The sequence below is a fragment of the Bordetella pseudohinzii genome (assembly GCF_000657795.2).
Classification (GTDB): Bacteria; Pseudomonadota; Gammaproteobacteria; order Burkholderiales; family Burkholderiaceae_B; genus Bordetella; species Bordetella pseudohinzii.
Window position 1 is genome coordinate 56502 of record NZ_JHEP02000006.1, and the last position, 200109, is coordinate 256610.

General features: G+C 67.4%; 191 protein-coding genes, 2 tRNA genes and 1 other RNA gene (1 of these 194 cut by a window edge). 103 read left to right on the plus strand and 91 right to left on the minus strand.

From position 1 onward, the window contains the following. On the plus strand, positions 1–963 hold the 3' portion of the coding sequence (locus L540_RS09510) for an efflux transporter outer membrane subunit (RefSeq protein WP_043211014.1). It extends 468 nt beyond the left edge of the window; 963 of the gene's 1431 nt are visible here — the last part of the coding sequence; its start codon lies beyond the left edge, outside the window; it ends in the stop codon at positions 961–963. A gap of 6 nt (positions 964–969) precedes the next feature. Here L540_RS09510 and L540_RS09515 read toward each other — a convergent pair whose 3' ends face one another. The 8 genes from L540_RS09515 to L540_RS09550 all read right to left on the minus strand — a co-directional run bounded on the left by L540_RS09515 (position 970) and on the right by L540_RS09550 (position 8287). Further along, entirely contained in the window at positions 970–1563 is a 594-nt protein-coding gene (locus L540_RS09515; RefSeq protein WP_131726062.1) for a fimbrial protein, read from the minus strand. Positions 1564–1774: 211 nt separating this feature from the next. Further along, the gene (locus L540_RS09520; protein WP_048026240.1) at positions 1775–2323 is read right to left on the minus strand and encodes a fimbrial protein; all 549 of its coding nucleotides are present in this window, start codon (positions 2321–2323) and stop codon (positions 1775–1777) included. 243 nt (positions 2324–2566) lie between these two features. Beyond that, positions 2567–3526: a Nudix family hydrolase gene (locus L540_RS09525; protein WP_043209974.1), complete on the minus strand. Its 960-nt coding sequence runs from the start codon at positions 3524–3526 to the stop codon at positions 2567–2569. Continuing rightward, complete coding sequence (locus L540_RS09530; protein ID WP_043209972.1) at positions 3519–4385, minus strand: ATP-binding protein; 867 nt, start codon at positions 4383–4385, stop codon at positions 3519–3521. The genes L540_RS09525 and L540_RS09530 overlap by 8 nt, the downstream gene beginning before the upstream one ends. 155 nt (positions 4386–4540) lie before the next feature. Then, entirely contained in the window at positions 4541–5767 is a 1227-nt protein-coding gene (argJ, locus tag L540_RS09535) for a bifunctional glutamate N-acetyltransferase/amino-acid acetyltransferase ArgJ (protein WP_043209970.1), read from the minus strand. Between the two features lie 91 nt (positions 5768–5858). After that, positions 5859–6854: a hypothetical protein gene (locus L540_RS09540; protein WP_197085645.1), complete on the minus strand. Its 996-nt coding sequence runs from the start codon at positions 6852–6854 to the stop codon at positions 5859–5861. 50 nt (positions 6855–6904) lie between these two features. Next, the gene (locus L540_RS09545; RefSeq protein WP_043209966.1) at positions 6905–7384 is read right to left on the minus strand and encodes a MarR family winged helix-turn-helix transcriptional regulator; all 480 of its coding nucleotides are present in this window, start codon (positions 7382–7384) and stop codon (positions 6905–6907) included. Positions 7385–7402: 18 nt separating this feature from the next. Beyond that, a complete protein-coding gene (locus L540_RS09550) occupies positions 7403–8287 on the minus strand; it encodes an alpha/beta hydrolase (protein WP_043209964.1) in 885 nt (294 codons plus the stop codon). A gap of 248 nt (positions 8288–8535) precedes the next feature. Here L540_RS09550 and L540_RS09555 point away from each other — a divergent pair, with 248 nt between their 5' ends. From L540_RS09555 to L540_RS09630, 16 genes are all read left to right on the plus strand, one after another. Further along, positions 8536–9699, plus strand: a complete 1164-nt coding sequence (locus tag L540_RS09555; protein WP_043209963.1) for an ABC transporter substrate-binding protein — start codon at positions 8536–8538, stop codon at positions 9697–9699. Positions 9700–9759: 60 nt separating this feature from the next. Next, positions 9760–10680: a branched-chain amino acid ABC transporter permease gene (locus L540_RS09560; RefSeq protein ID WP_043209960.1), complete on the plus strand. Its 921-nt coding sequence runs from the start codon at positions 9760–9762 to the stop codon at positions 10678–10680. A 2-nt stretch (positions 10681–10682) separates the two neighbouring features. Next, entirely contained in the window at positions 10683–11636 is a 954-nt protein-coding gene (locus tag L540_RS09565; protein ID WP_043209958.1) for a branched-chain amino acid ABC transporter permease, read from the plus strand. Continuing rightward, complete coding sequence (locus L540_RS09570) at positions 11633–12418, plus strand: ABC transporter ATP-binding protein (protein ID WP_043209956.1); 786 nt, start codon at positions 11633–11635, stop codon at positions 12416–12418. The genes L540_RS09565 and L540_RS09570 overlap by 4 nt, the downstream gene beginning before the upstream one ends. Continuing rightward, positions 12412–13116, plus strand: coding sequence for an ABC transporter ATP-binding protein (locus L540_RS09575; RefSeq protein WP_043209955.1), 705 nt, complete (start codon positions 12412–12414; stop codon positions 13114–13116). The genes L540_RS09570 and L540_RS09575 overlap by 7 nt, the downstream gene beginning before the upstream one ends. 268 nt (positions 13117–13384) lie before the next feature. Continuing rightward, entirely contained in the window at positions 13385–15373 is a 1989-nt protein-coding gene (gene siaA, locus L540_RS09580; protein ID WP_201524736.1) for a biofilm regulation protein phosphatase SiaA, read from the plus strand. Positions 15374–15392: 19 nt separating this feature from the next. After that, positions 15393–15932, plus strand: a complete 540-nt coding sequence (siaB, locus tag L540_RS09585) for a biofilm regulation protein kinase SiaB (protein ID WP_043209954.1) — start codon at positions 15393–15395, stop codon at positions 15930–15932. Between the two features lie 40 nt (positions 15933–15972). Next, on the plus strand, positions 15973–16353 hold the full coding sequence (siaC, locus tag L540_RS09590; RefSeq protein WP_043209951.1) for a biofilm regulation phosphoprotein SiaC: 381 nt from the start codon (positions 15973–15975) through the stop codon (positions 16351–16353). Further along, entirely contained in the window at positions 16353–17165 is an 813-nt protein-coding gene (gene siaD / locus L540_RS09595) for a biofilm regulation diguanylate cyclase SiaD (protein ID WP_043209949.1), read from the plus strand. The genes siaC and siaD overlap by 1 nt, the downstream gene beginning before the upstream one ends. Before the next feature lie 130 nt (positions 17166–17295). Further along, entirely contained in the window at positions 17296–19647 is a 2352-nt protein-coding gene (locus L540_RS09600) for a bifunctional salicylyl-CoA 5-hydroxylase/oxidoreductase (protein ID WP_043209947.1), read from the plus strand. Next, a complete protein-coding gene (locus L540_RS09605; protein WP_043209943.1) occupies positions 19644–20432 on the plus strand; it encodes an SDR family NAD(P)-dependent oxidoreductase in 789 nt (262 codons plus the stop codon). Before L540_RS09600 ends, L540_RS09605 begins: the two co-directional genes overlap by 4 nt. Before the next feature lie 16 nt (positions 20433–20448). Further along, the gene (locus tag L540_RS09610) at positions 20449–21300 is read left to right on the plus strand and encodes an enoyl-CoA hydratase family protein (protein WP_043209940.1); all 852 of its coding nucleotides are present in this window, start codon (positions 20449–20451) and stop codon (positions 21298–21300) included. A gap of 3 nt (positions 21301–21303) precedes the next feature. Then, a complete protein-coding gene (locus L540_RS09615) occupies positions 21304–22473 on the plus strand; it encodes an acyl-CoA dehydrogenase family protein (protein WP_043209938.1) in 1170 nt (389 codons plus the stop codon). 25 nt (positions 22474–22498) lie between these two features. Continuing rightward, positions 22499–24151 (plus strand): AMP-binding protein, encoded by a 1653-nt coding sequence (locus L540_RS09620; protein ID WP_043209936.1) that lies wholly within the window; start codon positions 22499–22501, stop codon positions 24149–24151. Continuing rightward, entirely contained in the window at positions 24151–24579 is a 429-nt protein-coding gene (locus tag L540_RS09625) for an acyl-CoA thioesterase (protein ID WP_043209933.1), read from the plus strand. Before L540_RS09620 ends, L540_RS09625 begins: the two co-directional genes overlap by 1 nt. 20 nt (positions 24580–24599) lie before the next feature. After that, positions 24600–25004, plus strand: coding sequence for a RidA family protein (locus L540_RS09630; protein ID WP_043209931.1), 405 nt, complete (start codon positions 24600–24602; stop codon positions 25002–25004). Between the two features lie 16 nt (positions 25005–25020). Here the strand turns inward: L540_RS09630 and L540_RS09635 are convergent, their stop codons facing one another. The 4 genes from L540_RS09635 to thiD form a co-directional block, all read right to left on the minus strand. Further along, positions 25021–26682 (minus strand): DUF342 domain-containing protein, encoded by a 1662-nt coding sequence (locus L540_RS09635; RefSeq protein ID WP_043209929.1) that lies wholly within the window; start codon positions 26680–26682, stop codon positions 25021–25023. A 219-nt stretch (positions 26683–26901) separates the two neighbouring features. Then, entirely contained in the window at positions 26902–28191 is a 1290-nt protein-coding gene (hemL, locus tag L540_RS09640) for a glutamate-1-semialdehyde 2,1-aminomutase (protein ID WP_043209927.1), read from the minus strand. A gap of 6 nt (positions 28192–28197) precedes the next feature. After that, entirely contained in the window at positions 28198–28851 is a 654-nt protein-coding gene (thiE, locus tag L540_RS09645; protein WP_043209924.1) for a thiamine phosphate synthase, read from the minus strand. Further along, positions 28848–29702 carry a bifunctional hydroxymethylpyrimidine kinase/phosphomethylpyrimidine kinase gene (gene thiD, locus L540_RS09650; RefSeq protein ID WP_109842531.1) on the minus strand — a complete coding sequence of 285 codons (855 nt, stop codon included), beginning with the start codon at positions 29700–29702 and terminating at the stop codon, positions 28848–28850. The genes thiE and thiD overlap by 4 nt, the downstream gene beginning before the upstream one ends. A gap of 107 nt (positions 29703–29809) precedes the next feature. Here thiD and L540_RS09655 point away from each other — a divergent pair, with 107 nt between their 5' ends. From L540_RS09655 to L540_RS09680, 6 genes are all read left to right on the plus strand, one after another. Next, positions 29810–29974, plus strand: coding sequence for a rubredoxin (locus tag L540_RS09655; protein WP_003814980.1), 165 nt, complete (start codon positions 29810–29812; stop codon positions 29972–29974). 61 nt (positions 29975–30035) lie between these two features. Then, positions 30036–30629, plus strand: a complete 594-nt coding sequence (locus L540_RS09660; protein WP_043209921.1) for a YqgE/AlgH family protein — start codon at positions 30036–30038, stop codon at positions 30627–30629. After that, on the plus strand, positions 30622–31017 hold the full coding sequence (ruvX, locus tag L540_RS09665) for a Holliday junction resolvase RuvX (RefSeq protein ID WP_043209918.1): 396 nt from the start codon (positions 30622–30624) through the stop codon (positions 31015–31017). The genes L540_RS09660 and ruvX overlap by 8 nt, the downstream gene beginning before the upstream one ends. Before the next feature lie 5 nt (positions 31018–31022). Next, on the plus strand, positions 31023–31793 hold the full coding sequence (locus tag L540_RS21530; protein ID WP_082149598.1) for an aspartate carbamoyltransferase: 771 nt from the start codon (positions 31023–31025) through the stop codon (positions 31791–31793). Continuing rightward, positions 31790–32989 (plus strand): amidohydrolase family protein, encoded by a 1200-nt coding sequence (locus L540_RS09675; protein WP_043209916.1) that lies wholly within the window; start codon positions 31790–31792, stop codon positions 32987–32989. Before L540_RS21530 ends, L540_RS09675 begins: the two co-directional genes overlap by 4 nt. Next, entirely contained in the window at positions 32986–33726 is a 741-nt protein-coding gene (locus L540_RS09680) for a lysophospholipid acyltransferase family protein (protein WP_043209914.1), read from the plus strand. The genes L540_RS09675 and L540_RS09680 overlap by 4 nt, the downstream gene beginning before the upstream one ends. A gap of 4 nt (positions 33727–33730) precedes the next feature. Here the strand turns inward: L540_RS09680 and L540_RS09685 are convergent, their stop codons facing one another. The 8 genes from L540_RS09685 to mpl all read right to left on the minus strand — a co-directional run bounded on the left by L540_RS09685 (position 33731) and on the right by mpl (position 42283). Further along, positions 33731–34567, minus strand: coding sequence for a symmetrical bis(5'-nucleosyl)-tetraphosphatase (locus tag L540_RS09685; protein WP_043209912.1), 837 nt, complete (start codon positions 34565–34567; stop codon positions 33731–33733). Positions 34568–34613: 46 nt separating this feature from the next. Next, positions 34614–35777, minus strand: a complete 1164-nt coding sequence (gene lptG / locus L540_RS09690; protein WP_043209910.1) for an LPS export ABC transporter permease LptG — start codon at positions 35775–35777, stop codon at positions 34614–34616. An 82-nt stretch (positions 35778–35859) separates the two neighbouring features. Then, the gene (mtgA, locus tag L540_RS09695; protein ID WP_043209908.1) at positions 35860–36576 is read right to left on the minus strand and encodes a monofunctional biosynthetic peptidoglycan transglycosylase; all 717 of its coding nucleotides are present in this window, start codon (positions 36574–36576) and stop codon (positions 35860–35862) included. A 9-nt stretch (positions 36577–36585) separates the two neighbouring features. Then, positions 36586–37455 (minus strand): shikimate dehydrogenase, encoded by an 870-nt coding sequence (gene aroE / locus L540_RS09700; RefSeq protein ID WP_043209906.1) that lies wholly within the window; start codon positions 37453–37455, stop codon positions 36586–36588. After that, on the minus strand, positions 37452–38324 hold the full coding sequence (locus tag L540_RS09705; RefSeq protein ID WP_043209904.1) for an energy transducer TonB family protein: 873 nt from the start codon (positions 38322–38324) through the stop codon (positions 37452–37454). Before L540_RS09705 ends, aroE begins: the two co-directional genes overlap by 4 nt. Before the next feature lie 44 nt (positions 38325–38368). Beyond that, complete coding sequence (locus tag L540_RS09710) at positions 38369–40249, minus strand: RNB domain-containing ribonuclease (RefSeq protein ID WP_043209903.1); 1881 nt, start codon at positions 40247–40249, stop codon at positions 38369–38371. Between the two features lie 53 nt (positions 40250–40302). Then, positions 40303–40902, minus strand: a complete 600-nt coding sequence (locus L540_RS09715; RefSeq protein WP_043209900.1) for a YqiA/YcfP family alpha/beta fold hydrolase — start codon at positions 40900–40902, stop codon at positions 40303–40305. Between the two features lie 10 nt (positions 40903–40912). Continuing rightward, positions 40913–42283, minus strand: coding sequence for a UDP-N-acetylmuramate:L-alanyl-gamma-D-glutamyl-meso-diaminopimelate ligase (mpl, locus tag L540_RS09720; protein WP_043209896.1), 1371 nt, complete (start codon positions 42281–42283; stop codon positions 40913–40915). 98 nt (positions 42284–42381) lie between these two features. Here mpl and L540_RS09725 point away from each other — a divergent pair, with 98 nt between their 5' ends. The 13 genes from L540_RS09725 to L540_RS09780 all read left to right on the plus strand — a co-directional run bounded on the left by L540_RS09725 (position 42382) and on the right by L540_RS09780 (position 53381). Next, positions 42382–42906, plus strand: coding sequence for a TlpA family protein disulfide reductase (locus tag L540_RS09725; RefSeq protein ID WP_043211004.1), 525 nt, complete (start codon positions 42382–42384; stop codon positions 42904–42906). Positions 42907–42981: 75 nt separating this feature from the next. Further along, positions 42982–43416 (plus strand): type II 3-dehydroquinate dehydratase, encoded by a 435-nt coding sequence (gene aroQ / locus L540_RS09730; protein WP_043209895.1) that lies wholly within the window; start codon positions 42982–42984, stop codon positions 43414–43416. Between the two features lie 90 nt (positions 43417–43506). Then, positions 43507–43953, plus strand: coding sequence for an acetyl-CoA carboxylase biotin carboxyl carrier protein (gene accB, locus L540_RS09735; protein WP_043209894.1), 447 nt, complete (start codon positions 43507–43509; stop codon positions 43951–43953). Between the two features lie 9 nt (positions 43954–43962). Then, a complete protein-coding gene (accC, locus tag L540_RS09740; RefSeq protein WP_043209892.1) occupies positions 43963–45309 on the plus strand; it encodes an acetyl-CoA carboxylase biotin carboxylase subunit in 1347 nt (448 codons plus the stop codon). A gap of 86 nt (positions 45310–45395) precedes the next feature. Continuing rightward, complete coding sequence (prmA, locus tag L540_RS09745) at positions 45396–46304, plus strand: 50S ribosomal protein L11 methyltransferase (RefSeq protein WP_043209889.1); 909 nt, start codon at positions 45396–45398, stop codon at positions 46302–46304. Positions 46305–46325: 21 nt separating this feature from the next. Beyond that, complete coding sequence (locus L540_RS09750; RefSeq protein WP_043209887.1) at positions 46326–47435, plus strand: DUF3426 domain-containing protein; 1110 nt, start codon at positions 46326–46328, stop codon at positions 47433–47435. Positions 47436–47444: 9 nt separating this feature from the next. After that, a complete protein-coding gene (locus tag L540_RS09755) occupies positions 47445–48386 on the plus strand; it encodes a carbohydrate kinase family protein (RefSeq protein ID WP_043209885.1) in 942 nt (313 codons plus the stop codon). A 173-nt stretch (positions 48387–48559) separates the two neighbouring features. Beyond that, complete coding sequence (locus tag L540_RS09760) at positions 48560–49063, plus strand: outer membrane lipoprotein (RefSeq protein WP_043209884.1); 504 nt, start codon at positions 48560–48562, stop codon at positions 49061–49063. A 220-nt stretch (positions 49064–49283) separates the two neighbouring features. Then, entirely contained in the window at positions 49284–49520 is a 237-nt protein-coding gene (locus L540_RS09765) for an acyl carrier protein (protein WP_032963323.1), read from the plus strand. Beyond that, a complete protein-coding gene (locus tag L540_RS09770; protein ID WP_043209882.1) occupies positions 49501–50676 on the plus strand; it encodes a D-alanyl-lipoteichoic acid biosynthesis protein DltD in 1176 nt (391 codons plus the stop codon). The genes L540_RS09765 and L540_RS09770 overlap by 20 nt, the downstream gene beginning before the upstream one ends. Next, on the plus strand, positions 50673–50798 hold the full coding sequence (locus L540_RS22070; RefSeq protein WP_095075167.1) for a hypothetical protein: 126 nt from the start codon (positions 50673–50675) through the stop codon (positions 50796–50798). Before L540_RS09770 ends, L540_RS22070 begins: the two co-directional genes overlap by 4 nt. 7 nt (positions 50799–50805) lie before the next feature. Beyond that, positions 50806–51933 carry an MBOAT family O-acyltransferase gene (locus tag L540_RS09775; RefSeq protein ID WP_043209881.1) on the plus strand — a complete coding sequence of 376 codons (1128 nt, stop codon included), beginning with the start codon at positions 50806–50808 and terminating at the stop codon, positions 51931–51933. 11 nt (positions 51934–51944) lie between these two features. Further along, complete coding sequence (locus L540_RS09780; protein ID WP_043209879.1) at positions 51945–53381, plus strand: D-alanine--poly(phosphoribitol) ligase; 1437 nt, start codon at positions 51945–51947, stop codon at positions 53379–53381. A gap of 42 nt (positions 53382–53423) precedes the next feature. Here L540_RS09780 and L540_RS09785 read toward each other — a convergent pair whose 3' ends face one another. The 5 genes from L540_RS09785 to L540_RS09805 all read right to left on the minus strand — a co-directional run bounded on the left by L540_RS09785 (position 53424) and on the right by L540_RS09805 (position 62941). Next, a complete protein-coding gene (locus tag L540_RS09785) occupies positions 53424–53978 on the minus strand; it encodes a YggT family protein (RefSeq protein WP_043209876.1) in 555 nt (184 codons plus the stop codon). Between the two features lie 161 nt (positions 53979–54139). After that, positions 54140–54718, minus strand: coding sequence for a histone H1-like DNA-binding protein (locus L540_RS09790; protein WP_043209874.1), 579 nt, complete (start codon positions 54716–54718; stop codon positions 54140–54142). 297 nt (positions 54719–55015) lie between these two features. Continuing rightward, entirely contained in the window at positions 55016–56212 is a 1197-nt protein-coding gene (locus tag L540_RS09795; RefSeq protein WP_043209872.1) for a ribonucleotide-diphosphate reductase subunit beta, read from the minus strand. A gap of 21 nt (positions 56213–56233) precedes the next feature. Further along, positions 56234–59161 carry a ribonucleoside-diphosphate reductase subunit alpha gene (locus tag L540_RS09800; RefSeq protein WP_043209869.1) on the minus strand — a complete coding sequence of 976 codons (2928 nt, stop codon included), beginning with the start codon at positions 59159–59161 and terminating at the stop codon, positions 56234–56236. 303 nt (positions 59162–59464) lie between these two features. Beyond that, on the minus strand, positions 59465–62941 hold the full coding sequence (locus L540_RS09805) for an indolepyruvate ferredoxin oxidoreductase family protein (protein ID WP_043209868.1): 3477 nt from the start codon (positions 62939–62941) through the stop codon (positions 59465–59467). A gap of 122 nt (positions 62942–63063) precedes the next feature. On the opposite strand from L540_RS09805, the gene L540_RS09810 reads away from it, so the two are divergent. From L540_RS09810 to L540_RS09820, 3 genes are all read left to right on the plus strand, one after another. Further along, positions 63064–63516: an Lrp/AsnC family transcriptional regulator gene (locus L540_RS09810; RefSeq protein WP_043209866.1), complete on the plus strand. Its 453-nt coding sequence runs from the start codon at positions 63064–63066 to the stop codon at positions 63514–63516. 219 nt (positions 63517–63735) lie between these two features. Further along, the gene (locus L540_RS09815) at positions 63736–64251 is read left to right on the plus strand and encodes an acetyl-CoA carboxylase biotin carboxyl carrier protein (RefSeq protein ID WP_043209864.1); all 516 of its coding nucleotides are present in this window, start codon (positions 63736–63738) and stop codon (positions 64249–64251) included. An 82-nt stretch (positions 64252–64333) separates the two neighbouring features. Then, positions 64334–65524: an MFS transporter gene (locus L540_RS09820; protein WP_043209862.1), complete on the plus strand. Its 1191-nt coding sequence runs from the start codon at positions 64334–64336 to the stop codon at positions 65522–65524. Positions 65525–65542: 18 nt separating this feature from the next. On the opposite strand, the gene gltX is transcribed toward L540_RS09820, so the two are convergent. Further along, a complete protein-coding gene (gltX, locus tag L540_RS09825; RefSeq protein ID WP_043209861.1) occupies positions 65543–66949 on the minus strand; it encodes a glutamate--tRNA ligase in 1407 nt (468 codons plus the stop codon). A 133-nt stretch (positions 66950–67082) separates the two neighbouring features. Between gltX and L540_RS09830 the strand changes: the two genes are divergently transcribed. Next, positions 67083–69569 (plus strand): bifunctional acetate--CoA ligase family protein/GNAT family N-acetyltransferase, encoded by a 2487-nt coding sequence (locus tag L540_RS09830; RefSeq protein WP_043209859.1) that lies wholly within the window; start codon positions 67083–67085, stop codon positions 69567–69569. On the opposite strand, the gene L540_RS09835 is transcribed toward L540_RS09830, so the two are convergent. From L540_RS09835 to L540_RS09875, 9 genes are read right to left on the minus strand one after another with little or no spacing between them, the layout of a single operon-like run. Next, positions 69566–70270 carry an ABC transporter ATP-binding protein gene (locus L540_RS09835; RefSeq protein ID WP_043209857.1) on the minus strand — a complete coding sequence of 235 codons (705 nt, stop codon included), beginning with the start codon at positions 70268–70270 and terminating at the stop codon, positions 69566–69568. The two genes, L540_RS09830 and L540_RS09835, sit on opposite strands and share 4 nt — an antisense overlap. Next, entirely contained in the window at positions 70267–71016 is a 750-nt protein-coding gene (locus L540_RS09840; protein WP_043209855.1) for an ABC transporter ATP-binding protein, read from the minus strand. Before L540_RS09840 ends, L540_RS09835 begins: the two co-directional genes overlap by 4 nt. Continuing rightward, positions 71009–72043 (minus strand): branched-chain amino acid ABC transporter permease, encoded by a 1035-nt coding sequence (locus L540_RS09845; protein ID WP_197085646.1) that lies wholly within the window; start codon positions 72041–72043, stop codon positions 71009–71011. Before L540_RS09845 ends, L540_RS09840 begins: the two co-directional genes overlap by 8 nt. A gap of 10 nt (positions 72044–72053) precedes the next feature. Further along, entirely contained in the window at positions 72054–72935 is an 882-nt protein-coding gene (locus L540_RS09850; protein ID WP_043209853.1) for a branched-chain amino acid ABC transporter permease, read from the minus strand. Positions 72936–72941: 6 nt separating this feature from the next. Beyond that, positions 72942–74111, minus strand: a complete 1170-nt coding sequence (locus tag L540_RS09855) for an ABC transporter substrate-binding protein (protein ID WP_043209851.1) — start codon at positions 74109–74111, stop codon at positions 72942–72944. Positions 74112–74130: 19 nt separating this feature from the next. Continuing rightward, positions 74131–74940 (minus strand): alpha/beta fold hydrolase, encoded by an 810-nt coding sequence (locus tag L540_RS09860; protein ID WP_043209849.1) that lies wholly within the window; start codon positions 74938–74940, stop codon positions 74131–74133. After that, positions 74937–76493 carry a benzoate-CoA ligase family protein gene (locus tag L540_RS09865; RefSeq protein WP_043209846.1) on the minus strand — a complete coding sequence of 519 codons (1557 nt, stop codon included), beginning with the start codon at positions 76491–76493 and terminating at the stop codon, positions 74937–74939. The genes L540_RS09860 and L540_RS09865 overlap by 4 nt, the downstream gene beginning before the upstream one ends. 50 nt (positions 76494–76543) lie before the next feature. After that, entirely contained in the window at positions 76544–78109 is a 1566-nt protein-coding gene (locus L540_RS09870; RefSeq protein WP_043209844.1) for a 3,4-dehydroadipyl-CoA semialdehyde dehydrogenase, read from the minus strand. Positions 78110–78119: 10 nt separating this feature from the next. After that, positions 78120–78596, minus strand: a complete 477-nt coding sequence (locus tag L540_RS09875) for a 4-hydroxylaminobenzoate lyase (protein WP_043209842.1) — start codon at positions 78594–78596, stop codon at positions 78120–78122. 183 nt (positions 78597–78779) lie between these two features. Between L540_RS09875 and L540_RS09880 the strand changes: the two genes are divergently transcribed. From L540_RS09880 to boxA, 4 genes are all read left to right on the plus strand, one after another. Then, the gene (locus L540_RS09880; RefSeq protein WP_043209840.1) at positions 78780–79688 is read left to right on the plus strand and encodes a helix-turn-helix transcriptional regulator; all 909 of its coding nucleotides are present in this window, start codon (positions 78780–78782) and stop codon (positions 79686–79688) included. Positions 79689–79837: 149 nt separating this feature from the next. After that, complete coding sequence (gene boxC, locus L540_RS09885) at positions 79838–81481, plus strand: 2,3-epoxybenzoyl-CoA dihydrolase (protein WP_043209838.1); 1644 nt, start codon at positions 79838–79840, stop codon at positions 81479–81481. Between the two features lie 58 nt (positions 81482–81539). Then, positions 81540–82967 carry a benzoyl-CoA 2,3-epoxidase subunit BoxB gene (gene boxB / locus L540_RS09890; RefSeq protein WP_043209836.1) on the plus strand — a complete coding sequence of 476 codons (1428 nt, stop codon included), beginning with the start codon at positions 81540–81542 and terminating at the stop codon, positions 82965–82967. Between the two features lie 8 nt (positions 82968–82975). Then, entirely contained in the window at positions 82976–84187 is a 1212-nt protein-coding gene (boxA, locus tag L540_RS09895) for a benzoyl-CoA 2,3-epoxidase subunit BoxA (protein ID WP_043209834.1), read from the plus strand. A gap of 1 nt (position 84188) precedes the next feature. On the opposite strand, the gene L540_RS09900 is transcribed toward boxA, so the two are convergent. Further along, positions 84189–84854, minus strand: coding sequence for an alpha/beta hydrolase (locus tag L540_RS09900; protein WP_043209833.1), 666 nt, complete (start codon positions 84852–84854; stop codon positions 84189–84191). A gap of 7 nt (positions 84855–84861) precedes the next feature. After that, a complete protein-coding gene (yjgA, locus tag L540_RS09905) occupies positions 84862–85416 on the minus strand; it encodes a ribosome biogenesis factor YjgA (RefSeq protein ID WP_043209830.1) in 555 nt (184 codons plus the stop codon). Between the two features lie 58 nt (positions 85417–85474). Here yjgA and pmbA point away from each other — a divergent pair, with 58 nt between their 5' ends. The 8 genes from pmbA to erpA all read left to right on the plus strand — a co-directional run bounded on the left by pmbA (position 85475) and on the right by erpA (position 93273). Then, complete coding sequence (gene pmbA, locus L540_RS09910; protein ID WP_043209828.1) at positions 85475–86839, plus strand: metalloprotease PmbA; 1365 nt, start codon at positions 85475–85477, stop codon at positions 86837–86839. Positions 86840–87193: 354 nt separating this feature from the next. Then, entirely contained in the window at positions 87194–88399 is a 1206-nt protein-coding gene (locus L540_RS09915) for an FkbM family methyltransferase (RefSeq protein WP_043209826.1), read from the plus strand. A 79-nt stretch (positions 88400–88478) separates the two neighbouring features. Further along, the gene (locus L540_RS09920) at positions 88479–89585 is read left to right on the plus strand and encodes a TRAP transporter substrate-binding protein (RefSeq protein WP_043209824.1); all 1107 of its coding nucleotides are present in this window, start codon (positions 88479–88481) and stop codon (positions 89583–89585) included. 259 nt (positions 89586–89844) lie between these two features. Continuing rightward, a complete protein-coding gene (rplM, locus tag L540_RS09925) occupies positions 89845–90273 on the plus strand; it encodes a 50S ribosomal protein L13 (RefSeq protein ID WP_029580197.1) in 429 nt (142 codons plus the stop codon). Positions 90274–90282: 9 nt separating this feature from the next. Then, positions 90283–90675 carry a 30S ribosomal protein S9 gene (gene rpsI / locus L540_RS09930; protein ID WP_012418608.1) on the plus strand — a complete coding sequence of 131 codons (393 nt, stop codon included), beginning with the start codon at positions 90283–90285 and terminating at the stop codon, positions 90673–90675. A 196-nt stretch (positions 90676–90871) separates the two neighbouring features. Then, positions 90872–91939: an N-acetyl-gamma-glutamyl-phosphate reductase gene (argC, locus tag L540_RS09935; protein WP_043209821.1), complete on the plus strand. Its 1068-nt coding sequence runs from the start codon at positions 90872–90874 to the stop codon at positions 91937–91939. Positions 91940–91989: 50 nt separating this feature from the next. Further along, the gene (locus tag L540_RS09940) at positions 91990–92814 is read left to right on the plus strand and encodes a DUF6776 family protein (protein ID WP_043209819.1); all 825 of its coding nucleotides are present in this window, start codon (positions 91990–91992) and stop codon (positions 92812–92814) included. 87 nt (positions 92815–92901) lie between these two features. After that, positions 92902–93273 (plus strand): iron-sulfur cluster insertion protein ErpA, encoded by a 372-nt coding sequence (erpA, locus tag L540_RS09945; protein WP_029580200.1) that lies wholly within the window; start codon positions 92902–92904, stop codon positions 93271–93273. A 52-nt stretch (positions 93274–93325) separates the two neighbouring features. Here erpA and L540_RS09950 read toward each other — a convergent pair whose 3' ends face one another. Beyond that, positions 93326–94453: an anhydro-N-acetylmuramic acid kinase gene (locus L540_RS09950; RefSeq protein ID WP_043209816.1), complete on the minus strand. Its 1128-nt coding sequence runs from the start codon at positions 94451–94453 to the stop codon at positions 93326–93328. Positions 94454–94461: 8 nt separating this feature from the next. Continuing rightward, a complete protein-coding gene (locus L540_RS09955) occupies positions 94462–95877 on the minus strand; it encodes a M23 family metallopeptidase (protein WP_043209813.1) in 1416 nt (471 codons plus the stop codon). Positions 95878–96153: 276 nt separating this feature from the next. Here L540_RS09955 and tyrS point away from each other — a divergent pair, with 276 nt between their 5' ends. From tyrS to nrdR, 4 genes are all read left to right on the plus strand, one after another. After that, on the plus strand, positions 96154–97383 hold the full coding sequence (gene tyrS / locus L540_RS09960; protein WP_043209811.1) for a tyrosine--tRNA ligase: 1230 nt from the start codon (positions 96154–96156) through the stop codon (positions 97381–97383). A gap of 38 nt (positions 97384–97421) precedes the next feature. Continuing rightward, positions 97422–98078, plus strand: coding sequence for a YbhB/YbcL family Raf kinase inhibitor-like protein (locus L540_RS09965; RefSeq protein ID WP_043209809.1), 657 nt, complete (start codon positions 97422–97424; stop codon positions 98076–98078). Between the two features lie 205 nt (positions 98079–98283). Beyond that, positions 98284–99534, plus strand: coding sequence for a serine hydroxymethyltransferase (gene glyA / locus L540_RS09970; protein WP_043209807.1), 1251 nt, complete (start codon positions 98284–98286; stop codon positions 99532–99534). Between the two features lie 174 nt (positions 99535–99708). After that, on the plus strand, positions 99709–100194 hold the full coding sequence (gene nrdR, locus L540_RS09975) for a transcriptional regulator NrdR (RefSeq protein WP_043209805.1): 486 nt from the start codon (positions 99709–99711) through the stop codon (positions 100192–100194). A gap of 4 nt (positions 100195–100198) precedes the next feature. Here nrdR and L540_RS09980 read toward each other — a convergent pair whose 3' ends face one another. Both L540_RS09980 and L540_RS09985 read right to left on the minus strand, forming a co-directional pair. After that, positions 100199–101161: a GlxA family transcriptional regulator gene (locus L540_RS09980; RefSeq protein WP_043209802.1), complete on the minus strand. Its 963-nt coding sequence runs from the start codon at positions 101159–101161 to the stop codon at positions 100199–100201. Then, positions 101161–101721: a cysteine hydrolase family protein gene (locus L540_RS09985; protein ID WP_043209800.1), complete on the minus strand. Its 561-nt coding sequence runs from the start codon at positions 101719–101721 to the stop codon at positions 101161–101163. Before L540_RS09985 ends, L540_RS09980 begins: the two co-directional genes overlap by 1 nt. A 195-nt stretch (positions 101722–101916) precedes the next feature. Here L540_RS09985 and ribD point away from each other — a divergent pair, with 195 nt between their 5' ends. The 5 genes from ribD (at position 101917) to L540_RS10010 (ending at position 108752) form a co-directional block, all read left to right on the plus strand. After that, positions 101917–103032, plus strand: coding sequence for a bifunctional diaminohydroxyphosphoribosylaminopyrimidine deaminase/5-amino-6-(5-phosphoribosylamino)uracil reductase RibD (ribD, locus tag L540_RS09990; RefSeq protein WP_109842535.1), 1116 nt, complete (start codon positions 101917–101919; stop codon positions 103030–103032). 20 nt (positions 103033–103052) lie between these two features. Further along, a complete protein-coding gene (locus L540_RS09995) occupies positions 103053–103694 on the plus strand; it encodes a riboflavin synthase (protein ID WP_043209797.1) in 642 nt (213 codons plus the stop codon). Positions 103695–104046: 352 nt separating this feature from the next. Beyond that, positions 104047–105963, plus strand: a complete 1917-nt coding sequence (locus L540_RS10000; RefSeq protein WP_372432989.1) for a PrkA family serine protein kinase — start codon at positions 104047–104049, stop codon at positions 105961–105963. Positions 105964–105975: 12 nt separating this feature from the next. Then, entirely contained in the window at positions 105976–107235 is a 1260-nt protein-coding gene (locus tag L540_RS10005; protein ID WP_043209793.1) for a YeaH/YhbH family protein, read from the plus strand. After that, entirely contained in the window at positions 107232–108752 is a 1521-nt protein-coding gene (locus L540_RS10010) for a SpoVR family protein (RefSeq protein WP_043209791.1), read from the plus strand. Before L540_RS10005 ends, L540_RS10010 begins: the two co-directional genes overlap by 4 nt. An 18-nt stretch (positions 108753–108770) precedes the next feature. Here the strand turns inward: L540_RS10010 and L540_RS10015 are convergent, their stop codons facing one another. Next, a complete protein-coding gene (locus L540_RS10015) occupies positions 108771–109748 on the minus strand; it encodes a tripartite tricarboxylate transporter substrate binding protein (protein ID WP_043209789.1) in 978 nt (325 codons plus the stop codon). 44 nt (positions 109749–109792) lie between these two features. Then, positions 109793–110914, minus strand: coding sequence for a muconate/chloromuconate family cycloisomerase (locus L540_RS10020; protein WP_043209786.1), 1122 nt, complete (start codon positions 110912–110914; stop codon positions 109793–109795). A 100-nt stretch (positions 110915–111014) separates the two neighbouring features. Here L540_RS10020 and L540_RS10025 point away from each other — a divergent pair, with 100 nt between their 5' ends. Beyond that, positions 111015–111911 carry a LysR family transcriptional regulator gene (locus L540_RS10025; protein ID WP_043209785.1) on the plus strand — a complete coding sequence of 299 codons (897 nt, stop codon included), beginning with the start codon at positions 111015–111017 and terminating at the stop codon, positions 111909–111911. Between the two features lie 102 nt (positions 111912–112013). After that, positions 112014–112104: transfer RNA gene (locus L540_RS10030), tRNA-Ser, on the plus strand. Positions 112105–112212: 108 nt separating this feature from the next. Here L540_RS10030 and L540_RS10035 read toward each other — a convergent pair. Then, on the minus strand, positions 112213–112668 hold the full coding sequence (locus tag L540_RS10035; RefSeq protein ID WP_043209783.1) for a multidrug/biocide efflux PACE transporter: 456 nt from the start codon (positions 112666–112668) through the stop codon (positions 112213–112215). A gap of 102 nt (positions 112669–112770) precedes the next feature. Here L540_RS10035 and L540_RS10040 point away from each other — a divergent pair, with 102 nt between their 5' ends. Next, entirely contained in the window at positions 112771–113634 is an 864-nt protein-coding gene (locus tag L540_RS10040) for a LysR family transcriptional regulator (protein ID WP_043209781.1), read from the plus strand. A 6-nt stretch (positions 113635–113640) separates the two neighbouring features. Here the strand turns inward: L540_RS10040 and L540_RS10045 are convergent, their stop codons facing one another. The 16 genes from L540_RS10045 to nirB form a co-directional block, all read right to left on the minus strand. Beyond that, a complete protein-coding gene (locus tag L540_RS10045) occupies positions 113641–114315 on the minus strand; it encodes a GntR family transcriptional regulator (RefSeq protein ID WP_053073190.1) in 675 nt (224 codons plus the stop codon). 49 nt (positions 114316–114364) lie between these two features. Then, positions 114365–115324 carry a Bug family tripartite tricarboxylate transporter substrate binding protein gene (locus L540_RS10050; RefSeq protein ID WP_043209780.1) on the minus strand — a complete coding sequence of 320 codons (960 nt, stop codon included), beginning with the start codon at positions 115322–115324 and terminating at the stop codon, positions 114365–114367. Between the two features lie 51 nt (positions 115325–115375). Then, complete coding sequence (locus tag L540_RS10055; RefSeq protein WP_043209778.1) at positions 115376–116257, minus strand: fumarylacetoacetate hydrolase family protein; 882 nt, start codon at positions 116255–116257, stop codon at positions 115376–115378. 2 nt (positions 116258–116259) lie between these two features. Beyond that, entirely contained in the window at positions 116260–116661 is a 402-nt protein-coding gene (locus tag L540_RS10060; RefSeq protein WP_043209776.1) for a RidA family protein, read from the minus strand. Between the two features lie 167 nt (positions 116662–116828). Beyond that, positions 116829–118346 (minus strand): thymidine phosphorylase family protein, encoded by a 1518-nt coding sequence (locus tag L540_RS10065; protein WP_043209774.1) that lies wholly within the window; start codon positions 118344–118346, stop codon positions 116829–116831. Then, positions 118343–119701, minus strand: a complete 1359-nt coding sequence (locus L540_RS10070; protein WP_043209773.1) for an MBL fold metallo-hydrolase RNA specificity domain-containing protein — start codon at positions 119699–119701, stop codon at positions 118343–118345. The genes L540_RS10065 and L540_RS10070 overlap by 4 nt, the downstream gene beginning before the upstream one ends. Before the next feature lie 12 nt (positions 119702–119713). Continuing rightward, positions 119714–122059 carry a phosphoketolase family protein gene (locus L540_RS10075; protein ID WP_043209770.1) on the minus strand — a complete coding sequence of 782 codons (2346 nt, stop codon included), beginning with the start codon at positions 122057–122059 and terminating at the stop codon, positions 119714–119716. A 27-nt stretch (positions 122060–122086) separates the two neighbouring features. Further along, positions 122087–122959, minus strand: a complete 873-nt coding sequence (locus L540_RS10080) for a ribose-phosphate pyrophosphokinase (RefSeq protein ID WP_043209768.1) — start codon at positions 122957–122959, stop codon at positions 122087–122089. A 154-nt stretch (positions 122960–123113) separates the two neighbouring features. After that, positions 123114–124655 carry an argininosuccinate lyase gene (locus L540_RS10085; protein WP_043209766.1) on the minus strand — a complete coding sequence of 514 codons (1542 nt, stop codon included), beginning with the start codon at positions 124653–124655 and terminating at the stop codon, positions 123114–123116. Between the two features lie 19 nt (positions 124656–124674). Continuing rightward, positions 124675–125613, minus strand: a complete 939-nt coding sequence (locus L540_RS10090) for a M14 family metallopeptidase (RefSeq protein ID WP_043209764.1) — start codon at positions 125611–125613, stop codon at positions 124675–124677. Between the two features lie 51 nt (positions 125614–125664). Then, positions 125665–126906 carry a nitrate regulatory protein gene (locus tag L540_RS10095; RefSeq protein ID WP_043209763.1) on the minus strand — a complete coding sequence of 414 codons (1242 nt, stop codon included), beginning with the start codon at positions 126904–126906 and terminating at the stop codon, positions 125665–125667. Between the two features lie 3 nt (positions 126907–126909). Beyond that, the gene (gene cobA, locus L540_RS10100) at positions 126910–127668 is read right to left on the minus strand and encodes a uroporphyrinogen-III C-methyltransferase (protein ID WP_043209761.1); all 759 of its coding nucleotides are present in this window, start codon (positions 127666–127668) and stop codon (positions 126910–126912) included. 2 nt (positions 127669–127670) lie between these two features. Further along, entirely contained in the window at positions 127671–129332 is a 1662-nt protein-coding gene (locus L540_RS10105) for a bifunctional protein-serine/threonine kinase/phosphatase (protein ID WP_048026255.1), read from the minus strand. A gap of 8 nt (positions 129333–129340) precedes the next feature. Continuing rightward, on the minus strand, positions 129341–130153 hold the full coding sequence (locus tag L540_RS10110) for a formate/nitrite transporter family protein (protein WP_043209756.1): 813 nt from the start codon (positions 130151–130153) through the stop codon (positions 129341–129343). A 36-nt stretch (positions 130154–130189) separates the two neighbouring features. Beyond that, entirely contained in the window at positions 130190–130525 is a 336-nt protein-coding gene (nirD, locus tag L540_RS10115) for a nitrite reductase small subunit NirD (RefSeq protein WP_048026257.1), read from the minus strand. Further along, on the minus strand, positions 130525–133065 hold the full coding sequence (gene nirB / locus L540_RS10120) for a nitrite reductase large subunit NirB (RefSeq protein ID WP_043209746.1): 2541 nt from the start codon (positions 133063–133065) through the stop codon (positions 130525–130527). The genes nirD and nirB overlap by 1 nt, the downstream gene beginning before the upstream one ends. 348 nt (positions 133066–133413) lie before the next feature. Between nirB and L540_RS10125 the strand changes: the two genes are divergently transcribed. After that, on the plus strand, positions 133414–133851 hold the full coding sequence (locus tag L540_RS10125; RefSeq protein WP_043209744.1) for a universal stress protein: 438 nt from the start codon (positions 133414–133416) through the stop codon (positions 133849–133851). 13 nt (positions 133852–133864) lie between these two features. On the opposite strand, the gene L540_RS10130 is transcribed toward L540_RS10125, so the two are convergent. Then, a complete protein-coding gene (locus tag L540_RS10130; RefSeq protein ID WP_043209743.1) occupies positions 133865–134230 on the minus strand; it encodes a cupin domain-containing protein in 366 nt (121 codons plus the stop codon). A gap of 143 nt (positions 134231–134373) precedes the next feature. Between L540_RS10130 and L540_RS10135 the strand changes: the two genes are divergently transcribed. Further along, positions 134374–134970 carry a C39 family peptidase gene (locus tag L540_RS10135; RefSeq protein ID WP_043209741.1) on the plus strand — a complete coding sequence of 199 codons (597 nt, stop codon included), beginning with the start codon at positions 134374–134376 and terminating at the stop codon, positions 134968–134970. A 4-nt stretch (positions 134971–134974) separates the two neighbouring features. On the opposite strand, the gene nudC is transcribed toward L540_RS10135, so the two are convergent. Continuing rightward, positions 134975–135748 (minus strand): NAD(+) diphosphatase, encoded by a 774-nt coding sequence (nudC, locus tag L540_RS10140; protein WP_043209740.1) that lies wholly within the window; start codon positions 135746–135748, stop codon positions 134975–134977. A 283-nt stretch (positions 135749–136031) separates the two neighbouring features. On the opposite strand from nudC, the gene L540_RS10150 reads away from it, so the two are divergent. After that, complete coding sequence (locus L540_RS10150) at positions 136032–138128, plus strand: outer membrane protein assembly factor BamB family protein (RefSeq protein ID WP_043209736.1); 2097 nt, start codon at positions 136032–136034, stop codon at positions 138126–138128. Positions 138129–138499: 371 nt separating this feature from the next. After that, entirely contained in the window at positions 138500–139309 is an 810-nt protein-coding gene (locus L540_RS10155; RefSeq protein ID WP_048026261.1) for a winged helix-turn-helix domain-containing protein, read from the plus strand. A gap of 5 nt (positions 139310–139314) precedes the next feature. On the opposite strand, the gene L540_RS10160 is transcribed toward L540_RS10155, so the two are convergent. Further along, positions 139315–139530, minus strand: a complete 216-nt coding sequence (locus L540_RS10160; RefSeq protein WP_043209732.1) for a hypothetical protein — start codon at positions 139528–139530, stop codon at positions 139315–139317. A 157-nt stretch (positions 139531–139687) separates the two neighbouring features. Between L540_RS10160 and L540_RS10165 the strand changes: the two genes are divergently transcribed. From L540_RS10165 to L540_RS10175, 3 genes are all read left to right on the plus strand, one after another. Continuing rightward, the gene (locus tag L540_RS10165) at positions 139688–140584 is read left to right on the plus strand and encodes an NUDIX hydrolase (RefSeq protein WP_043209727.1); all 897 of its coding nucleotides are present in this window, start codon (positions 139688–139690) and stop codon (positions 140582–140584) included. Between the two features lie 108 nt (positions 140585–140692). Then, positions 140693–141583: a carboxylating nicotinate-nucleotide diphosphorylase gene (gene nadC / locus L540_RS10170; RefSeq protein ID WP_043209725.1), complete on the plus strand. Its 891-nt coding sequence runs from the start codon at positions 140693–140695 to the stop codon at positions 141581–141583. Between the two features lie 74 nt (positions 141584–141657). After that, on the plus strand, positions 141658–142623 hold the full coding sequence (locus L540_RS10175) for a tripartite tricarboxylate transporter substrate binding protein (RefSeq protein ID WP_043209723.1): 966 nt from the start codon (positions 141658–141660) through the stop codon (positions 142621–142623). Here L540_RS10175 and L540_RS10180 read toward each other — a convergent pair whose 3' ends face one another. From L540_RS10180 to gloB, 4 genes are all read right to left on the minus strand, one after another. Beyond that, a complete protein-coding gene (locus tag L540_RS10180) occupies positions 142624–143304 on the minus strand; it encodes a tellurite resistance TerB family protein (RefSeq protein ID WP_043209721.1) in 681 nt (226 codons plus the stop codon). Between the two features lie 144 nt (positions 143305–143448). Further along, complete coding sequence (gene fabI, locus L540_RS10185; protein WP_043209719.1) at positions 143449–144234, minus strand: enoyl-ACP reductase FabI; 786 nt, start codon at positions 144232–144234, stop codon at positions 143449–143451. Between the two features lie 58 nt (positions 144235–144292). After that, entirely contained in the window at positions 144293–145708 is a 1416-nt protein-coding gene (locus L540_RS10190) for a LysM peptidoglycan-binding domain-containing protein (RefSeq protein ID WP_043209718.1), read from the minus strand. 7 nt (positions 145709–145715) lie between these two features. After that, positions 145716–146525 carry a hydroxyacylglutathione hydrolase gene (gene gloB / locus L540_RS10195; protein WP_043209717.1) on the minus strand — a complete coding sequence of 270 codons (810 nt, stop codon included), beginning with the start codon at positions 146523–146525 and terminating at the stop codon, positions 145716–145718. A gap of 17 nt (positions 146526–146542) precedes the next feature. Here gloB and L540_RS10200 point away from each other — a divergent pair, with 17 nt between their 5' ends. The 11 genes from L540_RS10200 (at position 146543) to L540_RS21745 (ending at position 159760) form a co-directional block, all read left to right on the plus strand. Then, complete coding sequence (locus tag L540_RS10200) at positions 146543–147307, plus strand: class I SAM-dependent methyltransferase (protein WP_043209716.1); 765 nt, start codon at positions 146543–146545, stop codon at positions 147305–147307. A gap of 68 nt (positions 147308–147375) precedes the next feature. Next, entirely contained in the window at positions 147376–147837 is a 462-nt protein-coding gene (rnhA, locus tag L540_RS10205; RefSeq protein ID WP_043209709.1) for a ribonuclease HI, read from the plus strand. A 128-nt stretch (positions 147838–147965) separates the two neighbouring features. Continuing rightward, positions 147966–149039, plus strand: a complete 1074-nt coding sequence (locus L540_RS10210; RefSeq protein WP_043209707.1) for an efflux RND transporter periplasmic adaptor subunit — start codon at positions 147966–147968, stop codon at positions 149037–149039. A 15-nt stretch (positions 149040–149054) separates the two neighbouring features. Further along, entirely contained in the window at positions 149055–152120 is a 3066-nt protein-coding gene (locus L540_RS10215) for an efflux RND transporter permease subunit (protein ID WP_043209706.1), read from the plus strand. Between the two features lie 7 nt (positions 152121–152127). Next, the gene (dnaQ, locus tag L540_RS10220; RefSeq protein WP_043209705.1) at positions 152128–152862 is read left to right on the plus strand and encodes a DNA polymerase III subunit epsilon; all 735 of its coding nucleotides are present in this window, start codon (positions 152128–152130) and stop codon (positions 152860–152862) included. A gap of 52 nt (positions 152863–152914) precedes the next feature. Next, positions 152915–152989: transfer RNA gene (locus L540_RS10225), tRNA-Val, on the plus strand. Positions 152990–153316: 327 nt separating this feature from the next. After that, positions 153317–154303: an HlyD family secretion protein gene (locus L540_RS10230; RefSeq protein ID WP_043209703.1), complete on the plus strand. Its 987-nt coding sequence runs from the start codon at positions 153317–153319 to the stop codon at positions 154301–154303. Positions 154304–154306: 3 nt separating this feature from the next. Next, on the plus strand, positions 154307–157027 hold the full coding sequence (gene rbbA / locus L540_RS10235; RefSeq protein ID WP_043209700.1) for a ribosome-associated ATPase/putative transporter RbbA: 2721 nt from the start codon (positions 154307–154309) through the stop codon (positions 157025–157027). Position 157028: 1 nt separating this feature from the next. Next, positions 157029–158156 carry an ABC transporter permease gene (locus L540_RS10240; RefSeq protein WP_043209698.1) on the plus strand — a complete coding sequence of 376 codons (1128 nt, stop codon included), beginning with the start codon at positions 157029–157031 and terminating at the stop codon, positions 158154–158156. Between the two features lie 4 nt (positions 158157–158160). Beyond that, positions 158161–159579, plus strand: coding sequence for an efflux transporter outer membrane subunit (locus tag L540_RS10245; protein WP_231584769.1), 1419 nt, complete (start codon positions 158161–158163; stop codon positions 159577–159579). A gap of 4 nt (positions 159580–159583) precedes the next feature. Further along, positions 159584–159760, plus strand: a complete 177-nt coding sequence (locus tag L540_RS21745) for a hypothetical protein (protein WP_029580264.1) — start codon at positions 159584–159586, stop codon at positions 159758–159760. Here L540_RS21745 and L540_RS10255 read toward each other — a convergent pair. Beyond that, a complete protein-coding gene (locus tag L540_RS10255) occupies positions 159754–160269 on the minus strand; it encodes a GNAT family N-acetyltransferase (RefSeq protein ID WP_043209697.1) in 516 nt (171 codons plus the stop codon). The two genes, L540_RS21745 and L540_RS10255, sit on opposite strands and share 7 nt — an antisense overlap. A gap of 165 nt (positions 160270–160434) precedes the next feature. On the opposite strand from L540_RS10255, the gene L540_RS10260 reads away from it, so the two are divergent. Next, positions 160435–161481, plus strand: coding sequence for a glycosyltransferase family 2 protein (locus tag L540_RS10260; RefSeq protein ID WP_043209695.1), 1047 nt, complete (start codon positions 160435–160437; stop codon positions 161479–161481). Then, the gene (locus L540_RS10265; RefSeq protein WP_043209692.1) at positions 161478–163067 is read left to right on the plus strand and encodes an ArnT family glycosyltransferase; all 1590 of its coding nucleotides are present in this window, start codon (positions 161478–161480) and stop codon (positions 163065–163067) included. The genes L540_RS10260 and L540_RS10265 overlap by 4 nt, the downstream gene beginning before the upstream one ends. On the opposite strand, the gene L540_RS21535 is transcribed toward L540_RS10265, so the two are convergent. Beyond that, positions 163003–163410: a GtrA family protein gene (locus L540_RS21535; RefSeq protein WP_197085647.1), complete on the minus strand. Its 408-nt coding sequence runs from the start codon at positions 163408–163410 to the stop codon at positions 163003–163005. The genes L540_RS10265 and L540_RS21535 overlap by 65 nt on opposite strands. Before the next feature lie 81 nt (positions 163411–163491). Between L540_RS21535 and L540_RS10270 the strand changes: the two genes are divergently transcribed. After that, positions 163492–164337 (plus strand): ChbG/HpnK family deacetylase, encoded by an 846-nt coding sequence (locus L540_RS10270; RefSeq protein ID WP_231584770.1) that lies wholly within the window; start codon positions 163492–163494, stop codon positions 164335–164337. On the opposite strand, the gene L540_RS10275 is transcribed toward L540_RS10270, so the two are convergent. From L540_RS10275 to L540_RS10285, 3 genes are read right to left on the minus strand one after another with little or no spacing between them, the layout of a single operon-like run. Then, positions 164327–165223 (minus strand): alpha/beta hydrolase, encoded by an 897-nt coding sequence (locus L540_RS10275; protein WP_043209690.1) that lies wholly within the window; start codon positions 165221–165223, stop codon positions 164327–164329. The two genes, L540_RS10270 and L540_RS10275, sit on opposite strands and share 11 nt — an antisense overlap. Positions 165224–165272: 49 nt before the next feature. After that, entirely contained in the window at positions 165273–165905 is a 633-nt protein-coding gene (locus L540_RS10280; protein ID WP_043209688.1) for a LysE family translocator, read from the minus strand. Positions 165906–165929: 24 nt separating this feature from the next. Next, positions 165930–166814: a DMT family transporter gene (locus L540_RS10285; protein WP_043209686.1), complete on the minus strand. Its 885-nt coding sequence runs from the start codon at positions 166812–166814 to the stop codon at positions 165930–165932. Between the two features lie 127 nt (positions 166815–166941). Here L540_RS10285 and L540_RS10290 point away from each other — a divergent pair, with 127 nt between their 5' ends. From L540_RS10290 to fusA, 4 genes are all read left to right on the plus strand, one after another. Continuing rightward, on the plus strand, positions 166942–168423 hold the full coding sequence (locus tag L540_RS10290; RefSeq protein ID WP_043209684.1) for an aminotransferase-like domain-containing protein: 1482 nt from the start codon (positions 166942–166944) through the stop codon (positions 168421–168423). 75 nt (positions 168424–168498) lie between these two features. Next, positions 168499–168843 (plus strand): protein tyrosine phosphatase family protein, encoded by a 345-nt coding sequence (locus tag L540_RS10295; protein ID WP_043209682.1) that lies wholly within the window; start codon positions 168499–168501, stop codon positions 168841–168843. Between the two features lie 85 nt (positions 168844–168928). After that, positions 168929–169393, plus strand: coding sequence for a universal stress protein (locus tag L540_RS10300; protein ID WP_043209679.1), 465 nt, complete (start codon positions 168929–168931; stop codon positions 169391–169393). A 227-nt stretch (positions 169394–169620) separates the two neighbouring features. After that, positions 169621–171735 carry an elongation factor G gene (gene fusA / locus L540_RS10305; RefSeq protein WP_043209677.1) on the plus strand — a complete coding sequence of 705 codons (2115 nt, stop codon included), beginning with the start codon at positions 169621–169623 and terminating at the stop codon, positions 171733–171735. Between the two features lie 132 nt (positions 171736–171867). Here fusA and L540_RS10310 read toward each other — a convergent pair whose 3' ends face one another. Then, positions 171868–172665 (minus strand): alpha/beta fold hydrolase, encoded by a 798-nt coding sequence (locus L540_RS10310; protein WP_043209675.1) that lies wholly within the window; start codon positions 172663–172665, stop codon positions 171868–171870. A 97-nt stretch (positions 172666–172762) separates the two neighbouring features. Here L540_RS10310 and L540_RS10315 point away from each other — a divergent pair, with 97 nt between their 5' ends. Then, the gene (locus L540_RS10315) at positions 172763–173260 is read left to right on the plus strand and encodes a YbaK/EbsC family protein (protein ID WP_043209673.1); all 498 of its coding nucleotides are present in this window, start codon (positions 172763–172765) and stop codon (positions 173258–173260) included. 15 nt (positions 173261–173275) lie between these two features. Here the strand turns inward: L540_RS10315 and ybgF are convergent, their stop codons facing one another. The 8 genes from ybgF to L540_RS10355 all read right to left on the minus strand — a co-directional run bounded on the left by ybgF (position 173276) and on the right by L540_RS10355 (position 180358). Next, positions 173276–173962, minus strand: a complete 687-nt coding sequence (gene ybgF / locus L540_RS10320; protein WP_043209671.1) for a tol-pal system protein YbgF — start codon at positions 173960–173962, stop codon at positions 173276–173278. Positions 173963–174048: 86 nt separating this feature from the next. After that, on the minus strand, positions 174049–174543 hold the full coding sequence (gene pal, locus L540_RS10325) for a peptidoglycan-associated lipoprotein Pal (RefSeq protein WP_043209668.1): 495 nt from the start codon (positions 174541–174543) through the stop codon (positions 174049–174051). 31 nt (positions 174544–174574) lie between these two features. Then, the gene (gene tolB / locus L540_RS10330; RefSeq protein ID WP_043209666.1) at positions 174575–175891 is read right to left on the minus strand and encodes a Tol-Pal system beta propeller repeat protein TolB; all 1317 of its coding nucleotides are present in this window, start codon (positions 175889–175891) and stop codon (positions 174575–174577) included. A 16-nt stretch (positions 175892–175907) separates the two neighbouring features. After that, positions 175908–176978 carry a cell envelope integrity protein TolA gene (gene tolA, locus L540_RS10335; protein WP_043209664.1) on the minus strand — a complete coding sequence of 357 codons (1071 nt, stop codon included), beginning with the start codon at positions 176976–176978 and terminating at the stop codon, positions 175908–175910. 35 nt (positions 176979–177013) lie between these two features. Beyond that, positions 177014–177475 carry a protein TolR gene (gene tolR / locus L540_RS10340; RefSeq protein WP_043209662.1) on the minus strand — a complete coding sequence of 154 codons (462 nt, stop codon included), beginning with the start codon at positions 177473–177475 and terminating at the stop codon, positions 177014–177016. After that, a complete protein-coding gene (gene tolQ, locus L540_RS10345) occupies positions 177475–178149 on the minus strand; it encodes a protein TolQ (RefSeq protein ID WP_043209660.1) in 675 nt (224 codons plus the stop codon). Before tolQ ends, tolR begins: the two co-directional genes overlap by 1 nt. A 2-nt stretch (positions 178150–178151) precedes the next feature. After that, positions 178152–178574, minus strand: a complete 423-nt coding sequence (gene ybgC, locus L540_RS10350; protein WP_043209658.1) for a tol-pal system-associated acyl-CoA thioesterase — start codon at positions 178572–178574, stop codon at positions 178152–178154. Positions 178575–178627: 53 nt separating this feature from the next. Further along, positions 178628–180358: a proline--tRNA ligase gene (locus tag L540_RS10355; RefSeq protein ID WP_043209656.1), complete on the minus strand. Its 1731-nt coding sequence runs from the start codon at positions 180356–180358 to the stop codon at positions 178628–178630. 65 nt (positions 180359–180423) lie between these two features. On the opposite strand from L540_RS10355, the gene L540_RS10360 reads away from it, so the two are divergent. The 6 genes from L540_RS10360 to L540_RS10385 all read left to right on the plus strand — a co-directional run bounded on the left by L540_RS10360 (position 180424) and on the right by L540_RS10385 (position 186253). After that, positions 180424–180993, plus strand: coding sequence for an RNA pyrophosphohydrolase (locus tag L540_RS10360; protein ID WP_029580288.1), 570 nt, complete (start codon positions 180424–180426; stop codon positions 180991–180993). Then, a complete protein-coding gene (locus L540_RS10365; protein WP_025515747.1) occupies positions 180974–181660 on the plus strand; it encodes a response regulator in 687 nt (228 codons plus the stop codon). The genes L540_RS10360 and L540_RS10365 overlap by 20 nt, the downstream gene beginning before the upstream one ends. 22 nt (positions 181661–181682) lie before the next feature. Continuing rightward, the gene (locus tag L540_RS10370) at positions 181683–183185 is read left to right on the plus strand and encodes a sensor histidine kinase (protein WP_109842538.1); all 1503 of its coding nucleotides are present in this window, start codon (positions 181683–181685) and stop codon (positions 183183–183185) included. A 229-nt stretch (positions 183186–183414) separates the two neighbouring features. Continuing rightward, on the plus strand, positions 183415–183861 hold the full coding sequence (locus L540_RS10375; RefSeq protein ID WP_043209652.1) for a tripartite tricarboxylate transporter TctB family protein: 447 nt from the start codon (positions 183415–183417) through the stop codon (positions 183859–183861). Between the two features lie 5 nt (positions 183862–183866). Further along, positions 183867–185390: a tripartite tricarboxylate transporter permease gene (locus tag L540_RS10380; protein ID WP_043210992.1), complete on the plus strand. Its 1524-nt coding sequence runs from the start codon at positions 183867–183869 to the stop codon at positions 185388–185390. Positions 185391–185503: 113 nt separating this feature from the next. Then, positions 185504–186253 carry an IclR family transcriptional regulator gene (locus L540_RS10385; protein WP_043209650.1) on the plus strand — a complete coding sequence of 250 codons (750 nt, stop codon included), beginning with the start codon at positions 185504–185506 and terminating at the stop codon, positions 186251–186253. Here L540_RS10385 and L540_RS10390 read toward each other — a convergent pair. The 8 genes from L540_RS10390 to L540_RS10425 all read right to left on the minus strand — a co-directional run bounded on the left by L540_RS10390 (position 186250) and on the right by L540_RS10425 (position 193974). After that, positions 186250–186972 (minus strand): enoyl-CoA hydratase/isomerase family protein, encoded by a 723-nt coding sequence (locus L540_RS10390; RefSeq protein WP_043209648.1) that lies wholly within the window; start codon positions 186970–186972, stop codon positions 186250–186252. The genes L540_RS10385 and L540_RS10390 overlap by 4 nt on opposite strands. Then, entirely contained in the window at positions 186969–188117 is a 1149-nt protein-coding gene (locus tag L540_RS10395; RefSeq protein WP_043209646.1) for a CaiB/BaiF CoA transferase family protein, read from the minus strand. Before L540_RS10395 ends, L540_RS10390 begins: the two co-directional genes overlap by 4 nt. 180 nt (positions 188118–188297) lie before the next feature. After that, positions 188298–189227, minus strand: a complete 930-nt coding sequence (locus L540_RS10400; RefSeq protein ID WP_043209643.1) for a LysR family transcriptional regulator — start codon at positions 189225–189227, stop codon at positions 188298–188300. A gap of 173 nt (positions 189228–189400) precedes the next feature. Continuing rightward, entirely contained in the window at positions 189401–190306 is a 906-nt protein-coding gene (locus L540_RS10405) for an NAD(P)-dependent oxidoreductase (RefSeq protein WP_043209640.1), read from the minus strand. A 75-nt stretch (positions 190307–190381) separates the two neighbouring features. After that, positions 190382–191236, minus strand: coding sequence for an SDR family NAD(P)-dependent oxidoreductase (locus tag L540_RS10410; RefSeq protein ID WP_043209637.1), 855 nt, complete (start codon positions 191234–191236; stop codon positions 190382–190384). 72 nt (positions 191237–191308) lie between these two features. Further along, positions 191309–191878 (minus strand): TetR/AcrR family transcriptional regulator, encoded by a 570-nt coding sequence (locus L540_RS10415; protein WP_043209634.1) that lies wholly within the window; start codon positions 191876–191878, stop codon positions 191309–191311. Positions 191879–191991: 113 nt separating this feature from the next. Continuing rightward, positions 191992–193497 carry a tripartite tricarboxylate transporter permease gene (locus L540_RS10420; RefSeq protein ID WP_043209631.1) on the minus strand — a complete coding sequence of 502 codons (1506 nt, stop codon included), beginning with the start codon at positions 193495–193497 and terminating at the stop codon, positions 191992–191994. A gap of 21 nt (positions 193498–193518) precedes the next feature. Further along, entirely contained in the window at positions 193519–193974 is a 456-nt protein-coding gene (locus tag L540_RS10425) for a tripartite tricarboxylate transporter TctB family protein (RefSeq protein ID WP_043209629.1), read from the minus strand. Between the two features lie 482 nt (positions 193975–194456). Here L540_RS10425 and L540_RS10430 point away from each other — a divergent pair, with 482 nt between their 5' ends. From L540_RS10430 to L540_RS10440, 4 genes are all read left to right on the plus strand, one after another. After that, entirely contained in the window at positions 194457–194903 is a 447-nt protein-coding gene (locus L540_RS10430) for a hypothetical protein (protein WP_043209627.1), read from the plus strand. Further along, a complete protein-coding gene (locus L540_RS10435; RefSeq protein ID WP_029580303.1) occupies positions 194903–195214 on the plus strand; it encodes a cell division protein ZapA in 312 nt (103 codons plus the stop codon). Before L540_RS10430 ends, L540_RS10435 begins: the two co-directional genes overlap by 1 nt. A 34-nt stretch (positions 195215–195248) precedes the next feature. Then, positions 195249–195433, plus strand: a non-coding RNA gene (gene ssrS, locus L540_RS21540) — 6S RNA. Between the two features lie 92 nt (positions 195434–195525). Next, positions 195526–196278, plus strand: coding sequence for an SIMPL domain-containing protein (locus L540_RS10440; RefSeq protein ID WP_043209623.1), 753 nt, complete (start codon positions 195526–195528; stop codon positions 196276–196278). Here the strand turns inward: L540_RS10440 and lgt are convergent. Next, entirely contained in the window at positions 196247–197041 is a 795-nt protein-coding gene (gene lgt / locus L540_RS10445; protein ID WP_043209621.1) for a prolipoprotein diacylglyceryl transferase, read from the minus strand. The two genes, L540_RS10440 and lgt, sit on opposite strands and share 32 nt — an antisense overlap. A 179-nt stretch (positions 197042–197220) precedes the next feature. Here lgt and L540_RS10450 point away from each other — a divergent pair, with 179 nt between their 5' ends. Then, positions 197221–197556, plus strand: coding sequence for a c-type cytochrome (locus tag L540_RS10450; protein ID WP_043209619.1), 336 nt, complete (start codon positions 197221–197223; stop codon positions 197554–197556). A gap of 15 nt (positions 197557–197571) precedes the next feature. After that, the gene (gene msrA / locus L540_RS10455; protein WP_043209618.1) at positions 197572–198129 is read left to right on the plus strand and encodes a peptide-methionine (S)-S-oxide reductase MsrA; all 558 of its coding nucleotides are present in this window, start codon (positions 197572–197574) and stop codon (positions 198127–198129) included. A gap of 55 nt (positions 198130–198184) precedes the next feature. On the opposite strand, the gene hppD is transcribed toward msrA, so the two are convergent. Then, positions 198185–199297 (minus strand): 4-hydroxyphenylpyruvate dioxygenase, encoded by a 1113-nt coding sequence (gene hppD, locus L540_RS10460; RefSeq protein WP_043209615.1) that lies wholly within the window; start codon positions 199295–199297, stop codon positions 198185–198187. Between the two features lie 142 nt (positions 199298–199439). On the opposite strand from hppD, the gene L540_RS10465 reads away from it, so the two are divergent. Then, entirely contained in the window at positions 199440–199916 is a 477-nt protein-coding gene (locus L540_RS10465) for an Lrp/AsnC family transcriptional regulator (RefSeq protein WP_043209613.1), read from the plus strand. The last annotated feature ends 193 nt before the right edge of the window (positions 199917–200109 follow it).

Below are 200109 nucleotides of genomic sequence, written 5' to 3' on the forward strand. Positions count from 1 at the left end.
AGCCGCGCCAGCGAGGCGGCCAGCGCCGCCGACCTGGCTTCGGCGCGCCTGTCGGCCCAGGCGGCGCTGGCGCAGAACTATCTGCAGCTGCGGGTGCTCGACGAACAGAAACGCCTGTTGCAGGCGACCGTGCAGGCCTATGAGCGCTCGCTGACCCTGACGCGCAATCGCTATGAGGCGGGCGTGGCCGGCAAGGCCGATGTGGCCGTGGCGCAGACCCAGCTGGAGAGCACGCGGGCGCAATTGGTGGATCTGGACTGGCAGCGCGGCCAGTACGAGCACGCCATCGCCGTGCTGGTGGGCACGGCGCCTTCGCAGTTTTCGCTGCCGCCGGTGACGTTCACGCAGCAGCTGCCGGAGATCCCGGTGGGCCTGCCCTCGGCCTTGCTGCAGCGCCGTCCCGACGTCGCGGCGGCCGAGCGGCGCGCCGCGGCGGCCAATGCGCAGATTGGCGTGGCGCAATCGGCCTGGTTTCCGGACCTGACCTTGTCGGCCGCGGGGGGCTTTCGCAGCGGGCAGTTCGCCGATTGGCTGACCGCGCCGGCGCGCTTCTGGTCGCTGGGGCCGGCCCTGGCCATGACGATTTTCGACGGCGGCGCGCGCGAGGCGCAGATCGCCTCGGCGCGGGCCGCCTATGACGTGCAGGCGGCGGCTTACCGCCAGTCGGTGCTGACGGCCCTGCGCGAGGTGGAGGACTATCTGGTTCAATTGCGCGTCATGGCCGAGGAGCAGCAGGTGCAGCGGCGGGCGCTGGAATCGGCGCGGGAATCCCTGCGCCTGACGCGCAACCAGTATGAGGCCGGCCTGGTGGATTACCTGAGCGTGGCCGTGGTCGAAGCCACGGCGCTGGCCAGCGAGCGCAACGCCATCAGCCTCCTGGGCAATCGGCTGATCGCCAGCGTGCAGCTGGTCACCGCCCTGGGCGGCGGCTGGGAAGGGCTGGAGCCGCCGGCCCAGCCCTGAGCCGGATCAGGGATAGACCACACTGTATTGCACATAGGTCAGCAGCTTGCCCGCCGTGATGGCACTGGTCGATGTCCGGATATAGCGCGCTAGATAACGCAGCGTGGCCTGCTTGGTGCTGCCGCTGCTGCTCAGCGGTACGCCCTGCGCGGCTTGTTGTTCCATGGGCTTGCCTAGCATGATGGGGCTGCCATTGAGATTGGCCAGCTGGATCTGCACATTGTTGAACACCGTGGCGTTGCTGCGGTCCGGGATGCTGCTCGCCGGGTTGGCTGGCGCGGCTTCGGTGTAGGCGATGAGATTGCCGGTGCCATAGTCCGTGGTCGGCCCGGCCTCGAAATAGAGCTTGACGCTGCCGCTGAGGGAGTCCGGACAATCGGTGATCCGGAGGGTGAAGGGTGTGGCGCCAGCCGTGCTGTTGGCGTCCTTCAAGGCCTTGGTGCTGATCTTGGGCAGCGTCACCATCAGGTTATGGGGCGGATCCTGGTTTTCGATCTTGCAGGTGGTGTCGATGATCTCGCCGGTGATGGTGATGGTGCCATCGACCGCCTGCGCGGCCGGCGTCAGGCTTGCCGCCGCGACCAGCCAAGCGCCGCGCACCCAGTTGCGGGTTGCGGGTTGCGGGTTGCGGGTTGCGGGTTGCGGGTTGCGGGTTGCGGGGTTCCAAAAGCAGGCTCCTTGGTCACTGATGACCGTGGGAGCAAGTGTGCCCGCGGCAGGGTTCAGAGGAGGCTGAGATTGTTGTCAGTCCAGGGCGCGCCAGGGCTGCGCGCTGCCGCCGGAATCAGATGGCTGGCAGCGCCGTCCAGCATCAGGGATAGACGATGGAATACTGGACGTAGGTCACCAGCTTGCCGGCGCTGATCGCGCCGTTGCCCGTCTTGATATAGCGCGCCAGATAGGTCAGCGTGGCTGTCTGGTTGGTGATGGTGGATTCCTGCGCGGCCTGGGCGGCGCTGTCCACGCCCATCTTGAGGGTCGCGCCCGTGGGATTGGCCAGCTGGATCTGCACGTTGGCGAATACGGTGGCGGGCGCCGGAATGGCCGAAGCCATCACCGCCGGCTGGGCCGTGGTGTAGGCGATCAGGTTGCCGGTGGCGTAGTCCGTGGTCGAGCTGGGCTCGAAATAGGCCTTGACCTTGTTGTTGTTCAGGCCCATCGGGCAGTCGGTCAGCTTGATCTGGAAGGGCGTCGCGCCGGCCGTGTCATTGACGTTCTTGAGCGCCGAGGTGCCGATCTTGGGCAGGTTGACGACCATATTGTGCGGCGGATCCTTGCTCTCGATCTTGCAGGTCTGGTCGGTGATCTCGCCGTTGATCGTGATCGTGCCGTCGACGGCGCGGGCGGGCGTGCTCATCATGCCCGCCAGGGCCAGCGACGCGGCGGCGATTCTTGCGCATTCAATTGCGGATTGCGGATTGCGGATTGCGGATTGCGGATTGCGGATTGCGGATTGCGGATTGGCATGATCTTGTTGTGATCTTTCCTATGAGGGTCGGGCAAAACAGTCTGCCCGGCCCAGGTCTAGGAAACCGCCGAAGATCGCCTCGGAAACCGGGACGTCCGGAGGATCCGTCCCGATTCCGAATCGGACGCCGGGTGATCAGCCCAGCAGGCCGCGTATCCCGGCCACGCCGTGGGCGCCATGCGCTTGCGCCTGTGCCAACGTGGCCGGCGATTGGCCGCCCAGCGCATAGACCGGCAGCCCGGCATCGCGGTTGGCGGCCTCGAAGCCGTCCCAGCCCAGCCCCGGCTGGCCGGGATGGCTGGGGGTGGCCGCCACCGGCCCGAGGACGGCGAAATCGGCGCCCAGCTCGCGTGCCCGCTGGATGTCGGCGTGGTTGTGCGCCGAGACCCCGACCAGGCTGCCCGCGGGCAGGTCCGGGCGGCTCTGCAGGCCGCCGGCATCGCTGGCGCGCAGATGCACGCCGTCGGCCAGGCGCCACCAGGCTTGCGGGTGGACGCTGTTGACCAGCAGGCGGGCGCCGGCCCGGCGGCAGCGTTCGAGCGCTGCATCGAAGCCGGCCTGCGAGGCGGACGGCCCGCCCGGCCAGGCCGGTTCGCGCCATTGCACAAGTTTCAGGCCGTTCGCCAGGGCCCGGTCCAGGCGCTCCAGAAAGGCCGGCATGCCCTCGGGCGACCCCGCCGCGCTGATGCCATAGGTCACGGGCAGCCGTAGCCAGCGCAGGGGCGGCAGCGTGGCCGGCAGCAGCTCGCCCACGCGGTCGGCCTGGCGCGGGTCCACCCATTCCAGGCGCTGGTTTTCCAGGCTGCGCGGCTCGCCCGTCCAGCCCGTGACAAAGCAGAAGGCCAGCCGCACGGTGGTATGCGGATAGGCGTGGACATAGGTCACCCAGCGGCGCGACTCGGTGACCGTGATGCCGATTTCTTCCTGCAGTTCGCGGGCCAGGGCCTGGAGCACGGTCTCGCCCGGCTCCAGCTTGCCGCCGGGCAGTTCCCACCAGCCCGCCCAGGGCTTGCCTTCGGGCCGCTGCCCCAGCAGCAATTGCCCGTCAGGCCGCATGATGAGGCCGGCGGCGACGTCGATGATCTTGTCAGACATAGCGGGCGGCCCAGTCACGCGCGAACTGGTAGGCCACGCGGCCGGAGCGCGAGCCGCGCTCCAGCGCCCATTGCAGGGCTTCGGCGCGCGATGCCTCGATGCGGTCGGCCGGGCAGTTCAGCTCGCGCAGCCAGTGATGGACGATGTCCAGATAGTCGTCCTGCTTGAAGGGGTAGAAGGACAGCCAGAGGCCGAAGCGCTCGGACAGCGAGATTTTTTCCTCGACGGTCTCGCCCGGATGGATTTCGCCATCGGGCTGGTGCTTGGCCTGCAGGTTCTCGCTCATGTACTCGGGCATGAGATGGCGCCGGTTGGACGTGGCGTAGATGAGCAGGTTGTCGCCGCCGGCGGCCACCGAACCGTCCAGGACCGACTTGAGGGCCTTGTAGCCGGCCTCGCCTTCTTCGAAGGACAGGTCGTCGCAGAACACGATGAAGCGCTCGGGGCGGGCGGCCACCAGTTCGACGATCTCCGGCAGGTCGCCCAGATCGCTCTTGTCGACCTCGATCAGGCGCAGGCCGCGGTCGCCGTAGGCGGCAAGCATGGCCTTGACCAGCGAGCTCTTGCCGGTGCCGCGCGCGCCGGTCATCAGCACGTTGTTGGCCGGTTTTTTCTCGAGGAACTGGCGCGTGTTGCGGTCGATGATTTCTTTCTGGCGCTCGATATGCTGCAGGTCGTCCTTCTGGATGCGCGCGACATGGCGCACGGCGTCCAGCCAGCCGCGCGAGCCGCGCCGGCGCCAGCGGAAGGCATGGGCGTTCCAGTCGATTTCCGGAGGCGCGGGGGGCAGCCAGGCTTCCAGTTGCGCCAGCACCCGCTCGGCGCGGGCGATCAGTTGGGTGAAATCAGTTGCGGTCACTTCTTTTCCTAAGGGGGCATCGGTGTGAACAGCACGGTCTCGTGAGGACGCCGGCGCCGGCCAGGAGGTTGCAAAGGACGCGACGGCGATCGGGCGCCGCGCGGGTAGCGCGGCGCGCGCGGGACGGGCGTGACGCCCGTCCTCTTGGGGGCGACTCAGGAACGGTAGTCGGCGTTGATGCTGACGTACTCGTGCGAGAAATCGCAGGTGTATACGGTATCGCTGACCTGGCCCCGGCCCAGCGCGATGCGCACCAGGATCTCGGCCTGCTTCATGACGCGCTGGCCGTCTTCTTCCTTGTAGTCGGGGTTGCGGCCGCCGTCCTTGGCCACCAGCACATCGTCCAGCCAGAGGCGGATCTTGCCGGCATCCAGGTCGTCGATGCCGGCATAGCCGATGGCGGCCAGGATGCGGCCCAGGTTGGGGTCGGAGGCGTAGAAAGCGGTCTTGACCAGCGGAGAGTGAGCCACGGCGTAGGCGACCTTGAGGGCTTCCTCGGTGTTGCCGGCCTCTTCGACGCGGATGGTCATGAACTTGGTGGCGCCCTCGGCGTCGCGCACGATCTTCTGCGCCAGGTCGGCGGCGGCCTCGGCCAGGGCCTGGCGCAGGGCGGCGTAGTCGGCGTCGCTGGCGGCGTTGACCTGCAGGCCGGACTGGCCGGTGGCCATGACGATGAAGGAGTCGTTGGTCGAGGTGTCGCCGTCGATGGTGATGCGGTTGAATGACTGGTTGGCCAGTTCAAGCGCCAGCTTGTCCAAGAGCGGCTGGGCGATGCCGGCGTCGGTGGCCAGGAAGCTCAACATGGTCGCCATATTGGGGCGGATCATGCCGGCGCCCTTGCTGATGCCGGTGAGGGTGACGGTCTTGCCGCCGATCTGCACGCGGCGCGAGAAAATCTTGGGCAGGGTGTCGGTGGTCATGATGCCGTGGGCGGCATTGAACCACTCGTTGCCGCCCAGCGCGGCCACGGCCTTGGGCAGGCCGGCCAGCAGGCGGTCCATGGGCAGCGGCTCCAGGATGACGCCGGTCGAGAAGGGCAGGACCTGCTCGGCGGGCACGCCCAGCAGCTTGCCCAGTTCGGCGCAGGTGTCTTCGGCGTTCTTCAGGCCCGGCTCGCCCGTGCCGGCATTGGCGTTGCCGGTATTGATGACCAGGGCGCGGATCGGGCCGCCCTTGGCCAGGTGGGCCTTGCTGACTTGGACGGGCGCCGCGCAGAAGCGGTTGCGCGTGAACACGCCGGCCACGGTGGCGCCCGGCGCCAGTCGGAAGACGGTCAGGTCGCGGCGGTTGGCCTTGCGGATGCCGGCCTCGGTCACGCCGATTTCGACACCGGCGACGGGAAAGATTTCGGATTCGGAGGGAATCTGGAGATTAACGGCCATGGGTACGTCTCGCTGGGCTGGGCGGTTGCGGCCGCCCGGACGGGGCGGCGGTCAAAACCCTATTATCCCACCGCTGGCGCGCCGGGGTGAGTCAGGGCCCCAGCCGCACGCTGGCGACGTCCAGCACGCCGGCCTCGCGGTTGCCCAGCACGGCGCGCACCGCGCCGTCGGGCGCCTGCAGCACGGATTTGCCGGCCGCGATTTCGCTGCCGCCGGCGCGCCGCGCGCTGCGGCCCCGGGAGGGCGAAAACAGCAGGTCGCCGGGCTGGGCGCCCGGCACCTTGGCGCCGGCCAGCGTCACCCGGGTGCCGGCCGGATAGCTCACCTCGCCCAGGGTGGATTCATGCGCCAGCAGGCCCTCGAAGCCCAGCCGGCGGCGGCCAGTATCCAGGCGCACCTCGGCCTTGAGCAGGTCCAGGCCGTCCAGCCGCAAGGCTTCGCTGCCGTCGGTGCGCAGCAGCCAGCCTTCGGGGATGGCCTGCAGCCAGGTGCCGGCGGGCAGTTGCTGCGCATCGAGCGGGTTGCCCGCCGCCAGATGGCAGCTGGCGAATTCGGGGCGGCCCTGGCGCAGCTGGAACTCGGCCATATGGCCGCGGCTGCAGGTCCAGCCGGAGACGGGTTCATCCTGCGCCAGGCCCAGGGACCAGGCGGTCGGACCGCCGGCCGCGTCGAAGTGCCGGAGGAGGCGGGCGGCCTTGACGCCGGCCACCGCCGTGGGGGCGGGGAAGTGCGCTTGCTCGAAGCTGGCGGGGGCGCCCGCCACGCGCAGGCGCAATTCGGTGCCGGCGGGCATGGCGATGCCGGCCAGCTCGCGCGCCTGGGCCAGGACGGTGCGCCGCGCGGCCTCGGCGCGCGCCACGCGCTGGTTCTCGACCCAGTCGCTGAGTTGCTGATACGGAAACAGGGCGCCGACGCCGGCCAGCACGGCCATGAGCATGGGGCCCAGGCGGCGATGGTCGGCCAGCCAGAGACGCGCATCGCGGCTGCGCGCCAGCATGGCCGCCCAGGTAAGCAGGGTCGCCAGGCAGACCAGGGACAGGCCCATGGTTACATAGAAATTGCCGCCAGGAAGAGATACCGGAATCATGCCGGGCATTATGCGCTTTTTTGCCGTTCCGCCGCCCGGGCGGGCCGCCGCTATTGCCGGCGCGCCACCACTTGCAGCTTGAGTTCGCCCAGCGCCTTGTACAGGGCATCGCGGCTGGCTTCGGGCAGGTCGCCCAACAGGGATTTGACCCAGGACTCATGGGCGCGGGCCATGCGGGCAAAGGTTTTCTTGCCCTGCGGCGTGAGCTTGAGCACGGAGCTGCGCCGGTCCGATTCGACCTTGGTGCGCACCACCAGGCCTTCTTTTTCGAGCTGGTCGGTGATGCCGGTGATATTGCCGTTGGTGACCATCATGTGGCGCGACAGTTCGCCCATCTTCATGCCCTTGGGCGCGCGCTGCAGCTGGGCCATCAGGTCGAAGCGGGGCAGGGTGGTGTCGAAGTCGGCGCGCAGCCGGCTGCGGATCTCGGATTCGATCAGATTGCAGCAGGTCAGCAGGCGCAGCCAGAGCCGCAGGGCGTGGTGGTCTTCCGGCGCGGCGCGGCTTTCCAGATCGGGCGTATCGGTCATGGTGGTCTCGGCGGGATGTCAGGAGGCTGCCGGCCCGGGGGCCAGGCCCATTTGTTCGAGAATGGCGCGGGTGTGGGCGGCGCGGGGGTCGTTGAGCTTGAGGACCAGGTCGAAGTGGTTGCTGCCCGGCATGTCCACATAGCGTCCGGCATGGCCGGCCGCTTGCCATTGCGCGAGATAGTCGCGGCTCTGGCGCTTGAACTCGTCGGTTTCGGTTTCGCCATAGGTGATGAGCAGCGGGCAGCCCCGGGCGGGCAGCGGCAGCAGGGCGGGGCTGTTGCGCTCGGCGTCGGCCGGGCTCATGCGCATCCATTCATTGATGTGCGTGTGGACCAGGGGGCGCAGATCGTAAAGGCCGGAGAGCGAGGCGGCGCTGCGCACGGCGTCGTCGGGCAGGCCATGGGCGGCCTGCCAGCCGGGCGCCAGCAGCATGCCGACCAGCTGGCCGCCGGCCGAGCTGCCGCAGACGTGGATGCGCCGGGGGTCGCCGCCATGCTCGCCGATATGGGCATATACCCAGGCCAGCGCCCGGCGCGCCTGGTCGACGATGCGGTCCAGCGTGGCGGCCGGCGCCAGCGAATAATTCATGACCACGACCGTGGCGCCGGCCGCCGTGAAGGCGGGCGCCATATTGCAGGAGTCGTCCTTGGACAGGGCGCGCCAGTAGCCGCCGTGTATGAAGAAAAACACCGGCGCGCCGGCCTGGCGGGCTGGGAAGATATCCAGCGTTTCGTCGGCATGCGGCCCATAGGCGATGTCGGCGCGGCAGGCCACGGCCAGCCGCGCCTGGCGGCTTTCGTCGGCGTACTGCTTGAGTATCGCCTGGATGTCAGGTACTGTCGCGCGTGCGTTGTACTGCACGTCCAGCGCGCTGCGGTCATAGTTGCGGTAGAGCAGGGTCATCGGCGCTTGTAACCGGGCTGGGGGCTGGAAAAAAGGGCGGGTCCTGGGGCAAACCCTAGACTTGTTTTGCCGGATACTTTAAACCTAAACTATGCCGGATGCCAGTTTCTTCCGGTATTGCCGACCGGAGAGCGCCTCGGGGATCACATCGTGGCGTCGCGGGCATTGCCGCAGCACTCGCCGATTCAAGCCATCCGAACGCCGGAATAACAATATCTCTGCCGCGCGCGAGCGCAAGGAGCTCCACCATGCGTTTCCTCCCCTCTCTTCTGGCCGCCGCCATCCTGATGCCCGCCATGGCCTCGGCCGACACCATCAAGGTCGGTATCGCCAACGACATTTCCGGTCCCTTCGCGGCGCTGGGCGCCGAGGCGCGCGATGGCTTCAATCTGGCCATCAAACAGCTCGGCGGCAAGCTGGGCGGGCAGCAGGCGGAATTCCTGCAGACCGACATGGGAGGCAACCCCGACCAGGCGCGCCAGCTCGTCACGCGCTACCTGCAGCGCGACAAGATCGATTTCTTCACGGGCCCGATCGGCTCGAACGTCGCCCTGGCCGTGGGGCCGGCGCTGTTCGCCGCCAAGGTGCCCTATCTGTCGAACAACCCGGGCCCCAGCCAGTTCGCCGGCGCCCAGTGCAACCGTTATTGGTTCGGGCTGTCGTACCAGAACGATGCCTTCCATGAGGCCGCCGGCAAGGTGGCCGCCGACCGCGGCTACAAGAAGGTCTTCATCATGGCGCCGGACTATCCGGCCGGCAAGGACGCCCTGACCGGCTTCAAGCGCGGCTACAAGACGGCCGTGGGCGACGAGCTCTACACCAAGCTGGGCCAGCTGGACTACGCCGCCGAGATCGCGCAGATCCGCGCCGCCAAGCCCGACGCGGTGTATATCTTCCTGCCCGGCGGCATGGGCATCAATTTCGTCAAGCAATTCGTCTCGGCCGGCCTGTCGCAGGGCACGGCGCTGATCGGCCCGGGCTTCTCGGCCGACGAGGACGTGATCCAGGCGGTGGGCGAGCCCATGCTGGGCATGTACAACACCGCGCAATGGGCCCACGACCTCGACAATGCGCAGAACAAGCAGTTCGTCGAGGCCTTCCGCAAGGAATACAACGGCCGCTATCCCTCGGTCTATGCCGCCCAGGCCTATGACGTCATCATGGCCATCGACGCCGCCGTCAAGCAATCGGGCGGCAAGGCCAGCGACCGCGACGCCGTGGTCGCCGCGCTGCAGAAGGCTGATTTCTCCTCGGTGCGCGGGCCCTTCACCTACGGCAAGAACCACTATCCCATCCAGTCGTACTACGTGCGCGTGGTCGACAAGGACGGCAGCGGCCGCATCACCAACAAGCTCGTGGGCAAGGTCTTCGACAAGTACCAGGACGTCTACGTCGGCGAGTGCAAGCTGTAATCCCATCGCGGGGATGAACGCGGGCGGCGGCCGCCGCCCGCGGCACACGGGGAAAGTTTCATGACGTTTACGCTGGTCATCGAGCAGCTGCTCAATGGACTCCAGTTCGGGTTGATGTTGTTTTTGATCGCGGCGGGGCTGACGCTGGTGTTCGGGATCATGGATATCATGAACCTCGCGCACGGGTCGCTCTATATGGCCGGGGCCTATGTCGCCGCCGAGACCATGCAGCGCACGGGCTCCTTCGCCGCCGCCGTCCTGGTGGCGGCCATCGCCACGGGCGTGGTGGGCGCGCTCCTGGAGCTGGCGCTCATCCGCCGGCTCGCCGTGCGCGATCACCTGGCCCAGGTCCTGGGCACCTATGCGGTCATCCTGATTGCCAATGACCTCGTCAAGATGATCTGGGGGCCGGCGCCCGTCATGCTCAACATGCCCGCCGCCCTGTCCGGCCCCGTGCGCCTGCTGCCCGATCTGCTCTATCCGGCCTATCGCCTGATGATCATCATCTTCGGCCTGGCCGCCGCCGCCGGGCTGTATTGGTTCGTGACGCGCACCCGGGCCGGCGTGCTGGTGCGCGCCGGCGCCTCCAATCGCCAGATGGCCACGCTCATGGGCGTGCGGGTGCCCGTGCTGTTTTTGGGCGTCTTCACGCTGGGCGCCATGCTGGCCGCCGTGGCCGGCGCCCTGCTGGGGCCGGTGACGGCCGTGCAGGTCGGCATGGGCGAGGAAATCCTCATCCTTGTGCTGGTCTGCATCGTCATCGGCGGCATCGGCTCCATACGCGGCGCCTTCGTGGGCGCGCTGCTGGTGGGCATGGTGGACACGGCCGGGCGCGCCTTCCTGCCCATGCTGCTGCGCCAGGTCTTCTCGCCGGCGGTGGCCTCCAGCGTCGGTCCGACCCTGGCGGCCATTTTGATCTACGTCCTGATGGCGGCCATCCTGGTGTTCCGCCCCTCGGGCCTGTTTCCGGCGCGGGGCTGAGCATGAGCAAAAGCCGGGTCTTCACCTTGCTCCTGTTGGCCGCGCTGCTGGCCTTCCCGCTGGCCGCGCCGGCGCTGGGGCTGGATTTCTATATCTCTTTCGTGCGGCGCGTGCTGATCTACGCGCTGGCGGCCACCAGCCTGAACCTGGTGCTGGGCTATGGCGGCATGGTGGCCCTGGGCCACGCGGCCTTCTTCGGCGCGGGCGCCTATGCCGTGGGCATCCTGGGCGCCTCGGGCGTGACGGCGGCGCTGGTCGCCTGGCCGGCGGCCATGCTGCTGGCCGCCGCCCTGGCCTGGGTGATCGGCGCGATTTCGCTGCGCACCCGCGGCGTGTATTTCATCATGATCACGCTGGCCTTCGCGCAGATGGTCTATTACATCTTCATTTCGCTGCGGCAGTACGGCGGCGAGGACGGACTCAACCTGCCGGGCTATTCGACCCTGCCCGGGCTGGACCTGGCCAATGACGCGGCGTTCTACTATCTGGTGCTGGCCATCCTGGTGGCGGTGATGTTCGCCTTCAACCGGCTGGTGGCCTCGCGCTACGGCGCGGCCCTGCAGGGTGTGCGCGAGAACGAGTCGCGGATGGAGGCCCTGGGCTATCCGGTCTACCGCATCAAGCTCACCGCCTTCGTCCTGAGCGGCGCGGCCGCCGGACTGGCCGGCGCGCTGCTGGCCAATCACAACCTCTTTATCTCGCCCAGCCTCATGCACTGGACCCAATCGGCCAATCTGCTCATCATGGTGCTGGTGGGCGGCATCGGCCTGCGCTATGGCGGCGTGGCCGGCGCGACCGTCATGCTGGTGCTCGAAGAGGTCTTGCGCCAATGGACCGAGTACTGGCACCTGCCCCTGGGCCTCTTGCTGCTGGCCGTGGTGCTGGGCGCGCCGCGCGGGCTGGCCGGGCTGGCCGCGCCCTGGTTTGGCGACCGTTCCGCGAAGGCGCAATCATGACCCCGCACACCACGCCGGCGCTGCATGCCACCGGGCTGGTGCGCCGTTTCGGCGCGCTGCTGGCCACCGACAACGTCAGCCTCACCCTGGCGCCCGGAGAGATCCACGCCCTGATCGGCCCCAATGGCGCCGGCAAGTCCACGCTCATCCATCTGTTGTCGGGCACGCTGGCCGCCGACGCGGGCAGGCTGATGGTGGGCCAGACCGATGTGTCGCGCCTGTCGGCCCACCAGCGAGTGGCCAGCGGGCTGTCGCGCTCCTACCAGATCACCAATATCTTCCGCGGCTTCACGGTGATGGACAATCTGCTGCTCGCGGTCCAGGCCCATGCCGGCAGCAGCTTCCGCTTCTGGCGTCCGCGCGCCTCGGAAACCGCGCTGTATGACGCCGCGCGCGAACTCGCGCGCCAATGCGCCATCGACGCCAGCCTGCTGGACCGCCAGGCCGGCACCCTGCCGCATGGCGAACAGCGCAAGCTGGAGTTCGCCTTGGCGCTGGCCGCCAAGCCGAGCGTGCTGCTGCTGGACGAGCCCATGGCCGGCATGGGTCCGGACGAAACCCTGCGCCTGACCGAACTGATCGAGTCCCTGCGCGGGCAGGCCGCCATGCTCTTGGTCGAGCACGATATGCAGGCGGTGTTCCGCCTGGCCGACCGGATTTCGGTGCTGGTGTATGGCAGGGTGATCGCCACCGGCACGCCCGAAGAAATCCGCGCCAATCCCGATGTGCGGCAGGCCTATCTCGGCGACGATGGCGAACATGCCCAGGAGAAGACATGCTGAGCATCAAGGGAGCCGTCAGCGGCTATGGCGCCAGCCAAGTGCTGTTCGGCGTGGATCTGGAGATCGGCGCCGGGCAGGTGGTGACGCTGCTGGGCCGCAACGGCATGGGCAAGACCACCTTGCTGCGCACGCTGTTCGGCCAGCTGCCCTTGCGGGCCGGCAGCATTGAATTCGCCGGACGCGGCATCGGCGGCTGGAGCCCGGACCGCATCGCGCGCAGCGGCCTGGCCCTGGTGCCCGAGGGCCGGCAATGTTTTCCCAACCTGACCGTGCGCGAACACCTGACGGCCTTCGCCGACCGGCGCAATCCCGGCATCGGCCAGCCCTGGACGCCGGAGCGTGTGTTCGAACTCTTTCCCCGCCTGGCCGAACGCGCAGGCAATATGGGCAATCAATTGTCGGGCGGCGAGCAGCAGATGCTGGCCATCGGCCGGGCGCTGGTGACCAACCCGCGCCTGCTCATCCTGGACGAGGCCACCGAAGGGCTGGCGCCCAGGATACGCGAAGAGATCTGGCAATGCCTGGCCCGTCTGCGGGCGGCAGGCCAGACCATCCTCGTTATCGACAAGTATGTCGAGCGCTTGCTGGCGCTGGCCGATCGCCATGTGATCCTGGAGCGGGGCAAGGTGGTCTGGAGCGGCGATTCGGCCGCGCTGGACGCCGACCGCGGCTTGTGGGAACGCTATCTCGGCGTCTAAAGCCGCCCGCGGCCGCCGGCCTGAAATGGCCGAATTTTTTCGATATCAAAGGCAATAAATGCCGGGCTCCAACGCTTTCTTGCGCAATAAGTTGACATAGTAGGATCCAGGCGTGTGCGCATGTTTCCAACCCTCTTTCTGGCATCTACACTAGCGGCGCCTTTCGCGACGCGGCAAAACCGCGCTCGCGAAACGAGGGTGGGGAGTCAGGCAGGCCCGGCCGACGATCCCCGTCGTGGCAAGATGTTCCGGCCGCTGGGGAGAAGGTATGGCGAAGTGGGGTTTGCGCAAGAAGTCCTTCATGGCGTTGCTGCTGGCATGCATCGTCATGCTGGCGCCCGCTGTCTTGATTGCGTGGTTGGTGTTCGATGGCGTGCGGGACCATTTCGGCCGCGCGTTCGCGGAGAATTTCACGCAACTCAGCCGCCAGCGCATCCTGGCGCCGGTCTCGCGCGAGATGGCGCTGTCCATCCGCCTGGCCAACAGCGAGGTGACGCGGCGCTGGCTGCGCCATGAAAACGACCCGGCCGCGCGCGAGCTCTTCTTCCGCGAGGCCGAAGGCTATCGGCGCGACTTCATGGGCCACGTCTATTTCATCGCCAGCGCGGCCAGCGGCAACTATTACTTCGGCGATTCCGCCGAACCGCCCGGCAAGCCGCGCTATACCCTGAACCGGAACGACGCCGAGGACGGCTGGTTCTATGCCTCGCTCAAGTCGCCCGAACGCTACAACATCAACGTCAATCCGGATGCCAAGCTCAAGGAGACCAAGGTCTGGATCAATGTGCAGATCCGCGACGGCGACCAGGTGCTGGGCCTGAGCGGCGCCGGCCTGGACGTGGGCGGTTTCCTGCGCGACTTCGTCCACAGCGGCCGGGCGGGCGTCACGCCGGTCATCATCGACGAGCAGGGCGCCATCCAGGCCTATAAGGACGCCACGCGCATTGCCTACAACTCCGGGGCCCAGGGGCAGGCCAAGGAGCATGGCCTGGTGTTCAGCCTGCTGGACGCCGGCGACAGCCGCGGCAATCTCGAGGCGGCGATGCGCCAGGCCAAGGAGGACAGCAGCGGCGTGGCCATGACCTGGGTCATGGTGGACGGCGCCCGCCAGCTGGTGGCCGTGGCCTATATGCCCGAGCTGCGCTGGCATGTGGTGACGCTGGTCGATTTCGGCGCGGCCCGGGTGGTGGATCCGGACTGGCTGTGGCCGGGCGCCGTCGGCCTGGCGCTGCTCTTTGCCGCCCTGGTGCTGTGTTTCGGCTTCGCCATCGAACGTCTGATGCTGCGCCCGCTGCGCCGCCTGCAGCAATCGGCCCGCGCCATCGCCGATGGCAGCTATGACGTGCGCCTGCCTCCGGGCGGGCAGGATGAAATCGGCGACCTGAGCCGCGCCTTCGGCGTGATGGCCGACAAGGTCCGCAAGCACACCGCCGAACTGGAGAGCAAGGTGCGCGAGCGGACCTCCGAGCTGGAGTCCGCCAACCGCGCCATGGCCGCGGCGCGCAAGAAGATCGACGATTCGATCGACTACGCCAGCCTGATCCAGCGCGCCATCCTGCCGGATCGCCAGATGACCCAATCGCTGGGCGCGCATCATTTCGTGCTCTGGAAGCCGCGCGACGTGGTCGGGGGCGACTTCTATGTGTTCCGCTCGGACGGCGCCAACTGCCTGCTGGGCATCATGGATTGCGCCGGCCACGGCGTGCCGGGCGCGCTGATGACCATGCTGGCGCGCGCGGCCATCGACCTGGCCATGACCGAAGTCGGCCCGCGCGATCCGGCCGGCATCCTCAAGCGCACCGACAGCACCATCCGCGCGATGCTGGCCGATGCGCAGCTGCCGCGCGCCCTGGCCACGAACACCGACGCCGGCCTGGTATATATTGACCGCGAAAAACGCCGGCTGGTGTACTCGGGCGCGAAGATTTCCCTGTATGCCAGCAATGGCGAGGATGCGCGCGAGGTGCACGGCGGGCGCCGGGCCCTGGGCGACAAACGCATGGGCGAGTACGAGAACATCGAACTGCCGCTGCAGTCTGGCTGGACGTATTACCTGGTGACCGATGGTTTCCTGGACCAGGCCGGCGGCGAGTTCGGATTCGGTTTTGGCAATACCCGTTTCGCGGCCATGCTCAAACGCCATGCGCGGCGCTCCATGGCGGAGCAGGCCCAGGCGTTTTCCCAGGTCCTGGCCGAATACCAGGGCGGGCTGCCGCAGCGAGACGACATCACCTTGCTGTCTTTCCGCTTCGATTGATTTTTTCTTGGGGTATTGCATGAACGCTGCCGATCTCTACGCGCTGGGTGAGCGGTTCGACAAGAACCGGGTGCTCCTGTGCTTCAACGGCCCGATCTCCCGCAGCCTGATCGAAGAGATCGGCAATGCGCTCAAGAACTACCTGAACGTCGAGCACGCCCGGCCCGCCGAGGCCATGGACGTGTTCTCGGTCTATATCGAGATGGTGCAGAACATCCGCCAGTATGCGGCGGCCCATGGGGCGGCCGAGGCGCGCGCCACGGTGGTCATCGGCCGCAGCGACGAGAACCGCTATGAAGTGTCGGCGGGCAATCTCGTCAAATCCGAGGACGGCCAGGCGCTGGTGCGGCGGATCGCCGAGCTGGCGACGCTGGACAAGGCCGCCTTGAAGGCCGCCTACAAGACGCAGTTGCACAAGCCGCGCGATCCCGGCGCGGCCAGCGGCGCGGGCCTGGGTTTGATCGACATCGCGCGGCGCGCCGGCGCGCCGCTGCGGGCCAGCCTGAGCCCCAGCGCTCAGGCGGGCTGGGATTTCTTCAGCCTCAGCGTGGAGATCTGAGCCCATGCACGCGCCCTCGCAAGCAATTTTGGAGCGATCAATGAGTAGTGACTTGAATATTGCCGGGACGCAGTCCACGCCTGCCATCCGCACGGACAGCGGCGCGGGGCTGCTGTTCATGGGCGGGGACTCTTATCCGGAGAACTCCTTCGAGCTGTTCGGGCCCGTGATCGAATGGGTGGAGCGCTTCCTGGCCGGCGGCAGCCAGCCCCTGCGCCTGGAGCTCGAGCTGCTGTATCTGAACACCAGCAGCATAAAGTCCATGATGGACATCTTCGACATCCTGGAAGCCTTTCACCAGAAAGACCGCGACGTGGCGGTCACCTGGTACTACGACATGCGCAACGAGCGGGTGGGGGAGCTGGCGGAAGAGTTCAAGGAAGACTGCACCTTTCCCTTTTCGGTCGTCGGGCGGATGTAATGACCGTCAAGTCCGACCTGGACCGGCAGATTGCCGATTTGCTGGCGGACCCGGCCTATGAGGGCCATCCCCTGCGGACGGCGCTGGAGACGCTCTGGCTGCAGGCCAATGAACACATGGCCCGCATCGAGCGGATCACGCAGATCTCCGATGCCTACCAGTCCATGGCCTTGCGGCGCGAGCAGGGCCTGTATGAGCGCTTCGATCGGCAGCTGCAGCGGCTGGCGCGCATCGCGCGCATCTCCGATCACTACCAGAACATGATGCGGGACCTGAACCGCACGCTGGAAGAAACCTCGCGGCGCGATCCCCTGACCGGGCTGCTCAATCGCCGCGCGCTCATGGACATCATCCGCCTGGAGGTCCAGCGTTCGGACGCCAGCGGCAAGGCTTTCCTGGTCGCCATGCTGGATGTGGACCATTTCAAGTCGGTCAATGACCGCCATGGGCACGAGACGGGCGACCGCGTGCTGGTGGAACTGGCCGGGGTGCTGCAGCAGAGCATGCGCGCCAGCGACCATTGCGGCCGCTGGGGCGGCGAAGAATTCCTGCTGCTGCTGCCCGACACCGACCTGGCCGCCGGCCAGCTGGCCATGGACCGGGTGGTGGGCGCGGTTCGCGCCCTGTCCATCGCCGTGGGCGGGGAGGCCCTGCGCCTGACGGTCAGCGTGGGCATGGCCGACCATCTGGTGGGCGAGACGCTGTCGGACACCCTGAGCCGCGCCGACCAGGCGCTCTACCTCGCCAAGCACGACGGCCGCGACCGCGTCGCGCTGCCCGGCGTTCCCCGCCAGCCGTCCGCCGGCAACTGACTGTCCCTAATTTCGTCTCCGGGGAGTTTCCCCATTGGCGCGGCCTGCCGTTTACGGTATATATTTCAAGCCTAAACTATCAAGGTCTAAAGTCTATCGCGGCAGGCCAGGTCGTAAGGAGCGAGAAGCAATGAAGATCGTGTGCATCGGTGGCGGGCCCGCCGGCCTGTATTTCGGCCTGCTGATGAAGCTGCGCCATCCTGACAATGACGTCACCGTGATCGAGCGCAACCGGCCCTACGACACCTTTGGCTGGGGCGTGGTGTTCTCCGACGCCACGATGGAGAATCTGCGCCAGGCCGATCCGGTGTCGGCGCGGACCATAGGCGAGGCCTTCAATCACTGGGACGACATCGACATCCATTTCAAGGGCCGCACGATGCGCAGCGGCGGCCACGGCTTCATCGGCATCGGCCGCAAGCGCCTGCTCAACATCCTGCAGGCGCGCTGCGAAGAAGTCGGCGTCAAGCTGGTCTTCGAGACCTTTGTTCAAGACGACCAGGAGATCGCGCGCCAGTACGACGCCGACCTGGTCATCGCTTCGGACGGCATCAACAGCCAGGTGCGCGGCCGCTACGCCGCCACCTTCCAGCCCGACATCGATCAGCGGCGCTGCCGCTTCGTCTGGCTGGGCACCCGCAAGGTCTTCGACGCCTTCACCTTCGCCTTCGTCCAGACCGAGCACGGCTGGTTCCAGGCGCATGCCTATCGCTTCGAGGACGGCCTGTCGACCTTCATCGTGGAGACGCCCGAAGAGACCTGGCAGGCCGCGGGCATCGAGCGCATGAGCCAGGAGGAGGGCATCGCCTATTGCGAGAAGCTGTTTGCCCCCTGGCTGGATGGCCATCCCTTGATGAGCAACGCTTCGCATCTGCGCGGTTCGGCGATCTGGATCCGCTTCCCGCGCGTCATCTGCGACACCTGGGTGCACTGGAACACGCTGGAGACCGCGCGCGGCCTGCGCGATGTGCCCGTGGTCCTCATGGGCGATGCGGCGCATACCGCCCATTTCTCCATCGGCTCGGGCACCAAGCTGGCGCTCGAGGACGCCATCGAGCTGGCCCGTTGCGTGGACGCTTCGCCCGGCAACCTGCCCGGCGCGCTCAAGCAATATGAGGCCGTGCGCAGCGTCGAGGTGCTCAAGATCCAGAACGCGGCGCGCAATTCGACCGAATGGTTCGAGAATGTGGCGCGCTACGCGGACCTGCCGCCCGAGCAGTTCGCCTATTCGCTGCTGACGCGCTCCCAGCGGATCTCGCACGAGAACCTGCGCCTGCGCGATCCGCAGTGGCTGCAAGGCTATGAGGGCTGGCTGGCCGAGCAGGGCGGGCTGCCGGCGCGCGGCGGGGCGCGTCCGCCGCTGCCCATGCTGACCCCTTACCGGGCGCGCTCGGTCACCTTGCCCAACCGCATCGTGGTCTCGCCCATGGCCATGTACTCCTGCGAGGACGGGGTGCCGGGCGATTTCCACCTGGTGCACCTGGGCGCGCGCGCCCTGGGCGGCGCCGGCCTGGTCATGGTCGAGATGACCTGCCCTTCGCCGGATGGCCGCATCACCCCGGGCTGCCCGGGCCTGTGGAACGAGGACCAGACCCGCGCCTTCACGCGCATCGTGGATTTCGTGCACGCCAACAGCCCGGCGCGCATCGGCATCCAGCTGGGCCATGCCGGACGCAAGGGCTCGACCCAGCTGGGCTGGCAGCGCATCGATCATCCCTTGCCGGAGGGCAACTGGCCGTTGCTGTCGGCTTCGCCGCTGCCCTATCTGCCGGGGGTCTCGCAGGTGCCGCGCGAAATGACGCGGGCCGACATGGACCGCGTGCGGGACGAGTTCGCGGCGGCCGCGGCGCGCGCCGCGACGGCCGGCTTTGACTGGCTGGAACTGCATTGCGCCCACGGCTATCTGCTGTCCAGCTTTATCTCGCCCGTCACCAACCAGCGCGGCGACGAGTATGGCGGCAGCCTGGAAAACCGCCTGCGCTATCCGCTGGAAGTGTTTCGCGCGGTGCGCGAGGTCTGGCCGGCGGACAAACCCATTTCGGTGCGTATTTCGGCGCATGACTGGGTCGAGGGCGGCATCGACGCGGATGCGGCGGTGGAGATCGCCCGCCGCTTCAAGGAGGCCGGCGCCGACATGATCGATTGTTCGTCCGGGCAGGTCAGCCCCGATCAGAAGCCGGTCTACGGCCGCATGTACCAGACGCCGTTTGCCGACCGGGTGCGCAATGAGGCCGGCATCCCGACCATCGCCGTCGGGGCGATCTTCGAGGCCGATCACGCCAACGGCATCATTGCCTCGGGCCGGGCCGATCTGTGCGCGCTGGCGCGCCCGCACCTGGCTGACGCGGCCTGGACGCTGCGCGAGACCGCCCGCGTGGGCTATCGCGATATCGCCTGGCCGCAGCCCTATATGGCCGGCAAGCGCCAGCTGGAAACCAATTTCGAACGCGCCGCCAGCATGGCGCAACAGGACGTGAAATGACGCCGTTTCCTGAGCTGCAGGGCCGCCATGCCCTGGTGACCGGCGGGGCGCGCGGCATCGGCCTGGCCTGCGCCCGCGCGCTGGCCGGCCGGGGCGCCGCGGTGACGCTGCTGGGACGCAATATCCAGACCCTGGAGGCGGCGCGCCTGAGCCTGGCCGGCGAGGGCATCACGGTGGGCGTGGCCGCGGCCGATATCGCCCAGGCCGCGGAGGTGGCCGAGGCCTTCGAGACCGCGCGCGCGGCGCGCGGCCCGATCCAGATCCTGGTCAATAACGCCGGGCAGGCCCTGAGCGAGCGCTTCGACCGGACCTCGGCCCAGCTCTGGGAGCAGATGCTGCAAGTCAATCTGAGCGGCACCTTCCATTGCACCCAGGCGGCGCTGCCCGACATGCTGCAAGGCGGCTGGGGGCGAGTCATCAATGTGGCCAGCACCGCCGGCCTGATCGGTTATGCCTATGTCTCGGCCTATTGCGCGGCCAAGCACGGGGTGGTGGGCCTGACCCGCGCGCTGGCGCAGGAAGTGGCCCGCAAGGGCATCACGGTCAATGCGGTCTGCCCCGGCTATACCGAGACGGACATCGTGCGCGAGGCCGTGGACAACATCATGAAAAAAACCGGCATGGACGAAGCCGCGGCCCGCGCGCGGCTGGCCGAACGCAATCCCCAGGGTCGCCTGGTGTCGGCCGCCGAGGTCGCCGATACCGTGGCCTGGCTGGCCCTGCCGGCCAGCGCCTCGGTCAACGGGCAAGCCATCGCGGTGGATGGCGGCGAAGCCGCCGCCTGAGCAAAAAGGAGACAGCATGAGTCAGGAAACGCACAGCATGAAGCATCACAAACAGCCCTGGGCCGGCTACCGGCCGCGGCATTTCCTGTGGGAGACGAGCGCCGACGGCAAGGTGGCCACCATCACGCTGAACCGGCCCGAGCGCAAGAATCCGCTGACCTTCGACTCCTATGCCGAGCTGCGCGATCTGTTCCGCGGCCTGGTGTATGCCACCGATATCAAGGTGGTGCTGATCACCGGCGCGGGCGGCAATTTCTGCTCGGGCGGCGACGTGCACGAAATCATCGGGCCGCTCACGCGCATGAGCATGCCCGAGCTGCTGGATTTCACGCGCATGACCGGCGATCTGGTCAAGGCCATGCGCGCCTGCCCGCAGCCCATCGTGGCGGCGGTCGATGGCGTGTGCGCCGGCGCCGGCGCCATGATGGCCCTGGCCTCGGATATGCGTCTTGGCACGCCGGCGGCGCGCACGGCCTTTCTGTTCACCCGCGTGGGACTGGCTGGCGCCGACATGGGCGCCTGCACGCTGCTGCCGCGCACCATCGGCCAGGGCCGGGCCTCCGAACTGCTCTACACCGGCCGCGCCATGAGCGCCGAAGAAGGACTGGCCTGGGGATTTTTCAATGCCCTGCACGAATCGGCCGAGCTGGCCGGCGCGGCCGCGCAGCTGGCCGCCCAGGTGGCGGCCGGCCCGACCTTCGCCCATGGCATGACCAAGAAACTCCTGCATCAGGAGTGGAATATGGGCCTGGACGAGGCCATCGAGGCCGAGGCCGAAGCGCAGGCTATCTGCATGCAGACACGCGATTTCCGCCGCGCCTACGACGCTTTCGTGGATAAGCGCAAGCCGGTGTTCGAAGGAGACTGAGCCATGCATGATGTTTCCTGGCTGGATTGGCCGTTTTTCGAGCCCTGGCATGGCGAACTCGCCCGCGAGCTGGAGGACTGGTGCGCGCGCGAGCTGCCCCGCATCGACCATCACGATACGGACGCGGCCTGCCGCCAGCTGGTGGCAGCGCTGGGCAAGGGCGGCTGGCTGCGCTATTGCGTGCCCGTCGGGCCCGACGGGATCTGGGGCGGCAAGCTGCCGGAAATCGATTCGCGCGCCGTGTGCATTCTGCGCGAGACCCTGGCCCGCCATGAAGGCCTGGCCGACTTCGCGCTGGCCATGCAGGGCCTGGGCAGCGGCGCGATTTCCCTGATGGGCTCGCCCGAGCTGCGCGCGCGCTATCTGCCGCGCGTGGCGCGCGGCGAGGCCATCGCCGCCTTCGCGCTCTCCGAGCCCGAGGCCGGTTCGGATGTGGCCGCCATGCAGTGCTCGGCGCGCCTGGACGGCGACAGCTATGTGCTGGACGGCAGCAAGACCTGGATCTCCAACGGCGGCATCGCCGATTTCTATTGCGTCTTCGCCCGCACGGGCGAGGCGCCGGGCGCGCGCGGCATCAGCGCCTTCGTGGTCGACGCGGATACGCCGGGCCTGCGCATTGCCGAGCGCATCGACCTGATGGCGCCCCATCCCCTGGCCACCTTGTCCTTTGAAGCATGCCGCATTCCGGCCAGCCAGCGCCTGGGCGAGGCCGGGCAGGGCTTCAAGCTGGCCATGATGACGCTGGACATCTTCCGCGCCTCCGTGGCGGCCGCCGCCCTGGGCTTTGCCCGTCGCGCCCTGGACGAGGGCCTGGCGCGCGCGCGTACGCGGCGCATGTTCGGCCAGACGCTGGCCGATCTGCAGCTGACGCAGGCCGCGCTGGGCGATATGGCCTGCGCGATCGACAGCGCCGCGTTGCTGACCTATCGCGCCGCCTGGACGCGCGATGTCAAGCGCGAGCGCAGCACGCGCGAGGCCGCCATGGCCAAGATGGCGGCCACCGAGTCCGCCCAGCAGGTGATAGACCGCGCCCTGCAGATGTTCGGCGGCGCCGGCGTGGTGAGCGGCCAGCCGGTCGAGAAGCTGTATCGAGAAATCAGAGCGCTGCGTATCTACGAAGGCGCCACCGAAGTGCAGAAGTTGATCATTGCCCGGGAATTGTTGAAAAACTGATCACCTATAGCGACAGGGGAACACCATGGAAGCATCCGCGCACAGGGACACTTTCGCCCGCGACAACCTGCCGCCCGCCGGGCAGTGGCCCGAGCTGCTGCTGGACGGGCCCGATACCGCCTACCCGGCGCGGCTGAACTGCGCCGTCGAACTGGTCGACGCCATGGTGCGCCAGGGCGGCGGGGAGCGCATCGCGCTGCGCTGGCCCGACCGGGGCGGGCAGGGCAGCATGAGCTATGCCGGCCTGCAGGCCTTGAGCAATCGCATCGCCCGCGTGCTCGTCGAGGACATGAAGCTGGCGCCGGGCAATCGCATCCTGCTGCGCGGCCCCAACAATCCCATGATGGCGGCGGCCTGGCTGGGCGCCATCAAGGCCGGCCTGGTGACCGTGCCGACCATGCCGCTGCTGCGCGCCAAGGAGCTCAAGCAGATCATCGACAAGGCCGAGGTGCAGGCCATGCTCTGCGATGTGCGCCTGAAGGACGAGGCCCTGGACTGCCAGGACGGCGATGGCCAGTATTTCTGCCCCACGCTCGGGCAGATCATGCTGTTCAACGATGACGGGCCCGGCTCGCTGGACCGGCTGGCCGCGGACAAGCCGGACGACTTCGAGGCCTGCGATACCTCGGCCGACGATGTCTGCCTGATCGCCTTCACCAGCGGCACCACCGGCGCGCCCAAGGGCTGCATGCATTTCCACCGCGATGTGCTGGCCATGTGCGATCTGTTTCCGCGCCATGTGATCAAGCCCGGCCCGGACGACGTCTTCTGCGGCACGCCGCCCTTGGCCTTCACCTTCGGCCTGGGCGGCCTGTTGTGTTTTCCCCTGAGGGTGGGCGCCAGCACCGTGCTGGCCGAAAAGCTCACGCCCGAGTCCCTGCTGCAGCTGATCCAGGATTTCCGGGCCACCATCGTCTTCACGGCGCCGACCTTTTACCGGCAGATGGCGCCCATGGCCGGCCGCTTCCGCCTGGACAGCCTGAAGAAAAGCGTGTCGGCGGGCGAAGCCTTGCCGGATGCGACGCGCCAGCTCTGGAAGCAGTCCACCGGCATCGAGATGATAGACGGCATCGGCGGCACCGAGATGATCCACGTCTTTGTGTCCAGCCCGCCCGAGTCGGTGCGCCGCGGCGCCATCGGCAAGGTGGTGCCGGGCTATGTCGCCCGGGTGGTCGACGACGACATGCGGCCCGTGCCCCACGGCACGCCCGGGCGCCTGGCCGTCAAGGGGCCCACCGGCTGCCGCTATCTGGCCGATCCGCGCCAGGCGAAATTCGTGCAGCAAGGCTGGAACCTGCCCGGCGACACCTTTGTGCAGGATGCCGACGGCTATCTGTATTACCAGGCCCGCAACGACGATATGATCATCTCGGCCGGCTACAACATCGCTGGACCCGAGGTCGAGGACGCGCTCTTGCGCCATGAGGCGGTGGCCGAGTGCGGCGTGGTCGGCATGCCCGATGAAGAGCGCGGCCAGGTGGTGGCGGCCTATGTCGTGCTCAAGCCCGGCTTCGAGCCGGCGCCGCAGCTGGCCGCCGCGCTGCAGACCTATGTCAAGGAAAGCATCGCGCCCTACAAGTATCCGCGCGTGGTCAAGTTCGTGGCGACCCTGCCGCGCACCGAGACCGGCAAGCTGCAGCGCTTCGTGCTGCGCCAGCTGGCGTCGGGAGGACGCTGATGGCCCAGCCCTTCGTCAGCGAAGTGGAGGTCCGTTTCCGGCATTGCGACCCGGCCGGCATCGTGTTCTACCCGCGCTATTTCGAGATGATCAATGACTTTGTCGAAGAATGGTTCGACAAGGGCCTGGGGCTGTCTTTCCATACCCTGCACACCGAACGCGGCATCGGCACGCCCACCGCTTCGGTGCAATGCGATTTCAAGCGTCCCAGCCGCTGGCGGGAGCGGCTGCGGCAGGTGCTGGAGCTGCGGCGCATCGGCGGCGCGTCTTTCCAGGCCGAAGTGCGGTTCGAGGGGGAGGACGGGCAGGTCCGGCTGGTCGCGGTCGTGACCATTGTCACGGTCGATCTGGCCGGGATGCGCGCCACGGCGCTGCCCGATGATTTGCGCGCGCGCATGCAGGACTTCCTGCTGCCGGCGCGGGCTTAATACAAAAGGATGAGAACGCTATGAAGATTTTGCAACCGCCGGACTGGCTGGCGCCGCGTGGCTATTCCAACGGCATGATGACCGAGATGACGGCCGGCTCGCGCCTGCTTTTCGTGGGCGGGCAGATCGGCTGGAACGGCCAGCAGCAATTCGAGACCGATGATTTCGCGCTGCAGGTGCGCCAGACGCTGGAGAACATCGTCGCCATCCTGAAGGAAGGCGGCGCGGGTCCGCAGCACATCGCGCGCATGACCTGGTATGTCAAGAGCAAGCAGGAATACGTCGCCGCCTATCCCGAGATCGGCCGGCATTACCGCGAAGTGATAGGCCGTTATTTTCCGGCCATGACCGCCGTGGAAGTGGCCGACCTGGTGGAGGACCGCGCCAAGGTGGAGATCGAGGTGACGGCGGTGGTGGCGGGCTGAGCCCGCGCCGCGGCCGTCAGCGGATCACCGCCTGGCCGGCCTCGGCATCGAGCACGGCCCGCCCGGCGGGCTGCTCCTCAATGATGTCCAGCACCTTGCCGCTGACCCGCAGGGTGACGCCGCCATGGAAGCGCTTGAGCGCCACGATAGTGGCATTGTCCTGGGGTTGCAGCTGCTCGTCCAGGCGCTCTTCTTCGGCCTGCAGCAGGTTCAGGTCGCTGGCCACGCGCGCGTGCGTCGCCCGCGCCCGGTCGCTCATGCCGTTGACATTGCGGCTCGGGTTGTTGTGCAGGAAGACGATGAGTTTCTCCAGCTTGCCCTTCTCGTCCTGCAGGCTGTTGCGGCGTTGCAGCAGCGCGGCGCGCTTGGCCTCGGCGTGCGGATGCAGGCCCACGCAGATCAGGGTCGGCACGGCCGCCAGCGATCCGATGGTGCCGGCATTGACCGATTTGGTGGCATGGACCTCGCCGCCGGTGATCGCCCCCTGGTTGGACTTGGGCGGGCCGACCGTCACGCTTTCGCCGGCATAGAGACGGCTCTGGCGGACTTCGCGTTCGGCGGCGATATTCTTGTCGGCGTTGACCACCGCATTTTCGATGAAGCGCGCCTTGACCGAGCCGCCCGCGGTGATCTGCGCGGTGCGGGTCTGGGCGGGTTGCGAGGGGTTGGCCATTCCGCGCGCCCCGGTCTGCTTGAGTTCGGCCATGCCGATGATGCCGCCGTTGACGCTGATATTGCCGCCGGCATGCACATGGGCGGCCTCGATGGTGCCGCTGACCACCACATCGCCGGAGACGCGGACTTCCATGCCGGCGGTGATGTCGCCGCGCACCTTGAGCGTGCCGTCGAAATTGATATTGCCCGTGGACAGGTCCACGCGGTCCACCTCCACCAGCGAGTTCACCAGCACGCCCTGGGGCACGACCATGGGCGAGCCGGCGCTGGCGGCGCGCAACAGACAGGGATCGTGCTCGTCGACGGCCACGCCGGTCAGGTTGCTGGCAAAGGGCGTGTCCACCACGTGCGCGGGCGGCACGGCTTCGCCCAGCACGTTCAGGCCGGGCTTGCCCTGCACCGCCGGGATGCGGCGCATGAGCGGCGTGCCGGGCGCCACCAGGGTCAGGTTGCCCAGTTCGCGGTAATCGACCACGGCATTGTCGTCGTCCTCCTGCTGGCGGATCTTCAGCGCATCCAGCAGGCTTTCGAAACTGGCGGGCGTGCCCAGGGTGGGCGGGGTGCCCTGGGCGATGATGGCCGTGTTGGTGCGCCGGTCGGAGACCGCGCTCAGGATGGCGTCGTCGCGCACGCCATAGACCACGCCGACCTCGATCAGCTGGGCCTGCACATCGGCCAGCGCGACGCGGCGGCCGCCGCGCGGCGGACTGACCGACAGCACCACCGCCATGCGGTCGGGCGAGATCTCCAGCTCAAAGCCGCCGTCGCGCACTTCGCCCACGGAGGCCAGCACGGGTTCGCCGGCCTCGCGGCAGGCTTCGATGAAGTTCACCGCGCTGGTCTGGTCCAGCACGTCCGTTCCCCAGCCCTGGGCCTGGACGGCGGCGGCCAGCGTCTCCCAGGATGGCGGCTCGCCTTCCTCTCCTTCGGGGGTGTAGCTGGCGATCAGGGCGCAGGTGTTCTCGTCCAGCACAAGCCGGAACGCTTCTTCGACAGGCGGCATGCTTTTCCCTCTGTGGCGCTGGCTCCTGACCCGGCGCTTGGGGGGATGAGCGCTCTATCGCTAAGTAATAACTAGAAATACCGAGACATATTAAGCGATATTTAGGCGGCCGAGGGAGTTCTTTTTCTTACGGGTTTCCCCAGGCTATGTCACTGATTCCAGACAAAAAAAAACGCCCCCGCGGTTTGCGGGGGCGCGGGCGGGCGTGCGCGGGCGCGGTCAGGCCGGCTGCCGCAGCAGCTTGAAGACCTCCTCGGCGTGATCGAGGGTGGCCTGCAGCGTGGCGTCGTCATGCGCGGCCGAGACAAAGCCGGCTTCGAAGGCCGAGGGCGCGAAGTGCACGCCGCGGTCCAGCATGGCATGGAAGAAGCGCTTGAAGGCCCCGGTGTCGGCGGTGGAGACTTCGGCGAAGGTGGTGGGCACGCGCGGCATGAAGTACAGGCCGAACATGCCGCCGATGGCGTCGGCGCTGAAAGGCAGGCCGGCGGCGCGGGCGCGTTCGGCCAGGCCCAGGGCGAGGCGCTGGGTGCGGGCCGACAGGTCTTCGTAGAAGCCGGGCTGGCCGATCAGGCGCATGGTGGCCAGGCCGGCGGCCACGGCCACCGGATTGCCCGACAGGGTGCCGGCCTGGTAGACGCCGCCCAGGGGGGCGATGTGGCGCATCAGCTCGGCGCTGCCGCCGAAGGCGCCCACCGGCATGCCGCCGCCGATGACCTTGGCCAGCGTCGTCAGGTCGGGCTTGATGCCCGTGAGGCCCTGCACGCCCTGGGGGCCGACGCGAAAGCCCGTCATGACCTCGTCGAAGATCAGCACGCTGCCGTGGCGGGTGCACAGCTCGCGCAGGCCTTCGAGAAAGCCGGCGGCCGGCTTGATGAGGTTCATGTTGCCGGCGACCGGCTCGACGATCACGCAGGCGATGTCGGCGCCGTGCTCGGCGAAGGCCGTCTGCACCGCGGGCAGGTTGTTGTAGTCCAGAGTGATGGTGTGGGAGACGAACTCCGGCGGCACCCCGGCCGAACTGGGATTGCCCAGGGTCAGCAGGCCCGAGCCGGCCTTGACCAGCAGGCTGTCGGAGTGGCCGTGATAGCAGCCCTCGAATTTGATGATCTTGTTGCGGCCGGTCGCGCCCCTGGCCAGGCGGATGGCCGTCATGGTGGCCTCGGTGCCGGAGCTGACCAGGCGCACCTGTTCCATGGAGGGCAGGCGCTCGATCAGCAGCTCGGCCAGTTCGATCTCGGCCTCGGTCGGCGCGCCGAAGGACAGGCCGCCGGTGGCGGCGTCCTGCACGGCGCGCACCACTTCGGGATGGGCATGGCCCAGGATGGCCGGACCCCAGGAGCCGATGTAGTCGATGTACTGCTTGCCTTCGGCGTCCCAGATGTGCGGACCCAGCGCGCGCTTGATGAAGCGCGGGGTGCCGCCCACCGAACGGAAAGCACGCACGGGCGAATTGACGCCGCCGGGAATGCTGCGGCAGGCGCGTTCGAAGAGTTCAGCGTTTCGGGACATGGCTCTCTAGGCTTGGAAAGAAGGGAAGGGCGCGGCGCAGGCCTGGGCCGCGGCGCGGATGTCGGGGGCCTCGAAGAGGCCGGTGATGACGGCGATGCTGTCGGCGCCGGCGGCGGCGACCTGCCCGGCATTGGCCGGCGTGATGCCGCCGATGGCCACCACGGCCGGCCGCGGCGCGGCCTGGCCGCGCGCCAGGGCGGCCGCCTCGGCCAGCAGGGCGAGCGGCGCGCGCACGGCCTGCGGCTTGGTGGACGAGGGGAAGACCGCGCCGAAGGCGATGTAGTCGGCGCCCTGGGCCAGCAGCTCGCGCGCGCGCGCCAGGTCCGCATAGCAGGACACGCCGAGGATCAGGCCGGGAGCGGCGGCGCGCACCTCGGCCAGCGAGGCATCGTCGCGCCCCAGGTGGGCGCCGTCGGCGCCCGCTTCCAGGGCGGTCCGCCAATCGTCGTTGACCAGGAAGACCACGCCCAGTTCGCGGCACAGCGGGGCGAGTTCGCGCGCCTGCGCCAGGCGTTGCGCGCGCGAGAGCTGCTTGCGGCGCAGCTGCAGGGCGCGCATGCCGCCGGCGGCGGCCTGGCGCACGGCGTCCAGCAGGCGCGCCGTGTCATCCCATTCGGGCGTCACGCCATACAGGCCGATGGGGAAGCGGGTCTGGGTCATGGCCGGGGCAGGCGGTTGGGAAGCGGACGGCCCATGCCGGCCGTGAAGCTGGCGGCCAGGCCTTGCTCGGCATGCGCCAGGGCCTGTTCGACCGCGGCGGGCATCTCGCGGCCGGCGGCCAGCAGGGCGGCGGCGGCCGCGGCCAACAGGCCGCCGGTGTCGCCGCTGCGGGCCGGCGGCGCCTGCCAGGCCCAGGTGAAACTGCTGCCGTCCTGGCCCACCAGCACATTGGCCGCGTGGCCCGGGCGCAGCGGGCTGCCCAGCACCAGGGCCCATTGGGCGCCGCCGGCCAGCAGGGCATGGGCGGGCGAGGGCGAGCCCGAGGTGTCGATACTGCCATCGGACTGCCATTGCGCCAGGCGCATATGCTCGACCACCACCAGATCCGTCTGGGGCAGCACGAGTTCCAGCGTGGCGGCCAGCAGTTCCTCGGCGTCATCCTGTTCGACCGCGTCCTGCGGCGTGGGCGCGCGCGGCCCCAGGTGCAGCACCAGCGGCACCTGGCTGTAGTCGGCGGCCAGCTGGGCGACCACGCTGGCGATCTCGGGCGAGAACATGCCGCCCACCTTGATCGCCTGCACCGGCATGTCTTCGAGCAGGCAGCGCGCCTGGTCGTCGAGCAGATCGGGCGACACGGGGTGGATGTCCTCGATGCCGGCGGTGTCCTGCACCGTCAATGCGGTGACGGATGCCAGGCCATGACAGCCCAATTGCGCGCAGGTCACGGCATCGGCCGGCAGGCCATCGGCGCCGGTGGGATCCAGGGGACCCAGAATCAGTACGAGAGGGGGAGTAACAGCGGTCACGGAGGGCTGGGCGGCACGGGGAGGGATGCTTTCTTTGCTCTGCATCAGACGGCATCCTGACGGGGTTTCGGTAAGATATGCCCATTCTAATGGATGCGATTCGCGCTTTGCCCCCGGAGGGGGGTGGGGCGCCATGGGAACTAGAGAGAACTATGCGTACTTGGATGTGTCTTATCTGTGGCTGGGTCTATGATGAAGAGGCCGGTCTGCCGGACGAGGGTATCGCCCCGGGCACCCGTTGGGAGGATGTGCCCCCCAACTGGGTCTGTCCCGAATGCGGCGCCCGCAAGGAAGACTTCGAGCTGATGGAAATCTGATCCGGTCCTCGGCCTATCAGGCGGCCTGGCTGGCCGCCCCTCACAGGTTTTGGAGACCGCCATGACCGACATTCCGCATTCCGAGGCCGACGCGGGCGCGTTGCCCACTGATTTTTCCAATCAGTTCCTGATGGCCATGCCCGGCATGGTCGACGAAAACCTGGCCGGCACCGTGATCTACATCTGCGAGCATACCGCCCGCGGCGCCCTGGGGCTGGTCATCAACCGGCCCACCGATCTCACGCTGGCCTCGCTGTTCGAGCGCATCGACCTCAAGCTGGAGATCGGCCCGGTCGGCGACGAAAAAGTCTTTTTCGGCGGTCCGGTGCAAACCGACCGCGGCTTTGTGCTGCACGCGCCGGCCGGCGACTACAGCTCCAGCATCAAGCTGGGCGAACTGGCCCTGACCACCTCGCGCGATGTGCTGCAGGCGGTGGCCGACGGCAATGGCCCGGCGCGCATGCTCGTGACCCTGGGCTATGCCGGCTGGGGCGCCGGCCAACTGGAGAGCGAAATGAGCCAGAACGCCTGGCTCAATGTCGCCGCCGATCCCGCCGTCATCTTCGAGGTGCCGGCCGAAGACCGTTATCCCGCCGCCATGAAGCTCCTGGGAATCGATCCGGCGATGCTGGCCGGCGAAGCCGGCCATGCCTGAGGAAACCCTGCTGGCCTTTGATTTCGGCGAAAAGAAAATCGGCATCGCGATCGGCAATACGCTGACCCGCCAGGCGCGGCCGCTGGAGATCATCTTCTCCGAGCGCCGCGACGAACGCTTCGGCCGTATCGGGCAGTTGCTCCAGGAATGGCAGCCCCAGCGCGTGGTGGTGGGCCTGGCCCTGGCCGCCGATGGCGGCGAGCAGCCCGCCACCCAGCGCTGCCGGCGCTTTGCCAATCAGCTGCATGGCCGCTTCGGCCTGGACGTGGAGCTGGTCGATGAGCGCGGATCCAGCATGGAGGCCCAGGCGCAGCTGGGCAGCCATGCGCCCGACGACGCCATGGCGGCGGCCATCATCCTGCAGCGCTATCTCGACCGTCTGCCCTGAAGCGTATGTTCAATCCGCAATTGAGCCCGCGCGGCGAGCTGCTGCATTTCCTGTCCACCGAAGGCCTGTCCAAGCGCTTGCTGGAGTCCTTGCTGGACTCGCACGGCGGCGGCGCCGCGCTGGCCGGCCGCGAAGTCTGCCTGATCGGTCCGGACGGCGCCGCCATCCAGGCCCTGGAGCAGGCGGCGCTCGCCCTGGGCGCGGCCACGCGCCGGCTGTCCGCGCCGCCGGCCGTCAGCCAGGCCGATATCCATGTGCTGCGCCACCATGCCAGCGGGGCGGCCCATGCGCTGGCGGCCCGCCTGCCTCGCGTGCTCAACGCCGGCGATGGCTGGCATGCGCGGCCCTTGACCGCCCTGGCCGATCTGCAGGCGATCCGCCAGGCCAAGGGCGGCTTCACGGCGTTGCGGGTGGCGTTCATCGGCGATTTCGCGCATTCGGGGCGCGGCCGCTCGCTGGCGCACGCCTTGACCACGCTGGGCGCGCCCGAACTGCGCGCCGCCGGCCCTCGGGCCTTGCTTCCCGAAGGCCTGCCGCAATTGGGTGTGCGCGCCTGCGAATCCCTGGACGAGGCCGTCGATGGCGCCGATGTCGTGGTGGATCTCGGCCTGGGCGAGGCGGCGCTGCCGCTGCTGCCGTCGGCCGAAGACTATGCGCGCCGCTGGACGCTGGGGGCGGGCGCGCCCGGCGTGCTGCGGCTCGGGCCGCCGGATAGCCGGCGCCTGCAGGCCGTATCGATGGCGGTATTCCGCCAGCTTGCCGCGGGGGCGCCATGAGAATCCATATCCGCGCGGCCCGCAATCTCGATCCGCTCGACGGACGCGACGAGGTCGCGGATCTCTTTCTGGCCGAAGGGCGCATCGTCGCCCGCGGCCAGGCGCCGGCCGGTTTCCAGGCCGAGCGCGTGATCGAGGCCGGCGGCCTGGCGGTCTTGCCGGGCTTGACCGATCTGGCGGCGCGGCTGGGCGCGGACCCGCGGCGGGAAGGCCGCGCGGCCCTGTCCGGCGGCGTGGTCCGCCTGGCGCTGCCCGGCGATGTCCCGCGGGGCCCGGACATGCCCCGGGGGCTGCGCCTGGGCCCCATGCTGGATGCGTCGGGCCGGCTGTCGGCCATGGCCGGTTTGCTGGACGAAGGCTGCGCCGGCATTGCCCAGGGCGATGCGCCCTTGCCGGGCAGCGCCCTGCTGTGGCGCGCCATGCAATACGCGGCCGACCTCGGCGCCACCCTGTGGCTGCGTCCCGAGGATGCCGGGCTGGCCGCGGGCGGGGTGATGGCGGCCGGCGCCTACGCGACCCGGCTGGGCCTGCCGGGCATTCCGGAGCAGGCCGAAGTCCTGGCCTTGCATACCTTGTTCACCTTGCAGCGCGCCACCGGGGCGCGCCTGCATCTGTGCCGGCTGTCCAGCGCCGCCGGGATCGCCTTGCTGCGGGCCGCGCGCGCCGAAGGCCTGCCCGTGACGGCCGATGCGTCCATCCATCATCTGCACCTGACGGACCTGGACATCGGTTTCTATGACAGCCGCTGCCATCTGCGCCCGCCCTTGCGCGGCCAGCGCGACCGCGAGGCCATCGCCCAGGCCCTGGCCGACGGCACGCTGGACGCCCTGTGCTCCGACCATCGTCCCCTGGGCGCGGCCGAGAAGGCCGGGCCTTTCGCGCAGACGGCGCCTGGCGCCAGCGGCGTGGAACTGCTGCTGCCGCTGGCGCTCAAATGGGCCCGCGCGCGCGGCCTGGCCCCCGCGCGGGCGCTGGCCTGCGTCACGCTGGGCCCGGCCCGCGTGCTCGGCCTGCCCGCGCCCAGCCTGGCGCCGGGCGCGCCGGCCGATCTTTGCCTGGCGGACCTGGACGAAGAGCGCCTGGTGGCGCGGATGCACAGCGGCAGCGCGCAGACGCCGTTCGCGGGTATGATGCTGCCCGGCCGTGTCCACGCCACCTTGATCGGCGGGAACATACTCTGGGAGATGCCGGCTTGAAGCTCTTGCGCTTTATCCTGCGGGCCATGCTGGTGCTGCCCTGGCTGCTGTTCGGGCTGTTCTGTGTCAGCGTGGTCTACCGATGCCTGTCCAACGGGCAGCGCGCGGCGCTCAACCGTTTCTGGTCGCGCTGGCTGATGCGCCTGTGCGGCGTGAGCCTGATCATCCGGGGCGCGCCGCGCCTGAAGGGCGCCGTCCTCTGGGCCGCCAACCATGTCTCCTGGATCGATATCTTCGTGGTCAATGCGGTGCGCGCCACCGCCTTCGTCGCCAAGAGCGAGATCCGCGGCTGGCCGGTGATCGGCTGGCTGGCCGCCGGCGCCGGGACGCTGTTCATCGAACGCAGCCAGCGCCATGCCGTGCATGCCATGGGGCAGTCCATCCACGAGTGTTTCGCGCGCGGCGACGCCGTGGGGCTGTTTCCGGAGGGCACGACGACCGAAGGCTTCGAGCTGCGGCCCTTCCATGCCAGCCTGTTCGAGCCGGCCCGGGCCGCCGGCGTGGACATCCAGCCCGTGGCCTTGCGCTTTCTGCATCACGGCCAGCGCAGCGGCTTTGCGGCCTTTGTCGGCGAGGAGACGCTGGTCGCCAATCTGTGGCGCGTGCTGGGCGCCACCGGCCTGGCCGTCGAAGTGGTGTTCCTGCCGCCGGTGCATACCCTGCACGAGGACGGCACGCCCTATACGCGCCTGGAGCTCTCGCGCCTGGCGCGCGAGGCCATCCTGGCGCAGCTCTGAGGGCTTATTCGGACAGCGGGTCCTGGAACTGGCTGCACTTGATCTGCACCAGCTTGCGGTCCTGCAGCCGCATGGCGGTCAGGGCGCCGCCCCAGACGCAGCCCGTGTCCAGGCAGATCAGGTGAGGCCGGATCAGCAGACCCAGCGTGGACCAGTGGCCAAAGACAATGGTCACATCGCGCGTGGCGCGCTGCGGCACATCGAACCAGGGCACTAGGCCGTTGGGCCAGGCGCCCGGGGCGACCTTGGTGGCGAATTCCATATGGCCGGCCGGCGTGCACAGGCGCATCCGCGTGAGCGCGTTGATGATGACGCGCATGCGCTTGCCGCCCTTGTGGTCTTCCTTCCAGTTGACCGGCTCGTTGCCATACATCTTTTGCAGGGCTTTCTGCCAATTGGGGCCGCGCAGCGCGGCCTCCACTTCGCCCGCCAGCGCCAGCGTTTTCTTGACATCCCACTTGGCCAGCACGCCCGCGTGCACCATCAGGTGCTCGTGCGCATAGTGGGCCAGCGGCCGGTGGCGCAGCCAGTCGATCAGCTCCGCCGCGTCCGGGGCATTCAGGATGTCATCCAGCGTGTCCGAGCGCGAGGGCTTGCGCACGCCCGCCGCCGTGGCGAGCAGATGCAGGTCGTGGTTGCCGAGGATGGCCACGGCGCGGTCGCCGAGCGCCATGATGCGCCTCAGGGTCGCCAGCGAATCCGGGCCGCGGTTGACGAGATCGCCCGCAAACCAGAAGCGCGAATCGGGGTCGGACGCGATATCGGGGTGCGCCAATAATTGCTGCAGCGGTGTGCAGCACCCCTGCACATCGCCAATCATCCAGATGCTGCCAGTCGTCATGCCGACGCTAATCTCCGCGTTGAGGAGGTCCAGGCAAGGGCTGCTGTCAGGCAGCCTTGCGTTGTTGCGAGTGACGGGTGAACCCGTGCCGGTATTCCATCATGACCAGCGCGCCGAGCGCGAGCACCATGGCGGCGACGTTCGGGCCCAGGGCCGTCAGCCAGGGCGGCCAGCGGCTGAGCATGCCGACGTTCAGGGCCAGCTGGTTGACCATGAAGAAGGCCACGCCCATCAGGATGCCGATGAAGACCTTGGCGCCGACGCCGCCGCGGCGGGTCTGCATGAAGGCGATCGGCGCGGCGATGGTGATCATCACCAGCAGGGTGAAAGGATAGACGAACTTGCGCCACAGGGCGACGATCTGGCGATCGGCCTGCAGCTGGTTGTGGTGCAGATAATCGATGTAGTCCAACAGGGTGAGGGCCGACATGCGCTCGGGCGTCAGCACGCGGGCCAGCAGCCGTTCGGCACTGAGCGTGGTGTCCAGGCGCAGGCTGGGCTGCTTGTTCACCGAGGCCGGCGGCGTGGCGGGCGGCCTGGCGTTGGCCAGGGCCTCGGCGGCCTTGTCGTCGATGCGCGTCTGCACCACGTCGGTCAGGACCAGGTCGCCCTCGGTGAACTGGCCGGTGGCGGCCGTGGACAGGGACTCCAGCTGCTGGTTGGGCTTGAACTCGTACAGGGTGACGTCGCGCACCTGGCCGTCGCCCAGCAGGGTCTTGATATTGATGATGCGGGTGCCGCCATCGCGCGTCGGCTCCTTGAACCAGTAGCCGCTGTTCAGGCGCCCGCCGCCGGCCTTGCCCCGGAAGACGAGGTCGGCTTCGCCGCTCTTGATCTCGGCGATGGGGGTGACGTACTCCGAGAGCAGGGTCGCGCCTATCATCAGCGGGATGGTGATGATCCAGAGCATGCGCATCAGCCGCATGCCGCTGACGCCCGACACGCGCAGGATGACCAGCTCATTGCGCTGCGCCAGGCCGGCCAGCGCCAGGATGGCGCCGATCAGCAGGCCGATGGGCAGCAGGTCGTACAGGCGGGTGGGCAGGGCCAGCGCCTGCATATAGAGCAGGGCCAGCATGCTGAATTTGTCGCCCACGTTGTCCAGGTCATCGACCAGGGCGAAGAACGTGAACAGCCCCAGCAGGGCCAGAAGGACCACTGCGCAGGAGCGATAGATCTCGCGGGCCAGATAGCGGCGGGCTGTACGCATGAATCTCGAGAAACCTTCAGGGCGCTGGGCGCGTAAAACACAAAACTTTAACAAATATGGAACCGGTCCCGCCGGTTAAGGGTTACGGAATGTCCACCATGCGCATCCGGCGCAACAGTGTTGCCGTGCGGGAATTGAGATAGCTGGTGTTCCGGTGCTTGTCGTAGTACTGGGGATTGGGCAGCATGGCCGCCAGCCGGGCCGATTGCGCGGCTCCCAGGCTGGCCGCGCCCGTGCCATAGTAATGGCGCGCCGCCGCTTCGGCCCCGAATACGCCCACGCCCCATTCCGCCACGTTCAGGTAGAGCTCCAGGATGCGCTCCTTGGGCATGACGTGTTCGATCATATAGGTAAGCACCAGCTCCTGTCCCTTGCGCAGATAGCTGCGCGAGCTGGACAGGAACAGGTTCTTGGCCAATTGCTGGGTGATGGTCGAGCCGCCGCGCATTTTGCTGCGGCCCCGGGCCTGCTGCTCGTGGTTGTATTCCCAGGCCTTGCGTATGGCGTCCCATTCGACGCCGTCGTGCTCGGTGAAATTGGCATCCTCGGAGGCCACCACGGCCCGCTTGAGCGAGGCGCTGATGCGATCGTAGGGCACCCAGGTATAGCGCAGCTCGGCCTTGGGATCGGTTTCGCGCAGGCGCGAGAGTTCCTGGCGCATGATGGCGCTGCTGCCCGGATCGCGATAGGCGTACCACACCACCATGGAGAACATGGCCAGCTCATAGATGAGCACCAGGCACAGCAGCGCCATGATGGCGCCGGTGACGATGCGAAACCAGGAACGGGAGCGCGCCATGCGGGCCGCCTAGTCCTCGGCCAGCAGCTCGGCGCGCAGCGCGGTCAGCACCGGGGAAGGATCGGGCCGCTTGCCGTGCCAGATGAAAAAGCTCTCGGCCGCCTGGCCCACCAGCATGCCCAGTCCGTCGGCGGTGCGCGCCGCGCCGTCGGCCGTGGCCTGCCGCATGAAGGCCGTGGGGCGGGGACCGTAGACCATGTCGTAGGCCAGCGCATCGGGGGCATACAGCTCCCCGGGCAGCGCCGGCGCCTCGTCCAGCAGGCCGCTGGCGGTGGCGTTGATCACGACGTTCCAGCCGCCGCTGCGGGCCGCCTCGGCCAGGCCCCCGGCGGTCATGCGGGCGCTGCTGTGTATGCCGCTGGCCTGCCAGGCGGCGACCAGCTCGGCCGCGCGCGCGGGGTTGCGGTTGACGATGCGGATTTCGGCGCAGCCCGTCTCGGCCAGCGGCTGCAGCACGCCGCGCGCCGCGCCGCCGGCGCCCACCAGCAGCAGGCGCGCGCCTTGCAGCGCGGCGCCCAGGCGCTTGAGGTCTTCGACCAGGCCCACGCCGTCGGTGTTGCAGCCATGCAGCATGCCGTCGCGCCAGGTCAGGGTGTTGACCGCGCCGGCCACGCGCGCGCGCGCCGACAGATGGTCATGCGCCAGCGCATAGGCTTCCTGCTTGAAGGGCACCGTGACGTTCAGGCCGCGGCCGCCGGCCAGGAAGAACTTCCAGACCGTGTCGCGGAAACCGTCCAGCGGCGCGGGCAGGCGCCCGTATTCCAGGGCGATATGGGTCTGTTCGGCGAACATCGCATGGATCTGCGGCGAGCGGCTGTGCGCCACGGGGTTGCCGATGACGGCGTAGCGCTGCAGCGCGGGAACCTGGGAGGGGGTCATGGGGCGGAGGTTTCCAGGGAATCGTTGACGAAATGCCAGGTGCGCGTGATGACCAGCACATCGGTATCCCGGGCCAGTTCGGGCGGGAAGGGGGCGAAGGGCGCGGCCATCTGCACGATACGCCGCGCGGCCTGGTTGAGCACGGCATGCGGCGAGGGCTGGTCGATGTCGAAGCCGGCCAGGCTGCCGTCGCGGCGGATGCCGACCGTGATGCGCAGCGTGCCGTAGATGCGTCCGCGCGCTTCTTCCGGGAAGTGCTGGGTGCCGATGGTTTCGATGCGGGTGCGCCAGGCGTCCAGGTAGGCGGCATAGGGCGAGGCCTGGGCGGCCGGCGCCACGAAGGTCTTGCGCGGCAGCGCGCTATAGGCCTGCACGCGATTGGCCAGCGTGGCGACCTGGGCATTCTGCACGATGCCGGCCTGGTCCTCGACGCTGTCGCCCGGCGCCTGGGATTCATCCCAGGGGTGCACGGGCTCGCGCGCGGCGCCGGCCCGGTCTTCGGCTTCGAGCTGGGTCAGCAGGCGCGTCTGTTCGGCTTCGAGCTGGGCCTGGCGCTTGCGCATGGCCTGCAGCACGATGGTGTCGGGCGACTCGCCCGTGCGCGGCATGGGCGTGCTGGCCACGCCCGAACGGGCATTGCCGCCGCCGTCCACCGCGGCCTGGGCGTGCACCTGGGCGCGGGGCGGCGGCGTGTCGGTATGCGCATTGAGCAGTGTGATCTCCAGGCTGGAGAGGGGCGCGCGCGGCAGCGGCGGCGCCGTGAAGCGCCAGGCCAGCAGGCCCGCGTGGACCAGCAGCGAGATGGCGATGGCGATCGGCAGATAGCGTTGGCCGGGCGCCTGGAGAGGGGTGAGGAGGGAGCGGTGCACGACAGCATTTTAGGGGAACCGTCCGCTCCTCGCCCAGGCCGGCGCTAGGCCGGGCCGAGGTAGCGGCAGTCCAGCTCGAGCGACAGCTCGTCCATGCCCATGATGTCGATTTCGACCGGCGCGCCGCGCTCCAGCTCGGGCAAGCCGCCCACCCGGGTCACGAGGGGGGCATTGCCCAGGCGCACCAGGTCGTCGCGCAGGACGTGGGCCACGCTGCGGCTGATGTTCTGCTGGCGCAGCCAGCGCAGGCACCAGTAGCGCTCCATGGCGTTCTGGAAATCGGCCCAGGCGGCGTACTGCGCGTCAAAGGCGCCGATGATGGCGAATAGATCGGCATCCTTGGGCTTGAAGGGCGCCACCAGCCGGGCCGAGACGCCATGCTCCACGGCGGCGATCAGCTGCCATTGATTGACCAGGTCGACGTAGCGGCGCAGCGGCGAGGTGCTCCAGGCGTACTGCGGCACGCCGATGGCCTCGTGCGGCAGGGCCTGGGTGCTCATGCGCACCCGGCCGGCCTGCTGCGAGCGGTAGATGCCGGGCACCCCATGCTGGTGCAGCAGCCCGCCCCACAGATTGTTGGCCAGGATCATGTATTCGGCCACCATGCGGTCCAGCGGCGCATTGCGCTGGCGCGGCACCAGGCGCACCGGGGTGTTGGGGTCGTCGGGGTTGCCGTCCAGGTAGAAGCTGTATTCCACCCGGGAGTTGTTTTCCGGCTTGCCGCGGATGATGTCGCGCCGCGCCGACAGCGCCTGGGCCAGCTGCCACAGGGGCCGCAGCCAATGGCCGTAGGGCAGGGGGGCGTCCGGATCGGCCAGGGCGGCCTCGGACACCTCGGTGTCGAGCTGGTTGTGGCGCAGGTTCTCGCGCACCACGATGCGTTCGATGCGGGTCTCGGAGGCGATGATCTCGCCGCTGGCCGGGTCGGCCGTCACATAGAGCGAGAGGGCGGGCACTTCGCGGCCGGCGTCCAGCGAAAAGGTCTGGATGACCGAGTCCGGCTGCATGGGGATCTTGTCGCCCGGCATATAGACCGTGGACAGGCGCTGGCGCGCCAGCTTGTCCAGGTCGCTGCCGCGCGTGACCGACAGCCCGGGGGCGGCGACGTGGATGCCCACGCGCACGCGGCCGTCGGACAGGCGGGTCACCGACAGGGCGTCGTCGATCTCGGTGGTGGTGACATCGTCGACCGAATAGATCTCGGCGTCGGCCAGCGGCAGCTCGCGCTCCACCGTGGGCAGGATGATCTCGGGAAAGCCCGCGCCGCGCGGGAAATTGACCGCCATGAAACGCCGCTTGTGCAGGGCCAGGGCATGCGGCCAGGCGCCCAGCTCCAGCAGCAGCCGCTCGGGGCTTTTCTGCAGCCGCGCGCAGGCCGCGTCCAGGGCCTTCCATTGCATGGTGTTCTTGTCGGGGCGCACCAGCAGGGTTTCGGCCATCTGGCCGATTTCCTCGGGCAGCCTGCCCTGGGCCATGTCCTCGACCCAGGCCTCCTGCTGCTCGGCCTGGCGCTGTTTCTTCTCGAGCGCGGCCAGGGCCGCCTGCAGGATGTCGGGCGGCGCCGGGCGGTAGCGGCCCTTGCCGCGCCGATGGAAGTAGACCGGCGCGCCATGCAGGCGCATCAGCAGGGCGGCCTGTTCGACCGCGCTGGGCGCGTGGCCGAAATATTCCGCCGCCAACGCGGGCGCGTCGAATTCCTCCTGCGGCGCGCATTCCCAGAGAAAGGCCAGGTCTATGCTCTCGGCCAGCGCGGCCGCCTCGCGCATCAGGGCGGCGGGTTCGGGCGAGGCGAAGGTGAACAGCGTGTTGGCACGCTTGATCTTGCTGCGTTTGCCCGACTCCGACTCCACCTGCAGGCTGGCGTCAGTCTCCGACAGGATGTTGCCGGCCTTGAAGCTGCCGTCATCTTCGTAAAACACGTACATATATCAGTCCATCGGGCCGGGGCGCTCCGCGGCCTGGCATATCGGGAATTTAATCAGTGGGGGTCGCCCAGGGCAAAATCAAGCACCTCCGGCATCCATTGCGCGAAGTCGGATACGCCGTGGTCGCTGCCCGGGATGATGCGTTGCCGGCAAGCCTCGAAACGTTCGCACATCTCGCGCCAGTCCAGGACTTCGTCGCCGGTGGCGGCGAGCAGGAAATAACGTTCCGGATGGGTCAGGATGGGGACATGCAGCTCGCGCAATTCCTGCACATATTCGGGCAGAAAGACGAACGGCGCCGCAGAATGATACATCGTGTGTTCGCCCACCTGGGTGGCGAGGTCGCGCGGCGCATTCACGGCCGGGTTGATCAGCACCGCCTTGCAGTCCAGCGTTTCGGCCAGCCAGGTGGCATAGTAGCCCCCCAGCGAAGAGCCCACGACGGTCAGCTGGCGCGGCGGCGCGCCGGCCAGCAGGGCCTGCGCCGTCTCCCGCGCCAGGATGGCGGCCGCGCGCGGACTGGCCGGCAGGGCCGGGCAGGCCCAGTCGCGCTCCCGGCCCAGGTCGGCCATGGCCTGGGCCATCAGCCGCGCCTTGAACGAGTCGGGCGAGGAGCGGAATCCGTGCAGATAGAGGATCTTGGCGTCAGGCATGGCGGCGGCCTTAATGGGGACGGGCTAGGGCGTCGAGCAGCTTGCCGTGCACGCCGCCAAAGCCGCCATTGCTCATGACCAGGATGTGATCGCCCGGGCGGGCGGCCTGGCTCACGGCCCGGACCAGGGCGTCCAGGTCATCGTAGCTGCTGGCGCGCGCGCCCAAGGGCGCCAGCACCTCGCCGGGGTTCCATCCGAGGGCGTGCTTGCCCTCGTGGGCGCCGAAGCAGAACACCAGGTCGGCGCCCGCCAGGGCCTGCGGCAGGCGGGCGGCCATGGTGCCCAGTTTCATGGTGTTCGAGCGCGGCTCCAGCACGGCCAGGATGCGGGCCGCGCCGACCTGGCGGCGCAGGCCGGCCACGGTGGTCGCAATCGCGGTCGGGTGGTGGGCGAAGTCATCGTAGACCGTCACGCCGTTGACCGTGCCGCGCACTTCCATGCGCCGCTTCACGCCGGCAAAGCGGCTCAGGGCCGCCACGCCGTCGGCCGCCGGCACGCCGATGTCCTCGGCGGCCGCCAGGGCCGCCAGGGCGTTCATGCGATTGTGTTCGCCGCCCAGCGTCCAGCGCACCGTGCCTACGTCGTGGCCGTCGCGCAACACCGTGAAGGCGCCCTCTTCGTCGGCCGGGCCGGCCTGCCAGGTCCCGCCGGCGCCAAAGCGCACCGTCCGCGACCAATTGCCCCGGGCCAGCACGCGCTCCAGCGCCTCGCTGCGGGTGGGCAGGACGATGCAGCCCTCGGAGGGGATGGTGCGCACCAGGTGGTGGAACTGGGTCTCGATGGCCGCCAGATCGGGGAAGATGTCGGCGTGATCGTATTCCAGGTTATTCAGGATGGCCGTGCGCGGACGGTAGTGCACGAATTTCGAGCGCTTGTCGAAAAAGGCCGTGTCGTATTCATCGGCCTCGATCACGAAGGGGCGCACGTCGGGCTGGTAGCGGGCCGAGACCTTCAGGTCCGGCGCGACGCCGCCGATCAGGAAATTGGGCTTCAGGCCGGCCTGCTCCAGTATCCAGGCCAGCATCGAGCTGGTGGTCGTCTTGCCATGGGTGCCGGCCACGGCCAGCACATGGGCCTGCGGCAGGATGCTGTCTCCCAGCCACTGCGGCCCCGAAATATAGCGGGCGCCGCTGTTGAGGATGGCTTCCATCAGCGGATTGCCCCGGCTGACGACGTTGCCGATCACGAACAGATCGGGCTTGAGGGCCAGTTGCTCCGCTCCGAAACCCTCTATGAGGGAGATGCCCTGTTCGGTCAGCTGAGTGCTCATGGGCGGGTAGACGCCCGCATCGCAGCCCGTCACTTTATGGCCGGCCGCGCGCGCGATCAGCGCCAGTCCGCCCATGAAGGTGCCGCAAATGCCAAGTATATGTAGATGCATGGGGTTCTCCTTCCGGCATTGTAGAGGGGAAGGGCGCGGCCGGCTTAGGCGCGGCCGGCTCAGGCGCGGCCGGCCGTGGACGGTATATGATGGGCGCCATGAACCGACGTCTCTTCGTTTCCGCGGGCGTGGCCGCCATCGTGGCGGCGGCCGGCGGCTATTTCTACCAGCGTTCGGGGCGGCCGGCCGCCCCGGCGGCCGGCGATCCGCTGGCGGCGTTGTTGGCCATGTCGCTGCCGGACCTGCGGGACCAGCCGCAAGCGCTCGCGCAATGGCGCGGCCAGCCCATGGTGATCAATTTCTGGGCGACCTGGTGCGCGCCTTGCGTCAAAGAAATGCCCGAGCTTGACGATATGCACAAAAAGGCCGGCGAGGTGCGTTTTGTCGGGATTGGTGTCGATACTGCCGACAATATGCGAAAATTCGTCGAGAAAGTGCCCGTTTCCTATCCCTTGCTGGTCATGGGCGCCGGGGCGATCGACGTGCTGCGCGGCCTGGGCAACCCCGCTGGCGGCCTGCCGTTTACTCTGGTTTTGAACGCAGATGGCAGCATTAACCAGAAGATCCTGGGCCAAATCGATCCGGCCGCGCTCGAAAAGACCGTTCTGGCCCTCTCCGCCTGAGCCAGTTGCGCAAATAGTTCGAATTGGCGTAAAAAGGCGGTTTATAGATTGTTTTGCCAGCAACTGGCAGGCCAAATGGCGCGACGCATCCTGGTATTGCATGGCCCGAATCTGAATCTCCTCGGAACCCGGGAGCCCGAGATCTACGGCAGTCTCACGCTTGCCCAGATCAACGAGGGCCTCGAATCCTTGGCGGCGGAGCTCGGCGTCAGCTTGTCGGCCTGGCAGAGCAATCATGAAGGGGCCTTGGTGGATCGTATCCAGGCAGCCGCCCATGACGGTACGGACTTCATCATCATCAATGCGGCAGCCTACACGCATACCAGTGTGGCCGTGCGCGATGCGCTGGCCGGAGTGGCGATCCCATTTATTGAAGTACATTTGTCCAACCTGTATAAGCGCGAGACCTTCCGGCATCACTCCTACCTCTCCGATATCGCCATCGGCCTTATCAGCGGCCTGGGAGCGAACGGTTACGAGGCGGCCTTGCGCTATGCGGCGCGGCATTGAAACTCACCCGGACCCACGTTTTTCCTTAGCAAAACATCACGAGCTCCCGCTGTGCGCGGGCGCCGCCAACATTATCGGGAAGCAGCTTCCATGGACCTCCGAAAACTCAAGACCCTGATCGACCTCGTGGCTGAATCGGGCATTGCCGAACTTGAAATCACCGAAGGCGAGGGCAAGGTTCGCATCGTCAAGTTCTCCCAGGCCCTGCAACCTGTCGCCTATCACGCGCCCGAGGCCGCGCCCGCCGTCGTGGCCGCCGCGCCCGCCGCCGCGCCGGCCGCCCCCGCCGCGCCGGTCATCCAGGGCCATGTGGTCAAGGCCCCCATGGTCGGCACCTTCTACCGCTCGCCCAATCCGGGCGCCGCTCCCTTCGTGGACGTCGGCCAGAGCGTCAAGGAAGGCGATGCGCTGTGCATCATCGAGGCCATGAAGCTGCTCAACGAGATCGAAGCCGACAAATCCGGCGTGATCAAAGAAATCCTGGTCGAGAACGGCGAGCCGGTCGAATACGGTCAACCGCTGTTTGTCATTGGCTGATAGCGCAAAATGTTTGAAAAAATCCTGATCGCCAACCGCGGCGAGATTGCTCTGCGCATCCAGCGCGCCTGCCGCGAGCTGGGCATCAAGACCGTGGTGGTGCACTCGGAAGCCGACCGCGAGGCCAAGTATGTGCGCCTGGCCGACGAGTCCGTGTGCATCGGACCGGCGCCGTCCCGCGAAAGCTACCTCAATATGCCGGCCATCATTTCGGCCGCCGAGGTCACCGATGCGGAAGCCATCCACCCCGGCTACGGCTTTCTCTCCGAGAATGCCGATTTCGCCGAGCGGGTCGAGAAAAGCGGCTTCGTCTTCATCGGACCGCGCCCGGAAACCATCCGCCTCATGGGCGACAAGGTCAGCGCCAAGCGCGCCATGATCGAGGCCGGCGTGCCCGTGGTGCCTGGTTCGGAGGGCGCCTTGCCCGACGATCCCCAGGAGATCATGCGCGTTGCCCGCGAAGTGGGCTATCCGGTCATCATCAAGGCCGCTGGCGGCGGCGGCGGGCGCGGCATGCGCGTGGTGTACACCGAGGCGGCCCTGCTCAACGCGGTCAACATGACCCGTTCCGAGGCGGGCGCGGCCTTCAATAACCCCGAAGTCTATATGGAGAAGTTCCTGGAGAATCCGCGCCACGTGGAGATCCAGGTGCTGGCCGACGGCGGACGCAACGCCGTCTGGCTGGGCGAGCGCGATTGCTCCATGCAGCGCCGCCACCAGAAAGTCATCGAGGAAGCGCCGGCGCCGGGCATTCCGCGCCGCCTGATCGAGCGCATCGGCGACCGCTGCGCCGACGCCTGCCGCAAGATGGGCTATCGCGGCGCCGGCACCTTCGAATTCCTGTTCGAAAACGGCGAGTTCTATTTCATCGAAATGAACACCCGCATCCAGGTCGAGCACCCGGTGACCGAATTGATCACCGGCGTGGACCTGGTCCAGCAGCAGATCCTGATCGCCGCGGGCGAGAAGTTCGCGCTGCGCCAGCGCGACGTGGCCTTCAAGGGCCATGCCATCGAGTGCCGCATCAACGCCGAAGATCCCTTCCGCTTCGTGCCCAGCCCCGGCCGGATCACGAACTGGCATACGCCGGGCGGCCCGGGCGTGCGCATCGATTCGCATGCCTACAATGGCTATTTCGTGCCGCCCAATTACGACTCGATGATCGCCAAGGTCATCACCTATGGCGACACGCGCGAACAGGCCCTGGCCCGCATGCGCATCGCCCTGTCCGAAATGGTGGTCGAAGGCATCCAGACCAACATCCCGCTGCATCGCGAGTTGCTGCAGGATGCCCGCTTCATCGAAGGCGGCACCAGCATCCACTATCTGGAACACAAGCTGGCTCAGCGTCCCTGAGCAGCGACCGGGGCCCGCGCGGCCCCTTTTTGTATTGATGGCGACAGGGCCCGCGATGCGCGGGCCTTGCCGCAAGGAAGAAGCACATGCGTGAATTGGTCCTTTACTGCCGCGAGGCCCAGGCCGAGGCACTGTCCGATGCACTGCTGGAGGCCGGCGTGCTGTCGGTGTCCGTCGAGGATGCCGACCTGGGCACCGAGGATGAACGGCCGCTGTTTGGCGAGCCCGGCACCGAGCCTTCGGTGCAGGCCTGGGACCGCAATCGCGTGGTCGCGCTCCTGCCCGATGGCGCGGATCCCGCGCAGTTGCTCGAAGAGGCCGCCCAGTCCGCCAACCTGAACGCGGCGGACTTTGCCGGCTGGACCTTGCGCGATGTGCCCGATGCCGACTGGGTGCGCCTGACGCAGTCGCAGTTCGGTCCCATCCGCATCTCCGACCAGTTGTGGATCGTGCCGAGCTGGCATCGCGATGACGACAGCGTGCAGACGCCCGAGGGCGCCATCCGCATCGAACTCGACCCGGGCCTGGCTTTCGGCACCGGCAGCCATCCCACCACCCATCTCTGCCTGGCCTGGCTGGAGGCCGAGCTGCCCGCCGGCGCCGACGTGCTGGACTATGGCTGCGGCTCGGGCATCCTGGCCATCGCCGCGCGCAAGCTCGGCGCAGGCCCGACCACGGCGGTGGACATCGATCCGCAGGCCGTGCAGTCCACGCGCGACAACGCCGAGGTGAACCAGGTGAGCCTGGCGGCCGAGCTGCCCGAGGGCCTGGCCGATGGCCAGTTCCGGGTCGTGGTGGCCAATATCCTGTCCAACCCCCTGAAGGTCCTGGCGCCCATGCTGGCCGGCCGCGTGGCGCCGGGCGGCGATCTGGTGCTCTCCGGGGTGCTGGAGCGCCAGGCCGAAGAGGTCGCCGCCGCCTATGCGCCCTGGATCGCCATGTCGGTGTGGCGCGCCCGCGACGGCTGGGTCTGTCTGCACGGCCGCAAGGCCTGAGTCTCGGGCCGGGGCAAGATCATGTCGCTGGTGACCCGCTGCCCGCATTGCGCAACCGCCTTCAAGGTGGTCGCCGATCAGCTGCGCGTGCGCAATGGCCTGGTGCGCTGCGGCGTCTGCAATACGGTCTTCGACGGCAGGGCCTGCCTGGTCACGCCGGACGAGCCCGATCCCGCCGGGCGCGCGCCGCTGCCGGTGGTCGAGCAGGTCGTGCCGTCCGCGCCCGAAACCGCCGCCGTCCCCGCCCCTGAGCCTGCCGCCGCGCCCGTGCCGGCGCCGGCCGTGCTGCGCGGACGCGACGCCATGCGCCAGGCCGAACCGGCCGAGGAGACGGACCAGGACGAAGACGACGCGCTCGACGAGGCGTCCCGCGAAGACGGGGATGACCACGCCCGCCGCGGCGAAGCCGCCGGGGACGAGACCTTCGGCGCCGATCCCTGGCGCCGCGGCCCCCGCGAGCCCGTCCTGGCCGCCGACCCGGATGTGGCCGATGCGCCCGATGAACCCGGCCTGGCCGATGCGGCGGACGAAGGCCTGGCCGTTCCCGGCGAGCGGCGCACGCGCTATTCCAGCGCGACCGACAGCGGCCGCACGCCGCCCGAATTCCTCGATGACGACAGGCTGCGCTCGCGCGGCCTGGGCCGGCGGCTGTGGGCGCTGGCCTGCCTGTCGGCCCTGCTGGCCCTGGGCCTGCAGCTGGTCTATGTCTATCGCGGCAGCATCGCCACCAATGCGCCCATGCTGCGGCCCGTGCTCGAACTGGCGTGCAAACCCCTGGATTGCAGCGTGGGCTATGTCCGGCGCCTGGAGCGCATCGCGATCACCTCGTCATCGCTGCGCACGCCGCAAGGCGCGGCGGCCAGCGCCGCCGAGGGCCGCTCGCCCATGGTGCTCAACGTGGTCATGCGCAATCGTTACGACAAACCCCAGCCCTGGCCCGCCCTGGTGCTGGAGTTGACCGATATTTCGGATACCGTGGTGGCGCGCAAGGTGCTCATGCCCCAGGATTATCTCGATCCCGCCCAGGCCGGGGGGCCGTTTGGCGCGGGCGCCGAGGTCAGCCTGGCGGTGCCCATCGAGGTCCAGGGCATCAATGTCAACGGCTACCAACTCGATAAATTCTTTCCCTGAAGGATAACCATGGTTTCTCCTGTGCTGGTTTGCGGTTCGATGGCGTTCGACACCATCGCTGTCTTTGAAGGCCACTTCAAGGATCACATCCTGCCGGACCGCATCCAATCGCTGAGCGTGTCCTTTCTGGTGCCCGGCATGCGCAAGGAGTATGGCGGCTGCGCGGGCAACATCGCCTACAACCTCAAGCTGCTGGGCGGCCAGCCGGTGCCGGTGGCCACGGTGGGCGAGGACTCCGGCGATTATCTCGAACGCCTGAACGGCCTGGGCATCGATACCGGCCGCGTCAAGGTCGTGCCGGGGACGTTCACGGCGCAGTGCTTCATCACCACCGACCTGGACGACAACCAGATCACCGCCTTTCACCCGGGCGCCATGTCTTTCTCCGCCCAGAATGACCTCAGCCAGGCCGAAGCCGCCTGGGCCATCGTCGCGCCCGACGCCAAGGAAGGCATGTTCGCCCACGCCCAGGCCCTGGCCGCGCGCCGCATCCCCTTTATCTTCGACCTGGGCCAGGCCATGCCGCTGTTCGATGGCGCGGACCTGGAACGCATGCTCGGGCTGTGCCAGGCCCTGACGGTCAACGACTACGAAGCCAGCGTGGTCGAGCAGCGCACCGGCCGCGGCATGGCCGAAATTGCCCGCGGCCTGCGCGCCGTGGTCGTCACGCGCGGCGCGCAGGGCGCCACGCTGTACACCGAGGGCCAGGAGATCCGGATCGAACCGGTCCAGGCCGAGGCCGTCGTGGACCCGACCGGTTGCGGCGATGCCCATCGCGCCGGCCTGCTCCACGGCCTGACCGCGGGCTGGAGCTGGGCCGACAGCGCGCGCCTGGCCAACCTGATGGGGGCCATCAAGATCGCCTCGCGCGGTCCGCAGAACCATGCGCCCGACCGGGCCGAGATCGGCCGCCGCCTGCAGCAGGCCTATGGCCTGTCGCTGCCGGCCTGAGCGTCAAGAAACGCAAGGATCCGGAACCAAGCCGCCCCGGCATCCTTCTAATCTGTCATGGCCGGGGCGCGGCGCCACCTGTTTTGGTTGCACCCTGTTTCGAGCCGGGCAACGAAAAGTGTCGTGGCAGAGTATTATCGAATGTGTCGGTACATCCCGATCGAGGAGTCTCAATGAGCACAACAATTTCTCCGTCCATTTCGGCTGGCCGTATCGGCCGCGGAATCGTCGTGGTCACGCTGGCTGCCAGCATGGCGGTGCTGGCCGGTTGCGCCAATCCCAGCGCGTCCAGCGGGGTTTACAGCTATGACCAGGCCCAGCGCGAGCAGATCGTTCGCACGGGCACGGTGACTGGCGTGCGCCCGATCACCATCCAGAACGACAAGTCCAGCGGCGTCGGCATGGTGGCCGGCGGTGCCCTGGGCGGCGTGGCCGGCAACGCCATCGGCGGCGGCACGGGCCGCACCATCGCCACGGTCGGCGGCGCCATCCTGGGCGCGCTGGCGGGCAATGCGGTCGAAAACCAGGTCGGCAAGGCCTCGGGCTACGAAATCACGGTGCGCCTGGATAATGGCGAAACCCGTGTGGTCGCCCAGGAAGCCGACGTGCCGGTCAGCGTGGGCCAGCGTGTCCAGGTCATCAGCGGCAGCGGACCGACCCGCGTGGTTCCCTACTAAGCCAGCCAGCGGCAAGGCGATGAACACCCTCCGGGCACCCGGGGGGTGTTTGCTTTTGGGCCGCGCCGGCGCTGTTGCGCCGTTCCGACAACGGCCCAAGCGATACGGAAAATTCCGCAAGCTTTCAGAAAACCGTCAGTATCTGTTGGTATAGTCGCGCTGCTAACTCCGGGGAGGCGGGAGTCATCAGCCCCGTCAGGCGGCGCAGCACCCTATACCTATGCATACTGAGCAAGAACTCCATACCCGTATCGCCGAGATCGTCGAGTCGATCGTCCTGAAGAAAGTCACCGCCGATACCCCCTTGATTGCCTCCGGCCTGGTCGATTCCCTGGCCGCGGTGGACATCACTCTCGCTGTCGAGTCCGAGTACGGCTGCAGCATTCCCGCTCCGGAAATCGCCGAGCACATGCAGTCGGTCCGCACGCTCGCCGGCTATGTCGCTGCCCATACATAATTCCCGGCTGTTGTCGCATATCGCTGCGGCAATCACGGCCTGTCTGCTGGCTGTGATGTCCTATTGGGCGGCGGATCGCTTCTTGGACCGCAACGTCCAGCCCATCTCCAGCGCGCCCGCCATCAAGGACAACTATCTGCCCAATCTAGGGCCGGATTGGGGCACGCAGCATGTCAACCTGAACCGCCTGTCGCGGGCCCTGAGCGATGGCACGCTGGTGGTGCTGGGCTCCTCCGAGCTCTCCAGCCACGATCTGCGTTTCGTTCCCTATCATTTCTTCCCGCGCGAGCTGAAAGTCCCGACGCTGGCCTATGGCCACGCCATGTTCCAGTCCTATGGCATCGTCAGTGTGCTGGAATCGGTGGCGGATTCGCTCACGCCCAACACCCGCCTGGTGGTCATGGTGTCGCCGGCCTGGTTCGCCTCCGGCGGCCAGCTGCCGCGCTCGGCCTTTGCCGAACATGTGACCGGTCCGGTCTGGGACCGCCTCTGGGACCGGCAGGCGACCCGTGAGCAAATGCAGACCTGGATCGGCGCCAATGCCAACTGGGGGCTGCTGTGGCTGCTGGCCAACGGCCAGGTCGCGGAGTTCAAGGACAAGCTCGCCGCATGGTGGCATGCGCGCAGCCAGCCGGCGCCCGATCGTCCGCGCAGCGCGCTGGCGGTGCCGGCGCATAAATTCGTGGCCTGGCCGTCCTCGGCCCGCCTGTCGGGCCAGCACTGGAGCGAACTGATCGACCAGGCGGTCGATGTCGAGCGCCAGCTGGGCAGCAAGAATCCCTACGATGTGCGCGACGACTACTACGAGAAATACCTGGCGATGCTGCCGTCGCCGGCGCGCAGCGAGTTTCCGGATGTCCCGCCCATGACCCGCCCCGAGCTGGGCGACCTGGCGCGCGTGATGGCGCTGCTGCAGCAGCGCAAGGTGCGCGCCTATTTTGTCATCCAGCCCTTCAATCCCAAGCTGATCCTGGACGTCGAGCGCTTCGATCCCGTCGTCACGGCCATCCAGGGCATGTGCGAGCGCTATGGCATGGGCTGCCTCGATCTCTACAGCATCCCCTTCCAGCCCGGCATGGTGCGCGACGACATGCATCTGGCCGAAGTGGGCTGGGCCATGGTCGACAGGGGCATTGCGGAGTTCTTCTCGCGATGAAACGTTTCTTCTGGCATCTCTGCCTCTACCTCGGCCTGATCCTGGTCTTCATCCTGCAAGCGCAGCCCCCCACGGGCAGCGGCGGGCCGATCAAGGTCGAATTCCAGTATCAGCAGTTCTGAGGCGGCCATGGAACTGTTCGGTAGCCTGAATTTCTTTGGCGGCGCCATTGCCGGCGGCCTGGGCCTGTTGCTCTATCGCTCGCTGGCCATGCCGTGGCGCCTGGGCTACCGCCATGTGATCGCCGCGCTGTCGGTGCTCATCTGGCTGGCGGTCTTTGGCGTGCGGCCCTGGCAGCCCCTGGGTTTGTTCGCCGTCTCGGGCGCGGCCTTGTGGGCCAACCGGCGGGGTTGGGCGCCGACCTGGCTGTCGGTCATCGTCACCATGGCGCCGCTGTTGCTGGTCAAGACCGGCGTCACCCATCTGCCCGCCATGCTGGGCCTGTCGTTCGCGACCTTCCGCGCCATCGATGTGCTGCTGTTCGCGCAACGCAATGAGCGCGTCTCGCCGCTGGACTATTTCATCTATCTCTTTTTCCCGCTCACGCTGCTGGCCGGTCCCATGTACCGCTGGCGCAATTTCCAGGCCGATCTGAAGCGCGGCTACGATGGCGTGACGCTCGATACCTGGCTGACCGGCCTGGAGCTGACGCTGCTGGGCATCATCCAGAAGTTCGGCCTGGCCGAAGCCATCTGGCGCTATGGCCTGTCCACGCTGGACGCGCACGACTATTCGTTTACCGGCGTGGCGGCCAATGCGACCCTCTATAGCTTTTACCTGTTCTTTGATTTCGCCGGCTATAGCAGCATGGCGGTGGGCATAGGCATGTTCTTCGGCTTCGTGCTGCCGGTCAATTTCCGCAATCCGCTGGCCACGGTCAATCCGCAGGACTTCTGGCGGCGCTGGCATATCAGCCTGTCGGAGTGGCTGCGCGACGTGATCTTCATGCCCATCTACAAGGCCTTGTCCAAGACGGCGTTCTTCGGCCGCCACCGCCTGGCCGCGCAGAATATCGGCATCTTCGCCACGCTGCTGGCCATGGGCATCTGGAACGGCCTGTCCTGGCACTACGTGGTCAGCGGCATCATGTTCGGCTGCTATTCCGTGGGCCATAACCTGCTGATCAACGCGGCGCGCACGCGGCCCGCGCTGGCTGCCTGGCTGGCGCGCGCTTGGGTGAAGTTCGCCGGCCGCGTGCTCACGCTCATCCTGGCCGCGCTGGCGCTCTATGTGTTTAGCGGCCGCAGTCCGATCTGATCCCCCCAGTCATGCGTTTTGATCTGAATACTTTCGAGTTCGTCCCGTCGGCGCGCGCGCCGCAGGCGCTGGCCGTGGCGGGCGCCGATGGCGCGCTGAGCTGGCAGGCGCTGGCCGAGGCCGCCGCGGCCTGGGCCGCGCGCGCCCGCGAGCAGGGCATCACGGCCGACGTGCCGGTGGTCATCTACGGCCACAAGCAGACCGCATTCTTCGTGGCCATGGTCGGCGCGCTGATGCTGGGCGCGCCCTTCGTGCCGGTGGACACCATTTATCCGGCCGAGCGGCTGCGCCGCATCGTCGAGATCGTGCGCGCCGGCGCCGTCTACGATGCCCAGGCCGATCGCTTCGAGGCCGGCGCGCCGCAGCCGCGCGCGCTGGACGAAAAAGGCCTGGCCTACGTGATCTTCACCTCCGGCAGCACGGGCGACCCCAAGGGCGTGCAGATCGGCCGCGAAAGCGTGGCCCTGCTGGGTGCGTGGATGAGCGGTTTCGGGCTGGGCGAGGCGCCGGTCTTCATGAACCAGGCGCCCTTCAGCTTCGACCTCTCCATGTACGAGGTCTTCGGCACGCTGGCCCTGGGCGGCACTTGCGTGCTGAACGCCCGCGAGCAGATCGCCGCGCCCGCCGAGTGGTATGCGCGGCTGGCGGCCCATGGCATCAGCTGCTGGGTGTCGACGCCGTCGTTTGCCCACCAGCAGCTGGTCAACCGCGACTTCGCGCCGTCGGTGCTGCCCGCGCTCGACAGCTTTCTGTTCTGCGGCGAGCCGCTGACCGTGGCGCTGGCGCGCAAGCTGCGCCAGCGTTTTCCGCAGGCGCGCATCCTCAATACCTATGGGCCGACCGAGGCCACGGTGGCCACGACGGCCATGGTCATCGACGATGCGGTGATCGCCGCCCACGATCCCTTGCCCATCGGCTACGCCAAGCCCGAGGCGCGCGTCTATGTCGAGGACGGAGAACTGTGCATCGTGGGCGACCATGTCATGCGCGGCTACCTGAACCGTCCCGACCTGAACGCGAGCAAGTGTTTCCGTGCCGCCGATGGCCGGCGGGGCTTTCGCACGGGCGACCTGGGCGAGCAGGGCGAGGACGGCCTGCTATTTTGCCGCGGGCGCATGGACGACCAGATCAAGCTCAACGGCTATCGCATTGAGCTGTCCGAGATCGACGCGGCCTTGCACGGCCTGGCCGGCGTGCGCGCGGGCGCCTGCGCCGTGCTGCGCCGCCCGGACGGCACCGCCGTGCGGCTGATCGGTTTCCTGGATGCGGATGTGCCGGCGCCGGGTTTTGCCGGCGAGGCGGCCCAGGCCGAATGGAAGCGTCTCCTGGCCGAGCGCCTGCCGCCCTATATGGTGCCCGCCGAGCTGGTGCTTTGCCCGTCCTTGCCGGTGTCCAACAACCACAAGACGGACCGCAAGAAACTGCTGGAGATCTACGCGGGTCTCTGATGTGAAAAGGGCGCCTCGCGGCGCCCTTTCGCTATCCGGCGTTCAGATGCCGCCGTAGGACAGCCGGGTGAGCATCATGGCCGCGATCTGCGCCAGGATGAGCAGCACCAGGGGCGAGAAGTCGATGGCGGTGCGCGGCAGGATGCGCCGGATCGGGTCCAGCAGCGGCGCGGTCAGGGTCTGCAGGAGCGCCATCAGGGGCGACATGGGATTGACCCAGGACAGCACCGCCTGGATCAGGGTCAGCCAGACAATGAGGTTCAGGGCCCAGCGCATTTCGGTGAACAGCGCGGTCAGCAGGATGCGGGGCAGGGCGCCGGCCGGGGGCAGCATGCCCACGCTGACCAGGATGACCAGCAGAAAGAACACCAGGGCGGCCAGCCAGGCGGCGAACAGGCTGGTCCAATCGACGCTGCCGGTGGCCGGAATGATCCGCCGCAAGGGCAGGATCAGCCAGTTGGTGGCCTGGTAGATGGCGCGGGCCAGCGGGTTGAAGGGATGCAGGCGCACCGCGTGCATCCAGGCGCGCAGCAGCAGGGCCGCGCCGAACAGCGTGAACAGGATGTCGATAAGGAAACGCAGGATATCGCCGATCATGGACTATCTACCGGAAGTAACGCCTTCTATTGTCGCATGATGAAGCGGAAACGCCGCGGGTTTCGTGCTGTTGCCGGCAAGATGCCCGCAGGGCATGGCAATGAAAAAGCCGCCCGGCTTGCGCCAGGCGGCTTGATGCCTACCTCAGGCTGGCGCGTCCCTTAGGGACGGCCACCCGTGGGGAAGGGCCACGACGCGGCCGGATTCAGCGCGGTCTTGGCGCCCGGGGCAGCTGCCGTGGAAGGCGGCGTGGCGGGCTTCTTGGGGGCAGCCTTCTTAGCGGCAGGCTTCTTGGCGGCAGGCTTTTTGGCCGCCGGCTTCTTGGCGGCAGCCTTCTTGACGGCCTTCTTGGCAGCAGCCTTCTTGACCGCCTTCTTGGCGACGGCCTTCTTGGCTACGGCCTTTTTGACGGCCTTCTTGGCGACAGCCTTCTTGACGGCCTTCTTGACGACAGCCTTCTTGACCGCCTTCTTGACGACAGCCTTCTTGACGGCCTTCTTGGCTACGGCCTTCTTGACGGCTTTCTTGGCGACGGCCTTCTTGACGGCCTTCTTGGCGGCTACTTTCTTGGCCGCCGGCTTCTTGGCGGCGACTTTCTTGACCGCCGGTTTCTTGGCGGCGACCTTCTTCACAGCGACCTTCTTGACCGCAGCCTTCTTGGCGGGGGCCTTCTTGGCCGCAGCCTTCTTGGCGGCGGGTTTCTTCACCGCCTTCTTGGCGGCTTTCTTGGCAGTTGCCATGGTCATGCTCCTTAGGTTCAGGGGTCCCAGAACTTAAACCCGTGTCACGGAGCGCCAACGGCGAACCGCACCCGGGCTATTCATCGGCGCATGCCACTGCCCCTTGCGGGCGGCAGTTTTTTTACGGCTTGCGCTAATGAATTCAGCACAGCCATTTGATATGGCCCCCGCATGGGCGCGAGCCATTTCAAATGGCGCCGGTAGGCGCCGGCGAACCGGCAGCCTACCGCTACGTCCTACGTGTCCGAATACACCAACCGGGAGCACAACCTTGGCGGGCCGCCGGGGCCCTGCCGACTACTCCCAGCTCAGCGTGCCGCCGGTCTGGTATTCGATCACGCGAGTTTCAAAAAAGTTGCGTTCCTTTTTCAGGTCGATCATTTCCGCCATCCACGGGAAGGGGTTTTCCTCTTGCGGATAGAGCGGCTCGATGCCGATCTGCTGGCAACGGCGGTTGGCGATGAAGCGCAGATACGACTTGAACATCGGCGCATTCAGGCCCAGCACGCCGCGCGGCATGGTGTCTTCGGCGTAAGCGTATTCGAGTTCCACCGCTTTGCGGAAGAGTTCGCGGATTTCTTCGCGGAACTCCGGCGTCCACAGATGCGGATTTTCGAGCTTGATGGTGTTGATCAGGTCGATGCCGAAATTGCAGTGCATGGATTCATCGCGCAGGATGTACATGTACTGCTCGGCCGCGCCGGTCATCTTGTTCTGCCGGCCCAGCGCCAGGATCTGGGTGAAGCCGACATAGAAGAACAGCCCTTCCATCAGGCAGGCGAATACGATCAGGGACTTCAGAAGCGTCTGGTCGGCTTCCGGGGTGCCCGTCTTGAAATTCGGATCGGCGATGGCTTCGATGAAGGGGATCAGGAACTCATCCTTGTCGCGTATCGAGGGAACCTCGTTATAGGCGTTGAAGATTTCCGATTCGTCCAGATCCAGGCTTTCGACGATGTACTGATAGGCGTGGGTGTGGATGGCTTCTTCGAAGGCCTGGCGCAGCAGGAACTGGCGGCATTCGGGGGCCGTGATGTGGCGATAGGTGCCCAGCACGATGTTGTTGGCGGCCAGCGAATCGGCCGTCACGAAGAAGCCCAGGTTGCGCTTGACGATGCGGCGCTCGTCCTCGGTCAACCCGTTGGGGTTTTTCCAGAGGGCGATGTCGCGCGACATGTTGATTTCTTGCGGCATCCAGTGGTTGGCGCAAGTGGCCAGGTATTTTTCCCAGGCCCACTTGTACTTGAACGGCACCAGCTGGTTGACGTCGGTTTCGCCGTTGATGATGCGCTTGTCGGCGACCTTCACGCGGCGAGCGGTATTGCTGCCCAGGTCGGCCGCGGATTGCGGCGCGGCCGGGGTGGGCAAGGCCGAGTCGCCAAACACGCCCGTGGCGGCGCGCACCGGTTCGGGCGCGACGCCGCCCGCGCCCGCCGCGGGGGCGGGCGTCTTGGGGGCTTGCGTGGCGAGGTTGTCGTCTTCCCAATTAAGCATGATCGAATTCTCCGAAAATCGTTACTGGCAAGCTTCGCACTCTTCGAAGCCGGGGTCTCCCGGCCGCATCGTGCAAACCGCCCCGACGATCTCGGGTTCGGGCAAAACAGGTGCTGCGGCTACGGGGGCCGTGGCGTTGTGGTTGCCAGCGCTGACGGCGTTCAGTTCGCCGCCGCGGCCCGTGGATTTCTCGGCGCTGGTGGCGCCCATGGTGCGCAGGTAGTAGGTGGTCTTCAGGCCACGCTGCCATGCGAGCTTGTAAGTGTCGTCCAACTTCTTGCCCGATGCGCCGGCCATATAGATGTTCAGCGACTGGGCCTGATCGATCCACTTCTGGCGGCGCGCGGCGCACTCGACCAGCCAGCTCGGTTCGACTTCGAACGCGGTGGCGTAGAGTTCGCGCAGTTCGGTCGGAACACGATCGATGCGGGACAGACTGCCATCGAAGTACTTGAGGTCAGCGACCATGACTTCGTCCCACAGACCGAGTTTCTTCAGATCACGAACGAGATAATCGTTTACGACCGTGAACTCGCCGGAGAGATTCGATTTAACGTACAAGTTCTGGAAAGTGGGTTCGATGCACGCAGATACGCCAATGATATTGGAAATCGTCGCGGTTGGGGCAATAGCAATGCAGTTCGAGTTGCGCATGCCATGCTCTTTGATGCGCGCGCGCAACGTATTCCAATCGAGCGAGCTCGATTCATCGACGTCGACATTGCCGCCGCGCTCATCGCGCAGCATCGCGATGGAGTCTTGCGGCAGGATGCCGCGCGACCACAGCGAACCTTCATACGATTGATAGCGGCCGCGTTCCTGGGCGAGTTCGCTGGAGGCCCAATAGGCCTGATAGCACACGGCTTCCATCGAGCGGTCGGCGAATTCGATGGCCGCTTGCGAAGCGTAGGGCACGCGCATCATGTGCAGGCAGTCCTGGAAGCCCATGATGCCCATGCCGACGGGGCGATGGCGCATATTGGAATTGCGCGCCTTCTCCACGGCGTAATAGTTGATGTCGATCACGTTGTCGAGCATGCGCATGGCGATGCCGACGGTGCGCTTGATCTTGTCGTGGTCGAGCTCGAAGCCGCCGTTGGCGGTGGGCTTCATGTGCGCGACCAGGTTCACCGAGCCGAGGTTGCAGACGGCAATTTCGGACTCATTGGTGTTCAGCGTGATCTCGGTGCAGAGATTGGAGCTGTGCACCACGCCGACGTGCTGCTGCGGCGAGCGGATGTTGCAGGGATCCTTGAACGTGATCCAGGGGTGGCCGGTCTCGAACAGCATGGACAGCATCTTGCGCCACAGCGAGATGGCCGGCATTTTCTTGAACAGCTTCAGTTCGCCGCTGGCGACCTTGGCCTCGTAGCCCAGGTAGGCGCGCTCGAACTCGCGGCCGTACTTGTCGTGCAGGTCCGGGCAGTCGGAGGGCGAGAACAGCGTCCATTCGCCGTTTTCCATCACGCGCTTCATGAACAGGTCGGGAATCCAGTTCGCCGTGTTCATGTCGTGGGTGCGGCGGCGCTCGTCGCCGGTGTTCTTGCGCAGCTCCAGGAACTCTTCGATGTCCAGGTGCCAGGTTTCGAGATAGGTGCAGACCGCGCCCTTGCGCTTGCCGCCCTGGTTGACCGCCACGGCGGTGTCGTTGACCACCTTCAGGAAGGGCACGACGCCCTGGCTTTCGCCATTGGTGCCCTTGATGTGGCTGCGCAGCGCGCGCACCGGGGTCCAGTCATTGCCCAGGCCGCCGGCGTACTTGGCCAGCAGCGCGTTTTCCTTGATGGCGTCGTAGATGCCTTCCAGGTCGTCGGAGACCGTGGTCAGGTAGCACGACGACAGCTGCGAGTGCAGCGTGCCGGAGTTGAACAGCGTCGGCGTCGAGCTCATGAAGTCGAACGAGGACAGGATCTCGTAGAACTCGATGGCGCGCGCTTCGCGGTCGGTTTCACGCAGCGCCAGGCCCATGGCCACGCGCATGAAGAAGACTTGCGGCAGTTCGATGCGCGTGCCGCGCACGTGCAGGAAGTAGCGGTCGTACAGCGTTTGCAGGCCGAGGTAGCCGAACTGCAGATCGCGGTTGGCGTCCAGGGCGCGGGCCACGCGCGGCAGGTCGAACTCGGCCAGCTTGGCGTCCAGCAGGCCGGCCTCGATGCCGCGCTGGATGAAGGCCGGGAAATACTCGGCATAGCGCTGGGCCATGTCGGCTTGCGAGACTTCCTCGCCCAGCACTTCCTTGCGGATCGTGTGCAGCAGCAGGCGGGCGGTGACCTGGCTGTAGGCCGGGTCCTTCTCGACCAGGGCGCGGGCGGCCAGGATGGCGGACTTGAAGACCTCGTCGACCGGCACGCCGTCGTACAGATTTTTGACCGTTTCCTTCAGGATGGCTTCGGTGTCGATGAACTCGGTCAGGCCCACGCCGGCGGCCTCGATGGTGGCGCGCAGCTGCGCCATGTCCAGCGGGCGGCGCGCGCCGTTGTCGGTGACGTTGAGCGAGACTTCCTGGACGGCGGGGGCGGCCTTGTCCAGCACCTCGGCGGCGGCGGCGCGCTCTTGGGCGCGGCGTTCGCGGTACAGCACGTAGGAGCGGGCGACGTCATGCTGGCCCGAGCGCATCAGCGACAGCTCGACCTGGTCCTGCACGTCTTCAATATGGAAGGTGCCGCCGCTGGGGCGGTTGCGCACCAGGGCGTTGACCACCTGGGCCGTCAATTGCTCGACGAGTTCGCGCACGCGCGCCGAGGCGGCGCCCTGGCCGCCATTGACCGCCAGGAAGGCCTTGGTCATGGCGATGGCGATCTTGCCCGGCTCAAAGCCCACCACCGAGCCATTGCGGCGGATCAGGTTGTAACTGGCCCATTGGCCGGCCGGGCCGGTATTGGCGGGGTTTTCGTTGGATTCGGGCGGCACGGCCGTGGGCCGAGTCACAGAGGCGATCGTAGTCTGCATGGAAGCTCCTGTGCGAATAGCGGAAACGGGACATGGCCGAGCCATGTCGGAACAAAAAGAATTCGGTGTGAGGGGGGCAAAAAACCAGGACGTGCCGTCCTGAGACCGTGGTCAGCGGGTCAACAGCTGATGAAATCGACCACAAGATATAGTGTACCACCCCCTCGCATGGCACTAATTCTAGTGAGGGTCCGTACGGTGAACAAGACTGGCCTGACGCGAAGTTCAAATTTAGTTGTTACAAAATGCGAGGGGCGCGCCGATCAAGGCGCGCCCGCCGAAGTGCTTGCTCAGCGCCAGGTTTTATGCGCTTCTCCGGACCTCGGTCGGCGCAAAATCAGGCTGCTCATAGCTTTCCAGCAGGCGGTCGCGCTCCTGCCGGAAGCGCGCCGCCGCGGCGGCCTTGATATGGCCATAACCGCGCACGGTTTCGGCAAGGGCAGCGATTGTAGCCGCAGCGCCGATCTTGTCCACCGACAGGCCGGCCAGCAGGCGTCGGACCAGCGCCTCATATTCGCCGACGAGGGCGCGCTCCATGCGGCGCTCGGCCGTATAGCCGAAAGGATCGGCCCAAGTGCCGCGCAGGCGCTTGCCGCGGGCCAGCCAACGCAGCGCCGCGAGGGTGCGCGGGCCCAGGGCCATCTTGCGCGGCACGCCGGTGCGCGGGTCCTTGCGGGCCAGCAGCGGCGGCGCCATATGGAAGCGCAGCCGATAGCCGCCTTCGAACTGTTCGGCCAGCTGCGCGGCGAAGCCGCCGTCGGTGTAGAGGCGGGCGACTTCGTATTCGTCCTTGTAGGCCATGAGCTTGAACAGGCCGCGCGCCACCGCCAGCGCCAGCCGGGATGAACCGGCGTCCAGGGCGCGCTCGCGCGCGGCCACGGCTTCGACCAGCTGGCGGTAGCGCGCCGCATAAGCGGCGTCCTGATAGGCCGTCAGGTCGGCCACGCGCCGCGCCACGGCGTCTTCCAGGCGTTCGGGCCGATGCAGCGCGATGACCTGGGCGGGCGGCCGCAGCGCGAAGTCCAGCGCCTGGGGCGCATGGGCGGCCAGGCGGCCGGCGTCGAAGGCCGCCCGATTGCTGGCCACGGCCACGCCGTTGAGCTCGATGGCCCGCGTGAGGGCATCCAGCGTCAGCGGCACGTCGCCCCGCTGCCAGGCATAGCCCAGCAGGAAGATATTGGACAGGATGCTGTCGCCGAACAGCGTCAGCGCGGCGCCGTGCGCGTCCAGCGCGGCGGTCTGGCCGGCGCCGGCCGCATGGCGGATTTTCTCCAGCAGCGCCTCGCCCCGCAGGGGGACATCGGGCTGGCGCGTGAAATCCGACACCGGCGCGACATAGGTATTGGCGGTCACGCGGCTATGGCCGCGGCGCAGCGTGCCCAGCGCCTCGGGGGCGACGGCGGCCACCGGGTCGCAGAGGATGGCGGCGTCGGCCTGCTGCCAGTCCAGCCGCGCCGGACCGGCCGGCGTGCCCGCCGGCGCGAGTCGGATGTGGCTGATGACGGTGCCGCCTTTCTGCGCCAGGCCGGTCAGGTCCAGCACCGAGGCCGACAGGCCCTGCAGATGCGCGGCCATGGAGACCAGCGCGCCGATGGTGATGACGCCCGTGCCGCCCATGCCGGCGACCAGCAGGCGGTAGGGCGCATGCAGCGGGGCGATGGCCGGCAGGGGCAATTCGCCCAGCCTGGCCTGCCAATCGGCCTGGCCGGCCGCGCGGCGCTTGCGCGGCTGGCCGCCTTCGACCGACACAAAGCTGGGACAGAAGCCTTCGGCGCAGGCGTAGTCCTTGTTGCAGCTGGACTGGTCCACGGCGCGCTTGCGGCCATAAGGGGTTTCCAGCGGCACGATGGACAGGCAGTTGGACTGCGTGCCACAGTCGCCGCAGCCTTCGCAGACCGCGCTATTGATGAAGAGGCGCCGCGCCGGGTCGGGGAAGGTCTTTTTCTTGCGGCGGCGGCGCTTTTCGGCCGCGCAGGTCTGGTCATGGATGAGGACGGTGACGCCCGGGGTGGCGCGCAATTCGCGCTGCAGGGCGTCGAGTTCGCGGCGATGATGCACGGCGATGCCGGGGCCGAGGTCGATGCCGCGGTATTTTTCCGGTTCGTCGGTGGTGACGACGATGCGGGCGACATGCTCGCCGCGCAGCTGCTGGCAGATCTGCGGCACCGAGATGGGGCCGTCCACCGGCTGCCCGCCCGTCATGGCCACGGCATCGTTGAACAGGATTTTGTAGGTGATGTTGGCGCGCGCGGCCACGGCTTGGCGGATCGCCAGATAGCCGGAGTGGTAATAGGTGCCTTCGCCCATGTTCTGGAACACATGGGGCGATTCGATATAGGGCGCCACGCCAATCCAGTCCACGCCTTCGCCGCCCATCTGGGTCAGGCCGCCGGTCTCGCGGTCCATCCAGGCGGCCATGTAATGGCAGCCCACGCCCGAGCGCGCCTGGCTGCCTTCCGGCACCTTGGTCGAGCTGTTGTGCGGACAGCCGGAGCAGAAATACGGGCGCCGCCGCATGCCATCGGCCTCGTTGGACAAGGCCTGGGCACAGGCGAAGGCGGCGGTGTCCGCGCCCAGGGCCAGGCCGGCGGTGCGCCGCAGCCAATCGGCCAGCGGCGCGGCCAGGATGGAGGGCCGCAGCTGTCCGGCGGCCGGGATGAGGGGGGCGCCGTCGAACCCCTGTTTGCCGCAGACCGAGGGACGCTCGTCGCGGTTGTAGAGCAGGTCCTTGATCTGCGCCTCGACGATGCCGTCTTTTTCTTCGATGACCAGGATATGGCGCAGGCCCCGCGCGAAGGCCAGCAGGCGTTCGCGCTCCAGCGGCCAGACCAGGCCGGGTTTGTAGATGCGGACCTGGGCGGTGTCCACGCCCAGGCGGGCCAGCGCTTCCATGGCGTCCAGATGGGCCTTGCCCGCGGTGACGATGCCGACGGTCGCGCCGGGGGCGGGCGAAATCAGCTTGTCTATGCTGTGGCGCGCGGCAAAGGCGGCCACGGCGCGCAGGCGGCGCGCCATGCGCGCCTCGATGGCGGGCGACAGGAAGTCGCTGGCGTTGTATTCGCGCCCGGCCGCGTCCGCGTCCTCGGGCATGTCATAGCGCGCCGCGGGCCGGGCCTCGAAAGACTGGCCGGTCTCCACCGACTCGGACGTCACCTTGAACGCCACCCAGGCGCCGCTGTGGCGCGACAGCGCCCAGCCCCAGAGCGCGAAGGTCTCGTACTCGTCGATGGAAGCCGGATGCACGATGGGCACATGCCAGCCGATGAGCGAGGTTTCGCTGGCATGCGGAATGGAGGAGGAGACGGCCGTGTGGTCATCGCCCACCACCATCAGCACGCCGCCGTGGCGCGACGCGCCGGCCGCGTGGCCGTGATGCAGGGCGTCGCCGGCGCGATCCAGCCCCGGGCCCTTGCCGTACCACATGGCGTAGACGCCATCGACCTTGCGGTCGGCGCGCGCGCCGACCTGTTGCGTGCCCATGACGGCGGTGGCGGCCAGGTCTTCGTTGATCGCCGGCAGAAAGGTGATCTGGTGGGCGTCCAGCGCCTTTTGCGCCTTCCACATGGCCATGTCCACCCCGCCCAGGGGCGAGCCGCGATAGCCGGAGACAAAGCCGGCGGTATTGAGGCCCCGCTCGCGGTCGGCCCGGCGCTGCGCGAGCATGATGCGCACCAGGGCCTGGGTGCCGGTCAGGAAAATGCGTCCCTGGCCGCGGCTGAGGTTGTCTCCGAGTTGATAGTCCAGGTCGATGGGGTGATCGACCGCGGGGGTGCCGTCCATGAGCGCTCCTGTATTTCGATCATGATAGAAGCGCGGCGATACCGGTTTATTGCGTTATTGGATCGTGAATTCCCTATAATTTGAAATAAACATTTCGTTTAGAGAAGAGGAGAAGAGACAAGATGGATAAAACCGATATCGCCATCCTGCGCGCGCTGCAGGAGGACGGCCGCGCCTCGGCCCAACAGTTGTCCGAACAGGTGGGGCTGTCGCCCGCGCCGGTGTGGCGGCGGGTCAAGGCGCTGGAGTCGGCCGGCGTGATCCAGGGTTATAGCGCCCAGGTCGATCGCAGCAAGGTGGGGCTGGGCGGCTGCATGTTCGCGCAGATCAGCCTGGAGCGGCATTCGGCCGAGACCGTGGCCAATTTCGAGCGCTCGGTGCGCGACGCGCCCGAGATTCTGGAGTGCTATTCGGTGACGGGTGATTCGGATTTCTTGCTCAAGATCCTGGTCGAGAGCCCCGAGGAGTACGACCGCTTTCTGCATCGTTTTCTGTTCAACCTGCCCGGCATCCGCCAGACGCGCAGCATCGTGGCGCTGCGCGAGATCAAGCACGAGGTCCGGCTGCCGCTCTAGCGCCCGGCCGGCCTCTATATATAGAGAGGGTGCTTTCAGAAACAGCTGTAACGCCCCGGCTTGCCGTTGTTTTGCGACCATGAGTGTTGCGCAAATGCACTAGCCCGCGCCTGCGCATTGCATTGTGCCCGGCCGCTCTTTAGAGTGCCTGCAGTCGCCGCCGGAGCATGGAAATGCGCGCGCGACGGATCCTGCTGGGGAGTTCCTGAGGAAGTCATGATGTATTCGTATGTGTCGTTCGCGCGCGCCGTTTGCGGCGGCCTGATCGTGGGGGCGGCGCTGGCTGGTTGCGCCGCCAAGAAGGGCACCGGCGCCGAGGCGCCGGCTCAATCCGCCGCGCCCAAGCCGGTGGCGTGCACCCCGGCCGGGGCCGACAGCCCCATGGTGGGGACCTGGTATTCGGTATCGCGTCCGCGCGGCTTTGCCGGCGATCTCCAGACGCTGACCGTGCTGTCGGCCGACGGCAGCATGACGTATGAAACCCAGCTCAAGGTCGGCAAGCGCATCCGCCCGGCGCTGCGCGAAAGCGGCTGTTGGAACGTGGCCAATGGCGTCTACACCCAGCGCACCACCAAATCCAATGGCGAACCGGTCGATGCCGAGGATCCCATCTATCAAACGCGCTACCAGGTGCAAAGCGTGGACCGCTCGCGCCTGGTGCTGCGCGAACTGAAGCCCGACGGCCAGCAGCTCACCGCGCGCCGCATGCAGCCGGGTTACCGCATGCCCAACTAAGGCCTGCCAGGGCCGCGGGCGCGGGGTCGCCAGGGGCCGGCGCTTGGAGTAAGGTTGCGGACTTTCTCCCAGTCTCGCCGCCATGACCACCGCCTATTCCGAGGGTCGAGCCATCGCCCTGCTGGCGCTGGCCGCTTTTGCCAGCGCCAGCGCCTTTCGCATTTGCGATCCCATGCTGCCCCAGTTGGCGCAGGAGTTTTCCACCACCACCGGGCAGGCCGGCCACGCGGTCACCGCCTTTGCCGTGGCCTATGGCCTGTTGCAGATGTTCTTCGGCCCGGTGGGCGACCGCTACGGCAAGTACCGGGTGATCTGCCTGGCGACCTTTGCCTGCGCCATCGGCAGCGCCGGCGCGGCCATGGCCGACAGCCTGGACATGCTGGTCATCTGCCGCATGCTCTCCGGCGCGGCGGGGGCGGGCATCGTGCCCTTGTCCATGGCCTGGATCGGCGACAACGTGCCGTATGAGCGCCGCCAGGCCACGCTGGCGCGTTTCCTGACCGGCACCATCCTGGGCATGGCGGCCGGCAGCCTGGCCGGCGGCCTGTTCGCCGACACCATAGGCTGGCGTTCGGCCTTCCTGGTGCTGGTGGGCGGCTATCTCGTGGTCGGCCTCTTGCTGTGGGCCGAGCTGCGGCGGCAGCAGGCGCTGGGCCTGGCCGGACAGGGACGCGCGGGCGGGCAGGGTTTCCTGGCGCAGGCGCGGCGCGTCTGGGGCGTGCGCTGGGCGCGCGTGGTCCTGGCGACGGTGTTCATCGAGGGCCTGCTGGTCTTCGGCACGCTGGCGTTCGCGCCGGCCTATCTGCATGCCCGCTTCGATGTTTCGCTGACGATGGCCGGCGCCCTGGTGGCGCTCTATGCGGTCGGCGGGATGATGTACACCTTCGTGGCCGGCGCCGTGCTGCGCCGCCTGGGCGAGCGCGGCCTGGCCTTGGCCGGCGGCCTGGTGCTGTGCCTGGCTTTCCTGGTCTACCTGCTGGGCCCGGCCTGGGGCTGGGCCGTCCTGGCCAGCGCGCTGGCCGGCTTCGGCTACTACCTGCTGCACGCCACCTTGCAGACCAATGCCACCCAGATGGTGCCCGATGCGCGCGGCACGGCGGTGGCCTGGTTCGCGTCCTGCCTCTTCATGGGGCAGGCGGCCGGCGTGGCGCTGGCTGGCGTCATGGTCGACGCGGTGGGGGCGCAGGCCCTGTTCGCCTCGGCGGCGCTGGGCCTGCCCCTGCTGGGCCTGTGTTTCGCCCGGGCCCTGGCCCGGCGGCCGGCGGCCGCCTGAGTGCGGAGCCGGCCGGGATCAGGCCGGCAGCTTGGCCAGGCGTTCGAGCACGGCGTCCTTGCCCAGCAGCGCCAGCACCGCGTCCACGGCCGGCGTCTGGGCGCGGCCGGCGACGGCCACGCGCAGCGGGATGGCCAGCTGCGGCATCTTCAGGCCGCGTTCGGCCAGTTGCGCCTTGATCAGGGCCGAGAGGGCCTCGCGCGTCCATTCGGTGCCGGCGGCGGCGGCGGCAAAGCCGGCCAGCGCCTCGCGGGCGGCCGGCGTCAGGTGCTGGGCGACCAGTTCGGCCGGCGCCGGCTGGAAGGGGCCGCAGAACAGCATGGCGTCATCGGCCAGCTGCTCCAGGGTTTCGGCGCGGTCCTTGAACAGGCCGATGATCTCGGGCAGGTCGGCGCGCGAGGCGTCGCCGCCGCGCTTGGCGATGCGGGGCGCCACGCGGCGCGCCAGCTCGGCGTTGTCCATGCCCTTGATGTGGTGGGCGTTGACCCAGTTCAGCTTCTTGGGGTCCCACTGGGAGGGCGACTTGGACAGGTGGCGGGTGTCGAACCATTCGACGAATTCCTCGCGGCCAAACAGCTCGGCGTCGCCGTGGCTCCAGCCCAGGCGCGCCAGGTAGTTGACCATGGCCTCGGGCAGATAGCCCTGGTCGTCGTAGTCCATGACATTGACCGCGCCATGGCGCTTGGACAGCTTCAGGCCGTCGGGGCCGAGAATCATGGGCACGTGGCCGTATTGGGGCACCTCGGCGCCCAGCGCCTTGAGGATGTTGATCTGGCGCGGCGTGTTGTTGACGTGGTCGTCGCCCCGGATCACGTGGGTCATGCCCATGTCCCAGTCGTCGACCACCACGCAGAAGTTATAGGTGGGGGTGCCGTCGGGACGGGCGATGATCAGGTCGTCGAGTTCGCTGTTGTCGAAGCTGACCGGGCCCTTGACCATGTCGTCCCAGGCCGTCACGCCGCTTTGCGGATTCTTGAAGCGGATCACCGGCTTGCGGCCTTCGGGGATGGGGGGCAGCACCTTGCCGGGCTCGGGGCGCCAGGTGCCGTCATAGCGGGGCTTTTCGCCCTTGGCGCGCGCGGCCTCGCGCATGGCCTCGACTTCTTCGGGGGTGCTGTAGCAGTGATAGGCGGTGCCGGCGGCCAGCATGTCCTTCAGGACCTCGGCGTAGCGGTCCAGGCGCTTCATTTGGTAGAAGGGGCCTTCGTCGGGCTGCATGCCCAGCCACTCCATGCTGTCGAGGATGGCCTGCACGGCCGCATCGGTCGAGCGCTCCACGTCGGTGTCTTCGATGCGCAGCACGAACACACCCTTGTTGTGGCGGGCGAAAGCCCAGGAGAAGAGCGCGGTGCGCGCGCCGCCCAGGTGCAGAAAGCCGGTGGGCGAGGGGGCGAAGCGGGTACGGACGGGTTTTGCGGAAGTCATAGGCCGGTATTGGCGCCGCGTTGGCCGCGGCGGCCCTCCATGAAAAGTGGCGCGTGCTGCGCGCTGGCCGCCATGGATGGCGGGCAGGTTGTATTGTTACGATGACAGCATTTTAGAATAGTGCCAAATCCCGATGCTCCGACACGTGCTTGCACCGCTTTTCGAGCCCCGGTCCTTGCTGATCGTGGCCGATCGGACTCTCCCCGCCGCTTCGGTGCTGCCGGGGGCCCTGCGCTCTCGGACCACCATGATAGACAGCCCGCCGGGCCAGGCGCCGGAGCTGCCCGAGCGCTGCAACGGTCTGGAAGACGGCGAGCGGGTGGATCTGGCCCTGGTGTGCGTGTCCCCGGCCGTGCTGCCCGAGACGCTGCGCCGCCTGGCCCGCCTGGCGCCGCGCGGGCTCATCCTGCTGCCCCACGAACTGCCCGATCCCTACCCCCGGGGCACCCTGGCCCTGTGCGAGGCCTGGGCGCGCGAGCATCATTGCCAGCTGCTGGGGCCGCGCTCCTTTGGCGCGCAGCGCCCGCATGCCGGGCTCAATCTCAGCCAGCATCCGACGCTGGCCCGCGCCGGGCGCGTGGCCCTGGTGGCGCAGTCGCGCTCCATCATGGCGGCCGTGATGGACTGGGCCGAGGATGTGCACATCGGCTTCTCCCTGGCGGTGTCGCTGGGCGACGAGGCCGTGGTGGGCCTGTCCGAGGTGCTGGACTTTCTCGCCAGCGATCCGCGCACCGACAGCATCGTGCTCTACCTGGAAAACATCGGGCCGGCTCGCGAGTTCATGAGCGCCCTGCGCGCGGCGGCCAGCGTCAAGCCGGTCATTGTGCTCAAGGCCGGGCGCGGCGAGCCCGGCGGCGCCGACGCGGTCTTCGATGCCGCCTTGCGCCGGGCGGGGGCGGTGCGCGTGCGTTACTTCGTGCAGCTCTTCTCGGCGGTCAAGGTGCTGGGTTATGCCCGGCGTCCGCGAGGCCGCCGCGTGGCGCTGCTGTCCAATGGCAGCGGGCCGCCGCAGCTCGCCCTCGATCTGATCGGCCCGGAGGCGGCCGTGCTCAAGGCCGAACTGTCGCCGGCCACGCAGCGCACGCTGGCCGGCCTGCTGGAGCCCGACGCCCCGGCCGGCAATCCGGTCATCACCTATCCGCCGCTCACCCCCGAGCGCCTGCAGCAATTGCTGGACTGCCTGATCGATGACACGGGCGTGGACGGGGTGCTGGTGCTGCTGGCGCCCGACGCGCTGGCCGATATGCCGGCCGTGGCGCGCCAGCTGGCGCAGTTCGCGCCCAAGGCGCGCAAGCCGGTGGTCAGCTGTTTCATGGGCGATGCCGGCATGCGGCCGCTGCGGCGCATGCTCGATGACGCCGGCACCCCGGCCTTTCGCACGCCCGAGTCCGCCGCCGACGCCTTCGGCGTGCTGGCCACCCACTATTACAACCAGCAGCTGCTTCTGCAGACTCAGCCGCCCGAGCCGCCTGGCCGCCTGCCCGACATGGCGGCCGCGCGCGCCGTGATCGCCGCCGCCCGCGAGGCGGGCCGGCTTGAGCTGACCCCGGCGGAGTGCCGCGCGCTGCTGGATGCGTTTCATGTGCCGCTGCGCGACGGCCCCCTGGACGTGCGTCCGGTCGAGCCCGAATCGCGGCCCATGGCCATCCGCGTGCGCACGGACGCCAAGTTCGGTCCGGTGATCCGCTTCGGCGCGGGCGGCCCCGATGCCTTGCTGTCGGTGGCCGAGCGCGGCATGGACCTGCCGCCCCTGAATAACTTCCTCGCCCGCCAGCTGATCGAGCGCAGCCGCATCTGGCGCCGGGTGCTGGCGCCGCAGGTCAGCAATGCCGCCACCGAGGCCTTGCAGCATGCCCTGGTGCAGGTCTCCGAACTGGTTTCCGAGATGCCGGACATCCAGTCGCTGGACATCGATCCGCTCTATGCCGGCGAAAGCCGGCTGCGCGCCGGCGGGCTGCGCATGACGCTGACCGAGACCCCGGCCTGCGCCTCGCCGCAGACCTCGGGCTATCCGCATATGGCCATCCATCCCTATCCGGCGCGCCTGGTGCAGATGCGCCGCTTCGAGGATGGCACGCCCTGGGTGATCCGCCCCATCCGTCCCGAGGATGGCGAGCCCTTGCAGGAATTCATCCGCGGCTTGTCGGAGCGCTCGCGCTATATGCGCTTCGTGTCCATGATGCGCGAGCTGACGCCGCGCATGGTGGCCCGCTACACCCAGGTGGACTATCACCGCGAGCTGGCGCTGGTGGCGGCCACCCAGCTTCCCAATCCCGCCAACCGGGGGCATCCGCGCGAGGTCATCATCGGTTTCGCGCACTATCTGCGCAATCCGGATGGGCGCGGCGCGGAGTACGCCCTGGTGATCGGCGATGACTGGCAGCGCCGGCGCCTGGGCGGCCAGCTCATGAGCGCGCTTATCGCCGAGGCGCGCGAACAGGGGCTGGAGTACATCGATGGCCTGGTGCTCTCGACCAACCGGCCCATGCTCACGCTCATGACGCGGCTGGGCTTCACCAACGATCCCGACCCGGAGGATCCGACCATGCGCCGGGTCTGGCTGTCCCTGCGGCCGGATCCGGAGGCCGCCATCAAGGCCGGCGAGGACGGGCCAGACTAGACGCCGAGATAGCGGGTGAGCAGATGGGGCTGGCGGGCGAATCCGGCGCTGTCCCCGCCTTCGACCAGCCGGCCTTTTTCCATCACCACGCAGCGGTCGGTGTGGGCCAGCACGGCGCGGAAATTGCGGTCGACCACCAGGGTGGACATGCCCGAGGCGCGGATCAGGGCGATGATGCTCCAGATCTCGGCCACGATGAGCGGCGCCAGGCCTTCGGTGGCTTCGTCGAGGATGAGCAGGTCGGGATTGGTCATCAAGGCGCGCCCGATGGCCAGCATCTGCTGTTCGCCGCCGGAGAGCTGGTGGCCGCCATGGTCCAGCCGCTCCGCAAGCCGCGGAAAGGTGCGCAGCACGCGCGCGTAATCCCAGGACCGGTGCTTGCCGGGCCGGGCCGCCACCAGCAGGTTTTCGCGCACGCTCAGGTTGGGGAAGATGCCCCGGCCTTCCGGCACATAGGCCAGGCCCATGCGCGCCACCGCATGGGGCGCGGCGGCGGGACGGCCCTGCACGGCGACCGATCCGCGCGTGGGCCGCAGCAGCCCGGCCAGGGTGCGGATCAGCGTGGTCTTGCCCATGCCATTGCGTCCCAGCAGGCCGACGGACTCTCCGGCCTGGATCGCCAGGTCCACGCCGCGCAGCACATGGCTGGCGCCATAGTGCACATGCAGGTCCTGGGCCTGCACCAGCGTATTGGCGCTCATGCCTGTTCTCCCAGATAGGCGGTCTGCACCTGCGGGTCGGCGCGCACCGCGGCCGGGTCGCCGCTGGCGAGCACCGTGCCGTTGACCATGACGGTCACCCGGTCGGCCACGCGGAAGACGGCGTCCATATCGTGCTCGACCAGCAGGATGGCGTGATCGGCCTTCAGGGTCTGCAGCAGTTCGAGAATGCGCCCGGTTTCTTCCGGACCCATGCCGGCCAGGGGTTCGTCCAGCAGCAGCACGGAGGGCGTGCCGGCCAGGCACATGGCGATCTCCAGCTGCCGCTTATGCCCATGGGGCAGGAGACCGGCCGGGCGATCGGCCGCCTGGCGCAGGCCCGTGCGCGACAGCGCCGCGTCGGCCTGGCCCGCGCTGTGCGGGCAGTCGGCGGCCCGGGCCGTCCAGCGCCAGAAGCGCTGGCGGCGCGATTGCGCCGCCAGGCGGCAGTTCTCGAAGACGCTCAGGGACGGGAAGATGGTGGAGCGTTGGTAGGTCCGGCCCAGGCCGGCCTGGGCGCGCCGGGGCTGGGACCAGGCGCTCACGTCCTTGCCGTCCAGCGTCACGCTGCCCGAGCTGGCCGCCAGCTCGCCGGACAGGATGTTGATGAGGGTGGATTTGCCGGCGCCATTGGTGCCGATGACGGCATGCACGGCGCCGCGCGGCAGCTCCAGCGATACGCCGTTGACGGCGACCAGGCCGCCGAAGCGGCGCGTGATGTCGCGCGCGCGCAGCAGGATGTCAGGCATGGGAGTCTCCCGAGACGGGCAGCGTGTCGCCGGCGGCCTGGTCCGCCGCCGGCTTGCGGCGGAACTGGCCGGCCAGGCCGATGAGGCCTTGGGGCAGCCAGGCCACCAGGGCGATGATGGACAGCCCCAGGGGCAGGTGCCAGTGATCGGCGAACCCGCCAAAGATCTCCTGGGATTGAAAGACCTCCTGCAGGAGCAGCAAGGCGGCCGCGCCCAGCACCGCGCCGCCCTGGCGGGTCTGGCCGCCCAGGATGACCATGAGCAGCACCAGCGCCGATTGCTCCCAGGCCAGCAGCTCCGGCGTGACAAAGCCGTCTTTCAGGGCATAGAGAAAGCCCGCCAGGCCGGCCAGCACGGCGGCGATGACATAGGCGGCCAGCTTGTAGGGATAGCTGGCATAGCCGGCGGCGCGCATGCGCTGTTCATTGATGCCGATGCCGGTCAGGGCCGCGCCGAACGGCGAGCGCCGCAACAGCGCCAGGAAGATCCACGCCGCCGCCAGGCAGCCCAGCACAAAGAAGTAAAAGCTGCGGGCCTCGCTCAGATCGAAGGGCAGCCAGCCGCCGATGGCCGGTTCGGGCCGGAAGTAAAGATAGATGCCGTCGCTGCCGCCGCCCAGCTTGGTGTCGTGCATGACGTAATACGCCATTTGCGAGAAGGCCAGCGTCACCATGATGAAGTAGATGCCCTTGGTGCGCAGCGCCAGGGCGCCGGTGACCAGGGCATAGAGGCCGGCGGCGGCCAGCGCGGCCGGCAGCAGCCACCACAGCGAGGCCGCCGAGCCGGCCGGCGAGAGCAGGGCGGCGGCATAGGCGCCCAGGCCGAAGAAGGCGGCCTGCCCGAGACTGACCAGCCCGGCGCTGCCCACCAGCAATTGCAGGCCGAGCGCGAAGATGCTGTAGATCATGATCTTCAGCGCCAGGCCGGTGTAGTAGTCGCCGCCGATGAAGGCGAAGGCGGCCAGGGCCAGCAGGCAGAGCAGGGGCAGAGCCTGGCGCGCGACGCGCAGCGATGATGAATGCGACATGCGGCCCTCCTCAGCCCTGCCGGAACAGGCCTTCCGGCCGGAACAGCAAAATCGTGGCCATCAGCAGATAGACCAGCACACCGGCCGCGGCCGGAAACCATACCTGTCCGAAGGTCTCGACGGCGGCCACCAGCATGGCGGCCAGGAAGGTGCCTCGGATGGAGCCGATGCCGCCGATCACCACCACGACGAAGCAGACGATGAGCACGCCGTGGCCCATGCCCGGGTAGACCGACGACACGGGCGCGGCCAGCGCGCCGGCCAGCGCGGCCATGGCCACGCCGGCGGCGAACACCCAGCGGTAGAGCCGGTTGATATTGACGCCCAGGCTGCCGATCATCTCGCGGTTGCTCGCGCCGGCGCGCACCATCATGCCGACCCGGGTGCGGGCGATGACCCAATAGAGCAGGGCGGCGGCGGCCAGGGCCATCGCCGCCACGAAGAGGCGATAGACGGGATAGGTCATGACATCGCCCAGCGGCACCGTGCCGGCCAGCCAGGACGGCATGGGCACGCCATGCACGTCATTGCCGACCAGCAGGCTGCGCGCTTCCTCGAACACCAGGATGAGCCCATAGGTCATGAGCACCTGCTGCAGGTGGTCGCGCGTGTACAGAAAACTGAAAAACACGGCTTCCAGCACATAGCCCAGCAGCAAGGCGGCGGCCACGCAGAGCGCCAGCGTGAGGAAAAAGCCGCCGCCCAGATAGGCCTGCGCCACGGGTCCGAGCGCGAACGCCATGTACGCCCCTATCATGTAGAAGCTGCCATGCGCCAGGTTGATGATGCCCATGATCCCGAAGATCAGCGTCAGGCCGCTGGCCACCAGGAACAGCAGCAGCCCGTATTGCAGCGCATTCAGGGCGTGGATGAGGAAGATGCCCGGATCCATGGCGCGTCAGAGCTTGCAGCCGCGGGCCGGGTCGGCCAACTGCTTGACGGCGACCTCGACCACTTTGTTTTCCAGCCCCTCCACCTTGCGCAGATAGATGTCCTGCACCGGGTTGCCGGCGGCCGACAGCGTGAAGGGCCCGCGCGGCGAGTCGATGGTGGCCGCCCGCATCGCGCGGCGCATCTCGGCCTTCTTGCCGATGTCGCCCTGCACCGCCGCCAGGCCCGCCTGCAGCAACTGGGCGGCGTCATAGCCCTGCACCGCATAGACGTCGGGCGCCAGCTTGTAGGCCTTGTTGTAGTCGGCGCGGAAGGCGTTGTCGCGCGGCGTGTTCAGGCCATCGGCATAGTGCAGCGTGGTCAGCAGGCCTTGGGCCGAGGCGCCCTGGGCCTGCAGCGTGCCGTCGGTCAGGAATCCCGAGCCATACAGCGGGATGTTCTTGCCCAGGCCCGCGGCCGCATAGTCCTGCACGAATTTCACCGCGCCGCCGCCGGCAAAGAAGGTGAACACCATATCGGGCTTGCTGGCCGCGATCTCGGTCAGCACCGATTGGAACTCCACATTGGGAAAGGGCACGGTCAGGTCCTTGACCACCTTGCCGCCGGACTTTTCGAAACCTTCGCGGAAACCCGCCACGGCCTCGTCGCCGGCGGCGTATTTCCAGGTCACGGTGATGGCGGTCTTATGGCCCTTGGCCGCGGCCACCGGGCCCATGGCGTAGGCCGGCTGCCAATTGGTGAACGAGGTGCGGAAGATGCCCGGGCCGCACATGGGGCCCGTGATGGCGTCGGCGCCGGCATTGGCCACGATCAGCGTGGTGTCGCTGTCCTTGGCGGCCTTGGCCAGGGCCATGGCCACGCCGGAGTGCACCGTGCCGATGACCACATCGACCTTGTCGCGCTTGATGAGGCGGTTGGCGTTCTCGGGTCCCTTGGCCGGGTTGGATTCGTCGTCGACCTTGACGTATTCGACCTCGCGTCCGGCCAGCTTGCCGCCCTGTTGCTGCACATAGAGCTTGAAGCCGTTTTCGATGGCCGTGCCCAGGGCGGCATACGTGCCGCTGTAGGGCAGCATGAAGCCGACCTTGACGGGGTCGGCGGCCTGCGCCTGGTGGGCGGCCAGGACGAGGAAGGCGGCGCCGGCCAGCCTGGCGGCGCGTTGGGTGGTGGATGGCATCGCGGGTCTCCTGTGCTTGTTATGGGCGGCCGGCCAGGCCGCCGACGAAGTCGGCGACAGCCTGGATGACGGCCTGGGGTTGGTCCCTGTGGGGGGAATGCCGGCACTCGGGCAGCGTCAGCAGGCGCGTCTGCGGCGCGTGACGCTGTATGCCTTCTATCTGGGCCAGGGTGCCGTATTCATCGTCGAGGCCCTGCATGGCCAGCGTCGGGCAGCGCAGGCCGGACAGCTGGTCCTCGATATTCCATTGCGCGAAGGCCGGGTCCAGCCAGACCTGGTTCCAGCCCCAGAAGGCCGAGTCCGGATCGGCGTGATAGCGCGCCAGCCTTTGCCGCAGATCGGTTTGCAGATAGGCCGCGCGCGCGGCCTCGATGTTCGCCAGGGTGATGTCCTCGACGAAGATATGGGGCGCGGCCACCACGATGCCGGCCACCTTCTCCGGATACAGGGCGGCATACAGCAGGGCGATGGAGCCGCCGTCGCTGTGGCCGAAGAGCAGCGGCTTTTCCGCCTCCAGGCCCAGCGCGTCCAACAGGGCCGGCAGGACGTCCCTGGCTTCGCGCTGCATGAAGTCCACCGGCCAGCGCTCCCCGGTCGGCCGCGGTGTCGACTGGCCATAGCCGCGCCGCGAATAGACCAGGCCGCGGCAGCCGGCGCCCGCGCACAGGCGCGTCGGAAAGTCGCGCCACATGGCGACCGAGCCCAGCCCCTCGTGCAGAAAGACCAGCAGGGGGCGGTCGCGGCGCTGCGGTTCGATCCAGGTGTATTCCAGATCAAAGCGCAGCCCGTGGGCCGAGATGCCCGCGCGCTCGACCAGGGCCGTGTTCACAGGCCGGCCTCTTCCAGCTGGCGCAGGCGGAAGCGCTGGATCTTGCCCGTGGCGGTCTTGGGCAGCTCTTCGGTGAAATTGATCTGGCGCGGATACTTGAAGGGCGCCAGATGGGCTTTGACATAGTCCTGCAGGGCCGCGCCCGTGCTGGCGTCGGGCGCATAGCCCGGCCGCAGCACGACATAGGCCTTGGTCTTGACCAGCCCGTCATGGTCGGGCGCGCCGATGACGGCGGCCTCCAGCACGGCCTCGTGCTGCACCAGCACGTTCTCGACCTCCACCGGCGAGACATATTGCCCGCTGACCTTTATCATGTCGTCGCTGCGTCCGGCGTAGACGTAATAGCCGTCCTCGTCGCACAGATATTTGTCACCGCTCTTGAGCCAATCGCCCAGGAAGCACTGGCGCGTCTTGTCGCGGTTGTTCCAGTACATGAGCGCGGCGCTCGGCCCCTTGATATAGAGGTCGCCGATGGCGCCGGGGGCCACGGGCAGTCCGGCCTCGTCGCGCAGCTGCACTTCGTAGCCGGGCACGGGCTTGCCCGTGGTGCCGTAGCGGAACTGGCCCGGCTGATTGGACAGGAAGATATGCAGCATCTCGGTCGAGCCGATGCCGTCGAGGATTTGACAGCCGAAATGACGGGTAAAGCGCTCTCCGATATCGCGCGGCAGGGCTTCGCCGGCCGAGGTGCAGATGCGCATGGACACGGTGTCGCGCGCCGGCAGCTCGGGCGAGGCCATCATGCTGGCGTACAGCGTCGGCACGCCATAGAAGACCGAAGGGCGATGCGTGGTCAGGCGCTTGAAGACCGCCTGCGGAGTGGGGCGTTCGGCCATCAGGATGGTGGTCGCGCCCACCGACAGCGGGAAGGTCAGGCCATTGCCCAGGCCGTAGGCGAAGAAAAGCTTGGCGGCCGAAAACGCCACATCGTCTTCGCGTATGCCCAGCACCGGCTTGGCGTAGAGCTCGGCCGTATGCCAGAGGTTGCCGTGGGTGTGGACCACGCCCTTGGGCTTGCCGGTGGAGCCCGAGGAGTAGAGCCAGAAGGCGATCTCGTCGGCCAGCGTGCGGGCCGCCGGCGCGATGGGCGCCTGGGCGATCAGGGTCTCGAAAGCATGCTGGCCCGCCGCCGCCTGCGCCGGCTGCGAGACGATGACGTGCTCGATATCGTGCTGGCCGCTGTCCAGCGCGGGCCGCAGCTGCGGCAGCAGGCTGGCGGAGACGACCAGCGCCCGCGCCCGGCAGTGGGCGGCGATATAGGCGTAGTCGTCCGGCGTCAGCAGGGTGTTGACGGCCACCGGCACGATGCCGGCGTGCAGGGCGCCCAGAAAGGCCACCGGCCAGTCCACCGTGTCGTGCATCACCATGAGGATGCGTTCTTCGCGGCGCAGCCCCAGCTGGCGCAGGGCGCCGCCAAAGCGGGCCACGCGCTCGGCCAGCTCGCCGTAGCTGAGCTGGCGTTCATCGTCGATATACGCGGTCTTGGCGGCGCGCGGCGCATTCAGCGCGGCCAGGTGGCTGGCGAAATTCAGCTCATTGGGGCAGTCGTGCATATTTGTCTCCTCGAGGGGCGAGCCCGCGGCCTGATGGCTCTGATGGGCGGCTATTCGGCAAAGGCCGCGGCGCGCGCGGTAGGCAGGCTCTCCAGTCTGGCGGGCGCGCCTTGCACGGCGCTGCGGCGGTGATAGAAGTCCAGGGCTCGCAGTCCGCCGAGTTCCTGGCCGCCGCCGGCGCGGCCGGGCCCGCCATGCAGCGACTGCGGCATGACGTTGCCATGTCCGGTATGGCTCTTGGCCGCTTCCGGGCTGACCAGGTGCACGCGGCCGTGGCTTTCGGCCAGGGCCTGGGCGCCTTGCGCCAGGAAGTCGCTGTCATCGCTGTAGAGCGAGGCCACCAGCGACCCCTCGCCCAGCCGGGCCATGGCCCAGGCCTGCGCGGTGTCGCGATAGGGCATCAGCGTGGCGACCGGCCCGAACACCTCGGTCTGGTGCAGCAGGGCCTGGGGCTGGCGCGCGCCCAGCAAGGTGGGCGCCATGCAGGCGGCCACGGCGGGGTCGGCGTCCACCAGCGGCAGGCCCGCGCCGTCGTACAGCACCTCGGCCGCGCCGCGCAGCGCGGCCAGGCCGGATTGCACGTTGTCGAACTGGGCGCGGCTGACCAGGGCGCCCATCTTCACGCTGTCATGGCGCGGATTGCCCACGGTGATGCGGGCCAGCTGGGCCGAGATGGCGCCGGCCACGGCGTCATAGCGCTCGGCCGGCACCAGGATGCGCCGGATGGCCGTGCATTTCTGGCCCGACTTGGCGCGCATCTCGCGCACGACTTCACGCACCAGCGCATCGAAGGCGGGACCGCCTTCGGCGGCGTCCGGGCCGAGCACCGCGCTGTTGACGCTGTCGGTCTCGGCGTTCAGGCTCACCTCGCCGCGCAGCAGCGCCGGATGGGCGCGCAACTGGGCGGCCGTATCGGCCGAGCCGGTAAACGAGAGCAGGTCCAGCGGCCGCAGCGCGTCCAGGAGGCCGGCCGAGCCGCCGCAGACCAGGCTGAGCGCGCCGGGCGGCAGGATACCGGCCTGGATCACGTCGCGCACCATTTCGTGCGCGAGCCAGGCGGTGGACGTGGCGGGCTTGACCACGATGGGCACGCCCGACAGCAGGGCGGGCGCGGCTTTTTCCCACAGCCCCCACGAGGGGAAGTTGAAGGCGTTGATGAGCAGCGCCAGGCCGCGCGCGGGCGTGCGGACGTGCTGCACCGCATAGGCGTTGTCGCGGGCCAGGGCGTCGGCCGGGCCGTCCATGCGCCAGGCGTCTTCGGCCAGGCGCGATCCCTGCTTGGCGTAATAGCCCACGGTGTAGAGGGCGCCGTCGATGTCGATGGCCGAGTCGGCCTGCACCGTGCCGCTGTTGGCCAGCGCGATCTCGAAGTATTTGTCGCGATGGGCCGTCAGCACCTCGGCCACACGCGCCAGCAGGGCCGCGCGCTGCGCATAGCTCATGGCGCGCAGCGCCGCGCCGCCCTGTTGGCGGGCCCAGGCGAAAGCCGCGGGCAGATCCAGGCCCGCGCTGCTGGCGCCGGCCAAGACGGCGCCGGTGACCGGATCGTGCAGGCGGGCCGGCTGGCCCTGGCCCGCGCGCCATTGGCCGGCGACGTAGTTCTCCAGAATATGCATGTCCCGTCCTTCAGGCCGTCTGGCGCGTGAATTCGATGGCGCCGTCCGGCAGGAGATAGAGCACCAGGGCCCGGCCCGCGCTGACCGTGGGGCTGTGGGCGGTGCCAGGCCCGTAGACCAGCCATCCCGCGCCCCGGCCGTCGAATCGCGCCTGATCCGACAGCGGCATGATCAGGTCGATTTCGCCCTGCGGATGGCGGTGATGCGGTCCGGCAAGATCGTTCATGTCCACCACATCGACCGAGTAGCCGCCCAGCGCGGCGTCGGGCTTGATGACGCGGCCATAGCGGATGCCGCCGCCTTCGTGTTTGCACATCCAGCCGGCGGCGATGCCCTGGCGACAGGCGGCGAAAATGCGCGCGTACAGATCGCTGCCGGCGCCCAGCTCGCGATTGAGGCGGTCTTCCAGGGAGGCGTCCAGGGCGGCGGCGCCGATCTGGCCGGTGACCTCGCGCATCAGCGCGTGGAACTGTTCAGGCGTACTCATGGTGGCGTCCTATACACTTATCGTCCGGTGCCGGCGTCTCATGCAACAGAGTGCGTGTTTATGCCGGTGGGAGCGTCGTCAATGCATGTTTGGCGGCGATTGATGGAAAAATAGTGCTTTATATGGTGAGCGTCAAGCACTATAGTTCATGTTTTCTTAAGGGTTAGTGCGGAGTCGCAGACTATGGAGCCAGCGCTGGAGCCGAACTTGGAAGAGCCGCGCCGTGACGTATTCCTGATCGCCCTGGGCGAACGGGTGCGGCGCCTGCGCGCGATACGGGGCATGACGCGCAAAAGCCTGTCGCAGGCCACGGGCGTGTCCGAGCGCCATCTGGCCAATCTGGAGCATGGGGTGGGCAATGCCTCCATCCTGGTGCTGCTGCAGATCGCCCGCGCCTTCAATTGCGCGCTGGCCGAACTGGTGGGCGACGTCACCACCGAATCGCCCGAATGGCTGCTGATCCGCGAGCTGCTCAGCGGCCGCAGCGAATCGGACCTGCAGCGCGCGCGCGAGTCCCTGTCCCAGCTGTTCGGCGTGGGGGCGGGCGCGCAGCGGCCCAACCGCACCCAGCGCATCGCGCTCATCGGCCTGCGCGGCGCGGGCAAATCCACCCTGGGGCAGATGCTGGCCGACGACCTGGGCTATCCCTTCATCGAGCTCAACCGCGAGATCGAGCGGGTGGCCGGCTGCAGCATCCTGGAAATCCACAACCTGTATGGCCCCAACGCCTACCGCCGCTATGAGCGCCGGGCGCTCGAAGAGGCCGTGCAGATCTACCCGGAAATGGTGCTCGCCACGCCGGGCGGCCTGGTGTCGGAGCCGGCCACCTTCAACCTGCTGCTGGCGCACTGCTATACCGTGTGGCTGCGCGCCACTCCCGAAGAGCATATGGGCCGCGTCATGGCGCAGGGCGATTTCCGCCCCATGTCGGGCAATGCCGAGGCCATGGCCGATCTCAAGCGCATCCTGGCCGGCCGCGAGGCCTTCTACGCCAAGGCCGACCTGACCTGGGTCACCAGCGACCTGAGCCTGCCGGAGAGTTTCGCCGGCCTGCGCACCCAGGTGCGCAAGGCCTGCGGCCTGCCGCTCTAAGCCTTCTCAAAAACTGCGTTTTTGTGCACGTCGGAGTTGACGTGCATTTTTTTCTGCACTATTCTGCATTTTAATTCATCACATGCAGTATTGTGCGTATGCCGCCAGGCGGCAAAGCGCAGACCCGGAAGGTTTAGAGGAGACAGAGCATGAGCACCCCCCCGGTGGATTTTCGGACCGAACCCCAGCAGTACCGTCATTGGCGTTTGAATTGCGAAGGCGAGGTGGCCACCCTGGCCATGGATGTCTCCGAGGATGCCGGCCTGCGCCCGGGCTACAAGCTCAAGCTCAATTCCTATGACCTGGGCGTGGATATCGAATTGCACGATGCCTTGCAGCGCATCCGCTTCGAGCATCCCGAGGTGCGCGCCGTGGTGGTCACCAGCATGAAGGACCGCATTTTCTGTTCGGGCGCCAATATCTTCATGCTGGGCCTGTCCTCGCACGCCTGGAAGGTGAACTTCTGCAAGTTCACCAACGAAACCCGCAATGGCATGGAAGACGCCAGCCAGCACAGCGGCCTGAAATTCATCGCCGCGCTCAACGGCGCCTGCGCTGGCGGCGGCTATGAGCTGGCCCTGGCCTGCGACGAGATCTTCCTGATCGACGACCGTTCTTCAGCCGTGGCCCTGCCCGAGGTGCCGTTGCTGGGCGTGCTGCCGGGCACCGGCGGCCTGACCCGGGTGACCGACAAGCGCCGCGTGCGCCATGACCTGGCCGATATTTTCTGCACCCTGGTCGAGGGCGTGCGCGGCCAGCGCGCCAAGGATTGGCGGCTGGTCGATGCCGTGGTCAAGCCGGCGCAGTTCCAGGAGGCGGTGCAGGCCCGCGTGCGCGAACTGGCCGCCGGCAGCGACCGGCCGGGAGGCCCCGGCGTGGCCTTGACCCGCCTGGCGCGCGAGGACGGTCCGCAGGGATTGCGTTACCGCCATGTCGAGGTCAGCATCGACCGCGAAAAACGTCTGGCCACCTGGGTGGTGCGTGCGCCGCAAGCGCCGGTCGAGGCCGGGATCGAGGCCATCCTCGCCGCCGGCGCCGATTGGTGGCCGCTGGCGATGGCGCGCGAGCTGGACGACGCCATCCTCTATATGCGCACCAACGAACTGGATATCGGCACCTGGGTCATCAAGACCGAGGGCGATGCCGCGCAGGTGCTGGCCGCCGACGAGATCCTGCAGCGCCACGCCGCGCACTGGTTCGTGCGCGAGACCGCCGGCATGCTGCGCCGCACGCTGGCGCGCCTGGACGTGACCTCGCGCACCCTGTATGCCTGCGTGGAGCCGGGCTCCTGCTTTGCCGGCACGCTGCTCGAACTGGCCCTGGCCGCCGACCGCATCTACATGCTCGACGATGAAGAGCGGCCGGCCGCCCTGGTCATCGACGAGCGCAACTTCGGCGCCTACCCCATGGTCAACGGCCAGTCGCGCCTGCAGCGCCGCTTCCATGAAGAGGCCGGCCCGCTGGAGGCCGTGCGCGCCGCGGCCGGCCGGCCCGTCGGGCCGCGCGAGGCCCTGGAGCTGGGGCTGGTGACGTTCGCGCCCGACAGCCTGGACTGGGACGATGAAATCCGCCTGGCCCTGGAAGAGCGCCGCGCGCTCTCGCCCGACGCGCTCACCGGCCTGGAAGCCAATCTGCGCTTCAGCGGCCGCGAAAACATGCTCACGCGCATCTTCGGGCGCCTGACGGCCTGGCAGAACTGGATCTTCAACCGCCCCAACGCGGCGGGCGAGAAGGGGGCGCTCAAGCTCTACGGCAAGGGCGAGCAGGCCAACTTCGACTGGAACCGGGTCTAGCCCGGTCCGGCGGCGGAATCATCCGGCGGCCATGCGCGCCGCCCTTCAGGAGACAGATATGAGCGGTATCAACTACAGCGACAAGATTCCCAACAACGTCAACCTCTCCGGCGACCGCGCGCTGCAGCGCGCGCTGGAACACTGGCAGCCCAATTACCTGCAGTGGTGGCGCGACATGGGGCCGGATGGCTCGCAGGACTTCGATGTCTATCTGCGCACCGCCGTCAGCGTCGAACCCGATGGCTGGGCGCACTTCGATCATGTCAAGATGCCGGACTACCGTTGGGGCATCTTCCTGGCGCCGCAGGACGGGCAGCGCAAAATCCATTTCGGCGAGAACATGGGCCGCGACGTCTGGCAGGACGTGCCGGGCGAGCATCGCGCCAACCTGCGCCGCATCATCGTCACCCAGGGCGACACCGAGCCGGCTTCCATCGAACAGCAGCGCCACCTGGGCATGACGGCGCCCTCGCAATATGACCTGCGCAATCTGTTCCAGATCAACGTCGAAGAGGGCCGCCACCTCTGGGCCATGGTCTATCTGCTGCATCGCTATTTCGGGCGCGATGGCCGCGAGGAGGCCGACGCGCTGCTGCAGCGCAGCTCGGGCGATGAAGACAACCCGCGCATCCTGGGCGCCTTCAATGAGAAGACGCCGGACTGGCTGGCCTTTTATATGTTCACCTACTTTACCGACCGCGACGGCAAGTTCCAGCTCTGCGCCCTGGCCGAATCCAGCTTCGACCCGCTGGCGCGCACCACGAAGTTCATGCTGACCGAAGAAGCCCATCATATGTTCGTGGGCGAGTCCGGCGTCTCGCGCGTGATCCAGCGCACCTGCGAGGTCATGAACCAGCTCAAGACCGACGACCCTGCCGCCATCCGCGCCGCCGGCGTGATCGACCTGCAGACCATCCAGCGCTACCTGAATTTTCATTACAGCGTGACCATCGATCTGTTCGGCGCCGACCAGTCCTCCAATGCCGCCATCTTCTACAGCTCGGGCCTGAAGGGCCGCTTCGAAGAAGGCAAGCGCAACGATGACCACCAGCTCAAGAACGACAGCTACCGCGTGCTGACCGTGGCCGACGGCCGCTTGCGCGAGGTCGAGGTGCCCATGCTCAATGCGCTCAATGAAGTGCTGCGCGACGACTTCATCCGCGACTCCATGGCCGGCGTGGGGCGCTGGAACAAGGTGATCGAGAAAAATGGCATCCCCTTCCGCCTGTCGGTGCCGCACAAGGCGTTCAACCGCCAGATCGGCACGCTGGCCGGCATCCGCGTCTCGCCCGAAGGCGAGGTCTTGAGCGAAAGCCAGTGGCAGGCCAACCGCGATAAATGGCTGCCCACGGCCGAGGACCGCGCTTTCGTGGCGTCGCTCATGGGCCGCGTGAGCGAGCCCGGCAAATTCGCCAACTGGATCGCGCCGCCCGTCATGGGCATCAATCGCCAGCCGGTGAACTTCGAGTACGTTCGTTTCAGCTGAGCCCCGCCATGAATGCGCCCGCCGAGCTGCTCAGGCAGCACCTCATCGATCCCGAGATCTGCATCCGCTGCAACACCTGCGAAGAGACTTGCCCGATCGACGCGATCACCCACGACAGCCGCAACTATGTCGTGAACGCGGATATCTGCAACGGCTGCATGGCCTGTGTGCCGCCGTGTCCGACCGGCGCGATCGACAGCTGGCGCCTGGTGGCGCGGGCGCAGGCCTACAGCCTGGATGAGCAGCTGGGCTGGGACGAGCTGCCCGCCGAGCAGCCGCCCCAGGCCGGGCAGGCCGAAACGGCGGCGGCGGTCGAGCCCCCGGCCGCGGCCGGCGCCGGGCCCAGCGCCACGGTGCCGCCCTGGTCGGCGGCCCATCCCTACGTCAACCTCTATACCCACAAGACGCCGGTCACGGCCACGGTGGTGGGCAACTACCGCGTCACCGGCGCCGACACCGACAGCGATATCCGGCACATCGTGCTGGACTTCGGCGCGCGGCCTTTTCCGGTGCTGGAAGGGCAGTCCATCGGCATCCTGCCGCCCGGCGCCGACGAACACGGCCGGGCCCATCACGCGCGCCAGTACTCGCTGGCCAGCCCGCGCGACGGCGAGCGCCCGGGCTACAACAATCTGTCCATCACCGTGAAACGGGTGACCGAAGGCCATGACGGGCAGGCGGTGCGCGGGGTGTGCTCCAACTATCTCTGCGACCTGGCCAAGGGCGATACCGTGCAGGTCATCGGGCCGTTCGGCAATACCTTCCTGATGCCCAACCATCCGGGCGCCAACCTGATGATGATCTGCACCGGCACGGGCGCCGCGCCCATGCGCGCCATGACCGAAAACAGCCGGCGGCGTCTGGCGCAGGGCGGGCTGGGCCAGCTCATGCTGTTCTTCGGCGCGCGCACCGAGCGCGAACTGCCGTATTTCGGGCCGCTGATGAAGCTGCCCAAGGATTTCATCGATATCAACCTGGCGCTGTCGCGCGAGGCCGGCCAGCCGCGGCGCTATGTGCAGGACGCCATGCGGCAGCGGGCGGCCGATGTGCTGCGGCTGCTGACCGCCGGCGACACCTATATCTACGTCTGCGGCCTCAAGGGCATGGAGCAGGGGGTGCTGCAGACGCTGGCGGAGATCGCCCGGGAAGGCGGCCACGATTGGGCCGCGCTATCCGAAACGCTGCGGCGCGAAGGCCGCATGCATTTCGAGACCTACTGACTCAGCGCAGCACGTCGCGCAGGAAGGCGCCGATATCCTGGATTTCTTCCAGGCAGACCGAGTGCGGCATGGGGTAGGTATGCCATTGAACCGCATAGCCCAGGCTCTGCAGCGCTGCGCGCGAAGCCTCGGCGCGGGCCAGCGCCACGACCGGGTCGTACAGGCCGTGGGCCAGGAAAATGGGCGTATCGGCGTTGGCCGGCAGGCGCTCGGCCCGGGCCGTATCGATCAAGGGCAGATAACCCGACAGGCCCACCATGCCGGCCAGCTTCTCGGGCAGCCGCAGACCGGTATGCAGCGTCATGGCGCAGCCCTGCGAGAAGCCGGCCAGCACGATGCGCGAGGTCGGTATGCCGCGGGCGTTTTCGCGCGCGATCAGCTTCTGGATGGCGGCTTCCGAGGCGCGGATGCCGGCGGCGTCTTCGTGGCGCACCAGGTCCATGACCAGGATGTCGTACCACGAGCGCATGGCCATGCCGCCATTGATGGTCACCGGCGCCACCGGCGCGTTCGGGAAAATGAAGCGCACCGGCGTGCGCAGGCCCAGTTCGGGCACCACGGGAACGAAATCATTGCCGTCGGCGCCCAGGCCATGCAGCCAGATCACGGCATGGGCGGGATTGGCGCCGGTTTCGACTTCGATGCAGTCCAGCAGGTCTTGGCTCATGGGGCGATCATTGGGTGAGGGACTTGAGCGCCTGGAACAGGGCCCGGTATTGCTTGCGCTGCGGCTCCTGGCCTTGCTGCAGGGCGGCATTGTGCTGCGCTTCCTTGCGGGCGGCGCGGATGACGGCGCGCAGGTGCTGGACATCGGCCCCGGGGTAGCGCGCCAGCAGGTCGGTCAGCGCCTCGTCGTCCTGGATGAGCCGCTCGCGCAGGCCTTCCAGGCGGTGCATGGCGGCGGTTTCCTCGCGCGAGCCGTTTTCCCAGACGTCCAATTGGTGCCGGATTTCGTCGGCGGGCGCGGCGCGCATCAGCTTGCCCACGTAATGCGTCTGGCGGCGCAGGCCCTCGCGGCTGGTCGTGCGCTGGGCTTCGCGGATGGCCTCGTACAGCCGCTCTTCGAGCGGCAGCTGGCGCAGACGCTCGGGGGACAGGCCGATCAGCTGCTTGCCCAGGTCCAGCAGCGCGTGCATATCGCGCTTGACCTGGGATTTGCTGGGCCGGTCGTAGCCGTTTTCATCGTAGCCGTCGTCATCGACGGGGGTTTCGGAGTCTGGAAAGCTCATGGGACACTGCAAAAAGACGGACTTGGCTATGATAACCGTCTCTGCAAATTGGACAGCAATGGTCACTTCCTCCTCCTCCCTGCCGATCGCCGCGAACCACGCGCGTTTTTCCGAACTCGTCGAACAGGTGCTGGCCTATGCGCGCCAGGTCGGCGCGAGCGACGCCGCCGCCGAAGTCTCCGAAAGCCTGGGCCTGTCGGTCTCGGTGCGCAAAAACGATATCGAAACGGTCGAGCAGACCCGCGACCGCTCGCTGGACCTGACGGTCTACGCCGGCCAGAGCCGGGGTTCGGCGTCCACCTCCGATTTCTCCGAGGCGGCCTTGCGCCAGACAGTGGAGGCGGCCTGGCACATCGCCCGCCATACGGCCGCCGACGAGGCCGCCGGCCTGCCGGATGCCGACATGCTGGCCACCGACCACGCCGACCTGGACCTGCATCATCCCTGGGCCATCGGCACCGAAGAGGCCGCCGAGCTGGCCCTGCGCGGCGAGCGCGCCGCCCGGGCGGTGGACCGCCGCATCACCAACACCGACGGCGCCGGCGTCAACACCTACGAAGGCCAGTTCGTCATGGGCAATACCCGCGGCTTCCTGGGCGGCTATGCCTATAGCCGCCACAGCCTGTCGGTGGCGCCCATCGCCGGGCGCGGCGGCAATATGCAGCGCGACTACTGGTATACCTCCGAGCGCGATCCCTCCCGCCTGGCCTCGCCCGAGGCCGTGGGCCGCTACGCCGCCGAACGCACGCTGGCCCGCCTGTCGGCGCGCCGCCTGCGCACTACCAAGGCGCCCGTGCTGTTCGAGGCGCCGCTGGCCCTGGGCCTGCTGGGCGCCTTCACCCAGGCGGCCAGCGGAGGCGCGCTCTACCGCAAGGCGAGCTTTCTGGTCGACGCCCTGGGCAAACCCATCTTCGCCGACCACATCGACGTGCTCGAAGACCCGCATGTGCCCGGCGCCATGGGCTCCTCGCCCTTTGACGACGAAGGCGTGCGCACCCGCGCGCGCCGCGTGGTGGCCGCCGGCACCCTGGAAGGCTATTTCCTGTCCTCCTATACCGCGCGCAAACTGGGCATGCGCACCACCGGCAATGCCGGCGGCTCGCATAACCTGTCCCTGACCTCGCGCCTGACCCGTCCGGACGACGACTTCCGCGCCATGCTGAAAAAACTGGGCACCGGCCTGCTGGTGACCGAGCTCATCGGCCAGGGCGTGAACTACCTCACCGGCGACTACTCGCGCGGCGCTTTCGGCTACTGGGTCGAAAACGGCGAAATCCAGCACGCCGTGGAGGAGATCACCATCGCCGGCAACCTGGCCGATATGTTCCGCCAGATCGTGGCGGTCGGCGCCGACACGCTGTCGCGCGGCACCAAGACCACGGGTTCCATCCTCATCGAACAGATGTCCATCGCGGGCGCCTGACGCCGCCGCCAGCCTGCCCGAAAGCCCGGGCAGGCTGTTGTTTTCAAAGAGAAATTTCTTTCCTGGCTCGGCGACGCGGCCGGCAGACAGGGCATGTCCGCGGCGGCCACACTTCCAAAGTCCAGGGTGCCCTGAGTTGGGTGCCCTGAGTTGGGTGCCCTGAGTTGGGTGCCCTGAGTTGGGTGCCCTGAGTTGGGTGCCCTGAGTTGGGTGCCCTGAGTTGGGTGCCCTGAGTTGGGTGCCCTGAGTTGGGTGCCCTGAGTTGGGTGCCCTGAGTTGGGTGCCCTGAGTTGGGTGCCCTGAGTTGGGTGCCCTGGATCGATCCATTGCCGGGGCGTCGCCAGGAGTCCCCCGATGTCGGTCTTGGATTGGTCCGCCCTGCGCGCGCAGGGCGACGAGCGGCTGCGCTTCATCCGCCAGCTCGAAGGGTTCTACGTCTACGCGCACAGCGCCGCCAGCACCATGACGCGCGCCCATCACCACCTGCTGTCGGGCATCTATCGCGACGATCCCCGTTTCTTGGGCTATTGCACGCTGGGCGCGCCTTCCAGCCTGCCCTGGCTGGCCGATGCCCGCTGGCCGGGGGCGGGCGAGTACCGGCCCCTGGCCGACGTGCTTCAGCAGCAGATGCGCGGCGGCGGCCGGATAGGCATGCTGACGTTCTGCGCAACGCCCGAGGAGCAAATGCTGCTGCACAGGTTCCGCGCCTGGACCTTCGACTACCTGGCCTATCTGGCCGAGCGCAACCGTCCCATGCTCTACACGCCGCTGGCCGAGGAGCGCGAGCTGACGCTGGGCCGGCTGCCGGACTACCTCGCCCTGGTCGAGGACATGGACGCGCGCTCCCAGGGCGCGATGCGCGCGCGGCTGGCCGCGCTGGCCAGCCTGGATCGCCATCTGCTGCAGCGCGAGGCGACGCCTTTCGCGCATATGTACTTCAATGGCCTGAACGAGGCGGATTCTTTCGTGCCCCATGCCTGGGAAAACTACGTGGATGTGGGCGCGACCAATGGGGCGGAGCTGCTCAGGCTGGCCAGCCTGGTCGACGACCTGGAGCGCTCCCGTTTCTGGGCCCTGGAGCCCAACGCGGTCGATTTCGCCCACCTCAAGCAGCTCAGGTTTTTCCTGCCCGCGCGGGTGGCGCGCGGCTTTGCCTGCGGGCGTCATGGCGGCAGCGTCGATTTCTACACCGATCCGCTCATCCAGGATGGCTCCCGCCTGGTGCCGCCGGCATGCGACCCGGCCTGGCGCCAGGCCAATGCGGCGCATATCGAGTCCGTGCCTTGTGTGGCGCTCGATACTCTGGTGCCCGACCCCATCACCCTTCTGAAGATCGACGTCGAAGGCGGGGAGCTGGAAGTGCTGCAGGGCGCCATCGGCCATGTCGCCCGGCCGGACTGTCGGGTGGCCGTGGCCGCCTATCACTACCCCAAGGACGTGCTGGAGCTGTGCGCCTTCTTTCGGGAGCTGGGGCGCGGCCGCCTGCGCCTGCGGCAGCACGACGCCACGCTCTGGGACCTGATTCTCTACGTCGACGATCCCGCCCGGCCGGCGGCTTGAACCGCCCCGGCCGCCATGGCGGCGTGTAATATGCATTGCGGGTTATCTTCGGTAGTCTCAAGAGACGAGGAGCCAACAGATGCAACGTCGTTCGTTCTTGAAGCATGCAGGCATGGGGGCGGTGGCCGGGGGCGCCGTGGTGGCCGCGCCGGTCTTCGCCCAGGACATGCCTTCGGTGAGCTGGCGCCTGGCCTCCAGCTTCAATCCCAAGCTCGAGACGCTCCATGGCGCCGGCGAGGCCTTCTGCAAGTATGTGGACGAGGCCACCGGCGGCAAGTTCAGCATCCGCCAGTCCCCGGCCGGCGAGGCCGCCCCGGACACGCCGCTGCTGGACGCGGTGTCCAACAACACCGTGGACTGCGGGCATGGTTTCTCTTCCGCCTACTTCGACAAGGAACCGGCGCTGTGCTTTGATTCCGCCGTGCCCTTCGGCCTGAATGCGCGCCAGATGAATGCCTGGATGTTCGAGGGCGATGGCCTGAAGCTCACGCGCGAGCTGTTCAAGCCGCACAAGGTCGTCAACCTGCCCATGGGCAATACGGGCGTGCAGATGGGCGGCTGGAGCCGCAAGGAGATCAAGACCCTCGAAGACCTCAAGGGCCTGCGCATGCTGACCTCCGGCCTGGCAGGCGAGGTGCTTGCGCGCCTGGGCGTGGCGCCGCAGCAGGTGGCCGCCGCCGAGCTGGCCGCCTCGTTCGAGAAGGACGCGCTGGATGCCGTGGAGGCCGCCAGCCCCGTCGACGACGAGGCCCTGGGCCTGCAGAAACTCGCCAGGTATTACTACTACCCGGGCTGGTGGGAGGGGGGCGCGCAAGCCTCGCTCTATATCAACGAAGCCGCCTGGGAAAAACTGCCCAAGCATTACCGCTCGGCGGTCGAATCGGCCAGCCGCGCCGTCCACATGGGCGTGACCGCGCGCTACGATGCCCGCAACCCGGCTGCCCTGGGCCGCCTGACCGCGGCTGGCGCCGAGCTGCGCGCCTTTCCGCGCACCGTGCTGGACGCCGCCTTCGAGGCCAGCGCCCAGGTGTATCAGGCGTTGTCGGACAAGGATCCGAAGTTCAAGGCCCTGTACGAGAACTACATGGGCTTCCGGGACGATCTCCTGCCCTGGTTCCGGATCAGCGAAAACGCCTACGATCAGTACTTGATGAGCATGGCCCTGGCCTTGCGCAGGCGCCGATAGGTGCGTCCCTGTTTTGTTTTTCCCAGCCCGGGATGCCATGCCGCGGCGCGCTTGCACAAAAAATGAGCAGACGTGCTAAACTAGCTAGCTTTCCCTTGTTCCGGCTTTGGCTTGAACATGGCTAAGGTCACCAGTACGGGCGGGTAATAACGCTTAGACGGGCGGCCAGTTCCCGGGGCAGTGCCACGGGTTTGCCATCGGGAAAGACCCCGGCCAGGATGTTCTGGCGGGCAACCTTTATTCAATTCTAGGAACCATCATGAAGACCTTTGTGGCCAAGCCGCATGAAGTCAAGCGTGACTGGTTTGTGATCGACGCCAAGGGCAAAGTCCTCGGTCGTGTGGCCAGCGAAGTCGCACGCCGTCTGCGTGGCAAGCACAAACCCGAATTCACGCCGCACGTTGATACCGGCGATTACATCGTCATCATCAACGCTTCCGATATCGTCGTTACGGGTACCAAGGCGCAAGACAAGAAGTACTTCCGCCACACCACCTACCCGGGCGGTATCCGCGAAACGAACTTCGAGAAAATGCAAGAGCGTTTTCCCGGCCGCGCCATCCAGAAGGCCGTCAAGGGCATGCTGCCCAAGGGTCCGCTGGGCTACGCCATGATCAAGAAACTCAAGGTGTACGCTGGTGCCGAGCATCCGCACACCGCTCAGCAGCCCAAGCCGCTGGATATCTAAGGAAACGCCATGATCGGTAACTGGAACTACGGAACCGGCCGTCGCAAAACCTCGGTGGCTCGTGTTTTCATCAAGAAGGGTACGGGCAAGATCGTCGTCAACGGCAAGCCCGTCGACGAGTTCTTCGCTCGCGAAACCGGCCGCATGGTCGTGCGCCAGCCCCTGGCGCTGACCGGCCACCTCGAATCGTTCGACATCAAGGTCAACGTGATCGGTGGCGGCGAGACGGGCCAGGCTGGCGCGGTTCGTCACGGCATCACGCGTGCCCTGATCGACTACGACGCGACCCTGAAGCCGGCGCTGTCGCAAGCGGGCTTCGTGACCCGCGACGCGCGCGAAGTTGAACGTAAGAAGGTCGGTCTGCGCAAGGCGCGCCGCCGCAAGCAGTTCAGCAAGCGTTAATCGCTGTATGCAAAAAGGCCGCGCAAGCGGCCTTTTTGCTTTTAGGCCCGGCCCCGGGGGAACCCTGGGCCGCCTAGCCTGTCTCACCCTGCGGCAGTCCTCAGGATGGCCGCGGGTGTCGGAGCGATACAATTCATTCAGGCGTGTCGCGCCCAGTGCCACACTCCAGCGTGCCTCACACCCAGGAAAAGCTACCATGGCCCAAGCAAGTCATTCCCGCATCAAGGTCGGCATTGTCGGCGGCACCGGATATACCGGCGTCGAGCTGCTGCGCTTGCTGTCTCAGCACCCCAATGTCGAACTCACCGCCATCACCTCGCGCAAGGAAGACGGCCTGCCCGTGGCGGACATGTACCCCAATTTGCGCGGCCGCGTGAAGCTGGCTTTTTCCGCGCCGGAAAAGGCCACGCTGACCGACTGCGACGTGGTGTTCTTCGCGACGCCGCATGGGGTGGCCATGGCCCAGGCCCAGGAGCTGACCGCCGCCGGCACCCGCGTGATCGACCTGGCCGCCGACTTCCGCCTGCAGGACACCGCGATGTTCGAGCGCTGGTACAAGATGCCGCATAGCTGCCCGGACATCCTGGCCGGCCAGTCGGCCTACGGCCTGGTCGAGCTCAATCGCGCCGCCATTGCCGGCGCCAAGGTGATCGGCAACCCGGGCTGCTATCCCACGACCGTCATCCTGGGCCTGGCGCCGCTGATCGAAGGCGGCAAGAAGCTGGTCGATACCCAGACCCTGATCGCCGACTGCAAGTCGGGCGTCTCGGGCGCCGGCCGCAAGGCCGAGGTGGGCTCGCTGTTTTCCGAGGCCAGCGATAACTTCAAGGCCTATGGCGTGGCGGGCCACCGCCATCATCCCGAGATCGTCGAGCAGCTTGAAAAGCTGGCCGGCGGCAAGGTCGGCCTGACCTTCGTGCCGCACCTGGTGCCCATGATCCGCGGCATGTTCTCCACCATTTATGCCCGCATCCTGCCCGAAGCCCGCGACACCGACTTCCAGGCCCTGTTCGAGGCCCGCTATGCCGACGAGGCCTTCATCGACGTGATGCCGGCCGGCAGCCTGCCCGAGACCCGCTCCGTGCGCGCCTCCAACAACCTGCGCATCTCGGTGCAGCGTCCGGGCAATGGCGACCAGCTCGTCATCCTGGTGATCCAGGACAACCTGGTCAAGGGCGCGGCGGGCCAGGCGGTGCAGAACATGAACCTGATGTTCGGCCTGCCCGAGGCTACCGGCCTGGACCAGGTCGCCATTCTTCCTTGATTTTTCGCAGTCCGCCCAGGGGCGCCCGCGGCGCCCGGGCCTGAGCATCCATGTCCGAGCATCCCGCTTCCGCTGTTCTGCCCCGCAAACGCGGGTGGCGGCGCGTGGCCTGGATGGCGCTCACGCTGGGTCTGGGGCTGGCCGCCGGCGCCGGCCTGGGCTATCAATACGCCCTGGGGCCGGGCCGGCCTGGGCAGATGGTGATGCTCACCGAGGAGCAGGTCCAGGCCCAGGATGCCAGCCTGCGCCAGCGCGAGGCCGAGGCGCGCTTTCTGCGCGCCCAGCTCGATACCGCTGATGGCGAAATCGCCGTCGAGCGGGCCGCCCGCCAGGAGCTCGAGACCCAGCTGCGCGCCTCGCAGGCCGAGGTGGGCCGCGTGCGGGACCAGCTGGCCTTCTATGAGCAATTGCTGCCGCCGGGGCCGGCGGGCTCCATCGATATCCGCGGCGCGGAGTTTTCGCGCGTCGGCAGCGGCCTGCGGTATCGCGTGCTGCTGATGCGCAGCGGCCGCGGCGGCGAGAGCGCCTTCAGCGGCGAGCTGCGCTTCCAGGCCAACGGCATCCAGCAGGGCCAGATGGTGACCGTCGAACTCAGCCCGCAGCAGGTCAAGACGGACGAGGCCGCGGCGCCCGCGGCCGTCCTGCCGCCGGCGGCCGCGCAGGCCGTGCCCGCCGAAGAAGCGCCGGCCGCCACGGTGGCCAATGGGGCCAACGGCGGCAACGGGACGGGCTTGCTGGCCCTGAATTTCGATCAGTTCCAGCGCAGCCAGGGCGTGCTGGCCTTGCCCGAGGGCTTCGTCCCCGAAAGCGTGACGGTCACGGTTCTCGAAGAGGGAACGGTGCGCGCCACGCGAAATGTCAAATTGGAATTTTGAGGCGCGGCCCGGCTGCGCTATAGTGATCTTATTCGCGCGGCCCAGGCCGCCATCCGGAATTCGGCCCTCGCGGCCAGGAGTGTAAACATGAATGCTGTTACCGAAACCGTGGATCTTCAAGCTCCCCCGCCGGCGCCGCTGATCTTCACCGATTCGGCTGCCGCCAAGGTCAAGGACCTGCTGGCCGAAGAGGGCAACCCCGAGCTCAAGCTGCGCGTCTTTGTGCAGGGCGGCGGCTGTTCGGGTTTCCAGTATGGCTTCACCTTCGACGAGGTCGTCAATGAAGACGACACCGTGCTCGACAAGGAAGGCGTGCAGCTGCTGGTCGACCCCATGAGCTTCCAGTACCTGGTGGGCGCCGAGATCGACTACAAAGAAGACCTCGAAGGCGCGCAGTTCGTCATCCGCAATCCCAATGCGACGACGACCTGCGGCTGCGGTTCGTCCTTCTCGGTCTGAGGCCGCGCGCGTCCGCCAGCCAAGAGCCCCTTCGGGGGCTTTTTTGTTTGCCTCAGCGGCCTGGGTACAGCGCGCCCAGGATGCGCGGCCCGCGCGCGCCGGTGACTTCGGGCACGCCGGCGGCCTGGCGGTCGACACAGGCCCGGGCCAGCCAGGCGAAAGCCATGGCCTCCACCCATTGGCCCGGCACGCCTTCGCTGTCGGTCGGGGCGACCGGGCAGGGCAGGGCCTGCGCCAGGGCCGCCATCAGGCTTGGATTGCGCGCGCCGCCGCCGCAGACGAGCAAGCTGGTCAGCGTCTCGCCGGCCACGGCGCGGGCCACGGTCTGGGCCGTGAGGGCCACCAGCGTGGCCTGCACGTCCTGAGGCTTGAGCGCGCGGCCATGGCTGGCCAGGCGCTGCTGCAGCCAGGCCAGCCCGAAGAGATCGCGCCCGGTGGACTTGGGCGCGGGCAGCGCGAACCAGGGTTCGCTATCGAGCAGATGCCGCAGCAGGCCGGCGTCGGCCGTGCCGCCGGCGGCCCATAGGCCGTCGCGGTCGTAGGCCTGGCCGGTGTGCAGCTGGCACCAGGCATCGAGCAGCACATTGGCCGGACCGGTATCAAAGCCGCGCGGGGGGCGTCCCGGCGCCAGCAGGGTGACGTTGCCGATGCCGCCCAGATTGAGCACGGCGCGCGGCGCGCCGTGGTTGAACATGGCGTCGTGGAACGGCGGCACCAGGGGCGCGCCCTGGCCGCCGGCGGCCACGTCGCGGCTGCGGAAGTCCGCCACGACGTCGATGCCGCATTGTTCGGCCAGCAGCGCCGGGGCGTTCAGCTGCAGGGTATAGCCCAGGTCGGGGCGATGCCGCACGGTCTGGCCATGCGCGCCGATGGCGCGCACCTGTTCGCGCGGCAGGCCGCTGGCCGCCAGCAGGCGCTCGCAGGCCTGGGCATAAAGGCGCGCCAGGTCATTGGCCGCCAGCGCGGCGCGATGCAGCTCGTCGGGGCCGCTGGTGTTCAGGGCCAGCAAGGCGGCGCGCAGCGCCTCGGGCATGTCCAGGCTGGTGCTGGCCAGCAGCTGTGGCCCGGGGTCCAGGCGCAGCAGCACGCCGTCCACCCCGTCCATGCTGGTGCCCGACATCAGGCCGATGAAACAACGGCCCGGCAGCGGGCTGCTCGGGCCGTTGGCGGATCGCGTCATGGCCGGACTCAGCGGCTGGCCACGTTGGTCATCGATTCCGGCAGGGTCTGCTGGAATTCGGTCAGCAGCTGGATCTGCTGCTTGAAGGGCGCGACCGTCTTGGCGAAGGCGCGGGCCTCGGCGGGCTCCAGCTTGCGCGCCACGGGCAGGTCCACCGACAGCGGATCGACCGGCTGGTTGTCGATGCGGAACTCGTAGTGCAGGTGCGGGCCGGTGGCCCAACCGGTGGCGCCCACATAGCCGACCAGGTCGCCCTGGGCGATCTTGTCGCCTTTTTTCAGGCCCGGCCGAATGCGGCTCTGGTGCGCATACAGCGTGGAGTACTTGCCGTGGTGCTTGACGATGACCACATTGCCGTAGCCGTTCTGCCAGCCGGCGAACTCGACCGTGCCGTCCGCCGTGCTGTGGATGGGCGTGCCCGAGGGCGCCGCATAGTCCACGCCCTTGTGGCCGGTCCAGGTGCGGTGGATGGGGTGCATGCGCATGCCGAAGGTCGAGCTGATGCGGGTGAACTTCAGGGCCGTGCGCAGGAAGGCGCCGCGCAGGCTGGTGCCATCGAAGTCGTAGTAGCTGCCGCTCTTGTTGTCGGCGCTGAACCAGACCGCGTTGTAGACCTTGTCGTTGTTGATGAACTCGACCGCCAGCAGGCGGCCGGCGCCGGCATAGCGGCCATCGTGCGAGCGGACCTCGTAGACGACGCGGAACTGGTCGCCCTGGCGCAGGTCGCGCAGGAAGTCGATCTTGGCGCCGAGGATGTCGGCCATCTGCAGCGTGATCGAATCGGGGATGCCGGCCGCGTCGGTCGCCGCGAACAGCGAGGAGCGGATGGTGCCCACGGCCACGCGGGTCTGCAGGTCGGTGTTCTCGGTGATTTCCTCGGCCTTGAAGCCCTCGCCCTCGGGTTGGACGTGCAGCATCTTGGTGTAGACCTGGCCGTCGACCTCGTTGCCCGGGGTGTGGATGTAGCGCAGCCAGACCAGGTTGCCTTGCTCGTCCGTGGCGGCCTGCACCGAGCGGCCCGGATAGAGGCGGTAGATGCTGCGGGCGCTGGCGTCGTGGGTCAGGAAGCCCTGCAGCTTGCTGTCGTCGAGATCCAGGCGCTGCAGCACGCTGGCCAGGGTGTCGCCGGAGCGGATGCGGGTTTCGCTGATGTAGGGGGCGGGGGCGCTGGCGCTGACCTGCATCTGCCCGGGTTCGAGCGGCAGTTCGCTGTTGATCAGGCGCAGGGGAGGGAGTTCGGTGCGGTCGGGCTGCTGGACCATGCCCAGCGCGGCGGCGCCGGCGAACAGGCCAAGGGCGGAGACAACCAGGGTGCGGCGGACAAGCGCGCCGCCGCGGGAGGTTCCGGGTTCGACGGCGGGGGCGAACAGGGCGGCAACCTTGCGGCTCAGGCTACGCACCAGACTGTTGAAGCCTCGATTCATTAGGCGGACCTTAGATGGGTACAAATGCACAAATAACGCCTGACCGCGGCTATCCCCCTGTCGGCCTGTGGGCTGAAGGTGGGTTGCGCCGAGGCGGCGGTATCGTGGACTGACTTTGGAAGAACGGGCGGCTAGCAGGGACGTCAACCGGCACGAATATGACAGTTGCGTATGATTAGGGCAGTATCCTAGCCGAATAAGCTAGAATTTTCGACAGATTTCTACAGTTTTTACACCTTTTTCTCGCTTAACTCCCGTCTTCCGGGTCCTATCATCATGTCGCAAGCCGAATTTCCCATCACTCCCGAAGTTGAAGCAGATCTGCGTGTCGCGCGTCGCGGCTGCGACGAACTCCTGGTGGAGTCCGAGTTCGCCCGCAAGCTGGCGCGCAGCCGCGCCACCGGGGTGCCCTTGCGCATCAAGCTGGGCCTGGACCCGACCGCGCCGGACATCCACCTCGGCCATACCGTGGTGCTGAACAAGATGCGCCAGCTCCAGGACCTGGGCCATTCGGTCATCTTCCTGATCGGCGACTTCACCTCGACCATCGGCGACCCCAGCGGCCGCAATTCCACCCGCCCGCCGCTCACGCGCGAGCAGATCGAGCACAACGCCCAGACCTATTACGCCCAGGCCAGCCTGGTGCTGGACCCGGCCCGCACCGAGATCCGCTACAACTCCGAGTGGTGCGACCCGCTGGGCGCGCGCGGCATGATCCAGCTGGCGTCGCGCTACACCGTGGCGCGCATGATGGAGCGCGAGGACTTCACCCGCCGCTTCAAGACCGGCGTGCCCATCGCCGTGCATGAATTCCTCTACCCCCTGATGCAGGGCTACGACTCGGTCGCGCTCAAGGCCGACCTGGAGCTGGGCGGCACCGACCAGAAGTTCAACCTGCTGGTGGGCCGCGAACTGCAAAAGGAATACGGCCAGGAGCCGCAGTGCATCCTGACCATGCCGCTGCTGGTGGGGACCGACGGCGTCGAGAAAATGTCCAAGTCCAAGGGCAATTACATCGGCATTTCCGAGTCGCCCGACTCCATGTTCGGCAAGCTGATGTCGATCTCGGACACCCTGATGTGGCGCTATTTCGAGCTGCTGTCCTTCCGTTCGCTGGAGGATATCGCCGCCCTGAAGGCCGAGATCGATGCCGGCCGCAATCCGCGCGACGCCAAGGTGCTGCTGGCCCAGGAGATCATCGCGCGTTTCCATAGCCAGAAGGACGCCGAACAGGCGCTGGCCAATTTCGAGGCGCGCTTCCGCGACGGCGCTATCCCGGACGATATTCCGGAGGTCCAGCTGCCGGGCGCGCCCATGGGCGTGCTGCGCGTGCTGCGCGAGGCCGGCCTGTGCGCCTCCAGTTCCGAGGCGCAGCGCGCCGTGGAGCAGGGCGGCGTCAAGATCGACGGCGTCAAGGTCGAAGACAGATCGTTGCAATTGGCCCCGGGTTCGTATGTGATCCAAGTCGGCAAACGGAAGTTTGCGCGTGTTAACTTGGTGGCGTGACTGGCCTGGCGCCAGCGGTTTGATTAAGGAGCACGACCATGAAACTCGCGAGCCTGTCTTTTGCCGACAATGAGTCCATCCCCGAGCGCTACGCCTTCGGCAGGATAGACCCGCAATCCCGTATTGCATTGGCCGACAATTTCAATCCGCAGTTCTCGTGGGACGACGTTCCCGAGGGCACGAAGTCCTTTGCGTTGCTCTGCCATGACCCGGACGTGCCGTCCAAGCCGGACGACGTCAACCAGGACGGCCGCGAGGTGCCCGCCTCGCTGCCGCGCGTGGATTTCTTCCACTGGGTCCTGATTGATCTGGCCCCAGAATTGCGAGAAATCCAGGAAGGCGCGTTTTCCAGCGGCATCACGCCCCGCGGCAAGGGTGGGCCGCTGGCGCCCAACGAGGCGCGCCAGGGCCTGAATGACTACACCGGCTGGTTTGCCGCCGACCGCGACATGAGCGGCGATTATTTCGGCTACGACGGCCCTTGTCCGCCCTGGAACGACGCCATCGTGCACCGCTACGTCTTCACGCTCTACGCGCTGGATGTGGCCAAGCTGGACGTGCAGGGCAAGTTCACGGGCGCCGATGTGCTCAAGGCCATGCAGGGCCATGTGCTGGCCCAGGCCGCGGTCACGGGCACCTACACGCTCAACCCGGCGCTGGCGCCGCGCCAGATCGGCGACACCTCGGCGTCCTGATGGGCGGTCGGCCGGCGCCCCGGCGCCGGCCAAACATGAGCCTGGCTCATGGCTCGCATGAGCCGTTTTCCAGTAAGCGGCGGGTTGGCGGTTTTTGCCAACGGATTGCCGGTTTTTGCCCCCATCCCGGCCGGGATGGGCGGCCCGGACGGGGTACACTAGCGGCATTGCTTTTGCCCTTTCTCCGTTCCAGGAACCTCCCTCCATGTTCGACCGCAAGCTCACCCTCGACAAGGTGGACCCCGATCTTTGGGCCGCCATCCAGAAAGAAGACGAACGCCAAGAGCAGCACATTGAGCTGATCGCCTCCGAAAACTACGCCAGCCCGGCCGTCATGCAGGCGCAGGGCACGCAGCTGACCAACAAGTACGCCGAAGGCTATCCGGGCAAGCGCTACTACGGCGGCTGCGAGTACGTGGACATCGTCGAGCAGCTGGCGATCGACCGCCTCAAGGAGCTGTTCGGCGCCGAGGCCGCCAACGTGCAGCCCAATTCGGGCTCGCAGGCCAACCAGGGCGTCTACATGGCCGTCCTCAAGCCGGGCGACACCGTGCTGGGCATGAGCCTGGCCGAAGGCGGCCACCTCACGCACGGCGCTTCGGTCAACGCCTCGGGCAAGCTGTACAACTTCCTGCCCTATGGCCTGGACGAAAACGAAGTCCTGAACTACGCCCAGGTCGAGGCGCTGGCCAAGGAGCACAAGCCCAAGCTGATCGTGGCGGGCGCCTCGGCGTATTCGCTGCATATCGACTTCGAGCGCATGGCCCGCATCGCCCATGACAACGGCGCCCTGCTCATGGTGGACATCGCCCACTACGCGGGCCTGGTGGCCGGCGGCCACTATCCCAACCCGGTGCCGCACGCCGATTTCGTCACCTCGACCACGCACAAGTCGCTGCGCGGCCCGCGCGGCGGCGTCATCATGATGAAGGCCGAGTTCGAGAAGGCCGTCAATTCGGCCATCTTCCCCGGCATCCAGGGCGGCCCGCTGGAGCACGTCATCGCCGCCAAGGCCGTGGCCTTCAAGGAAGCCCTGTCGCCCGCGTTCAAGGACTACGCCGCCCAGGTCGTCAAGAACGCCAAGGTGCTGGCCGAAACCCTGGTCAAGCGCGGCCTGCGCATCGTGTCCGGCCGCACCGAAAGCCATGTCATGCTGGTCGACCTGCGCGCCAAGGGCATCACCGGCAAGGAAGCCGAAGCCGTCCTGGGCCAGGCCCACATCACGGTCAACAAGAACGCCATCCCGAACGATCCGGAAAAGCCCTTCGTGACCAGCGGCATCCGCCTGGGCACCCCGGCCATGACGACCCGCGGCTTCAAGGAAGCCGAGGCCGAGCTGACCGCCAACCTGATCGCCGATGTGCTGGAAAACCCGCGCGACGAGGCCAACATCGCCGCCGTGCGCGCCAAGGTCAACGAGCTGACCTCGCGTCTGCCCGTCTACAGCGCCAAGTAATCCCGGCGCTGCCAGGCAACGGGCCCCCTAGCGGGGCCCGTTTTGTTTGGAAGGCAGCGCGCGGCGCGGGGATGGGCGCATATTTGTGCACCGGACGCAACAAATATCCCCGATTGGCGCGTGGCGCGTGAAGCTGTCATTACAATATCGCGATTACAGGCACGGGGGAGCGAGATGAGGTGCCCATTTTGCGGAAATGCGGATACCCAGGTGGTCGATAGCCGGGTATCCGAAGAGGGCGACACCATACGGCGGCGCAGGCGCTGCCTGTCCTGTGATAAACGCTTCACCACCTATGAACGGGTCGAGCTGGCCATGCCCACCGTGGTCAAGCGCGATGGCAGCCGCAGCGAGTACGACACGGCCAAGCTGCGCGGCAGCCTGGTGCTTGCCCTGCGCAAGCGGCCGGTGAGCACCGAGGAAGTCGATGGCGCCGTGGCGCGCATCGAGGACACCTTGCTGGCCAGCGGCGCGCGCGAGGTGCCCAGCGAACACATCGGCGAGCTGGTCATGAGCGAGCTCAAGCGCCTGGACAAGGTGGCCTATGTGCGCTTTGCCTCGGTCTACAAGAGCTTCGAGGATATCGGCGAGTTTGTCGAAGCCATCCGCGAGATGCAAGGGCCGCTGCGGCCCTCGGGCGGCAAGCTGCGCAAGGAGTGAAGCATCAGGCCCCGGCGCGCAAGGCGCTGGGCGGCTGTTTTTCGTAGCGGCGCCAGACGCGCCGCATGTGATGGGCCGAGCCGAAACCGGCGCGTTCTGCCACGCGCTCCAGGTCCAGGCGGGTCTCGCGCAGCAATTCCTTGGCCAGCGCCAGGCGCACCTGGTAGAGGTAGTCCATGGGCGTGCAGCCCGCGTGTTCGGAGAACAGGCGGTTGAGATGGCGGGCGCTGGTATGCGCCTGGTCGGCCAGGGCCTGGGCCGACCAGTCCGCGGCCGGATTGCGCAGGACGGCATCCTGCACCCGGTGCACGCCGGGGTGCAGATGGTTGCGGTGGTCCAGCCAGGGCGAGAGCGCCGCGTCGCTGCCGGCGCGGCGCATGTACACCACCATTTCGCGCGCCACGGCGCTGGCCACGCGCGGGCCGCAATCGCGCGCCACCAGATAAAGGGCCAGGTCGATGCCGGCGGTGATGCCGGCGCTGGTCCATATCCCGGCCGATTCGACGAAGATGCGGTTTTCGAGCACCCGGGCCCCGGGCGCCAGGGCGCGCAGCGCATCCAGGCAGCTGTGGTGGCTGGTGCAGTCGCGGCCGTCAAGCAGGCCGGCGGCCGCCAGCATCAGGGCGCCGGCGCAGACCGACATGATGTCAAAGCCGTCGGCCGGCGCGCGGCGCGCCAGCCAGTCGATGAGGGCGCGGCGATCGGGGCGGTCCAGCGCGTACTGGGATCCGACCAGGCCGCTCACCACGACCAGGGCATGGGATGGCAGGCGTTCGGGCAACGGCGCCAGGCGCGACAGGTACAGGCCTTGCAGGCCGCTCTCGACTTCTTCTTGCGGGCCGCAGTAATGCAGCTGGTAACGGCCTGGCGCGAACCGGTTGGCGATGCGCAGGGCCTCGGCGGGGCCGGCCAGGTCCAGCAGGACGATGCCCTCCTGGACCACGAAATAGACCGGCGTGGCCTGCATCAGTCGTCCAGGGCCCGCGCGGCCGGCACGATCTGCGCGAAGCGTCCGGCCAGCACCAGTTCGGTGCAATCGCGGATCTCGGCCGGGGTGTAGTGCTTGCCGGCCGGGCTTTGCATGGCGAAGGTCAGGGTGGCGTCGGTGGCGAAGCGCACCTTGTAGCCGCTGTCCGAAGCGTGGCGCGCCGTGGTTTCGCAGCATTGCTCGGTGCGGATGCCGGTCACGATGATCCGCTCGATGCCATGCTGTTCCAGCCAGGATTGCAGCGTGCCGCCGTCGGCCGCGCGCGCGAACAGGGAGGAGTGCACCGTCTTGTGGAAGACCGCGGTGGGCGCCACGTTCAGCTCTGCGAGCGTGCGCACATGGCCGGAGGCCGGCGAGAAGGGCGATTGCGGATTGCCTTCGGCGATATGGAAGACCTGCAGCAGCGGGATGCCGCGCGCCTGGGCGGCATCGATCAGGCCCTGGGTGTTGCGGACGAAGGCCGGCAGCTCGCTGGCATCCCAAAACGGACGTTGGCGGAAGGACTCCTGGGCGTCGATGAGGATAAGGGCTGTCTTCATGGTGATAGGAACCAGAGTGGGGAATGAAGCCATTCTGCGCGCCTGGCGGCCGGCCTGGCGAGCCCGCCGCGGGACCAGGATGGGCCCGAAACGGACATGATAATGCGATTCCGCGGGGCGGGCCGCCCGGCCGGGGCAAGCCCCCAGGGGCCGGATACAATCGTTGGCATGAGCGAGCCCCAAGATATTCTCTGGATGCGGCGCGCCCTGGACCTGGCCCGGGGCGTGATCTATACCACCACGCCCAATCCGCGCGTGGGCTGCGTCATCGTGCGCGATGGCCGAATCCTGGGGGAGGGGGCCACCCAGCCGCCGGGCGGCCCGCATGCCGAAATCATGGCCCTGCGCGCCGCCCAGGCCGCCGGCCATGATCCGGCGGGCGCCACGGTCTATGTCACGCTCGAACCCTGCAGCCATTTCGGCCGCACGCCGCCTTGCGTGGACGCCCTGGTGGCTGCCGCGCCCGCGCGCGTGGTCGTGGCCCTGGGCGATCCCAATCCGCGCGTGGCGGGCCAGGGCTTCGCGCGGCTGCGCGCCGCCGGCATCGCCGTGAGCGCCGGCGTGTGCGAAAACGAGGCCCTGGCCCTGAATGCCGGCTTCGTGGCGCGCATGAGCCGGGGCACGCCCTGGCTGTGGCTCAAGCTGGCCGCCTCGCTGGATGGCCGCAGCGCCCTGCACAATGGGGTGTCGCAATGGATTACCGGCGAGGCCGCCCGCGCCGACGGCCACGCCTGGCGCGCGCGCGCCGACCTGGTGCTCACCGGCATGGGCACGGTGCTCAAGGACAATCCGCAACTGAATGTGCGCGCGATCCAGACGCCGCGCCAGCCGCGCAAGGCGGTGGTCGATGGCCAGTTCCGCGTGCCCGAGGATGCGCGCCTGTTCGACGGCACGCCGGCCTGGGTGTTCACGGCGCGCCAGGACGCGGACAAGGCGGCCCGGCTGGCCGACAAGAATGTCGAGGTGGTCTGCCTGCCGGATGCCGGCGGACAGCGCGTGGACCTGGCCGCCATGATGCGCTGGCTGGGCGAGCATGAATGCAATGAGGTCCATGTGGAGGCCGGCGCCGGCCTGTCGGGGGCCTTGCTGGCGGCCGATTGCGTGGATGAGCTGCTGATCTATCTGGCGCCGGTGATGCTGGGCGATGCCGCCGGCATGGTCCAGATGCCCCTGCTGGAGCATCTGGACGCCGCGCGCCGCTTCCGTTTTACCGATCTGGCGCGGGTGGGCGAGGATGTCCGCCTGCAGGCGCGCGATCCTTCGCGCTGGCTGGCGTTGCTGGCCAGCGCGCGCCGCGCGTCAGAGAACTAGTTTTATCTGGGAGAAATCGCATGTTTACGGGTTTGGTCGCGGCCGTGGGCCGCATCGTGTCGGTCAAGCCGCTGCCTGGCGAAGAGGCCGGCGTGCGCCTGAGTATCGACGCCGGCGAGCTCGGGCTGGACGACGTCGCCATCGGCGATTCCATCGCGGTGCAGGGCGCCTGCATGACGGTCATCGAGCTGTCGGCGCGGGGTTTCGCGGTCGATGTCTCGCGCGAGAGCCTGAATCGCACGGTCGGGCTGGAGCGCGAGGGCGAGGTCAATCTGGAGAAATCCCTGGGCCTGGGCGACAAGCTGGGCGGCCATCTGGTGTCCGGCCATGTGGACGGCCTGGGCGAGATCCTGCGGTTTTCCGATGTGGGCGAGTCGCGCGAGCTGGTGATCGCGGTGCCCAAGGCGCTGGCGCGTTTCCTTGCCTACAAGGGCTCGATCACGGTCAATGGCATCAGCCTGACCGTCAATCGGGTCGAGGACACCGCGGACGGTTGCGAGATCAGCATCAACATCATCCCGCATACGCAGGCCGTGACGACGCTGCGCAATGTCAAGGCCGGCGACAAGGTCAATCTCGAAATCGACATGATCGCGCGCTATGTCGAGCGCATGCTGAGCGCCTCGGGCGCCGTGGAGGGGCGCGCGCCGGCCTGGCTGTAAAGCGCGTCATGAACGGCAACATCCGTTCATATGCTTATGCCGGCGCGTTGCGCGATCGCGAATCCGCTTGCTGTTGTTAGCACTCCCAAGCCGTGGCTGCTATTGCTGCCACGGCTTTTTTTCATGCGGATGACAGGCGCGCGGAACTTGTCGCGAGCAATAGGGGCCTAAACAAAACAGGCGTCTTCGATCCTGCCTATTGTGTGTGGTGAAAGTACGACGACTACATAATGTGTGTTGTGCGATCGCAATAAGGACTGGCGAGGCTGGTATAGGAGGAACACAATGGCCATACGGACCCGTGTTTTGGACCCGTGCTCTAAGTACTGTAGGAGGGTTTGCCGTGCATAGCATCCTCGAAGGCTTCAAGTCGCAGTATGCGCGTGACCAGGAAGCAGAACTCTCGCTGGAAGAGTATCTGACACTGGCCAGGCAGGATCCCATGGCCTATGCCAGCCCGGCCGAGCGCATGCTCGCCGCCATAGGCGAGCCGGAACTTGTCGATACACGCAATGATCCCCGCCTGTCGCGCCTGTTTTCCAATCGATTGATTCGGCGCTACCCGGCATTCAAGGAGTTCTACGGCATGGAGGAGGTGATCGACCAGATCGTCTCTTTCTTCAAGCATGCCGCGCAGGGGCTGGAGGAACGCAAGCAGATACTCTATCTGCTGGGCCCGGTAGGCGGCGGCAAATCATCCATCGCCGAGCGCCTGAAAGCGCTGATGGAGACCTATCCCATCTATGCCCTGAAGGGCTCTCCCGTCAACGAATCCCCGCTGGGGCTGTTCAATCCCGAGCGCTTCGGCGAGACGCTCGAGAAGGAATACAACATCCCCCGGCGCTATCTGAGCGGTATCATGTCGCCTTGGGCCGTCAAGCGCTTGAAGGAGTTCGACGGCGATATTTCGCAGTTCCGCGTGGTGCGCGTCAATCCTTCGGTGCTGCGCCAGGTCGCCATCGCCAAGACCGAGCCGGGCGACGAGAACAACCAGGACATCTCTTCGCTGGTGGGCAAGGTCGATATCCGCAAGCTCGATCGCTATTCGCAGGACGATCCAGACGCCTACAGCTATTCGGGCGGCCTGTGCCTGGCCAACCAGGGCCTGCTGGAATTCGTCGAAATGTTCAAGGCGCCGATCAAGATGCTGCATCCGCTCTTGACCGCCACCCAGGAGGGCAACTTCAAGGGGACCGAGGGCTTCTCGGCCATTCCCTTCAATGGGACCATACTCGCGCACTCGAATGAATCCGAGTGGCAGACCTTCCGCAACAACAAGCACAACGAGGCCTTCCTCGACCGCATCTATATCGTCAAGGTGCCTTATTGCCTGCAGGTCACCGAAGAGGTCCACATCTACGAAAAGCTGCTGCGCAACAGCTCGCTGTCCAAGGCGCCCTGCGCGCCGGGCACGCTGGACATGATGGCGCAGTTCTCGGTGCTCACGCGCCTGAAGGAGCCGGAGAATTCCAGCATCTATTCCAAGATGCGTGTCTACGACGGCGAGACCCTGAAGGACGTCGACCCCAAGGCCAAGGCCCTGCAGGAGTACAAGGACTACGCCGGCACCGATGAGGGCATGAACGGCGTGTCGACGCGCTTTGCGTACAAAATCCTCTCCAGCGTCTTCAACCACGACCAGACCGAGGTGGCGGCCAATCCCGTGCACCTGATGTATGTGCTGGAGCAGCGCATCGCGCGCGAGGACTTCCCCGAGGAAGTGCGCCGCCGCTACCTGGAGTTCATCAAGGGCTATCTGGCGCCGCGCTATGCGGAGTTCATCGGCAAGGAGATCCAGACCGCCTATCTCGAGTCGTACTCGGAGTACGGGCAGAACATCTTCGACCGCTACGTCACGTTCGCCGATTGCTGGATACAGGACGAAGAGTTCCGCGATCCGGAAACCGGCGAGAGCTTTGACCGCAGCGCGCTCAACGACGAGCTCGAGAAGATCGAAAAGCCCGCGGGCATCGCCAATCCCAAGGACTTCCGCAACGAGATCGTCAATTTCGTGTTGCGCGCCCGCGCCAACAATGGCGGACGCAACCCGACCTGGACCAGCTACGAGAAGCTGCGCGAGGTGATCGAGAAGAAGATGTTCTCCAACACCGAGGATCTGTTGCCCGTCATCTCGTTCAACGCCAAGGCTTCGGCCGAGGACAGAAGCAAGCACCAGAGCTTTGTCGACCGCATGGTGGACAAGGGCTACACCGAGAAACAGGTCCGGCTGCTTTGCGAGTGGTATCTGCGGGTGAGGAAGTCGTCCTAGTCGAGGTGGATCATGAATTCGCTCATTGATCGTCGCCTGAACGGCCGCAACAAAAGCGCGGTGAATCGCGAGCGCTTTCTGCGGCGCTATAAAGACCAGATCCGCAAGGCGGTGCAGGATATGGTCCGTGAACGCTCGATCTCGGATATGGACCAGGGCGCGGAGATCAATCTGCCCGCCCGCGACATCTCCGAGCCGCATTTCCGCCATGGCGCCGGCGGAGACCGCGAGATCGTGCACCCGGGCAACCGGGAGTTCGCCAAGGGCGACACCATCGACCGCCCGCAAGGCGGCGAGGGCGAGGGAGGCTCCGAACCGGGCGAGGGCGAATCGGTGGACCAGTTCACCTTCAGCCTTTCCCGGGCGGAGTTCCTGCACCTGTTCTTTGACGACCTGGAGCTGCCGCACCTGGTGCGTACGCAACTGGGCGATGTCTCGCAGAAGAAATGGCAGCGGGCGGGCTATACCACCACGGGCTCGCCCAGCCTGCTGTCGGTCAACCGGACCCTGAGAGCTTCGCTGTCGCGCCGTGTGGCCCTGGGGCTGAACGCCCGCAACGATGTCGAGGAGGCCGAGCTCAGGCTGGAAGAAGCCATCGCGCGCAAGGCGGACGAGGAAGAGCTCGCCACGCTGCGCGCGGCCCTGGAGGAGTGCCGCCGGCATGCCGCGCGCGTGCCCTTCCTGGACGACCTGGACCTGCGCTACCGCAACCGCGTGCCCGTGGTCACGCCGGTGGCGCGCGCGGTGATGTTCTGCCTCATGGACGTGTCCGGCTCCATGGACGAAGGCAAGAAAGACCTGGCCAAGCGCTTCTTCACGCTGCTGTATCTGTTCCTGTCGCGCAAGTACGAGAAAGTGGAGGTGGTCTTCATCCGGCACACCGACAATGCCGAGGAGGTGGATGAACAGGCCTTTTTCTACGATCCCAAGAGCGGCGGGACCATCGTGCTGTCGGCCCTGGAGCTGATGCACGAGATCGTGCAGGAACGCTATCCGCCTTCGGCCTGGAACGTCTACGCCGCCCAGGCCAGCGACGGCGACTCTTTCGGGGCCGACGCGGGCAAGAGCGCGCGTTTCCTGGCAGAGAACCTGCTGCCGGCCACGCGCTACTTCGCCTATATCGAGGTGCCGGATTCGCCGGAGGCGCGCAAGAGCAGCCTCTGGGCGGAGTACGAACAGGAAGCCGCGCCGCATTTCGCCATGCGCCGCATCAGCCAGCGCAGCGAGATCTTTCCGGTCTTCCATGAGTTGTTCAAGAAGGAGGCCGTATGAACGCGATCGCCACCGGATGGGAAGTGGGCGCCCCGCTTTCCGAGGGCTCGGACTGGACCTTCGAGCTGTTGCAGCGCTATGACGACGCCATCAGCGCCATTGCACGCGACTATGGCCTGGACACCTACCCCAACCAGATCGAGGTCATCACCTCCGAGCAAATGCTCGACGCCTATGCCTCGGCCGGCCTGCCCATCGGCTATCCGCATTGGTCGTATGGCAAGGAGTTCATCCGCAACGAGCAGTATTACCGCAAGGGCATGCAGGGGCTGGCCTACGAGATCGTCATCAACTCCAACCCTTGCATCTCCTACCTGATGGAAGAGAACTCCATGGCGATGCAGGCGCTGGTGATCGCGCATGCCTGCTATGGGCACAACTCCTTTTTCAAGGGCAATTATCTTTTCCGGCAATGGACCGATGCCGACGGCGTGCTCGATTACCTGGTGTTCGCCCGCAAGTACGTAATGGACTGCGAAGAGCGCTATGGCATCGAGGCCGTGGAGGCCATCCTGGACTCCTGCCACGCCCTCAGCCTGCACGGGGTGGACCGCTACAAGCGCCCGCCGCCCATCTCGCTGCGCGAAGAGGCCCAGCGCCAGGCCGAGCGCGCCGAGCATGCGCGTCTGCAGTACAACGACCTCTGGCGCACCCTGCCGCGCGTGGAGACCGCGCCCGAGACCCAGAAGCGCAGCGTCTTCCCGCCCGAACCCGAAGAAAACCTGCTCTATTTCATCGAGAAGTACTCGCCCAGGCTGGAGCCCTGGCAGAAAGAGCTGGTGCGCATCGTGCGCAAGGTGTCGCAGTATTTCTATCCGCAGACCCAGACCAAGGTCATGAACGAAGGCTGGGCCACTTTCTGGCACTACACCCTGCTCAACCGCTTGCACCAGCTGCGCATGGTGACCGACGGTTTCATGATCGAGGTCTTGCAGAGCCACACCAACGTCGTGAGCCAGCGCGGCTTCGATGAACGCGGATATGGCGGCATCAATCCCTATGCCCTGGGCTTCGCCATGATGAGCGACATCCGCCGCATCTGCGAATCGCCCAACGACGAGGACCGCAAGTGGTTTCCGGATATCGCGGGTTCGGATTGGCTCAAGACGCTGGACTTCGCCATGCGCAACTTCAAGGACGAGTCCTTCATCTCGCAGTATCTCTCGCCGCGCCTGATACGCGAATTCCGCTTCTTCGCGATTGCCGACCACATGGCCAATCCCAAGCTGGAGGTCGCCGCCATCCACGATGACGAGGGCTATCGAGAGATCCGCAAGCTGCTGGCCGCCCAGCACAACCGCGACAACCAGGTGCCCGATATCCAGGTGGTGCGCTATCAGCGCGAATCGGACCGCGCCCTGGTGCTGCGGCACCAGCAAAGCCGCGGGCGGCCCCTGGACGGCGACGAGGCCGACCAGGTCATGAAGCATCTTGGCCGGCTATGGGGCTTCCGGGTGCGGCTGGAAGAGACCACGCCCGACGGCACGGTGCTGTCCTACCGGCAGATCGAGCCCTAGCGCCGGCCCTGATGGCGCTTACTGGATCTTGATATTGCGTTCCTTGACCAGCCTGGCCCACAGCGTGGTTTCCTTGGCCAGGTGGTCGCGCAAAGCCTCGGGGCTGCTGCCGATGGGCTCGGCGCCGATGGAGTCCAGCGTGCCGCGCACCTTGGGATCGGCCATGGCCTGGCGCATGGCCTCATTGAGCTTTTGCACGATTTCCGGCGGGGTGCCGGCCGGCGCGAAGGTGCCGAACCAGGGCATCAGCTCATAGCCCGGCACGCCGGCTTCGGCCACCGTCGGCACATCCGGCAGGGCCGAGGAGCGCTTGCTGGTCGTGACGGCCAGGGCCTTGAGCTTGCCCGACAGGATATGCGGCTTGGCCGAGGTGATGCTGTCGAACATATAGTCCACTTGCCCGCCCAGCAGATCGGCCATGGCCGGACCGCTGCCCTTGTAGGGGACGTGCAGCATGTCCACCTGGGCCATGGAGACAAAGAGTTCGCCGGCCAGGTGGATGGAGGTGCCCACGCCCGCCGAGGCGAAGGTGTAATGCCCCGGCTTCGCCTTGGCCTGGGCGATCACATCGGCCACGCTGCCCACCTGGTTGCGCGCCGGATTGGTCACCAGCACATTGGGCACCACGGCCAGCAGCGAGATGGGCGCGAAATCCTTTTGCGGGTCATAGCCCATATCGCCGTAGAGCGCCGGATTCACCGCCATGCCGTTGGCCGCGATCATGATGGTGTAGCCATCGGGCGCCGAGCGCGACACCGCCATGGCGCCGATATTGCCGCCCGCGCCGGCGCGGTTCTCCACGATGAAGGTGGTGTTCAGCGCGCGGCCCATGGATTCGCCCAGGGTGCGGGCGATGGCGTCCATGGCGCCGCCGGGCGGGAAGGGCACCACCCATTTGACGGGATGGTCGGGGTAGCCCCCGGCCTGGGCGCCGGCGGCGCCCAGCAGGCAGGTGGCGGCCAGCGCGGCGCGCGCGAAGGCTTGGGTAATACGCATAATGAGTCTCCTGTGTCTTTATCTCAGCGGCGGGGCCGCTGGCGTCAGCCGCGCCGGTAGAAGGCCAGCTTGTCCTCGTCCAGCGTCAGGCCCAGGCCCGGGCCGGGCGGCAGGCGCATGGCGAAATCTTCGTAGCGCGGCGGCGTGGCCACGATGTCGTCCTTGAGCAGCAGCGGCCCGAAAAGCTCCGTGCCCCAGGCCAGGGTCGGCAGGGCGCAAAAAGCATGCGCCGAGGCCACCGAGCCGATGGAACCCTCAAGCATGGTGCCGCCATACAAGGCCATGCCGGCGGCGTCGCCCACGGCGGCGCAGCGCGTCACGCCGTACAGACCGCCCGACTTGGCGATCTTCAGCGCCAGCACGTCGGCCGCGCCCAGGCGCGCGAGCTCCAGCGCGTCTTCCGGCGTGGCCACGGCCTCGTCGGCCATGATGGGCACCACGAAGCGCGCCGCCAGGCGCGCCATGCCGGCGCGGTTCTCGCGCGCGATGGGCTGTTCGATCAGGTCCACGCCGGCGGCCTCCAGGCTCGCGATGGCGCCGGCCGCTTCGGCCTCGTTCCAGGCCTGGTTGACGTCCACCGTCACCCGGGCGCGCTCGCCCAGCGCTTCTTTGATGCGCGACACATGGCGCACATCCTCGGCCACCGCGCGGCGGCCCACCTTCAGCTTGAAGGTATTGTGGCGGCGCGCGGCCAGCAGCGACTCGGCTTCCTCGATGTCGCGCGCGGTGTCGCCGCTGGCCAGCGTCCACAGCACCGGCAGGGCCTCGCGCACCCGGCCGCCCAGCAGGGCCGAGACCGGCACGCCCAGGCGCTTGCCCTGGCCGTCCAGCAGCGCGGTCTCCAGCGCCGACTTGGCGCAGCGGTTGCCGCGCGCCACCTTGTCCAGGCGGCGCATGGCGCCATGGATATTGCTGGCGTCCTGGCCGATCAGCGCGGGCGCCAGATAGGTGTCGATGGCCAGCTTCATGCCCTCGGGGCTCTCTTCGCCATAAGCCAGCCCGCCTATGGTCGTCGCCTCGCCCAGGCCTTCGATATCGTCGCTGGCGCGCAGCCGCACGATGACCATGGTCTGCTTCTGCATGACGGCCATGGCCAGTTGGTGGGCGCGGATGGTGGGCAGATCGACCAGCAGGGTCTCGATCGCCACAATAGTGGGGGAAGTCATACCTGAAACGAGGGAGAAACAGCCAGTCTAAAGTATCGCAATGGAAAAATAGGGCGTCCAAGACTATATTGGTTGCTTTCGATACCTTTAAGGTATAGGTATGGAACTCCGACACCTGCGCTATTTCCAGACCGTGGCGCGCGAAGGCAGCTTCACCCGGGCCGCTGCCATCCTGCACATCGCCCAGCCGCCGCTGTCGCGCCAGATCCGTCAACTCGAAGAGGAGCTGGGCGTTATCCTGATCGAGCGCGGCAGCCGCGGCCTCAAGCTCACCGAGGCCGGGCGTTTTTTCCATGAGCAATCCCTGCAGCTGACCGCCCGCCTGGACGAGATCGTCGCCGGCACGCGCCGCCTGGGCGCCCAGGCGGCGCGCTGGTTCAGCATCGGCTTCGTGCCGTCCACCCTCTACGGCTTCGTGCCCAAGCTCATCCGCTACCTGCGCCAGGCCGACGCCCAGGTCGAAGTGGGTTTAAGCGAAATGACCACGCTGCCCCAGATCGAAGCCCTCAAGAGCGGGCGCATCGACCTGGGCATCGGCCGCATCCCCTTCGACGACCCCGCCATCGAGCGCCGCGTCCTGATGGAAGAACCCCTGGTCGCCGCGCTGCCGCCCAGCCATCCCCTGGCCGGGCGCAGGCCGCTGCAAGTCGCCGAACTGGCCGCCCAGCCCTTCGTCCTCTATCCCGCCAGGCCCCGGCCCAACTACGCCGACCACGTCCTGGGCCTGTTCCGCGCCGCCGGCCATCAGCCCACCGTCGTCCAGGAAGCCAACGAGCTGCAGACCGCCCTGGGCCTGGTCGTCGCCGGCGTGGGCCTGACCCTGGTGCCGGCCAGCGTCCAGCGCTCCAATCGGGCGGACATCGTCTGCCTGCCCGTGGACGCCCCGGCCTTCACGTCGCCCGTCATCCTCAGCTGGCGGCGCGGCGATTCCTCCCCCTTCCTGGCCCAGGCCCTCGCCGCGGCCGAAGACCTGTCCCGCCAGGAAGCCTCGCCATGAGCGCTTATGGGGCCGGTACGCCAAAGCCGCCGCATTTCTGCTAGAATCGCGGATTCGCATTTTTCGCAGCGGAAATCCCTGCGATTTGAGCGACCCAAATCAGGACAGGTGGCCGAGTGGTTGAAGGCGCACGCCTGGAAAGCGTGTATACGTGATAAGCGTATCGGGGGTTCGAATCCCCCTCTGTCCGCCAAGAATTTGTCCGGCATGGCCGGAATGCCAAAAACCCCGCAGACGCGATGCCTGCGGGGTTTTTGTTTTTACCGGCTGGCCGACCGCCACCCGCACCTGGAATAGCCGTTCAGGCGTCGGCGTAGCGCTCGCGCCGGGCCAGCCAGCGCAGGACCCGGCCGCGCGCCTTGTCGTAGCCCAGGTTGTAGAAAAAGGCGTAGGGCAGGTAGAAGAGCACCAGGGCGATATCCAGCACAAAGGCCTGCCAGAGGCTGATGTGCAGCCACCAGGCGGCCAGCGGGATCACGATGAGGATGAGCCCGGTCTCGAAACCCACGGCGTGCACCACCCGCAGGCGCAGGGTGCGCGTCCAGCCCATATGGTTTTCCAGGCGGTCGAAGCCGGCGTTGTAGACCATGTTCCAGAGCAGGGCGATCCAGGCGATCACCGCGGTGAGCACGCCCATCTCGAACAGAGACGTGCCCATGGCCCAGGCGGCCACGGGCGCGCACAGGCCGATGGCGAGGATTTCGAACAGGAATGCGTGGAAAAAGCGTTCTTTGAGTGTTTTCTTGGCTTGCGTCATGACCAACCTCGGTCTTCAAGGCGGCTATTGTCTGCGATAAAGCCGATACGATAAAGTTGGGTTTCATCGGAAAAACCGATAGTCACAGCCAAGGAGAGCGCCATGCGCCATTCCCTGGAGTCGCTGGCGACCTTCGCCGAGGTCGCCGCCGCCGGGTCTTTTTCGGCCGCCGCGCGCGCACTGGGCAAGAGCCAGTCCACGGTCAGCGAAACCATCGCCAATCTGGAGGTGGATCTGGACCTGACGCTGTTTGACCGCAGTCAGCGCCAGCCGGCGCTGACCGAGGCCGGCCGGACCCTGCTCGGCCACGCCCATCAGGTGCTGGCGGCCAATGACCGCCTGAACCGCGCCGCCAGCCAGTTGGCCGAGGGCCTGGAGCCGCGCCTGACGGTGGTGTTGTCGGATACGTTTCAGTCGGACACCTTCGAGAGCACGCTCAGCGAGATCGACCGGCGCTATCCGGCGCTGCGCTTCGAGTGCCTGATCGCCGAGTACGAGGACGTGGTGGCGTTGGTGCAGCAGGGCCGCGCCCATCTGGGCCTGATGGCCGCGCAGGCGGACTATCCGCCCGATGTGGCGCACGCCACCTTGCCCGAGCTGTCCGAGATCGCGCTATGCGTGGGGGCTGGGCATGCGCTGGCGGCCTTGCCGCAAGTCGGTCTGCAAGATCTGGCTGGCGCGCGCGAGTTGCGTCTGAGCACGTTTGCGCTGGCCGACAAGGAGACGCCGCCGGCGCGTCCAACCTGGTCGGCGCCCGGCTATCTGATGCTGCTGGAGATGGCCAGCCTGGGGTTCGGCTGGACCGAGTTGCCTCGCTGGATGGTGCAGCGTTTTGGCCAGGAGCGCCTGCGCGAGCTGGCCGTGCCGGGCTGGCCCCGGCATATCAAGGTCGATGCGGTGTGGTCCACGCGGCGCACGCTGGGGCCGGCGGGCGCCTGGCTGCTGCGGCGCCTGGTGGGCGAGTAAGCGGGCTCAGCGGGCCAGGAATTTGCCGCGCACCGAGCTGATGTGCTCGTGCATGAGCGCCACCGCGCTCGTCTTGTCGCCCTCTCGCACTTTGTCGTAGAGCTCTTCGAGCTCGGCCACATTGGGGCGGCTCTCGGGAACGGGCGGCTTGTACCAGAGGCGCATGGAGCGATCCAGCAAATGGCCGGCGAACTCGGCCAGGATGTCATTGCCCGACTGGGCATAGAGCGCCTGGTGGAATTGGCGGTCGGTCATCATGCCGCCCAGGCGATCCTGTTGGCGGTGATGGTCCCAGCCCTGCGCGAGGATGGCCGCCAGGCGTTCCAGGAGTTCGGGCGTGGCGCGCTCGACCGCCAGGCCCGTGAGGTGGGGCTCGACCAGCAAGCGCGCGGCAATGAGTTCGAGAAAGCTGTCCAGCGTCTCGCCCTTGACCAATATCCCTTTGCGCGGCAGCACATCGACCAGGCCCTCGTCGTCCAGGCGCAAGATGGCCTGGTGGACGGGGCTGCGGCCCAGGCCCAGTTGTTCGCACAACTGGGCGACATTGATCTGGTCGCCGGCGCGCAGTTCCTGCTTGAGGATCTGCCCCTTGATGGCCACATAGGCCTGCTCGCTGAGCGAGGGGGCCTGCGCGCGTTTGCGTGGTGGCTTGCTGGGCGAAGAGAGAATGTCGTCGGGCATGGCGTAAGGGTAGGCGGCGTCGGGGATTATAGCGAGCCGCCTGTCGCGCTCATTCGAGCGTGATGTTCGCCGCGCGGATGATTTCCGCGTTGGCCTTGTCTTCCTGGGCCATGAAATCGGCAAAGGCCGCCGGCGTGCCGGGCCGGGCTTCCAGGCCGAATTGCAGCAGCAGCGTCTTGACCGAGGGCTGGGCCAGCGCGTCGGCAAACAGCCGGTTCAGGCGTTCGATGCGGTCGGGCGCGACGCCGGCCTTGGTGATCAGGCCCACCCAGGTCTGCGAGACAAAGCCGGGCATGCCCGCTTCGGCGAAGGTCGGGACATTCGGCAGCGCCTCGGAGCGGTGTTCGCCGGCCACCGCGATGGCGCGCAGCTTGCCTGTCTTGATATAGGGCATGACGGCCCCGACGTCGGCGAAGCTGGCTTCGACTTCGCCGCTCAGGACGGCGGTGGCCGCGGGCGCCGCGCCCTTGTAGGGGACGTGCAGCAGATCGATGCCGGCGGCGCTCTTGAAGCGTTCGAAACCCAGATGGCCCGAGGAGCCGACGCCGAAGGAGGAATAGCTGGCCTGCCCCTTGTGACTCTTGGCCCACTCGATAAAGCTCTTCAGGTCGGTGGCCGCCACCTTGGGCGAGACGACCAGCACATGGGGATTGGAGAACAGCAGCGTGACGGGCGCCACGTCGCGCGCCGCGTCGTAGGGCGATTTGGGCAGGAGGTGGGGCACGACGACGAAGCTGGCGGCGGCCAGGTTGATGGTCTGGCCGTCGGCCGGCTGGGCCAGCATGGCCTGGGTGCCGATGACGGTGCCGCCGCCGGGACGGTTCTCGACGACGACGCTCTGGCCGGCGGCCTTGGCGACTTCCTGGCCCAGGGCGCGGGCCACGACATCCGAGGGACCGCCGGGCGCGTAGGGGACGATAAAGCTGATGGTGCGGCTGGGGAAGGTCTCGGCCTGGGCCAGGCCAAAAGCCAGGCAGGCCAGCAGGGAGGCAAGCAATCGGGATTTCATGAGGGCGCTCCAGGGTAGGGCCGCGAGGGCCGGGCATAAGGGAGTTGTCGATCAGGCCGCGGGCGCCGTCGCGCGCAGCAGGCCGGCGCGCACGGTATTGCGCAACATGCCTATGCCCTCGACTTCGCATTCGACCACATCGCCGTCGCGCAGGAAGACCGGCGGCGTGCGCGCCGCGCCCACGCCTTCCGGCGTGCCGGTAAGAATCACATCGCCAGGCAGCAGCGTCAGGCCGGCCGAGAGCTCGGCGATGATGCGGGCCACCGGGAAGATCTGGCGGCTGGTGTGGCCTTCCTGCATGGCGGCGCCATTGACGCGGCAGGCCAGCGCCAGGCCCTGCGGGTCGGGGATGTCGTCGGCGGTCACCAGCACGGGGCCCAGCGGGCAGGTGGCGTCCAGGCTCTTGCCCTTGAACCACTGCGCGCCGTGCGCGCGTTGCAGCTCGCGCGCGCTCAGGTCATTGGCCACCGTGTAGCCGAAGACATGGGACAGCGCCTCGTCGGCCGGGATGTCGCGCCCGCCCTTGCCGATCACGACGGCCAGTTCGACTTCCCAGTCGAGCTTGGCGGTGTAGGCCTCGTGCAGGGGCAGGTCGTCGTGGGGCCCCGCTATCGTGGTGGGCAGCTTGGTGAACAGCGTGGGATGGTCGGGCAGGTCGACTTCCTGGCCTTCACGCTTGCCCTTGCTTTCGTCGTAGTGCTTCAGGTAGTTCCAACCCACGCAGATCAGATTGCGCGGCGGCTGGACCGGGGCCAGCAGGCGCACCGATTGCGCGGCCACCGCCGCCGATGCGTCAGAGGCCGGCAGCTTGCCGGTGGCCTCGAACTGCGCCAGCAGTTCGGGCAGGGAGGCCAGCGGCAAGGGCTGGATGCGGCCGGCGACCCATTCGCCCAGACGCGGACCTTCGCCGGCTTCATAACGCACGAGCTTCATGATCAGCCCTCGATGTCCAGGCGGGCCTGGCCCTGGATTTCGAGCAGGATCTCCGGCTGGGCCAGTCCTTTCACTTCGATCAGGGCGCAGGCCGGGAAGTCGCCGGTAAAGAACTCGCGGCGGGCGCGCCAGATCTCCTTGTTGTCCGCCATGTTGGTGACGAAGATGGTCAGCGTGACGACATCGTCGATCTTGCCGCCGCCGGCTTCGACCAGATGCTTGAACTTGGTGAAGATCACCTTGGCCTGCTCATAGGCGTTTGCGCCCAGGATAGTCACGCCGTCGTTGGCGCGGGAGGTCAGCCCGGAGATGTAGAGCGTGTCCTTGACGCGCAGGCAGTTGGACCACAGGCCGGGGGCGGCTTCGGCGACTTCGGGGCTGATGACGCGGACTTTCTGAACCATGGCTGCCTCCTTGGGGCGTGTGAAATATCAGTGATATGTCAGAAACATATCAATAAAGGACCATGCCAGTCAAAGGCTTGCGGTGATGAGAAACCCGGATTGACCCTGGGGCGGGCGATGGGCGATCACGCGCGGGCGCGCGGGGCGGCCCCGCGCGCCCGGGCAGCTCAGGCTTGGATGGTGATGATGTCGCCCGCATGGCGGGCGTATTCGAGCGCGTAGGCCATTTCGCCGCGCGTCTGCGCATGCAGGAAGAGCCAGGGCTGTCCGCGCGAAACCTCGTCGCCCAGCCGCAGGCGCAGCGAGACGCCGGCGGCGGGCCGTTCGGGCGCGCCGGCCAGTTTGGCCAGCCGCGACAGCTTGCGGTTGTCGATGTGGACCACGCGGCCGGCCTGCGGCGCCACCAGGGGCTCGACGTGCGCGGCCTGGGGCGGTTCGCGCAGCCCGCCCTGGGCGGCGCAGATGCGGGCGAACTTCTCCCATGCCAGGCCGCTGTCCAGGGTCCGCAGGGCCAGGGCCTCGCCTTGTCCGGCGGGCGCGGCGCCGCCCAGCTCAAGCACGGCGCCCGCCACCAGCGCGGCGCGCTCGCGCAGGTCCTGCGGCCGGCCCGGCTCGTTGCGCAGCACGGCTAGCACATCGCGGGCTTCCAGCGCCGGCCCTATGCCCTGACCCACGGGCTGGCTGCCGTCGGTATAGAGGCAGCGCAAGGCCAGCCCGAAGTGCGAGGCGGTTTCCGTGAGGTGGGCGGCCAGGCGTTCGGCGGCCTCGCGGCTGCGGACCTTGGCCGTGGGGCCGATGGGGATGTCGATCACCACATGGGTGGCGCCGGCGGCGATCTTCTTGGACAGCACCGAGGCAATCAGCTGGCCTTCGGTGTCGATGTCGAGTTCGCGCTCCACGCGCACGAAGATATCGTCGGCCGGGCTCAGGTGCATGGCGCCTCCCCAGGCCACGCATCCGCCTTCGGCGCGGACGACCTGCTGCAGCTGCTCTATGCTCAGGTCGACCGGGGCCAGCATTTCCATGGTGTCGGCGGTGCCGGCGGGCGAGGTGATGGCGCGCGAGGAGGTCTTGGGCATGACCAGGCCATTGGCCGCGGCGATGGCGACCACCAGCGGCGTGGTGCGGTTGCCGGGCAGGCCGCCCACGCAATGCTTGTCCACGACGATGGGCGCATCCCAGCTCAGGCGGCCGCCGACATCGACCATGGCGCGGGTCAGGAAGATGGTCTCGTCGATGCTCAGCGGCAAGGTGGCCGTGGCGGTGAGAAAGGCCGACAAGTGCACATCGGTATAACGGCCGCGCACCACGTCGCGGACGATGGCCGTCATGTCCTCCTGGCCGAGCCGCCGGCCGTAGATGCGCTGGCGCACGCCGGCCAGGGATTCGAGCACCGGGGGATGGCGCACCTGCACGATGGCGCCGTCGGCGATGCCCAGCGCATCCCAGGCGTCTTCGGACAGGGCGACTTCGTCCTCCGCCAGCAGTTCGCTGTCCACCTGGTACAGCAGGGCCTGGACCTCGCGGCCATCGGCCGTGATCAGCACTTGCGAGCGCGACGACAGGCCTTCGGAGCGGCTGACGTGGCAGTCGGCGCGCATCAGGGCGATGGGCTGGTGCTGCGCATGCAGGCGCATGCGGGTGGCGCGCATGGCGGGCGGTTTGAGACCGGGGATGCTGCTCATAGCTCATACCTCTGGTCTTGCCGGGGCACGGTGGCCGACCAATTGAGATCGCGCAGGATGCGGTCGCGCAGCGCTTCCGATGCCTCGGGCTCGCCATGGACGATGAAGACTTGGCGCGGCGCCTCGCGAAAGCCCGACAGCCAGCGTATCAGCTCGTCGCTGTCGGCATGGGCCGACAGCATGGGCAGCTCCGTGACCTCGGCGGCGATGGGCATCCATTGGCCGTAGATCCGGGTCTGCCCCGCGCCGTCGAGCAGTTTGCGTCCGCGGGTGCCGGCGGCCTGGAAGCCCGAGAACAGCAGGGTGTTGCGATGATCGCCGCCAAAGGCGGCGATGTGATGCAGGACGCGGCCGCCGGTCGCCATGCCGCTGGCCGAGATGATGACCTTGGGATAGCGGTTGGCCGACAGCGCCTTGGACGCCTCGACGTCGCGCACATAGTTCACGGCCGAGCAGGCGGCCACATACTCGTGCTCGGACAGCTTGTGCTCGTCGGGATGGCGGCTCAGCAGCTCGGTGGCGCTGGTGGCCATGGGGCTGTCGAGATAGACCGGCACGTTGTCCAGGCGGCCGGCCTGGCGCAGCTTCCACAGCCCGTAGATCAGCATCTGGGCGCGCCCGACGGCGAAGGCCGGAATAACCACGGTGCCGCCGCGCCTGATGGTGCGCTCTATGACCGCGCCCAGCGCGTCGAAGGGGTCGGCGGGATCATGCCGCCGATTGCCGTAGGTCGATTCAATGACGATGTAGTCGGCCAGCGGCACGCTCTCCGGGTCGTGCATGACCGGGTCGTTGTAGCGTCCCAGGTCGCCGGAGAACACCACGCGCATGCCGCCGATGTCGACCTGCGCGGTCGTCGCGCCGAGGATGTGGCCGGCGCGGCGCAGCACCAGCCTGGCGCCGCCGGGCAGGGCGGTTTCCTGGTGCAGCGCCGTCTCGGAAAAGTGTGTCAGCGCATGCTCGGCGTCCACGACGCGATAAAGCGGCAGGGCCGGCTTATGTTTGGAGAAGCCCTTGCGGTTGGCGTACTCGGCGTCTTTTTCCTGGAGATTGGCGCTGTCGAGCAGGATCAGTTCGGCGACATCGCGGGTGGCCGCGGTGGCATGGATGGCGCCCTTGAAGCCCTCGGCCACCAGCCGGGGCAGATAGCCGCAATGATCCAGGTGGGCATGGGTCAGCACCACGGCGTCGATATCGGCCGGCGCGAGGGGCAGGCTCTGCCAGTTCAGTTCGCGCAGGTTCTTCAGGCCCTGGAACAGCCCGCAATCGACCAGGATGCGGGTATCGCCATGGGTCAGGAGGTGTTTGGAGCCGGTGACAGTGCCGGCGCCGCCCAGGCAGGTCAGTGAGAGCATGGTGTCGCAGCGTCAGAGGTCGGAGACGAGCAGGTCGTCGGGATGGCCTTGGCCGTCGAGGGCGCGCCGGCGCGCCGCGTCCAGCACGTCCTCGCGGCGCCAGCCGGCCACGGCGGCGGCCGCGTCGACGGCGTGGGCCCAGGTCGAGCGGTTGGCGAACAGCATGCCGGCCACATCCAGCGTGCCGCCGCGGCTGATATAGCCCAGGGCCCGCGTGCGCGCCGGGCCGTCGTCCAGGCGGCGCAGCACGCCCAGCATGGGCTCGGGCCGGGTGTGGCAGAGCAGCACGCGCGGCAGGCCGGGCGGAAAGAGGGCATGCACGGCGGCATCGGGCAGCACGAAGTCCGCCTCGATGCCGTCGCGCGGGGCGCGCAGGCGGCCGGGCTCCAGGATCACGCTCACGCAGCATTCATGTCCCAGCCGGGCGAGATGGGCGCGCGCCTTGAGCGCCTCTTCGAGCTGGTAGGCGCCGATGGCGACGAACTGCAGCGCGCTGGCCGCCGGGTCGCCGGCGACATGGGCCGCGCCTTGCTCGGCCAGGGCTTGCGCGGCGCGGCCATCGAAGCGCCGCCGGCCGTCGCGCTTGGAGACGACCACGCAGGCCACTTGCGCGCGCTGGCCGTAGAGGGCGCGCAGCGCCGCCACGGCGCTATTGCCGTCCACCGGAAAGAGCACGCGCGCGGTATCGGACATCTCGCCCAGCAGCGCTTCGCCTATGGTCGGATCCTGGTGCGACTGCTCGTTCTTGGCGTTTTCCCAGGTATGGGAGGTGACCACCAGCGGCACCGACAGCCAGGCCGGCGATTGTCCGAACTCCTTCTGGCGCCGCGCGAAAATAATCTCCTGGCGCAGCAGGCCCAGCATCTTCACGGCGAAGGCTTCGTAGCTGACGATGAGATTCAGCCCGGCCTTGTTGGCCAGCGCGGCGGCGGCCACGGCCTCTTCGTTGAGCGCCGTGATCACCGCACCGTGCAGGTCCTCCGGCACGCCGTCTTCGGGATGGTTGACGCGATGCTTGAGCAGCGCGAGGGTGCCGCCCATCTTGTTGCTGGCCAGCTCATCCGGATTGCCCACGCGCACGCGCAAGGCCGGATTGGCGCGCAGCAGCGCGATAAACCAGCCGTCCAGCGCGGCCATGGCGCTGCCCTGGCCGCCGACCGCCTCCCAGGCCGGCGCGGGCAGCGCGGGCGCCGGCGGCTGGCGGTGCGCCATGGGATGGCCGCTTTCGAGGGGGCGCCCCTGGGCGCGGTGATTGGCCAGCGCGGCCAGCGCGGCGTCCAGTTCGGGGCCGGGCACGTAGAGCCGGCGCGCGCTGTCATTGAAGGCCTGGCGGGCCGCGGCGTCCGTGCGGGGGTTGGCGGCCAGCGGCAGGTTGTGGGCCGCATTGGTGCCGGCGCCCGGGAAGCCATAGCCTTTTTCGGTCACGGCGATCACATAGGGCAGCCGCGCGGGATAGGCAAAGCCGGGGGCGGCCAGGCTGGCGGCGAGCTTTTCCTCGGCCGTCAGGATGGCCCAGGCGATGGCCGAAGGATCGCGGCCGTCGACCACGAGCGGCTCGAAGCCGTTGTGCCACAGGTCGTCGGCCAGCCATTGCGCGCCGCCTTCCTGCACGATCTGGGTGCGCTGCTCGATGCGCCGGCCGTTGAGGATCATGACCGGCACGGCCGTGCCGCAATCCTCGGCCCGCCACCAGCGCGTGGCCCAGTCGCTGCCGCGCTGCTCTTCGAAAGCGCCATCGCTCAGAAAAGCCACCAGCCCTTCGCCGGGCAGCGGCATGTGCACATACTGCAGACCGGCAAAGCCCAGGTAGCCGCCTTCCGAGACCGCGCCGGCGGTGTTCGGCCCGGCATGGCTGCCCAGCGGCACGGCCGGCAGCCCCTGCGCGTCGATGGCATAGGAATAGAAGTCATTGAGCAGGCGCGCCAGGCCCTCGGCGCTGCGGTCGTAGCGGCCGCGCTGGGCCGGCGAGACATCGCCGGTCAGGGCATTGACGGCCTCGATGGCGGCCACGCAATGGCCCTGTCCCATCAGCCAGCCGCGCGTCTTGCCGCTCAGGGCATTGGCCAGCAGATAGCCCACGAAGGCGGGCACCATATTGAGCGAGCCGCCGGTATGCCCCTCGGGATTGGGCTTGAAATCCTCGGCGGCCAGCGGCGCGCCATCCAGGTCGATGCGCCGCGCATAGGTCATGTGGGCGACCACGCTCATGGCCGCGCAGCACAGCCGGTCGGCCGCGGCCAGGAGCGCATAGGGATCGTCGGCCGCCAGGCCGGCGGCCAGCGCCTCCATGCGGGCCACGGTGTCGGCGTGGTGCTGGATGGGACCATGGCCGGCCTGCCATTGCTCGCGCTGCGTCATCGCATGCTCCTGTGGGTGGACGGGGGTTCAGTCGCGCATCAGCGCGCCGGCCAGAAGCGGCGCGAGTTCGATGCGGTTGCTGGGATGGGGCACGGCGTCGGTGGACACGACGCGCTCGAAGCAGCCCGACACCTGGCTCCAGGCGTCTTCGGCAAAGAGGGCGTGGACCACCACGCATTGCGCCGGTTTCATGCCGGCCAGCTTGCCGGCGGCCGCCACCAGCGTGCGTCCCGATGAGGCGATGTCGTCGACCAGCACCGGCGTGCGCTCGCGCCAGGCGCTCAGGTCGGGCGCCTCGATCTCCACCTGGCGGTCGCCGTGGCGGACCTTGCGCAGCACCACATGCGGCGCGCCGATGCGCGCGGCGATGGAGCCGGCCCATTGCTCGCTTTCTTCATCCGGGCCGATGATGAGCGGGGCCTGCACATTGGCGGCGATCCAGTCGCCCAATAGCGGCGCGGCGTGCAGCGTGACCGCCGGGATGCGGTAGAGCGAGGCCAGCGTCGGATGGCGGTGCAGATGCGGGTCCACCGTGATCAGGCGGTCGAAGGTCGTCGAGATCAGCCGGGCAAACGAATGCGAGCTGATGCTCTCGCCCGGCAGAAAGCGCTTGTCCTGGCGCATATAGGCCAGGTAGGGCGCCACCAGGTTGACCTCGGCCGCGCCGAGTTCGCGCGCGGTGTCGGCCACGAAGACCAGACTCAGGAAAGCGGGATCCGGATGGGCCAGGGTGCAGAACACGTCCACGGCGCGCCCGCGAGGGTCGCCGTGCAGGCGCACATAGCTTTCGCCATCGGGAAAGCGGCGGGTCTCGACCGTGCCGAGTTCGCCGCCGCAGGCCGCGGCCAGGCGGGCCGCGGAGGCTTCATTGCCGGGAAGAGGAAGGATCAGTCTCTGCATGCGCGCCGCCGGTGAGTGGAGGGGCCCGGTCGCACATGCTGCCTGCCGGGCCTATGCGCATCGATTATGCGCCCAAGCGCGCGCGCCGGGGGAGGGCTTGTTGGGCCAAACCTTGAACTAACGCAAAGGTTTGGGGATTCGGCCGCCGGCCCGGCTAGCGCCCCGCGGCCAGCAGTTTGTCGAAGTCCTGGTCCAGGCGGGCCAGCGAGCGCTGGATGTGCTCGCGCCGCGCCTTGATCCAGGCGTCGTCGTCGGCCAGGCGCTGGCGAGCCTCCTTGAGCATGCGCGTCATTTCGGCCGGCTGCGGGCCGCCGGCGGTGGCCCGATGCTGGATGATGGCCACCGGGTCCAGCGTGGCGCGGAATTCAGCCTCGTTCATGGGCAGCTCCTGCGGGTATTTGCTGCCCTGGACGGCCTCGTGATAGATGCGGCGCGCCTCGGCGTAGGGGAAGTCCAGCGGCTTGATGTTCTTGGCGCGCGCCAGGGTCACGATCTCGGAGGCGAAGTGATGGCCGACGCGGAAAGGCAGCTGGTATTTGCGCATCAGCACATCGGCCAGCTCCTGCGAGGCGGTCCAGTCGCTGTTGAGTTCTTCGAGGGCGCGCTCACGGTTGATGACCAGGGCCTTCATCACCCTATCCCATTTCTTGAGCACCTTGATGGCGCTTTCGACCATGGCGCTGTTCTGGTCGACTTCCTTGGGGTCCGGCATGCCGGGGGTGATGTTGTGCATCTGGAGGATGGGGCCCATGGCCAGCGTCACGGCCGTCGAGGCGTCGCTGCGCAGCGAGTTCAGCAGACCGGGGTTGCGCTTTTGCGGCATGGCGCTGGAGACATAGGTGTTGCCGCCGCCTTCTTCCAGCAGGATCCAGGGCCGGGTCTGCGAATACTGCGGCATGATGTCCTGCACGAAGTTGCCGGCATGCAGGGAGATGGCCGTCACGATGGAGGCGACTTCCACGGGCTCGTCCATGGACGAAATCTGCGAGGCGTCGTAGGCGTTGTCCACCAGGGCCGCAAAACCGAGATAGTCGGCCATGCGCTTGCGGTCCAGCGGCCAGCTGCTGCCGTTGAGCACGGTGGTGCCCATGGGCGAGCGGTCGATGCGGGCATAGGCCTCGCGGATGCGCTGGGCGTCGCGCGCCAGGCCGGCCGCGTGGCCCAGCAGGTAATGCCCATAGCTGTTGGGCTGGGCCGCCACGCCATTGGTGTAATTGGGCACCACGGTGTCGGCGTGCCGCGCGGCCAGCTCCACCATCGTGGCGGCGCTGCGGTTGAGCTGCTCGGCCAGGGCCAGCATGTTCTCGCGCAGGATGGCGGCCCGGTAGGTGGCGTGCATGTCCTGGCTGGAGCGTCCGGCGTGCAGCAGGGTGACGTCCTGGCCGGCCGCCTTGATCATCAGGGGCTCGAAGGTGATGACGCTGGAGGGGCGCTTGCCGCCGGGCTGGTTGCCGGCCTCGATCACCTGGGCCACGCCGGCGGCGATCTTGGGCGCCAGCGTCTTGTCCAGCAGGCCCTGGTCGGTGTTGATGACGGCGCTGGCCTTGTTGATTTCGCCCAGCCAGAAAAATTCATCGCGCGGCGGCTTGGGAGCGGGCGCGGAAGCGGCGGCGGCCGGGGCGGGCGGCGCGGCGGTCTGGGCGGCGGCGGTCGCGCTGCCCAGGGCCAGGGCAAGCAGGCAAAGAGTGTGTTTCATCGTGATTCCGGAAGGCGGCTCAGGCCGCTTGTGTCAGATAGACCGCCTCGCGCCCGACGATGGGCTGGCGGGTCGGCATGAAGATCGTGCAATCGGGGCAGGGCGAGCGGATTTCCTCGTCGCCGTTGCGGGCGATGAGTTCGTCCTGGCCGAAGGTCTCGAAGCCGATGACCGGCCGCGCAAAGCGGAAGTCCTCCGACTTGACCATGTGGATCTCCAGCAGGCGGAAACGCTGCGGCGCGACTTCGCCGCGCGGCCGCGCCTCGGTCAGCCCCAGGTGGGCCAGGAAGCGCAGCGTGGTGTCGGTGGCGAGGTCGGCCGCCGATTGCGCGAAATGCTGGCCGCACTCGACGACCAGAGCGCCCTTGCTGGCCGAGACGGCCTGGCCGTGATGGCCATAGCCGATGATGGGCGCGCCCGGACCCTTGCCGCCCGGCATGAGCAGGTGCACGCCGGGCGCGCCCACGGCGGCGGCCAGCTCGGCATTGCGCGGCAGGTCGTAATAGACCCAGAAAGGCTGCACCGGCGCGCTGGTCGAGTGGATGTCCAGCACATAGTCGGCCGCTTCCAGCACTGGCCGCAGTTCCCGCGCCCGGCGCAGCTCGGGGCTTTGCTCCGGGCCATCCAGCCATTCGGGCGACCAGATGCGGTTCAGGTTGTGGACCAGCTGGCGGTTCTCGTAGGGACGCTCGCTGTCGAAGGCCTCATAGGCTTCGACATTGGCGAAGCTGATGGTCAGGGTGCCGATCCGGGGCCGCAGGCCGCTGTCCAGCAGGTGGGTGGCCGCGACCATGCCGCAGATCTCGTTGCCATGGGTCAGGGCGTTGATCAGCACGTGCGGGCCCGGCTTGCCGGAAGCAAAGCGATGGACATAGTCGATGCCGGTATTGCCCTGGCGATAGGCGGACAGATCGCGCGGCAGGACTTCGAGCGGAGGAGAGGTGTTGCTGGGGTTCATGGTCGCCCTGTGAGGTGGAGTGCCTCCAGAGCATAGCGCCTGGCTCCCCGCTCAGGAACGGTGGGTTTTCAGCAGGTGGCGCGCGATCTCGACCAGCGGCCGTCCGCTCTGCATGGCGGCCTGCTGCAGCTGGGCATGGGCGGCGGGCTCGGAGAGCTGGCCGCGCGTCATGAGCAGATGCTTGGCCCGATGGATGTCGCGCTGTTCGTCCAGGGCGCCGCGCGCCTGGGCCAGCGCCTCGCCGGCCTTGTGCAACTGCTCCGTCTGGGCCTGGAGCGTGTCCAGCAGGGAGCGTTCCATGGACGGCCCGACACCGTCGGCCGCCGGCTGGTCCAGCGAGCGGCCCTGCACGTTGAACAGCATGGCGGGCGGGACGAGCGCCGGATCGAAACGGCCGGGCGGCAGGCGGGGGTCGCGCAGCGCGTCGCGCGCCTGGCCGATGCGCTGCCGGCAGCGCGCGGCCAGGTCCTGGGTCAGCCCGGCCGCGATGGGCAGCATGGCGTCGATGCGCGCCGTGCATAGATCGAACCAGAGCTCGGCCAGATCCGGATCCAGGGTGTGGCTTGCGTCGGTCACGGCCGCCATGGCGCGCAGGCGCGCGACCGGCGCTTCGTGCTGGCGCGCTTGCCGCCAGGCCTGCAGGATGGCCGCGGGCGCATGGCGCTCGAAGCTTTCGAAGCTGCGCTCCTGGTCGGCGGCAAGTCCGGTCATCCTGGCTTTTTGCGCCGCATCAAAATGCCCGGCCGTATAGCCCATGACGCCATGGGCTCTTTCCTGGCCAGCCAGCTCCTTGCCCTGCATGAAGTTCAATAGGGCCACCAGCGCCCGGGTGATGTCGGCGTCCAGGGCGGTATCGGCCGCCTCGAACACCACGGCCAGCAGGTGGGCGATCAGGCGCGTGAAGGCGGCGCTGGCCTGCGGGGCGTCGATGCGCTGCTGGCGCAGGCGCGCGCGCAGCTCGGGCAGCTCGTCCAGGCCGTACAGCGCGTGGGCGATGCGGTTGTACAGCCGGGCCTTGCCGCCTTCGCGGCCGCAGTCCATGCCGTCGAGGAAACGCCGCAGCTCGCCCTCGCGTTCCTCGGCCTGGGCGCTGAGCGCATCGAGCGTGGCGCGCTGCCCGTCGCGGGCAAGGCAGAGATAGAGGTTGGACCAGCCGCGCTCCTTCTGGAGCGCATGCACGAGCTCGCTGGCCAGGGTCACGAAACTGCAGATGTGGGCCAGCGCTTCCAGGTCGCGCAGCTCGGACTGGCGCGCCGCCAGCAGGAATTTGAGTGTCGGTGCGACGCGGCTCATGACTCAGGCGCAGGCCGCGCGCGCGGCGGCCCAGCCCGCATCGGGGCCGAACAGCCGCAGGCCCGCCACCGCGCCGATCACGACGATGGCCGGACTGCGCAGGCCGGCGGCGGCCGCGTCGGCACGGAGCTGGGCCAGCGTGGAGCGGATCTCGCGCTGGCCGGGCAGGGAGGCTTGTTCGACCATGGTGACCGCAGTATCGCCGGCCATGCCAGCCTGCCGCAAGCCGCCGGCCACCTCGTCCAGCTTGGCCACGCCCATATAGATCACCAGGGTGGTGCCGCCGGCCGCCAGCGCCCGCCAGTCCGGCGCGCCGCCATCCTCGGTGTGCGCGGTGACCAGGGTGACGCCGCGCGCCAGGCCGCGATGCGTGAGCGGGATGCCGGCCTGCGTGGCCGCGGCCAGACCCGACGTGATGCCGCTGATGACCTCGCAGGCCACGCCGCGCGCGCCCAGCCAGGCCGCCTCCTCGCCGCCGCGCCCGAAGATGCAGGGGTCGCCGCCCTTCAGGCGCGCCACGCGCCAGCCTTGGCGGGCATAGCGCAGCATGAGCCGCTGGATGAAGTCCTGCGGGGTGGAACGGCAGCCGCCGCGCTTGCCCACGCGCAGGATGCGCGCCTGCGGGCAGTACGCCAGGATCTCGGGATTGACGAGGTCGTCGACCAGGACGACCTCGGCCTGCCGAAGCGCCTTGACGGCCTTGAGTGTGAGCAGTTCGGGGTCGCCGGGGCCGGCGCCGATGAGGGTGATGGCGGGAATCATGATCAGCGATAGGCAAAGGAGATAAACAGGGCGAGGGCCAGGAGCAGGCTGAGGACTTTCCAGAACCGCAGCGGGTCGCGCTCGGCCAGCGGCGGCGGCCCCGGGGGCCGGGCCGGGTGGCGCAAGGCGTGGGCAAACTCGGCCGCATCCTGGAAGCGCCGCGCCGGATCGGGATGCACGGCCTGCGCCAGCACGGCGTCCAGCCAGGCGGGGATTTCCGTGGCCTGCTGGTAGCGCAGGCGCAGGAGGTCGGCGCGGCTGCGGACCTTGGCGGTCTGCGCGCCGTAGGGCAGGCGGCCGGTGAGCAGCTGGTAGGTAATGACGCCGAGGGAATACAGATCGGCGCGGGGGCTGCCGGGCTGGCCAAGAAAATACTCCGGCGCGGCGTAGGCGATGTCGCCCGGCACGCCGGGCGCGGCGGGCAGCGCTTCCTGGCCGCTTGCCGCCTGGGCCGACCCCATGTCGATGATCTTGACCTCGCCCTGCGGCGTCAGGATGAGATTGTCGGGGCGCAGATCGCGATGCAGGATGTCCAGGCGGTGGAAGGCCGCCAGGCCCCGGGCGGCCTGTTCCGCGATGTCCAGGGCCTCTTGCAGGCCTGGGCGGTAATGGGCCAGCGTGCGGCCTTCGATGTATTCGCTGACGATGTACAGGGACTGGCGCGGCCGCGTCTGCGGCCAGGCGCGCGCCACGTGGCGGCTGTCGATGCGCCGGGCCAGCCATTCTTCCAGCAGCAGGCGCTCCAGGTAGGCCGGGTCATGCCGCTGGTCCAGGGACGGGATCTTGATCGCCACGGGCGATTGGCCATCGCGGGCGAGATAGACATGGCTGCGGGCGCTGGCGTGCAGCTCGCGCTCGATCACGAAACCCTCGAAACCCATGCCGGGACTGAGCAGCGGCGGGCAGGGCAGGGTGCCCGCCTGGCGGGCCAGGTCGGCCGGCGTGGCCGTCATCGGCGCGTCCACGCGCAGCAATTGCACGGTGAGATTGTCATTGCTGCCCTCGTGCAGGGCCTGGCGGACCAGCGCGCGCGCCGCCTCGTCCAGGCTGTCATGGTCGCTCAGGGCCTGCCGCAGGTGTTCGGCGCGCAGATATTCATGCGCGCCGTCGGTGGCCAGCATGAAGACATCGCCTTGCGCCACGCCGCGGGTGTGATAGTCGATCTCCAGATGCGGGCGCAGGCCCATGGCGCGCGTCAGATAGTGGCGCCCCTGGCCGACCCACAGCCGGTGTTCTTCGGTGAGCGGCTCCAGCACGCCGTCGCGCAGCCGGCTGATGCGCGCATCGCCCACATGCAGAATGTGCGCGGTGGCGCCCTTGAGGATGAGCACGCTCATGCCGCAGACATAGCCCTGGTCGGCGCCGCGGTGGCCCAGGCGCGTCTGGGCATGGAGCCAGCCATTGGTCGCGCTCATCACCCGCTGCGCGGATTTGCGCACCGACCAGGTCTGCGGCGTGCTGTAGTAGTCCTCGAGAAAACTCGCCACCGCGGTCTCGCTGGCGACGCGGCTGACATCGCTGCTGCTGATGCCATCGGCCAGCGCGGCCGCGATGCCCTTGGCGCCCAGCAAGGGTTCCGCGGGGATGCACAGCCCATGGAAATCCTGATTTTCGGCCTTGCGGCCTGCTTCCGAGTGCTGGCCCGTGGCCACCGGCGCGCGCATGGACCGGCTCAGTTGAAGCTGCGTTTGGGGGCGGTCTTCATATGCGTGGTGTAGAGCGTCAGGCCGGTAAGCGAAACGCCGCCCACCAGGTTGCCCAGCACCACCGGGATCTCATTCCAGATCAGGTAGTCCATGATCGAGAAATTGCCGCCCATGATGAGGGCCGAGGGGAAGAGGAACATATTCACCACCGAGTGCTCGAAGCCCATGGCGAAGAACAGCATGATGGGCATCCACATGGCGATGACCTTGCCGCTCACGCTGGTGGAGATCATGGCCCCGACCACGCCCAGCGATACCATCCAGTTGCACAGCACGGCCCGGATAAAGATGGTCAGCATGCCGGCCGCGCCGTATTCCTTGTAGCCCAGGGTGCGGTTCTCGCCGATATGCGAGATGACCTCGCCCACTTTGTTGGGCGGGGTCGAAAAACCGTAGGTGAAGACGATGGACATCATCAGGGCCACGGTCAGCGCGCCCAGGAAGTTGCCGGTGAAGACCACGCCCCAATGCTTGAGCACGGCCTTGGGCGTGACGCCCGGGCGGCGTTCGATGAGGGCCAGCGGCGTGAGCACGAAGACGCCCGTCAGCAGGTCGAAACCCATGAGGTAGAGGATGCAGAAACCCACCGGGAACAGCGCCGCGCCCAGAATGGCCGAGCCGGTCTGCACGGTGACCGTGACGGCGAAGACCGCCGCCAGGGCGAGGATGCCGCCCGCCATGTAGGAGCGGATCAGGACATCGCGCGTGGCCATGTGGATCTTGGACTCGCCGGCGTCGACCATCTTGGTGACGAACTCGGAAGGAACAATGTAGGACATGATGGAACCCCTTGCTTGGTATGGGACAACGTGGAATCAGGCTGTGAAGCAGACCTCGACGGTCTCGCCATTGAGCCGGGCGGGCCAGGCCGGCAGGTGTTCGGCGGGCTGCTCCACGCAGGAGCCGTCGCGCAAACGGAAGTGCTGTTTGTAGAGCGGCGAGGCCACGACCAGCTCGCCCGCCATCCGGCCGAGAATGCCGCGGCCGATGACATTGGCGCCGGAGCGCGGATCCCGGTTGCCCACGGCGTAGACGGCCTCGTCTTCGGGCAGGTAGAAGAGGGCGATCTGCTGCCCGTCCAGCCAGGCCACCACGCCGGAATGGGCCACCAGGTCACGGCGCAGGCAGAGCGCTTGCCAGTCTTGGCTCATCAGGTCTGCTCCTCGACAGCCAGGGATTCGGCGCGCGCCGGCCGGCGCTGGCCTCTTTCCTCGACAAAGCGGATATCGGGATCGGCGCGCCCGTCATTGACAAAGGTGCGGAAGCGCTTGAGTTTCTCCGGGTCGGACAGGGTGTTGGCCCATTCGCATTCGTAGCGGTCGACGACGTCCTGCATCTGCTGCTCCAATTCCGCGCCCAGGCCCAGGCTGTCCTCGAGCACCACGGCTTTCAGGTAGTCCAGCCCGCCTTCCAGCGATTCGCGCCATACCGATGTGCGTTGCAGCTTGTCGGCGGTGCGGATGTAGAACATCAGCAGGCGGTCGATGGCGCGGATCAGCGCGGCGTCGTCCAGGTCGGTGGCGAAGAGCTCGGCATGGCGCGGGCGCATGCCGCCGTTGCCGCAGACATAGAGGTTCCAGCCTTTCTCGGTGGCGATGACGCCGATGTCCTTGCTCTGGGCCTCGGCGCATTCGCGGGTGCAGCCCGAGACCGCGAACTTCAGCTTGTGCGGCGCGCGCAGGCCCTTGTAGCGGTCCTCCAGGCGCAGGGCCATGGCCACGCTGTCCTGTACGCCGTAGCGGCACCAGGTGCTGCCCACGCAGGATTTCACGGTGCGCGTGGCCTTGCCATAGGCATGGCCGGTCTCGAAACCCGCGGCGATGAGTTCGGCCCAGATGTCGGGCAGTTCGTGCAGTTGCGCGCCGAACAGGTCGATACGCTGGCCGCCGGTGATTTTCGTGTAGAGCTGGTATTTCCTGGCCACCGTGCCGATGGCGATGAGGCCTTCGGGCGTGATTTCGCCGCCCGGGATGCGCGGCACCACGGAATAGCTGCCGTTTTTCTGCATATTGGCCATGAAGGTGTCATTGGTGTCCTGCAGCGGCACCAGCGGGGGATCCTGGATGGGCTGGTTCCAGCAGGAAGCGAGAATGGAGGCCACGGCGGGTTTGCAGATATCGCAGCCTATGCTGCCCTTGCCGTGGCGCGCCAGCACCGCTTCGAAGCTCCGCAGGCCCTGCACGCGCACCAGGGCATAGATTTCCTGCCGCGTATGCGGGAAGTGTTCGCAGAGGCTGTGGTCCACCTTGACCCCGCGCGCGCCGAGCTCATGCTCGACCACCTGCTTGAGCAGCGTGGCGCAGCCGCCGCAGCCCGAGGCGGCCTTGGTGCAGGCCTTGACCGCGCCCAGGTCGCCGCAGCCCTGGTCCAGGGCTGCCTGTATGGCCGCCTTGCTGACGTTGTGGCAGGAGCAGATGGTGGCCGCCGCCGGCAGGGCCGCGGGCCCGAGCAGGGGCGCGCCTTCGCCGCGCGGCAGGATCAGGCTGGCCGGATCGGCCGGCGCGGCCAGGCCGTTCTGGACATATTGCAGCAGGGTGTCGTAGTAGCTGTTGTCGCCCACCAGCACCGCGCCCAGCACGGTCTTGCCGTCGCCGGACACCACCAGCCTGCGATAGCCCGCGCCGGCTTCGTCGATGTAACGGTAGCTGCGTGAACCGGGGGTCTTGCCGTGCGCGTCGCCGATCGAGCCCACGTCCACGCCCAGCAGCTTGAGCCGGGTCGACATATCGGCGCCGCCGAAGGCTTCGGCGGCCTGGCCGCAAAGCGCGGCCGCGACGCAGCGCGCCATCTGGTAGCCAGGCGCGACCAGGCCATACACCGCGCCGTTCACGGCGGCGCATTCACCGATGGCGTAGATGTCCGGGTCGCTGCTGAGGCACCGGGCATCGACGGCCACGCCGCCGCGCTCGCCCAGGGCCAGGCCGGCGCTGCGCGCCAGGCCGTCGCGCGGCCGGATGCCGGCCGAGAACACCACCAGGTCGGTTTCCAGCGGCTCGTGGTCGACGAAACGCAGCCGGTAGCGGTGGCGGCTGCCGGGCCGTATCGCCTCGGTGGCCCGCGACAGGTGCACGCCCACGCCCAGCGCCTCGATGCGCGCCTTCAGCGCCGCGCCCCCGGCTTCGTCCAGCTGCACGGGCATCAGCCGGGGCGCGAACTCCACCACATGCGCCTCCAGGCCCAGATGCTTGAGCGCATTGGCGGCTTCCAGGCCGAGCAGGCCGCCGCCCACCACCGTGCCGCGCCGGGCGCCCTGCGAGGCCGCCAGCCGTATGCGGTCCAGGTCCTGCAGCGTGCGGTAGACCAGCGGCTCATCCGGCGCGCCGGCGATGGCCGGCACGAAAGGGAAGGAGCCGGTGGCGAGCACCAGCTTGTCATAAGCATGCTCGCCCTGCGCGGTGCTGACCACGCGGCGCTGTCGGTCGATCCGCGTGACGCGCTCGGCCAGGCGCAGCGTGATGCCGGGCTGGCGGTAGAGGCTGCCATCATCCAGCGACATGGCGGCGGCGTCGCGTCCGGCCAGATAGTCGGAGAGATGGACACGGTCGTAGGCGCGCTGGGGCTCTTCGCCCAGGACCAGGACCTGCCATTGCGCCAGGCCGTCCCGCGCGGCGAGTTGTTCGACGAAGTGATGGCCGACCATGCCGTTGCCGATCACGATCAGGCGGGGTTTGGCGGAGGTGCTGTCTTGCATCGCATATCCATGGCAAGGCAGGCCCAATGCAAAAAGGCGCCCGTGACCTGGAGAGGTCGGGGCGCCTTTGCCTGGGGACTGCACGGTTTGTCTGTTGGCGGAGACCGCCATGAAAAGGATCAAGCAAGCTTTGTGCCAGGCGGCCGCGCCAGGGGGCGCGGGCGGCGCGTCATGTTGCGCTGCACGATGCTGGTGCGCGGGCGCACCAGCATGGTTCCGGTCTTGCGCCATGAGGGGGCCCGGTTTGCGCGCGGCCTTGATCCGGCGCAATATGAGGCAAGCATGGCCGAGTTACTGTGTCGCTCCCCCTGGGCCTGGCGGGCCCGTCATCCAGAAAGAGGAAGCTCCATGTACAAGCACATCCTGATCCCCACCGACGGTTCCGATCTGGCCGAACGCGCGGTCGAGCAGGGGCTGGCCCTGGCCCGCAAACTGGGCGCCCGCGTGACGCTGATCCAAGTCATCCAGCCCTTGCGCGCGCCGGCCGGCGAGTCGGTCCAGCTGCGCGGTACCCTGGAAGAATACGAGCGCGAAGAGCATCGCCAGGCCGAACAATGGCTGGCCCAGGCGGCCGCGCGCGCCGCCGATGCCGGCGTGCCCTGCGAAGCCGTGACGGCCGTCAATGTCCAGCCCTATGACGCCATCGTGGCGACCGCAAGCGAAAAAGGCTGCGACCTGATCGCCATCGCCTCGCATGGCCGCAGCGGCCTGTCGGCCATGCTGCTGGGCAGCGTGACCCAGAAGGTGCTGGCCCATACGGATCTGCCGGTGCTGGTCTACCGCTGATCCGGGCCGCGCGTCAGGCGAGATGCGTAATGAAGTAGATCTTCTTGACGAACTCGTCGACCTCCCAGTGGCCTTTGTAGCCTTCCGGCATGATGAAGGGATCGCCGGGCCGCAGCTCATGCACCGTGCCGTCGGGATCGACGATGCGGGCCTGGCCTTCCAGGATGTAGCCGAACTCGATATAGCCCGTCGTGTCGGAGCGGAACTTGCCGGCGCTGCTTTCCCACACCCCGGACAGCACCCGGCCTTCATTGCCTTCAAAGGCGTTGACGCTGCGGAACTCGGTATTGCCCTCGATGGGGCGGCGCGGCTTGCCGATCTCGGGGTCGGCAAGCGGGCCGGTGCCAATGCGCACCAGGCGGGAAGCATTGTGGGACACGATGGGTAACTCGGGTAAGGGCCGCGCGGCGCGCGGCAAGCGGCATGATACCCGCCGTCTGCTGCGGCGGCGCAACAGCGCTATGGCGCTTCCCCCTGCTTTGTGTCAGTCTGGTGTCAATGATGTGACGCAGGGGTGGATGTATGCAGGTGCCTTACTTCTCGCAATGGGAGTCCGCCGATCTGGCGCCGGAGCTGGTGGCCGGCACGGCAACATTGCGCGAGGATCCGTTGTGGCGCGCGTCGGGCGCCGTCACGCAGGACGAATATATCGAATGGGCCAACCACGTCTGCGGCATGGCCTGCCTGAAAATGGTGCTGGCCGCCCGCCTGGGCCGGGTGGAGCCCACGCTGACGCTTGCCCGGCTGGCCACCCGCTATGGCGCCTACGAAGTCGGCCCCGAGAATATCCGCGGCATGATCTATGCCCCCTTCGTAGCCATGCTGTCGGCCGAATACGGCCTGGCCGCCGAAATCAAGACGGCGCTGCCCGCCCGCGCGCTGCCCGGCCTGCTGGACCGCGGCCGTCTCTATATGGCGTCGGTGCATGCTTCCATCCGCATGCCGCAAAGCGCGCCGCCGCGGCGCGGCGGGCATCTGGTGCTGATCACCGAGGCCGACGGGCAGCGCGTGGTCTTTCATAACCCGTCCGGCGACTCCGCCGCATCGCGCGCCGACGTCTGTCTGCCGGCCGGCGTGTTCGAGCGCTTCTACGCCGAACGCGGGGTGCTCATCCACTGAGCCTTCAGACCTCGACCAGCCGGGCGCCGGGCGGCAGGTTGGCGCGCACCAGGCGGCCGGCGATCGATTGCACCATGGGGATGTTGGGGATGGCGTCGCCCGGCCCGAACCACTGGGCATCCGAGATTTCGTCTTCCTGCACGCGGACCTCGCCGCCGTCGTACTCGGCCGTGAAGGCAATCATCAGCGAATGCGGGAAGGGCCAGGACTGGCTGCCGAAATACCGCAGGTCGCGCAGTTTCAGGCCGACTTCTTCGGCGACTTCGCGGTGCACGGCCTCCTCGATGCTTTCGCCGGCCTCGACGAAACCGGCCAGGGCCGTGTAGCGCGCCGTGGCGTAACGCGCATGGCGCGCCAGCAGGATGTGCTCGCCGCGCTTGATCAGCACCATCATCGCCGGCGAGATCCGCGGGTAGGCATGCAGGCCGCAATGGGGGCACTGCAGGCAGAGCTCGCGCGTCGAGTGCTGCATGGGCGTGGCACAGACGCCGCAGAAGCGATGGGTGCGGACCCATTCGGCGATCTGGAAGGCGCGCCCGGCCAGCGCGGCCTGCTCGCCCAGTTCGGGCAGCAGGGCGCGCAGCTTGCGAAAGGCGTAGCCGCTGGGCGGCTCGATGTCGCGCGCCACGTGGATGCTGCGGTATGGCGATTCGGGCAGGTGCCACAGCGGCTGCATGGATTCGATGCGTATGCCCAGGAAGGCGCAGACGCTGGCATCGGGCAGTTCGATGCCTGCCGCGCGCACCAGCAGCTCGTCGCCGCGAAAAATGAAGTTCACGACCGTGTTCCTTGCTTGGCCAGGGAGAGGGCGGCCGGCATGGGGTTGCCGGTGGCGCAGCGGGCCGCGCCCAGGATAAGGGAGAGGTGAATGCTGTCCTGCATGAGATACCCCTGATGGAGGCACAAGCATATACCAGCGCGGGCCTCTGATAGCATACGAGGCAACCGGAGCGGGATAAGCAGCGGCGCTCCGGGCATCCAGAGGTAAAGGGGGACCCGCCGGGCCATGCGCGGCGGGCGCAACAGCGCAGCGCCGGCCACGGCGGACCTGGGGGTGTTACATGACTGCGGTCGCCGGCAAATCACATGTCGCGGCTTTTGGGCTGGCCATCGTGCTGGCGGTATCCGGCGTCGTGCTGGGGATAGGCGGCGTCAAGCTGGCGCTGCTCGGAGGCTCCTGGTATTACGTCCTGACGGGCCTGGCCCTGGTGGCCGCCGGCGTTCTGCTCTGGCATCGCAATGCCTGGAGCGCCTGGCTTTATGCGGCCACGCTGGCCGGCACTCTGCTTTGGTCCCTGCTGCAGGTGGGCCTGGATTTCTGGGGCCTGCTGGCCCGGCTTGCCTTTCCCTGTCTGCTGGGCCTGGGTTTCTGGCTGCCGCCGGTGGTGCGCTCGCTGGCGCGCGGGCCGCGTTCCAACCGCGCCGCGCGTTTCATCACGGCGTTTTTCCTGCTGGTGTTCGCCATCCTGGTCATGGCGAGTGTGCTGCGCGGCGATCCCGCCAGCCCGCCGGAGATTCTGCCGGCCGTGCTGGCGCGCGTGCCAACGGGGCAGGCCGACGGCGAATGGCCGGGCGATCCGCAAGGCAGGCGTTTTTCCGCGCTGACCCAGGTCGGCCCCGACAATGTGGCTGGCCTGCGGGTGGCCTGGAGCTACCAGGGCGACGACAGCGACCGCGCCCGTCCTTTCGAGATCGCGCCGCTCAAGGTGGGCGACAGCCTCTATCTGTGTTCCAGCGCGTTGGTCGCCCTGGACGCCGACACCGGACGGCTGCGCTGGCGGCACCGCGATGAGCAGCGCGGTGCCACGCCGTCCTGCCGCGGCCTGGCCTATTACCGCGTGCCCGGCATGGAAGAGGGCGCGCTCTGCGCCGCGCGCCTGTACGCCACGACGGCCGACGCGCGCCTGATCGCCGTGGACGCCAAGAGCGGCCAGCCTTGCCGCAGCTTCGGCGGCCAGGGCCAGATCGACCTGCATCCGGCGGCGCCCATGCCCGGGCAGGAGTACATGGGATCGGCGCCGCGCGTGGTGCGCGGCAAGGTGGTGGTGGCCGGCTGGCTGCGCGATCAGCGTTCCCAAGCCGAGTCGGCGGGCGCCTTGCGCGCCTTCGATGCCGAGACCGGGCAGGCGGCATGGAGTTTCAGCCCGGCCACGCCCGACGCTCAGCCCGCGCTGCTGGGTCTGTCGCATGCCGGCGCCCCGCTGTCGGTCGACGAGACCCTGGGCGCCATCTATCTGCCGACCGGCAACGCCATGCCCGACTACTATGGCCGCGCCGTCCAGGGCGCGGCCCAGCGCTATTCGAGCGCCGTCGTCGCGCTGGATGCGCAGACCGGCCAGGAGCGCTGGGTGTTCCAGACCACGCGCCACGATGTCTGGGGCGGCGATCTTGCCGCCCAGCCCACGCTGCTGGATCTGCAGTACAAGGGGCGCAAGCTGCCTGTGCTGGTGCAGGCCACGCGCCAAGGGCAGCTCTTCCTGCTGGACCGGCGCGACGGCCGGCCCTTGCGTCTGGACGTGGCGCTCAAGCCGGTCGCGCCGGCCGACGAAGAGTCCATGTGGGGCGTCACGCCCTTTGACCAGCTCTGGTGCCGGGTGCGCCTGCGCGCGGCCGGGCGGGAGGCGGACAACCCCTCCTTCCTGCGGCTGCCCGGCCCGCTGGCGCCGTCGAGCTGGGGCGGCGTGGCCGCCGATCCGGAGCGCGGGCTGCTGGTGATCAATTGGGCGCCAGGCGCGGCCGCGCCCGGCCAGGGTTTGCTGGTCTCTCCGCTGGGCATGTCCTGCAATGCGCCGCCGCACAGCTATCTGACGGGCGTGGACCTGAATGATGGACACGTCCTGTGGAACACGCGCCTGGCGGCCTCGTACGAAGCGGCCTGGCTGTTCGCGCCCATGCCTACGCCGCCGCCGGCCGGCTCGCTGATCACGGGCGGCGGCCTGGTCTTCATCGCCACCGGGCAGGAGCAATCGCTGCGCGCCGTGGACCTGCGCTCCGGCGATGTGCTCTGGAAGAGCCGCTTGCCGGCCGGCTCGCAGGCCACGCCCTTGAGCTACCAGTCGGCCTCGGGCCGCCAGTTTGTCCTGGTGGCCACTGCCAGCCGGTCGCGGCAGGGCGGGGCGCAAGGCGTGCGGCTGACCGCCTATGCCCTGCCGCGCTGATTGATCTGTCCTCGTGAGCCCTGCGCTTCACGGAAAGCGCCAAGCGCCTGCGGATAAAGTGCAATACACTCGGCTCGGACGCTGAGTGAGCGATTCCTATTCATCCATGCGCGGCGCTTCTGCGTGGTCATGTCGAGGATACCGCCCCATTTGTGTCAAAGCGTGTCTACAAATTGCTAATTTTCGTGGTGCCGATAGGTAAATCCATACGGGTGTGATCTACTTTTTTTTACACGAGCGTGTACTGACAAGGTAAGGCAGGACGGTATGAGATCCGCGTTTTCCATTTCCACGTTTTGCGTATCGGGCCGCGCACCGGCCCTCGCCACGGCTTGCCGTCACGAGCGAGGCCGAAGGTGACGGGCCGCGCCATGCGTGTCCCGTCCGATTTCTCCGCGGATCCCTCTTCGGCCAGCCAGCCGGTCAGCGCGCCCAACGCGGGCGTGTTGCTGCTGTGCGTGGATTTCGGCCAGTGCCAGGCCTTGTCCCAGTCGCTGGTGGATTCCGGGTTTCCGGTCGCCAGCTGCACTGAGTTGTCGGTCATGTATGAGCTGCATGGCCAGCACCGCCATGGTTTCGTGATTCTCGCGGCTTCGCCGCGGGAGGTGCTGGTGGCCGCGGCGCGTCTGCGTACGCTGGCGCCCAGCGTGGGCATCGTGGCGCTGACCCCGCCGCTATCTTCTGAAGCGCGGGTGCAGCTGTTGCTGTGCGGCGTCGACACCTGTCTGGAGCAGGGCAGCAGCCACCAGGAGATCGCCGCGGTGCTGCAGGCGCTCGCGCGGCGCGGCGTGGCCCAGGCCCTGGCATCGCCGCCGGTGCAGCGGCCTTCGTCCCTGCCGGATCCCAACCCGCCGCCCGGCGCGGAAAACGGCCATGCCGAACGCGGCTGGCGCTTGCTCGAAGACGGTTGGGTATTGGCCAGCCCTGACAATGCGCGGCTGACGCTCACGGGCGCCGAACGCGCCCTGCTGCAGGCCCTGGTGCAGGCGCCCACGCAGCGGTTGAGCCGCGAAGATCTGCTGGACGTGGTCGACGTCAGGCCCGGCCGCGGCGAACGCGCCCGCCTGCGCTATGTGGACGTGCTGATCTGCCGCCTGCGCCGCAAGGCGACGGACAGGCAGTTACGCCTGCCCATCCGCGCCGTGCATGGCTGGGGCTATATGTTCAGCGGCAACGAATAAGGCGGCTAGGCCTCTTCGTCGGGGCGCGACAACGCGCCGGGCAGCACGTCGTCTTCAGGGGTGATTACGCCGGGATCGCCCGGCTGGGTCATCACGCGCCCGCTGCGCGGCATGCCGGCGACTTGCCGGTTCGCGCTGGGCATGGGCATTTCCGCGGTGCCCTGGAACCGCCGTTGCTGGGTGACGCTGGCCGACTGGAGAAACTCACGAGCAATTGCCATGATCCGACTCCTTGTTGAGCGTGCCGCACGCAGGCCCCGTAAAAAGGCCTGTGGATCCATATTACGCGGCAGTCCGTCACAAGCTCGTGTCCAGGTGTGACGGAGCGGGGGCCTCTATAATCGGTGACGGCTTGGCCGTGTTTTCTCCGGGACATCCTTGACTGACGCCCTAGACCGCTCTCTTTCCGCCGAACTGGTGGCCGTGCTCGTCGCCGTGACGGCCGGCCAGCCGCGCGTGCTGACCACCGATGGCGGCCAGCTGCTGCCGGCCGGTCCCTTCGAACTGAGCCACCGTTCGCTGCAGGCCGGTTTGCGCGCCTGGGTCGAGACCCAGACCCATCATCCGCTGGGCTATGTCGAGCAGCTCTACACCTTCGCCGACAGCGATCGCTCCAATGCGGCCGGCGCGCGCGTCATCTCGGTCAGCTACCTGGCCCTGACGCGCGAGGCGGGCGACACCGGCGTGGCCCAGGTCGGCTGGCAGGATTGGTATCGCTATTTCCCGTGGGAAGACCGGCGCGGCGGCCTGCCCGGCGTGCTGGACGATATCGAACGCCGCCTGCGGCAATGGGCCGGGCGCGATGCGCGCCGCGGCCAGCGCCTGGCCTACAGCTTTGGGCTGGATGGCGCGCCCTGGAACGAAGATATGGTCTTGCAGCGCTATGAGCTGCTTTACGAGGCGGGCCTGGTGCCCGAGGCGGGCGCCGGATCGGCGCTGCCCGGCCAGGCCATGGGCCATGACCATCGCCGCATCCTGGCCACCGGCATCGCGCGGCTGCGCGCCAAGATCAAGTACCGCCCCGTGGTTTTCGAACTCATGCCGGCCGAATTCACCCTGCTGCAATTGCAGACGACCGTCGAGGCCTTGGCCGGCCGCGAATTGCACAAGCAGAATTTCCGCCGCCTCATCGAGCAGCAGGACCTGGTCGAGGAGACCGGCGGCATGGCCAGCGGCACGGCGGGCCGGCCGGCCAAGCTCTTCCGCTTTCGGCGCGACGTCATGCTGGAGCGGGCCATCTCCGGCAGCAAGCTGCCTTTGGCGCGGCAATATTGAAGCAAGGGGGCGGCAACTGCCCGGGCGGGCTTGACAGCTATTTATGCTCAGTATTAGCATAAGTCGCAGGGGCATCCCGCCATTTTTTTAACGCCATATATACTCAAAATGAGCATAAAAACCGTCAGCGCCCAGCCCGCCCAGGAGACGGCGCGCATCATCCCCAACCTGCCCCAGGTCATGCTGGAGCCGCTGGTTCGCGCCGCCCTGTTGGAGGACCTGGGACGCGCGGGCGACATCACCAGCGACGCCATCGTGCCGGCCGAGGCCCGCGGGCAGACCCGCTTGGTGGCGCGCCAGCCGGGCGTGCTGGCCGGGCTGGAGCTGGCCCGGCTGGCCTTCCGGCTGATCGATCCGGAGATCCGTTTTCAGGTGTTGCTGGCCGACGGCGCGCGCCTGGCGCCCGGCAGTGAGATCGCCCTTATCGAAGGCCCGGCGCGCGGCATGTTGACGGCCGAACGCACGGCGCTGAACTTCCTCGGCCACCTGAGCGGCGTGGCCACCGCCACCGCCTCCATCGCCGACGCCATCGCCCATACGCATTGCAAGGTGACCTGCACGCGCAAGACCTTGCCCGGGCTGCGCGCCGTCCAGAAGTACGCGGTGCGGGTGGGCGGCGGCAGCAACCATCGCCACGGCCTGGACGACGCGGTGCTGATCAAGGACAACCACGTGGCCTTCGCCGGCGGCGTGACTCAGGCCCTGGCGCGCGCCCGCGCGGCGGTCGGCCACATGGTCAAGATCGAACTCGAGGTCGACACGCTGGCGCAGCTCGACGAGGCGCTGGCCGCCGGCGTCGATGTAGTGCTGCTGGACAACATGGATAACGACACCCTGCGCGAGGCGGTGCGCCGCGTCGGCGGGCGCGCCGTGACCGAGGCGTCGGGCCGCATCACGCCCGAGACCGCGCCGGCCATCGCCGCGACCGGGGTCGATCTGATGGCAGTGGGTTGGCTGACGCATAGCGCGCGGGTCCTGGATATCGGCCTGGACAGCTGATCCCGCTTTTTCTTTCCGCAAGCCGTTGACGGTGCCAGGAGGGCGCCGGGGCGGCGCTCATCCTGAAAAACATCATGCTGCGATTGTTTGCTTCTTTCTTGCTGGCCTTGCTGGCCGCGTGGGCCGCGCCGGCCCGGGCCGATACGGATTTTCCGGTCCGGCCCATCACCATCATCGTGACCTTCCCGCCGGGCGGCGGCACCGATCTGCTGGCGCGCAAGCTGGGCGCGGCCTTGCAGCAGGACCTCGGCCAAGCCGTGGTGGTGGAAAACCGGCCCGGCGCCAGCGGCAATATCGGCGCGCGCGCCGTGGCCGAAGCCAGGCCGGATGGCTACACCCTGCTGATGGTCAACAGTTCCTTTGCCGTCAATCCGGGCGTATTCCGGCATCTGGATTTTTCCCCCGAGCGCGATTTCACCGCGGTGATCAATGTGGCCTTCGTGCCCTCCGTCATCGTGACGCGCGCCGGCTCGCCGCTGGGCAGCCTGGGGCAGGCGCTGCGCCTGGGCCTGCCCGAGGATCCCATGCCTTATGCCTCTTGCGGCAATGGCACGCCGCAGCACCTGGCCGCCGAAATGCTGCGCGCGCGCAGCCGCTCGGCGCTGCAGCAAGTGCCCTACAAGGGCTGCGGCCCGGCGCTCACGGATGTGATGTCCGGCCATGTGCCCCTGGGCGTGGTGACGGCGTCCAGCGCGGCGCCCTTCATCCGCGCGGGCAAGCTGCGCGCGTTGGCGGTGACGTCGGCGCGGCGCTCGCCCCTCATGCCGGACGTGCCCACCGTGGCCGAGCAGGGCTGGCCCGGCTATGAACTGGATCAATGGCATGGCCTGCTGGCGCCGGCGGCCACGCCGCCGGCGGTCGTGGCGCGCCTGAACCGGGCAGTGGCCGCCATCATGGCGCGGCCGGCCACGCAGGCCGAGCTGCAAGACCTGGGTTTCAATCCGGTGGCGAGCAATCCCGAGGACTTCGAGCGCCTGGTGCAAGCCGACATTCGGCGTTTCCGCGCGCTGACGGCCAGCATGGCGCTGCGCGCGGACTGATCAGGAAAGCTGGGCCACTTGCGCTTCCAGCTGCTGCTTGAGCGCGGGCGCCAGCTTCAGCTGGCGGGCCAGCTCATCGAGGTAGGCGCGTTCCATGAAGCTTTCTTCGTCCACGACGAGCACGCTGGCCAGATACATTTCGGCGGCCATCTCGGGGCTGCGCGCGGCGCGCGCCACCGCGGCCGGATCAACCGGGCCGGCCAGCTCGGCCTCCAGCCAGCCGCGGTCGGCGGCATCGCCCGACAGGCGGATGAGCTCCTGTTCGAGCAACTGGCGCTCCTCGGGGCCGATATGGCCGTCGGCCTTGGCCGCGCCTATCATCGCGACCAGCACGGCATTGCTGTGCGCTTCCGCCTCGGGCGCGGGCAGGCGGTCCAGGGTCCGGGGTGCTGCGGGCGGCGCGGCCTGGGCCTGCCGCGCCTGGTTTTCCTGCCATTGCCCATAGGCCCGGTAGGCCAGGGCGCCCAGCGCCGCCATGCCGCCATACATGGCGACCTTGCCGCCAAGCTTGCGCGCTTTCTTGCTGCCCAGCAGCAGTCCCAGCGCGCCCGCGCCCAGGGCGCCGCCGCCGAGTCCGGCAAGAAAGGATCCGCCGGCCTGGCCGGTGTCGCGGCCGGCGGCCTGTTGCGCCAGGTTCTGGCCGGACCGCAGCAATTGATCGAGGAGTTGACGGGCGCTCAAGAGGGGCTCCTTGCGGGACAAAAACCCTCTGACCCCTGCGCGGGCGCGAAAGTTCAGCCCGCTGTCAGCAAACGGGGGCGCAGGCTCGCCCGAGCCGCAAAAAAAAGGGCGCCGCAAGGCGCCCTCTGTAGCTCGGTCAGGCGTTCATTCTTCCATGCCCGGGACGACGGTCGAGAAGCCCGCATCGACGTGGGTGATCTCGCCGGTCACGCCCGCCGCCAGGTCCGAAAGCATGAAGGCGGCGACATTGCCGACGTCTTCGATGGTCACGTTACGGCGCAAGGGCGCATTGGCTTCGACGAACTTCAGGATGGACGAGAAGTCTTTGATGCCGCTGGCGGCCAGGGTCTTGATGGGACCGGCCGAGATGCCGTTGGCGCGGATGCCGCGCGGGCCCAGCGCCGTGGCCAGGTAGCGCACGCTGGCTTCCAGCGAGGCCTTGGCCAGGCCCATGGTGTTGTAGTTGGAGACTACGCGCTCGGCGCCCAGATAGGTCAGCGTGAGGACCGATGCCTTGCGGCCTTCCATCAGGGGCAGGGCGGCCTTGGCCATGGCCGGAAAGCTGTAGGCCGAGATGTCGTGCGCGATGCGGAAGGCTTCGCGCGACAGGCCTTCGAGGAAATCGCCGGCGATGGCTTCGCGCGGCGCGAAACCGATGGAATGGACCAGGCCGTCCAGGCCGTCCCAGCGCTCCTTGAGGGAGGCGAAAGCGGCTTCGATCTGGCTGTCTTCGGCCACGTCGCAGGGCAGCACGATGTCGCTGCCGAAGTCGGCGGCGAATTCGGTGATGCGGTCCTTGAAGCGGTCGCCGACATAGGTGAAAGCGAGTTCGGCGCCTTGTTGGTGGCAGGCGCGAGCGATGCCGTAGGCGATGGAGCGGTTCGAGAGCACCCCGGTGACGAGGATGCGCTTGCCAGCGAGAAAGCCCATAGTGTTTTCCTTAGGTTGCCTTGCTTGAAGGCCGTTATTTTACGGGCATTGCGCCGGGTCAGCCGCGGGTGCCGGTGCCGGGCACGCGCAATTGCGAGCCGACCTTCAGGTTATTGCCCTTCAGGTTGTTCAAGGCGCGCAGCGCGTCCACCGTGGTGCCGTAGCGCTTGGCCAGGCTGAACAGGGTGTCGCCCGAGCTCACTTTGTGGGTGCGGACATTGGGCCGCGCGCTGCCGCCGCGCGCCGCGGTGGCCGGCAACGCGCGGGCGCTGGCCTTGGGGGCGGCGGGTTTGTCCAGCGCGCCCACGGGCGGGGACAGCGAGGCCAGCTGGACGGCGTCGCTGGTGTCGGGCTTGTTGGCCGCGCCGGCGGCCGGCACCAGCAGCACCTGGCCGGCGGCGACTTTCTGGCGCGAAGACACTTCATTGATCTCGCGCAGGCGGGCCTCGGAGACGCCGTGGCGCTTGGCGATGGCCGCGTAGCTCTCGCCGCGGCGGGTCGCATAGGTCGACCAGCTGCTCAGGTCGCCCTTGTAGTTCTGCAGATTGGCATTGAAGACGGCCAGCCGGTCGGCCGGCAGCAGCAGCGTGGGCTCATGCTCGCCGCGGATCATGGGGCGGTTGAAGGAGGGATTGAGCGCCTTGAACTCATCGAGCGGCATTTCGGCGAACTTGGCGGCCAGCTCGATATCGATGTCGCGGTTTTTCTGGACCGTCACGAAATACGGCGTGTTGTCGACCTTGGGCAGGGCCACGGCGTACTTGCGCGGGTCGGCGATGATGTTCTTGATGGCCTGCAGCTTGGGCACGTAGTTGCGCGTCTCGTCGGGCATGGTCAGCGACAGATAGTCCGTCGCCAGGCCGGCGGCCTCGTTCTTGGCCATGGCCCGCTGCACCGAGCCTTCGCCCCAGTTATAGGAGGCCAGGGCCAGGTACCAGTCGCCCTGCATCTCGAACAGCTTTTCCAGATAGTCCAGCGCCGCATAGGTCGAGGCGATGGGGTCGCGCCGCTCGTCTCGCCACCAGTCCTGCTTCAGGTTGAAATGCTGGCCGGTGGCCGGCACGAACTGCCACAGGCCGGAGGCTTGCGAGCGCGACAGCGCGGTCGGGTTGTAGGCGCTCTCGACAAAGGGCAGCAGCGCCAGCTCGGTGGGCAGCCCGCGGCGGTTGACCTCATCGACGATGAAATACAGATACTTGCCGGCCCGTTCGGCCATGCGCCGCACCGACTCGGGGTGGGCGGCGTAGTACTCCGTCCACTGCTGGGACAGATCGGTATTCAGGTTGGGGATGGCGAAACCGCGGCGGATGCGGTCCCAGGCGTCGCGCGGCGGACTGGTCAGGTCCACCGTGCGCGAGGTGTCCTTGGCCACATAGCGCGAGGAATTGCCTTCGGCGTTCTGCTTTTGCCCGGTGCCGGCGCAACCGGCAAGGACCACGAGAAGGACGGGTAGCAGAAGTCGGAGAAGGCTCATCGGTGGGTCACTTGAAATTGTTCTTCCATTCGCGCAGGGCGGCAAAGACATCCACGGCGCTGGACAAAGGGTGTCCGGCCCATCCTATGGCGGCTTTGGCAACCTCTGCCTGTTGGGTACGCAAAAACGGATTGGTGTCCTTTTCCTTGCCGATGCTCGAAGGCAGGGTGGGACGGCCGTCTGCGCGCATTTGGCGGGCCTGTGCTTGCCACTGTTGCAGGGTGAGATTGGCGGGTTCTACCGTCGTGGCCCAGCGCAAATTCGCTAGAGTGTACTCGTGTGCGCAGAAAACCAGTGTATCTTCCGGTAAAGTCCCCAATTTCTCCAGAGAAGCGTGCATTTGCGCCGGCGTGCCCTCGAACAGCCGCCCACAGCCCGCGGCGAACAGCGTGTCGCCACAGAAGAGCAGGGGGGCGCCGCCCGCATGCCCCGCATAGGCGATATGGCCGGCCGTATGGCCCGGCACGTCCAGCACCGTCAGGGAAAGCCCCAGCTCAGGGATTTCCACGAGATCGCCTTCCTCCAGGCGGAAATCGCAATGCGGCAGGGACTCGCGCGCCGGCCCATAGACCGGCACGGGCGCCTGGGCCAGTAGGTCCAGGACGCCGCCGACGTGGTCGCCGTGGTGGTGCGTGAGTAGAATGGCGCGCAGCCGCAGCCCCTGTCCGGCCAGGAAATCCTGCACGGGCTGGGCCTGGCCGGGATCGACCACGACGGCCCAGCCGTCGCGGACCACGGCCCATATATAGTTGTCGGTGAAGGCCTCGATGGGCACGACCAGGCTGGCCTGGCCCGTGGTGTGGGAATGGGCTGGCATCGTATGAGGAAGGCGAAGTGGCGGAAATGACAACGCCGATTGTAGAACTGGCCGAGTGGTTCCAGACCCCGCCGGGCAAATATGTCCTGGACTGGGAGCGCGCCCGCTTCGACGAAGAAGTGGCCGATGTGTTCGGCTTCTACGCCTGGCAGATGGGCCTGGACGCCCCTGATCTGCTGGCCTGCAACCGTATGCCCTTCAAGGGCTGGGTCGGGGCCGATCCGCTCGAAGGCGAGGTGGCCTGGCAGGCCCGCGTGCTGGCCCAGCCCGAGGCGTTGCCTTTCGAGTCGCAAAGCGTGGACCTGCTGTTGCTGCCCCATGTGCTGGAGTGCGCCGAGGCCCCGCATCTGGTGCTGCGCGAGGCCGAGCGCGTGCTCATGCCCGAGGGCCGCGTCGTGATTTCCGGTTTCAATCCCTGGAGTTTGTGGGGCGCGCGCAATGCCTTGCCGGGCATGGAGCCCTGGCTGCCCGTGCCGCTGAAGTCCCAGGTGGCGCTGCCGCGCCTGCGCGACTGGCTCAAGCTGCTGTCCTTCGAGGTCGACCGCGGCCGCCATGGCCGCTTCGTGCCGGCCTGCCGCGGCGAGCAATGGATACGGCGCTGGCATTTCATGGAGGGCATGGGCGAGCGCTGGTGGCGCATGGCCGGGGCGGTCTATGTGGTCTCGGCCGTCAAGCGCGTGGGCGGCATGCGCCTGATCGGGCCGGCCTGGAAGAAAAAACGCAAGACCGCCCAGGCGGCCTCGGTGGTGGTCAACCGCCAGGCCAGCGATGGCGGGAGCTGAAGGCGGCGCCGCTGCGCGGCCGGGCGAAATCCGGTATTGTCTTCGGCCTGTTTTCACCTTGGAATGCCATGTCGACCCCTCCTGCCGCCGCCGATCTCGTTGAAATGTGGACCGATGGAGCCTGCAAGGGCAATCCCGGCCCGGGGGGCTGGGGCGTGCTCATGCGCTCCGGCGGGCACGAGAAGACCTTTTTTGGCGGCGACCCCAAGACCACCAACAACCGCATGGAAATCCTGGCGGTCATCGAAGGGCTGCGCGCCCTGAAGCGGCCGTGCACGGTCATCGTCCACACCGATTCGCAATATGTCATGAAGGGCATGACCGAATGGTTGCCCAACTGGAAGCGCCGCGGCTGGCTGACCGCCGACAAAAAGCCGGTCAAGAATGTCGAGCTCTGGCAGGAGCTCGACGCCCAGGTCGCGCGCCATCAGGTCAGCTGGCGCTGGGTGCGCGGCCATAACGGCGATCCTGGCAATGAAATGGCCGATATGCTGGCCAACCAGGGCGTGGCCAGCGTGTCGGGCCGCTGAGGCACAGGGGAAACCCCCTAGGGAATTGACGCCGCGGATCTGTGCCAGGATGTAAATCCGGATGCTACAGTGCCAGGCTTCTATTCCCATGCCTGCGCGCCCTGTGCGCCGGCGCTTCACATCCCAGCATGAAAAAAGCAGCATTGCTCGCCACCCTCGCGGTCGGCCTGGCCGCTGGGGCGGCCGCGGGCGTCTATCTTCCTCGTTGGCTGGCCGGCGCCGCGCCCGCGCCCGCCAAGACAGCCGCCGCGCCCAGCGCCACGCGCGTCGAGGTCGCCAAGGTCGAGACGCGGCCCTTCGCCCGCGGCCTGTCCGCCGTGGGCAGCCTGCGCTCCGACGAGTCGGTGGTGTTGCGCCCGGAGGTTGCCGGCCGCATCCAGCGGATCGACTTCAAGGAAGGCGAGGCCGTGCGGGCCAACCAGGTCCTGATCCGCCTGGATGATTCCATCCCCAGCGCCGAACTGCAGCAGGCGCGCGCCAATCTGGCGCTGGCCGAGAGCCAGTACCGCCGCGCCGTGGATCTGCATGGCCGCGGCTTCGTGAGCCAGCAGGCCCGGGACGAGTCGGCCAGCACGCTCAAGGTGCAGCAGGCCGCCGCCGTGCTGGCGCAGGCCAAGCTCGACAAAATGACCATACGCGCGCCCTTCGCCGGCATGGTCGGTCTGCGCAATGTGTCGGTGGGCGACTACGTCAACCAGGGACAGGACCTGGCGCCGCTGGAGGCCATCGATCCGCTGAAAGTGGATTTCCGCGTGCCCGAGATGTATCTGAGCAAGCTGCGGGTGGGGCAGTCGCTGGCCGTGCGGCTCGACGCCATGCCGGGCCAGGAGCGCGGCGGCCAGGTCTATGCCGTGAGCCCGCTGGTCGATGCCGGCGGGCGCTCCATCCTGTTGCGCGCCACCGTGCCCAATGCCGATCACGTTTTGCGCCCGGGGATGTTCGCGCGTGTTCAGCTGCAATTCGGCGAGGATCCCGCCCTGGTGGTCCCCGAGACCGCCCTGGCGCCCGCGGGGCAGAACCAATATGTCTTTCGCGTGCGCGACGGCCGGGCCGAGAAGATCGAGGTCAGCGTCGGCGAGCGCCGCGAGGGCCGCGCCGAAATCCTCACCGGCGTGGCCGCGGGCGACCAGGTCGTCATCGCGGGCCTGCAGCGCCTGACCGACGGCGCGCCGGTCAGCATTGTCAACGGCGGGGCCAAGTAAGCGAGGAGGCCGGCCATGGTCCTATCCGAAGTCTGTATCCGCAGGCCGGTGTTCGCCTCGGTGCTGTCGCTGATCATCATCCTGGTCGGCCTGATCTCTTATTCCCGCCTGACGGTGCGCGAGTATCCCAAGATCGACGAACCCATCGTCTCGGTGGACACGACCTATAAGGGCGCTTCTCCCGAGGTGATCGAGTCCCAGGTCACCAAGCCGCTGGAAGACCAGCTGGCCGGCATCGAGGGCGTGGACGTGATGACCTCGCGCAGCCGCTCCGAGCGCAGCCTGATCAACATCAAGTTCAACCTGTCGCGCAGCCCCGACGCCGCGGCGGCCGAGGTGCGCGACAAGGTTTCGCGCGCGCGCCGCTTCCTGCCCGACGAGATCGATGAGCCCATCATCGGCAAGGTCGAGGCCGACTCCCAGCCCATCATCTATATCGCGGTGGAGTCCGGGCCGTATTCGGCCATCCAGACCTCCGATTACATCAATCGCTATGTCAAGACGCGCCTGTCGGTGCTGCCCGGGGCGGCCGAGGTGCGGGTCTTCGGCGAGCGGCTGCCGTCCATGCGCATCTATGTCGATCGCGACAAACTGGCCGGCTACAACCTGACGGTCCAGGATGTCGAATCGTCGCTGCGCAGCCAGAACGTCGAAATCCCGGCCGGGCGGATCGAGTCGCGGGCGCGCGAGTTTTCGGTGGTGTCCTCCACCGACCTGCAGACGATCACGCAGTTCGAGAACATCATCATCGCCAACGTCAAGGGCTATCCCGTGCGCATGCGCGACGTGGCGCGGGTCCAGATCGATGCGGCCAATGACCGGGTGCTCTCGCGTTTCAATGGCAAGAACGCCATCAATATCGGCATCACGCGCCAATCCACCGCCAATCCGCTTGAGCTGTCGGCGGCTGCCCGGGCCGAGGTCGAACGCCTCAACGAAAGCCTGCCGGCCGGCATGAAGCTGAACATCTCCTACGACACCTCGGTCTTCATCGAGCGCTCCATCGATTCGGTGTATCACACCATCGGCGAAGCCATCGTGCTGGTGGTGCTGGTGATCTTCTTCTTCCTGCGCAATCTGCGCGCCAGCCTGGTGCCCATCGTCACCATCCCCGTGTCCCTGATCGGCGCCTGCGCCATCATGTACATGTTCGGCTTCTCCATCAACACGCTCACGCTGCTGGCCATGGTGCTGGCCATCGGCCTGGTGGTCGACGACGCCATCGTGGTGCTGGAGAATATCTTCCGCCATATCGAAAACGGCATGCCGCGCCGCCAGGCGGCCATCCAGGGCTCGCGCGAAATCGGCTTCGCGGTCGTGGCCATGACGATGACCCTGGTCACGGTGTATGCGCCGCTGGCCTTTGCCACCGGCCGCACCGGGCGCCTGTTCATCGAGTTCGCGCTGACGCTGGCCGCCGCCGTGCTGGTTTCCGGCTTCGTGGCGCTGACCCTCACCCCCATGATGTGTTCGGTGCTGTTGCGGCACCAGGCCAGCCACAACCGCGGCTACAACCTGATCGAAGGCTGGCTGGAAGCCCTGGCGCGGGGCTATCGCCGCGCGCTGGGCTGGTCGCTGGCGCATCGCGGGGTGGTGATCGGCATTGGCCTGGCCGTGGCCCTGGCCAGCGGCGTGCTTTTCAAGGTCGTCAAAAGCGAGCTCACCCCCATCGAAGACCGGGGCGTGATCTTCGGCATCGTCAGCGCGCCCGAGGGCGCCACGCTGGGCTATACCCTGGACAGCATGCTGGCGATCGAGAAGTTCTACGACGCCATCCCCGAGGCCAGCGTCAGCCAGACCACGGTGGGCTTTCCCACGGTCACTGACGGCACGGCCATCCTGCGCCTGAAATCCTGGGAAGAGCGCGGCCGGCGCCAGCAGGACATCGCGCGCGAGCTGCAGCCCAAGTTCGCCTCGCTGCCGGGCGTGCGCGCCTTCCCGACCAATCCGCCCTCGCTGGGGCAGTCGGCGCGCTCCAAACCGGTCGAGTTCATCATCATGAGCCAGGCCTCCTATCCGGAACTGGCCAAGCTGGTGGGCGTTTTCGTCGATGCCCTGCGCGACTACCCGGGCCTGCAGAACCTGGACACCGACCTGCGCCTGAACACCCCCGAACTGCGCGTGCACGTCGACCGCGACAAGATGGCCGACGTCGGCGCCAACGTCGATGTCGTGGGCCGCACCCTGGAGTCCATGCTGGGCGGGCGCCAGGTCACGCGCTACAAGGACGAGGGCGAGCAATACGACGTGATCGTGCAGGTCACGCCGCGCGACCGCGCCACGCCCACCGATATTTCGGGCATCTATGTCCGCGCCCGCGACGGCAGCATGGTGCAGTTGGACAATTTGCTGGCCGTGCGCGAGAGCGTCTCGCCGCAATCGCTCAACCACTTCAACCGCCTGCGCGCGGTCAAGGTGGACGCCTCGGTGGCGCCGGGCTACGCCCTGGGCGAAGTGCTGGCCCATATGCACGAGGTGGCGCGCGAGGTCCTGCCGCACACCGTCGTCACCGACCTGGACGGCCAGTCGCGCGAATTCCGCGACTCCTCCGGCAGCATCTACCTCGTCTTCGCCATGGCGCTGGCCTTCATCTACCTGGTGCTGGCCGCCCAGTTCGAGAGCTGGCGCAATCCCTTCATCATCATGCTGTCGGTGCCGCTGTCCATGACCGGCGCCCTGCTGGCGCTCTGGCTCACGGGAGGGACGCTGTCCATCTACAGTCAGATCGGCCTGATCACCCTGGTGGGCCTGATCACCAAGCATGGCATTCTGATCGTGGAATTCGCCAACCAGCTGCGCGAAGAGGGCAAGGACATCATGCAGGCCGTGGTGGAGGCGAGCGTGCTGCGCCTGCGTCCCATCCTGATGACCACCGGCGCCATGGTGCTGGGTACCGTCCCCCTGGCGGTGGCCAGCGGGGCGGGGGCGGAATCGCGCCAGCAGATCGGCTGGGTGCTGGTGGGCGGGCTGAGCCTGGGTACACTATTGACCTTGTTCGTGGTCCCGGTGGCGTACTCGCTCATCGCGGCCGCGCGGCCGGCCCCCGGGGGCCAGGCCGAAACCACACCCGCTTCAGAGTAGCTCCGCCATGCGCCAGATCATCTTCGATACCGAAACCACCGGCCTGGACCCCGCCCAGGGCCATCGCATCGTCGAAATCGGCTGCGTCGAGATCGTCAACCGCGCGGTCACCGGCCGCAACCTGCACATCTACCTGAACCCGGACCGCGACAGCGACCCCGAAGCGCTGGCCGTCCACGGCCTGACCACCGAGTTCCTGTCGGACAAGCCGCGTTTCGGCGATGTGGCCGAGCAGTTCATCAGCTTCATCGAGGGCGCCGAACTCATCGCCCACAACGCCGGCTTCGACGTCAAGTTCTTCAATGCCGAGCTGCAGAAGATCGGGCGCAAGACCATAGACAGCTATTGCGACAGCGTGATCGACTCGCTGGCCCATGCGCGCACCCTCTATCCGGGCAAGCGCAATTCGCTCGACGCCTTGTGCGACCGCTATGGCATCTCCAATGCCCACCGCACGCTGCACGGCGCCTTGCTGGATTCGCAGCTGCTCGCCGAGGTCTGGCTGGCCATGACGCGCGGGCAGGATGCCCTGCTCATCGATGTCGACGACAGCCAGGGCGCCGGCGGCGCCCAGGTCGAGCTGGGCCGCTTCGATGCTTCCGTACTGCCGGTCATCGCCGCGGCCGGCGAAGACCTGGCCGAGCACGAGGCCTATCTCGCCGCGCTGGACAAAGCCGTGGGCGGCGCCTGCCTGTGGCGCGGCCTCGACGCCAGCGCCGAGACGGCGCCACAGACGGTGTGATTGTCCTGTTTGCGCAGGGCAAAAAAATCGTGCTAGAATCTCGCTTCTTTCAGGGTGGTTAGCTCAGTGGTAGAGCACTGCCTTCACACGGCAGGGGTCACAAGTTCGAAACTTGTACCACCCACCAGACACCTGAGAAAGCCCGCTGCGATCCAGCGGGCTTTTTCTTTTTCTCCTGGGCCCAAGATCGCGCCGGCGCTTGCCCGTGGCGCCTGCGCCGCTTTTGTCCCGCCCCCTTTTTCGTGTATGGTCGTGGCAGCCCTGCCCGTGCATGAGCAGTGCTTGATCTGACGCAAGACCCGCCGGGGTGTGTGCGCACCGCGCATGCCGGCCGGCGGATAACATGACATTGCCGGGCGCTAGGCAGGTTAGATCGCAAGCGACGCGGGGGCTTACCGCGCGACTTACGGCACTGCGCCGCGTCCGAGCATCCGCCGTCTGTCGTGGAGATCGGATGAAAAAGTCGCTGGTTTGGGGATCGGTGGCCGTGCTGCTTGCGCTGGCTGCCGCGGGAGCGGTCTGGGTCAACCAGTACCGCTCGCAGGACATGCCGCGGAACATCGGCAGCGCCAATGGCCGGCTGGAAGTCGGCCGCATCGATATCGCCACCAAATACGCCGGGCGCCTGCAGGAGCTGCTGGTGCGCGAGGGCGATAGCGTGGCCAGCGGGCAGGTGCTGGCCCGGCTGGACACCGCCGAGCTGCGCACGCAGCTGGCCGCCGCCCAGGCCGCCCAGGGCCGCGCCGACCAGGCGGTGGCCCGCGCCCAGGCCGAGACCGAGGCGCGCCAGGCGCGCGAGAAACTCGCCCAGATCGAACTCAAGCAGACCCAGGGCCTGCGCAGCGACGCGCTGGTCTCGCAGATCGAATTGCAGCGCCGCCAATTGTCCTTGCAGGGCGAAAGCGCCGGCCTGGCCGCCGCGGGCGCGGCCGTCGGCGAGGCCAGGGCCGCTGGCCTGGAGGCCCAGGCCCAGATCGCCCGCGTCCAGAGCGTCATCGACGACATGGATCTGCGCGCGCCGGTGGCCGGCCGGATCGAGTACCGGGTGGTCGAGGTGGGGGCGGTCCTGCCGGGCGGCGGACGGGTGCTGACGCTGCTGAATACCTCCGATATCTATATGACGGTCTTCTGGCCGGCGCGGGTGGCCGGCCGCCTCAAGGTGGGGCAGCAAGCCCGCATCGTGCTCGACGGCGTGCCCGGAGCTGTCTTCCCGGCCAAGGTGGGTTTCGTGGCGGCCGAGGCCCAGTTCACGCCCAAGTATGTCGAGACGGTCAACGAGCGCGACAAGCTCATGTACCGCGTCAAGCTGCAAGTGCCGGAAGACCTCGCCGGCCGCTACGCCACGCTGCTCAAGGCCGGCATGACGGGCAACGGCTATGTCAATCTGCAGGCCGACGCGGCCTGGCCCGCCGAGCTGGACATCTCGCTGCCCAAGGAGTGAGCGATGGACGCCATCGTCCTGGAGCAGGTCTCGCATCGCTACGGCGCCGTGTGGGCGCTGCGCGATGTGTCGCTGGCCCTGCCCAAGGGCAAGACCATAGGGCTGATCGGCCCGGACGGGGTGGGCAAATCCACCCTGCTGTCCCTGGTCGCCGGGGTCAAGCGCCTGCAATCGGGCAAGGTCCAGGTGCTGGGCGGCGACATCGCGCGCCGCGGCTTCCGCAATGAACTCGCCTCGCGGCTGGCCTTCATGCCGCAAGGGCTGGGGCGCAATCTCTATCCCACGCTCTCGGTCTACGAGAACGTGGACTTCTTCGCCCGCCTCTATGGCCTGAACCCGCAAGCCCGCAACAGCCGCATCGAAAGGCTGCTGCGCGCCACTGGGCTGGCGCCTTTCCCCGAGCGCCCGGCCGGCAAGCTGTCCGGCGGCATGAAGCAGAAGCTCAGCCTGTGCTGCGCCCTGGTCCACAATCCGGAGCTGCTCATCCTGGACGAGCCCACCACCGGGGTGGATCCGCTGTCGCGGCGCCAGTTCTGGGCCCTGGTCGACGCCTTGCGCGCCGAGCTGCCCGGCATGACGGTGGTGGTGGCCACGGCCTATATGGAGGAGGCGCAGCGCTTCGAGCACCTCGTGGCGCTGGATGCCGGCAAAGTGCTGGTCAGCGACGCCACCGAGGCGGTCATGCGGCGCGCCGGCGCGCAGACCCTGGAGCAGGCCTATATCAGCCTCCTGCCGCAAGGCCAGGCGGACGGACTGGCGCCCCTGGACATCACGCCTTTTGAACCCCGGCCCGGGCCGCCCGCCATCGAAGCCTCCGAACTGACGCGCCGATTCGGCAGTTTCGTGGCCGTGGACCGGGTGAGCTTCCGCATCGAGCGCGGCGAGATTTTCGGCTTCCTGGGCTCCAACGGCTGCGGCAAGACCACCACCATGAAGATGCTCACCGGGCTGCTGGACGTCTCCAGCGGCACGGCCAAGCTGCTGGGTCAGCCGGTCGATGCCGGCGACATGGCGACCCGCATGAAGGTCGGCTATATGTCGCAATCCTTCTCGCTCTATGAAGAGCTGACGGTGCGCAAGAACCTGGAGCTGCATGCGCATCTGTACCGCATGGAGGGCGAGGCGGCGCGCCAGGCGGTGGCGCGCGCGCTGGACCAGTTCGAACTGAGCGAGGTGGCCGGCACCGATCCGGCCAGCCTGCCGCTGGGCATGCGCCAGCGCCTGCAATTGGCCGCCGCCTGCCTGCACGGACCGGAAGTCCTCATCCTGGACGAGCCCACTTCGGGCGTGGACCCGGCCGCGCGCGATATGTTCTGGCGCCACTTGCTGCGCCTGTCGCGCCAGGAGCGGGTGACGATTTTCGTGTCCACCCACTTCATGAATGAAGCGCAGCGCTGCGACCGCATTTCCTTCATGCATCGCGGGCGCGTGCTCGCCGTGGGCACACCCGAATCCCTCACCGAAAGCCAGCACGCCGCCACGCTTGAAGACGCCTTCGTGGCCTATCTGGAGCAGGCCGACCCCGAACAGACCGTGGAGCAGGCCGGGCAGGGCGCGGCCGATCTGGCCGGCGCCGCGGCGCCGGCGCCCGGCGGCCTGGCGGCCTGGTGGCGCCGGACCTGGGCATTCGCGCAGCGCGAGTCGCTGGAATTGCGGCGCGACCGCATGCGCCTGGCCTTCGCGCTGCTCGGTCCCATCGTGCTCCTGTGCATCGCCGCCTGGAGCGTGTCCTTCGACGTCGAGAACGTGCGTTATGCGGTCCTGGACCGCGACCATAGCCTGGAGAGCCGCCGTCTGCTCGAACACTTTTCCGGTTCGCGCTATTTCCGCGAAGACGCGCCCCTGGCAAGCGACGCGGAGATCGTCGAGCGCCTGCGGGGCACGCCCGCCAAGCTCGTCATCGACATTCCTCCCGGCTATGGGCGCGACCTGCTGGCCGGCCGCGGTCCCCAGGTTGGTTTCTATATCGACGGCGCCCAGCCCTTCACGGCCGAGAACGTGCGCGGCTACGTCACCGGCATCATGCTGGAATACACGGCCAGGCTCATGGCCGCCAGCCCCCTGGGCGGACTGTCCCTGCCGGCGCGCGTGGAGTCGCGCTTTGCCTATAACCAGGAGTTCCGCAGCATCTACGCCATCACGCCGGGCATCCTGATGCTGGCCATGATCCTCATCCCGACCATGTTGACGGCGCTGGGCGTGGTGCGCGAGAAGGAGATGGGCTCGATCACCAATCTCTACGCCTCGCCGGCCTCGGTCGGGCAGTACTTGCTGGGCAAGCAGATGCCCTATGTCGCGCTGGCGATGATGAGTTATCTCACGCTGGTGTTTCTGTGCATCGTGCTGCTGCGAGTGCCTTTGCGCGGCTCGTTTCTCGGCCTCTCGCTGGGCGCGCTGCTCTTCGTGCTGGCCGCCACCGCCCTGGGGCTGCTCATGTCCACCTTCGTGCGCTCGCAAGTGGCCGCCATCTTCGGCACGGCCATACTCTGCCTCATTCCCTCGGTCAATTTTTCCGGCCTGCTCTATCCCGTCTCCACGCTGACGGGCAGCAGCTATTGGGTGGGCGTGGGCTTTCCCTCGTCGTGGTTCCAGCTCATCAGCCTGGGCGGCTTCACCAAGGGGCTGGACTGGCGCGGTTTTCTGTCCATGTACGCGGCCCTGGCGGCATTCGCCCTGGCCTATATCGGCGCGGCGCGCCTGCTGTTGCGCAAGCAGGAGGCCTGACATGATGCAATGGCTGCGCAATGTGATGCGCCTGTGCGGCAAGGAGTTCCACAGCCTGGCCGGCGACTACACCCTGATGCTGCTCATCGTGTTCGCCTTCTCGGCCGCCATTTACTCGGTCGCCAGCGGCGTGAAGGCCGAGGTGGCCAATGCCTCGGTGGCGGTGCTGGATGGCGACCGCTCCAATCTGTCCTTCCGCCTGCGCGACGCCATCCTGCCGCCGTATTTCAAGCCGCCGCAGGCCATCAGCCGCGATGAGGTGGACGACGCCCTGGATCGTGGCCGCTATATTTTCGTGATCGAGATCCCGCCGAATTTCGAGCGCGACGTGCTCGCGGGCCGCCAGCCGGCCGTGCAGATCCTGGTGGACGCCACCGCGATGACCCAGGCCGGCCTGGGCATGACCTACCTGAACGAAATCATCGCGCGCGAAGTCCTGGGTTTCCTCAACGCGCAAGGCATCGAGGCCCGGTTGCCGGTCGTGCCGGTCACGCGCCAGCTCTTCAATCCCAATGCCCAGTCGTCGTGGTACACGGCGGTGATGCAGATCGTGACCAATGTCACCGTGCTGGCCATCATCCTGGTCGGGGCGGCCGTCATCCGCGAGCGCGAGCATGGCACCATCGAGCACCTGCTGGTCATGCCGGTGCGCGCCAGCGAAATCGCCATGGCCAAGATTCTTTCCAACGGCGCCGTGATCCTGCTGGCCGCCATGCTGTCGCTGCGCTGGGTCGTGCACGCGGGCCTGGGCATTCCCCTGCATGGATCCCAGCTGCTATTCATGGCCGGCCTGGCGCTCTATCTCTTCTCGGTGACCGCCCTCGGCATGTATCTGGCGACCCTGGCGCCCACCATGCCGCAGTTCGGCCTGCTGGCCGTGCCCGTGTATGTGGTGGCCTACCTGCTGTCCGGCGCGGCCACGCCCGTCGAAAGCATGCCGCCGCTGATGCAAAGCCTCGTGCCCATTCTTCCGACCACGCAGTTCGTCATGCTGACCCAGGCCGTCCTGTACCGGGGCGCGGGCTTTGCCGTCGTCTGGCCGCAATTCCTGGCCATCGCCGTGTGCGGGGCGCTCTTTCTCGGCCTGGCGCTGCATCGTTTCCGTTCCATGCTGGCGCAGCAGGGATAGCCTCATGATGCCGACCCACCGACTTTTCCTGATCTTGTTGCCGGCCTGGCTGGCCGCCTGCGCGGTGCGCGTGGAAGCGCCGCCCCAGCGCGCCCTGCCGGACCGCTTCGACCAGATGCCGGCCGAGGCCGCGCCGCAGGCGCTGGACGCCTGGTGGCAGGCCTGGAACGACCCCGTCCTCACCGATCTCATCGAGCGCGGCCTGGCGCACAGCAATGATCTCAAGCAGGCCCAGGCCAGCCTGCGCGAGGCCCGCGCCATGGCCGCCGTGGTGGACTCCGCGCTCTATCCCAATCTGGCGGCCAACGCGGGCGGGCAGCGCGGCAAGCTGGAGCTCCGGCAGCCGCGCCCCTTGCCGCAGGACACGGCCATGGTCACCGACTACCTGGCCGGGGTGGCGGCGGTCTGGGAGGTCGATGTGTTCGGCGGGCGCCGCAGCGACTCGGTCGCCGCCAGCGAGGCCGCGGCCAGCGAACAGGAACGGCTCTACGGCGCGCGCATGCTGGTGGCCGCCGACATCGCCCAGGCCTATCTGGAGGCGCGGGGCCTGCAGGCGCGGCTGCGCGTGCTCGATGCCAGCATCGCCGCCAGCGACAGGCTGCTGCGCTATGCGCAAGGGCGTTTCCGCGCCGGGCAGGCCACCCGCTACGAGGTCGACCGCGCCCAGGCGCAGGCCGAACATATCCGCGCCCAGCGGCCGCTGCTGGTCAGCCAGCATGAGGTGCGCCTGCGGCGCCTGGCCGTGCTCACGGGGCAGGCGCCGCAAGGCCAGGCGGCATTGCCGCCGCTTCCGGCCGCGGCCGGCATCCCCGCGGCGCCCGGCGGCATGCTGCCTTCGGACGTCCTGGCCAGGCGGCCCGATGTGCGCGGCCGCGCGCACGAAGTCAGCGCCTACGCCGCCAGGCTGGGCAGCGCCAAGGCGCAGTGGCTGCCGCGGTTTTCCATCAATTTCCTGCTGCAGGATGGACGCCTGGATATCGCCGGCCTGCCCGCCCTGCAAGGCACGGCCGGCCTGCTGGGCGTCGGCGTCACGCTGCCCATCTTCACGGCCGGACGCATCGCGGCCAATGTCGAGGCGGCCGATGCCCGCCTGCAAGGGGCGCTGGCGCGTTACGATCAGAGCATTCTGGATGCCTTGCGGGATGTGGACGACGCCTATGGCATGCGGCGCGGGCTGGATGAGCGCGAGCAGTTGCTCGCGCAAGCGGCCGCCACGGCGCGCCGCAACGCCGCCCAGGCCGGACGCCTCTATGACGCGGGGCGGCAGACGCTGCAGGATGTGCTCGAAGCCCAGCTGGACGCCTTGCGCCGCGATGATGAACTGGCCCAGGTGCATACCGCAAGGGCCCAGGTGACGGTCAAGCTATATCAGGCGCTGGGAGGGGGATGGACCCGCGCCGGCAGTACTCAACCAGGAGAATGACACGATGCACCCGAATACCAATACGATGCTCATCATCGTGAGCCTGGCGGTGGCGCTCATGCTGGTGGGCTTTGGGCTGCGCGACCGCAACCTCGGTCTGGGCCTGATGGGTCTGGGCCTGATCGTGGCCGTGCTGACCATACTCTACAAGGCCTATATCACCTTCAGCTCTTTTTACTGAAACGGGATGTCGCGGGCCATGTAGACGGCGCCGGCGCCATAGCCGGCCAGCTTGGCCGCCAGCGGCGCCGAGGGGGTTGCCGGCACATAGCCGAGCTTGGTCCAGTAGCGCACGGCCGGCGCCAGCGACACCAGGCTGGCGCGGGTCAATCCTGCCCGGGCCGCCGCGCGGGCGCTGTCCCGCAGCATCAGGCCGGCCACGCCGGCGCCCTGGGCCTGCGGCGCCACCGCGCAATCATGCACGAACCAGCTGTCGGCATCCGCCGGCAGCGCCTGCAGCGGCAGGTTCAGCGCCGGCGGCAGGCCGGACCGCCAGGGGTAGGCGACCAGATACCCGACCAGGCTGCCGCCGCGCAGGGCCACCCGGCAGGTGGCGGACGCCAGCTCAAGGCGGTTAAGGAAGAAATCCGCGGTTTCGAGGAGATCCTCGGGGTAGACGGCCGCCTGCAGGCGCAAAATCAGGGGCAGATCGTCAGCGGCCAGCGGCCGGCAACGCAGGGCGTGGGGCATGAAAAAATCAATGAAAACATCGGCTTGGCCGTATTCTAGCGCGCCGGCGCCGGGAGCGTTTTGGGTCGACGCGCTTCTTTTCGTAGGAATGGGCTGATTTGATAAAAATTTGACAGTGGGATTTGCATACTTGCCGCATATTCAACCCTCTTATGGGTAAGCACTATGCAAGTCGAATTCCGCTCTCAGGCATTTCCGGCCTCGCTGCCGCCCTCCGAGGCGCCCCTCGAAATGGCCAGAGAGGTCCGCTCTTTCTACGTCGAGGCGCAGGTCAGCTGCATCGTGCCCTGCCTGAATGAAGCGGACAACCTGCGCGTGCTGCTGCCGGCCTTGCGCAGCCGCCTGGACGCCATGTGTTCGGCCTGGGAGATCATCGTCATCGATGACGGCAGCAGCGACGCCACGCCCGAGCTGATGGCCGAATGGGCCGCGCTCGACGGTTTCCGCTACATCCAGCTGTCCCGCAATTTCGGCAAGGAGGCCGCGATCAGCGCCGGCCTGGAGGCCGCCGACGGCGATGTGGTGGTCTGCCTGGATGCCGACATGCAGCATCCGCCGGCCCTCATCGAAGAAATGCTGCGCCGCTGGCGTGCCGGCGCTGAAATGGTTTACGCCGTGCGCCGGGATCGCAACGACGAAAGCCGCTTCAAGCGGCTGGGCTCGCATTGGTTCTACCGCATGCTCTCGGGCAGCCGGGTGGCCGTGCCGGCCGGCGCGGGCGATTTCCGCCTGATGGACCGCCGCGTGGTCGAGGCCCTGGTGGCCCTGCCCGAACGCACCCGCTTCATGAAGGGTCTCTACGCATGGGTGGGTTTCAAGAGCGAAGCCTTGCCGTATACGCCGGATAGCCGCATGCACGGCCGCAGCCACTTCCGGCCCATGCGTCTGTTCGGCCTGGCCCTCGACGGCCTGACCGCCTTCACCACCTGGCCGCTGCGCGTCGTCAGCCTGCTGGGCGTGCTGTTCGCGCTGCTTTCCATGGTCTATGGCGGCTATCTGGTGGGCGCCTACCTGATCGTCGGCAACGCCGTCTCGGGCTGGACCACCATCATGACGGCCTTGCTGTTCTTTGCCGGCATCAACCTCATCTCCCTGGGCGTGGTCGGCGAATACGTCGCCCGCATCTTCGATGAGGTCAAGGACCGGCCGCTCTACGTCGCCCGCCAGCGGCGCGGACGCGCCCGTATGGCGCGCAAGGTGCGCATGCAATGAGCAGCGTCGCCTTGCCCATGTCCGACGCCGCGCGTCACCGCATCCCTGCCTGGCTGGTCCTGGCGGCCATTGCGCTCTGGCTGGCCGGCCTGGCCTGGTCGCGCCCGCTGACGCTGCCCGACGAGGGGCGTTATGCCGGCGTGGCCTGGGAGATGCTGCGCAGCCACTCCTATTTCGTGCCGCTCATGGACGGCATGCCTTATTTCCACAAGCCGCCGCTGTACTACTGGCTGGCCCAGCTGTCCTTCGCCGTCTTCGGCTTATCAGAGTGGGCCGCGCGCCTGCCTTCGTTGCTGATCGCCTGGGCCAGCATCGCCGGCGTCTATGGCTTTGCGCGCCGCTACCGCGGCGAGCGCTTCGCCCTCTGCGCCGTGCTGGTGCTCTCCAGCATGCCCTTTTTCTATGGCGGGGCGCAGTTCGCCAACATGGATATGTCGGTCGCCGGCATGATCACGCTCTGCGTGCTGGCCGGCGCGGACACCATCATGCGGGTGGCCGCCGGCCTGCCCTGGCGCGCGATGTCGCTGGCCACGGCCTTGCTGGCGGCCCTGGCCGTGCTGGCCAAGGGGCTGATCGGCATCGTCCTGCCGGCGGCCATCCTGTTTTTCTGGCTGCTGATGCGGCGCGACTTCCGCGGTTTCAAGGCCCTGGTCTGGCCGCCGGCCATCGCGCTCTTCCTGCTGGCGGCGCTGCCCTGGTTCGTGGACATGCAGCTGCGCTATCCCGGGTTTTTCCACTATTTCTTCGTCTATCAGCACTTTGAGCGTTTCGCGCTGTCGGGCTTCAACAATATGCAGCCCTTCTGGTTCTATCCGCCCGTGCTGGCCGGGCTGGCCCTGCCGTGGTCGCTCTGGATGGGCGGCACGCTGCGCCGCGGGTTCTGGGGCGCCGAGGACGGCGATGGCCTGCGCCGCCTGATGCTGATCTGGCTGGTGGTCGTCCTGGGCTTTTTCTCGCTGCCCAGTTCCAAGCTGATCGGCTACATCCTGCCCGCCGTGCCCGCCTTGGCCTTTCTGGTCGCCGAGCTGGTGCTTGCGGCCTGGGAGCGGGGGCAGCGCCGCCGGGTCCGGATCTCCCTGGGCGTGGCCATGGCCCTGTGCGTGACGGCCATCCTGGTCGCCACGTTCAACCCGCGCGGCGGCAACGGGCCGCTGGGCGAACAGGTCCGCGGCGAAACCGGTCCCCATGACACCATGGTGGCCTTGCACCACTTTCCCTTCGACCTGGGCATATACACGGCCTCGACCGAGCCGCTGTGGGTGGTCGACGACTGGTCCAACCCGGAAATCCCGACGCGCGACAACTGGCGCAAGGAGCTCTACGACGCCGCGATCTTCGAGCCCGAGGTCGGCAAGCGCGTCCTGGTCTCCAATGTGGTCTTCAATGAGCGTTTGTGCGCCGCACCCACGGGCGCGCGTTTCTGGGTCTGGGGGCAGACCTCGGATGGAGACGCTTATGCGGCCATCCGGGGCGAAGCGCCGCGCTTCGTCGACGGACGCCGCCAGGTATGGCGCATCGATGTCAACGATGCGGTCCGGCAGCGGGTTTGTGGCGGAAAGCCCATAGGCGGCTCGCCACAAAAGTAAGAACCGCCAGGCCGATCAGGATCAAAGCCAGCAGGAGGTCATAGGGCAGGCGCGTCGCGTGCAACAGCCAGACGTAGGCGGCCTCGTTCAAGGCGAATCCCGCGGCTGACACAATGAAGAAACGCCGGGCGGCTACGATCCAGGAAAGCGTCAAATGACGAAACGTCAGGCGGTAGTGCCCACTGAAGGACACCACGAAGGCCACCAGCCAGCCCGCCACATTGGCCCAGGCTGGCGCCAGGCCGGCGTATTCGACGCAGAGCACGGCGACCAGCCAGTGCGTTGCGGCGGCGGCGCAGCCGACAAAGACGAACCAGGCAATTTGACGAAACAAGGCGGGCATGCGGAAATGAAGGTAATGGATACGACGATAAAGGCTTCGGCCCACGGCCGGCGTATTGCCGTCTGCGGCGACGATTTTGGCATGGATGTCAGCATTGACCACGCGATTTTTCAGTTGGTCGATGCGGGCCGGCTGAGCGCCGTGAGCTGCATGTCGGCCGGCCCGAGCTTTGCCCGCCACGCCGCCGAGCTCAAGCATCGCGCCGCGGATATCGGCTTGCATCTCAATTTCACCCAAGCCTTCTCGCCGGCCGACGCCGACATGCTGCCGCTCAAGACACTCTTGCTGCGCGCCTACACCGGCCGCCTGGACCGCGCCCAGGTCCGCCAGCAGATCGATCGCCAGCTCGATGCCTTTGAAGACCAGATGGGCCAGGCGCCGCACTATGTCGATGGACACCAGCATGTCCATCAATTGCCCGGCGTGCGCGGCCCCCTGCTGGAGGCCTTGCGGCAGCGCTATCCCCGGCAGCGTCCCTGGCTGCGCCTGACGCCGGCCGGCGCCATGCAGGGCCTGCCCCTGCCCGCCGTCTTCAAGGCGCATGCCATCGCGGGCCTGGGTGGCCATGCGCTGGCCGCCCAGGCCCGCCAGGAAGGCTGGCCCGGCAACCGGCGTTTCCTTGGGGTCTACGGCTTCGCGGGCGGACGGCGCGCTTATGCTGGCCTATTGCATCATTGGCTGTTCAACGCCCTGGACGGCGACCTGCTCATGTGCCACCCGGCCTTGCCCGGCCCCATCGAGCATGCCGAGCAGCGCGTGGCGGAATTCGAAGTCCTGTCCAGCCCTGAGTTGGGCGAGTGGCTGGCCGCCAATGGCTTGTCCGTGGCGCGCTTCAGCCAGGTGGCCGCGACGGGCTTGCGCGAGGCGGGCATCGGGGCCGGCCTCAAGCGGCAGGCCTGGAGGACGGCCCCGCTGGTCAGCCGCTGATGCCGGCGCCGCCGGCGCGCCAGGCGGCGCCGGCGTCGCGCACGAAATCCGCCACCGCGCGGTCATACAGGCTGCCGGCGCGCACGCCGCCGGAGTGCGAGCCTCCCTCTATCTTCACCAGCCGCCTGAGTTCCGGCGGCACCTGGATGGCGGCCGCGTAGAGCTCGTCGCTCATGCTGTCGGGCACGACGCGGTCGGCCGTGCCATGCAACAGCAGCAGCGGAGTGGACAGGCGGGCGAGTTTGCCCACCGAATCAAAATGCTGGGTCAGCAGCCAGGATGCGCCGGGCAGCTTGCCCCATTTGTATTGCGCCATCATGGCCGCGATGCTCGTGAAGCTGGATTCCACGATCAGGCCGGCGACCTCCGTCTGCCTGGGCTGCGACACCAGGTCGATGGCGATGGCGCCGCCCAGGCTGTGTCCATAGACGAAGCGGCGCGCCGGATCCGGCTGGCGCCGCGCCAATTCGTTCAGGGCCGCCTGGGCATCCTGCAGGGCCGAGCGTTCCGAGGGCAGGCGCGGCGTGGAGGCGCCGAAGCCGCGATAGTCGATGGCCAGCACCGAATAGCCCAGGCGGGTCCAGGCTTCCATGCGAAACACGCTGCCGTTCAGGTTCCAGCGGGCGCCATGCAGATACAGCACCGTGGGGGCCTGGGGCAGCGGGCTTTGCCAATACCAGGCGCGGATGGCCTCGCCGTCGACGACCGGCAGGTCGAAGACCTGTGTGCCGTCGGGCGGTTCGCGCCACCAGCGCTGCTGCTCGGCTTCGGGCGAAAAAATCGCCTGGCGCTGCCAGCTGTCCAGCTCGGAGCAGCCGACGACGCCGGCGGCGATGAGCGCGGCCGAACCGGCCAGGCGGCGCGATGTGCGGGAAAAGGCAACCATGATGGAATCTCGGACTCGCCGCGGCGGCTCCAGGTTCCCTGCGGCGGCCTCAATGATGCAGCACTTCCAGGACGATGGGGTAGAGGGAGATCACCAGCAGCAAGGCCATGATCATGTTGAAGGCGCGCACGGCGCCGGGCCGGTGCAGCACGCGGCGCAAGGCCATCCCGAAAGACACCCAGATCGAGATGCTGGGCAGGTTGATCAGGCCGCAGACCAGGGCCGCCACCCACAGATTGGCCAGGAAGCCCTGCTGGGGCGTGTAGGTGGCCACCACCCCCACCGTCATGACCCAGGCCTTGGGATTGACCCACTGGAACAGCGCGGCCTGCATGAAGGTCAGCGGCCGGGCCCGTTGCGAGCCGTCTTCCATGGGGCCGGACCGCGCGATTTTCCAGGCCAGGTAGAGCAGATAGGCCGCGCCGCCATATTTGAGCGCCGTATACAGCCACGGGAATTGGCTGAACAGCGCGCCCAGGCCCAGCCCCACCAGCAGGATCATGACCGAGAAGCCGATGGTCACGCCCAGCATGTGAGGAACGGTGCGCCGAAAACCGAAGGTCAGCCCCGAGGATGCCAGCATCACGTTATTGGGGCCTGGCGTAATGGACGAGACCAGGGCGAACAAGGCCAGGGGGCCCAGCAGCGAAAGCGAGAGGATGGGGATGGTGTCGGTCAACATGCGGATCTACCGGGAGCAAAAGGGCTAGCGTGTCTGGATCAGGGCGCGGCGGCCGCCGGCGATGACCAGCACGACCGCCAGCGCGAACACAAAGGTCTCGGGCGTGACCCGCTCCTGGAAGAGCACGGCCGCGGCCAGCACCGTCAGGAAAGGCTGCAGCAGCTGGACCTGGCCCACCCGCGCGATGCCGCCCACCGCCAGGCCCCGATACCAGGCAAAAAAGCCCAGGAACATCGAGAAGAACGCCAGATAGCCGAAGGCCCAGAGCGCCGGCGGGCTGGGCAGGGGCGCGCGCGCCGCCATCCACCAGACCGGCCCGGCCAGAAAGGGGGCGCTGACCACGAGGGCCCAGCAGATCGTGCGCCAGCCGCCCAGCGTGCGCGAGGCGCGCGCGCCCTCGGCATAGCCCATGCCGCCCAGCACCACGGCCAGCAAAAGCCAGAGATCCCCGCTTTGCAGGCTGCCATGGCCCTGGCTCAGGATGAAACCCACCACCAGGACGGCGCCCAGCAAGGCCCAGCCCCAGAACGCGGGCGAGGGACGCTCGCCGCTGCGCCAGCAGGCGAACAGGGCTGTGGACAGCGGCAGCAGGCCGTTGACGACCGCGCCATGCGAAGACGGCACGCTGGCCATGGCCAGGGTCGAGGTCAGGGGCCATCCCACCACAATGCCGGCCGCGGCCAGGACAATGCCGCTGAACTCGGAACGGGTGGGCCAGCGGCTGCGGCTGGCCAGCAACAGCAGCGCGGCCGGCACGGCGGCCGCCAGGGCGCGCCCCAGTCCGACCAGCAGGGGCGGCATTTCGGCCACGGTCAGGCGCGTCATGGGCAGGGTGAGGGAGAACACGAGGACTCCCAGCAGGCCGAAGGCATAGCCTTCGAAAGAGGGGGCGGCAGGGCTTCGGGACATAAGCGGGGCAGAATTGAGGGTCGGGGCTTGCCGGGCAAGGGGAAGCCTGTCACTCTACGCACAGTCATCGGTACAGTACCGATACACTTTGACGATTCACTTTAATCACTGGCCTGGTCAAACTGCCATGACAGTTGCACTCGAACCCGCAGTCTCCCCCCAATTGCCCGCCGACTGGCAGCCCGTGCGCGAGGGCGACGCGACCCTGGTGACGCAGTTGGCCGACGATCTGGCCCGGCGCATCGACGAACAGGGCCTGCGGCCGGGCACCCGGCTGCCGTCCATACGCCGCATGGCTGAACAATCCGGCGTCAGCCGCTTCACCGTGGTCGAGGCCTATGACCGCCTGGTGGCGCGGGGCCTGGTCCAGTCGCGGCGCGGCGCGGGGTTTTTCGTGCGCGCGCGCAGCAGCGGTTCGCTGGCGCCCGCGCTTGCCGCCTCGCCCGGGTTGGCGGTGCCGGCGCGCGTGGATGTCACCTGGCTGCTGCGCAGCATGTTCCGCGACACCACACCCGGCTCGCCGGGCGGCGCCGGGCTGTTGCCGGCCGACTGGCTGGACCCGGAGATGGTGGCCGGGGCCATCCGCGCGGTGGGGCGCTCGGCCCGGGCCAATCTGGTGTCCTATGGGCGGCAGCAGGGCTTTTTGCCGCTGCGCCAGCAGATCGCGTCCATGCTCCAAGGCGATGGCGTGCCGGCGCATCCCGAGCACCATCTGCTCACGACCAATGGCGTGACCCATGGGCTGGATCTTATCGCCCGGCACCTAGTCAAGCCCGGGGATACCGTGCTGGTCGAAGACCCCGCCTGGTTTGTCTTCTTCGGCCGGCTGGCGACCTTCGGCGCGCGCGTGATCGGCGTGCCGCGCGGCCCGGACGGCCCGGACCTCGGCCTATTGGAGCGGCTGGCGGCCGAACACAAGCCCAAGCTTTTCATCATCAACGGCGCGGTGCACAACCCGACCGGCCACACCCTGTCGGCCGGCGCGGCCTATGGGGTGCTGCGCTTGGCCGAACGCCATGATTTCATCGTGGTCGAGGACGACACCTACGGCGAAATGCATCCCGGCGGCGCGATGCGCCTGGCCGCGCTGGACCGCCTCAACCGGGTCATCCTGGTGGGCGGTTTTTCCAAGATGCTGGCGGCCAGCTTGCGCGTGGGCTATGTGGCGGCCCATGCCGACATCCTGCAGCCCCTGGCCGACCTCAAGATGCTCGCCGGCCTGACGACGCCCGAGCTGGGCGAGCGGGTCGTGCACCGTATTCTGGTCGATGGGCAATACCGCCGCCACCTCGACCGGGTGCGGGCGAAAGTGGACGAAGCGCGGCGCGCCTGCCTGCGCCGGCTGCAGGCCCTGGGTTTCGCCGTCCCGCATGAGCCCTATGCCGGTATGTTCGTCTGGGCCGATTGCGGGCGCGACTCCGAAATCCTCGCCCGCCAGGCGGCCGACCGAGGGATGCTGCTTGCTCCGGGCACGCTTTTCTCGCCCACCCAGCAGCCCTCGACCATGCTGCGCTTCTCGGTCGCCATGATCGATTCGCCCGAGGCCTGGCGCATCCTGGCCGATCTCATGACGGAGCCCGCCGGCAAGCCCGGGCCCACTATACTTTGAGTATTGTTCCCGCCCTGCGCGGGCCGCGCTCCCGTGGGGCCGGCGCGCGGGGGCCACTCCCCAAGGAATTTCCTCATGAACCTGCCGATTCGTCCCTTGACCGAAAACTTCGCCGTGGCGCCCCAGCTCGGCCCCGATGACATGGCCGGCGTGGCCGAAGCCGGCTATAAAAGCGTGATCATCAACCGCCCCGACTTCGAAGGCGGCCCGGACCAACCCACCGCCGCCGATGTGGCCAAGGCGGCGCAGGCCGCCGGCCTGGCCGTCGAATACCAGCCCGTGGTGGGCAGCGCCATGACGGCCGCCGACGTGGCGCGTTTCGCCGAGCTGCTGCGCGACTTGCCCGGCCCCGTGCTGGCCTATTGCCGCACCGGCACGCGCTGCACCAACCTCTTCGTGGCGGCCCAGCAGCTGGCTTGATGCCCATCAAGCCTGCGGGTCATTTCGCGCGTGCGGCCGGGGTTTTCCGGTAGCATGTAGATTCCTACTAGAAGGAGCAGGCAGCATGTTCAAGAAGATCCTGATTCCCACCGACGGTTCCCCGCTTTCCGCGCAAGCCGCCAACGCCGGCATCAGCTTTGCCCGTTCGGTCGGCGCCGAAGTCGTCGCTTTGCACGTGACCCAGCCCTTCGCGGCCACCATCGGCTTTGACGGCATGGCCGCGGCCTATGCCATCACCGACGAGGACTACGAAAAGGCGGCGGCCGAGCAGGCCGAAAAATACCTGAAGCAGATCGTCGATCGCGCCCATACCGCGGGCGTGACGGTCGAGGCGCGCGCGGTGTCCAATTTCAATGTCGCCGACGGCGTGGTGCAGGCTGCCGCCGACACCGGCTGCGACCTGATCTTCATTGGCAGCCACGGCCGCAGCGGCCTGTCGCGCCTGTTGCTGGGCAGCGTCACGGCCAAGGTGCTGTCGCTGGCCACCACGGCGGTGCTGGTCTACCGCGTCAAGGAAGAAAAGAAGTAAGCGAGCGCCTTTTCCGCGCTTGACGACCCCGCGTGCCGCTTGCCGGCGCGCGGGGTTTCTTTATTGGGCGGCCGCCCCGGCATGGCGCAATGACCCGGAGGCAGTTGAGGTCAAGTGCTGCGTCCGGGCGGTCTCCGTACTATGCTAATCAGTCTGGGCTCTGTCCAGGACACAACGGTTTTTCCTGTTGCGCCTTCAATGATCCAACGCCTTGAGTAGGGGCCACCATGACTCGCAGGACGCCAATCGAGCTTTACCGGAATATCGGCATCAGCGCTCACATCGATGCCGGCAAGACCACGACGACCGAGCGCATCCTTTTCTACACCGGGATCACCCACAAGCTGGGCGAAGTGCACGAGGGCGCCGCCGTCATGGACTGGATGGAGCAGGAGCAGGAACGCGGCATCACCATCACCTCGGCGGCCACCACGGCGTTCTGGCGCGGCATGGCGGGCAATTACCCCGAACATCGCATCAACATCATCGATACCCCGGGCCACGTGGACTTCACCATCGAGGTGGAGCGTTCCATGCGCGTGCTCGACGGCGCCTGCATGGTCTACGACTCGGTGGGCGGCGTGCAGCCCCAGTCCGAAACCGTGTGGCGCCAGGCCAATAAATACGGCGTGCCGCGGATCGCCTTCGTCAACAAGATGGACCGCGTGGGCGCGGACTTCCTGCGCGTGCAGCGCCAGATCGTCGAGCGCCTCAAGGGCGACGCCGTGCCGGTGCAGCTGCCGCTGGGCGCCGAGGACCACTTCCGCGGCGTGATCGACCTGGTCAAGATGAAGTCCATCCTCTGGGATGACGCCAGCCAGGGCGTGCGTTTCGAATATGCCGACATCCCGGCTGATATGCTGGCCCAGGCCCTGCAATGGCGCGAGAAGCTGGTCGAGAAGGCGGCCGAGGCCAATGAAGTGCTGCTCGAAAAATACCTCTCCGGCGAGACGCTCACCGAAGAGGAGATCAAGGCCGGCCTGCGTCAGCGCACCATCGCCAACGAGATCGTGCCCATGCTCTGTGGCAGCGCCTTCAAGAACAAGGGCGTGCAGGCCATGCTGGACGCGGTCATCGATTATCTGCCCTCGCCGGTGGACGTGCCGGCCATCAAGGGCCACGATGAGCACGACAAGGAAATCGAGCGTCACCCGTCCGACAAGGATCCCTTCTCGGCGCTGGCCTTCAAGATCATGACCGACCCCTTTGTCGGGCAGCTGGTGTTCTTCCGCGCCTACTCCGGCGTCGTCAAATCCGGCGACTCGGTGCTCAACCCGCTCAAGAACAAGAAAGAGCGCCTGGGCCGCATCCTGCAGATGCATGCCAACGAGCGCAAGGAAATCAGCGAAGTCTATGCGGGCGATATCGCCGCCGCCGTGGGCCTGAAGGATGTCACCACCGGCGACACCCTCACCGATCCCGGCCATGTCATCGTGCTCGAGCGCATGGTCTTCCCCGAGCCCGTGATCTCGCAGGCCGTGGAGCCCAAGACCAAGGCCGACCAGGAAAAAATGAGCCTGGCCCTGAACCGCCTGGCCCAGGAGGATCCTTCATTCCGGGTGCGCACCGACGAAGAATCGGGGCAGACCATCATCTCCGGCATGGGCGAGCTGCACCTGGAGATCCTGGTCGACCGCATGAAGCGCGAGTTCGGCGTCGAGGCCACGGTGGGCAAGCCCCAGGTGGCCTACCGCGAAACCATACGCAAGAAGGTCGAGGGCGTCGAAGGCAAGTTCGTCAAGCAATCGGGCGGGCGCGGCCAGTACGGCCATGCCGTCATCACCGTCGAGCCGCAGGCGCCGGGCAAGGGCTTCGAGTTCGTCGACGCGATCAAGGGCGGGGTCATCCCGCGCGAATTCATTCCCGCGGTGGAGCGCGGCATCGTCGATACCCTCAATACCGGCGTGCTGGCGGGTTATCCGGTGGTGGACGTCAAGGTGACGCTGACCTTCGGCTCCTATCACGATGTGGACTCCAACGAGAACGCCTTCCGCATGGCGGGCTCCATGGCCTTCAAGGAGGGCATGCGCCGCGCCGATCCGGTTCTGCTAGAACCCATGATGCAGGTGGAGGTCGAGACGCCGGAAGACTTCACCGGCAATGTGATGGGCGATCTGTCCTCGCGGCGCGGCATGGTGCAAGGCATGGAAGATATCGCCGGCGGAGGCGGCAAGTTGGTGCGCGCCGAAGTCCCCCTGGCAGAGATGTTCGGCTATTCGACCTCGCTGCGTTCGCTGACCCAGGGCCGGGCCACCTACTCGATGGAGTTCAAGCATTACGCCGAAGCGCCCAGGCAGGTGGCCGAGCAGGTCATCGCCGCGCGCTCGGGCGGGCGCGGCTGAGGGTTTCAGGCGGCGGCCACGGCCATGAGCAGTTTTTGCGCAAGCGGCGCTCTCGCCTGCCTGGCCTGCGCCATAGCCGTTCGACTTTCGTGCTCAAACGCCTGAAGCAAGTCGCTTCGGGGCGGCTTGAACTCAGGCCAGGAAGTCGAGGATGGCCTGGTTGAAGGCGCGCGGGTTGCCGAGGTTCATGCCATGCGAAGACCCGGCGATCCTCACGCGCTCGGCCTGCGGCAGCAGGCCCTGCAGGCGGTCCAGCGTGGCGGGGTAGGGCGCCGGGCTCAGGGCGCCGCCGATGAGCAGCACGGGCATGGACAGCGCGGCCACATCGCCCAGCGGCGCGGCCGGTTCGCGGGCCTGGCCCAGCAGGGTGGCCGCATTGTCGCGCACCATGTCCTTGAACCAGGGCACCATGCGGCGCCAGGTGTCGGGGCCGGTCACCGTGTCGATGAACAGCGCCAGCCCGGCTTCGCTGTCTCCGGCCTGGATCAGGGCGAGCGCGCGCTGGCGGAAGTCGCCGCGCTCGTCTTCGCCTGGACGCGACAGGCCAGGATCGGCCAGCACCAGGCTGCGCACGCGGGCCGGCGCGCGCAGGGCGGCTTCCACGGCGATGCGCCCGCCGCGCGAGTGGCCCACGAGATGCGCCGCGCCGCCGGCGACCGCATCGATGAAGGCGAGCACGTCCTCGGTATGCCGTGCGATGGAAAAGCCTTCGCCCGCCCCGTCCCAGCGTTCCGGCCAGTAATGCCGCAGGGATAGCGACAGCACGCGGAAATGCCGCGATAAGGCGCTCAGCTGGGGTTTCCAATAGCGGCAGTCGCACAGAGAGCCGTGCAGCAGCACCAGCGGGTCGCCGCGGCCGGCTTCGGCATAGGTCAAGGGATAGCCGTCCAGATCGACGGTTTGCAGCTCAAGTTGGGGTTCGGAACGCATGGATGGAGATTTCGGCACTGTCGCGCCAGATTGTAGTGCGGGCGGGGATACGGCCGGCTGATACACTGGCTGCCCGCCCTTGTTCCGGAGTCCCTCCATGCATGCCACCGCCATCGACGAGTTGCCGGATTCGGCGCGCCGCGTCGCCTTGTTGCTGCAATCGCTGGGCCACGATAAGCCCGTGGTCATGCTTGCCGGGACGGGCAAGACCTCCGCGGAGGCGGCCGCCGGGCTGGGTTGCTCCGTGGCGCAGATCGCCAAATCCATCGTCTTTCGGCGCCTGGCCGACAATGCGCCGGTCCTGGTGGTGGCCAGCGGCGTGAACCGGGTCGACGAAGCCAAGGTCGCCGCCCGGGTCGGAGAACTGGGCAAGGCCGACGCCAAGTTCGTGCGCGAGGCCACCGGCTATGCCATTGGCGGCGTCTGCCCCATCGGGCATGCCGTGGCGCCGGTGATGCTGCTCGACAGCGATCTCTTCCAGTACGAGAGCCTGTGGGCGGCTGCCGGCCACCCTCACGCCGTCTTCAATCTCACGCCCTGGCAATTGGCCGCCATGACGGGCGCCGAGGCCGCCGACGTTGCCCTGCGCGCCTGAGGGCCGACAGGCCGCTCAGAGCAGCTGCAGCCGGCTCTTGGCGGTGTTGGCCGCCGGAGAATTCGGATAGTCGCGCACGATGCGCTGCAGGGTCGTCTTGGCGCCGGCGCGGTTGTTCAGCTCGATCTGGCTGCCGGCGATCACCAGCAGCGCGTCGGGCGCGCGCGCATTGTCGGGCGACTTCTGCAACAGGCTGTTCAACTGCTCGATGGCGCCTTTGTAGTCGCGCGACGCATAGCGGGCGCTGCCCAGGTAAAACTGCGCCGTGGGAGCCAGCTGGCTGTTGGGGTAGAGCGCGATAAAGGCGGCCAGCGACTCCGCGGCCTCTTTGTATTGGCCCTTGCGGTACAGATCGGTGGCGCCATCGAAGGCGGCCTGTTCCTGCGCATCCCCGACTTCCACGCCTTGCGGGTTGCCCGGATGCTGCTGGCCCTGTCCCTGGGCATTGGGCTGCTGGCGCGACACCAGCTCAAGCTGGTCGCGCAATTGGGTGATCTCTTGCTGGAGCGACTGGAGTTGGTCCGCCAGCTGCAGGCGGGCACGCGAATTCTGTTCGTTCTGCTGCTGCAATTGCTGGCGCAGATCCAGGATGGCCCGCCGCGCTTCGTCATCGGAAAAGGCATGAGCCGGCGCGGCCAGGGTGGCCATGGCGATGCTGGCGGCCAGGGTCAGGTTACGCAGGGAGAGAACTCGATCGTGCATAGAAATTCCAGGTCTCTGAAAGCAAAACGCCGGGACGGCCGGTAGACCGTCCCGACGCAAGTGGGGCTCTTGATTACCGCTGGAAATCAGCGCTGATAGACGATATCGGCGCGGCGGTTTTCAGCGAAATCAGCTTCGGTCGAACCGTTGGCCTTGGGCTTTTCTTTGCCGAAGGAAATCGTTTCGATCTGCGTGTCGGTGACGCCCAGGAGGGTCATCATACGACGAACGGCATCAGCACGGCGCTGGCCCAGGGCCAGGTTGTACTCGGCGCCACCGCGTTCATCGGTGTTGCCTTCGATCTTGATGCGCTGCTGCGGATGCGAGGCCAGGTAACGGGCGTGGGTTTCGACCAGGCCGCGGTACTGATCCGACACCGAGTAGCTGTCGAAATCAAAGTACACCGAGCGCTGCTGCGCCAGGATGCTTTGGGGGTTGAAGGGATCCAGGATTTGACCGGTGGTCGAACCCTGGGTGCCGCTACCTTGACCGGCTTTGTCGTCGAGAGGGACGGAGCTGCAAGCGGCCAGGGTGGCAGCCAGGGCAGCAATGGTTAGGCTTTTGGCAATGCGCGACTTCATGATAGTTCCTTTGCAAAGAGAGTCACACGTGTTATCGGGTAAATGGGCCCCACGTAGGTTCACGTATTTCCCCATTCAGGACTGACAGGGTCTGCCGCACGCGGCCATCGCTCGATACTCCTGCAAGCACGCTACGGCCATTTTGAATGGTCGCGTAGAGCACCTGCATGCCGTTCGGCGCGAAACTCGGCGACTGGTCATCACGACCATCGGTCAGCAGCGTTTCGGTGCCAGAGGACAGGTTTAGCGAAGCGATTCGGAACGCGCCGTCGCGTCTTGCAACGTACAGCAGCGTCGATCCATCAGGAGAAATTCGGGGTGAAATGTTGTAACTACCGTTAAACGTCAGTCGGCGGGCGTCTCCGCCATCAAGGCCGACTTGGTAGATTTGCGGTCCGCCACTACGGTCACTGGTAAAGATAATGGAACGGCCGTCAGGCGTAAAGCTCGGCTCGGTGTCGATCCCAGGAGAACGGGTAATACGGCGCGGTTTGGCGCTGCCGTCGGCCGAGACGATGTAAATTTGCGACAAACCGTCCTGGGTCAGTGCAACCGCAAGCTGCGAACCGTCAGGCGACCAGGCCGGCGCGCTGTTGTTGCCCTTGAAGTTGGCCACCGGGAGCTGCGAGCGGCTGGCCAGGGTCTGCACATAGACCACGGGCTTGCCGGAGTGGAAACTCACATAGGCCAGTTTGGAGCCATCGGGCGCCCAGGTCGGCGAGATGATGGGTTCGCGCGAGCGCAGGGCGACCTGCGGATTCTGGCCATCGGCGTCGGCGACCTGCAGCTCATAGGTGCTGCCTTGCTTGAGCACATAGGCGATGCGGGTGGCGAAGACGCCGCGCACGCCGGTGATCTTTTCATAGATGCGGTCGGCGATCTGGTGGGCGATGCGGCGCAGCTCCTGTTCGGTGCCCGAAAAAGCCACGCCGTCGAGCTGGCCCTTCTTGACGGTATCGGCCAGACGGTAGCGGATTTCATAGCGGCCATCGGCGCCGCGATTGATGCTGCCATAGGCCAGGAAATCCGCGCCGCGGCCGCGCCATTCGTCGTAGCCGATGGGCGAGTCGACGGTCAGGCCGGCGCCGGCGGTATTGATGAGGCGGAACTGGCCGGTGCGGGTCAGGTCGGCGCGGATGACATCGGCCAGGGCGCGGCCGCGCACATCGTCGCCGGCGAAGTCGGCGATGCCGATCGGATATTGGGTGGCGCCGGTGCCGGAAATGTCGACACGCAGCTGCGCATGGGCCGGTTGCCAGGCGACGAGAGCGGCCAGGAGCAGCAGCAGCGCGAGGCCATACGATCGCAAGACTCCCGGCAGGGAGGCTCGGCGGGAAGCGGTTGTCATGGTCGGCAATCTCCTGTCAATCATACATACGGTATACGACGTCGATGATGGGCTCGTAGCGGCCCGTCGAAGGCTTGGGGAAGGGGTTGCAGCGCCGGATGCCGGTCTCGACCGCGCGGTCAAAGGCGGTATTGCCGGAGGAGCGCTTCAGCGTCACGTTGCCCACCCTGCCATCACTTCCTAACTGTACCCGGTATTCCGCCGTGGGATTGGCCGAGCCGGCGCGCGGCGGCGCCGGATATGCCACACCGGGCTGCACGCAGGCGCGGACCTTGGCGCCATAGCCATCGTCGCGGCCGCCGCCTGCCTGGTTGCGGTCCGCGGTGCCGCCGGGGCGGCCCGCGGTGCCGAGGATGTCGTTGCGGAAGGCATCGCGCAGCGCCTTGTCGGCGGCGGCCTTCTTGGCGGCTTCTTCCTTGGCCTTCTTCTCGGCGGCAGCCTTCTTGGCCGCCTCTTCCTTGGCTTTCTGCTCCGCGGCTTTTTCCGCGGCGGCCTTCTCGGCAGCAGCCTTTTCGGCGGCGGCCTTCTTGGCGGCGTCTTCCTTGGCCTTCTTGTCGGCCTCTTCCTTGGCTTTCTGTTCGGCGGCCTTGCGCTCTTGCTCCAGGCGCTGCTTTTCCTTCAGCTCGGCCTGACGGCGTTCTTCTTCCCGGCGCGCCTTTTCTTTCGCGGCTTCAGCGGCCTGGCGGGCTTTTTCTTCCTGTTCGCGTTTCTTGCGAGCCTCTTCGAGCGCGATCTCGGGATCGGGCTGAGGCTCGGGCTGGGCCTGGGGAGGCGGCGGGGGCTCCGGCTTGGGTTCGGGCTTGGGCGGCTCCGGTTCCGGCTGGGGCTTGGGGGGCTCGGGCTGCGGCTTGGGCGGCTCGGGCTCGGGTTCGGGCGTGGGGGTGGGCGGCGCCGCGTCGGGCGTGTCGCCGTCCATCCACAGTTCGACCTGCACCGGGCCGGGGTTCTGCGTATGCCAGTTCAGGCCGAAGAAAAGCACGACGATCAACAGGATGTGCACCAGCGTCGCCAGGCCCAGGGACTTGGCATTGTCCTTGCGCTCTGGGGACCACGGGGTTTTGCTGTCGGATCGAATAATCGGTGGCATGGGCTTGCGGGGTCAGGCGGGCGGCGGGGCGCCGGTCAGCGTTTCTTGGCGGGCGTGGGTTGCGGCTGCGAATTGCCGCCCTGGTCCACCAGCAGGCCGAGGCGGGTCACGCCATTGCTGCGCAACTCGTCCATTACCTTGACCACGGTTTCATAGGGGACCTTGCCGTCGGCGGCGATCACCACCGGGGTTTCGGCCGTGATGCGCGAACGCACCTGGCTGACCAATTCGGCGCGCGCGATATCCTGCAGTTCGGCGCCCGGTTCGCGCATGCGCAGGGCGATCTGGCCGTCCTGCGAAATCTGCACTTCCAGCGGCTTGGCCGGCACATCGGAGGCCGCGCCCACCGAGGGCAGCTGGATCAGGCCAGGGGTGATGAGCGGCGCGGTGACCATGAAGATCACCAGCAGCACCAGCATCACGTCGATGTAGGGCACGACGTTGATGTCGGCCTTCATGCGGCGGCCGCCGCGGCCGCTGGAGCGTACCGAAGACATTAGCGTACCTGCCGCTGCAAGATGTTCAGGAATTCGTCGACGAAGCTGTCGAAGCGGATCGACAGGCGGTCGATGTCGTTGGTGAAGCGGTTATAGGCCACCACGGCGGGGATGGCGGCGAACAGGCCGATGGCCGTGGCGATCAGGGCTTCGGCGATGCCGGGCGCCACCGAGGCCAGGGTGGCCTGCTGCATGTTCGACAGGCCGATGAAGGCGTGCATGATGCCCCAGACCGTGCCCAGCAGGCCGATGTAGGGGCTGACCGAGCCCGCCGAGGCCAGGAAGTTCAGGTGGGACTCCAGCGAATCCATCTCGCGCTGGTAGGCGGCGCGCATGGCGCGGCGCGGGCCGTCGAGCTGGGCGGTGGAATCGCCGCCGCCGCGGCGGGCCTTGAGGAACTCGGTCATGCCGGCATCGAAGATGCGGGCCAGGGCGCCTTGTTCGTCGCGGCGGCTGGCCACGGCCTGCTGCAGCATGGCAAGGTCGCCGCCCGACCAGAAATCATCCTCGAAGCGGCGGGTCTGCTGGTGCGCGCGCTTGATCGCCATTCGCTTGGCGAAAATATACGTCCAGGACATGATCGAGATGCCCAGGAGCAGCAGCATGATCAGCTGGACCGGCACGCTGGCATTGAAAATCAGCGAAGACAACGACATGTCGCTGGTGACTTGCATGGTTATTCCTGAGTGAATTCCAGTAGGGCGCGGAGGAAATCGGGCAGCCCCGCGGGTCGCATGCGCTCCGAGTCTACGCAGCAGACTTGGATTTGCCCTTCGGCCAGCAGTTCCCCGTCCCGCTCGGCGCGCTGCGCGAAGTGTATCGAAGCTCGGCCCAGTCGTGTGACACGGCTGCGGATCGTGAGCAGGTCATCGAGCCGGGCCGGCCGCCGATAGGCCATGTCCAGCCCCTGGACAACAAACAGCCGTTTGTCCTCGCGCGCCAGCCGTGACTGATCCACGCCGAGACCCCGCAGCCATTCGGTGCGGGCGCGCTCAAAGAACTTGAGGTAGTTGGCGTAGAAAACCACTCCGCCGGCGTCGGTGTCTTCATAGTAGACACGCACGCTCAGAGTGGATTCGGCAGACGTCGGCTGGCTCACGGTGGATAAACGGCCTAGGGGAAACCCGGATCAATAATGACCCGGGGCGCAGTCTACAGCGTTTCGAGCTTGTCCAGTATCTCTTTCAGTGCCGAATCCACCGAAATTTTTGCAGCCTCTGTATCGCGGCGGCCTTGCAGTTCGACGATGCCGCCGGCCAGGCCGCGGTCGCCGATGGTCACCCGCAGGGGCACGCCAATCAACTCCCATTCAGCAAACATCACGCCTGGACGGGCATCGCGGTCGTCGAGGATGACGTCCACGCCGCGCTCGCGCAGGGCGGTGTAAAGCGCCTCGGCTTTGTTACGAACAGTTTCACTTTTGCCCCAGCCGACCGGGCAGATCACGACCTCGAAGGGGGCGATCGCGCGCGGCCAGATGATGCCCTTGCTGTCGAAATTCTGCTCGATGGCCGCGCCGACGATACGGGTCACGCCGATGCCATAGCAGCCCATCTGCATGAGGGCGGGCTTGCCGGTCTCGTCCAGGAAGGTGGCCTTCAGGGCTTCGGAATACTTGGTGCCCAGGAAAAACACGTGGCCGACCTCGATGCCGCGCTGGATGGCCAGCGTGCCCTTGCCGTCGGGCGAGGGGTCGCCCGCCACGACGTTGCGCAGATCCGCCACCAATTCCGGCTCGGGCAGGTCGCGGCCCCAGTTCACGCCGCGGATGTGGAAATCCTCGCGGTTGGCGCCGCAGACGAAATCCGCCATATTGGCCACGGTGCGGTCGGCGACGATGCGCACCGGCTTGGCCGTGCGGATCGGGCCCAGATAGCCGGGTTTGCAGCCGAAATGCTCGACGATCTCCGCTTCGGTGGCGAAGCGGAAACCCTTCAGGCCAGGCAGCTTGCCCGCCTTGATTTCATTGAGTTCGTGGTCGCCGCGCAGCAGCAGCAGCCAGATCTGCACGCCGTCCTTCTCGGATTCGGTGGCCAGCACGATGGATTTGATGGTCTGCGACAGGGGCAGGCCGAGCAGCTTGGCCACGTCCTCGCACTTGGCCGCGCCGGGGGTGGGGACTTCCTGCAGGGGCTCGCCGGGCGCGGCGCGCTCGGCCAGCAGGCAGGGCGCCTCGGCCAGCTCGATATTGGCCGCGTATTCCGAGTCGGGATTGAAGACCAGCAGGTCCTCGCCGGTATCCGCGATCACCTGGAACTCGTGGCTGCGCGTGCCGCCGATGGAGCCGGTGTCGGCCGCCACGGCGCGGAACGCCAGCCCGAGCCGGCGGAAGATCCGCTGATAGGCGTCGTACATGACTTCGTAGCTGCGGCCCGCGCCGGCTTCGTCGCGGTCGAAGGAATAGGCGTCCTTCATGGTGAATTCGCGGCCGCGCATCACCCCGAAGCGGGGGCGGCGCTCGTCCCGGAACTTGGTCTGGATGTGATAGAAGTTCACCGGCAGCTGGCGATAGCTGTGGATTTCGTTGCGGGCGATGTCGGTGATGACTTCTTCGGAGGTCGGCTGCAGCACGAAATCGCGCTGGTGCCGGTCCTTGATGCGCAGCAATTCGGGGCCGTATTGCTCCCAGCGGCCCGATTCCACCCAGAGCTCGGCCGGCTGCACCACCGGCATCAACAGCTCGATGGCGCCGGCGGCGTTCATCTCGTCGCGGATGATGCCTTCGACCTTGCGGATGACCCTCAGGCCTAGCGGCATATAGGTGTAGATGCCGCCGGCCAGCTTCCGGATCATGCCGGCCCGCGTCATGAGTTTATGGCTGGCGACTTCTGCCTCGGCAGGCGCCTCTTTCAGGGTGTTGATGTGGTAGTTGGATGCGCGCATGTTTAAAGGTGGCAGCAGATACGTATAATCGTCCGTAATTGTATTGAATTCGGTGGGGGTGGCCCATGCTTGATCGCGAAGGCTACCGTCCCAATGTCGGCATCATTCTCGTCAACGGTAAAAACGAGGTCTTTTGGGGCAAGCGGATCAGGGAGCATGCCTGGCAATTCCCGCAGGGCGGCATCAAATATGGCGAAAGCCCGGTGCAGGCCATGTATCGCGAACTCCATGAGGAAGTGGGCCTCAAGCCCGAGCATGTCCGTATTTTGGGGCGTACACGTGACTGGTTACGTTATAACGTGCCGGATCACTTCGTCCGGCGTGAGTGGCGTGGCCACTATAAAGGACAAAAACAGATTTGGTTCCTGCTGCGGCTGGTCGGGCGCGACAGCGACGTATGCCTGCGCTCGACGCAGCATCCGGAGTTCGACGCCTGGCGCTGGAGCCAGTATTGGGTTCCCTTGGATGCGGTGATCGAGTTCAAGCGCGATGTGTACACGCAAGCCTTGAACGAGCTGGCCGCCATCCTGTTCCGCAGGCATCACGAAACCCGCTATCTGCGGCAACGTGTGCACGGACCTCGCTCTTCTGATAATTCCGCGGAAACAGACGGACATGCGCATATTGCTGGTTGAAGATGAGCGCGACATGGCCTCGTGGCTTATGCGCGCGCTTGCGCAAAGCGGCTTCCTGCCCGATCACGCGCCGGATGCGCGCACCGCCGAAGGCCTGATGGCCGGCAATGAGTACGACGCCATCGTCATGGATCTGCGCTTGCCGGACAAGCATGGCCTGGTGCTGCTGCGCGAAATGCGCAACCGCGACGACCGCACGCCGGTGCTCCTCTTGACCGCCCAGGGCGCCTTGCAGGACCGTGTGCGCGGCCTGAACCTGGGCGCCGACGATTTCCTGACCAAGCCCTTCGCGCTCGAAGAGCTGGAGGCGCGCCTGACCGCCCTGGTGCGGCGCAGCCGCGGCCGCCAGCATCCGCGCCTGCAATGCGGCTCGCTTTCCTATGACGGCGAAAGCCGGGCGTTCACCCTGGACGGCTCGCTGCTCTTCCTGACGCCGCGCGAGCATGCCGCGCTGGCGGCGCTGCTGACCCGCAGCGGCTATCCGGTGGACAAGGCGCAGCTGTTCGGCAAGGTGTTCACGCACGACAGCGAGGCCAATCCCGACGCCATCGAGGTGGTGCTGCACCGCCTGCGCAAGAAACTTGCCGGCAGCGATGTGCGTATCGTGACCGTGCGTGGCCTGGGCTATATGCTCGAAAGCGTGGCGCGTGAGTCCTCCGAGTCCTGAGCGCAGCTGGCGGCGGCCCCTGCTGGGCATCCGGACGCTGCTGATCTCCCTGTTGCTGCCTGGCGTGATTCTTCTGCTGGTCATCGACAGCCTGAACGACTACCGCACGCTGTCCTCGATCACCAACGAAGCCTATGACTCGGCCTTGCTGGAGCCGGCGCGCGTGCTCGAAAGCAGTCTGGAGTTCAATCCGGACGGCAGCCTGCAGGTGGCCACGCCCCTGTATGCCCAGGTCATGCTTGAATCCCGCGCGGGCCTGCGCAAGTATTTCCGTATCGAGGAAATCGACCCGCCCTGGCCCGACGGCCGCAAGGGCGAGCCGCCGCCCGGCCACAGCCTGGCCGGCATGCCCGAGATGCCGCGCCCGCCGCAATGGCCCCTGGGCAATGGGCAGCCCGTGTTCTATGACGCGGTCTACCGCAATGATCCGGTGCGCGCTGTGGCGGTGCTGCGCGACCTCTACTATCACGGCCAGCATCGCCAGGTCCTGGTGATCGTCGCCGAGAGCATGGGCAAGCGCCTGGCGGCCGAGACGGCGGCCCAGCGCCAGGAGATCCTGCGCGATGCGCGCATGCTGGCCCTGGTGGCGCTCCTGGTCTGGTGGGGCGTGACCTGGGCGCTGCGGCCGCTCGTGCGCCTGCGCAACGACATCCGCTCGCGGCGCCAGGATGACCTGACAGCGCTGGACGCTTCGCGCGTGCCCAGCGAAGTGGCGCCCCTGGTCGAGGCGGTCAACTACCACATTGCCCGCCATCGCCACGTCATCGATGAACAATCGCAGTTTCTGGCCGACGCCTCGCACCAGCTGCGCACGCCCCTGGCCATCATGCTCACGCAGGCGCAGTATGCGCTGCGCGAGCGCGACCCGGCGCGCGCGCAGGAGGGCTTGCGGGCCATCGTGGACCAACTGCGCCGCACGCGGCGGCTGACCGAGCAGCTGCTGTCGCTGGCGCACGCCAACCAGGCCGAGGTCATGCCGCGCCAGGTCCTGGATCTCAACGACCTGGCGCGCGAGGCCGTGCTGCAGTATCTGCCCCTGGCGCACGACAAACGCCAGGATCTCGGCTGGGTGGACGCCCGTGGCGAGGATACGGCGCACGAGGATGGCGGCGCGGCCGTCGTGCCGGTGCTGGGCAGCGAGGCCGAACTGCACGAACTGCTTTCCAATCTCGTGCACAACGCCATCAACTACGCGCCGGTCGGCGCCCGGATCACGGTGTCCGTCGTGAAGAAAACCGATCGCGCCGAAGTCATCGTCGCCGACAATGGGCCGGGTATCGATCCCCCGCTGCGCGCCCGGGCCTTTGCGCGCTTTGACCGCATCGGCGGCGAGCGCTCGGCCGCCTCTTCGGGCACCGGGCTGGGTCTGGCCATCGCGCGCGGCTTTGCGCGCCGCAATGACGGCGATATCGAGCTGCGCGACGGCGAGCCCAATGACCAGGGCGGACATGGCCTGGCCGCCGTCTTCTGGATCCCCCTGGCCCATGCCAAGCCGTCCGATCCGGGCGCGGACGCCCACGCCTGACGCGATTCGGGCCCAGACCTCCTAGGGATAACCCCGGGATTCAGGAACCCGACAGTCAATAGAAAGCGGATTAGCAGCTTCGCTTCGTATTCTGCCTGCCGGTCTCGTTGAACACGGGACCGGCCGCGCCCGCATTCTGGAGCGCCGGCAGAACAACCGCGCCCAGGGCGCGCGAGGAGCAAGAGTGGACTTATCTAGTTATAAAAAGGATTACTACGGGGGAGCGTTGATGGTGCTGGTCGGCCTGGGGGCCGTCTACGCCGGTACTGACTACCATCTGGGTTCTTTGTCCCATATGGGCCCGGGATTCTTTCCCGCGGCGGTAGGCGCTCTGTTGGCCTTTGTCGGCCTGTTGATTGCCGTATCGGCGCGCGCCAAGGGCGCGGCCGACCTGGGCGAGGAGGAAAAGGCTCCGGAGCCCGGCGGGCATAGCCATGCTTTTCCGGATCTGCGCGGCAGCTTCTGCATCCTGCTGGGCATCCTGGCCTTTCTGCTCCTGGGCGAGTGGGGCGGCCTGTTGCCGGCCACGTTCGCCATTGTGTTCATCTCGGCGCTGGGCGATCGCACCAACACCTTGAAGCAGGCCCTGTTCCTGTCCGTGTCGATGTGCGTGATCGCCGTCGTTGTCTTCTGGTGGGCGCTGCAGCTGCAGTTGCCGCTGTTTCGCTGGGGTTGAACGCCATGATCATGCAATCCTTGACCGACCTCTGGTATGGCTTCGGCATCGCCTTCCAGTGGCATAACCTGATGTGGTCGTTCTTCGGCGTGCTGGTGGGCAACCTCATCGGCGTGCTGCCCGGCATGGGCGCGCTGTCGGCGATCTCCATCCTGCTGCCCCTGACCTACGTCATGCATCCGGTGCCCGCCATCCTGATGCTGGCCGGCATCTTCTACGGCTCGCAATATGGCGGCGCCATCGGCGCGATCCTGCTGAACCTGCCCTCGCACCCGCCGCATGCCGTGACCTGCCTGGACGGCTATCCGCTGACCAAGCAGGGCAAGGGCGGCACGGCCCTGGGCATCACGATGATCTGCTCGTTCTTTGCCGCGTCCGTGGGCATCATCGTGATGATTTTCGCCTCGCCCCTGCTGGTCGAGGTGGCCTTCAAGTTCGGCCCGACCGAGATCTTCTCCATCATGCTGCTGGGCCTGCTGGCCGGCGCCACCATGTCGCGCGGCTCGCCGCTGCGCGGCGTGGCCATGACGCTGTTCGGCCTGCTGTGCGGCGTGGTGGGCACCGACGTGAACACGGGCACCATCCGCTTCTCGTTCGGCCTGCTGGACCTCTCCGACGGCCTGGAACTGGTGGCCATCTCCATGGGCCTGTTCGGCGTGGCCGACTTCCTCATGAGCGTCAACCGCATGGCCGCCATCAGCACCGGCGCCAAGCTGCGCGTGCGCGACATGCGGCCCAGCAAGGCCGAGATGAAGCAAGCCTTCATGCCCATGGTGCGCGGCACCCTGGTGGGCACGGTGTTCGGCGCCATGCCCGGCACGGGCCCGACCATCACCACCTTCATCGCCTACGCCCTGGAGCGCAAGATCTCCAAGACCCCCGAGAAATTCGGCACCGGCATGATAGGCGGCGTGGCCGCGCCCGAGGCGGCCTCGCACTCCAAGACGCAGGTCGATTTCATTCCGACGATGAGCCTGGGGATCCCGGGCGACGCCGTGATGGCCCTGATCCTGGGCGCGCTGCTTATCCAGGGCATCCAGCCCGGTCCGCAGCTGATCACCGAGCATCCGGATATCTTCTGGGGCCTGATCGCCAGTTTCTGGGTCGGCAACGTGCTGCTCATGGTGCTCAACGTGCCGCTGATCGGCGTCTGGGTCAAGCTGCTGCAAGTCCCTTACCGCTATCTGTTCCCATCGGCGCTGTTCTTTATCGCGGTGGGCGTCTTCAGCACCCAGAACAGCCTGTTCCAGATCTGGGAAGTGCTGGCCTTCGGCGTGATCGGCGCCTTGCTCATGTTCCTGGACTTCTCGGTGGCGCCCATTCTGCTGGGCTTCGTGCTTGGCCCCATGGTCGAGGAGAACTTCCGGCGGGCCCTGCTGTTGTCGCGCGGCGACATGATGATCTTCGTGGAGCGTCCGATCAGCGCCTGGTTCATGGCCGCCAGCGCCCTGCTGATCCTTCTGCAGATCTGGGCATTCCTGCGCCGCAACCGCAAAAAGCCCCAGGCCTCGGCGCAGACGGCGGCCTGATCCAACGCGGTTTCAATGTGTGGGGCGGCCTTCGGGCCGCCTTTTTTGCGCCCGCGCCGACGGGGGCGTCCTGTAGAATCGGGCGCTGGTTTCCACACTTTCCGCGGGCGAGATTGGACAAGACATTTCTTAAAGGCCTGGTGCTCCTGGAAGCCATGGCCCGCAACGAAAAAGGCTCCGGAGTCAGCGAACTGGCCTCGCAGCTGCTGCTCAACAAGAGCAACGTCCATCGTCTGCTGCAAGCCCTGGTGCATCAGGGCTTTGCCCGCAAGAATCCCGACACCGGCCGCTATGAGCTCACCATGAAGCTATGGGAGCTGGGGGCGCGCATCGCCGATCGCCTCGATGTGCGCACCGAGGCCCTGCCTTTCATGCGCGAGCTGGCGCAGGAATCCCTTGAGACTGTCCATCTCTCCATTCTCGAAGGATCCGAGGTGCTCTATATCGAAAAGATAGACAGTCCGCAGCCGGTGCGCGCCTATACCACCGTCGGCGGCCGGGCGCCCGCGCAATGCGTCGCCACGGGCAAGGCCTTGCTGGCCTGGGCCGGCGAGCCGGCGCTGGCAGCGGTCAAGAGCCGTCTCAAGCCGCATACCGGCAAGTCCCTCATGCGTCTGGGCGATTTGCGCCGCGAACTCGAAGCCATCCGCGCCCAGGGTTTTGCCATCAATCGCGGCGAGTGGCGCGAGCAGGTCGTGGGGGCGGCGGCGCCCATCCGCGATGCCTCGGCCAGCGTCGTGGCCGCCGTGGGCATCTCCGGTCCGGCCGAGCGCCTGGATCAACAGAAACTGGTCCAGGCGGGCAAGCGCGTGCGCGAGATCGCCGATACGATCTCGCGTCGCCTGGGCTATAGCGGCGCCTAGCTGGTCGCGCGAAAGGCGCGGATCCGGTCCTTGAGGCCGGGCTGCGAGGCCGAGCGCGCCAGCGCCGCCATATCGCCATCCGGATTGCCGCCGCGCGTGAGCGAGCGCAGCCAGTGGCGGCCGGCCGGCGGCAGGGACAAGACGCTTTCGCGGGCGCGCGCGATCCGCTCGTCCCAGCTGCCGGTCTGCGCCACGCCCTGCAGAAAGCCGATCTCCACGGCCTGCGCCGCATCGAAGCCGCGGGCGCTCTCCAGCAAGTCGTAGGCGTGCTGTTCGCCCACGAGTTCGGCCAGGCGGCGCGTGCCCAGCGCCAGGCCGAACTTCAGGCCCGGCATGCGAAAGCGCGCATCGGGCGCGGCCCAGCGCTGGCGGCAGGCCGCGATGAGGTCCACGCCCGCGCCGAAATTGCCGCCATGGGCCAGCGCCAGCGTCGCGCAAGCGCCATAGGCCACTGTCTGCAGCAGGGTCTCGATGCGGATGAAGCGCAGCACCAGGTCGCCTTCGCTCAAGTCCTCGAAGCCGGTGAAATCAAAGCCGGCCGAGAAGTTGCTGCCCGCGCCGCGCAGCACCAGCAGCGGCACCTGTTCGGCCTGCGCGGCCAGCACGGCATCGAGCAGGCGTTCGACCAGCTCGGCCGACAGGGCGTTGCGTTTTTCCGGGCGGTTGAGCGTCAGGACCCAATAGGCCTCATGCCGGTCGATTGTCAGCACCTCGCTCATGCCTGCGTCTCCGGAAGAATCTCCGCATTGTGCTCGCCCAGGGCGGGCGGATTGCGGCGCACGGGCAGGCCCTGGCCGTTGATCTTGATCGGCGAGGTGAAGGTGCGGGTGACGTGGTCGCCGGGCAGTGTGATTTCCTGCACCCATTGCATGTGCGCGACCTGGGGGTCGGCCAGGACTTGCGAGTAGGTGTTGATGGGCGCGCTGGGCACGCCGGCCTCCTGGAAACACCGCAGCCAGTGCGCCGCGTCCTGCGTGACGAAGACGGTCTCCAGCAGGTCGCGCAGGGCGGCCTGGTTGCGGGCGCGCAGCGTCGTGCTCTGGAAGCGCTCATCGTTGAGCAGCTCCGGCCGTTGGACCACCTGGCACACCGAACGCCACAGGGCATCGTTGCCGGCGGCCATGGCGAAATAGCCGTCTCGGCAGCGGAAGGCCTGATAGGGCGCATTGCGCGGGTGGGCCGAACCCAGCTTGGCGGGATCCTTGCCGCTGCCGAAGTATTCGGAGGTCTGCAAGGCGGCGATGGCCAGAGTGGTGCCCAGCATGGGCACGTCGATATGCGCGCCCTGGCCGGTCTGCTGCACCTGGCGCAACGAGGCGGCGATGGAGAAGGCGGCATACAGGCCGGCCGCGAAATCGGCCAGCGGCACGCCGCACTTGACCGGCGCGCCATCGGCTTCGCCCGTCACGCTCATGACGCCGCCCATGGCCTGGATGGTGAGGTCGAAACCGCCCTCCGCCGCGCGCGGCCCCGATTGCCCATAGGCCGAGATCGAACAATAAAGCAGGCGCGGATTGATGGCCTTCAGGCTTGCGTAGTCCAGCCCCAGACGTTGCATGACGCCCGGCCGGTTGTTCTCCAGGAGCACATCGGCCTCGGCGGCGAGCGCGCGCGCCTGGGCCTGGCCGGCGGGGGATTTCAGATCCAGCGTCACCGAGCGCTTGTTGCGGTTGAGCGAAGCGAAATTCTCGCTATAGCCGTTGTTGATCGGCGGCCAGGCGCGCAGCGTGTCGCCGCCGCCGGGGTGTTCGATCTTCACCAGGTCCGCGCCCATGTCGGCCAGCAGCATGCCGCAATAGGGGCCGGCCGCGACATTGCAGAACTCAAGCACGCGGATGCCTTGCAAGGGGAGGGGGGTGTCCACCGCATCTTCTCCAAAGGGCTGTTCACTGCCCAGCCATGATGTTCCAGATATTGGAACGGCGTTTTTAATTTATGCGTATTTTTAGAGCGATCCCGATTGTAGGCAAGAACGCCGGCGGGTCAAGGCCGGTCCCGGACAGGCCTGTATTTCACGGGAGACAGCTGGTCTGGAGGGCTGGCCTTAGCGCGTAAGGGGCTTCATGCCCATGCGCTCATAGCTGGGCGCCAGGCGCTCGAATAGAAAGTCGAGAAAGGCGCGCACCGCCGGGATCATGCCGCGCCGCGAAGGATAGATGCAGTGCACGATGCCCTCGGGCGAACGCCAGTCGGGCAGCACGGGCACGAGTTCGCCGCGGCGCAGCTCCGCCTGGGTGGCGACCGAGGGCAGCAAGGCGATGCCGCGCCCGCGCACGGCGGCTTCGGTCAGGACAATGAAATCATTGCAGCACAGGCGCGGCGTCACCGTGATCGCGCGCTCCTTGCCCTCGCCGTTGTGCAGCGACCAGACGACCTCGGTCTGCGGATCATTGAAGCTCAAGGTCGTGTGATGGACCAGGTCCTCCGGCGTGTCCGGCGCGCCATGGCGCTGCAGATAGGCCGGGCTGGCGACCAGGGTGCCGCTGGCCGCGCCCAATTGGCGCACCACCAGCTCCGCGTCGGTGTCCAGCTTGGTCCGCACCCGCAAGGCCAGGTCCACGCCTTCGTTGATCAGGTCCACCCGCCGGTTGGTCGCCAGCATCTGGATGGAGACCTCCGGCCAAGTGTCCATGAATTCCGGCAGCAAAGGGGCCAGCAGCTGCTGGGCGATGGAAATCGGGCAGCTCACCACCACCGGGCCCGAAGGCTGTGTCTGCAATTGCCGCATGGCCTCCTCGGCGGCGCGCGCCGAGGCGGTCATCTCGCGGCAGTAATGCAGGTAGCGCTCGCCGGCCGTGGTCAGGCGCAGGCGGCGCGTCGTGCGCTGTAAAAGCCTCACCCCCAGCCTTGCTTCAAGCTGCGAGATGCGGCGCGACAACCGCGATTTGGGGATATCGAGCACGCGCGCGGCGGCGCTGAATCCGCCCTGGTCGACGACTTGCGAGAAATAGAAAAGGTCGTTGAGATCTTGCATGAATGTTCTAAAGATGGAACGTTCAGTTCATCATAGACCTGTTTATGGTGTTCGCGGCGCCGGCCGATAACATCAGCCCGAGGGCATTCCCGAAGGCCGGGCCCCGGCTCGCCCGAGGCGGACGGCGCAAAAAAAAGACGAGGCAAGCCTCGTCCCTTTTGATGTCCGCCGCTTCAGCTGCGCAGGCGGGTGATGAGGCTGGAGGTGTCCCAGCGGCCGCCGCCGTTTTTCTGCACGTCGCCGTAGAACTGATCCACCAGCGCGGTCAGCGGCAGGCGGGCGCCGTTGTGGCGGGCTTCGGCAAGCACCAGGCCCAGGTCCTTGCGCATCCAGTCCACGGCGAAGCCGAAATCGAACTTGCCATCGACCATGGTGCCGCCGCGGTTTTCCATTTGCCAGCTTTGCGCGGCGCCCTTGCTGATCACGTCGAGCACCAGCTTCATGTCCAGGTCGGCCGCCTGGCCGAAGGCGATGGCTTCGGCCAGCCCTTGCACCACGCCGGCGATACAGATCTGGTTGACCATCTTGGCCAGCTGGCCGGCGCCGGGCGCGCCCACCAGCGTGACCGCGCGGCCGTAGGCCGCCGCCACCGGCTTGATGGCGTCGAACACCGGGGCCTCGCCGCCGCACATGATGGTCAGCACGCCATTGACCGCGCCGGCCTGGCCGCCCGACACCGGGGCATCCACGAAGTTCAGGCCCAGCGCCTTGGCGCGCGCGTACAGCTCGCGAGCCACATCGGCCGAGGCCGTGGTGTGGTCCACAAACGTGGCGCCCTGGGCCATGCCGGCAAACGCGCCCTCATCGCCCAGCACCACGCTGCGCAGGTCTTCGTCATTGCCCACGCAGGCGAAAACGATCTGCGCGCCTTGCGCGGCCTGGCGGGGCGTGGCGGCCGACTTGCCGCCGAACTCCTGCACCCAGGCTTGCGCCTTGGCCGGGCTGCGGTTGTAGACGGTGACCTCGTGACCGGCGCGCGCGAGGTGGCCGGCCATGGGCAGGCCCATGACGCCCAGGCCGAGGAAGGCGACTTTCTTAGCCGCGACGTTGTCATAGGTTTTCGAGCCGATGCTTGCCATGCCAGAGTTTCCCGGTAGAAGTAAGACAGCAAAGCCGATAACTTACCTTAATCGTCCGCCGGCCGCGAGCCGCGCCTAGCGGCGGGGCAGGGAGGGCAAGGGCAGGTGGGCATTGCGGTCGGTCGCCAGCGTCACCACGCGCCAGCGCAGTTCGGCCTCGGTGCGCTCCACGTCCGCCTGCCCGGCCTGCCGCAGCGCATCGCTGCCCAGCAGCAGATGGGCGGGCGGCGCGCTGTGATAGGCCAGGCGCAGCACGATCTGCGCCACGCGCGCCGGGTCGCCCGTTTCCTTGCCCGCCAGGTGGATGAATTGCTTATGCCCGGCTTCCATGGTGGGGCGGTATTCCGGCAGCCAGGCGCCTTCTTCGATGCTGCGGGGCAGGTCGCGCGCCAGGTCGCCGGGCTCGATGCAGCACAGCTTGATGCCAAAGGCGGCGACCTCGCGCGCCAGCGCTTCGGTAAAGCCGCCGACCGCCCATTTCGAGGCCTGGTAGGCGGCCAGCCCCGGCGCGCCGAAGCGTCCGCCCACGGACGATACGTTGATGATGTGCCCGCTGCGCTGCTGGCGCATGATGGGCAATACCGCGCGCGTCAGATTGACCAGGCCGAAGAAGTGCTCGTCCATCTCGGCGCGGAAATCGCCGTCCTCGATCTGCTCGAACGGCGCCATCCGGCCTGGCCCGGCTGTGTTGACCAGCACATCCACCCGGCCAAAACACTCCAGCGCGGCCTGCGCCAGCCCGCGCGCGGTGATGTCATCGGCCGCTTGCGGCAGCACGCAGAGCCGCGCGCCATACAGGGCTTGCAGGTCGGCCAGGCGTTCGGCGCTGCTGGCCGTGGCCAGGACATGTTCGCCCGCGACCAGTGCCGCCTCGGCGATATATCGTCCCAGGCCGCGCTCCCCACCCGTGATCAGCCACACTTTCGCCATGATGGTTTCCTTTTAATGACTACGTACTCACTCATTTAAGGTCGGTAATGCCCGATGGTCGCCGCCTTTGCTTCAGGCCGTGATGGCGTTCCAGAAGGCTTCGAAGCCGGCGGCCGAGTAATCATCGGCCCGTTGCGGTTCGCGCGCCATGAAGCCCATTGTTGTCTCCGCCACCACGGTCATCAGGGTGGACACGAACAGCCAGGGAACGGCCAGCAGCGCCGGGTTGCTGACGCTTTCTTCGAGCACCGACTGCAGGGCCGTGTAATGCTGCCGGCACTCAGCCTTGACGTCCTCGCGAATGCGGTCCGACACGCCCAGCTGCGTCACCGCCTTGAACTTCTGCGGATAATGCGCGCCCCATTGCACATAGCGGTTCCACATATGGCGCAGCCGCTCGCGCGCGGAGGCGTCCCGCGGATAGCCGGCCATCATGGTCTGGCTCAATTCCAGCTTGACCTCCCGGTACAAGGCGTTGAGCAGCTCGTCCTTGTTCGGGAAATAGGTGAACAGGCTGCCCTCGGCGATGCCTGCCTCCCTGGCGATCCGGGCCGTGGGCGCGGCGATGCCTTGCCGCGCGATCACATGGGCCGCGCTGGCGAGGATGGCATTGCGTTTGTCTTCGCTGCGGGGCCTGGCCATGATGCTAAATGAATGAGTGCTTGCTCAATTATAGAAAACCACGTCCGCCCTCCGCAAGCCCCCGGGCAAAAAAAAACCGGGCCCGAGGGCCCGGCGTGTAAAAACAGTCTTGCTTAGTCTTCTTCGACGAAGGTCTCTTCGCGCTTCTTGCGGATGGCCGGCAGCGCGACCAGCACCACCAGGGCCAGGGCCAGGGCCAGCAGCGAGGCCGACAGCGGACGGCTGATGAAGGTCGAGAAGTCACCGCGCGACAGCAGCAGGGCGCGGCGGAAGTTCTCTTCCATCATGGGGCCCAGCACCAGACCCAGCAGCAGCGGCGCGCCTTCGCACTTCAGCTTCGCCCAGACGTAGCCGACCACACCGAAGGCCGCCGTCATGAAGATATCGAAGGTGTTGTAGTTAAGCGAGTACACACCGATGGTGCAGAACACCAGGATGGCCGGGAAGAGGATGCGGTAGGGCACCTTCAGCAGCTTGACCCACAGGCCGATCAGCGGCAGGTTCAGCACCACCAGCATCAGGTTGCCGATCCACATGGAGGCGATCAGGCCCCAGAACAGCTCGGGGTGGCTGGACATCACCTGCGGACCCGGCTGGATGTTGTGGATGGTCATGGCGCCGACCATCAGCGCCATCACGGCGTTGCCCGGGATGCCCAGGGTCAGCAGCGGGATGAAGGAGGTCTGGGCCGCGGCGTTATTGGCCGATTCCGGACCCGCCAGGCCGGCCGGGTGGCCCTTGCCGAAGCGCTCGGGGTTCTTCGAGATCTTCTTTTCCAGCGTGTAGGAGGCGAACGACGACAGCACGGCGCCGCCGCCGGGCAGGATGCCCAGGGCCGAGCCCAGGGCGGTGCCACGGATCACGGCCGGCGCGGCTTCCTTGAACTCCTGCTTATTGGGGTACAGGGAGCCGATCTTGTCGGTGATGTCGACGCGGTTTTCCTTCTGCTCGAGGTTGGTCATGATTTCGGAGAAACCGAACACGCCCATGGCCACGATGGCGAAGTCAATACCGTCCTGCAGTTCGGGGATGCCGAAATCGAAGCGGGCGACACCCGAGTTCACGTCGGTGCCCACCATGCCCAGCAGCAGGCCGAGGATGATCATGGCGATCGCCTTGGGCAGCGAGCCCGAAGCCAGCACCACGGCGCCCACCAGGCCCAGCACCATCAGCGAGAAGTATTCGGCGGGGCCGAACTTGAAGGCCACTTCGGCCAGCGGGGGCGCGAAGGCGGCCAGCAGCAGCGTGGCCACGCAGCCGGCGAAGAAAGAGCCCAGGGCGGCGATGGCCAGGGCGGCGCCGGCGCGGCCATTGCGCGCCATCTGGTGGCCGTCCAGCACGGTCACCACCGCGGATGTCTCACCGGGCAGCGCCACCAGGATGGCGGTGGTCGAGCCGCCGTACTGGGCGCCGTAATAGATGCCGGCCAGCATGATCAGGCCAGCCACCGGCGGCAGCACATAGGTGATGGGCAGCAGCATGGCGATGGTCGGCACGGGGCCGATGCCCGGCAGCACGCCGATCAGCGTGCCCAGGATGCAGCCCAGCAGGGCGTAGGCGAGGTTCTCGGGGCTGATGGCCACCGAAAAACCCAGCATGAGATTGTCAAACAGTTCCATGGCGAGTGTTCTCCTCTAGCCTTAGATAAACGACGGCCACAGCGGGAAGATCAGTCCCAGGCCCTTGATGAAGGCCAGGTACGTGAACACCACCAGGAAAATGCCGTTGGCCACCGCGACCTTGAGGCTGAACTCATGGCTCGCCAGGCTGCTGAGCACGACCAGCAGGAAGACCGAGATATAGACGCCCAGGAGCTTGAGCACCAGGGCATAGACGACAACGGAGCCAATGACCAGGAAGACAATGCGCCAGTCGAAGCGGTCGACGTGCGTTTCGGTGGCCTTCTTGGAGAGCGAGCCGATCAGGACGATCGCGCCCAGCAAGGCAAGGACGAGTCCCAGCCAGAAGGGGAAGTACCCCGGTCCCATGCGGGCCGCAGTACCCATTTGGTAGCTGCTGGCCTGCCAGGAGAATCCCAGTCCGAGGACGATGAACATCATCCCCGACCAGAAATCCTGTCGATTGCGTAGCTGCATGATTGGTTGGCTCCTGTTTTACAGCGTGTAGATATGGTGCAAAGCCTGCCCCGGTGTTGGTCACCGGCGACGGGCACAAAAAAGGCACTTGGATGTGCCATTTGTTCTTATTGAAAGCTTAGGTCGCCTTGTTGAAAGCGAAATTGATCTTTTTTGAAGGCCGAATGGTAATGGAGGGGATCACGCATGCAAACCCTGGGCTACACCAGATGCACTGGGGTTTTCCCTCGGTTTTGGGCCAAATAGGGGATGATCCGGGTCTATTCTGTAACCGCGGCGTCAGTTTGAAGGGCGTTTGAAAGCTGAATGAAAGTTTTAAGAAAGTTTAGCGAAAGCCTTGGCCTCATGCCGGGCCGGCTCTTGCTTTTTCCCGCCATGACAGGGGCCTGGCAAAAAGCTTTCATGTGGTACTGAATATTGCCGTGTTTCTCAGCTTGCGTGAAGAGGCCCGAATCGGTTCCGGATGGTTTACGATAGCGCCCATGCTGCAAGACCTCGATCAACTCGCCGCCCGCATCGGGCAATTGGTGCAACGCACCCGGCAACTGCACGCCGAGCGCGATGCGTTGCGTATTCGTCTGAACGACAGCGATGCCGAGGCGCGCGCGCTCAAGCAGCGCTGCGCCGACAGCGAAGCCGAACTCCAGGCCCTCAAGGACCAGATGCGCGACCATAGCGGCGCCCTGGATCTGTACAAGGCCGAAGCCCAGCAGGCCGAAGCGGCGCTGCGCGAACAGCTGGCGCGCGAATCCGCGGAACGCCTGGCGCTGGAGGCGCGGGCCTCGACGCGCGAAGGCGAGATGCAGCAGGCGCTTGCCGCGCGCGAGGCCGAATTGCAGCGGCTGCGCCTGGCCGCCTCCTCGGCCCGCGAACGCATCGACGCCGTGCTGGCGCGCCTGCCTGGCGCCGCGGCGGGAGAACAAGCCTGATGGAACGCCTAGATGTCTCTATCCTGGGCCGCGATTATTCGCTCGCGTGCTCGGCCGAAGAAAAACCCGTCCTGCTGGCCGCCGTGCGCCATGTGGACCACCTCATGCTGCGCATCCAGGGCACCGGCAAGGTCTCGAGCAACGAGCGGATCGCCGTGATGGCCGCCCTGCAGATCGCTGGCGAACTGCTCGCCATGAAGGCCCCCGACGGCCCGCTGGGCGGTTTGGCAGTTGGCGACTTCAAGCGTAGAATCGAAGAAATGAACCTGATGCTCGACGACGCCTTGTCGGGCCAGGAAAAACTCATTTAAGCGTAGTCAAACCTCTGGACACTGCGTTGTCAGTTTGTCCCTGCGGTGCTCGTGACTTGGCCATACATTCTCTGAACCGATGCTATCGGCATAATGGTTGCGGGAGTGTGGAGCTGGAGTGATCGTCACTTCGCTGACGAACCCGATGCTCTTCGGATCGCGACCACCTTGAACCTAAGGGTTCGAGATGCCGGCCTAGACGGCACACGCGGGGCATCTATCCCGGCAGGCCTGCTTCCCAAAGCGCGGGCCTGCCCCGGGGGCCGGGCCCGCCCGGATCTTCTCCTGTCATCCCTCTCACAGGTTCCCACATGCACCGACCCCTTGCGTTTTCGCTGACCCGAATCGCGGCTGCCTGCTGCGCCACCCTGGCCTTCGCCGCGGCCCAGCCCAGCTTCGCGCAAACCGCTGCTCCGGCTGCCGCCGAAGCGCAGCGCACCGCGCCCGAACTCAGCTTGCATGCTTCGGCGTCTTCCGAGGTCAAGCAGGACACGGTGCGCATCAGCCTGTCGGTCGAGATCGAAGCGAATGACCAGGCGACGGCCGGCAAGCGCCTGACCGCGGCGCTGGATGACGTCGTCAAGCGCGCCCGCGGCGCCAAGAATATCGACGTCCGCTCCGGCGGCTACAACGTCTGGCCCAATACCAATTCCAAGGGCAAGATCGTCAACTGGCGCGGCCAGGGCGAGGTGGTGCTGGAGTCCAAGGATTTCGAGGCCGCCTCGGCGCTGGCGGCCAAGCTGGGCGACAAGACCGCCATCTCCAATATTTCTTTCTTCCTGTCGCGCGAAGGCCGCGAAGCCGAGGAGCGCAAGTTGCTCAGCCAGGCGGCCCAGGCTTTCAAGGCGCGCGCCCTGGCCGCGGCCAATGCTTTCGGTTTTTCGGGCTATCGCCTGTCCAAGCTGGAGCTGGGCGGCGGCGGCGCGCCGGCGCCCATGCCGCGCATGATGGGAAGCCAGATGGCCAAGTCCGACGCGGCCTCGGCGCCAGCCCCGGGCGTGCCCCTGGAGGCTGGCGAAGTCACCGTCAGCGTTACGGTCGGCGGGACGATTGTCTTGCAGTAAAGACGAACAGCAACAGGCCGGCCAGGAACATGGGCAGTGACAGCCACTGGCCCATGCTCATGCCGCCGGCCAGCAAGCCCAGGAAGTTATCCGGTTCGCGCGTGAATTCCACCAGGAACCTGAAAGCGCCATAGCCCATCAGGAACATCGCGCTGACCTGGCCCGTCGGACGCGGCCTGCTCGAAAACCACCACAGCAGCACGAACAGCACCAGGCCTTCCAGGCCCAGCTCATAGAGCTGCGAGGGATGGCGCGGCAGGCTGTCGCCGGATTGCGGGAAAATCATGGCCCAGGGCACCGTGGTCGGTCGGCCCCAGAGCTCTCCGTTGATGAAATTGCCCAGGCGTCCCGCGCCCAGTCCCAGGGGGATGAGCGGCGCGATGAAGTCGCTGATGGTGAAAAAGCTCACGCCTTTCTTGCGCGCGAAGCCCAGCATCACCAGGATGACGCCGATCAGTCCGCCATGGAAGGACATGCCGCCTTCCCACAGATAGGCGATCTCCAGCGGATGGCTGAGGTAGTAGCCCGGCTTGTAGAACAGGACATAGCCCAGCCGGCCGCCCAGCACCACGCCCAGCACGCTATAGAAAATCAGGTCTTCGAGATCCTTGGGCGTCAGGTTGCCGCCTTGCCCGCGCTTGATGCGATAGCGGCCCAGCAAATACACCAGGGCGAAAGCCAGCAGATACATCAGGCCGTACCAATGAACGGCCAGCGGACCCAGGCGCAGGGCGACGGGATCGAATTGAGGTGCTTGAAACATGGGCGGTCTATGAAAGAATTTATTCGATGATAACCGGCGCGGATGCCATCGGTATCCGTGGCAAGCGCAGGTGCACAGACAGGCCGGGGGAGGGATTCGTTCCCCGCCGCATTCTCGGTTACCATCCATGCGGTCGGGGCTGTTCCGGCCGGTGTCCTCTGTCGTGGAATTCCGTCTTTATGTATTTGAATCTCAAACTGGCCCTGGGCAGCGCGGCCCTGCTGCTGGCCGCGCCAGTCCAGGCGCAGACCACGGGCCTGGACCTGGCCAAGAGCAAGGCCTGTATGGCCTGCCACCAGGTGGACAGCAAGCGGGTCGGGCCGCCGTTGAGCAGCGTGGCCGAGCGCTATGCCGGACAGCCCGAGGCGGCCGACTATCTGGCCAACAAGATACGCAACGGCGGGCGGGGCGCCTGGGGCGCCGTGCCCATGCCCGCGCAGTCGCAGGTTTCGCCCGATGAGGCCAGGGAGCTGGCGCAATGGGTACTGACGCTGGCGCCGGCCAAGAAACCCTGATTTCAAGGAATCATCATGTCTGAATCCCCAAATCGTCCCGGCCTGGAGGTCGCGGTGCTGGGCGGCGGCTGCTTCTGGTGCGTCGAGGCGGTGTTCAAGGACTTGCGCGGCGTCGAGAGCGTCTTGCCCGGATATGCCGGCGGCCACGTCGATCATCCCAGCTATCAACAGGTGTGCAACAAGGACACCGGCCATATCGAAGTGGCGCGCGTGGAATTCGATCCGGCGGAACTGAGCTATGCGGATCTATTGCGTGTGTTCTTCGCCACCCACGATCCGACCACGCCGGGCCGTCAGGGCAATGACGTCGGTCCGCAATATGAGTCGGCCATTTTCTGGCAGGACCAGGCGCAGCGGGAACAGGCCCAGACCGTGATCGCCGAAGTCGATGCGGCGCATATTTATGATGCGCCCATCGTCACCAAGCTGCTTGCGCCCGCGACCTTCTGGCCGGCCGAGGACTATCATCGCGATTATTTCGCGCTGCATCCCGAGCAAGGCTATTGCCAGTTCGTGATCGCGCCGAAAGTCGCCAAGTTCCGCAAGCAATTCCACGACCGCCTGAAGCGCTGAGGCGCGGGCCTGGAATGACGCAGCCCCCTTTCGGGGGCTGTGTCGTTTTTGGCGCTCAGTCCACGGACTTGACCACGCCGCGGCGCATCTGGTCCAGTTCGATCGATTCGAACAATGCCTTGAAGTTGCCTTCGCCGAAACCATCATTGCCCTTGCGCTGGATGATCTCGAAGAAGATGGGGCCGATCTGGTTCTCGGTGAAGATCTGCAGCAGCAGGCCGCCGCCCGGCGCGCCGTCCAGCAGGATGCGGTTCTTCTGCAGGCGGTCGACGTCCTCGCCATGTTGCGGCAGGCGGCGGTCCAGCAGCTCGTAATACGTGTCGGGCGTGTCCAGGAACACGACGCCGTTCTTGCGCAGTTTCTCGATGGTCTCGTAAATATTGTCCGTCGCCATCGCGATGTGCTGGATGCCTTCGCCGCGGTAGAGGTCCAGGTACTCCTGGATCTGGCCTTTTTCCTCGGTGCCTTCTTCATTGATGGGGATGCGGATATTGCCGCAGGGCGAGGTCATGGCCTTGGACTTCACGCCCGTCACCTTGCCTTCGATGTCGAAGTAACGCACTTCGCGGAAATTGAACAGGCGCTCATAGAACTCGGCCCACTCCGCCATGCGGCCCTTGTGCACATTGTGCGTCAGGTGATCGACCAGCGTCAGGCCGGCGCCGGCATGGGTCAGGTCTTCTTGCGCGTGGGCCGGGTCCAGCGGTTCGAAGTCGACGTCATAAATACTGATGTCGCCAATGCCGCCATGGCCGGTCTTGCCGCGCCAGCGGTCCACCAGGTAGATGAGCGAGTCGCCGATGCCCTTGATGGCGGGGATGTTCAGTTCCATCGGGCCGCTATGCGAGTCGAAACCCCAGGCGCCCAGTTCCAGCGCGCGCTTGTAAGCGCGTGCCGCATCCTCCACGCGAAAGCCGATGGCGCAGATCGACGGGCCGTGCAGGCGGGCGAAGCGTTGCGCGAAAGAATCGGGTTCGGCGTTGATCAGGAAATTGATGCCGCCCTGGCGGTACAGGGTCACGTCCTTGTGGCGATGCTTGGCGATGGCCTTGAAGCCGAGCAGTTCGAACACCTTGCGCAGGGCAATGGGATCGGGGGCGGTGTATTCGATGAATTCGAAGCCGGCGGTGCCCATGGGGTTGTCCCAGGGCTGGAATTGCGTGCTCATGGCTGCGCTCCCTTGTCTCTTTGTCGGGGTTATGCAAAAGCCAAATTCTAGGCATTTGGCATGGCAGCCGATTGCGAAAATGGCCGGGCAAGCCCTATCATCGGCAATTCAATTGCGCAAAATAGAATATTGAGGGTGGAATATGACCGAAAATGGATTGGACAGGACAGATCGCAGAATCCTGGCCGAATTGCAGCGCGATGGACGGCTGAGCAACCAGGAGCTGGCCGACCGTGTCTCCCTATCGCCCAGTCCCTGCCTGCGCCGGGTGCGGCGGCTTGAAGAGCAGGGCTATATCAAACGTTACGCGGCCCTGGTCGATGCCGACAAGGTCGGCCTGGGCCTGCTGGCCTATGTGACGATACGCCTGAACAAGCATGTCGGCGGCAGCCATGCCTCCATGGCCGACTTCCACCGGGACGTCCAGCTCTGGCCCGAAGTGGTGGAGTGTTATGCCATGTCCGGCGATATGGACTATCTGCTGCGCATCCAGGTGCGGGACCTGGCCCACTTCTCCCGCTTCGCCATGGACACTCTGATGCTGCACCCGGCCGTGGTCGACATGAAATCCTTCTTTGCCTTGCAGCAGATCAAGGAAACCACCGAGTTGCACGTGTAATCTATGCCTTGTGCCCTGGAGACAGCCCCCTATATATAGGGGAGGGTCGCTAAACCGGGGACAAACGGGTGGCGCGGCGGGCGAAATTTTGCCGTTTTATTAAAAATAGGTGTCATAGCCGTGACACGCGATTTTTTTCTGTGCTATAGTTCGCCCCCTCGCAACACAGACAGCAACGCAGACGCGGCGCGGT

Coding starts and splice junctions, on each gene's coding strand:
- L540_RS09520 (WP_048026240.1), bottom strand. CDS start 2,323: ATGATGAGCACGCCCGCCCGCGCCGTCGACGGCACGATCACGATCAAC.
- L540_RS09525 (WP_043209974.1), bottom strand. CDS start 3,526: ATGTCTGACAAGATCATCGACGTCGCCGCCGGCCTCATCATGCGGCCT.
- argJ (WP_043209970.1), bottom strand. CDS start 5,767: ATGGCCGTTAATCTCCAGATTCCCTCCGAATCCGAAATCTTTCCCGTC.
- L540_RS09540 (WP_197085645.1), bottom strand. CDS start 6,854: ATGATTCCGGTATCTCTTCCTGGCGGCAATTTCTATGTAACCATGGGC.
- L540_RS09545 (WP_043209966.1), bottom strand. CDS start 7,384: ATGACCGATACGCCCGATCTGGAAAGCCGCGCCGCGCCGGAAGACCAC.
- L540_RS09550 (WP_043209964.1), bottom strand. CDS start 8,287: ATGACCCTGCTCTACCGCAACTATGACCGCAGCGCGCTGGACGTGCAG.
- L540_RS09555 (WP_043209963.1), top strand. CDS start 8,536: ATGCGTTTCCTCCCCTCTCTTCTGGCCGCCGCCATCCTGATGCCCGCC.
- L540_RS09560 (WP_043209960.1), top strand. CDS start 9,760: ATGACGTTTACGCTGGTCATCGAGCAGCTGCTCAATGGACTCCAGTTC.
- L540_RS09565 (WP_043209958.1), top strand. CDS start 10,683: ATGAGCAAAAGCCGGGTCTTCACCTTGCTCCTGTTGGCCGCGCTGCTG.
- L540_RS09570 (WP_043209956.1), top strand. CDS start 11,633: ATGACCCCGCACACCACGCCGGCGCTGCATGCCACCGGGCTGGTGCGC.
- L540_RS09575 (WP_043209955.1), top strand. CDS start 12,412: ATGCTGAGCATCAAGGGAGCCGTCAGCGGCTATGGCGCCAGCCAAGTG.
- siaA (WP_201524736.1), top strand. CDS start 13,385: ATGGCGAAGTGGGGTTTGCGCAAGAAGTCCTTCATGGCGTTGCTGCTG.
- siaB (WP_043209954.1), top strand. CDS start 15,393: ATGAACGCTGCCGATCTCTACGCGCTGGGTGAGCGGTTCGACAAGAAC.
- siaC (WP_043209951.1), top strand. CDS start 15,973: ATGAGTAGTGACTTGAATATTGCCGGGACGCAGTCCACGCCTGCCATC.
- siaD (WP_043209949.1), top strand. CDS start 16,353: ATGACCGTCAAGTCCGACCTGGACCGGCAGATTGCCGATTTGCTGGCG.
- L540_RS09600 (WP_043209947.1), top strand. CDS start 17,296: ATGAAGATCGTGTGCATCGGTGGCGGGCCCGCCGGCCTGTATTTCGGC.
- L540_RS09605 (WP_043209943.1), top strand. CDS start 19,644: ATGACGCCGTTTCCTGAGCTGCAGGGCCGCCATGCCCTGGTGACCGGC.
- L540_RS09610 (WP_043209940.1), top strand. CDS start 20,449: ATGAGTCAGGAAACGCACAGCATGAAGCATCACAAACAGCCCTGGGCC.
- L540_RS09615 (WP_043209938.1), top strand. CDS start 21,304: ATGCATGATGTTTCCTGGCTGGATTGGCCGTTTTTCGAGCCCTGGCAT.
- L540_RS09620 (WP_043209936.1), top strand. CDS start 22,499: ATGGAAGCATCCGCGCACAGGGACACTTTCGCCCGCGACAACCTGCCG.
- L540_RS09625 (WP_043209933.1), top strand. CDS start 24,151: ATGGCCCAGCCCTTCGTCAGCGAAGTGGAGGTCCGTTTCCGGCATTGC.
- L540_RS09630 (WP_043209931.1), top strand. CDS start 24,600: ATGAAGATTTTGCAACCGCCGGACTGGCTGGCGCCGCGTGGCTATTCC.
- L540_RS09635 (WP_043209929.1), bottom strand. CDS start 26,682: ATGCCGCCTGTCGAAGAAGCGTTCCGGCTTGTGCTGGACGAGAACACC.
- hemL (WP_043209927.1), bottom strand. CDS start 28,191: ATGTCCCGAAACGCTGAACTCTTCGAACGCGCCTGCCGCAGCATTCCC.
- thiE (WP_043209924.1), bottom strand. CDS start 28,851: ATGACCCAGACCCGCTTCCCCATCGGCCTGTATGGCGTGACGCCCGAA.
- thiD (WP_109842531.1), bottom strand. CDS start 29,702: ATGCAGAGCAAAGAAAGCATCCCTCCCCGTGCCGCCCAGCCCTCCGTG.
- L540_RS09655 (WP_003814980.1), top strand. CDS start 29,810: ATGCGTACTTGGATGTGTCTTATCTGTGGCTGGGTCTATGATGAAGAG.
- L540_RS09660 (WP_043209921.1), top strand. CDS start 30,036: ATGACCGACATTCCGCATTCCGAGGCCGACGCGGGCGCGTTGCCCACT.
- ruvX (WP_043209918.1), top strand. CDS start 30,622: ATGCCTGAGGAAACCCTGCTGGCCTTTGATTTCGGCGAAAAGAAAATC.
- L540_RS21530 (WP_082149598.1), top strand. CDS start 31,023: ATGTTCAATCCGCAATTGAGCCCGCGCGGCGAGCTGCTGCATTTCCTG.
- L540_RS09675 (WP_043209916.1), top strand. CDS start 31,790: ATGAGAATCCATATCCGCGCGGCCCGCAATCTCGATCCGCTCGACGGA.
- L540_RS09685 (WP_043209912.1), bottom strand. CDS start 34,567: ATGACGACTGGCAGCATCTGGATGATTGGCGATGTGCAGGGGTGCTGC.
- lptG (WP_043209910.1), bottom strand. CDS start 35,777: ATGCGTACAGCCCGCCGCTATCTGGCCCGCGAGATCTATCGCTCCTGC.
- mtgA (WP_043209908.1), bottom strand. CDS start 36,576: ATGGCGCGCTCCCGTTCCTGGTTTCGCATCGTCACCGGCGCCATCATG.
- aroE (WP_043209906.1), bottom strand. CDS start 37,455: ATGACCCCCTCCCAGGTTCCCGCGCTGCAGCGCTACGCCGTCATCGGC.
- L540_RS09710 (WP_043209903.1), bottom strand. CDS start 40,249: ATGTACGTGTTTTACGAAGATGACGGCAGCTTCAAGGCCGGCAACATC.
- L540_RS09715 (WP_043209900.1), bottom strand. CDS start 40,902: ATGCCTGACGCCAAGATCCTCTATCTGCACGGATTCCGCTCCTCGCCC.
- mpl (WP_043209896.1), bottom strand. CDS start 42,283: ATGCATCTACATATACTTGGCATTTGCGGCACCTTCATGGGCGGACTG.
- L540_RS09725 (WP_043211004.1), top strand. CDS start 42,382: ATGAACCGACGTCTCTTCGTTTCCGCGGGCGTGGCCGCCATCGTGGCG.
- aroQ (WP_043209895.1), top strand. CDS start 42,982: ATGGCGCGACGCATCCTGGTATTGCATGGCCCGAATCTGAATCTCCTC.
- accB (WP_043209894.1), top strand. CDS start 43,507: ATGGACCTCCGAAAACTCAAGACCCTGATCGACCTCGTGGCTGAATCG.
- accC (WP_043209892.1), top strand. CDS start 43,963: ATGTTTGAAAAAATCCTGATCGCCAACCGCGGCGAGATTGCTCTGCGC.
- prmA (WP_043209889.1), top strand. CDS start 45,396: ATGCGTGAATTGGTCCTTTACTGCCGCGAGGCCCAGGCCGAGGCACTG.
- L540_RS09750 (WP_043209887.1), top strand. CDS start 46,326: ATGTCGCTGGTGACCCGCTGCCCGCATTGCGCAACCGCCTTCAAGGTG.
- L540_RS09755 (WP_043209885.1), top strand. CDS start 47,445: ATGGTTTCTCCTGTGCTGGTTTGCGGTTCGATGGCGTTCGACACCATC.
- L540_RS09760 (WP_043209884.1), top strand. CDS start 48,560: ATGAGCACAACAATTTCTCCGTCCATTTCGGCTGGCCGTATCGGCCGC.
- L540_RS09765 (WP_032963323.1), top strand. CDS start 49,284: ATGCATACTGAGCAAGAACTCCATACCCGTATCGCCGAGATCGTCGAG.
- L540_RS09770 (WP_043209882.1), top strand. CDS start 49,501: ATGTCGCTGCCCATACATAATTCCCGGCTGTTGTCGCATATCGCTGCG.
- L540_RS22070 (WP_095075167.1), top strand. CDS start 50,673: ATGAAACGTTTCTTCTGGCATCTCTGCCTCTACCTCGGCCTGATCCTG.
- L540_RS09775 (WP_043209881.1), top strand. CDS start 50,806: ATGGAACTGTTCGGTAGCCTGAATTTCTTTGGCGGCGCCATTGCCGGC.
- L540_RS09780 (WP_043209879.1), top strand. CDS start 51,945: ATGCGTTTTGATCTGAATACTTTCGAGTTCGTCCCGTCGGCGCGCGCG.
- L540_RS09785 (WP_043209876.1), bottom strand. CDS start 53,978: ATGATCGGCGATATCCTGCGTTTCCTTATCGACATCCTGTTCACGCTG.
- L540_RS09790 (WP_043209874.1), bottom strand. CDS start 54,718: ATGGCAACTGCCAAGAAAGCCGCCAAGAAGGCGGTGAAGAAACCCGCC.
- L540_RS09795 (WP_043209872.1), bottom strand. CDS start 56,212: ATGCTTAATTGGGAAGACGACAACCTCGCCACGCAAGCCCCCAAGACG.
- L540_RS09800 (WP_043209869.1), bottom strand. CDS start 59,161: ATGCAGACTACGATCGCCTCTGTGACTCGGCCCACGGCCGTGCCGCCC.
- L540_RS09805 (WP_043209868.1), bottom strand. CDS start 62,941: ATGGACGGCACCCCCGCGGTCGATCACCCCATCGACCTGGACTATCAA.
- L540_RS09810 (WP_043209866.1), top strand. CDS start 63,064: ATGGATAAAACCGATATCGCCATCCTGCGCGCGCTGCAGGAGGACGGC.
- L540_RS09815 (WP_043209864.1), top strand. CDS start 63,736: ATGTATTCGTATGTGTCGTTCGCGCGCGCCGTTTGCGGCGGCCTGATC.
- L540_RS09820 (WP_043209862.1), top strand. CDS start 64,334: ATGACCACCGCCTATTCCGAGGGTCGAGCCATCGCCCTGCTGGCGCTG.
- gltX (WP_043209861.1), bottom strand. CDS start 66,949: ATGACTTCCGCAAAACCCGTCCGTACCCGCTTCGCCCCCTCGCCCACC.
- L540_RS09830 (WP_043209859.1), top strand. CDS start 67,083: ATGCTCCGACACGTGCTTGCACCGCTTTTCGAGCCCCGGTCCTTGCTG.
- L540_RS09835 (WP_043209857.1), bottom strand. CDS start 70,270: ATGAGCGCCAATACGCTGGTGCAGGCCCAGGACCTGCATGTGCACTAT.
- L540_RS09840 (WP_043209855.1), bottom strand. CDS start 71,016: ATGCCTGACATCCTGCTGCGCGCGCGCGACATCACGCGCCGCTTCGGC.
- L540_RS09845 (WP_197085646.1), bottom strand. CDS start 72,043: ATGTCGCATTCATCATCGCTGCGCGTCGCGCGCCAGGCTCTGCCCCTG.
- L540_RS09850 (WP_043209853.1), bottom strand. CDS start 72,935: ATGGATCCGGGCATCTTCCTCATCCACGCCCTGAATGCGCTGCAATAC.
- L540_RS09855 (WP_043209851.1), bottom strand. CDS start 74,111: ATGCCATCCACCACCCAACGCGCCGCCAGGCTGGCCGGCGCCGCCTTC.
- L540_RS09865 (WP_043209846.1), bottom strand. CDS start 76,493: ATGCACGACTGCCCCAATGAGCTGAATTTCGCCAGCCACCTGGCCGCG.
- L540_RS09870 (WP_043209844.1), bottom strand. CDS start 78,109: ATGCATATTCTGGAGAACTACGTCGCCGGCCAATGGCGCGCGGGCCAG.
- L540_RS09875 (WP_043209842.1), bottom strand. CDS start 78,596: ATGAGTACGCCTGAACAGTTCCACGCGCTGATGCGCGAGGTCACCGGC.
- L540_RS09880 (WP_043209840.1), top strand. CDS start 78,780: ATGGAGCCAGCGCTGGAGCCGAACTTGGAAGAGCCGCGCCGTGACGTA.
- boxC (WP_043209838.1), top strand. CDS start 79,838: ATGAGCACCCCCCCGGTGGATTTTCGGACCGAACCCCAGCAGTACCGT.
- boxB (WP_043209836.1), top strand. CDS start 81,540: ATGAGCGGTATCAACTACAGCGACAAGATTCCCAACAACGTCAACCTC.
- boxA (WP_043209834.1), top strand. CDS start 82,976: ATGAATGCGCCCGCCGAGCTGCTCAGGCAGCACCTCATCGATCCCGAG.
- L540_RS09900 (WP_043209833.1), bottom strand. CDS start 84,854: ATGAGCCAAGACCTGCTGGACTGCATCGAAGTCGAAACCGGCGCCAAT.
- yjgA (WP_043209830.1), bottom strand. CDS start 85,416: ATGAGCTTTCCAGACTCCGAAACCCCCGTCGATGACGACGGCTACGAT.
- pmbA (WP_043209828.1), top strand. CDS start 85,475: ATGGTCACTTCCTCCTCCTCCCTGCCGATCGCCGCGAACCACGCGCGT.
- L540_RS09915 (WP_043209826.1), top strand. CDS start 87,194: ATGTCGGTCTTGGATTGGTCCGCCCTGCGCGCGCAGGGCGACGAGCGG.
- L540_RS09920 (WP_043209824.1), top strand. CDS start 88,479: ATGCAACGTCGTTCGTTCTTGAAGCATGCAGGCATGGGGGCGGTGGCC.
- rplM (WP_029580197.1), top strand. CDS start 89,845: ATGAAGACCTTTGTGGCCAAGCCGCATGAAGTCAAGCGTGACTGGTTT.
- rpsI (WP_012418608.1), top strand. CDS start 90,283: ATGATCGGTAACTGGAACTACGGAACCGGCCGTCGCAAAACCTCGGTG.
- argC (WP_043209821.1), top strand. CDS start 90,872: ATGGCCCAAGCAAGTCATTCCCGCATCAAGGTCGGCATTGTCGGCGGC.
- L540_RS09940 (WP_043209819.1), top strand. CDS start 91,990: ATGTCCGAGCATCCCGCTTCCGCTGTTCTGCCCCGCAAACGCGGGTGG.
- erpA (WP_029580200.1), top strand. CDS start 92,902: ATGAATGCTGTTACCGAAACCGTGGATCTTCAAGCTCCCCCGCCGGCG.
- L540_RS09950 (WP_043209816.1), bottom strand. CDS start 94,453: ATGACGCGATCCGCCAACGGCCCGAGCAGCCCGCTGCCGGGCCGTTGT.
- L540_RS09955 (WP_043209813.1), bottom strand. CDS start 95,877: ATGAATCGAGGCTTCAACAGTCTGGTGCGTAGCCTGAGCCGCAAGGTT.
- tyrS (WP_043209811.1), top strand. CDS start 96,154: ATGTCGCAAGCCGAATTTCCCATCACTCCCGAAGTTGAAGCAGATCTG.
- L540_RS09965 (WP_043209809.1), top strand. CDS start 97,422: ATGAAACTCGCGAGCCTGTCTTTTGCCGACAATGAGTCCATCCCCGAG.
- glyA (WP_043209807.1), top strand. CDS start 98,284: ATGTTCGACCGCAAGCTCACCCTCGACAAGGTGGACCCCGATCTTTGG.
- nrdR (WP_043209805.1), top strand. CDS start 99,709: ATGAGGTGCCCATTTTGCGGAAATGCGGATACCCAGGTGGTCGATAGC.
- L540_RS09980 (WP_043209802.1), bottom strand. CDS start 101,161: ATGCAGGCCACGCCGGTCTATTTCGTGGTCCAGGAGGGCATCGTCCTG.
- L540_RS09985 (WP_043209800.1), bottom strand. CDS start 101,721: ATGAAGACAGCCCTTATCCTCATCGACGCCCAGGAGTCCTTCCGCCAA.
- ribD (WP_109842535.1), top strand. CDS start 101,917: ATGCGGCGCGCCCTGGACCTGGCCCGGGGCGTGATCTATACCACCACG.
- L540_RS09995 (WP_043209797.1), top strand. CDS start 103,053: ATGTTTACGGGTTTGGTCGCGGCCGTGGGCCGCATCGTGTCGGTCAAG.
- L540_RS10005 (WP_043209793.1), top strand. CDS start 105,976: ATGAATTCGCTCATTGATCGTCGCCTGAACGGCCGCAACAAAAGCGCG.
- L540_RS10010 (WP_043209791.1), top strand. CDS start 107,232: ATGAACGCGATCGCCACCGGATGGGAAGTGGGCGCCCCGCTTTCCGAG.
- L540_RS10015 (WP_043209789.1), bottom strand. CDS start 109,748: ATGCGTATTACCCAAGCCTTCGCGCGCGCCGCGCTGGCCGCCACCTGC.
- L540_RS10020 (WP_043209786.1), bottom strand. CDS start 110,914: ATGACTTCCCCCACTATTGTGGCGATCGAGACCCTGCTGGTCGATCTG.
- L540_RS10025 (WP_043209785.1), top strand. CDS start 111,015: ATGGAACTCCGACACCTGCGCTATTTCCAGACCGTGGCGCGCGAAGGC.
- L540_RS10035 (WP_043209783.1), bottom strand. CDS start 112,668: ATGACGCAAGCCAAGAAAACACTCAAAGAACGCTTTTTCCACGCATTC.
- L540_RS10040 (WP_043209781.1), top strand. CDS start 112,771: ATGCGCCATTCCCTGGAGTCGCTGGCGACCTTCGCCGAGGTCGCCGCC.
- L540_RS10045 (WP_053073190.1), bottom strand. CDS start 114,315: ATGCCCGACGACATTCTCTCTTCGCCCAGCAAGCCACCACGCAAACGC.
- L540_RS10050 (WP_043209780.1), bottom strand. CDS start 115,324: ATGAAATCCCGATTGCTTGCCTCCCTGCTGGCCTGCCTGGCTTTTGGC.
- L540_RS10055 (WP_043209778.1), bottom strand. CDS start 116,257: ATGAAGCTCGTGCGTTATGAAGCCGGCGAAGGTCCGCGTCTGGGCGAA.
- L540_RS10060 (WP_043209776.1), bottom strand. CDS start 116,661: ATGGTTCAGAAAGTCCGCGTCATCAGCCCCGAAGTCGCCGAAGCCGCC.
- L540_RS10065 (WP_043209774.1), bottom strand. CDS start 118,346: ATGAGCAGCATCCCCGGTCTCAAACCGCCCGCCATGCGCGCCACCCGC.
- L540_RS10070 (WP_043209773.1), bottom strand. CDS start 119,701: ATGCTCTCACTGACCTGCCTGGGCGGCGCCGGCACTGTCACCGGCTCC.
- L540_RS10075 (WP_043209770.1), bottom strand. CDS start 122,059: ATGACGCAGCGCGAGCAATGGCAGGCCGGCCATGGTCCCATCCAGCAC.
- L540_RS10080 (WP_043209768.1), bottom strand. CDS start 122,959: ATGCAGAGACTGATCCTTCCTCTTCCCGGCAATGAAGCCTCCGCGGCC.
- L540_RS10085 (WP_043209766.1), bottom strand. CDS start 124,655: ATGAAACACACTCTTTGCCTGCTTGCCCTGGCCCTGGGCAGCGCGACC.
- L540_RS10090 (WP_043209764.1), bottom strand. CDS start 125,613: ATGAACCCCAGCAACACCTCTCCTCCGCTCGAAGTCCTGCCGCGCGAT.
- L540_RS10095 (WP_043209763.1), bottom strand. CDS start 126,906: ATGAGCCGCGTCGCACCGACACTCAAATTCCTGCTGGCGGCGCGCCAG.
- cobA (WP_043209761.1), bottom strand. CDS start 127,668: ATGATTCCCGCCATCACCCTCATCGGCGCCGGCCCCGGCGACCCCGAA.
- L540_RS10105 (WP_048026255.1), bottom strand. CDS start 129,332: ATGCGCGCGCCGGTGGCCACGGGCCAGCACTCGGAAGCAGGCCGCAAG.
- L540_RS10110 (WP_043209756.1), bottom strand. CDS start 130,153: ATGTCCTACATTGTTCCTTCCGAGTTCGTCACCAAGATGGTCGACGCC.
- nirD (WP_048026257.1), bottom strand. CDS start 130,525: ATGAGCCAAGACTGGCAAGCGCTCTGCCTGCGCCGTGACCTGGTGGCC.
- nirB (WP_043209746.1), bottom strand. CDS start 133,065: ATGCAAGACAGCACCTCCGCCAAACCCCGCCTGATCGTGATCGGCAAC.
- L540_RS10125 (WP_043209744.1), top strand. CDS start 133,414: ATGTACAAGCACATCCTGATCCCCACCGACGGTTCCGATCTGGCCGAA.
- L540_RS10135 (WP_043209741.1), top strand. CDS start 134,374: ATGCAGGTGCCTTACTTCTCGCAATGGGAGTCCGCCGATCTGGCGCCG.
- L540_RS10150 (WP_043209736.1), top strand. CDS start 136,032: ATGACTGCGGTCGCCGGCAAATCACATGTCGCGGCTTTTGGGCTGGCC.
- L540_RS10155 (WP_048026261.1), top strand. CDS start 138,500: ATGCGTGTCCCGTCCGATTTCTCCGCGGATCCCTCTTCGGCCAGCCAG.
- L540_RS10160 (WP_043209732.1), bottom strand. CDS start 139,530: ATGGCAATTGCTCGTGAGTTTCTCCAGTCGGCCAGCGTCACCCAGCAA.
- nadC (WP_043209725.1), top strand. CDS start 140,693: ATGAGCATAAAAACCGTCAGCGCCCAGCCCGCCCAGGAGACGGCGCGC.
- L540_RS10175 (WP_043209723.1), top strand. CDS start 141,658: ATGCTGCGATTGTTTGCTTCTTTCTTGCTGGCCTTGCTGGCCGCGTGG.
- fabI (WP_043209719.1), bottom strand. CDS start 144,234: ATGGGCTTTCTCGCTGGCAAGCGCATCCTCGTCACCGGGGTGCTCTCG.
- L540_RS10190 (WP_043209718.1), bottom strand. CDS start 145,708: ATGAGCCTTCTCCGACTTCTGCTACCCGTCCTTCTCGTGGTCCTTGCC.
- gloB (WP_043209717.1), bottom strand. CDS start 146,525: ATGCCAGCCCATTCCCACACCACGGGCCAGGCCAGCCTGGTCGTGCCC.
- rnhA (WP_043209709.1), top strand. CDS start 147,376: ATGTCGACCCCTCCTGCCGCCGCCGATCTCGTTGAAATGTGGACCGAT.
- L540_RS10210 (WP_043209707.1), top strand. CDS start 147,966: ATGAAAAAAGCAGCATTGCTCGCCACCCTCGCGGTCGGCCTGGCCGCT.
- L540_RS10215 (WP_043209706.1), top strand. CDS start 149,055: ATGGTCCTATCCGAAGTCTGTATCCGCAGGCCGGTGTTCGCCTCGGTG.
- dnaQ (WP_043209705.1), top strand. CDS start 152,128: ATGCGCCAGATCATCTTCGATACCGAAACCACCGGCCTGGACCCCGCC.
- L540_RS10230 (WP_043209703.1), top strand. CDS start 153,317: ATGAAAAAGTCGCTGGTTTGGGGATCGGTGGCCGTGCTGCTTGCGCTG.
- rbbA (WP_043209700.1), top strand. CDS start 154,307: ATGGACGCCATCGTCCTGGAGCAGGTCTCGCATCGCTACGGCGCCGTG.
- L540_RS10240 (WP_043209698.1), top strand. CDS start 157,029: ATGATGCAATGGCTGCGCAATGTGATGCGCCTGTGCGGCAAGGAGTTC.
- L540_RS10245 (WP_231584769.1), top strand. CDS start 158,161: ATGATGCCGACCCACCGACTTTTCCTGATCTTGTTGCCGGCCTGGCTG.
- L540_RS21745 (WP_029580264.1), top strand. CDS start 159,584: ATGCACCCGAATACCAATACGATGCTCATCATCGTGAGCCTGGCGGTG.
- L540_RS10255 (WP_043209697.1), bottom strand. CDS start 160,269: ATGCCCCACGCCCTGCGTTGCCGGCCGCTGGCCGCTGACGATCTGCCC.
- L540_RS10260 (WP_043209695.1), top strand. CDS start 160,435: ATGCAAGTCGAATTCCGCTCTCAGGCATTTCCGGCCTCGCTGCCGCCC.
- L540_RS10265 (WP_043209692.1), top strand. CDS start 161,478: ATGAGCAGCGTCGCCTTGCCCATGTCCGACGCCGCGCGTCACCGCATC.
- L540_RS21535 (WP_197085647.1), bottom strand. CDS start 163,410: ATGCCCGCCTTGTTTCGTCAAATTGCCTGGTTCGTCTTTGTCGGCTGC.
- L540_RS10270 (WP_231584770.1), top strand. CDS start 163,492: ATGGATGTCAGCATTGACCACGCGATTTTTCAGTTGGTCGATGCGGGC.
- L540_RS10275 (WP_043209690.1), bottom strand. CDS start 165,223: ATGGTTGCCTTTTCCCGCACATCGCGCCGCCTGGCCGGTTCGGCCGCG.
- L540_RS10280 (WP_043209688.1), bottom strand. CDS start 165,905: ATGTTGACCGACACCATCCCCATCCTCTCGCTTTCGCTGCTGGGCCCC.
- L540_RS10285 (WP_043209686.1), bottom strand. CDS start 166,814: ATGTCCCGAAGCCCTGCCGCCCCCTCTTTCGAAGGCTATGCCTTCGGC.
- L540_RS10290 (WP_043209684.1), top strand. CDS start 166,942: ATGACAGTTGCACTCGAACCCGCAGTCTCCCCCCAATTGCCCGCCGAC.
- L540_RS10295 (WP_043209682.1), top strand. CDS start 168,499: ATGAACCTGCCGATTCGTCCCTTGACCGAAAACTTCGCCGTGGCGCCC.
- L540_RS10300 (WP_043209679.1), top strand. CDS start 168,929: ATGTTCAAGAAGATCCTGATTCCCACCGACGGTTCCCCGCTTTCCGCG.
- fusA (WP_043209677.1), top strand. CDS start 169,621: ATGACTCGCAGGACGCCAATCGAGCTTTACCGGAATATCGGCATCAGC.
- L540_RS10310 (WP_043209675.1), bottom strand. CDS start 172,665: ATGCGTTCCGAACCCCAACTTGAGCTGCAAACCGTCGATCTGGACGGC.
- L540_RS10315 (WP_043209673.1), top strand. CDS start 172,763: ATGCATGCCACCGCCATCGACGAGTTGCCGGATTCGGCGCGCCGCGTC.
- ybgF (WP_043209671.1), bottom strand. CDS start 173,962: ATGCACGATCGAGTTCTCTCCCTGCGTAACCTGACCCTGGCCGCCAGC.
- pal (WP_043209668.1), bottom strand. CDS start 174,543: ATGAAGTCGCGCATTGCCAAAAGCCTAACCATTGCTGCCCTGGCTGCC.
- tolB (WP_043209666.1), bottom strand. CDS start 175,891: ATGACAACCGCTTCCCGCCGAGCCTCCCTGCCGGGAGTCTTGCGATCG.
- tolA (WP_043209664.1), bottom strand. CDS start 176,978: ATGCCACCGATTATTCGATCCGACAGCAAAACCCCGTGGTCCCCAGAG.
- tolR (WP_043209662.1), bottom strand. CDS start 177,475: ATGTCTTCGGTACGCTCCAGCGGCCGCGGCGGCCGCCGCATGAAGGCC.
- tolQ (WP_043209660.1), bottom strand. CDS start 178,149: ATGCAAGTCACCAGCGACATGTCGTTGTCTTCGCTGATTTTCAATGCC.
- L540_RS10355 (WP_043209656.1), bottom strand. CDS start 180,358: ATGCGCGCATCCAACTACCACATCAACACCCTGAAAGAGGCGCCTGCC.
- L540_RS10360 (WP_029580288.1), top strand. CDS start 180,424: ATGCTTGATCGCGAAGGCTACCGTCCCAATGTCGGCATCATTCTCGTC.
- L540_RS10365 (WP_025515747.1), top strand. CDS start 180,974: ATGCGCATATTGCTGGTTGAAGATGAGCGCGACATGGCCTCGTGGCTT.
- L540_RS10375 (WP_043209652.1), top strand. CDS start 183,415: ATGGTGCTGGTCGGCCTGGGGGCCGTCTACGCCGGTACTGACTACCAT.
- L540_RS10380 (WP_043210992.1), top strand. CDS start 183,867: ATGATCATGCAATCCTTGACCGACCTCTGGTATGGCTTCGGCATCGCC.
- L540_RS10390 (WP_043209648.1), bottom strand. CDS start 186,972: ATGAGCGAGGTGCTGACAATCGACCGGCATGAGGCCTATTGGGTCCTG.
- L540_RS10400 (WP_043209643.1), bottom strand. CDS start 189,227: ATGCAAGATCTCAACGACCTTTTCTATTTCTCGCAAGTCGTCGACCAG.
- L540_RS10405 (WP_043209640.1), bottom strand. CDS start 190,306: ATGGCAAGCATCGGCTCGAAAACCTATGACAACGTCGCGGCTAAGAAA.
- L540_RS10410 (WP_043209637.1), bottom strand. CDS start 191,236: ATGGCGAAAGTGTGGCTGATCACGGGTGGGGAGCGCGGCCTGGGACGA.
- L540_RS10415 (WP_043209634.1), bottom strand. CDS start 191,878: ATGGCCAGGCCCCGCAGCGAAGACAAACGCAATGCCATCCTCGCCAGC.
- L540_RS10420 (WP_043209631.1), bottom strand. CDS start 193,497: ATGGAACTGTTTGACAATCTCATGCTGGGTTTTTCGGTGGCCATCAGC.
- L540_RS10425 (WP_043209629.1), bottom strand. CDS start 193,974: ATGCAGCTACGCAATCGACAGGATTTCTGGTCGGGGATGATGTTCATC.
- L540_RS10430 (WP_043209627.1), top strand. CDS start 194,457: ATGCTGCAAGACCTCGATCAACTCGCCGCCCGCATCGGGCAATTGGTG.
- L540_RS10435 (WP_029580303.1), top strand. CDS start 194,903: ATGGAACGCCTAGATGTCTCTATCCTGGGCCGCGATTATTCGCTCGCG.
- L540_RS10440 (WP_043209623.1), top strand. CDS start 195,526: ATGCACCGACCCCTTGCGTTTTCGCTGACCCGAATCGCGGCTGCCTGC.
- lgt (WP_043209621.1), bottom strand. CDS start 197,041: ATGTTTCAAGCACCTCAATTCGATCCCGTCGCCCTGCGCCTGGGTCCG.
- L540_RS10450 (WP_043209619.1), top strand. CDS start 197,221: ATGTATTTGAATCTCAAACTGGCCCTGGGCAGCGCGGCCCTGCTGCTG.
- msrA (WP_043209618.1), top strand. CDS start 197,572: ATGTCTGAATCCCCAAATCGTCCCGGCCTGGAGGTCGCGGTGCTGGGC.
- hppD (WP_043209615.1), bottom strand. CDS start 199,297: ATGAGCACGCAATTCCAGCCCTGGGACAACCCCATGGGCACCGCCGGC.
- L540_RS10465 (WP_043209613.1), top strand. CDS start 199,440: ATGACCGAAAATGGATTGGACAGGACAGATCGCAGAATCCTGGCCGAA.